This is a genomic window from Flavobacteriales bacterium, assembly GCA_016704485.1.
GTDB lineage: Bacteria > Bacteroidota > Bacteroidia > Flavobacteriales_F > PHOS-HE28 > PHOS-HE28.
In genome coordinates this window covers 344,470-575,155 of sequence record JADJAA010000001.1, presented here as the reverse complement: position 1 = coordinate 575,155, position 230,686 = coordinate 344,470, and the positions used below count along the sequence as shown (strand labels likewise).

General features: G+C 50.6%; 197 protein-coding genes, 1 tRNA gene, 4 pseudogenes and 1 riboswitch (2 of these 203 running past the window's edge). Of the genes and pseudogenes, 104 read left to right on the top strand and 98 right to left on the bottom strand.

The annotated features are described in order from the left end of the window. Positions 1-644, bottom strand: partial view of a GTP 3',8-cyclase MoaA gene (gene moaA, locus IPF95_02545; GenBank protein MBK6473572.1) — the 5' portion only. It extends 361 nt beyond the left edge of the window; only the first 644 of its 1,005 coding nucleotides appear in the window; the start codon lies at positions 642-644; its stop codon lies beyond the left edge, outside the window. 169 nt (positions 645-813) lie between these two features. On the opposite strand from moaA, the gene IPF95_02540 reads away from it, so the two are divergent. From IPF95_02540 to fdhD, 4 genes are all read left to right on the top strand, one after another. Then, positions 814-3,294 carry a T9SS type A sorting domain-containing protein gene (locus IPF95_02540; protein ID MBK6473571.1) on the top strand — a complete coding sequence of 827 codons (2,481 nt, stop codon included), beginning with the start codon at positions 814-816 and terminating at the stop codon, positions 3,292-3,294. Between the two features lie 106 nt (positions 3,295-3,400). Next, on the top strand, positions 3,401-3,964 hold the full coding sequence (locus IPF95_02535; GenBank protein ID MBK6473570.1) for a DNA-3-methyladenine glycosylase I: 564 nt from the start codon (positions 3,401-3,403) through the stop codon (positions 3,962-3,964). A 30-nt stretch (positions 3,965-3,994) separates the two neighbouring features. Beyond that, positions 3,995-4,864, top strand: coding sequence for an FkbM family methyltransferase (locus tag IPF95_02530; GenBank protein MBK6473569.1), 870 nt, complete (start codon positions 3,995-3,997; stop codon positions 4,862-4,864). 4 nt (positions 4,865-4,868) lie between these two features. Continuing rightward, on the top strand, positions 4,869-5,693 hold the full coding sequence (gene fdhD, locus IPF95_02525; GenBank protein MBK6473568.1) for a formate dehydrogenase accessory sulfurtransferase FdhD: 825 nt from the start codon (positions 4,869-4,871) through the stop codon (positions 5,691-5,693). A 3-nt stretch (positions 5,694-5,696) separates the two neighbouring features. Here the strand turns inward: fdhD and IPF95_02520 are convergent, their stop codons facing one another. The 5 genes and pseudogenes from IPF95_02520 to IPF95_02500 all read right to left on the bottom strand — a co-directional run bounded on the left by IPF95_02520 (position 5,697) and on the right by IPF95_02500 (position 8,816). Beyond that, a complete protein-coding gene (locus tag IPF95_02520) occupies positions 5,697-6,128 on the bottom strand; it encodes a hypothetical protein (GenBank protein ID MBK6473567.1) in 432 nt (143 codons plus the stop codon). A gap of 153 nt (positions 6,129-6,281) precedes the next feature. Continuing rightward, complete coding sequence (locus tag IPF95_02515; protein MBK6473566.1) at positions 6,282-6,995, bottom strand: DUF2461 domain-containing protein; 714 nt, start codon at positions 6,993-6,995, stop codon at positions 6,282-6,284. Positions 6,996-7,150: 155 nt separating this feature from the next. Continuing rightward, a complete protein-coding gene (locus IPF95_02510) occupies positions 7,151-7,657 on the bottom strand; it encodes a hypothetical protein (GenBank protein ID MBK6473565.1) in 507 nt (168 codons plus the stop codon). Positions 7,658-7,861: 204 nt separating this feature from the next. After that, positions 7,862-8,746 carry an Mrr restriction system protein gene (locus IPF95_02505; protein MBK6473564.1) on the bottom strand — a complete coding sequence of 295 codons (885 nt, stop codon included), beginning with the start codon at positions 8,744-8,746 and terminating at the stop codon, positions 7,862-7,864. Beyond that, positions 8,703-8,816, bottom strand: a pseudogene (locus IPF95_02500) (DNA cytosine methyltransferase). Before IPF95_02500 ends, IPF95_02505 begins: the two are co-directional and overlap by 44 nt. A 240-nt stretch (positions 8,817-9,056) precedes the next feature. Here IPF95_02500 and IPF95_02495 point away from each other — a divergent pair. Both IPF95_02495 and IPF95_02490 read left to right on the top strand, forming a co-directional pair. After that, positions 9,057-10,127, top strand: a complete 1,071-nt coding sequence (locus IPF95_02495; protein ID MBK6473563.1) for a T9SS type A sorting domain-containing protein — start codon at positions 9,057-9,059, stop codon at positions 10,125-10,127. 198 nt (positions 10,128-10,325) lie between these two features. Beyond that, entirely contained in the window at positions 10,326-10,931 is a 606-nt protein-coding gene (locus tag IPF95_02490; GenBank protein ID MBK6473562.1) for a four helix bundle protein, read from the top strand. A gap of 264 nt (positions 10,932-11,195) precedes the next feature. Here the strand turns inward: IPF95_02490 and IPF95_02485 are convergent, their stop codons facing one another. The 6 genes from IPF95_02485 to IPF95_02460 all read right to left on the bottom strand — a co-directional run bounded on the left by IPF95_02485 (position 11,196) and on the right by IPF95_02460 (position 19,242). Then, positions 11,196-11,846 (bottom strand): hypothetical protein, encoded by a 651-nt coding sequence (locus IPF95_02485; GenBank protein ID MBK6473561.1) that lies wholly within the window; start codon positions 11,844-11,846, stop codon positions 11,196-11,198. 315 nt (positions 11,847-12,161) lie between these two features. Further along, positions 12,162-13,193: a hypothetical protein gene (locus IPF95_02480; GenBank protein ID MBK6473560.1), complete on the bottom strand. Its 1,032-nt coding sequence runs from the start codon at positions 13,191-13,193 to the stop codon at positions 12,162-12,164. A 100-nt stretch (positions 13,194-13,293) separates the two neighbouring features. Continuing rightward, on the bottom strand, positions 13,294-16,152 hold the full coding sequence (gene fdhF, locus IPF95_02475) for a formate dehydrogenase subunit alpha (GenBank protein MBK6473559.1): 2,859 nt from the start codon (positions 16,150-16,152) through the stop codon (positions 13,294-13,296). A 38-nt stretch (positions 16,153-16,190) separates the two neighbouring features. Then, complete coding sequence (locus IPF95_02470; GenBank protein ID MBK6473558.1) at positions 16,191-16,739, bottom strand: 5-formyltetrahydrofolate cyclo-ligase; 549 nt, start codon at positions 16,737-16,739, stop codon at positions 16,191-16,193. A gap of 31 nt (positions 16,740-16,770) precedes the next feature. Continuing rightward, complete coding sequence (locus IPF95_02465; protein ID MBK6473557.1) at positions 16,771-17,316, bottom strand: hypothetical protein; 546 nt, start codon at positions 17,314-17,316, stop codon at positions 16,771-16,773. 219 nt (positions 17,317-17,535) lie between these two features. Beyond that, the gene (locus IPF95_02460; protein MBK6473556.1) at positions 17,536-19,242 is read right to left on the bottom strand and encodes a formate dehydrogenase; all 1,707 of its coding nucleotides are present in this window, start codon (positions 19,240-19,242) and stop codon (positions 17,536-17,538) included. Between the two features lie 188 nt (positions 19,243-19,430). On the opposite strand from IPF95_02460, the gene IPF95_02455 reads away from it, so the two are divergent. Then, positions 19,431-20,417 carry a c-type cytochrome gene (locus tag IPF95_02455; GenBank protein ID MBK6473555.1) on the top strand — a complete coding sequence of 329 codons (987 nt, stop codon included), beginning with the start codon at positions 19,431-19,433 and terminating at the stop codon, positions 20,415-20,417. 182 nt (positions 20,418-20,599) lie between these two features. On the opposite strand, the gene IPF95_02450 is transcribed toward IPF95_02455, so the two are convergent. The 6 genes from IPF95_02450 to IPF95_02425 all read right to left on the bottom strand — a co-directional run bounded on the left by IPF95_02450 (position 20,600) and on the right by IPF95_02425 (position 25,292). Further along, positions 20,600-20,782 (bottom strand): hypothetical protein, encoded by a 183-nt coding sequence (locus tag IPF95_02450; protein MBK6473554.1) that lies wholly within the window; start codon positions 20,780-20,782, stop codon positions 20,600-20,602. 150 nt (positions 20,783-20,932) lie between these two features. Further along, a complete protein-coding gene (locus IPF95_02445; GenBank protein ID MBK6473553.1) occupies positions 20,933-21,457 on the bottom strand; it encodes a GNAT family N-acetyltransferase in 525 nt (174 codons plus the stop codon). Beyond that, positions 21,454-22,239: a queuosine precursor transporter gene (locus IPF95_02440; protein MBK6473552.1), complete on the bottom strand. Its 786-nt coding sequence runs from the start codon at positions 22,237-22,239 to the stop codon at positions 21,454-21,456. Before IPF95_02440 ends, IPF95_02445 begins: the two co-directional genes overlap by 4 nt. After that, a complete protein-coding gene (locus IPF95_02435; GenBank protein MBK6473551.1) occupies positions 22,236-23,054 on the bottom strand; it encodes an MOSC domain-containing protein in 819 nt (272 codons plus the stop codon). Before IPF95_02435 ends, IPF95_02440 begins: the two co-directional genes overlap by 4 nt. Beyond that, positions 23,051-25,012: a T9SS type A sorting domain-containing protein gene (locus IPF95_02430; GenBank protein MBK6473550.1), complete on the bottom strand. Its 1,962-nt coding sequence runs from the start codon at positions 25,010-25,012 to the stop codon at positions 23,051-23,053. The genes IPF95_02435 and IPF95_02430 overlap by 4 nt, the downstream gene beginning before the upstream one ends. Before the next feature lie 88 nt (positions 25,013-25,100). Further along, positions 25,101-25,292 (bottom strand): hypothetical protein, encoded by a 192-nt coding sequence (locus tag IPF95_02425; protein MBK6473549.1) that lies wholly within the window; start codon positions 25,290-25,292, stop codon positions 25,101-25,103. Between the two features lie 27 nt (positions 25,293-25,319). On the opposite strand from IPF95_02425, the gene IPF95_02420 reads away from it, so the two are divergent. From IPF95_02420 to infB, 4 genes are all read left to right on the top strand, one after another. After that, positions 25,320-27,053: a hypothetical protein gene (locus IPF95_02420; GenBank protein ID MBK6473548.1), complete on the top strand. Its 1,734-nt coding sequence runs from the start codon at positions 25,320-25,322 to the stop codon at positions 27,051-27,053. A 186-nt stretch (positions 27,054-27,239) separates the two neighbouring features. Then, on the top strand, positions 27,240-27,704 hold the full coding sequence (locus tag IPF95_02415) for a hypothetical protein (protein ID MBK6473547.1): 465 nt from the start codon (positions 27,240-27,242) through the stop codon (positions 27,702-27,704). A gap of 7 nt (positions 27,705-27,711) precedes the next feature. Beyond that, positions 27,712-28,950: a transcription termination/antitermination protein NusA gene (nusA, locus tag IPF95_02410; GenBank protein ID MBK6473546.1), complete on the top strand. Its 1,239-nt coding sequence runs from the start codon at positions 27,712-27,714 to the stop codon at positions 28,948-28,950. Positions 28,951-29,164: 214 nt separating this feature from the next. Next, positions 29,165-31,876 (top strand): translation initiation factor IF-2, encoded by a 2,712-nt coding sequence (gene infB / locus IPF95_02405; protein MBK6473545.1) that lies wholly within the window; start codon positions 29,165-29,167, stop codon positions 31,874-31,876. 88 nt (positions 31,877-31,964) lie between these two features. Here the strand turns inward: infB and IPF95_02400 are convergent, their stop codons facing one another. Further along, the gene (locus IPF95_02400; GenBank protein MBK6473544.1) at positions 31,965-32,459 is read right to left on the bottom strand and encodes an SPOR domain-containing protein; all 495 of its coding nucleotides are present in this window, start codon (positions 32,457-32,459) and stop codon (positions 31,965-31,967) included. 274 nt (positions 32,460-32,733) lie between these two features. Here IPF95_02400 and IPF95_02395 point away from each other — a divergent pair, with 274 nt between their 5' ends. From IPF95_02395 to queG, 15 genes are all read left to right on the top strand, one after another. Further along, positions 32,734-34,053 (top strand): c-type cytochrome, encoded by a 1,320-nt coding sequence (locus IPF95_02395; protein MBK6473543.1) that lies wholly within the window; start codon positions 32,734-32,736, stop codon positions 34,051-34,053. 7 nt (positions 34,054-34,060) lie between these two features. Next, complete coding sequence (locus tag IPF95_02390) at positions 34,061-37,273, top strand: TAT-variant-translocated molybdopterin oxidoreductase (protein MBK6473542.1); 3,213 nt, start codon at positions 34,061-34,063, stop codon at positions 37,271-37,273. A gap of 18 nt (positions 37,274-37,291) precedes the next feature. Beyond that, the gene (gene nrfD / locus IPF95_02385; GenBank protein ID MBK6473541.1) at positions 37,292-38,680 is read left to right on the top strand and encodes a polysulfide reductase NrfD; all 1,389 of its coding nucleotides are present in this window, start codon (positions 37,292-37,294) and stop codon (positions 38,678-38,680) included. Then, positions 38,680-39,213: a DUF3341 domain-containing protein gene (locus IPF95_02380; GenBank protein ID MBK6473540.1), complete on the top strand. Its 534-nt coding sequence runs from the start codon at positions 38,680-38,682 to the stop codon at positions 39,211-39,213. Before nrfD ends, IPF95_02380 begins: the two co-directional genes overlap by 1 nt. A 108-nt stretch (positions 39,214-39,321) precedes the next feature. Next, on the top strand, positions 39,322-39,903 hold the full coding sequence (locus tag IPF95_02375; GenBank protein ID MBK6473539.1) for a cytochrome c: 582 nt from the start codon (positions 39,322-39,324) through the stop codon (positions 39,901-39,903). 61 nt (positions 39,904-39,964) lie between these two features. Further along, on the top strand, positions 39,965-41,203 hold the full coding sequence (locus IPF95_02370; GenBank protein MBK6473538.1) for a quinol:cytochrome C oxidoreductase: 1,239 nt from the start codon (positions 39,965-39,967) through the stop codon (positions 41,201-41,203). A 10-nt stretch (positions 41,204-41,213) separates the two neighbouring features. Then, positions 41,214-42,479, top strand: coding sequence for a hypothetical protein (locus tag IPF95_02365; protein MBK6473537.1), 1,266 nt, complete (start codon positions 41,214-41,216; stop codon positions 42,477-42,479). Positions 42,480-42,502: 23 nt separating this feature from the next. Next, complete coding sequence (locus IPF95_02360) at positions 42,503-44,293, top strand: cbb3-type cytochrome c oxidase subunit I (protein MBK6473536.1); 1,791 nt, start codon at positions 42,503-42,505, stop codon at positions 44,291-44,293. Between the two features lie 185 nt (positions 44,294-44,478). After that, entirely contained in the window at positions 44,479-45,105 is a 627-nt protein-coding gene (locus IPF95_02355) for a hypothetical protein (GenBank protein MBK6473535.1), read from the top strand. 53 nt (positions 45,106-45,158) lie between these two features. Continuing rightward, positions 45,159-46,184 carry a Holliday junction branch migration DNA helicase RuvB gene (ruvB, locus tag IPF95_02350; GenBank protein ID MBK6473534.1) on the top strand — a complete coding sequence of 342 codons (1,026 nt, stop codon included), beginning with the start codon at positions 45,159-45,161 and terminating at the stop codon, positions 46,182-46,184. A 152-nt stretch (positions 46,185-46,336) separates the two neighbouring features. Then, entirely contained in the window at positions 46,337-47,023 is a 687-nt protein-coding gene (locus tag IPF95_02345; protein ID MBK6473533.1) for a response regulator transcription factor, read from the top strand. Continuing rightward, a complete protein-coding gene (locus IPF95_02340) occupies positions 47,020-47,385 on the top strand; it encodes a hypothetical protein (GenBank protein MBK6473532.1) in 366 nt (121 codons plus the stop codon). Before IPF95_02345 ends, IPF95_02340 begins: the two co-directional genes overlap by 4 nt. Positions 47,386-47,388: 3 nt before the next feature. Further along, positions 47,389-48,795 (top strand): hypothetical protein, encoded by a 1,407-nt coding sequence (locus IPF95_02335; GenBank protein MBK6473531.1) that lies wholly within the window; start codon positions 47,389-47,391, stop codon positions 48,793-48,795. Between the two features lie 3 nt (positions 48,796-48,798). Next, entirely contained in the window at positions 48,799-50,826 is a 2,028-nt protein-coding gene (locus tag IPF95_02330; GenBank protein ID MBK6473530.1) for a sensor histidine kinase, read from the top strand. Positions 50,827-50,994: 168 nt separating this feature from the next. Then, positions 50,995-51,924 carry a tRNA epoxyqueuosine(34) reductase QueG gene (gene queG / locus IPF95_02325; GenBank protein ID MBK6473529.1) on the top strand — a complete coding sequence of 310 codons (930 nt, stop codon included), beginning with the start codon at positions 50,995-50,997 and terminating at the stop codon, positions 51,922-51,924. Between the two features lie 24 nt (positions 51,925-51,948). Here queG and IPF95_02320 read toward each other — a convergent pair whose 3' ends face one another. The 4 genes from IPF95_02320 to IPF95_02305 all read right to left on the bottom strand — a co-directional run bounded on the left by IPF95_02320 (position 51,949) and on the right by IPF95_02305 (position 55,796). Beyond that, positions 51,949-52,143, bottom strand: coding sequence for a hypothetical protein (locus tag IPF95_02320; protein MBK6473528.1), 195 nt, complete (start codon positions 52,141-52,143; stop codon positions 51,949-51,951). A gap of 284 nt (positions 52,144-52,427) precedes the next feature. Continuing rightward, positions 52,428-53,285 (bottom strand): Omp28-related outer membrane protein, encoded by an 858-nt coding sequence (locus IPF95_02315; protein ID MBK6473527.1) that lies wholly within the window; start codon positions 53,283-53,285, stop codon positions 52,428-52,430. A gap of 5 nt (positions 53,286-53,290) precedes the next feature. Next, complete coding sequence (locus tag IPF95_02310) at positions 53,291-55,000, bottom strand: hypothetical protein (GenBank protein MBK6473526.1); 1,710 nt, start codon at positions 54,998-55,000, stop codon at positions 53,291-53,293. A 301-nt stretch (positions 55,001-55,301) separates the two neighbouring features. After that, complete coding sequence (locus tag IPF95_02305) at positions 55,302-55,796, bottom strand: TlpA family protein disulfide reductase (protein ID MBK6473525.1); 495 nt, start codon at positions 55,794-55,796, stop codon at positions 55,302-55,304. A gap of 288 nt (positions 55,797-56,084) precedes the next feature. On the opposite strand from IPF95_02305, the gene IPF95_02300 reads away from it, so the two are divergent. Beyond that, complete coding sequence (locus IPF95_02300; protein ID MBK6473524.1) at positions 56,085-56,849, top strand: T9SS type A sorting domain-containing protein; 765 nt, start codon at positions 56,085-56,087, stop codon at positions 56,847-56,849. Here IPF95_02300 and IPF95_02295 read toward each other — a convergent pair. Then, positions 56,843-57,547, bottom strand: coding sequence for an NAD-dependent deacylase (locus IPF95_02295; protein MBK6473523.1), 705 nt, complete (start codon positions 57,545-57,547; stop codon positions 56,843-56,845). The genes IPF95_02300 and IPF95_02295 overlap by 7 nt on opposite strands. 151 nt (positions 57,548-57,698) lie before the next feature. On the opposite strand from IPF95_02295, the gene ruvA reads away from it, so the two are divergent. From ruvA to IPF95_02260, 7 genes are all read left to right on the top strand, one after another. After that, positions 57,699-58,307, top strand: a complete 609-nt coding sequence (gene ruvA / locus IPF95_02290; protein ID MBK6473522.1) for a Holliday junction branch migration protein RuvA — start codon at positions 57,699-57,701, stop codon at positions 58,305-58,307. 21 nt (positions 58,308-58,328) lie between these two features. Continuing rightward, on the top strand, positions 58,329-65,588 hold the full coding sequence (sprA, locus tag IPF95_02285; GenBank protein MBK6473521.1) for a cell surface protein SprA: 7,260 nt from the start codon (positions 58,329-58,331) through the stop codon (positions 65,586-65,588). Positions 65,589-65,616: 28 nt separating this feature from the next. After that, the gene (gcvH, locus tag IPF95_02280; protein MBK6473520.1) at positions 65,617-65,994 is read left to right on the top strand and encodes a glycine cleavage system protein GcvH; all 378 of its coding nucleotides are present in this window, start codon (positions 65,617-65,619) and stop codon (positions 65,992-65,994) included. A 6-nt stretch (positions 65,995-66,000) separates the two neighbouring features. After that, positions 66,001-66,396, top strand: coding sequence for a VanZ family protein (locus tag IPF95_02275; GenBank protein ID MBK6473519.1), 396 nt, complete (start codon positions 66,001-66,003; stop codon positions 66,394-66,396). Positions 66,397-66,429: 33 nt separating this feature from the next. Further along, positions 66,430-67,353, top strand: a complete 924-nt coding sequence (deoC, locus tag IPF95_02270) for a deoxyribose-phosphate aldolase (protein MBK6473518.1) — start codon at positions 66,430-66,432, stop codon at positions 67,351-67,353. Positions 67,354-67,360: 7 nt separating this feature from the next. Continuing rightward, positions 67,361-68,458: an acyltransferase gene (locus IPF95_02265; GenBank protein ID MBK6473517.1), complete on the top strand. Its 1,098-nt coding sequence runs from the start codon at positions 67,361-67,363 to the stop codon at positions 68,456-68,458. A gap of 92 nt (positions 68,459-68,550) precedes the next feature. After that, positions 68,551-69,363 (top strand): amidohydrolase family protein, encoded by an 813-nt coding sequence (locus IPF95_02260; GenBank protein MBK6473516.1) that lies wholly within the window; start codon positions 68,551-68,553, stop codon positions 69,361-69,363. A gap of 113 nt (positions 69,364-69,476) precedes the next feature. Here the strand turns inward: IPF95_02260 and IPF95_02255 are convergent, their stop codons facing one another. Genes IPF95_02255 through IPF95_02235 form a run of 5 tightly spaced genes read right to left on the bottom strand, consistent with a single transcriptional unit; the run spans position 69,477 to position 75,504 of the window. Beyond that, positions 69,477-70,730, bottom strand: coding sequence for a tetratricopeptide repeat protein (locus IPF95_02255; GenBank protein MBK6473515.1), 1,254 nt, complete (start codon positions 70,728-70,730; stop codon positions 69,477-69,479). A 3-nt stretch (positions 70,731-70,733) separates the two neighbouring features. Further along, a complete protein-coding gene (locus IPF95_02250; GenBank protein ID MBK6473514.1) occupies positions 70,734-71,048 on the bottom strand; it encodes a hypothetical protein in 315 nt (104 codons plus the stop codon). Further along, a complete protein-coding gene (locus IPF95_02245; protein MBK6473513.1) occupies positions 71,045-72,478 on the bottom strand; it encodes a TolC family protein in 1,434 nt (477 codons plus the stop codon). Before IPF95_02245 ends, IPF95_02250 begins: the two co-directional genes overlap by 4 nt. Then, on the bottom strand, positions 72,475-73,833 hold the full coding sequence (locus IPF95_02240; GenBank protein ID MBK6473512.1) for an HlyD family efflux transporter periplasmic adaptor subunit: 1,359 nt from the start codon (positions 73,831-73,833) through the stop codon (positions 72,475-72,477). The genes IPF95_02245 and IPF95_02240 overlap by 4 nt, the downstream gene beginning before the upstream one ends. Positions 73,834-73,836: 3 nt before the next feature. Beyond that, positions 73,837-75,504 (bottom strand): ATP-binding cassette domain-containing protein, encoded by a 1,668-nt coding sequence (locus IPF95_02235; protein ID MBK6473511.1) that lies wholly within the window; start codon positions 75,502-75,504, stop codon positions 73,837-73,839. Between the two features lie 58 nt (positions 75,505-75,562). On the opposite strand from IPF95_02235, the gene IPF95_02230 reads away from it, so the two are divergent. Continuing rightward, positions 75,563-76,258 carry a TetR/AcrR family transcriptional regulator gene (locus tag IPF95_02230; protein MBK6473510.1) on the top strand — a complete coding sequence of 232 codons (696 nt, stop codon included), beginning with the start codon at positions 75,563-75,565 and terminating at the stop codon, positions 76,256-76,258. A gap of 36 nt (positions 76,259-76,294) precedes the next feature. Here the strand turns inward: IPF95_02230 and IPF95_02225 are convergent, their stop codons facing one another. Continuing rightward, positions 76,295-76,444, bottom strand: a complete 150-nt coding sequence (locus IPF95_02225) for a hypothetical protein (GenBank protein MBK6473509.1) — start codon at positions 76,442-76,444, stop codon at positions 76,295-76,297. Between the two features lie 245 nt (positions 76,445-76,689). Here IPF95_02225 and IPF95_02220 point away from each other — a divergent pair, with 245 nt between their 5' ends. From IPF95_02220 to IPF95_02190, 7 genes are all read left to right on the top strand, one after another. Further along, positions 76,690-78,456 carry a hypothetical protein gene (locus tag IPF95_02220; GenBank protein MBK6473508.1) on the top strand — a complete coding sequence of 589 codons (1,767 nt, stop codon included), beginning with the start codon at positions 76,690-76,692 and terminating at the stop codon, positions 78,454-78,456. 98 nt (positions 78,457-78,554) lie between these two features. Beyond that, complete coding sequence (locus IPF95_02215) at positions 78,555-80,012, top strand: aldehyde dehydrogenase family protein (protein MBK6473507.1); 1,458 nt, start codon at positions 78,555-78,557, stop codon at positions 80,010-80,012. 165 nt (positions 80,013-80,177) lie between these two features. After that, positions 80,178-81,107, top strand: a complete 930-nt coding sequence (locus IPF95_02210) for a hypothetical protein (protein ID MBK6473506.1) — start codon at positions 80,178-80,180, stop codon at positions 81,105-81,107. 461 nt (positions 81,108-81,568) lie between these two features. Then, positions 81,569-81,892, top strand: coding sequence for a hypothetical protein (locus tag IPF95_02205; protein MBK6473505.1), 324 nt, complete (start codon positions 81,569-81,571; stop codon positions 81,890-81,892). A gap of 253 nt (positions 81,893-82,145) precedes the next feature. Continuing rightward, entirely contained in the window at positions 82,146-82,502 is a 357-nt protein-coding gene (locus IPF95_02200) for a DUF1428 domain-containing protein (protein ID MBK6473504.1), read from the top strand. A gap of 239 nt (positions 82,503-82,741) precedes the next feature. Further along, positions 82,742-83,068 carry a DUF2200 domain-containing protein gene (locus tag IPF95_02195; GenBank protein ID MBK6473503.1) on the top strand — a complete coding sequence of 109 codons (327 nt, stop codon included), beginning with the start codon at positions 82,742-82,744 and terminating at the stop codon, positions 83,066-83,068. A 166-nt stretch (positions 83,069-83,234) separates the two neighbouring features. After that, entirely contained in the window at positions 83,235-84,275 is a 1,041-nt protein-coding gene (locus IPF95_02190; GenBank protein ID MBK6473502.1) for a T9SS type A sorting domain-containing protein, read from the top strand. On the opposite strand, the gene IPF95_02185 is transcribed toward IPF95_02190, so the two are convergent. Beyond that, positions 84,265-84,450 carry a hypothetical protein gene (locus tag IPF95_02185; protein ID MBK6473501.1) on the bottom strand — a complete coding sequence of 62 codons (186 nt, stop codon included), beginning with the start codon at positions 84,448-84,450 and terminating at the stop codon, positions 84,265-84,267. The two genes, IPF95_02190 and IPF95_02185, sit on opposite strands and share 11 nt — an antisense overlap. A gap of 62 nt (positions 84,451-84,512) precedes the next feature. Between IPF95_02185 and IPF95_02180 the strand changes: the two genes are divergently transcribed. Then, positions 84,513-85,481: a T9SS type A sorting domain-containing protein gene (locus tag IPF95_02180; protein ID MBK6473500.1), complete on the top strand. Its 969-nt coding sequence runs from the start codon at positions 84,513-84,515 to the stop codon at positions 85,479-85,481. A 6-nt stretch (positions 85,482-85,487) separates the two neighbouring features. On the opposite strand, the gene IPF95_02175 is transcribed toward IPF95_02180, so the two are convergent. Continuing rightward, positions 85,488-87,458, bottom strand: coding sequence for a tetratricopeptide repeat protein (locus tag IPF95_02175; GenBank protein ID MBK6473499.1), 1,971 nt, complete (start codon positions 87,456-87,458; stop codon positions 85,488-85,490). A 12-nt stretch (positions 87,459-87,470) separates the two neighbouring features. Between IPF95_02175 and IPF95_02170 the strand changes: the two genes are divergently transcribed. From IPF95_02170 to IPF95_02160, 3 genes are all read left to right on the top strand, one after another. After that, positions 87,471-87,707, top strand: a complete 237-nt coding sequence (locus IPF95_02170; GenBank protein ID MBK6473498.1) for a hypothetical protein — start codon at positions 87,471-87,473, stop codon at positions 87,705-87,707. Between the two features lie 47 nt (positions 87,708-87,754). Continuing rightward, the gene (locus IPF95_02165; GenBank protein ID MBK6473497.1) at positions 87,755-88,732 is read left to right on the top strand and encodes an aldehyde dehydrogenase family protein; all 978 of its coding nucleotides are present in this window, start codon (positions 87,755-87,757) and stop codon (positions 88,730-88,732) included. 95 nt (positions 88,733-88,827) lie between these two features. Beyond that, complete coding sequence (locus tag IPF95_02160) at positions 88,828-89,550, top strand: hypothetical protein (GenBank protein MBK6473496.1); 723 nt, start codon at positions 88,828-88,830, stop codon at positions 89,548-89,550. Positions 89,551-89,566: 16 nt separating this feature from the next. Here the strand turns inward: IPF95_02160 and IPF95_02155 are convergent, their stop codons facing one another. Then, a complete protein-coding gene (locus IPF95_02155) occupies positions 89,567-90,223 on the bottom strand; it encodes a methyltransferase domain-containing protein (protein MBK6473495.1) in 657 nt (218 codons plus the stop codon). Between the two features lie 130 nt (positions 90,224-90,353). Here IPF95_02155 and IPF95_02150 point away from each other — a divergent pair, with 130 nt between their 5' ends. From IPF95_02150 to IPF95_02070, 17 genes are all read left to right on the top strand, one after another. After that, the gene (locus IPF95_02150) at positions 90,354-90,689 is read left to right on the top strand and encodes a winged helix-turn-helix transcriptional regulator (GenBank protein MBK6473494.1); all 336 of its coding nucleotides are present in this window, start codon (positions 90,354-90,356) and stop codon (positions 90,687-90,689) included. Between the two features lie 26 nt (positions 90,690-90,715). Beyond that, positions 90,716-91,246, top strand: a complete 531-nt coding sequence (locus IPF95_02145) for an SRPBCC family protein (protein MBK6473493.1) — start codon at positions 90,716-90,718, stop codon at positions 91,244-91,246. A gap of 20 nt (positions 91,247-91,266) precedes the next feature. After that, the gene (locus IPF95_02140; protein ID MBK6473492.1) at positions 91,267-91,602 is read left to right on the top strand and encodes a tRNA-binding protein; all 336 of its coding nucleotides are present in this window, start codon (positions 91,267-91,269) and stop codon (positions 91,600-91,602) included. 82 nt (positions 91,603-91,684) lie between these two features. After that, positions 91,685-91,840 carry a hypothetical protein gene (locus IPF95_02135; GenBank protein MBK6473491.1) on the top strand — a complete coding sequence of 52 codons (156 nt, stop codon included), beginning with the start codon at positions 91,685-91,687 and terminating at the stop codon, positions 91,838-91,840. Between the two features lie 310 nt (positions 91,841-92,150). Further along, the gene (gene cysQ / locus IPF95_02130) at positions 92,151-92,990 is read left to right on the top strand and encodes a 3'(2'),5'-bisphosphate nucleotidase CysQ (protein MBK6473490.1); all 840 of its coding nucleotides are present in this window, start codon (positions 92,151-92,153) and stop codon (positions 92,988-92,990) included. Positions 92,991-92,996: 6 nt separating this feature from the next. Then, a complete protein-coding gene (gmd, locus tag IPF95_02125) occupies positions 92,997-94,214 on the top strand; it encodes a GDP-mannose 4,6-dehydratase (GenBank protein MBK6473489.1) in 1,218 nt (405 codons plus the stop codon). Positions 94,215-94,365: 151 nt separating this feature from the next. Continuing rightward, positions 94,366-95,304, top strand: coding sequence for a GDP-L-fucose synthase (locus IPF95_02120; protein MBK6473488.1), 939 nt, complete (start codon positions 94,366-94,368; stop codon positions 95,302-95,304). Between the two features lie 148 nt (positions 95,305-95,452). Then, positions 95,453-97,033 carry a hypothetical protein gene (locus tag IPF95_02115; GenBank protein ID MBK6473487.1) on the top strand — a complete coding sequence of 527 codons (1,581 nt, stop codon included), beginning with the start codon at positions 95,453-95,455 and terminating at the stop codon, positions 97,031-97,033. Positions 97,034-97,037: 4 nt separating this feature from the next. Then, positions 97,038-98,153 (top strand): undecaprenyl/decaprenyl-phosphate alpha-N-acetylglucosaminyl 1-phosphate transferase, encoded by a 1,116-nt coding sequence (locus IPF95_02110; protein ID MBK6473486.1) that lies wholly within the window; start codon positions 97,038-97,040, stop codon positions 98,151-98,153. Then, positions 98,150-99,751 carry a hypothetical protein gene (locus IPF95_02105; protein MBK6473485.1) on the top strand — a complete coding sequence of 534 codons (1,602 nt, stop codon included), beginning with the start codon at positions 98,150-98,152 and terminating at the stop codon, positions 99,749-99,751. The genes IPF95_02110 and IPF95_02105 overlap by 4 nt, the downstream gene beginning before the upstream one ends. 157 nt (positions 99,752-99,908) lie before the next feature. Further along, positions 99,909-100,805, top strand: coding sequence for a protoheme IX farnesyltransferase (cyoE, locus tag IPF95_02100; GenBank protein MBK6473484.1), 897 nt, complete (start codon positions 99,909-99,911; stop codon positions 100,803-100,805). After that, on the top strand, positions 100,802-101,533 hold the full coding sequence (locus IPF95_02095) for a heme-copper oxidase subunit III (protein ID MBK6473483.1): 732 nt from the start codon (positions 100,802-100,804) through the stop codon (positions 101,531-101,533). The genes cyoE and IPF95_02095 overlap by 4 nt, the downstream gene beginning before the upstream one ends. Before the next feature lie 24 nt (positions 101,534-101,557). Then, complete coding sequence (locus tag IPF95_02090; protein MBK6473482.1) at positions 101,558-102,424, top strand: cytochrome c oxidase subunit 3; 867 nt, start codon at positions 101,558-101,560, stop codon at positions 102,422-102,424. A gap of 6 nt (positions 102,425-102,430) precedes the next feature. Continuing rightward, positions 102,431-102,799: a cytochrome C oxidase subunit IV family protein gene (locus IPF95_02085; protein MBK6473481.1), complete on the top strand. Its 369-nt coding sequence runs from the start codon at positions 102,431-102,433 to the stop codon at positions 102,797-102,799. 6 nt (positions 102,800-102,805) lie between these two features. Next, entirely contained in the window at positions 102,806-103,549 is a 744-nt protein-coding gene (locus tag IPF95_02080) for an SCO family protein (protein ID MBK6473480.1), read from the top strand. A gap of 6 nt (positions 103,550-103,555) precedes the next feature. Then, positions 103,556-104,110 carry a DUF420 domain-containing protein gene (locus tag IPF95_02075; protein MBK6473479.1) on the top strand — a complete coding sequence of 185 codons (555 nt, stop codon included), beginning with the start codon at positions 103,556-103,558 and terminating at the stop codon, positions 104,108-104,110. Between the two features lie 257 nt (positions 104,111-104,367). Continuing rightward, on the top strand, positions 104,368-104,622 hold the full coding sequence (locus IPF95_02070) for a hypothetical protein (protein ID MBK6473478.1): 255 nt from the start codon (positions 104,368-104,370) through the stop codon (positions 104,620-104,622). Between the two features lie 105 nt (positions 104,623-104,727). Here the strand turns inward: IPF95_02070 and IPF95_02065 are convergent, their stop codons facing one another. Then, positions 104,728-105,642, bottom strand: a complete 915-nt coding sequence (locus IPF95_02065) for a class I SAM-dependent methyltransferase (protein MBK6473477.1) — start codon at positions 105,640-105,642, stop codon at positions 104,728-104,730. Between the two features lie 405 nt (positions 105,643-106,047). Here IPF95_02065 and IPF95_02060 point away from each other — a divergent pair, with 405 nt between their 5' ends. Then, a complete protein-coding gene (locus IPF95_02060) occupies positions 106,048-106,893 on the top strand; it encodes a methyltransferase domain-containing protein (protein MBK6473476.1) in 846 nt (281 codons plus the stop codon). A gap of 142 nt (positions 106,894-107,035) precedes the next feature. Here IPF95_02060 and IPF95_02055 read toward each other — a convergent pair whose 3' ends face one another. From IPF95_02055 to IPF95_02035, 5 genes and pseudogenes are all read right to left on the bottom strand, one after another. Beyond that, complete coding sequence (locus IPF95_02055; GenBank protein MBK6473475.1) at positions 107,036-107,920, bottom strand: hypothetical protein; 885 nt, start codon at positions 107,918-107,920, stop codon at positions 107,036-107,038. Next, entirely contained in the window at positions 107,917-109,728 is a 1,812-nt protein-coding gene (locus tag IPF95_02050) for a T9SS type A sorting domain-containing protein (protein ID MBK6473474.1), read from the bottom strand. The genes IPF95_02055 and IPF95_02050 overlap by 4 nt, the downstream gene beginning before the upstream one ends. A gap of 80 nt (positions 109,729-109,808) precedes the next feature. Continuing rightward, positions 109,809-110,574, bottom strand: a pseudogene (locus IPF95_02045) (IS5 family transposase). An 88-nt stretch (positions 110,575-110,662) separates the two neighbouring features. Continuing rightward, positions 110,663-111,925, bottom strand: coding sequence for a hypothetical protein (locus IPF95_02040; GenBank protein ID MBK6473473.1), 1,263 nt, complete (start codon positions 111,923-111,925; stop codon positions 110,663-110,665). 5 nt (positions 111,926-111,930) lie between these two features. Beyond that, complete coding sequence (locus tag IPF95_02035) at positions 111,931-113,319, bottom strand: SprB repeat-containing protein (protein ID MBK6473472.1); 1,389 nt, start codon at positions 113,317-113,319, stop codon at positions 111,931-111,933. Between the two features lie 33 nt (positions 113,320-113,352). On the opposite strand from IPF95_02035, the gene IPF95_02030 reads away from it, so the two are divergent. The 6 genes from IPF95_02030 to tsaB all read left to right on the top strand — a co-directional run bounded on the left by IPF95_02030 (position 113,353) and on the right by tsaB (position 121,424). Next, positions 113,353-113,493 (top strand): hypothetical protein, encoded by a 141-nt coding sequence (locus IPF95_02030; protein ID MBK6473471.1) that lies wholly within the window; start codon positions 113,353-113,355, stop codon positions 113,491-113,493. Positions 113,494-113,930: 437 nt separating this feature from the next. Continuing rightward, a riboswitch (SAM riboswitch) is annotated at positions 113,931-114,057 on the top strand. 100 nt (positions 114,058-114,157) lie between these two features. Then, the gene (locus IPF95_02025; protein ID MBK6473470.1) at positions 114,158-115,159 is read left to right on the top strand and encodes a homocysteine S-methyltransferase family protein; all 1,002 of its coding nucleotides are present in this window, start codon (positions 114,158-114,160) and stop codon (positions 115,157-115,159) included. A 56-nt stretch (positions 115,160-115,215) separates the two neighbouring features. Then, positions 115,216-117,933: a methionine synthase gene (gene metH, locus IPF95_02020; GenBank protein ID MBK6473469.1), complete on the top strand. Its 2,718-nt coding sequence runs from the start codon at positions 115,216-115,218 to the stop codon at positions 117,931-117,933. Between the two features lie 52 nt (positions 117,934-117,985). Further along, on the top strand, positions 117,986-119,215 hold the full coding sequence (locus IPF95_02015; protein ID MBK6473468.1) for an OmpA family protein: 1,230 nt from the start codon (positions 117,986-117,988) through the stop codon (positions 119,213-119,215). Positions 119,216-119,322: 107 nt separating this feature from the next. Beyond that, the gene (locus IPF95_02010) at positions 119,323-120,741 is read left to right on the top strand and encodes a TolC family protein (GenBank protein ID MBK6473467.1); all 1,419 of its coding nucleotides are present in this window, start codon (positions 119,323-119,325) and stop codon (positions 120,739-120,741) included. A 2-nt stretch (positions 120,742-120,743) separates the two neighbouring features. After that, complete coding sequence (gene tsaB, locus IPF95_02005; protein ID MBK6473466.1) at positions 120,744-121,424, top strand: tRNA (adenosine(37)-N6)-threonylcarbamoyltransferase complex dimerization subunit type 1 TsaB; 681 nt, start codon at positions 120,744-120,746, stop codon at positions 121,422-121,424. Between the two features lie 113 nt (positions 121,425-121,537). Here tsaB and IPF95_02000 read toward each other — a convergent pair whose 3' ends face one another. Continuing rightward, on the bottom strand, positions 121,538-122,440 hold the full coding sequence (locus tag IPF95_02000; protein ID MBK6473465.1) for a hypothetical protein: 903 nt from the start codon (positions 122,438-122,440) through the stop codon (positions 121,538-121,540). Next, positions 122,437-124,449: a thioredoxin domain-containing protein gene (locus IPF95_01995; protein MBK6473464.1), complete on the bottom strand. Its 2,013-nt coding sequence runs from the start codon at positions 124,447-124,449 to the stop codon at positions 122,437-122,439. Before IPF95_01995 ends, IPF95_02000 begins: the two co-directional genes overlap by 4 nt. A gap of 103 nt (positions 124,450-124,552) precedes the next feature. Between IPF95_01995 and IPF95_01990 the strand changes: the two genes are divergently transcribed. After that, complete coding sequence (locus IPF95_01990) at positions 124,553-125,119, top strand: hypothetical protein (protein ID MBK6473463.1); 567 nt, start codon at positions 124,553-124,555, stop codon at positions 125,117-125,119. A gap of 103 nt (positions 125,120-125,222) precedes the next feature. On the opposite strand, the gene IPF95_01985 is transcribed toward IPF95_01990, so the two are convergent. The 4 genes from IPF95_01985 to IPF95_01970 form a co-directional block, all read right to left on the bottom strand. Next, the gene (locus tag IPF95_01985; GenBank protein ID MBK6473462.1) at positions 125,223-125,954 is read right to left on the bottom strand and encodes an IS4 family transposase; all 732 of its coding nucleotides are present in this window, start codon (positions 125,952-125,954) and stop codon (positions 125,223-125,225) included. Continuing rightward, positions 125,935-126,450: a DUF4372 domain-containing protein gene (locus IPF95_01980; protein ID MBK6473461.1), complete on the bottom strand. Its 516-nt coding sequence runs from the start codon at positions 126,448-126,450 to the stop codon at positions 125,935-125,937. The genes IPF95_01985 and IPF95_01980 overlap by 20 nt, the downstream gene beginning before the upstream one ends. A gap of 314 nt (positions 126,451-126,764) precedes the next feature. Continuing rightward, positions 126,765-127,235, bottom strand: a complete 471-nt coding sequence (locus IPF95_01975) for an LEA type 2 family protein (protein MBK6473460.1) — start codon at positions 127,233-127,235, stop codon at positions 126,765-126,767. A 40-nt stretch (positions 127,236-127,275) separates the two neighbouring features. Beyond that, positions 127,276-128,646 (bottom strand): dipeptidase, encoded by a 1,371-nt coding sequence (locus IPF95_01970; protein MBK6473459.1) that lies wholly within the window; start codon positions 128,644-128,646, stop codon positions 127,276-127,278. A gap of 147 nt (positions 128,647-128,793) precedes the next feature. Between IPF95_01970 and IPF95_01965 the strand changes: the two genes are divergently transcribed. After that, positions 128,794-131,439 (top strand): choice-of-anchor L domain-containing protein, encoded by a 2,646-nt coding sequence (locus IPF95_01965; protein ID MBK6473458.1) that lies wholly within the window; start codon positions 128,794-128,796, stop codon positions 131,437-131,439. Between the two features lie 11 nt (positions 131,440-131,450). Then, positions 131,451-133,664 carry a gliding motility-associated C-terminal domain-containing protein gene (locus tag IPF95_01960; protein ID MBK6473457.1) on the top strand — a complete coding sequence of 738 codons (2,214 nt, stop codon included), beginning with the start codon at positions 131,451-131,453 and terminating at the stop codon, positions 133,662-133,664. On the opposite strand, the gene IPF95_01955 is transcribed toward IPF95_01960, so the two are convergent. Both IPF95_01955 and IPF95_01950 read right to left on the bottom strand, forming a co-directional pair. Beyond that, positions 133,661-135,193, bottom strand: a complete 1,533-nt coding sequence (locus IPF95_01955; GenBank protein ID MBK6473456.1) for a 2,3-bisphosphoglycerate-independent phosphoglycerate mutase — start codon at positions 135,191-135,193, stop codon at positions 133,661-133,663. The two genes, IPF95_01960 and IPF95_01955, sit on opposite strands and share 4 nt — an antisense overlap. Continuing rightward, positions 135,193-136,146 carry a HAMP domain-containing histidine kinase gene (locus IPF95_01950; protein MBK6473455.1) on the bottom strand — a complete coding sequence of 318 codons (954 nt, stop codon included), beginning with the start codon at positions 136,144-136,146 and terminating at the stop codon, positions 135,193-135,195. The genes IPF95_01955 and IPF95_01950 overlap by 1 nt, the downstream gene beginning before the upstream one ends. Positions 136,147-136,362: 216 nt before the next feature. On the opposite strand from IPF95_01950, the gene IPF95_01945 reads away from it, so the two are divergent. Continuing rightward, positions 136,363-136,950, top strand: a complete 588-nt coding sequence (locus IPF95_01945) for an HD domain-containing protein (GenBank protein ID MBK6473454.1) — start codon at positions 136,363-136,365, stop codon at positions 136,948-136,950. Between the two features lie 66 nt (positions 136,951-137,016). Here the strand turns inward: IPF95_01945 and IPF95_01940 are convergent. Beyond that, positions 137,017-137,089, bottom strand: a tRNA-Phe gene (locus tag IPF95_01940). A 75-nt stretch (positions 137,090-137,164) separates the two neighbouring features. Between IPF95_01940 and IPF95_01935 the strand changes: the two genes are divergently transcribed. The 6 genes from IPF95_01935 (at position 137,165) to IPF95_01910 (ending at position 143,706) form a co-directional block, all read left to right on the top strand. Beyond that, positions 137,165-137,929: a type III pantothenate kinase gene (locus tag IPF95_01935; protein MBK6473453.1), complete on the top strand. Its 765-nt coding sequence runs from the start codon at positions 137,165-137,167 to the stop codon at positions 137,927-137,929. Continuing rightward, positions 137,871-139,349, top strand: a complete 1,479-nt coding sequence (locus tag IPF95_01930) for a hypothetical protein (protein MBK6473452.1) — start codon at positions 137,871-137,873, stop codon at positions 139,347-139,349. The genes IPF95_01935 and IPF95_01930 overlap by 59 nt, the downstream gene beginning before the upstream one ends. After that, positions 139,313-139,915 (top strand): LPS export ABC transporter periplasmic protein LptC, encoded by a 603-nt coding sequence (gene lptC / locus IPF95_01925; protein ID MBK6473451.1) that lies wholly within the window; start codon positions 139,313-139,315, stop codon positions 139,913-139,915. Before IPF95_01930 ends, lptC begins: the two co-directional genes overlap by 37 nt. Then, positions 139,899-140,102 (top strand): hypothetical protein, encoded by a 204-nt coding sequence (locus IPF95_01920; GenBank protein ID MBK6473450.1) that lies wholly within the window; start codon positions 139,899-139,901, stop codon positions 140,100-140,102. Before lptC ends, IPF95_01920 begins: the two co-directional genes overlap by 17 nt. Positions 140,103-140,261: 159 nt before the next feature. Next, complete coding sequence (locus tag IPF95_01915) at positions 140,262-141,515, top strand: HlyC/CorC family transporter (GenBank protein ID MBK6473449.1); 1,254 nt, start codon at positions 140,262-140,264, stop codon at positions 141,513-141,515. Positions 141,516-141,627: 112 nt separating this feature from the next. After that, positions 141,628-143,706 carry a peptidylprolyl isomerase gene (locus tag IPF95_01910; protein MBK6473448.1) on the top strand — a complete coding sequence of 693 codons (2,079 nt, stop codon included), beginning with the start codon at positions 141,628-141,630 and terminating at the stop codon, positions 143,704-143,706. An 83-nt stretch (positions 143,707-143,789) separates the two neighbouring features. Here the strand turns inward: IPF95_01910 and IPF95_01905 are convergent, their stop codons facing one another. The 9 genes from IPF95_01905 to IPF95_01865 all read right to left on the bottom strand — a co-directional run bounded on the left by IPF95_01905 (position 143,790) and on the right by IPF95_01865 (position 154,441). Beyond that, positions 143,790-144,905 (bottom strand): ATP-binding protein, encoded by a 1,116-nt coding sequence (locus tag IPF95_01905; protein ID MBK6473447.1) that lies wholly within the window; start codon positions 144,903-144,905, stop codon positions 143,790-143,792. A gap of 170 nt (positions 144,906-145,075) precedes the next feature. Beyond that, entirely contained in the window at positions 145,076-146,218 is a 1,143-nt protein-coding gene (locus IPF95_01900; protein ID MBK6473446.1) for a T9SS type A sorting domain-containing protein, read from the bottom strand. A 301-nt stretch (positions 146,219-146,519) separates the two neighbouring features. Continuing rightward, positions 146,520-147,845, bottom strand: a complete 1,326-nt coding sequence (gene rodA, locus IPF95_01895) for a rod shape-determining protein RodA (GenBank protein MBK6473445.1) — start codon at positions 147,843-147,845, stop codon at positions 146,520-146,522. Then, positions 147,842-149,686, bottom strand: coding sequence for a penicillin-binding protein 2 (gene mrdA / locus IPF95_01890; protein ID MBK6473444.1), 1,845 nt, complete (start codon positions 149,684-149,686; stop codon positions 147,842-147,844). Before mrdA ends, rodA begins: the two co-directional genes overlap by 4 nt. Continuing rightward, positions 149,683-150,207, bottom strand: coding sequence for a rod shape-determining protein MreD (locus IPF95_01885; GenBank protein ID MBK6473443.1), 525 nt, complete (start codon positions 150,205-150,207; stop codon positions 149,683-149,685). Before IPF95_01885 ends, mrdA begins: the two co-directional genes overlap by 4 nt. Continuing rightward, on the bottom strand, positions 150,204-151,034 hold the full coding sequence (gene mreC / locus IPF95_01880) for a rod shape-determining protein MreC (GenBank protein MBK6473442.1): 831 nt from the start codon (positions 151,032-151,034) through the stop codon (positions 150,204-150,206). The genes IPF95_01885 and mreC overlap by 4 nt, the downstream gene beginning before the upstream one ends. Positions 151,035-151,073: 39 nt before the next feature. Next, positions 151,074-152,099 carry a rod shape-determining protein gene (locus IPF95_01875; GenBank protein MBK6473441.1) on the bottom strand — a complete coding sequence of 342 codons (1,026 nt, stop codon included), beginning with the start codon at positions 152,097-152,099 and terminating at the stop codon, positions 151,074-151,076. 10 nt (positions 152,100-152,109) lie between these two features. Continuing rightward, a complete protein-coding gene (gene purH / locus IPF95_01870; protein MBK6473440.1) occupies positions 152,110-153,612 on the bottom strand; it encodes a bifunctional phosphoribosylaminoimidazolecarboxamide formyltransferase/IMP cyclohydrolase in 1,503 nt (500 codons plus the stop codon). Between the two features lie 148 nt (positions 153,613-153,760). Next, positions 153,761-154,441 (bottom strand): hypothetical protein, encoded by a 681-nt coding sequence (locus IPF95_01865; GenBank protein ID MBK6473439.1) that lies wholly within the window; start codon positions 154,439-154,441, stop codon positions 153,761-153,763. Between the two features lie 387 nt (positions 154,442-154,828). On the opposite strand from IPF95_01865, the gene IPF95_01860 reads away from it, so the two are divergent. Continuing rightward, positions 154,829-155,182: a DedA family protein gene (locus tag IPF95_01860; GenBank protein MBK6473438.1), complete on the top strand. Its 354-nt coding sequence runs from the start codon at positions 154,829-154,831 to the stop codon at positions 155,180-155,182. An 80-nt stretch (positions 155,183-155,262) separates the two neighbouring features. Here IPF95_01860 and IPF95_01855 read toward each other — a convergent pair whose 3' ends face one another. From IPF95_01855 to mfd, 5 genes are all read right to left on the bottom strand, one after another. Further along, a complete protein-coding gene (locus IPF95_01855) occupies positions 155,263-156,591 on the bottom strand; it encodes a hypothetical protein (protein ID MBK6473437.1) in 1,329 nt (442 codons plus the stop codon). A gap of 207 nt (positions 156,592-156,798) precedes the next feature. Further along, the gene (locus tag IPF95_01850) at positions 156,799-159,609 is read right to left on the bottom strand and encodes a TonB-dependent receptor (GenBank protein MBK6473436.1); all 2,811 of its coding nucleotides are present in this window, start codon (positions 159,607-159,609) and stop codon (positions 156,799-156,801) included. Positions 159,610-159,687: 78 nt separating this feature from the next. Then, positions 159,688-160,473 carry a TIGR00730 family Rossman fold protein gene (locus tag IPF95_01845; GenBank protein MBK6473435.1) on the bottom strand — a complete coding sequence of 262 codons (786 nt, stop codon included), beginning with the start codon at positions 160,471-160,473 and terminating at the stop codon, positions 159,688-159,690. A 317-nt stretch (positions 160,474-160,790) separates the two neighbouring features. Next, positions 160,791-162,197, bottom strand: a complete 1,407-nt coding sequence (locus IPF95_01840) for a delta-60 repeat domain-containing protein (GenBank protein ID MBK6473434.1) — start codon at positions 162,195-162,197, stop codon at positions 160,791-160,793. A gap of 261 nt (positions 162,198-162,458) precedes the next feature. Continuing rightward, positions 162,459-165,878 (bottom strand): transcription-repair coupling factor, encoded by a 3,420-nt coding sequence (mfd, locus tag IPF95_01835; GenBank protein MBK6473433.1) that lies wholly within the window; start codon positions 165,876-165,878, stop codon positions 162,459-162,461. Between the two features lie 134 nt (positions 165,879-166,012). On the opposite strand from mfd, the gene IPF95_01830 reads away from it, so the two are divergent. Continuing rightward, complete coding sequence (locus IPF95_01830) at positions 166,013-166,435, top strand: hypothetical protein (protein MBK6473432.1); 423 nt, start codon at positions 166,013-166,015, stop codon at positions 166,433-166,435. 5 nt (positions 166,436-166,440) lie between these two features. Here the strand turns inward: IPF95_01830 and IPF95_01825 are convergent, their stop codons facing one another. From IPF95_01825 to fbp, 3 genes are all read right to left on the bottom strand, one after another. Continuing rightward, entirely contained in the window at positions 166,441-167,028 is a 588-nt protein-coding gene (locus IPF95_01825) for a mobile mystery protein B (GenBank protein ID MBK6473431.1), read from the bottom strand. After that, positions 167,019-167,480 carry a mobile mystery protein A gene (locus IPF95_01820; protein MBK6473430.1) on the bottom strand — a complete coding sequence of 154 codons (462 nt, stop codon included), beginning with the start codon at positions 167,478-167,480 and terminating at the stop codon, positions 167,019-167,021. The genes IPF95_01825 and IPF95_01820 overlap by 10 nt, the downstream gene beginning before the upstream one ends. 175 nt (positions 167,481-167,655) lie before the next feature. Next, the gene (gene fbp, locus IPF95_01815; protein MBK6473429.1) at positions 167,656-168,615 is read right to left on the bottom strand and encodes a class 1 fructose-bisphosphatase; all 960 of its coding nucleotides are present in this window, start codon (positions 168,613-168,615) and stop codon (positions 167,656-167,658) included. A gap of 87 nt (positions 168,616-168,702) precedes the next feature. On the opposite strand from fbp, the gene IPF95_01810 reads away from it, so the two are divergent. The 3 genes from IPF95_01810 to IPF95_01800 are packed head-to-tail and all read left to right on the top strand — an operon-like array spanning position 168,703 to position 171,513. Next, on the top strand, positions 168,703-169,179 hold the full coding sequence (locus IPF95_01810; GenBank protein MBK6473428.1) for a GNAT family N-acetyltransferase: 477 nt from the start codon (positions 168,703-168,705) through the stop codon (positions 169,177-169,179). Next, on the top strand, positions 169,176-170,438 hold the full coding sequence (locus tag IPF95_01805; protein ID MBK6473427.1) for an aspartate kinase: 1,263 nt from the start codon (positions 169,176-169,178) through the stop codon (positions 170,436-170,438). Before IPF95_01810 ends, IPF95_01805 begins: the two co-directional genes overlap by 4 nt. Before the next feature lie 37 nt (positions 170,439-170,475). Further along, positions 170,476-171,513 (top strand): hypothetical protein, encoded by a 1,038-nt coding sequence (locus IPF95_01800; GenBank protein ID MBK6473426.1) that lies wholly within the window; start codon positions 170,476-170,478, stop codon positions 171,511-171,513. On the opposite strand, the gene IPF95_01795 is transcribed toward IPF95_01800, so the two are convergent. The 3 genes from IPF95_01795 to mgtE are packed head-to-tail and all read right to left on the bottom strand — an operon-like array spanning position 171,507 to position 174,713. Continuing rightward, positions 171,507-172,409 carry a glycerophosphodiester phosphodiesterase gene (locus IPF95_01795; protein ID MBK6473425.1) on the bottom strand — a complete coding sequence of 301 codons (903 nt, stop codon included), beginning with the start codon at positions 172,407-172,409 and terminating at the stop codon, positions 171,507-171,509. The two genes, IPF95_01800 and IPF95_01795, sit on opposite strands and share 7 nt — an antisense overlap. After that, positions 172,396-173,343 (bottom strand): phosphoglycerate dehydrogenase, encoded by a 948-nt coding sequence (locus IPF95_01790; protein ID MBK6473424.1) that lies wholly within the window; start codon positions 173,341-173,343, stop codon positions 172,396-172,398. Before IPF95_01790 ends, IPF95_01795 begins: the two co-directional genes overlap by 14 nt. Positions 173,344-173,345: 2 nt before the next feature. After that, a complete protein-coding gene (gene mgtE, locus IPF95_01785) occupies positions 173,346-174,713 on the bottom strand; it encodes a magnesium transporter (GenBank protein ID MBK6473423.1) in 1,368 nt (455 codons plus the stop codon). Between the two features lie 454 nt (positions 174,714-175,167). Here mgtE and IPF95_01780 point away from each other — a divergent pair, with 454 nt between their 5' ends. Beyond that, positions 175,168-175,701, top strand: a complete 534-nt coding sequence (locus IPF95_01780) for a hypothetical protein (protein MBK6473422.1) — start codon at positions 175,168-175,170, stop codon at positions 175,699-175,701. A 100-nt stretch (positions 175,702-175,801) separates the two neighbouring features. Here the strand turns inward: IPF95_01780 and rsmA are convergent, their stop codons facing one another. The 8 genes from rsmA to IPF95_01740 all read right to left on the bottom strand — a co-directional run bounded on the left by rsmA (position 175,802) and on the right by IPF95_01740 (position 183,279). Continuing rightward, positions 175,802-176,578, bottom strand: a complete 777-nt coding sequence (gene rsmA / locus IPF95_01775) for a ribosomal RNA small subunit methyltransferase A (GenBank protein MBK6473421.1) — start codon at positions 176,576-176,578, stop codon at positions 175,802-175,804. Then, positions 176,575-176,883, bottom strand: coding sequence for a DUF4286 family protein (locus IPF95_01770; protein MBK6473420.1), 309 nt, complete (start codon positions 176,881-176,883; stop codon positions 176,575-176,577). The genes rsmA and IPF95_01770 overlap by 4 nt, the downstream gene beginning before the upstream one ends. Positions 176,884-176,917: 34 nt before the next feature. Continuing rightward, positions 176,918-178,771, bottom strand: a complete 1,854-nt coding sequence (locus tag IPF95_01765; GenBank protein MBK6473419.1) for a tetratricopeptide repeat protein — start codon at positions 178,769-178,771, stop codon at positions 176,918-176,920. Beyond that, a complete protein-coding gene (locus IPF95_01760; GenBank protein ID MBK6473418.1) occupies positions 178,768-179,322 on the bottom strand; it encodes a hypothetical protein in 555 nt (184 codons plus the stop codon). Before IPF95_01760 ends, IPF95_01765 begins: the two co-directional genes overlap by 4 nt. Continuing rightward, positions 179,319-180,593 carry a serine--tRNA ligase gene (gene serS / locus IPF95_01755; protein MBK6473417.1) on the bottom strand — a complete coding sequence of 425 codons (1,275 nt, stop codon included), beginning with the start codon at positions 180,591-180,593 and terminating at the stop codon, positions 179,319-179,321. The genes IPF95_01760 and serS overlap by 4 nt, the downstream gene beginning before the upstream one ends. A gap of 118 nt (positions 180,594-180,711) precedes the next feature. Beyond that, positions 180,712-181,305 carry a 50S ribosomal protein L27 gene (rpmA, locus tag IPF95_01750; GenBank protein ID MBK6473416.1) on the bottom strand — a complete coding sequence of 198 codons (594 nt, stop codon included), beginning with the start codon at positions 181,303-181,305 and terminating at the stop codon, positions 180,712-180,714. A gap of 57 nt (positions 181,306-181,362) precedes the next feature. After that, positions 181,363-181,863: a 50S ribosomal protein L21 gene (gene rplU, locus IPF95_01745; protein ID MBK6473415.1), complete on the bottom strand. Its 501-nt coding sequence runs from the start codon at positions 181,861-181,863 to the stop codon at positions 181,363-181,365. 156 nt (positions 181,864-182,019) lie between these two features. Further along, positions 182,020-183,279: a methionine adenosyltransferase gene (locus IPF95_01740; protein ID MBK6473414.1), complete on the bottom strand. Its 1,260-nt coding sequence runs from the start codon at positions 183,277-183,279 to the stop codon at positions 182,020-182,022. A 153-nt stretch (positions 183,280-183,432) separates the two neighbouring features. Here IPF95_01740 and IPF95_01735 point away from each other — a divergent pair, with 153 nt between their 5' ends. Beyond that, positions 183,433-183,996, top strand: coding sequence for a hypothetical protein (locus tag IPF95_01735; protein ID MBK6473413.1), 564 nt, complete (start codon positions 183,433-183,435; stop codon positions 183,994-183,996). 6 nt (positions 183,997-184,002) lie between these two features. Here IPF95_01735 and gldA read toward each other — a convergent pair. Continuing rightward, positions 184,003-184,917, bottom strand: a pseudogene (gene gldA, locus IPF95_01730) (gliding motility-associated ABC transporter ATP-binding subunit GldA). A gap of 125 nt (positions 184,918-185,042) precedes the next feature. Here gldA and rsgA point away from each other — a divergent pair. The 5 genes and pseudogenes from rsgA (at position 185,043) to IPF95_01705 (ending at position 188,768) form a co-directional block, all read left to right on the top strand. Next, positions 185,043-186,005, top strand: a pseudogene (gene rsgA / locus IPF95_01725) (ribosome small subunit-dependent GTPase A). Between the two features lie 2 nt (positions 186,006-186,007). Continuing rightward, a complete protein-coding gene (locus IPF95_01720) occupies positions 186,008-186,853 on the top strand; it encodes a 5'-nucleotidase, lipoprotein e(P4) family (protein MBK6473412.1) in 846 nt (281 codons plus the stop codon). Next, a complete protein-coding gene (locus IPF95_01715; protein MBK6473411.1) occupies positions 186,853-187,305 on the top strand; it encodes a D-tyrosyl-tRNA(Tyr) deacylase in 453 nt (150 codons plus the stop codon). The genes IPF95_01720 and IPF95_01715 overlap by 1 nt, the downstream gene beginning before the upstream one ends. Positions 187,306-187,643: 338 nt before the next feature. Further along, the gene (locus tag IPF95_01710) at positions 187,644-188,075 is read left to right on the top strand and encodes a hypothetical protein (protein MBK6473410.1); all 432 of its coding nucleotides are present in this window, start codon (positions 187,644-187,646) and stop codon (positions 188,073-188,075) included. Positions 188,076-188,201: 126 nt separating this feature from the next. After that, a complete protein-coding gene (locus IPF95_01705) occupies positions 188,202-188,768 on the top strand; it encodes a group 1 truncated hemoglobin (protein ID MBK6473409.1) in 567 nt (188 codons plus the stop codon). Between the two features lie 281 nt (positions 188,769-189,049). Here the strand turns inward: IPF95_01705 and IPF95_01700 are convergent, their stop codons facing one another. The 4 genes from IPF95_01700 to IPF95_01685 all read right to left on the bottom strand — a co-directional run bounded on the left by IPF95_01700 (position 189,050) and on the right by IPF95_01685 (position 193,885). Continuing rightward, positions 189,050-190,474 carry a T9SS type A sorting domain-containing protein gene (locus IPF95_01700; protein ID MBK6473408.1) on the bottom strand — a complete coding sequence of 475 codons (1,425 nt, stop codon included), beginning with the start codon at positions 190,472-190,474 and terminating at the stop codon, positions 189,050-189,052. Further along, positions 190,428-191,741, bottom strand: coding sequence for a hypothetical protein (locus IPF95_01695; protein ID MBK6473407.1), 1,314 nt, complete (start codon positions 191,739-191,741; stop codon positions 190,428-190,430). Before IPF95_01695 ends, IPF95_01700 begins: the two co-directional genes overlap by 47 nt. A 1-nt stretch (position 191,742) precedes the next feature. After that, positions 191,743-192,168 carry a hypothetical protein gene (locus tag IPF95_01690; GenBank protein MBK6473406.1) on the bottom strand — a complete coding sequence of 142 codons (426 nt, stop codon included), beginning with the start codon at positions 192,166-192,168 and terminating at the stop codon, positions 191,743-191,745. A gap of 397 nt (positions 192,169-192,565) precedes the next feature. Next, a complete protein-coding gene (locus IPF95_01685; GenBank protein MBK6473405.1) occupies positions 192,566-193,885 on the bottom strand; it encodes a T9SS type A sorting domain-containing protein in 1,320 nt (439 codons plus the stop codon). Between the two features lie 30 nt (positions 193,886-193,915). Here IPF95_01685 and IPF95_01680 point away from each other — a divergent pair, with 30 nt between their 5' ends. Further along, positions 193,916-194,101: a hypothetical protein gene (locus tag IPF95_01680; protein ID MBK6473404.1), complete on the top strand. Its 186-nt coding sequence runs from the start codon at positions 193,916-193,918 to the stop codon at positions 194,099-194,101. Positions 194,102-194,136: 35 nt separating this feature from the next. On the opposite strand, the gene IPF95_01675 is transcribed toward IPF95_01680, so the two are convergent. The 13 genes from IPF95_01675 to IPF95_01615 all read right to left on the bottom strand — a co-directional run bounded on the left by IPF95_01675 (position 194,137) and on the right by IPF95_01615 (position 216,080). Beyond that, positions 194,137-194,385 (bottom strand): hypothetical protein, encoded by a 249-nt coding sequence (locus tag IPF95_01675; GenBank protein ID MBK6473403.1) that lies wholly within the window; start codon positions 194,383-194,385, stop codon positions 194,137-194,139. After that, on the bottom strand, positions 194,357-195,241 hold the full coding sequence (locus tag IPF95_01670; GenBank protein MBK6473402.1) for a proprotein convertase P-domain-containing protein: 885 nt from the start codon (positions 195,239-195,241) through the stop codon (positions 194,357-194,359). Before IPF95_01670 ends, IPF95_01675 begins: the two co-directional genes overlap by 29 nt. Beyond that, on the bottom strand, positions 195,162-196,652 hold the full coding sequence (locus tag IPF95_01665; GenBank protein ID MBK6473401.1) for a hypothetical protein: 1,491 nt from the start codon (positions 196,650-196,652) through the stop codon (positions 195,162-195,164). The genes IPF95_01670 and IPF95_01665 overlap by 80 nt, the downstream gene beginning before the upstream one ends. Before the next feature lie 514 nt (positions 196,653-197,166). After that, on the bottom strand, positions 197,167-198,342 hold the full coding sequence (locus tag IPF95_01660) for a T9SS type A sorting domain-containing protein (GenBank protein ID MBK6473400.1): 1,176 nt from the start codon (positions 198,340-198,342) through the stop codon (positions 197,167-197,169). A gap of 19 nt (positions 198,343-198,361) precedes the next feature. Continuing rightward, positions 198,362-199,762, bottom strand: a complete 1,401-nt coding sequence (locus IPF95_01655; protein MBK6473399.1) for a hypothetical protein — start codon at positions 199,760-199,762, stop codon at positions 198,362-198,364. A gap of 167 nt (positions 199,763-199,929) precedes the next feature. Then, positions 199,930-200,814 carry a hypothetical protein gene (locus IPF95_01650; GenBank protein ID MBK6473398.1) on the bottom strand — a complete coding sequence of 295 codons (885 nt, stop codon included), beginning with the start codon at positions 200,812-200,814 and terminating at the stop codon, positions 199,930-199,932. Between the two features lie 727 nt (positions 200,815-201,541). Further along, complete coding sequence (locus IPF95_01645; protein MBK6473397.1) at positions 201,542-201,775, bottom strand: T9SS type A sorting domain-containing protein; 234 nt, start codon at positions 201,773-201,775, stop codon at positions 201,542-201,544. Between the two features lie 2 nt (positions 201,776-201,777). Beyond that, positions 201,778-202,620 carry a hypothetical protein gene (locus IPF95_01640; protein ID MBK6473396.1) on the bottom strand — a complete coding sequence of 281 codons (843 nt, stop codon included), beginning with the start codon at positions 202,618-202,620 and terminating at the stop codon, positions 201,778-201,780. A gap of 54 nt (positions 202,621-202,674) precedes the next feature. Then, positions 202,675-206,157 carry a hypothetical protein gene (locus IPF95_01635; protein MBK6473395.1) on the bottom strand — a complete coding sequence of 1,161 codons (3,483 nt, stop codon included), beginning with the start codon at positions 206,155-206,157 and terminating at the stop codon, positions 202,675-202,677. 518 nt (positions 206,158-206,675) lie between these two features. Next, positions 206,676-207,305, bottom strand: coding sequence for a T9SS type A sorting domain-containing protein (locus tag IPF95_01630; protein MBK6473394.1), 630 nt, complete (start codon positions 207,303-207,305; stop codon positions 206,676-206,678). Beyond that, positions 207,245-207,907 carry a hypothetical protein gene (locus tag IPF95_01625; protein ID MBK6473393.1) on the bottom strand — a complete coding sequence of 221 codons (663 nt, stop codon included), beginning with the start codon at positions 207,905-207,907 and terminating at the stop codon, positions 207,245-207,247. Before IPF95_01625 ends, IPF95_01630 begins: the two co-directional genes overlap by 61 nt. 35 nt (positions 207,908-207,942) lie before the next feature. After that, complete coding sequence (locus IPF95_01620; GenBank protein ID MBK6473392.1) at positions 207,943-211,428, bottom strand: hypothetical protein; 3,486 nt, start codon at positions 211,426-211,428, stop codon at positions 207,943-207,945. A 716-nt stretch (positions 211,429-212,144) separates the two neighbouring features. Then, positions 212,145-216,080, bottom strand: a complete 3,936-nt coding sequence (locus IPF95_01615) for a T9SS type A sorting domain-containing protein (GenBank protein ID MBK6473391.1) — start codon at positions 216,078-216,080, stop codon at positions 212,145-212,147. A gap of 446 nt (positions 216,081-216,526) precedes the next feature. On the opposite strand from IPF95_01615, the gene IPF95_01610 reads away from it, so the two are divergent. Then, the gene (locus IPF95_01610) at positions 216,527-216,871 is read left to right on the top strand and encodes a nucleotide pyrophosphohydrolase (protein ID MBK6473390.1); all 345 of its coding nucleotides are present in this window, start codon (positions 216,527-216,529) and stop codon (positions 216,869-216,871) included. Between the two features lie 72 nt (positions 216,872-216,943). After that, positions 216,944-218,518, top strand: a complete 1,575-nt coding sequence (locus IPF95_01605; GenBank protein ID MBK6473389.1) for a hypothetical protein — start codon at positions 216,944-216,946, stop codon at positions 218,516-218,518. On the opposite strand, the gene IPF95_01600 is transcribed toward IPF95_01605, so the two are convergent. Further along, a complete protein-coding gene (locus tag IPF95_01600) occupies positions 218,505-219,779 on the bottom strand; it encodes a 3-deoxy-D-manno-octulosonic acid transferase (protein ID MBK6473388.1) in 1,275 nt (424 codons plus the stop codon). The genes IPF95_01605 and IPF95_01600 overlap by 14 nt on opposite strands. A gap of 9 nt (positions 219,780-219,788) precedes the next feature. Beyond that, entirely contained in the window at positions 219,789-220,547 is a 759-nt protein-coding gene (locus tag IPF95_01595; protein MBK6473387.1) for a hypothetical protein, read from the bottom strand. A 102-nt stretch (positions 220,548-220,649) separates the two neighbouring features. On the opposite strand from IPF95_01595, the gene IPF95_01590 reads away from it, so the two are divergent. From IPF95_01590 to IPF95_01550, 9 genes are all read left to right on the top strand, one after another. Then, positions 220,650-221,777, top strand: coding sequence for a DegT/DnrJ/EryC1/StrS family aminotransferase (locus IPF95_01590; GenBank protein MBK6473386.1), 1,128 nt, complete (start codon positions 220,650-220,652; stop codon positions 221,775-221,777). A gap of 44 nt (positions 221,778-221,821) precedes the next feature. Further along, complete coding sequence (locus IPF95_01585) at positions 221,822-223,135, top strand: UDP-glucose/GDP-mannose dehydrogenase family protein (protein MBK6473385.1); 1,314 nt, start codon at positions 221,822-221,824, stop codon at positions 223,133-223,135. Between the two features lie 83 nt (positions 223,136-223,218). Next, positions 223,219-224,331, top strand: coding sequence for an SDR family oxidoreductase (locus IPF95_01580; protein ID MBK6473384.1), 1,113 nt, complete (start codon positions 223,219-223,221; stop codon positions 224,329-224,331). 26 nt (positions 224,332-224,357) lie between these two features. Continuing rightward, positions 224,358-225,224, top strand: coding sequence for an ABC transporter substrate-binding protein (locus tag IPF95_01575; protein MBK6473383.1), 867 nt, complete (start codon positions 224,358-224,360; stop codon positions 225,222-225,224). Positions 225,225-225,303: 79 nt separating this feature from the next. Continuing rightward, complete coding sequence (locus IPF95_01570) at positions 225,304-225,879, top strand: N-acetyltransferase (protein ID MBK6473382.1); 576 nt, start codon at positions 225,304-225,306, stop codon at positions 225,877-225,879. 31 nt (positions 225,880-225,910) lie between these two features. Continuing rightward, a complete protein-coding gene (locus IPF95_01565) occupies positions 225,911-226,945 on the top strand; it encodes a Gfo/Idh/MocA family oxidoreductase (protein ID MBK6473381.1) in 1,035 nt (344 codons plus the stop codon). Then, entirely contained in the window at positions 226,926-228,224 is a 1,299-nt protein-coding gene (locus IPF95_01560; GenBank protein MBK6473380.1) for a nucleotide sugar dehydrogenase, read from the top strand. The genes IPF95_01565 and IPF95_01560 overlap by 20 nt, the downstream gene beginning before the upstream one ends. A gap of 14 nt (positions 228,225-228,238) precedes the next feature. After that, the gene (gene rfbB / locus IPF95_01555; protein MBK6473379.1) at positions 228,239-229,300 is read left to right on the top strand and encodes a dTDP-glucose 4,6-dehydratase; all 1,062 of its coding nucleotides are present in this window, start codon (positions 228,239-228,241) and stop codon (positions 229,298-229,300) included. 43 nt (positions 229,301-229,343) lie between these two features. Beyond that, positions 229,344-230,051, top strand: coding sequence for a capsular biosynthesis protein (locus tag IPF95_01550; protein ID MBK6473378.1), 708 nt, complete (start codon positions 229,344-229,346; stop codon positions 230,049-230,051). Between the two features lie 180 nt (positions 230,052-230,231). Here the strand turns inward: IPF95_01550 and IPF95_01545 are convergent, their stop codons facing one another. Continuing rightward, on the bottom strand, positions 230,232-230,591 hold the full coding sequence (locus IPF95_01545) for a DUF86 domain-containing protein (GenBank protein ID MBK6473377.1): 360 nt from the start codon (positions 230,589-230,591) through the stop codon (positions 230,232-230,234). Beyond that, positions 230,578-230,686, bottom strand: partial view of a nucleotidyltransferase domain-containing protein gene (locus tag IPF95_01540; GenBank protein MBK6473376.1) — the 3' end only. It continues 188 nt past the right edge of the window; only the last 109 of its 297 coding nucleotides appear in the window; its start codon lies beyond the right edge, outside the window; its stop codon occupies positions 230,578-230,580. The genes IPF95_01545 and IPF95_01540 overlap by 14 nt, the downstream gene beginning before the upstream one ends.

Sequence of the window (230,686 nt, the reverse complement as noted above, 5' to 3'; positions counted from 1 at the left end):
ATGCGCTCCAACATTTCAGCGTAGGTGAATACACGTTCACGCCCCCAATGATTTCCAGCAAAGGGCATGAACTCAATGAAACGGACATGCACATCATGGTCGCGGGTCAGTTCCACGAAACGTACCAATTCGTCCTCATTGACCCCACGCATGACCACCATGTTCACTTTTACGCGAAGACCTTTCTTTAGGGCCGCTTGGATATTGTTCCATACCCGCTGGAAGCCATCACGCCTTGTGATCTGCTTGAACCGATCCACATGGAACGTATCCAGACTGATATTGATGCTCTTCAACCCACCAGCAATAAGACCATCCAGATGATGGTGCAACGTATGAGCATTCGTGGTAAGCCCCAATTGGACCGGGAGCGTTGAAAGATCTCGGACAATTTCAACAACATCCGGTCTAACAAGTGGTTCTCCACCGGTGATCCGGATCTTGGTAATACCGAACTGTTCTACGAAAATGCGAGCGATTGTGCCGAGCTCTTCCAGGGTCATAAGCTCCTTGCGCTTCAGGAAGACCTGGTCTTCAGGCATGCAATACGTGCAGCGCAGGTCGCACTTATCCACGATACTCAACCGCAAGCTCCTGTGCAAGCGATCATGAGTGTCGATCAGTGGTTTTGTACGGCTTGGCATGCTACAAAGGAACGAAGGATCAGGTTGATAACGTAATCCGCACCGGACAAGCAAAAGGTCAATTCTTCGGCAATGAAACTATTCTGGTAGGCTTGCGTAAAATGCCTACCGTTCAAGCGCATCTATCCAAACCTAACCTAAGAGAGCCAACGGTTGAACCATATTCAAAATGAAACAGATCAAAACCCGTAAAAGGTCTGCGACGTTCTCTCTCTCCCTCCTTGTCGCCGCCATTCCAACGTTATTAACTGCTCAGGCAGGTGACCTTGTCACCTCCTATGCCAACGGCCCCGGTGCCAATAGCCGGATATCATGTTCTGCCGTTCAGGTTGATGGCAAGCTTGTGATCGGTGGCACATTCACCGGGTTCGCTGGCACATCGCGTAAACGCATCGCACGCTTGACCGAAAATGGCCTTTTGGATACCTCGTTCGATCCTGGTACTGGGGCCTCCAGTACGGTCAACGAGATCGCCATGCAGCCCGATGGCAAGATCATTATTGGTGGTCAGTTCTCAAGCTACAATGGCGTTCTACAGCGGAGCATTGCACGATTGAACTCCGATGGATCCTTGGACCTGACGTTCATTTCAGGCTTGGGATTCAACGGGATCGTAACGGCCGTCGATGTATTGCCGTCGGGTAGGATCATGGTTGCAGGATGGTTCACGTCATACAATGGCATACCACGCCCAAGGATAGCACGATTGAATTCGAACGGGACGTTGGATCTGACCTTCGATCCAGGTGTTGGACCCGATGCTGCTGTGCTCTGCATGAAAGTGGCCACGGACGGTAAAGTGTATATCGGAGGCTCATTTGCTACAATCTCCGGTACCTCACGTAATGGAGTTGCGCGTTTATTGGCCGATGGCGCCAACGATCCAACTTTCAGTACCGGCACAGGTCTTAATTCTCCAGGCTACGCACTCGCTATCCAACCTGATGGTAAGTTGATCATTGGTGGTCCGTTCACGGATTACAACGGAGCAAGCCGCCCCAGAGTAGCTCGCATCCTTGAGACGGGTGCCGTGGATCCGACATTCAAGCCTGTAGCTGGGTTCAATAGTTGGGTATATTCCTTGGATACACAACCGGGTGGTAGAATTCTATGTGGTGGAGATTTTACATCATACAATGGCGTTAGCGCGAACCGTATCGCACTATTGAATAGTGACGGTTCAAAGGACATTGATTTTCTGACTGGCACCGGGTTCAATAACTGGGTGTACGACACGCAATTCCTACCCGAAGGGGATATCGTTGTGTTAGGTGGATTCAGCAGTTACAACGGAACTGCCAGGGGCATGGTAGCGAAACTTGAATCCGGTTGTACGGAAGAGTTGAAATTGACGTTCGAGACGGACGCGATCGGATCGCAGACATCCTGGCAATTGATCGCCGATGGTTATACATATCCGGTGTGTCAAGGAACTGGCATGGCCGATAATTCCACCGTCCAGACCGGCTGTTGTGTGCCATCTGGATCTTATAAGCTGAAGGTGTTCGACAGTGCCGGTGATGGCATCGCGAATGGAGGATATGTACTAACCGATCGTAACGGAAAGCGGATCATAGACAACCGCAACAACTTCACGAACGGATCGGTGAGTGCGATCATGGGTGATCAGGCTTTCTCCACCGAAATGGGTACGGATGACTTTCTCTTCTTATTGAAGGACAAGGTGGATTGGACACCATCCGGTGAGTATCTTGTTTGCAATGCGAACCCATTGGTTTCCGCACAATTTGGCATCACCAACACCACAAGTGGATATGAGTATTGGTTCTTTGATCCCAATGGCAGTTATTCGTTCCGTCGATTCCTGAGTCATGCGACCAATGACCTATACGGCAATGCAGAACTACGTGCATGCCATCTGCGCGTGAACAACTGGAGTGCTGCCAACCATATTCCAAGTGGCGTAATGATGAATGTAAGGGTTCGTGGTCATGTAGCTGGCGTTGCTTTACCGTGGGGTCCAGCATGTCGGTTCAAGATCGATCCAAGTGCAGCGGATTGTCCTTCCACTAAATTGGTCTGGGATCCTACAAGCGTCCATTTTTCATGCGGCGTTACACGGTCATTGGCTCAGCGCGTGATCGCACAACCATTGCGTGGTGCGAACAAATACAAGTTCAAGTTCGTGAACGTAGCAGATGGCTATGACCGGGAATCGGTCTCGAACAACTACATCCGCACATTGAATTTGGGAGCTCCAGCTCTTGTCCCAGGTCGCACCTATCAGGTCAGTGTAGCGGTAAGCTATGATAACGGAGTTACGTATTGTCCGTATGGCGAAGCATGTGATGTTACCATTGCCGGTTCCATGATGGCACCGCCTCCGGGGAACCCGGTACATGTTCTGATCGGAGCAGAACAGGCCATGGCGTTGACCGTTTGGCCGAACCCGACTACTGGTTCATCGATCAACTTGAGCATTGACCTTCAGACCGAGTTGGAAGCACCGTTGATGATCCGTGTAATGGATGTAAGTGGTCGCATCGTGCATCAGGAACAGAAAGCAGTGCAGGGAACGATCTACTATTCCACGATGGACTTTCAGGAGCAACTTTCGTACGGAACGTATTTCATCGAAGCGACCTCCGGTGAATATCGGACCACACAACGGTTCATGGTCGCCTATTGAGTACTAACAGATAGATAACGCACCGCCAGTTCCGGTAACCCGGATCTGGCGGTGTTTTCTTTTGGTGTCAGCGGAACGGTTATGCGAAAGGATATAATTTGGCGCTATGGAACGCGAACGATGCCCTTGGTGTTTGAAGGATGACATCTACAAGGATTATCATGATAGGATCTGGGGCCGCCCGGAACACGATGATGCCAAGCTCTTCGAGAAGCTCTGCTTGGATGGTGCCCAAGCCGGCCTTAGTTGGTATACCATCCTGATCCGTACGGAAAGCTATCGCAAAGCATTCGATGGTTGGGATGCAGAGAAGATCGCATGCTACGATGAGAAGAAGATCATGCAATTGATGAAGGACCCGGGTATCATCCGGAACCGGCTCAAGATCCAAGGGGTCGTTAAGAACGCAAATGCTTATCTACGGATCAAAGAACAAGGTTCGTTCAGCGATCACTTGTGGAACTACGTGGATCACACCCCACAGGTCAATCAATGGACATCAATATCTCAGGTGCCGGCCACGTCGTCGATCAGTGACGCACTGAGCAAGGACCTTAAAAAGGCCGGATTCAGTTTCGTTGGCTCTACCATTGTGTATGCGTTCATGCAAGCTGTGGGCATGGTCGATGATCATCTTGTGACATGCTGGCGCAGAAACGAACGGAAATAGGGAGTTGGTCTATCTGAATACGGAATGTCCATGTTGAAGAAAGCGATCCGGCGAACGTTGAGGCGTATTCTTCCTGTACTAGGAATACGCGGGCGACATACCATCGCGGACCGTATCGGGAAATGGGCAGCTCCGGATCCGCCGATCGAAATGATATCGATCAATGGGGTCGCGATAGAGATCGATCATCGGTTATCGACATGCCGGCATATGTACTATGGCATTTACGAAGAACAATTCTTGAACTTTTTACGTCGCACATTGGTGCCCGGTGATGTGTTCTTCGATCTTGGTGCGAACATCGGTTACATTACGGCTGTTGTCAGCGGTCTCGTGAAAGACACGGGACGCGTAATTTCGTTCGAGCCATCGCGTATTTGCTATGACCAGATCATGCGGAACAATCCGGAATTACCAACGAATGTGCAGTTGAGAAATGCTGCGATAATGCATGAAAGTGGAACATTCCCCTTCATGGATACGCCACGGGTGATCTCAAGTGGCTTTAGTGTATTGTTCCATGAACGTACCGCGGGTACGAACGATAACGTCTATGAAGTAGAGACCACCAGCCTTGATGATGCAGCGGAACAAGCGTGCATCGATCGGATCGCGTGCATGAAGATCGATATTGAAGGGGCTGAACACATCGCGATCCAAGGCGCGAAAAAATTGCTTTCAGCGCAACGGGTTGATCACCTTTTGGTTGAAACAACGAACATCGTGGATCAAAGTCGCGCCGAGAATAAGCACATCGTGGATCTACTTGTAGGTCATGGATATGAACCCTTCTTACCTGATCGCAAAGGCCGTTTGCAACCTTTCGTGATCGACCTGAACTGTATATTCAGGCACGATATCGTATGGCGAAGAAAAAGTCTTGCAGCTACCGGAAATTGATCGCATGAGGACTCCCGTACATACTGTTCAACTGTTGCGCACCGAGGGGAGCAGCGCAATGCCGTCCACTGATCTTGTCGTAGTGGAAGAACCGTTGGAGATCCGTTTGGGCCATGGACCGGAACATGACCGTTCGGAATTCCGGTTAAGCGTTACCATGCGCACACCAGGACATGATGAAGAGCTGGCACTCGGTTTTCTGTTGACCGAAGGGCTGATCGAGAGTGCCATTGAAGTGATCCGAGTGGTGGTGTGCCAGAACGTGAAAGAAGAAGAGAAAGGGAATGTGGTGCGGGTGGAACTGCATCCGGATGTGGATCTGGATCCGAAGAAATGGCAACGTAATTTCTATACCACGAGCAGCTGTGGTGTATGCGGAAAGAGTAGTATCGATAGCGTGTTCACGACTTGCAGGATCCCGATGGTCCCTTTCGAGGAACCTGCTGCGGATCTGATCGTTCAATTGCCGGTCACCATGCGGAAGGCACAGTTCGCATTCAAGCATACAGGTGGCCTTCATGCGGCTGCGCTTTTCAATACCGAAGGTGAGTTGCTTTTGCTTCGCGAGGATGTTGGTCGCCACAATGCCGTGGATAAGATCGCGGGTGCCATGGCACAATTGAAGATCACCGGAGAAAAAAAGATCCTGCTCGTAAGTGGCCGTGCAGGATTCGAGCTTGTTCAGAAATGCGTGATGATGGCAATTCCCGTCATGGTCTCGGTTGGGGCACCCAGTTCGCTTTCCGTTTCACTTGCTGATAAAAGTGGCTTGCGATTGATCGGGTTCCTGCGCGGCGATCGGTACAATACCTATGCGCCGATCGGTTGAAGATCAAGACGGTTGGAACAACCAGGCCTTTACCTGGGACGCATCCGCAGCTTGCCAGAAATAACAGAACTGGTCCTTGCGGGAACGCAATAGCGCATGGATGTTGTCGAACTGATCGGTTGGATAGAACAAAAGGATCCGTTCCGGATCTCCCACTAATTGCGGTTCTGGAACTTTGGTGCCTTGCTCGTAGAAGTGGAAATGGACCCAACGCACACGCGAGGTCTTCGATGCAGGTTCAGCTGAACAAATGAGTTCTGACACTGCCGTGCTCCTATTGACCCTTTTCCGCAATCTCAACAATTTAGCGACCTGCAATTTTCCGGGAACGAACGATGACTTTCTCTTTTTGGAACGCGCAATGGTGTCAAAAAAGAGAGTGGAATACTCCTGGTCCTGCGATAACACATTAGGAGAGTTAATGGTCGATCCCATGGCTTAAAAATAGGATAGTAATGAGCGATTCCAGCAAACTTGTTGAAAATTAATGTGTACTTAACATGGATCTAACAACGGACCCGTGCTGTAGTCGAGCGGCCCACGTTGGTCATATTGTCATTTACCCACTAGTGATATTGCGTAATAGGGTCAGCGCTTCCTTGGACTTCGCAACAAACTAACACCATTCACGTCCGTAGTAAGCACTTCGCTCATATGATCGAAGAAGGGACGGATCGCTCTATAGATCTCATCCATGCGCTCTACAAGATCCTGCGCTAATACCTCTTTGTTGGTCAATGCTCGCCGGAACAGGAATTGCTTCATACGCAACAGATCGATACCGGGATGATCCTGTGCGTAACCCTTCGGTGCGGTCTTCACGCCGTCGCCCAGTATGTCTCCGAACGTATCGCTCAGCTTTTTGGCCTTAAGCAATTTTCGCCATGCATTCAGGTCCTGGTCGATATCGATCCGGATGCGTTTCAGATCGGCAGGTTCCGGTGCGAAAAAACCGCAAGCAATAAATGATGCATCTGGCTTAAGGCGGAAGTAATACCCACCGCGCAGTGCAGGTTTAACGCGACCAATACTGCCGCCGAACCAGGTCTTATACGGTGGCTTGTCCTTGTGGAAACGGGTGTCGTTATAAATGCGGTAAAGGCATTTCTTCCCGTCCTCAGTAGCAATGCTATCGTGAGTGCGTAACCGTTCGATCAACGCATCGGCCACCGTGATCACATTCGTCCGCGCGGTGTCGTATTTGTCTTTGTTTCCTGTGAACCAATCGCGGTCGTTGTTTTTCTCGAGATCACGCAAGAAGTTAAAGGATGCTGGTGCGATGCGGGGGAGTTTATCAGGCATTGTAGCAGGGTTCATATCGGTTACAATTTACAGGATCATGTAATAAGACCCGAATTTGTGTTGGATCTGCTGTGATCAAAAGCGTGTTTTACTACCGATACTGACGTTGATCGCATTCAATCGATCAAGCATTAACTTGCTAATGAGAAATGGTATCAGACGATCAGATCCAGCAGAAGATCCGATATATCCCTTAGCCGTCTTCCTTCGATCATTGTGTTGATCGAGTCTTCATGATCACTCATTACGAGCGACCGGACCGTATCCAAAAGCTCGTACAGAGCGAAGTGGTAAACAAGGTCAATATCCCCTGTGCCCAGCGCGATGGATGCGATACGATCGGGTGTTGGCTCGCCTGTTTTTACGGTAACATGTGGCAGCCGCCCTTTCCTATTCCTCACTAGGTTCAGTCCTTCCGACCTTGCATTCTGTGCACAGTCGCTGCGAAGTGTCCACTTGCAACTGATGCTAGCATGTAAGATCGGTTGCTCACTATTCCAGGAACGTAAACCTGAGTGAAGCGCTTCATAGTTGCTTACCAGAATACCGTTCGCAAAAACAGTGTTAGTCCGTGAGTGAAATCTTCTTGCTGGATTGCTAAGCGGCGAATGGTCAATCAACGGCGTTTCTAATTGAACACTCGTGATAGGACTTGTTACTATGGATCATTGTCAATGCCGTTCTGAGATCAGGGAGTTGAAAGGCTTCTGATTGATTACCATAGATCTCTTTGGTCAACATCTCAGGTGCGTAGTTCCGGAACGCAGAAACTGGTTGGTCGTTCTCTAAAACGGTGATGTCGATTGCAGTCCAGTCGGAATCAATGATTTCGTAATATGTGAAGTGAAGGGTAACCATGGAAGATGTCAAATTGTCTTGAACCATTCAGGTTGAAGCGTGATACTTTCAATGTAATCTACTTTCACCCCAAGCCCTAGGGTCTTTAGTTTCTCGGCAAGCTTATCTCCATTTACAAGATCGATCGCACTTGCGCCATCTCGTACAGCTTCACGGATCGCCTCGCGAGTGAAGTAACCAGTCGTGATGAAAAGACCCTTGTCTGCACGACCTTGCATGGCCCCTCGAAAATTGCGGATCTCCGCTGAACCTACTGACCCTGCGTAGCGTTTGCATTGGAACACCACATGGAAGCTTAGGATGCCGTTGATCTTTGCAATTCCCTTACCATCGATACCGCCATCACCGGTGCGACCGGTCACTTCGACTTGAACAAAGCCGGTTTCACGAAGCATACGCTGCACTAAACGTTCAAAGGCCGATGGGTGCATGGTTTCGCACAGGAGCTTCAGTAGATCTTGTTTCCAATCGTTTTGCTTTTGTAGGTCACTAATGGTGCCTTTAAGTTCTTTCTTGAAGCGCAGGTCCATAATCGCATTTGGATCTGCTGCATTCGCTGTCAAGCTCCAAACTCCTCGCGACGAATTTTCCAAATATCCCATCTGTCCCAGATAGGTGCGTGCCCAGGCCAAGTTGTACTCCAACTCTGTTCGGCCATCTACATTCCCGCGTTTTGTCGTATAAGGTAGGTTGGCCACTTCGTCCGGAACGGCCAATAACTCAATCACCCTTTCTCGTATTTCTTCAATCGATCCGGATCCGCCCAATGCAACGAGTGCATGGATGGTAGCAACCATCAAATCGTGTCTGTGAGCAAGGCGGTCATAGCACGCTTTTAGGACCTTAAAGTAACAGATGGCAATGAGATGGCGAGATCTCCACCAACGCTTCATGCCCAAAGCCAGCACGTTCCAACCCTAATGATTGACCTCCGGCACCTGCACAGATCTCTACACTTGTCATCTTCCTTTACTTGACGGTATAGCCGTCAATTGTATTTCGGCAACTTAATCACAAGCGGACAAAGTTCGGTTATGTTCGCATGAGGAAGTTTTGCACAGGAAGATCAAGAAAAGCGTTCGTGTCGCAGGGTTGTCAATAGATGAGCAGGTGAACACTCAACAGAAGTTCAATAATATTCCGGTGCACCGCGCTCCGGACACCTCGGATCGCCGTAGTTTGGCGCCATAAGATCTATTGAACATGGACACTCGCATCGTACGGACCTTAGTATTGGCGGTATGCGCCTTCGCCTTTGCAACACACGCAAAAGCCGATCGTGTGTACATTATGAACGCCATCGGATATAATTCTGCGGATGCACCACTCATTGCCGCGATCCAGAGTTTAGGCCATACGGTGGATGTATCCATGATGGGTGTCTTCACTTTACCTGCTGGCTTCGTGTCTACATGCATCGACTCGGAGAACGGGTACGACTGGCTCTGTTTTTTTGGTAATGTGGACCGGACGGCACTCGCACCGCAAGTGCAGGAATTCATCGGCGATGGCGGAAAAGTGCTGTTACAATATGAGGTGGATTGTTGTACCAACTCCTCCCTGAGCGCCGCTAACATTGTAAGCGCCGTTACCGGTTTGGCGGTAACGCCGAATAGCGAACTGAACATCGCCTTTTCTGGGGTGTCGGAACTACCGGGCTGGGAAGCGGTTTCGCTGCTGGATTGCATAGACGTTATAGGTAGTGCGTACAAGTGCATGGACGGACTACCAACAGCGAATGCGCTGATGGCGACCGCTACACTTTCGGGAGCAACTCCGGACATTAGTGTTTGCAGCAATTTCGGTTTCCGGTTCCTGCCGGGGGATCTGCCCGGGAACAATGGAGGGCTGATCGGTTTCGGAGACATAAACCTGTACTACAATAGCGCGGGGGAACCGCCGAACAACAGTGGCACGCAACCGGTGAACATGGATGTGGTCGAGTTGATCTTCGCTACCCCGGCCAGCCAATGCGCATTTCTGCCAGCGGGTTGTTTGCAGAACAGTGTGCCCGAAAATGAGGTCGACCTTATCGGCGCGATCTATCCTGTACCGGCCGATGATATGCTCGTGGTGGAGTTCCCACGCGGTGCCACAAAAGAATTCTGGATCTTCAACACCCAGGGCCAATGTGTAAGGCACGAGCGGAGCAATGGGACAGACCGCGTGACCATCGCCATTGGCGACCTACCGCATGGTCTATACCATTTCCGCGCTGCGGCAGCCAACAAACAACAGGATCGGAGTTTCATGGTGGTAAGAGGGGGTGAGTGAGATCAGGGTGCGTATTGCTCAGCCACTTTCGCGATGCTCCCGATGCGGAGCCGCGCACCCCAGCTGAAAGTTGTAATGCTGCTTTGTGAAAGCGTGCACAATGCCTGCAAGGACTTCGCCGGGGAATTGGGCTGTAGCCTCAGCATGGGCGCAGCTTCACGCCGTCCACCGTACAAGATTACTGGCTACCTTGGACCTATGGCAGAGCGCCCGCCCAATAGTAAGGTCTTTGGAAAAAGCGGTGGTTACGAAAAGCTGAAGAGCTACCAAGTAGCCGAATTGGTCTTGGATATTACCGTGCGTTTTGTGAAGCGCTACATCGAACCGGGCAGTCGCACCAATGACCAAATGGTGCAGGCCGCACGCAGCGGCAGCCGCAATATCACAGAGGGATCTGTCTTTAGTGCGACCTCCAAGAAGTTGGAGATGAATCTAACGAATGTCGCAAAGGCCAGCCTTGAAGAATTGAAGAAGGACTACACCGCCTTTCTCCGCCACAACAAGTTGAAGCAATGGGGGAGCAACGATCCCATCCGCCAAGAGTTGGTGGATAAGCGCTTCACGGATGTGGATACTGTGGCACGCTGGGGCCGCGACGTGCACACCCGTTTCCCGGAGCGCAGCACACCGGAGATCGCTGGGAACATCGGATTCATTTTGGCCAACGTGGCCTTTGGGCTAAGCGATCGCCAACTGCAAAGCCTGGGACGCAAATTCGAAGAGAACGGTGGGTTTAGCGAGCGCCTGTACAAGGTGCGCACGGATGTACGCAAGCAACAACCCGGTAAGGACCAAAAGAAGTGAAGTAGGATCGACTCAGTCAGGAGGTCTCACCCCAACTACAATTCACCAACAAGCACCTAACGGGTGGACGGGGCTGACGGGGTACGCACAACGGCGTTTGTGCAGCACGTACCCCGTCACTCCGTCCACCATACAACAATACTGGCTACCGCAATAGCATTGCAAAGCGCCCGCCCAACAGCAAGGTATTTGGGAAGAGCGGTGGTTCCGCCTGCCGACTAGTGTAGGAATGTAATTGAGCAGATCCTCCGAAAAGTGCGTTCCCTAAACGATCCTCATCTTCTTAACCCGTTTCCGTGTGTTACTCCAATGGAGAACTTGGCGCTGTGGGTCCAAATAAAAACTTACACGCCGCTCCGCGTAATGTCCTCTTCCGATCGTATGCGTCGGACCCTCGCTATCGAAAACGAATAGATACCAATGGCCGGGCTTCAGAAGCTGAACCAAGGTCATGGATCGCTGGCATGTTTCAAAGCTGTCCTGATAGCCGAGCCAACGCCAAGTGGTATCATTCGTGAAGTGAAGTTCTCCTTCGAATCGGTGGTATTTCCACGGGTACTTGGCATTGAGCGAATCGAAAAGATGTGGCCGCACGGTCGCATACCATGCGTCCAACTCTTTTCGAGATGAGGATCTGTTTGCGGCGATTCTAATGCTGTCAACATGGTAGTTGATCATGGCCGAGATGATCTGATCTTGGAAAGAATAATAGCGTCCCGAGTCCTGGAAATCTTCCAGCGGGGGTGCGAAGTCCTTCGCGCTTGCGGCAGGCAGTTCCCAAAGCTCAAGGTCCCAGACAGGATCGGTTGGTCTGGTCCGGAGAGTGCTCGTTTGATCATTCACCCGCGATTGGAACATTGCGCAACCACTAATAATAAACGAGATCGCGAATGCTATGATAATGACAACGCGCATTGTTCAAATTTAAACTTTCGCTCCCTTATTAAGTGTGCCTTCTTCGACTTCCTAACCGGATAACTAACCACTTAGTCCTTGGAGTAAAGCGTTTCACGGTCCTGTACATCGCTGGTGATGATGTTGAGCATGATCTCCGGAAAGTGGAAGGTGCTGCTAACGATGTCGACTTCGCCTTCGCATGCGGGTTTTCTACGTAGACTTTGACGCCCCGCATCAATCCAAGGGAGCGGACGAGTTAGTTCATACTTCCATCACACCCTAACGTTTCCATAGTGCACTCGGGAAAGGACCTAATACGCAAGTCAATAGTTTCTAGTTGGTCAGTCCAGCCCTAGACTTTCTTTCCGTTACGTCAACTACTATGGTGAAATTCCCTGAGTCTAACACTGTTCTATCTGGCTGACCTTCCATAGAAATGACTGTGTTTGACATTTGGGGAATCGCTTGAAACCAGTGGGTTTCAATATGGCTTAGTTCGTCATGGCCATAAAGCTTTCCCATTCGAATTCCAGCAAGACTAATCATGTCTTGAAGTAGTAATGCCTGTCGGTACACACCTGTTGAATCACGAATTACTGTCTTGAGAGTAATCAGCATGTCTACATCGAAATATCTATGCCAAACGTCCAAGCGACATTTCAAGTAATCAAACTGCACGCTCCAGAGCTTGAATTTTGTCAAGGTTCCCTCCATGTTGCTAACTGGAATTAGTTTGATTGTACAAGCAACTATCTGGGTGTCATTATTGAGAATAACCCGCTTGAGTTCGATTAATCCTACTATGCTCTTGTCAAAAGGAGTGTGATATTGGCGAAATGCAATATTCGATTCTAACTCACCCTTTAGCGTTGGTAAGTCTAATTCCTTTATGGAGTTGAACTGATCCACAGCACCCGGGTCTTGTGCGTCTAACTCAAAAGCGGACTTGTCGGCGGTTGCTTCAAATTTGATTTTTTCTTCAATTTGTCTTTTCAGTTCATTTATCCTTTCGTCAAGCCTTGAAAGCTTTACAATTGGGCCAGTGTTGTAATAGATCTTTTCACGTGAGGCTTTGAATTGATATTGAGCTTGGTAGGACTTGGAGTCAGATTTAATTACTGCCTTTAATGTCTTACTCAGTGAATCAACCGACGTATTTATTATTGCCGATGCTATTGCCTCAGTCCATGGAGAGGAAACCCCATTCGGTGATCGCTCATAAATAGATACGATGGTTTTTTCCGGATGTACTATGTATGTATTGTTTTTTTTGAGTACTCTATTCAAGCACCAGATTGTAAGGATTAAAACCACCATGCCAATACATAATAGTATGGCGACCTTTGTGGTTAGGAGATTCTCCATATAGTGCGATAGTTCTTTGAAAAAAAATTCGATAGGTTAGTCTGAATGGATTGTGTCAGATAGGTCTATGTTGGTTACTTGGACTCTTCATTTCAATTAATCAAGCCACTACCTCCCCCGCCTTCCGCAAATGCCCCTTCTTCGCTTTCCGTATCCTACAACTCACCACCTTGTATTCCGGGCATAGCGCCTCGGTGTCGTGTACATCGCTGGTGATGATGTTGAGCATGATCTCCGGGAAGTGGAAGGTGCTGCTGAGGATGCCGGGCTTCACTTCGTCGGTGATGCGGGCCTTGATGTCCACCTTACCGCGCGGGCTTTCCACGCAGACCATATCGCCTTCAGCGATGTTGTTCTTGGCGGCATCATCCGGGTGGATCATTAGTACATCCTCGGTAAGGATATCGTTGTTGCGCGTACGGCGCGTCATGGTGCCGCAGTTGTAGTGCTCCAGCTCACGGTTGGTGGTGATGATGTAAGGATATTCCTTGCCGTGTTCGCTCACCTCTTTGCTTTCGATCCAATCCGGAGCGAAGAATTTTCCTAGGCCGCGTTTGAAGCTGGTGCCGTGCAGGATCTGCGTGTCGGTGCCGTCTTCGGCTACAGGCCACTGCTTGCCGTTCTCGCCGAGGTTTTCCCAGCGAATTCCTTTGAAGAACGGCACGATGCGGCTGATCTCCTCCAGCACCCAGCTCGGATGGTAGTCGGGCTCTTTGGCACCCATGCGGTTCATGATGTCCACGATGATCTGGCCATCGGGCTTGGTACCGGAAAGTGGTTCCACAACAGCGTTCACACGTTGCACGCGGCGCTCACCGTTGGTGAAGGTTCCGCTCTTTTCCAGGAAGCTTGCGCCGGGCAGGATCACGTCGGCGTACTGAGCGGTCTCGGTCATGAAGAGCTCTTGAACCACCAGCAGCTCCAAGCTTTCCATGGCCTTGATCACCTTATTGGTGTTCGGGTCCGTCTGCACCACGTCCTCACCGATCAACCACAGCGCCTTCAAACTACCATCGATGGCGGCGTTGAACATCTCGGGGATCTTGTAACCGATGTGGCTGGGCACGGGCACGCCGTAGTGCGCTTCGTATAGTTTGTTGATCTCCATGTCGTCCACCTCGTGGTAGCCTGCGCCTTGGTGCGGCTGGGCACCCATGTCGGCCGCGCCCTGCACGTTGTTCTGTCCGCGCAACGGATTCACACCCACACCGCGCCGACCGATGTTGCCGGTCATCATCGCGAGGTCGGCGATCTGCATTACGGTGAAGGTCCCTTGTGAATGCTCGGTAACACCCAAACCGTGGAAGCTCATGGCAGCGGGACTCGTCGCGTAGGCGATCGCTGCAGCACGCACTTGCTCGCGTGGCACACCTGTAACAGCTTCCATCTTGTCGATGTCCAGTGCCAACAAATGATCGCGGAATTCGGCGTAGCCTTCGGTACGGTTGTCAATGAATTTCTGATCCACCAAACCTTCTTTGATGATGTAGTGCATCATCATGTTCAGTAGCGCCACGTTGGTGCCGGGCTTCAGTTGCAAGTGATGTTGCGCGTACTTGGCCAAGTGGATGCGACGTGGATCGATCACGATCAGCGTCTTGCCCTTCATGGCCTGCTGCTTGATCTTGGCGCCGGTCACAGGGTGTGCATCGGTGGGATTCGCACCGATCACCATCATGGTATCGGTATCGTTGAGGTCGTCGATGCTATTGGTGGCCGCACCCGTTCCGTAGGTGTGTTGCATGCCAAGGGCAGTAGGGCTGTGGCATACACGCGCGCAGCAATCGATGTTGTTGGTGCCGATCACCGCCCGCATGAATTTCTGCATGAGGTAGTTCTCCTCATTCGGACAACGCGCACTGCTGATCCCCGCGATGCTGTCCGGACCGTGGTCGGTCTTCAACTGCGTGAGCTTGTTGGTGATGAAGTCGTACGCTTCGTCCCAAGTCGCTGGCACGAACTTGCCATCCTTCTTCAGGAGCGGCGTGCGGATGCGGTCCGGGTGGTCGTAAAAGCTGAAGGCATAACGGCCCTTCAAGCAGGTATGTCCTTGGTTCGATTCGGCATCGTAGGGCGCAGTGATCGCCACGACCTTCTCGTCCTTCACGCGAACATCCAAGTTACAACCCACGCCGCAGTAAGTACACACGGTGCGCACGATGCGGTCGGCCTCGGTCTCCTTGCTACGGAACACATCAGTGATGGCGCTCGTCGGGCAAGCTTGCGCACAAGCACCGCAACTCACACAATCACTGTCGTTGAAACTCTCTCCGGTGCCCTTCGCGATCCAACTACCAAAGCCGCGACCGGCCATGGTCAGCACCATTTCACCTTGCACTTCATCGCAGGCGCGCACACAACGGTAACAGTTGATGCAGCTGTCGAGGTTGCTCACCATGTAGGGGTGCGTAGTGTCACTCACGAACGCACGGTCGGGACCGGCGGCATCCAGAGGTAGTGCTCCTTTCGGGTAACGAACGCTATCGATATCAAAGCCAATGTTCTGTACCACGTTGTACAATTCATTTGCACCGTGGTTTTCTGTCTTCAGTTGCTCGGTCGGGTAGTTCGTGAGCACCAATTCCACGATGTTCTTGCGCAGCCGTTTCATGCGCTCGCTGTGCGTGGTGATGTACTGGCCGTTGGCGACCGGCGTGTGGCAACTGGCCATCACTTTCGTTGGGCCGTCCCCCGCCAATGCCACTTCCACGCTACACACACGGCAACTACCAAAAGGCTCCAAATTAGGTGCATCGCAGAGCGTAGGAACGGGATCCGGACCCATGTTGCGGCGCAATAGATCGAGGATGGTCTCCCCTTCAATGATCGGCGTTTCCTTTCCGTTGATGTAGGCCACCTTGGTATCAGTCTTCGTGGCGTTCGAAGATGCAGGCGCTGTGCTGGTCTTGGCAGTGGGTGCTGTAGGCGAGTTAGCCTTTGAAGTGGGTGTCGAGTTCATGGGTAAGTACGAAGATAATGAACGGTGAAGGCTTCCACCTAGGCCGCCCCAGTGACCACCCGTTGCACAGCCCGATCATGCGCTTCTACAGGCAGGCTATCTACCACTTGAAATGGGAAGCAGACCGCCACTGTCATGGCCTTCGAGTGTTGTGGCAGGAAGGTGTCGTAGTAGCCAGCACCGTAGCCAAGTCGATCACCCTTTGCAGTGAACGCGAGGCCGGGAACAAGGATCATGTCGAAGGTGCCGGTGTATGGTTCATCGCCTGCCGGATGGCGTGTGCCGAAGACGCCTGGTACTAGATGTTGCTGGCCGGTGTAGCTGTAGTTTTCCAATACGCGACCTTTCAAGGTCTTCGGGGCGTAGACTTCGATGCCATTCTTCACAGCACGATCCAACAGCGGGAAGAGTTCCACTTCCGAACCCATCGGCAGAAAGCTATGCAACACTTTCACGTTGCGTTCTTTCATCAACGTTTCGAGCTCGGTGATGATGCGCTCGCTCAGTGCTGCGCGCTCGGCAGGGTTACTGGCATCGCGCTGGGCGATCATGCGTTGGCGGATGGCTTTCTTTTCCGATGCTATCATTATGTATCAAGTACCGCAGATCACAGAGCGTTCAAGGATCGTAATTCAATACATCACTATGGAAATAAACGAAACGATTGTCGACCTCTCCGATACCCTCCACGAACCAACGGTCTGTTGGCTGGATGTGCCATGCTTTGCGCGAGGTACTACCGATGGACCATTGCTCCATGGAATCAATGGTATAGATCGTACTCGAATAATAGTTCCAACTACTTCTGGGCACAGTATCACCCAACTCCAAACTGTAATCGTACACGATCATTTCATATGGAAGAACACCATAAGGAGCAATCGTCTGGTAACCTACACTATAAACCCGTTTGGCCAGCGTGTCTTGGCGGAAGAATCCACTGACTGATGTCGACCATGTTACGCTGCCTCCGCTGGTACTGGGGTTGTTACCGTTGGTCAATTCCCAATATGCTCGCCTACGCCTTACTTCTGAACGTTGATAGACTTTTGGAGTTGAAGGTCCAACTGTTCCAGAAAAGTCGGTGACAGTGTATGTATTGATAGTGGTATCGCCACCAATGGTTCGCCAAGTTGAGTCAAGCGTGTAGGTATCTGGCCACATTGGAGAAGGCGATACGGCATAAGACGCAGTGTAAGTATGCCATTCCGCCGTATGATGGTATAAATGTGCAGGCCAATCAGAATCTGATTGCAAAACAGTTGGCTCTATGTGTTCCAAGTCCTTCTTGCAAGATGAACCTGCAAGTATTGCAAGAATTGCTATGCACCAAAACGATCCTTTGATCAATTTTGAGCCAAGACAATTGAATGCAGCTGACATCTATGGTCGGCTTTGGGGTTCTGAGACCTTGAAATACGCCTTCAACTCATCATCAAAATACTGCAGCGCATTCTTAATACCAAGCGGCAATCCACCACCCAGGGCGCATAGACTTCCGATCTCCATGGTCTCCAATAGGTCGTTGAAGAGTGCGCGGTTGATGGTGTTTCCGTTCGCTTGCGCTTGATGCAATAACTCCTCTCCGCGTTTGCTACCGATACGACAAGGGAAACATTTTCCGCAGCTTTCCACTGCCGTGAATTGGAAGAGGTGCTCGAGGTATTCCACCATCGGGAAATCCTCTGGAATGCTCAACACGCTGGCATGACCGAGTAGGAAACCTTCCTTCTGGAAGCTTTCGAAGTCGATACCGAGTGCATCGATCTTACTCAGGGGAACGATGCCGCCAAGTGGCCCGCCGATGTGCAGTGCTTTCACTTTCTTTTTAAAGCCTTGGCCGAGTTCGTCGATCACTTTCCGCAAAGGTGTGCCACACTCCACTTCGTACAAACCGGGTCTATTGAACGCGCTATCGAGGCTCACTAATTTACTGCCGTTACTTTTCTCGGTACCGATCTTTGTGAAGGCTGCACCTCCGTTCTGGATCACCCAAGGAACACATGCTAGCGTCTCCACATTGTTCACCAATGTTGGTCGGTTGAAGAGCCCTTGTTGTGCAGGGTAGGGTGGACGTGTACGCACTTCGCCACGCTTGCCTTCGATGCTGTTCAGTAGGGCGGTTTCTTCGCCACACACATATGCGCCAGCGGCCATGATCACCTTGAAACGGTAGTTGAAACCACTGCCTTTAATGTCTTTTCCGATCCAGCCTTTCGCTTCGATATCCTTCACGGCTTGCTTTACGATCGCAACGGCTTCGGGGTACTCGGCACGGATGTACAAAACACCCGTATCGGCACCGGCGCAGTAACCTGCGATCATCATTCCGAGCAGCACTAAATGAGGGCGTTGTTCCAATAAATAGCGATCGCTGAAAGCTGCCGGATCACCTTCATCCGCATTACACACAATGTACTTTCGGGGCGTGCCGTTCCCGGTTCTATCCTCTGCATCGCGACATGCTTGTAGCTTGAATCCCATCGGGAAACCTGCACCACCACGACCGCGGATCGTAGCGACGGTGATCTCGTTTAGAATATCCTTCGGATCGGCTTTCAACACACGTTCCCACAATACGTAGAACGCATCAAGCGCGGGCATCGGGGCCGTGAGTATCGGCTGTTCCATGGAAGTGTCCACGTGGTGTTTTCCGCTTTGCGGAGACGAAGTGCCCTTCACTAAAGCATCGATGTGTTCGATCGCATCGCCACTGTAATTCCGTCCGCCGACGTTGAACGCGCTGTTCTCGTGGCAGCGTCCGAGGCAACACATGTGCCCGATCTCCTCAGCTTTGAAATGACGCTTCAGTTCACGACTTACGCGATCCTGTGTTCCGGCCACCAAGCATGTACTGCCGTTGCACACGTATGCTTTGATGTCCTTGTTGTCGCGCTTCAGGAAATCATAGAATGAACTGGTGCCGTAAGTAACGGCTTCACCCACCAGGAAATCCTGTGCGACCTCCGTTAACATTTGACCGGATGGCGAACCATGGCCGGAATTAGCAACTTGTTGCAGCCGTTCCCATAAGGAGTCGTCCAACTCCTTTCCGTCCCGGCCGCTGAGTGATGTAATGTTCTTGGACATGCGGTTCCGAAGATACTAAGCGGGATCGGCTTTCGCGATAAGAGTCATAAGGGTCGACTATTCAACAGGGTGAAGTTCAGTTGTTTTCGGTTTTGCATTCGGATCGAAAACACATTATATTTACGTTTGGATCACAGACCGGTTCTCGTAGTTATTGTGATCATCACGTTCAAAAAAAAACCTCTCCCATGAAAACTGTTATCAAGGTCCTCGTGATCCTGGTTCTCGCGATCGTGTTGATCGCGCTCCTTGGTGTCACCTACATCACCCAAGCACTTCCAGGCATCGACGCACCATCTGACCTGAAGGTGGAAGTAACGCCCGAACGAGTAGAACGTGGCGCTTATCTGGCGAATAGTGTGTGCGTTTGTATGGACTGTCACAGTCAGCGTGATTGGAACGCGTTCGCGGCACCACCCATACTTGGTACCGCAGGCGCAGGTGGCGATAAGTTCGATCGCACGATGCAGTTCCCCGGCGAGTTCTACGCGAAGAACATCACGCCATTCACCATGAAGAATTGGAGCGATGGCGAGATATACCGTGCGATCACCAGCGGTGTGAGCAAGGATGGGCACCCCTTCTTTCCGGTGATGCCGTATATGAATTACAACAAGTTGGCAACCGAGGATGTGTATAGCATCATCGCCTACTTGCGTTCCCTCGATCCGATCGAGACGAAACCCTATCCTGAAAGTGTGATCGATCTCCCCGTGAATTTGATCATGCGCACTGTACCAGAACCTCCCCATCCAATGGCGCGGCCCGCAATGACCGATCCGAATTATGGGGAGTACGTCACGAATGCGGCTGCATGCATTGAGTGCCACACGCACACCGAAAAAGGCAAGAAGATCGGAGAGCCGCTCGCGGGTGGCTTTGAGTTCCAATTCCCGAATGGCAGTATTGTACGTTCGGCGAATATCACCCCAAGTGAAGATGGTGGTATCGGTAAATGGTCGAAAGAGCAATTCATCCAACGCTTCAAACTTTATCAGGATAGTGCATACGTTGTTCCGGCTGTCAACTGGGAGCGCGGAGACATGCAAACACCCATGCCGTGGATGATGTATGCCTCCATGACAACGGAGGACCTTGGCGCGATCTACGATTACTTGCGAACGATCAAGCCGGTCGCCAGTGTGATCGAGAAGTGGACACCGCCGGGATCGTAGTTATACCATTTGGAAATAGAGATTCGTCCGAAGATGCGAACCTGACTGCCGAAGGCACGTGTTAATTTATGACCAGGCGATTCAAAAAATAGTTGCATAGCCATAGCTACGGAACTATTTTTTGAAGAAGCATGGGCGGAAAAGAGCGAGCAGGTTGGATGGGTCTCTATTTCCAAATGGCATTAAAGGTCTTCAGCGTCGATATCCTTATCGCGCTTGCGTTGCGCCTTTCGCTTTTTGTTAGGCACCATCTTTTCACGGAAACGGCCGTCCAGTGCACCTTGTTCCTTCTGCTCTTTACGCACCGCGCCCTTCTCGATCTTGAGCAGCTCTTTCTTGCTGATATGAGTTTTCTTCTTAGCCATTATCGGGATACAGTACAAAGATCGCAGGACGAAGGAAAGAAAGAGTGCTATACCAACGAGTCTCTGGACCGATCCGCGATCACCCGAAGCCTGGTCATTACAGTCCGGGTGAATGCTAGGAATCAGGCATCAGCAATCCGGAATCAGAAATTACCTCAAACAACTGTACATATAAACATCCAGCAGCTCCCCTTTGCTTGTGCGGAAATCGCGGCGCAATAATCCTTCACGTTGGAACCCACAGTTCTCCACTACTTTGATGCTCCCAATATTCTCCGGAGAGATCCTGGCATATACTTTCTCCACGCCGAGGTTGGTGAAAGCATGATCCACGGCCCACATTACACCCAAGCTCGTAGCACCACGTTTCTCGAAGATCGAATTGATGAAATAGGCTATCTCACATTTCGGAATGCTCCAATCGAACTCCTTGAGGAACACTGCACCGATCGGATCGCTTCCTTCATAATCGCGCAGCAGGAAACAGAACAGTTCGCGCTTGTCGCTGAGCGCTAATATCTCCTTGATATACCGACGCGTATGTCGCGGATCGGAACAACGCGAACACGTAACAGGGAAGTAGGTCGATAACCGTGCCCGTTCCTTATCCACTAGTCGGAAAAGGCCTTCGTGATCATCCTTTCGGATCGGTTCTATGATCACTGAATCGTTCACTGTTCGTCACTTCTTCTCAGGGCAGCTGCACGCATTGCTTCAGCCTTAGGTCGGCCAAGATACCGCTCAACACCGGAGTGTGCGAGATAGATCAATGGAGTAGCTAACACTGCTATCACCAGTTTGTAACAGTATGCCGTGAGCACCAATGCTGTACATAATTGGAACGACCATCCTTTGAATGCGAAGAATGCAACGTAGGTCACCACAACGCTATCGATCAATTGGCTTATGATCGTGCTGCCGGTTGCACGCAACCAGATCCGTTTGTCGCCGGTAACGCGTTTGATGCTTCTGAACACCCACGCGTCCAATAGCTGACCAACGACGAATGCGGTCAACGATCCCACGATGATGTTCATACCCTGCCCGAAGATCGCCGTGAAGGCGGCCTGCATGTCCGGGACTCCTTGTTCAACGCTGGTGCCGATCCAGAAATCGGCAGGTGCAATATGTATAGCGAAATAAAGAACAAGAAAAGCGAATGCGATAAGTGCAGTAGTGAGCAATGTCAGAAAACGGACACCACGGACACCATAATAGTCGTTGATCACATCGGTCATGATGAAGACGATCGGCCATGGCAGCACACCAACACTTAGTGCAAAGCTCAAGTGGGGTTGACCAAGTAAAGTGAAGTCCGCTTTCGAAAGACCAAATACAGTTTCGAGCTGGAACAATTTCACACCGATCATCTCGGCCATGATCGCATTTACCACGAAGAAGCCACCGAGGATCAGGTAAAGTCGCGTGGCTTTATCGGAAAGGATTGAGTGGATCATGCGGTCACAAGATCGCCAACTTGTATCACTTTCCCTGACAGGCAAATAGCATTCATGCCGAATTCCAGTTTCACAGCACCTTCCGGGGTTACACGTTTCCGATACGTGGCCAAGGTCCGCAACGGTTCATTCGCACGCCTTCCGGTCCGCTGGTCCGTGGTAGTGATCACGCAACGTGCACAGCGTTTCACCAGTTCGAAACGTGTTTCACCGATCCGGATAGTGCTCCAATCATCTTCTTGAAATGGCTCGCCGCCTTCTAACACCAAATTAGGTCTGAAGCGCTCCATCGGGATCACGGATGCGGAACCATCAATTTGTATCCGTTGGTTAAGATCATCCAACGAGACCTGTGAAATGATCAAGAAGGGAAAACCATCGCTTAGCGATGTTTGGCCAATTGCAAAATTCGGGTCGGTCGGCCGTACAGTGCTATCGGGCATGTATACCAAGCGTATTCCAGGAAGCGACCGTTCGTTGAACCAATCATTGATTTCCTGCGGTGCGAGCAAAGCATCCACCGCATCGTTCCAAATGGTAGCACGTAGTGTTTCACCATGATCCAACCCCCAAGGAATTATCAGCTCATCACTGTTCCGGATATCCACCACACGCATTCCATCGGTGGTCGGGGAAACGTGCAAGCAAGCCAATTCTCCATGTTCCCGTTGGGATAGGAATCGACCATTGGGGTCGATCAACATCCATCGTCTATCGTGTTCGAGTCCGCGCGGTGTCACTTGAGCGCGTTCAACGGAATAGCCACCAAGTGATTTGATCGGATAGATATGGATCGATGCCAACGCTAATGTCATGGCCTTACTACGCGTTCCAGGATCACGGACCCATTGATGCGGAGGGTCAGGAAGTAAACGCCGGGAACATCGGGTAACTGAAGGGCAATGCCATTCGCAATGGGTGTCTTTTGCACAAATACCGATCGGCCATCCGCGGCATATAGGCCGATCAATTCAATGCGATCACCCTTGGTCGCCTCAACGCGAACGATGCCGTTCACAGCCGGGTTCGGGAATAATGAAATGTGATCGGTCATATGTTCATTTATCCCCACCGGACCCACGGAAAGTGAATCCATGGCAACGAATGACGGCGTCCCGTCGCTTGCATCCAACAGGTCACGAAAACTATCGATCTCCGTGCTGTTATGGCTGAACATCTCGTCGTTCCACGCAGGTGGTACGGGTTGGAAATAGATCGTGGCGAAAGCACGCAATGCCGAAGTATTTCCGTTCAGCGCAACATGATAGTCAACGCGATCCGTACCACTTCCATCCATACCGTTGCTATCGTAGTTGAAGTCGTCGTCCAGCAATGCAGCACCGGCGATCAACGTGGTATCGTAACTTGGATGTGCCATAGAAAAGCCAACAGGTACGAGCCTGTTATCCTTGATCGGTGTTTTTGCACGTTCAAGAACGGTGGTCGGGTTACCGAACACATCGCCCATGACCATTTCGTAGATCTGCACTTGATCCGTCCGGTTGATCATATCATAATGTGGTTCGTAACCGGCATCATGTCCTTCAACTTCGTAGCTGCTATCCGTTCTGCCACTTTTGAAAACGGTATCACCTTCAGCGTTGAGTACTATGAACTCGATGAAGGCTCGGCGCGATGGAAAACCACTCGGGAAGCGATGTCCAGCGCGGTTCTCCAAGTGAAGTGAATAGAAGATGCTGTCGGAAGTGCGGCCGATCAAGCTTAGTTGAACGTTCAGGGTCCGGTCCTGCAACATACGTTTTGTGCGCTCGATCGTACTATCGAATTGCACTTCCGTCGCACGCAGGTCAAGTGCTTCCCGATTGGCTTTCAACAACTCCAACATATGCACGTTCGCTCCCGCGAAATGGTGTTTTCCGAAGGGTGTCTGTGGGTTCAGGAAAGCATATTCGGCAGCAAGGATGATAGGGTCATTGATGCGTGGCATGTGGCAGGTATTACACTGCGTTCCGTTCACACTATGAATGCTGTTCTTCCATTCATGGTAGGTCGCTTGCTCAACGAATTGGTCACCCGTGATGTTACCATCAAGATCCAACGTCTCCGTGATCAAGGTATGGCATCCCGCACATACCTCGCTGTTCACGATGTGTTCACCATAGCCCGGTGTGAAATCAACGAAGAACTCCATGATCGCAGGGTTTATCTGGTCATCGAAATACGGTCCGTAAACATGCGCAGGATGGAATTCGAGATCGCCGCTGAAAACATGTCCGGATTCGTCCGGCGATTGCATATGACAACTTAAGCAGCCAACGCCATCATTTCCCAATTTGCTTGTATCCAACATCGCCATGTTGAATGGTGCATGACCAAGCAATCGTTCTTCATGCATGCCCAACGGCGCATGGCAGCTGAGGCATTTATTTTCGATCCCCCCTTGGTGCCCTGGATTCACTAGCACTTCATGGCTCACTTTCGCTTTGAAGAAGGGGTCACGCGCGCTGTTGGCCATCATGGTGCTACGCCAGTCGTCGACAAGGTTCACATCCGTGCCTTGTGCATCGACACTGGCAAGCCCTTGTACGTCATGCCCATGGCAGCCTTTACATCGTCCGCTTGTTGTGAAGTACGTGCCGACCACCCATTCCAACGTATCGTTAGCGCGATCGAACCGAGCCAGATCCATACGACTGTGTGGACCCAGAACGGGCCGCGTGGCTTCGGTCCAAGCTGCGAACAACAGGACAATCGCAACAAGTGAAGCGATCAATGCGATTGACCGAAATCGTGATGGCGGAGACGATACCATGGTTGTAAAGGTAGACGCGCAGTGGAAAATGCACTAACTGTGGAGGTGTTTGCCGGTTGCACGGATCCGAAGAAGGGCATTCAGGAACTCAAGCGGTCCAATATCCCCATACCAATACTATGACACTCAGAATGGCCAATACCAGCATAGTTAATTCTCCACGGTCCCGGATGCGTTCTCCCATTGTAATGATCCTATGACGAAGTGGGAGCGTTATTGTCACAAGGATCGTAACGGATGTTCGTTGTTGATGAGTAACTACGCGGAGGTCGTTCAACACTTGCCACGCGAATTACTTTCGTCCCCGATGTTGGAAATAACCCAGAACATTTCGCGTTCCGAACAAGTCGGTATTGAACCGTTTCGCAATGCGTTCAAAGCACTACCAACAGCTTTCCGGTTATGCTCCGCTGCGGTCTTTTCTTATTTCCTGGTCTCTCTGAACGCCCAGGCCCAGGCCGTACAACCTTTCGTGGACCATTGGGATGCGAAAAAGACCATCAAGAAGAGTGAAGGGCTGTTCGTGAGTGGTCGTGAATGGGGTGAATGGAAGTTCTATGACCCGGACGGCAAGCTCATGGAGATGGCCGAATTCAAAAGCGGCGAACGCGACGGGCATGTTAAGATCTACTACCCGAACGGCGTTGTGGAACACGATGGCTGGTTCAAGCGCGGTGTGTTGGATAGTGTTCGTACAAGTCGATATCGGAGTGGCGACATTATGGAACAAGGTCATTACCGTAATGGAAACAAGATAGGTGCTTGGTCCTACTTCTATCCGGATAGCATGCCCATGCTGCGTGAAGCCTGGCAGGATACATTGATGTTGGTCACCGATGCGTGGGATAGTAGCGGTGTTCAGACAATAAAGGAAGGCAGTGGCATTTTGCGGAATTATTATGGGAGCGGCAGTATCCAAGAGGAAAGTACCTATACCTACGGTGTAAGGAGTGGTCCATTCGCAGAGTACTATCCCGCTGGAAATCCACGTGCGAAAGGCGCGTATCAAAGCGGTGTAAAACACGGTACATGGGAATATTGGTTCAGCAATGGCGATAAAGAAAAGCTGGACACGTATGATAATGGCAAACTTAATGGTCCCTACACATTATGGCACCGGAGTGGAGAGGTCAATGCTGCCGGTTCCTTTAAAGCAGGAGTTAAGGATGGGCTTTGGCAGTGGTATGATCCCACGGGCAAAAAGGAAATGGAAGGCCCGTTCACCAATGGTCTACGCCAAGGTACATGGCGATATTGGTATCCGAATGGCCAATTGAGCAGCACCGGAGGTTTCGAAGCGGATAAGGAACATGGGGATTGGGTCTATTACTACGAAGGCGGCGAACTATGGAAGAAGGGAACGTATAAGAATGGTGTGAAAGACGGAGTATGGTCAACTCGATTCGAGAGTGGTCAGCTTTTGCAAGAAGGACCATACTCAGATGGAGAAGAGAACGGCCAATGGACCAGCTGGTTCGAGACCGGACAAGTACAGACCAAGGGAACATTCAAGTCCGGCAAGCTGGATGGCATGTGGTTCGGTTGGTTCCCTGATGGCGAGCCTGATTACGAAGGCACTTACAAAGATGATCTTAAACATGGCCCATGGAAGCTCTACCATGAAAGCCCGCCGGGCAAAGCTGTAGGTGGGCGCATTAAGGAGCAAGGCAGCTACGCCGATGGCAAGAGATCTGGTGTATGGATTACGTTCAACATCAACGGACTCACCATCAGTGAAGGTCAGTACATGACTGGTACCCCCAACGGAAACTGGGTTTATTTCGATGATGCCGGTGTGAAAATGCGCGAACAAAGCTTCCAGAATGGTGATCCGAACGGCGCCTGCAAGGTCTATGATCAGCGCGGAAGCGTCATACAGGAAATGAACTACAGGAATGGTCGCCTGCATGGCACCATGACGTTCTATGGAAATGATGGTAAGCCCACCAAGACTACGGAGTTCGAGGATGGTGCCGTGAAAAAAGCCCCGCCACCGCCAACGGATAAGCCACGCGGTGGTGGTGTGCCTGGTGGGCGCTGAAATACGCGCATTCCATCACCACCTGCTGCAATCGGCCATATTCCGTGGTTGGTAACTGAACCACTGAACTTTCCCCTGATCGTATAACAATTGCCAACAAAACCTTACATTTGCACCGTCAGCGGCGAAGAAGAGGAAGAGGGGAAAGCCCCTCTTTTTTGTTCCTTAGCCGCACTGGGAGCGTTAATGATCACGGCAGCACACGTGCAGAACATCGTCGAAAAACACCTTGCGGATACAGCGCACTTTTTAGTTGCGGTAGAACTGCGAGCGGGTGATAAGTGCGTTGTGGAGGTCGATAATGACAACGCCATAACACTGGAGGAACTAGTTCGGCTGAATAAAGCGGTTCGCGAGGACCTGGGTGAGGCTGCTGACGATCTTGAACTGCAATTCTCCAGTCCGGGTATGGGTCGCCCCTTCAAGGTGGCGCGTCAATACCAGAAACACATTGGCCGTTTGGTGGATCTGGACCTTATCGATGGCCGCACGTTATGTGGCCTATTAGTGGGATACAACGACACCGAAATGGCCATACGCATAGAACACCCAAGCAAAGTAAAAGGTCGGTTACCCAAAATGGATACTGACACAACCACGTTTCCCTTTTCGGAGATACGTGCAACAAAAGCAACAATAAAGTTCAATTGAACGGACAATGAGTACTGTTAACCTTATCGAGAGCTTCAGCGAGTTCAAGGATATCAAGAACATCGATCGTGTTACCATGATGGGTATTCTGGAAGATGTGTTCCGTGGTGTGGTGAAACGCCGTTTCGGCGAAGAGGCCAACGTGGATATTATCGTGAACCCGGACAAGGGTGATCTTGAGATCTTCCTCAACAGGATCATTGTAGAGGACGGAATGAGCGAAGATGATGATCTGGAGATCGAATTGGCTGAAGCCCGCAAGATCGATGCGGATTTTGAGATCGGCGAAGAAGTGAGCCAAGAGATCAAGATCAACGATTTCGGTCGCCGGAACATCCTTAGCCTCAAACAGAACTTGCAAGGTCGTTTGATGGAGTTGGAGAAAGACCACCTCTACAACAAGTACAAGGAGCGCGTAGGTGAGATCGTTACCGGTGAGGTCTACCAGATCTGGAAACGCGAAACATTGATCCTGGATGATGAAGGCAACGAGTTGATCTTGCCGAAGGACCAGCAGATCAAAACCGATTTCTTCAAGAAAGGAGATAGCGTACGTGCTGTACTGTGGAAAGTGGATATGCGCAACAACAGCCCGGTCGTGATCCTAAGCCGCACTGCGCCGGAATTCTTAGAGAAGTTGTTCGAGCAGGAAGTTCCAGAGGTTGCTGATGGTTTGATCACCATCAAGCGCATTGTGCGTGAACCCGGCGAGCGTGCTAAAGTGGCTGTAGAAAGCTACGATGACCGGATTGATCCAGTTGGTGCATGTGTGGGTATGAAAGGTAGCCGCATTCACGGCATCGTGCGTGAGTTGCGGAATGAGAACATCGATGTGATCAACTTCACGGCAAATGATGAATTATTGATCCAACGTGCATTGAGTCCTGCGAAAGTGGGCAACATCAAGTTGGATCTGGTGAATAAGCGCGCAGAGGTCTACATGAAGCCAGACCAAGTAGCATTGGCGATCGGAAAAGGTGGGCACAATATCAAATTGGCAGGTAAGCTGTCCGGTTTCGATATTGACGTTTACCGTGAAACGGATGAAGTGACGGACGATGTGAGTTTGGACGAGTTCGGCGATGAGATCGAACCATGGATAATTGCGGTATTGAAAGGAATAGGATGTGACACCGCACGATCGGTATTGGACATTCCATCGGACGAATTGGCAAGACGTACCGATCTGGAGGACGAGACCGTGAACGAGGTGATCCGCATTTTGCGCGACGAGTTGGAGCCGTAGTAGGGGCGCATGATCGTACGGCTACTGCGGTGAAGAACCAATAGTATACCGGTTTAAGGACCGGTAGTGAATACCCGGATGTCCAGCACACATTCGGTCGGTGAAAGTGACGTGAGATGTAAACGTCATTTGGAATGAAGTTGATGCCCGCATCAACAATGAATAAGGACGGTGAACCCATCGCCCTAATAGGAAGGCCAATAGCAGGTACTGCATGAGTGAAGCGACGGAAAAGGCGATACGATTAAGCAAGGTGACCAGGGAGTTCAACCTAGGGCTACACACCGTGGTGGAATTCCTGGAAGGGAAAGGTCACACTGTGGAAAGCAATCCCAACACCAAGATCCCAGGAGAACTTTATAGCTTGCTGCAAAGCGAGTTCGGTAAAGACAAGGAGATCAAGCAGAAAAGCCAAGAGGTGGTTCAACAGCGTCAAGAGCGCGAGTCCATTTCGTTGGTGGATGCACCACCAAGCCCTGCGGTAAAAGCGCGGGATGAAGAGGTGGTCATCATCCACAACATGCGGGAAACGGAGGCCAGTGCGGCGCCAGCTCCGGTGCCAGAAACCATAAAGGCCAAAGTGGAAAAGGCCGGTGTTAAGGTGGTAAGTAAGATCGACCTTGACAAAAAGACACCTGCGAAACCAGTAGAACCCAAAGCCGAGAAGCCTAAAGCCAAAGCAGTTTCGAACGAAGAGCCTGCCAAAGCCGAGGAAACTCAAGCAGTTCAGGCTGAACCAGTTACGCCTTCGACAGAAAAGCCCGCCGAAGTGGTCCTACCACCAGTGCCAACAGTGAGCGCACCAATTGAGCCGGAGACAATTCGCGTGAACGTGGCAAAACTTGCGGGTCTTAAAACACTAGGCAAGATAGAGCTACCGAAAGAGCGCGAACGCAAACCCACCGAGAAACAAGAGCGTGGTCGCCGCAAACGCATTGTAAAACCCGGTCCGGTCAATATCGATCGTGCCGTTCAACAGGCACAAAGGCCAGCAGCAGCGGTTAAGCCTGGTGAAATGGATGAGAATGCCGTAAAACGCAAGGTGAGCGAAACGTTGGCTCGCCTGACCGGGTCCGGAAAGAGCCGTGGGTCCAAGATGCGTAAGGGCAAACGCGACCAACGCTTTGTTCGTTTCGAAGAAGAGGCAGCAGCAAAGGAATTGGCCGGGAAGACATTGAAGGTAACGGAGTTCGTTACGGCGAGTGAGTTGGCCAGCATGATGAGCGTACCGGTCACGGACATCATCAAGGCCTGTTTCACGTTGGGCATGATGGTAAGTATCAACCAACGTTTGGATGCTGAGACATTGTCAGTGATAGCGGATGAATACGGGTTCAAGGTAGAATTCGTCGGTGCTGATGTTCAGCATGACATGCAGGTGGAGGAGGACGACCCGGAACGCGTAGTGGAGCGCCCGCCGATCGTTACCGTAATGGGTCATGTTGACCATGGTAAAACATCGTTGCTGGACCATATCCGCAAAGCCAACGTTATCGCAGGTGAAGCAGGTGGTATTACCCAGCACATTGGTGCGTATAGCGTAGAATTGGAAAGTGGAAAGCGCATAACGTTCCTTGATACACCGGGCCACGAAGCATTTACCGCAATGCGTGCACGCGGTGCACAAGTAACCGACATTGCGATCATCGTAATTGCTGCGGATGATAGTGTGATGCCACAAACACGTGAGGCCATTAACCACGCGCAAGCTGCTGGCGTACCGATGGTTTTCGCGTTCAACAAGATCGATAAGGAAGGAGCGAACGCCGAGAAGATCCGCGAAGAACTATCGCAGATGAACATCCTGGTGGAAGAGTGGGGTGGAAAGTTCCAGACCCAAGAGATAAGTGCCAAGAAAGGAATCGGTATAGACCAGCTCTTGGAAAAAGTACTGCTGGAGGCTGAGATCCTTGATCGTAAGGCCGATCCAGGAAAGCGCGCGATCGGCGTGGTGATCGAAAGCACGTTGGAGCAAGGCCGCGGTTACGTCACCACGTTATTGGTGAATGGTGGAACATTGCGTAAGAGCGATGTGATCCTTGCAGGTCAGCACAGCGGTCGAGTACGGAACATGTACAATGAGCGTGGGCAGCAAGTGGATGAAGCTACACCTGGCACACCTGTTAGTATTCTTGGTTTGGATGGAGCGCCGAATGCGGGTGATACATTCCAGGTATTCGAGGATGATCGCGACGCGCGCCAGATCGCTACACGCCGTCAGCAATTGCAGCGCGAGCAGGGCATTCGTACGCATAAGCACATTACGTTGGATGAGATCGGGCGTCGTTTGGCGATCGGTGATTTCAAGGAATTGAACATCATCGTGAAAGGTGACGTGGATGGTTCCGTGGAAGCGCTCACCGATTCGTTGTTGAAGCTCACCACAGAGAGCATCAAGGTCAACGTGATCCACCGTGCCGTAGGTCCTATTGCGGAGAGTGATGTATTGCTTGCAAGTGCATCAAATGCCATCATCATCGGTTTCCAAGTTCGCCCGACACCGGGTGCACGGAAATTGGCCGAGAACGAGGAGATCGACATCCGCCTGTATTCCATCATCTACGCAGCCATCGAAGAGATCAAGCAAGCCATGGAAGGCATGCTCGCTCCGAAGGAGGTAGAGAAGATCGTTGGTACGGCTGAGGTTCGCGATACATTCCGCATCAGCAAAGTGGGTACCGTTGCCGGTTGTTACGTTCTGGATGGAAAGATCGTTCGCAATAACAAAGTGCGCTTGATCCGGGACGGCATCGTGGTATATACCGGCGAGCTTAGCGACCTCAAACGATTCAAGGACGATGCCAAGGAGGTTACGCACGGTTACGAGTGTGGCCTGAGCATCAAGAACTTCAACGACATCAAAGTAGGCGACAACGTAGAGTCCTTCGAAATGACGGAAGTGAAGCGGACATTGGACGATAAATAGAACGCGTGGTCCAGCCCGCGTTGTATAGCGGGAAACACATAGAAAAAGCCCGGCGTTTAGTCGGGCTTTTGCATGTTCAAGATCGTGCTCATAACCGCGGCATCTCCACCTCGTCCGGAACAACGAAGCAACCGGGGTATGCGGTGCGCAGTTCATGCAGCATTTTCTCAGCCTCGAGCCGTGTTCTGTAATCGCCAACGCGAAGCTTGAAATTTGGCGCTAGCCAGCTCAAATAGGCAGGTGTCTCCGGGTGCTTTTGTAGAAAACCACGTTTCATGTTCTCGGCGGCTGCACGTTCGCCTAAGAATATCTGAACGCGGTATCCACGGAGTGGATGTTTCCGATCCGCATAATCGACCATCAACTTCTCAATGGCCGGTGAGGTCAAGTACGAGACCTTTCCCGGTCTCATCGGCAAAACGGCATGTACGGTATCAATAGAGGGAGTATCGTTATCAAGTATGATCTGCCCTGGTGAGTATGGTTCGAATAACCGAGCAGGTTCGTCATCGTCCTGTGCAAGAGCAGGGATCACCGAGCAGAGAAAAAGGACGAAATGCAGAATGGAACGCATGCGGAACATGTGGCCAAAAGTATGCCGAACACGTTCATGTGAACCAATGATCCCGGATAAATCCAAGGGTCCACAATTCGTTGTGCATTGAACGTTAGCGAACAGTGGTGATCATGCTCAACCACATGATCCATAATGGGTTTCGGCAAAGATCACTATTTAGAATCACTCTAAATAGTGACAACCCCGTTACAAGTAGCACAAAGCATAGCGGTCCTTTCAGTTGGGCGTTTACTTTTGCGCCCGGATGAAAAATGTGGTCATCCCCCTCAATTTGCTCTGAATGCCGCGTGTAGCAAGGATCTCGAAATATTCCATCAAACTCCTAGTCGCCACTTTCGCTTTCTTCTTGGCTTTCGGCATGTCTTCGGTACACGCCCAAGGAGCCGATGCGGCCACCTATGCCGCCGGGGAAAAGCTCTTCAAAGGCAACTGCGCAAGTTGCCATAAGCCGGATAAGGATATGACCGGCCCGGCGTTGAAGGGTGCTGTTGAGCGCTGGGATGGCAAAGGTGATATCTACGAGTGGGTAAGGAACAGTTCGGCCTTTTTGAAGACCGGTAACGCTTACGCGACTGAACTATTCGCAAAGTGGAATAAGAGTCCAATGACGGCCAACGCCGTTACCAATGAAGAGATCGATGCAATATTGTACTACGCTGACAACTACGCACCTCCGGCTCCACCTCCTCCTCCTCCTGGAACGGAGACGGCATCAACGGATGAAGGTGCTGGCAGTGCTTGGACCTGGTTGGTCGTCATTGCCTTGTTGCTTGCCATTGTTGCAGCATCATTGGGTGGTGTAAAACGCAGTTTGGACAATGCTGTTCGCGAAGCGGAGGGTCGCCCAGCATTGGCTGATCTTACGCGTTGGCAGCGCTTAAAAGGATGGGCTTGGAAGAATAAAGCCTTTGCTACGGTGATCGTATTATTCTTTGTGGTCTGGGGCTTCTTGGCCTTATGGGATGCGGCTTTCAACATCAGCGTTTATGGTGGTGAGGAAGTAGCACATTACAAGCCGGAGCAACCCATCGCATTCGACCACACCCTTCATGCAGGTAAGGATAATTTGGCGATCAATTGCCAGTATTGCCATAGCAGTGCAAGCAAGAGCAAGCATGCAGGCATACCAAGCACCAACGTGTGTATGAACTGCCACAAATCAGTGGATACGGGGAAAAAGACCGGAACCACGGAGATCGCGAAGATCTATGCGGCCATCGGTTGGGACCCTGCAACGCAGACCTACTCCGGAAAAGAGGAGCCGATCCGTTGGGTAAAGGTGCATAACCTTCCTGATCACGTTTATTTCAATCACCAACAGCATGTGGTCGTTGGCCAATTGGAATGTCAAGAGTGCCATGGTCCTGTGGATACTGAGATGGATGTTGTTGAGCAATGGTCGCCACTTACCATGGGTTGGTGCATCGATTGCCACGGTACGAAGGAAGTTAAAATGGCCGGCAACGGTTATTACGATGAGGTAATGGCACGATTGGAAGAAACCGATATGGGTCACGAACAATTGAAGGAATACCTCAAGGACGATAAGATCACTGTTAAGGAACTTGGTGGCTGGGAATGCGCCAAGTGCCACTACTAAGAGCCGCATGTCGAGCACGAAGCGATATTGGATGGATCAAGGGGACCTCACGCAGGACTCTGAAATGATCAAGGGCCGTGAGAACGAGTTCCCTCAGGATCTGGCCATTGACCAGGTACTGAGCGATCCGAATTTCTCGGGCGCTAGCACGGGCCGCCGTGATTTTCTGAAGTTCTTGGGCTTCGGTATCGGAGCAGCTACACTAGCTGCTTGCGAAACACCGGTGATCAAGAGCATTCCTTATGTGAACAAACCAGAAGAGATCACACCCGGTGTGGCCAACTGGTATGCAAGTACATTCTATGATGGTGAAGATTTCGCCAGCATTCTCGTAAAGACCCGTGAGGGACGCCCGATCTTCGTGAAGGGCAACCCGCGTATGGGCATCAACCGCAATCCGGATCTGGCGGTCGGTAGCGTAAATGCACGGATCAACTCCAGTGTATTGGAGTTGTACGATAGCATGCGCTTGAAACGTCCTGCAGTGCGCGGTGGTGATGGCGGTTGGAGCCTAACTTCCTGGAGCGATGCTGACAAAGCGGTCGGTGCCAAATTGAATGAGGTCTCCGCAGCAGGTAAGCGCATCGTTGTGCTTTCCGATACGGTGATCAGCCCAAGTACGAAGGGTGCAGTAGCGAAATTGAAGGAACGTTTCCCAACAGTTGAGCACATCCAGTACGATACGATCAGCTATTGCGGTGTTACTAACGCGAATCTGAAAAGCTTCGGAAAGCGCGTAATGCCGAGCTACGATCTCACCAAAGCAGACGTTATCGTAAGTGTAGGTGCGGATTTCTTGAGTAGCTGGGGTAGCACCACGGAGAATACGTGGCAATACGGTAGTCGTCGCGATCCGAACGGTGCAATGAACAAGCACTTCCAGTTCGAAGCACGTATGAGTATTACCGGTGCCAATGCCGATGTTCGTCATGCGTTGAAAGTGAGTGAATTGCCGTTGGCTGTGATCAGCTTGCATGATCAGATCGCGAAGAGCACAGGCGGAGTGGCCATTGGAGGTAGCACTGCCGATCTGGATGCCGTTACAGCAAAAGCAGCAAAAGCCTTGGCAGCAGCAGGTGGTCGTAGCGTGGTGCTTTGTGGGATCAACAACGAAGATGTGCAGACAGTGGTCAACAGCATCAACATGATGTTGGGCAACTACGGGAATACCATCGACCTAATCAACCACACCTATTTCAACCAAGGTGATGACGCCGCCGTTGCACAATTGGTAAAGGACATGAACGCGGGTACCGTTGGTGCTGTGTTGATCACTGGAGTTAATCCGGCTTACACCTTCCCGAACACTGCTGACTTCAAGTCCGCTGTTGCAAAGACATTCGCGGTGAGTTTCAGTGGTTACGCCGATGAGACGGCAAGCCTTTGCAATTATATCTGTCCGGATAATCATTACTTGGAATCCTGGAACGATCACCTTCCTAAACCAGGACATTACACCTTGGTACAGCCTACCATCAGTCCATTGTTCGAAACACGGCAGTGGCAAGAAAGTCTCTTGCGTTGGAGCGGTATCAGCGGTAGTTACCACGATCTCATTAAAGAGAACTGGAACGCTGCTTTGGCTGGAGTTTCCGGTCTGTTCGAGGATACGTGGAACATGGCCTTGGGCAATGGTGGCTACGATGCCTCTGGTCCAGCCGATGAGGTGATCACCTATTCCGGAAGTGCTTCCGCAGCGGCTGCGGCAGTAAAACAGGCATCATCGGGTGGAGGTGAATGGGAACTTCAATTGTATACCACTGAAGCATTGGGTAATGGTCAGCATGCCAACAATCCATGGTTGCAGGAAATGCCCGATCCACTCACCAAGATCACATGGGATAACTATGTGTGCATGAGCTTTGTGGATGTGGAGCGCATGGGCTTGAACACCTATTTGGGAGAGCAAGCGCCAGCAAGTCTGGTTACCGTTAAAGCAGGAGAGTACGAGGTTACCTTGCCAGTTGTACCGTCACCGGGTCAGAAGGTCGGCACCATTGCAATTGCATTGGGTTATGGTCGTGGGGCGAATGGCGAACGTGTTGGTCGCGCTGCTTGTGTAACGGATGAGAATGATGTGTTGCGTCCTGTAGGTCGCAATGCATATCCGTTCACGACCATGAACGGAACTGTTGGTTACGAGAACTTGAACGTTAGCGTAACACCTACGGGAGAAACGTATCCAGTTGCTATCACACAGACGCACCTCACCGCAATGGACCGTCACAGCATTGTGAAGGAAACATCATTGGGTGTATTCAAAAGCGGCGACGTCCGAGCTTTCAATCACCCCCACGAATTGGTGGTGCATGAAGATGTGAACGGCGATGGTGTGATCAACAGCAGCGACAAGAAGTCGGTTGCGGAATTCGATCTGTGGCAAGAACACCCTGTAGAAGGCGTTGGCCACCGCTGGGGCCTGAGCATTGACCTGAACAGTTGCATTGGTTGTGGTGCGTGTATCACAGCGTGCAACGTGGAGAACAATATCTCAGTTGTTGGTAAGGACGAAGTTCGTCGCAGCCGCGAGATGCATTGGTTGCGTTTGGATCGCTATTACAGCTCCGACATGACCAAGGAGCGGGCCAAGAAAGAAGACATTGGTAAGATCAGCATGTACCTCGATATGGAGGTGCCGAGCGAGAACCCGAAGGTCGTATTCATGCCGGTGATGTGCCAGCATTGCAACCATGCACCATGCGAAACGGTTTGTCCGGTAGCAGCTACAACGCATAGCAACGAAGGCCTCAACATGATGGCTTACAACCGTTGCATCGGTACGCGTTACTGTGCGAACAACTGCCCATACAAAGTGCGTCGCTTCAACTGGTTCAACTATGTGAGCGATAAGTTCGCTGAAGTGAATCCGGCATACAGCGATCTAGGACGTATGGTATTGAACCCGGACGTAGTAGTACGCGGCCGTGGTGTTATCGAGAAGTGTAGCATGTGTGTACAGAGCATCCAAGCAGGCAAGTTGGAAGCGAAAAAGTCTGGCCGTGCAGTGATCGATGGCGAAATTCAAACAGCATGTTCAGCAAGTTGCGGAACCGGAGCCATCGTATTCGGAGATCTGAACGATAAGAAGAGTACTGTACTGGCCAAAGCGAGCAGTACCCGCAGCTACCACATGTTGGAGGAAATTGGAGTAAAACCCAACGTGAATTACCTCGTGAAGGTGCGTAACGTAGAAGAAGAAGCAACGGCCCACCACGGCTAAGCAATACGAAAAGCAGAAATGCATTCAGAAGCAGCGATCCGCCAACCACTTATCCTAGGTCACAAGACCTACCACGATATTACGCAGGATATCGTAGGCCCTATTGAGGCGAAAGCGCCACGGGGGTGGTACGTGCTTATTTCCATTGCGGCACTTATCGCCTTGTATGGCGTGGGCTGCATTGTGTACTTGCTGAGCAAGGGTATTGGTACTTGGGGCTTGAACAAAACCGTTGATTGGGCATGGGATATCACCAACTTCGTTTGGTGGGTCGGTATTGGTCACGCGGGGACGTTGATCAGTGCAGTGCTTTTGTTGTTCCGTCAGAAATGGCGGATGGCAGTGAACCGATCTGCCGAAGCCATGACGATCTTTGCCGTTATCATGGCGGCTCTGTTCCCGATGTTGCACATGGGGCGCATTTGGTTGGCCTATTGGGTATTTCCACTTCCTAACCAGTTTGGATCACTTTGGGTGAACTTCAACAGCCCGTTGCTTTGGGACGTATTTGCCATCAGTACCTATTTCAGTGTTTCGCTCGTTTTCTGGTACATCGGTCTTATCCCTGACTTTGCGACCATTCGCGATAAGGTCACCAAGCCGGGCATGAAGAAGATGTACAGCATCCTCAGTTTTGGTTGGACGGGTAATGCGAAAGCATGGACCCGTTTCGAGGAGGTCAGCTTGGTGTTAGCAGGTATCGCCACACCGCTTGTATTCTCGGTACACTCCGTGGTGAGCATGGACTTCGCGACCTCGATAATCCCCGGATGGCACACCACCATCTTCCCGCCATATTTCGTTAGTGGGGCGGTATTCAGCGGATTCGCCATGGTACAAACACTCTTGCTTGTAATGCGCAAGGTGATGCACCTGGAAGCATACATCACGCGTAAGCATATCGAGTATATGAACATCGTGATCATCGTTACGGGATCCATTGTGGGTGTGGCTTACATCACTGAGCTTTTCATGAGCTGGTATAGCGGTGTGGAATACGAGAGCTATGCATTCATTAACCGTGCAACCGGAAAATACTGGTGGGCATATTGGGCCATGATGACCTGCAACGTGGTAAGCCCACAGGTATTCTGGTTCAAAGGTCTTCGCACTAATCTGGCATTCACGTTCTTCATGAGCATCATTGTCAATATCGGTATGTGGTTCGAACGTTTCGTGATCATCGTAACCAGTTTGCACCGCGATTATCTGCCAAGTAGCTGGAATATGTTCCACCCCACTTGGGTCGATGCCGGCGTATTTTTGGGAACCATCGGAATTTTCTTCACTTGCTATTTGCTCTTCGCCCGCTACTTCCCTGTACTGGCGCTGAACGAGGTGAAATCCATTTTGAAGATCAGCGGTGAGAGCTATAAGAAAGACGCTACAAACCATCAACACGACTAATGGCGGATTCGGTCATATACGCGGTCTACGAAGATCCAGAACAGCTTAAGGACGGAGCACGCAAGCTCGTATCCAACGGTGTTAAGGTGAAGGACGTATTCTCGCCTTTCCCGGTGCATGGTATCGATCCTATAATCGGGGTTACGAGAACTCGCTTGGCGATCGCTTCGTTCATGTTTGGTCTCACTGGTCTTGCTTTGGCGATCCTGGGTATCACCTATTTCATGATCTGGGATTGGCCGATGAACATTGGTGGTAAACCGAACATGACGCTCTACCAGAACATCCCTGCATTCGTGCCGGTCATGTTCGAATTCACGGTCCTGTGTGCTGCCCACGGTATGGTCATTACCTATTTGATCCGCAATAAGACATTGCCCGGTATGCCCGCCCGCAACCCGGATCCACGCTCTACGGACGATAAGTTCATCATCGAAGTACGCACCGCTGATAACCATGGACATAGTTCCGATGCAATTACCAGCATGCTACGTAGCACCCCGGTGTTCGAGATCAACGAACGCCAGTACTGAACCATGAGCAACGCGAAGCAAACATTGAAGACCGTGGGCACCCTACTAGGTGTTGTGGGATTGATGGCCTCCTGCGGTGGTGATACACAAAGCCCCGGGATAGAGTACATGCCGGATATGTACCGCAGCCCCGCAGTTGAAGCCTATGTTGACTACGGTCAGGACCCGTATTGGTTCAGCAATGAATTAGCGGTGGAGCAACGTATGCGTCCAAGTGCACGGAAACCGGTACCTGGTACCATCGCATTTACGGAGGATGCAAGTAAGGCAGTTTACAACTTGCCCTATGCGTATCCGAATACGATGGAGGGCTATGAGGCAGCCGGTGTGAGTTTGCACAGCCCGATCTCAATGACGGAAGCATCAGTTGAACAAGGAAAAGCGATCTATGAGATCATGTGTTCCCAATGCCATGGAGTGAAAGGCATGGGTGATGGGGCCGTGATCGAAGTAGGCGGACATCCACCACCACTGGCTTATAGTGGACCCTTGAAGGAATTGCCGGAAGGAAAGATGTTCCACACCTTAACGTATGGGAAAGGTGCAATGGGTAGCCACGCATCTCAGCTCAACAAAGAAGAGCGGTGGACTGTCATCCAATATGTTAAATACTTACAGGCCGGAGGTAAAATGCCATCAGCCTTACCAGTTATAGTATCCGATACGGTTATCGCAGTGGTAGCTAATTGATAAAGGAACAGCGATGAACTTCACCTTCAGCAAACGGGCACGCACCCTAAGCATGGCAGCAATAGTGCTGGGCGTGGTGACCATGCTAATCGGCTTCTTCTACGCCAAGGGCGATCACCATGCGGCGGAGAGTTTGGGCCAGCGCGGATGGAGCAGCTTGCTCGTAAACAGCTTCTTCTTCCTGGGGATCAGCCTAGGTGCGTTATTCTTTTACGCATTGGGCTACGCAACGGAAACAGCGTGGACGGTCATGGTCAAGCGTGTATACGAAGGGATCTACGGTTACTTGCCGATCGGTGCCATCACACTGTGTGTTGTTCTGGTTGCTGCATCCTTGCACCTGAACCATGTTTACCATTGGATGGATGACACGCTTTACAGTGAATACATGGTCGGCGAGGGGCATGATGCGACCTACACCGATGATGGAACAGTTGTTGGCGCCGTTGCCAACCCGAATTACGATGTGATCATTGCAGGCAAGAGGCCGTATTTGAACCTACCGTTCTTCTGGATCCGCACGTTGGTGTACTTGGGAACATTCTTGATCTTCGCTCGATGGTTCCGCAAACAGAGTCTGGAAATGGATCAGCTTAGTGGTGAGACGTTGGTTAAGCGCCATTTGTTGAACTACCGCCGCAGTGCCGTATTCCTGGTCTGTTTCGCTGTATTCAGTAGTATGCTGTCGTGGGACTGGATCATGAGCATTGATACGCACTGGTTCAGCACACTCTTCGGGTGGTACACGTTCTCTGGCATGTGGGTAAGCTCCATGATCACCGCCGTTATCATCGTGCTTTATTTGAAGCGTAAAGGCTATCTACCACAAGTGAACAACAGCCACATCCAGGACATGGGTAAATGGGTGTTCGCGTGCAGTTTCTTATGGAGCTACTTGTATTTCAGTCAATTCATGTTGATCTGGTACAGTAATATTCCAGAGGAAGTGACCTACTTCCAAGAGCGGATCATTGCGCACCCGTGGTTGATGTGGGGTACATTCTTCATTAATTTTGCATTGCCAATGGTGTTGTTAATGAGTCGGGATGCCAAACGCAACCCGAAATTCTTGATCGGTGTAGGTGCGATAATTCTGATCGGGCACTGGTTGGATACGGTCATGATGGTCATGCCGGGTGCTTTGGGACATGATTTCCACGGTCTCGGATTGCTGGAGATCGGAATGTTCGTGGCATTCTTGGGTATGTTCATGTTCGTTGTGCTGAGTAACTTGACCAAGGCACCACTCACACCGGTGAACCATCCTTATAAAGATGAAAGTATTCATCACCAGATCTGATAGTTGAACGATGACGAAGTTGTTGATACTTTTCGTGGTTGTAGTGGGCGTGCTGGCCATCGCTCAGTTGGCCCGTGTATATGAGCTTACAGCGCGGTTGAGCGGCAAGCGCGAAGAGGACATTTCACCTGCCGATAATCGCATGAACGCGATGTTGATGTGGGCGTTCTGTATCGCTTACTTCATATTCTTTGCGTGGCTTACTTGGGCGTACTGGGATGAAATGTTGCCCTTGGCCGCAAGTGAACACGGTGTAGAGACCGATTGGTTGATGAATTTCAACTGGTTGATCCTTTTGGTGGCATTCGTTCCTACGAATGTGTTGCTGTTCTACTTTGCAGGAAAGTACAAGTACGATAAGAACCGAAGAGCTTTCTGGCAGCCACACAACAACACGTTGGAGTTGATCTGGACCGTTGTTCCGGCCGCTGTTCTTGCGGTATTAATAATTTATGGATTGAACACTTGGCATAAGATCACGTCGGTAGCTGGTCCCGATGCGTTGCGAGTAGAACTTTACGCCAAACAATTCGATTGGACTGCGCGCTACCCGGGTGAGGACGGCGTACTTGGTGCAAGTGATTTCCGCTTGATCAATGGCGATAATCCGTTGGGTATTGTTACTCCGGAAAGTGTTGCAAAGCGGATGGGTGAATTGGGTGTTGAGATCGCGGAGATCGACAGCACCTTGGCACATGCGATATTACCTGATGAAAAGCGCCACGAACTGGAAAAGGGCTTGGAGTTGAAACAACGCATCATGGCCCGCATTGTGAATCTGAAGGTCGTAATGGAACAGGACCTGAAGACCATGGGTAAAGAGAGTATCTATAATCATGGTGCGGATGACATCGTAACAAAGGACTTCTATTTACCGGTGCACAAGGAAGTTGAGCTTTTGATCCGCTCACGTGACGTGATCCACAGTGTCTATATCCCCCATTTGCGTGCTCAGATGAACGCGGTCCCGGGCATGACGACCTCGATCAAAATGACGCCGACCATTACTAGTGACAGTATGCGCACGCACGTAATGAAGGATGAGGAATTTGAATTCATATTGTTGTGCAATAAGATCTGTGGTGCAAGCCATTACAACATGCAAATGCCGTTGATGGTGACCGAGGCCGGTGAATACGATGCTTGGCTGAAGGAATCCAGGAAGAAACCATTCCAAGGAGTTGTTGAGGATGCACCCGTGCTTCCTGCAGTAACTACCGATACAACGCAAGTGATCGTACCAGTAGCGGCACCGGTGGTAGCCGCAACACATTGAACCGAATTTAGGACCTGAATATCATGGGGGCCACTGCACATACCGACGGAAACGCTCACGCAGCGCATCATCATCACGAGGAAAGCTTCGTGTCGAAGTATTTTTTCTCTCAGGATCATAAAATGATCAGCAAGCAGTTCCTGGTAACTGCGATCATTATGGCGTGGGTAGCGGTGATCATGTCCTTGATCTTCCGGTTACAATTGGCATGGCCTGAAGAAGGGTTCGCGTTCTCGAACTTTTTCTTGGGCGACAAGTGGGCACCTGGCGGCGTGCTCAACCCGAATATGTATCTCGCGCTTGTCACGATCCACGGCACCATCATGGTGTTCTTCGTGCTCACAGGTGGCCTTTCCGGCACGTTCGCGAACCTCTTGATCCCCTTGCAGATCGGTGCACGTGATATGGCCTCCGGCTTTATCAACATGCTGAGCTATTGGTTCTTCTTCACGAGCAGTGTTATCATGTTGTCATCGCTCTTTGTTGAAGGTGGCCCTGCTTCTGGAGGATGGACCATTTACCCACCTTTGAGTGCGTTGCCGCAAGCCATGCCCGGTTCTGGAACTGGTATGACGCTCTGGTTGGTGAGCATGGCATTGTTCATCGCAAGTTCCTTGATGGGAGGTTTGAATTACGTTGTTACGATCTTGAACCTTCGTACCAAGGGTATGCGGATGACGCGAATGCCACTGACCATGTGGGCGATCCTGCTGACTGCGGTGGTGGGTATTCTTAGTTTTCCGGTTCTCTTAAGTGCCGCGTTGTTGCTCTTATTGGATCGTTCCTTGGGTACCAGTTTCTACTTGAGTGATATTCACATTGCAGGTGAAGCGTTGGACAATATGGGCGGTAGTCCGATCCTGTTCCAGCACTTGTTCTGGTTCCTTGGTCACCCTGAGGTGTATATCGTATTGTTACCGGCTTTGGGTATTACCTCGGAGATCATCTCCACCAATGCGCGCAAACCGATCTTCGGTTATCGGGCCATGATCGGTTCCATCTGTGCCATCGGCTTCCTTAGCTTCTTGGTATGGGGTCACCACATGTTCATCACTGGTATGAATCCGTTCTTGGGCAGTGTTTTCGTGTTCACCACGTTGTTGATCGCCATACCCTCCGCCGTGAAAGTGTTCAACTACATCACCACATTGTGGCGAGGCAATATCATTTTCACGCCGGCGATGTTGTTCAGCATTGGTCTTGTTGCCACGTTCATAGCAGGTGGTCTTACGGGCATCATCCTTGCCGATAGCGCGTTGGACATCAATGTGCACGACACCTATTTCGTGGTAGCTCACTTCCATATTGTGATGGGCATGAGCGCGATCTTCGGAATGTTCGCGGGTATCTACCATTGGTTCCCGAAAATGTATGGTAAGATGATGAACACCAAAATGGGCTATGTGCACTTCTGGATTACGTTCATTTGCGCATTCGGTGTGTTCTTCCCGATGCACTTCATTGGATTGGCTGGCGCTCCACGTCGCTACTATAGTTACAGCGAGTTCCGCATGTTCGATGGGGTTGTGGACCTGAACGTACTGATCACTATTTTCGCCATCATAGGTGCACTAGCTCAGGTTGTATTCACCTTCAATTTCTTCTACAGCATTTTCCGCGGCCCTAAGACCGTTCCGAATCCATGGAAGAGCAACACATTGGAGTGGACTACACCTGTGGAGCACATGCATGGCAACTGGCCTGGTCCTTTGCCGGTAGTTCATCGTTGGCCTTATGATTACAGTAAGCCAGGCAAAGCCGAGGATTGGGTAAGCCAGATCACACCATTGGAACCCGGCGAAGAGGAACATTGACCACAGGTCAATATTCCGCGCAGGGGCGAACCATGGTTCGCCCAGAACGATGGTCACATCATTGTTCGCTCGGATCAAATGATCGATCAATTGCGTGATACGCACTCGATGGTTGATCGAAAGTGAGTTCAACATTACAGCGCATCAGAAATGTCCGCACCTTTGGGTGCGGACATTTTGCATTTATGCGCTACATCATCGCTATTCTGGTCCTTGCTAGTGCTCCGAACATCAAGGCGCAGTTGTTGGATAGCATCGGGCTTTTCCTGAAAGAGGAACCGCGGATTGTGGTAAAGGCTGATATACGTGGTTCCTTCATCAGTAACCGGAACGTGCGCATTGTTGGGTTCAAGATTGGCTACGAATATGCTCATAGGTTCCAATATGGCGTTGGTTACAGTTTCCTGTTCACACCTGTTCAGCAGCTAAGAGAAGTGCCAGGACAAGGCTTGATCGACACGCGGCTGCGCATAGGATACATAGCGGGATACGTTGATTATGCATTCTATCAACGTCGCAACTGGGACGTGCGTATTCCGGTGCAGTTAGGTTTTGGATCCGGGTCGGTGATCTACAAGGAAACGGATGGTCGTAAACGGAAATTGCTCAGAACAGGGCTTATCATTTATGAACCCGCAATGACCGTACACTACAAATTCCTGAAGTATTTTGCCATAGGAGGCGGCATCGGATTCCGACTAGCAATCCGGACACATGATAGCTTGGACGAACAGATCACCGCTCCTGTCTATATGTTCGGATTGAAGGTTTACTTCGGAGATATCTGGCGCTCAATTCAAAGCGCTGAATGATCCCATTTCACACAGCACGAACGATCAAATGAACACCGTATTACCTTCGCCCCATGTCCGACGGTTTCGACGTACGCGATGAACAACGCGCCAGTTCTGATAAGGAGCTGGAGCAAACCCTGCGTCCTCGACAATTCGGCGAATTCGCAGGCCAGAAAGCCGTTACGGACAATCTGAAGATCTTTGTACAGGCCGCCAAACAGCGCGACGAAGCATTGGATCACGTGTTATTGCATGGGCCACCTGGATTGGGTAAGACCACGTTGGCCAACATCATAGCGCAAGAAATGGGCGTTGGCTTCCGCGTGACCAGCGGACCCGTTCTGGATAAACCAGCGGACCTCGCAGGGTTGCTCACGAACCTGGAACCGCATGATGTGCTGTTCATCGATGAGATCCACCGTCTCACACCGGTGATCGAGGAGTATCTCTACAGCGCGATGGAGGATTATCGCATTGATCTGGTCATCGATGCTGGCCCCAATGCACGTACTGTTCAGATCGCGTTGAATCCGTTCACGTTAGTAGGAGCAACAACACGTAGCGGCCTGCTCACGGCGCCATTGCGTGCTCGCTTCGGAATAAATAGCCGGTTGGATTATTATGATTCGACCACACTGAAGGGGATCATTAAACGTAGTGCCGGTTTGTTGAACGTGCCAATTGTGGATGCAGCCGCCGATGAGATCGCGCATAGAAGTCGCGGAACACCGCGTATTGCGAATGCATTGTTGCGTCGCGTTCGTGATTTCGCCCAGATCCAAGGCGATGGAACCATTGATCTGAAGATCGCACAATTCGCATTGAAGGCCTTGAACGTGGATGCGCACGGCTTGGATGAAATGGATAACCGCATTCTGCTCGCGATCATCGATAAATTCTCAGGTGGACCGGTAGGCTTGAATACCGTGGCCACGGCTGTTGGGGAGGAAGCAGGAACGATCGAGGAGGTATACGAACCATTCTTGATCATGGAGGGCTATCTAATGCGCACGCCGCGTGGCAGGCTCGCAACGGAGCGAGCATACAAGCATTTGGGTAAAGCGCCAGTTGCGAAGTCGGGTAGTTTGTTCGAGTAGAAATTTCCGAATTCCCTAGTGTTGCCGAGCCTTTCGCCTTGTGATCGGCTGGATCAGCCCGCAATTCATCTACGGGTCGGGATCCAGAACTATACCTACTTCCGGGTATTTTGGGAGCGAGGTCTTCCGTCTACATTTGTTCTACCCGACCAATGGAAACTATCTCCATGCTCCTCGTTGATGATCAATCCATCATTCTGGATGGCTTGGAATCCTTGTTGGAACATCATCCGCATATCAATGTTGTCGGGCGTGCTGCGAATGGGATAGAAGCCGTGGAGAAGAGCAAGGAACTGCATCCGGATGTCGTGTTGATGGACATCAGTATGCCGGAAATGGACGGGATCGAAGCCACACGTGCTTTATTGAAATGTTGTAAGAACAGCAAAGTGCTCATTTTGAGCATGTACAATAACAAGGAGTTCGTGAACGAATTGTTGGCCGCTGGCGCAAGTGGCTACGTATTGAAGAATGTTGGTAAAGATGAATTGATGGTGGCGATCCAGTCCGTTCACGACGGCTACCGGTATCTGGCCAAGGACGTGGAACAAATGCTGGAACAAGTGGACCAGTACAAGGACCGCACTGGCGAAATAAGCTACGTATCGCTTTCCAAACGGGAGAAAGAGGTCCTGTTGCGCGTATGTGCTGGCCGTTCCAGTTCAGAGATCGCGGAAGACCTGTTCATCAGTCAGCAGACCGTGGAAACTCACCGAAAGAACATCATGCACAAACTCGATATCCACAACACCGCAGGCATGGTCAAGTACGCCATGGAACGGGGCTGGGGCAATGGCATGTCAACAAACGGAGATCAACTAAAACCAAAACGAAAATGACCTGGAATATAAAGACCATTACACCGAAGAAAGTCGGCATGGAATACACCGCGATCGTTACGCGTGATAAGAATTATCTATTGGCCGATGACCTTACCGCTACAGGGGATATGAATACACGGAAGCTGAAGTACGTACTTGGAGGTACACAGGAAGAACAGGACACTTGGCGCTTGGGGCTTATTTACACGGGCAAAGGGCCACGAGTGATCACAGTACAGGTAGTGGATGAGGCGGGTCGCGTCCTTGAAGAAGAAAAGCCAACAGTAGCGGACTCGCACGGAGGAGGCCCGGGCTCGGACAAGATCATCAAGATCCAGGTGGTCCAAGTGGTTAAAAAGACACGCAAAGTGAAACTTTGAGCAATGCACAACTTGAAAGCGATCAAGTCGTGTCACCCGTTGCCACATCCTTGGGTTCTCTTGATCGCGGGTCTGCTGGCAAGTTCAGTACACGGACAAACTTTGAGTCCGCAACCGCGCAAATGCTCGAACGAAGCCAACTTGCGACCACGAACGGATAAGCTGTGCGCCAGTTTGATCCCGAAGGAGGGTATTGTCTGGTACACAGAAACGCAAGGAGCGTGTTACTGCCCTTGCTTGGAGTTGAAGGATCAAACACCCGCAGAGATCGAACAATTACGGAAGGCACGTGCAATGCAACAGGATCGGCAGCTCCGTGATTTCGCCAAGGAACGGGATGGGAAGCCGGTATATGCTATGCCTTTCGCACACTCCTTGGACTACGAAAATTCGGAGAACGGTCCAGTACTTGGATCGGAAACCTGTGCAGGTGCGGTCCTGGAGATCCCCGATACTTGTCCTGCGGACTTGGAACTTGCCGCAGCTGTAGAAAAAGTGGTATGCAGCGAACTCTTCAGCCATGATGCATTGAAAGCGCTCAGCATTACTGGCGTTTCGATCAGCGCAGGGTGTACGTCGCGTCTTCCACAGATCGGTGGTATTCCGGATCTCGTTGGCACAGAAGCATCAGGACCCTTAGCTACTATCTATATCCCATCCACTTTTTATCGGGATCCAGCGGTACGCGAAGAATTCATGGTCTTTATGGTCCTGCACGAATTAGGCCATGTCTTCGGCGAAAAGGAAGTAGGAAAGGCCGCAGCTTGTGAGGTACAGGCCGACGCATGGGCAAGCGATGAGGGATTGAGGTTAGTGTATCCGGGTGCTGCTATCGGGCCGGTGATCGATGCAGTTCAATTGCAAATGGATGCGTATTATCACCGGGTCTATCCCTCGGAAGTTGCTGAGCTGGCCTGTGTGAACGGTGATGAGATTTGTTGGGATTATCCGGCATTGGCATGCCGTAGCGGGTTGATCCGCGAAATACTGGAACCTGAAGTGGTAACGGATCTTGGAGAGACCGTATCTCGGTATCTGGGCGAACGCACTGAAGGGTGTTGGTCGCCATCATTCTCAATTGTGGGCGCGGTGGAGTCTCCGATCTGCGATCCTGACTGCGGCGAGGAGGATCCTCCGCCTGCCGAAGAGGAGACGTCCGTATTCGTAATGGATGAACTTATGGAACGGATCGAATCTCATGGAAAGCTCCTATCTCAAGCTAGATTATCGGCGATCGAACTGGGAGAGGAGATCTGTTTGCGACACCCGGAAGCTTGCACCATGTCGCCCGCTATTCCAGTTCATATCAAGCGTCACATTGTTCGGCTGGAGAACAGAATGAAGAAGTTGAACGTGGATCTGATCAAGTTCAATAAGGATGTAGAACCCGATGCTGGTCATCGACCTTGAACCATGCGATCGATCTATGTTTTCGTCCTGTTCACCATTGTTTTTGGTTTACATTATCAGGTTTATGCTGTTGAGCAGAGCGCATCATACGCCGCATTCAGGAAGGCATTCAATAATGAAGGACCGGATGAATTCTTTGTGCTATCCAGGAAGCTGAATGGCTCCAAGGAAGTAGCGGATAGGCGGTTGGGTCTACTGTGTTTAGGTACGGCCCACTATCGAGCGGATAGCATGGTACGTGCACTGATCATACTGGATTCGTTGGAACACACATTGCCGACCGGTGAAAGCCAACTTCGATCCGTGGGCTTCCTGGTTCAGGCCATGGTCTTCAAAAAGTTGAAGAACAATGCGAAAGCGTTTCTGGCCATAGAAAGATCCTTGGCATTGCTTGATACCACTGTTTACCTGCCGGAGTATGTTGATCTGTTGATCGTTCGAGGGGAGATACAACGCATGGCCTTGAATTATGACATGGCCTTGGCAGACCTGCTTCAAGCGGAAAAACTGGCAGATAGCATCGGATATGTGTATGGCCGCTTGATGGCACAGAACGATCAGGCGAATATTTTCTATGATCAGGACCGGATGGATGAAGCTTGGAATGCGTACCTGCAATGTTCCCGCGAGGCAGCAGTTCTGGGTTATTCCCGGTTGGCGAATAGTGCCTATTCGAACTTGGGTGCGGTGGCCTATATGACCGATAGATACCAGGAAGCCATTGCGATCTACGACTCGGCGTATCACACTATGAAAAAGACCAATGCGTACTTAGCAACTGACCTGCTCACCTTTTCCGCATCGGCCCATTCTGCAATAGGCCATGTGAAAGAAGCTGATCGGCTGTATCGGGACGCAATTTTCCAGAAACAGGTCTTAGGTGATTCCGCAGGCATCGCCAAGGTCCACCAGATGTGGAGCAAGTCCTTGTGGAGTTCTGGACGGAAAAAAGAAGCAGTGGTCATGTTGGAAAAGGCAGGGGCCTCCGCTAAGCGCATGGGCTTGGCCGAGTTGGAAAAGCAAGTGCGTTCGCGATTGGGCAAATGGTATTTCGAATTGGAGAACCCCAAAGAGGCTTATTTGAACGTTGCACGATACAGCTTGCTTCAAGATTCCTTGAGGGCCATTCTTTTCAGCCGTAACATGAGCGAGTTGGAAGTGATGCACGGTACGGAGCGCAAGGAACGCACCATCGCCATGCAAAAAGTAGAATTGGAAAAAGAGCGCGAGGTGAAACGAAGGAAGGGTCTACAACGTGATATTCTGCTCGGTGTTTGCGCCGCGCTGGTGGTCATTCTGGCCTTGTTCTACCGCAACATAATGCACCGGAAACGGTTGGCGCAACAAGAGAAAGTGATGCACGACCAACGGATCCACGAATTATTGAAGGAGCAGGAGATCGGTGCCCTGAATGCCATGATGGAGGGGCAGGAAAAGGAAAGGCAGCGGATCGCTAAGGACCTCCATGATCGATTAGGATCCATGCTCAGTGCGATCAAATTGCAGTTCGGTGCGCTGGAGAACCGGTTGTCGTTGATGCAAGGCGAACAACAGCAGCAATACCAAAAAGTCCATGACCTATTGGATCATGCCGTGGGCGAAGTGAGGCAAGTGAGCCACGATATGCTTTCCGGTGCGCTAACGGAATTCGGTTTACGCGGGGCCTTGACCGATCTGCGTAATGCGATCGAGGTAAAAGGTGAATTCGATGTGGAACTGGTCATGTTCGGCCTTGAAAAGGGATTGCCCCGGGCCATGGAGATCGCGGCTTTCCGAGTGTTGCAGGAGCTAGTGGGTAATTGTATGAAACATGCCAAGGCCTCAGAGATCAGCATGACCATTACACGCACCGACACGGCGTTGAATATCGTAGTTACGGACAACGGAAAGGGTTTCGATACCGATAAACCGTCCTCTGGCATGGGCATGCGCAGCATACGCGAACGAGCCGCCAGCATGGGTGGCACCGTATCCGTTGATTCCAGACCAGGCAAAGGCACTACGGTGATCGTTGAACTGCCGCTAGCATAAAGCCTATTCGCAATGGAGCATGCGCATGGAGAGCGTGTAATTCAGGCTATCTCGCAATGCGAGACGGTATTTCTGAATTGAAGTGCTTTAGTACGTCCATATTTTTTTGATCAGATCTTCGGCGCACGGCGTAATGTTCGGGATCACCTGGGAACATACCTTGGCCGAATGCCTGACACCACCGTACATGCCAGATCGATCAAGGCCAAAGCGGAAGAGCTTGGCTTTTTGGCCTGTGGCATTTCGCGAGCCGAGTTCTTGGAGGATGAAGCCCCGCGTTTAGAGCAATGGCTGCGCCAAGGAAAACACGGCAACATGGATTACATGGCCAACCACTTCGACATGCGGTTGGACCCACGTTTGATCGTTCCTGGAGCTAAGAGCGTGATCAGCTTAGCATACAACTACCATACACCATTGAAGCAAGAAGACCCCGAAGTCCCAAAACTGAGCACCTACGCCTTCGGACGCGATTACCACAAAGTCGTGAAACAACGGTTGAAGCCCTTGATGGAATACATCAAGCTACAATTCGGCGATGTGGCCATGCGCTCATTCGTGGATAGTGCGCCAGTGCTGGAGAAAGCGTGGGCAAAGCGCTCCGGATTAGGTTGGGTAGGCAAACACACGAACGTGATCCGGCAAGGGGTAGGGTCGTACTTTTTCTTGTGTGAGATCATCGTCGATCTGGACCTGGCTCCGGATGCACCTGTAACGGACCATTGTGGCACATGCACACGCTGCATTGATGCTTGCCCAACCGATGCGATCACACCCTACGGAGTGGATGGTTCACGTTGTATCAGCTACCTGACGATCGAGCTGAAGGACGCTATCCCGACCGAATTCGCGGGGAAAATGGAGAACAGGGTTTTCGGCTGCGATATTTGCCAACAGGTATGCCCATGGAACCGGTTCAGTACGCCCCACAAAGAGCCTCAGTTCACACCCAAGCCAGAACTAATGGCCATGAGTGCCGATGAATGGCACGGCATGACCGAGGTCGTTTTCGATCGACTCTTTGAAGGTAGTCCGGTAAAACGCACGAAGTTCAACGGGTTGCGGCGCAATTTGGACTTTCTGATCAATAAGAAGTAGGCGTTCGAAAACTTTATGAGCCGATCAGGTGCGCATCGTGGTCTGGAAAACTTCCAGGATCACATCCTTGTACATGTGGCCGAATGTTGCAAGACACCAAGCCTTAAGTACAATATCATCGTGTTTATTGACCCAGCGCCGCGCTTTGATCAATTCCTTTCGGAATAAACGTCTGTCGAAGCTAACCTTTTCTAGGATCTGCTTACTGAGATCCATCATCTTTCTGCCTTGGTCCATCATCACGTTCTTAATTAGCGATCATGAAGGTACAATACGAGGAGTAGAGAGATCTATAATTTTTCACAAAATTTTTCAACATCCGACTTCTGTGCCGGACAGTGCATAACGACGGTTTGCGCCGATCAGTATGCCTGTTGAAATAAATGAGACCATAACAGCCTGAACGGCTCAAAGTATGACCCCGGACCGATGTCGGTCTGACTCGTTCTCGACCATGAAGGGATCAATAGGTGACCCTCCACATCAGGCAATACGGGTCGGAATTACTCCATGAATTTCTTCTCTGCAACCTGCATCACCTCGTAGTTATCCGTGCGGGATACGAATGCAACCAATGCACAATTATTCGGCTCAAGTACATTTGAGGATAGCTGGTATGTATAGGTGCGCGTGATCGTGTCGCCAGCAAGGGCACTACCGCTGATCACTCCTTCACCCCACGTACCATTCAGGTTATCGCGAAGCACATGGCGATGATCGTAGTCAGGTACATCCGGAGGTGAGACATCACTGTCCGTTTGCCAATCGATGACATGGTCCTCGGTCAAGAAGACCGTAAGGAAATGGTCGCCGTTCACCGGGTTCAGCACTATGGTCTTTATTGTGGTCTCCACCGTATTCGTTGCTGCGTTGAAGCTGAAGTCAGCGAATTGAACATCCATGTCTGCCGGTTCCCCAATGATCTCAGCAACATCAGAGGACCAAGCTCCTTCACTTTGTAACAGAAAATTCCCGAACTCCTTGCGACTGATCAAGCCGGCGGGCTGAAATGCCACATCGAATTGCAGCGAATAGGCGTTACCTGCCGGGGTGCGGAAATCGGTGAGATAAGAAGTTTGTGGAGGAAAATGTGGAGCGGCAAAATTATTGACATGAACACCTACAAGGATCAGTTCATCCTGATAGATATCATGCAGCGCCTGAGCAACTGCTGCAGCGCCAGGGCAGTTGTTGCAGGTATGCCCCGTATAGTCTTCCAGAAGCACACGGCGCGTAACGGTGCCAGAGGTATCCGGTCCACCGACACCGGCAGTCCCTGGAGGTATGGGTTCGTCAACGATATCACATGCTGTAAAAGCTAAGGACACGGTAAGCGCTGTAAGTAGTTGGAATGTTCTCATGGCGATCAGAAGGTACTTGTAACAGATAGTGTTAGGCCGTTTGCGGCGGGTACTTGTCGGCAAACACCGCCAACACAGAAGATACCAGCACGTTGCCGTCCGTAGTTCATTTGAAAGCGATTTCCTCCGCGGATATAACCAACTGAGCCGATCGGATAGTGAATACGTTCCGGTTCAACTTCGGTCTTGCCATCTTTCAGGAAAGTTTCGCTGGTCGTAACATAATTGTATTGGTCCATGACCGCAATGAACCAGTGTGGGCTAAAGGTGAGCTCAGCTAAAGCGGTTGCCCAATTACCCTGATCCTGTTTGCTACTTAAGTGTTGCAACTCAAAGCGGAGTGAGGTCCGCTTACTGAAATTATGCAATCCCTCTAACACGAATATGTCCGTGTACACCTTCTGTTTTCCGGGCTTGCCCTGAATAATGTCGATATCATACGTAATGTTCAACCAGGTAAGGGCCAACGTCCATGTGGAACTGAGCTTCTTGCGTAATTCTATGTTGAAGTCCTGGAAATACATTCGCTTGCTGGGCGAGAAGAAATTGGCACTGTACCCGAAATGACGGGTCGTATCATCCGCCAAGCCCAAATGCACGGTATCGATACCATATGCTACCGAGTAATTAACGGCCAGCTTGGTTCCATATTTCCCACCTAATTTACTTCCTTTCTTGATCATATAGAACACTTCACCTTGTGCAGAAACTTCACCATTTGGCTGGGTTGCATAAGGATAAAGCGTGGCCGGCAGGTTATAGGTGTGCTGTTTGGTAAGTGGCGGCAGGAAATTGATGTTCAGATCGAAAGGGGTCGGTGCGCTTCGGTCGCTTTGGTAGAACATATTATCAAAGTAATGCGCACCTGCGCTAATGCCTAGACCTTTGACGCTGTAGGTGGCATTCGCCATAAGCGCCTGTCCGGGTTTGTAGATGAAATCGTTCTTGCCGTTCGGGTCGTTGAACTTATAAGCGTATTCGGTGTAGAAGTTCCATTTCGGGCGAGTATAGTTCAAGCGAACAGCATAGGATGCCACGTTCTCCGGTAGCACCAGAAGCGGATCCCGATCCTCTTGATACTTGCTTACGAAGCTGCCACCAATGATCAGATTGCCCTTCGCATGCCATGCGCTATCAAGCAGTTCCGCAATGCTGAATTCCGCGTCTAAACCACGCACAACACCTGGTCCCTTGGTGAACCCGTTATCGAATGCCGCGCGCTGCCCGCCTACAAAGCCTTTAAGGTATACCCCGCGAAACGGATGGTACTTCAAGCGCACGCCATCCATTGCATTATCCACGCCGAGGTAGCGTTCCTCATAACTTCTGAAGATAAGTCCTTGCCCGAATTGCTCAAAGAAGTTACCAACGGTGACCTCCAGATCGCTCACCGTGAACTTGGCATACCGATAACCAAGTCCGGAACCCTTGTAGGCCTGTCCTGCTGGGTAACCGGCAAGTGAAGGGTTATAGCTCTCGAACCGCGCCCCTACTTCAAAATTGCCATGCGTTGCAATGATGTTGCCCCATGCATTGTTCCCTAATCGTTGCGGTGGAACAATGGCGCCAATAGCGCTATCCACATTGTAGTACTGTACATCCGTACTGAAATTTCCGTGGATCTGGGTCCGGTCCTGTGCATGAACGGTTACCGAACAAATTAGAACAGCGAAGAGGGTCAGTGAACGGAAAAAGCGATAATGGCAAGGCTTCATAGGAATTCTCTAAACGTTCTTGTTGGTTGCGGTAAAGGTATGGCCCGTAGAAATTCGGTTACACGCTGCAAGAACGAGAATTCCTTTCGTTCAACGGAATATTTTTGAACCCTATCGCGCATCAAACTTGGACCGCAACAAGGACCTCAGGACCATTGTTCGATGATATAATGGAACGTTGAACACCGAATACGGAACAGAACATGTCGGTTCTACTGTAAAACAAAAAAAGTCCGGTCCAAAAAATGGAGCCGGACTTTTTCAATAATGGTGAGCGTAATTTGCTCGAAGGCAGGTGGATCTATTTCTTGCCTTTCATTTCGAGCACCTTACTGTACAATTCATTTTCGTCGCCCGGCTCATAGTTATTGTGCTGGTAAACAATGTTTCCGCTACCGTCAACAAGAAAGGTATGTGGAATATTATTCACGTTCAATGCACGTTTGAAATCACCGTTGGGGTCCAGATAAACCTCGTATTCCCATGCCTGGCCGTTGATATAGGGCGCAACGCGTGCCATGCTTCGGGCATCATCAATGGAAATAGCGATCAGTTTAACGCCGGTCTCCGCTTGCCAATCATCGTATACTTCAGCGATCGCCGCCAATTCACGTTTGCAGGGCGCACACCACGTAGCCCAGAAATTGATGATCATTGGCTTGCCATCATTACTGAAGGTCTTCGTATCCACTTTTTTCCCCGCTAGGTCCTGTAGGTTTACGGAAGGAACTTTCCCTTGTGCCAAGGCGGTAAGGGAAAATGTAAAAAGGGCAATTGCGGCAAGAATGTTTTTCATGGGTTGGTCCGGGTGCTGGGTTGATCGATATTTTCGGTAGATGGCAAAGACTGCGCCAAAGATCGATGGTGCGTGATCGTCCTCGATCACATTGAGTTGTAGATCTGAGGGGGTCCGAAAGTATATCCGGAGCATAGTTAAGAACATCATGAAGGAACAAAGGCTTGGAGTCCTATCGGTTCGAGTGAATGTTATCTAAGCGTTAAAACCTCACGATCCGCATTAGTTGAGCCGTACATTTGCATGGAGTTCACCCAAGTGAATTGGATCAGCAACAAAATTGAAAATATGAAACAACTCTTTACGCTTTCCTTACTCGTTTTCTTCACCGCACAAATGAACGCGCAGGTGACTTTGATCGATGGATCCGGAGCAATTGTAAATAATGAAGTTGTGGTCTACTTAGGTTCCGTGGATCCTTCTGTCATAGATTCGGTCTCGGTGTTCGAAGTGGATATTGAAGTACACGTAGCGGGTGAGGACAAGACATTGAATGTTCGGCGTTACGAGTTGAATGTACAGATGGGAACGGAGAATTATTTCTGTTGGGGAGTGTGTTACAATGCACGATACGCTGGTGTTAGTCCGGTGTGGGAGTCACTTCCACAACATGCAGTTACCGTTCTGGCGGATTCTAGTGCCAGCAATTTCCATGCGTATCACAAACCCCGTAACATTGTTGGAGTCAATGTGTATCGTTACGTCTGGTTCGATGTGAACAACCCTACGGATAGTGTTTGGTGCGATATTGAGTTCCGGTCCGGAATTGTTGGAATAAATGAAGAAACAGAGGTGGTTCGAAGCATGCAGGTTTTTCCGAACCCATCTTTGGGCAGCGATGTTGCATTCAAGATCGAGCTTAATGGTTCGGTAACGAACACTTCACTTGTTATCTACAACATGGTTGGTGAGCGTCTGAAGACAATACGGATCAATGGAGCCCAAGGAAGGTATGTTCTACCGACCACGGACCTTTCTTCCGGGATCTACTTTGCTACCTTGGAGCGCAATGGAACCTCGCTTCGCAGTCAGCGGTTCGTGGTAACTCACTGACCGTTCGTCAAAAGAGCCTTTAATTCAGAAGCCAGCTTGGGCATGCCTAAGCTGGCTTTTTCGTTCCTATAGCTAACCCCTTGTCGTTGAACGGATACGGAATTGGGGTCAATAACGTGGACCTTGCAAGCCGGTGATGCATAATGGATCAGCCCAGCCGCCGGGTATACGTTCAGAGAGGTTCCTATAACGACCAATACATCGGCCTGTTCCACAAGTTCAGCAGCGATCGGGATCATCGGCACTTCCTCACCGAACCAGACGATGTGTGGTCTTAGTTGGGATCCCATGGGGCAAAGAGCACCGAACGGAATAGAATCACCTTCGATCGGAACAATGTAATTGGTATCCACACTGCTCCGTGCTAAAAGGATCTCGCCATGCAGATGAAGTACATGAGAACTACCGGCACGCTCATGGAGGTCATCGATGTTCTGCGTGATGATGTCAACGTGGAAATCGTTCTCCAGTTGAGCAATGGACAGGTGTGCCGCATTGGGTTCCGCAGCGATCACCTGTTTGCGTCGTGCATCATAGAATCGAAGCACCAAAGCAGGGTCCTTTGCGAATGCCTGTGGTGTTGCAACATCCTCTATTCGGTATTCCTCCCAGAGTCCATCACTATTACGGAATGTGCGTAGCCCACTCTCGGCACTAATTCCCGCTCCACTGAGCACCGAGATCCGTTTTTTGTGCATGGTGCCAAGTTAATGTAACCCCGGATTTAAATTTTAGCTCCGTCCATTCAATACATTCCGTTATTTTCGTGCCCTTTCCAAGGAATTTACACCGAGCGCATAAGGCGAATTTTACCCCCTGTAATAGGTACTTAATTTTTGTGGGGACAGGATGATCGATAGCCTGAACGGTGAACTATTGGAAAAAGCGCAGGATCACGTCGTGATCGACTGCCATGGCGTTGGCTATCTCGTTCATGTGCCCGCATCCACGTTAGCTGCTTTGGAGAAAGGCGTTAAGCAACGTCTTCATGTCCATTATTCCGTTTCAGTGGATGTTCGGTCCGGATCCAGTGAACATCGGTTGTTCGGTTTTGCACATCGGGATGAACGTCAATTATTCCGTCGATTGATCGATGTCCAGGGTGTTAGTGCGACCATCGGCATGACCATTCTTGGTGGCCTTTCTGCGGCGGATATACATACTGCTATCCTTACCGGTAATGAGGCAGCATTCAAACATATCAAGGGCATTGGACCAAAATTAGCACAGCGTATCATCCAAGAGCTTCAAGGGAAATTGGCCAATGTGGCGTTGCCGACCGGCGGTGTTGTTCGATCCGGAGGCAATACCTTGCACACCGAAGCGTTATCGGCACTGATCTCTTTAGGGTTGGACCGCATGAAAGCTGAACGTGCATTACAGACCGTGCTCAAGAATACAAAGGGTGATACGCCCACAGTTGAGGAATTGATCAAGCTTACCCTGAAGAATCTTTGAGTGTTGGTTAATACGATGAACTTGCGGAGAACCGCCAATAGGACGTTGGTATTAGTAGCAAAATTGCTACTGGTCCTGGTGCTGTATTGCTTCAGTTCAGAGGGGCATGCTCGCGATCTTTTCATGACCGTGATGGTCCTCCAAGTGGACTCCCCGGAAGTTGAGTTGCCGTGGCCGATATCGGACCCACTGGCACCGGGAGAACCTCCAGGTGGTGGTATCAATTTGGAGGATCCGGAGAACATTACGGAAGAAGTGGTCTACGATCCCATTACCGGACAATACGTTGTAAGGAGCATGGTCGGGGGCGGCGATGGTTTCAACTATAGACCACCAATGAGCATGTCATTGGAAGAGTACTTGAACTACGACATGGAACGCAGTATGGACAATTACTGGCTGGACCGCGTGGAACAGGATAGTGAAAGTGCTCAGAAATCCTTGTTGCCGAATATCAATATCAAGGGAAAGGCATTCGACAGGATCTTCGGTGGTAATACGATCTCCATAAAACCACGCGGATCTGCCGAGGTCATCTTCGGTCTCAACATCAGCAAGACAGAGAATCCTCGTATCCCTGTTAATCAGCGAAGGATAACCACGTTCAATTTCGATCAGCGTATCCAGCTCAACCTGGTGGGTAATATTGGAGATAAGCTCAAGATAAATACCAACTATAACACGCAGGCCACATTCGATTTCGAGAATCAGGTGAAGTTGGATTATACCGGTTATGAGGATGAGATCATCCAGAAGATCGAAGCGGGTAACGTTAGCTTGCCTTTGCAAGGCACATTGATCACCGGCAGCCAGAGTTTGTTCGGGTTGAAAGCGCAACTGCGGTTCGGTCGACTTACTGCCACAGGTATCTTCAGTCAGGAAAAAGGGCAACGGCGCAGTGTGCAAACACAAGGTGGAGCACAGACAACGAACTTCGATATCAAGGCCGATGAGTATGAAGGCAACAAGCACTATTTCCTGAGCCATTATTTCCGTGGGCAGTATGAACAGGCCATGCGGACCTTGCCTACTGTTAACAGTGGGGTGCAGATCACGCGGATAGAAGTCTGGGTGACCAATACACGGCAGGATTTTCAACAGAACAGGAATATCGTAGCGTTCACCGATCTGGGTGAAGATGCTACCCAAGCATCGATGGACAATGGTCGGTTCAGTGTTGATCTACCACCGGGTCTGGTCATGGATGGTCCTGGAATTGAAGCGAGCAACGCTCAGAACTCTCTTTACGCGACCGTGAGTGGCAATGCCGGTATCCGAAGTTTCGTGAATGCTTCTGCCGCATTACAGGGCTTAGGTCTTGTTGCTGCACGCCATTTCGAAAAAGTTGAAAGTGCCCGTTTGCTCATGCCATCGGAGTTCAACATGAACGAACGCCTTGGTTTCATTTCGTTGAACCAATCACTCAATAATGACGAAGTATTGGCGGTTGCTTATCAATACACCTTTCAAGGACAGACATTTCAGGTAGGTGAGTTCAGTACCGATGGCATTAGCCCACCGGAAGCCCTCATGTTGAGGTTGCTCAAAGCCACGATCACCAACCCGCGCATTCCGCTATGGGACCTGATGATGAAGAACGTTTATTCATTGGGCGCCTTCCAAGTGAACCGCGACAATTTCCGATTGGATCTCATTTACAACAACCCTACCACTGGTGTCGACATCAATTATATTCCACGTGCACCGTTGGATCAGATCCCGTTGCTACAAGCGGTAGGTATGGACCGGCTCGATCCGAACAACGCACCCAACCCGGACGGGTGGTTTGATTTTGTGGATGGCGCAGCTACAACAGGTGGAACGATCCAATCACAGAACGGTCGGATCTATTTCCCTGTGCTGGAACCATTCGGAAGTTATCTGGATAAGCAATTGATCGGTCCCGACCCCAACGCTCCTATTCAACCTTTAGAGATCAGGCAAACGATCGTATTCCAACCGTTGTATGACAGTACCAAGGTAGCGGCAGGAAACCTGCCGGCATTGAATCGCTTCAAACTGAAAGGCAGCTATCGATCGGCCAGTAGTGATGTGATCAGTTTGAACAGTGTGAACATTCCACAGGGTTCCGTTACGGTTACAGCAGGTGGTGTCCGTTTGGTGGAGAACCAGGACTATACCGTTGATTACAACTTGGGTCGCGTACGTATTCTGAACCAAGGTATTTTGGAAAGTGGCACGCCGGTCGATGTGGCATTGGAAAGCAACTCGTTGTTCAGCATACAGACCAAGACCTTGTTGGGTGCTCGTTTGGACTATAAGGTAAACAAGGACTTAACGATCGGCGGTACCGTTATGAACCTGTATGAGCGTCCATTGACACAGAAAGTGAACGTTGGTGATGAGCCGATCAGCAACACGGTCTTCGGGTTGGATGCGAATTGGAACACGAAGTCGCAGTTCATCACCACTTTAGTGGACAAGCTGCCGTTCTATGCCACGAAGGAAGAGAGCAGCATTTCAGCATCGGTGGAAGGGGCCTATCTATTACCCGGTCATAGCAAGGCGATCGGAGCATCGGGTACCAGTTATATCGATGACTTCGAAGGTAGCGTTAGCACCATTGACCTCAGAACACAAAGCCTATGGTTCCACAGCGCAATTCCACAAGGGCTGCCTGATGTTTTTCTGAACGGGGATCTCGTCGATGATCCATCAAGTGGATTCCGCAGGGCGCAGATCGCATGGTATGTGATCGATCCGTTGTTCTTCCGCAACAACAACCTTACACCGCCGAATATCAACTCCACTATACAAAGCGATAATAGAATGCGGCAGGTATTGGAGCAGGAGGTATTCCCCAACAGGCAATTGCCAGCGGGTACACCGGCGAACATACCGGTGTTGGACCTCAGTTATTATCCGGACGAACGTGGACCGTATAACTACACTACGAACTTGACCGCGGATGGAGAGTTGTTCCAGCCGGAGGAGAACTGGGCTGCCATTACCCGCCGGATAACCACCACCGATTTCGAGACGAGCAACATTGAGACGATCCAGTTCTGGGTAATGGACCCATTCTATAACGCCAGCAACAGTGCAGGAGAACCGGCCACGAACGTGAATTCGCAGAACAGTACCGGTGGTGACCTCTATATCGACCTGGGCAACTTGAGCGAAGATGTACTGAGGGATGGCCGTAAGTCGTTCGAGAATGGTCTTCCGAAGAACCTCACGGACCTTGCTCAGGAGACCGACGAGACCGCATGGGGAGTAGTTCCGACCACGCAAAGTGTAGTCAATGCGTTTGCGATCGTAGAGAGCAACAGCAATAAATACCAGGACGTCGGATTGGATGGGCTTGCAAGCACTCAATTGGATCTGGCAGGACGCAGCGAGAGTACATTCTTCTCGAGTTACATCAACTCAATAGGTACGGTGGTTACCAATACAGGCGCACGGAACCAGATCCAGAACGACCCTTCCAATGACGACTATCGGTTCTTCAGAGGAAACGACTACGACAATAGTGGCGCAGATATTTTGCAACGCTATAAGCGGTTCAATGCACCGGAAGGGAACTCGGTAACGGATGAGGATTCTCCGGAGGATTACCCAACGCAACAGACCACGCTACCTTCTACGGAAGACATCAACCAAGATCAGAACCTAACGGAGAGCGAGAGTTACTTTCACTACAAGGTGAGCATGCGTCCACAGGATATGGTGGTCGGTCAGAATTTCATTACCGACCGGATCCTGGCAACAGCGAACACTCCCGAAGGACCTAAACAAGTGTATTGGTACCAGTTCAAGGTTCCGGTGCGGCAGCCTGTGGAAGTTGTGAATGGCATTCAGGATTTCCGGAGCATTCGCTTCATGCGTTTAGCGGTCAAGGGATGGGCACAGCCTGTGACATTGCGTTTCGCCCGGTTGGAATTCATTCGTGGGGAATGGCGCAAATATCAATTCAGTTTGGAAGCACCCGGTGAGGTCCCACCTGGAGGTGATCCTGATCCAACGACGTTTACAGTTGCTGCTGTTAACGTGGAAGAGAACGGTAACCGCACACCGATCAACTATGTATTGCCTCCGGATATCAATAAGGAAGTGGATGTAAGCAGCGCCAACTTGCGGAACTTGAATGAGCAATCGCTTCAGTTGAAAGTATGTAACCTGCGCGATGGTGATTCGCGTGCTGCTTTCCGCAATGTCTCGTTCGATATCCGCAGTTACAAGAAACTACGGATGTATATCCATGCTGAGTCCAGTGATCCCGCTGATCTTTTGGAGTTCGGTGATGCGAGTGTCTTTGTTCGCTTCGGCAACGATTATGACCAGAATTATTATGAGTACGAGGTCCCGTTGGAGCCGTCTGAATTCTACAACAGGGATCCATACAGTGTATGGCCGGAGAAGAACAACATGATCATCGAATTCGCCAAATTGAACGACCTTAAGATCCAACGCGATCAAGGTGGTGTGGCGCGGAATATCCGCTATGCTGGAAACGATGGTGACCGGAGGGTCTTTGTAAAGGGAAACCCGAATCTGAGCCAGATGAGCACGATCATGATCGGTGTTCGCAATCCACAAAAGAACGGTGATGAGGAGAATCCTTGGCGCGCGGATGATGGATTACCGCAGTGCATGGAAGTGTGGGTGAATGAATTGCGATTGACCGATTTCGATCAAAGCGGAGGCGGAGCAGCAATTGCGCGCGTGAATGCACAGTTGGCGGATCTTGGTTCGATCAGCGTTGCGGGTAACTACAGCACACCGTTCTGGGGCAGCATTGATAAGCGGGTCAGTGAGCGTCAGCGCGAGACGAAGTATGGCGTAGATGTTTCCGCCAATTTGGAGATGGGAAAATTCCTTCCTGAATCCACAGGGATCAAAGTGCCGCTCTATGTTGGGTTCTCTGAACAGGTCAGTCTGCCACAGTTCGATCCGCTTAATCCTGATATTGAGTTCAATGATGCCACGCGCACACTCACGCGTGAAGAACGAAAGGAACGGTTGAAGCAATCACGGACCTATACGCGACGGCGAAGCATCAACCTAACGAACGTACGCAAGGAACGTGGCCAAGGGAAGCCGGAACACTTCTACGATGTGGAGAACCTGAACGCGAGCTATTCCTATTCGGATCAAGAATACTTCGACGTTAATACGGCCTACGAGAATACGCGGACCTATCGCGGCTCCTTGGGTTATGTTCACAATCCGAAGCCACGTCCGATAGAACCGTTCAAGTCGTTCATAGGGAAAAGCAAATGGCTGAAGCCGATCAAAGAGTTCAATGTCAACCTAGGATTCAAGCAGGTCTCTTTACGTACACAGGTCGATCGCATGTATTTGGAACGGTTGGTGAGGCCGAATCCGGACATTGAGACGTTGGCACCAAAACCGACGTACAACAAGAACTTCAATTGGGGAAGTCAGTATGGTTTCAGGTATGAATTGACACGAGCGCTCAAGGTCGATTTCAATGCGAACAACCTTGCCTTCATCGGTGAAACACCAGGGCGCGTGAACAGTAAGATAAAGGACGAATACGCGCTATGGAAGGACAGTGTGTTGAGTAGCGTAGGCAATTTCGGAGAGGTAACGCGCTACGATCATGTCATCAGTGCCAACTACACCTTACCATTGGACAAACTACCGTTGACCGATTGGATGACCGCCAACACTTCATACACCGCAGGGTACCAATGGGACAGAGCGCCATTGACACAGGATACACTTGGCGCAACGATCCAGAACTCACAGAACATCGCCGTGAACGGACAATTCAATTTCGTGAACCTCTACAATAAGTTCAAGTTCCTGAAGAAGATCAACGATAAAAGTCGAGGTAGAAGCGGAAAGACAACACGGTCTTCAGCTGCGAAACCCACGGACAAGGATTCCATACCGGATAAGGAGCCGATCAAGATCGATCCCCTTGAAGGATTGGCGCGGATACTGATGGTCATCCGGAACGGAACAGTTACGTACAGTCAGAATTCGGGTATACTTCTTCCAGGTTATGATCGACGGACCAACGCCTTCGGAATGGATGACTTCAGTGCGCCTGGGTTCGGGTTCATTGCAGGGCAACAGAACCATGATCTGAACGGTAATGTTGCACGGGATTTCGCGACAACGGCAGCTAGTAGAGGGTGGCTTGTACAAACGCCTTCGATCTTCAGTCCATATACGAACACACGTACCGAGACCATCAACGCAAGACTCTCATTGGAACCCTTCCGTGGTTTCCGTATTGAACTCAGTGCGAACCGTACGATCGCCGAGAATAGATCCTCATTCTTCCGCTGGAATGCACAGGAGCAGGCCTATGTGAATGACAGCCCGCGGGAGTACGGAAATTACAGCGTGAGTATGCTTACGTGGCGCACGGCATTTTCTGCGGACAATGAGAATTTCGTCAATCAAGTATTCCAGGACGTATTGAACAATAGGCCGATCATCAGTGCCCGTTTGGGTGTGAATAATGTCAATTCGGTATTGGAGCCGGACAGTGGATTCTATTCGGGTTATGGATCGACCAACCAGGATGTGGTCATTCCCGCTTTCCTTGCAGCATATACGGGACGTAGTGCGGACAATGTGAAGTTGAATCCATTCAAGCAAACACCTGCACCGAATTGGGACATCACTTATGATGGATTGACGAAGATCCCTGCGATCGGAAGAATGTTCCGCACATTGACAATGAAGAACAGTTACCGCAGCAACTTCAGCATAGCGAACTACCAGACCAACCTCTTGTTCGTACCTGGTAGCGCAGAGGTTGATGCTGCCGGAAATTTCATACCGGAGCGGCAGATCTCGGTGGTCACGGTGCAAGAGGTCATGCGTCCGTTGATCGGATTCGACGCCACATTGCAGAACAGCTTGCTATTGAAATTCGAATACAATCGCGATCGCAACCTCAGTTTGAGCTTGACCAATTATCAGATCACCGAGGTTCGCGGTAAGGAATATGTGGTCGGAACCGGATATCGGTTCAAGAACGTGAAGCTTCCGATCAAGATCGGTGGTAATGACCCCAAGAGTGATGTGAACTTACGTGTGGATCTGAGCTTACGCGATAACTTTACGGTGATCCGGAAAATGGAGGAACGGCAGAATACCGTCACCGCCGGGCAGAACATCCTAAGCATTAAATGCTCCATAGATTACACCTTGAGCCAGCGGTTGAATATTAGAGCATTCTACGAGCGTGTAGTGAACAAACCCGTGATCTCAACCTCTTTCCCATCAGCCAATACGAACGTGGGTATCAGTCTACGCTTTACTTTGGCGGAGTAATGGACGAACGATCAACAGAACTTGAAAGATGAATATTCCACAAGACCTACAGTACACGAAGGATCATGAATGGGTCCGCGTAGAAGGAGACGAAGTCGTAATTGGTATAACGGATTTTGCCCAAAGTGAATTGGGCGACATCGTTTTCGTGGATATTGGCTCAGAGGGCCAAGAGCTGGCACATGAAGCCGTATTCGGTACGGTGGAGGCGGTTAAGACCGTGAGCGACCTGTTCATGCCAGTTAGCGGAACAGTGAGTTCAGTGAATCTCGATCTTGCTGATGACCCCGCTTCCGTGAACAAGGACCCGTATGGTAAAGGCTGGATGATCCGTGTAAAGCTTAAGGATAAAGGTGAGCTTGCCGGATTGATGACCGCTGAAGCATACGGTGCACTGGTGGGTTGATCCACAATGGCGCCACGCGCGGTCTGGCCTCCTTTGCTCTGGTCGCTGGTGATCCTGTTCCTATGTCTATTACCGGGCAGTAAATTGCCGGAGTGGGAATGGTTCGCATTGTTCGATCTGGACAAATTGGTCCATGCCGGAATGTTCTTTGTTCAAGCCTTGTTGCTCGCTAGAGTGTTCAATGCGCGACAAACTCCGGAACGATGGGTGCTCTGGTCCGTTCTACTGAGCGTGACCTTCGGTTTGGCAACTGAGTTTTTGCAAGGGATGGAAGCGCTTGGTCGCAGAACCGACCTCAACGATATGATAGCAAATACGATCGGAGCGTTGGTTGCAGGGTGGTACGCTGCACGCCGAGTGAACAGCGGTAAAAGCGTTGTTCCGTTCTTGCCCGCTCACTGATCTCGTTTGCATCGGCTACCTTTGAACATCGTCATGGCAACCACAACACCAACTCGCCGCGCAATGCCCGATCCACGCACAACACCAACGGTGGATCAAGTCGGCATTGAAGAACGCGTAGCGCGGATCAAAACGCGTAGCATCAAGAAAGAGACCAAAGTGCAAGGCATGAAGCTCGCACTTAGCATGATCGATCTTACCACATTGGAAGGAGCGGACACGCCAAGGAAAGTGCAACAACTTGCTTACAAGGCGATGCACTTGCATGATTCGTTGCCCGGACTTCCGACATGTGCTGCAGTATGTGTGTATCCCACCTTGGTGAAGGTTGCGAAGAAAGCGTTGGGCGATAGCGGGGTATTGGTAGCCTCCGTTTCTACCGCATTCCCAAGTGGTCAAGCACCCAAGTCAGTAAAGATCGCGGATACCAAGTTCGCCGTGAGCGAAGGTGCGGATGAGATCGATATGGTCATTAGCCGCGGTCATTTCCACAGTGGTGACTACAATTTTGTGTTCGATGAAATAGCAGCCATCAAAGAAGCATGTGGCAAAGCGCGATTGAAAGTTATTCTTGAGACAGGCGAATTGGGTACGTATGATAAAGTGCGTTTGGCCAGTGATATCGCCATTGCAGCGGGAGCTGATTTCATCAAGACCAGTACGGGTAAGATCAGCCCAGCGGCCACAATGCCGGTTACGTTGGTGATGCTACATGCTATCCGCGATCACTACCTTAAGACAGGTGTAATGATCGCCATGAAGCCTGCAGGTGGCATCCGTAAGAGCAAAGAAGCACTGCACTATCTAATGATGGTGAAAGAAGAACTAGGGCCGGAATGGTTAAGCAAACACTGGTTCCGGTTCGGTGCAAGCAGTTTGGCCAATGACATCCTCATGCAATTGCAGAAAGAGGAGACCGGCCGCTACCAAAGTGCTGATTACTTCAGTAACGATTGAGCATTGAATGGCCGTTGTTCCGCAGGCCCATCTTGCCGGTCGAAGATGGCAGTATGTGGATGTACTTCGTGGCATTGCTGTGATACTGGTGATATTGCACCACCACGCAGCGGGCGGCATCATTGGCGAGTATGGATGGCTGGGCGTTGACCTGTTCTTCGTCCTTAGCGGTTTCCTGGTATCCGGATTGATCTTTGACGAATACCGGAGAACGAATGGCTTTGCGGGAGTAAGATTCCTGATACGCCGAGGCTTTAAGATCTATCCTTCATTTTACGCGTTGATCATAGTTTCCGCGCTTTTGATGGAGGTCATTGGCAGTCGTGATCCACTAATGAATTACATCGCCGAGCTGTTCTTCTTCCAGAACTATCACGCTGGCTTGTGGAGCCACACATGGTCATTGGCGGTTGAGGAACACTTCTATTTGCTACTTGTGTTCGCCGCAGTGGTATTGATGGCGCTACCATCCCGCATAAAATGGCGGGGCATGATCGTGTTGAGTGCGTTGCTTTTCCTATTCTTTCTTGCACTTCGCATCTATACGTACCAAACCATTCCATATCATGTTACCACACATTTCATTCCTTCACACCTAAGGATGGATTCATTGTTGGGGGGTGTTCTTTTGTCTGCTTGGCACCGGTTCAGGCCCGTAAGTTTCAAAGCTCTCTTCGGCCGCAATTCTATTGTGTTGATCGCATGTATGGCCTTATTCCTTGCACCGGTCCTCTTCTTTCGTTTTGGTTCCACCGTGATGGGTACCATTGGTTTGTCCGGCGCATTTCTAGCTGGAGCCATCGCGGTAGGCATGGCTGTTTCCAGAACCCCGCTGCCGGAGACAAGTGGTATTCAACGATACATCATCAGTCCGCTGGCATGGGTTGGTGGTATTTCCTACAATACCTACCTATGGCATTTGCTTGTGCTATTGGTCGTGGAAAAAGTGATGGTCAAGTTCAGCCTCGGAGGTAGTATCCTTGAACTCATGTTCTTCGCAGCGGGTTCATTTCTGGTCGGCTCCATCGTTACGCGTTTCATCGAGATCCCTTTTTTGCGCATGCGCGAGAAGTGGTACCCAAAACAAAGCCGATCGGTCAAGTGAGATCGGGGTCAGTTTGCGCTGCGTTGGAAAATGCTTGATCGCTATCGGTCGGAACGGACCAATTTCCTTGAGCAACGAATATCTTGCGCCGTATGATCATCGATATCCATACGCATCTGAATAACTATCACGAAGATCATGTGGTCTCTATAGACGAATGCCTCGATAAGCTTACGGCTGCAATGACTCAGAACAACGTGGACTATTCGCTGGTGCTCACTTCGTATAAAGTCAACGAACATCGACCGAGTACGAAAGCTGTGGTGGATGCTGTTCAGGGTAGAAAGAACATCGGTGTAATTGCTGGGATCAGTTACTTGCATTACGACCACCATGACCTCAGTGAGATCGCGAACTACTTGGAAAAGGGACTGGTAAAAGGGTTGAAACTTTATCCCGGTTACGAACCATTCTATCCGAACGATACACGTTTGAAAGTGGTCTACGACATGGCTGTGGAATACGATGTGCCCGTCATGTTCCATAGCGGTGATACGTATTCGCCAACAGGCCGGGTGAAATATTCGCACCCGTTACAGATCGATGACCTAGCTGTCGACTTCCCCACAATGAAGATCGTGATCTGTCACGTCGGCAATCCGTGGATAAAGGACTGCATGGAAGTGGTGTACAAGAACGACAATGTGTATGCCGACTTCTCCGGTCTGGTGTTGGGCGATTTCTCGGATAAGTTCGAGAAGTTCATGAAGAGCGAATTGGAGAACATGATCACCTACGCCGGCAATCCGCGTTACTTGTTATACGGAACCGATTGGCCCATCTCCAATATGGGATCCTACTTGAAGTTCATTGCGCAATTGGACCTACCGGATGATCGAAAGGAAATGATCTTGTGGAAGAACGCTGCTGAATTATTCAAGATCGATGTGAGTGTGTTGAGATGATCTCTTATTGCCGACCAAGGCAGTCGCGACCTTGTGATCGGGCCAAGTTGGTCACCGTAGCACTCGGATCGCTTTGCGCACCTTTTGCACCGACCATGTGTTGCTCAATTAGATCAGAATGCACAGAAATAGGTCATTGCGTCCTTGGCCTGGGCCGAGCCCAGTTCAGCACTTCTGCGCATATCCTCGCAACCGCGAATAGCATCGTAACGCATATGGAATGCGAGGCCTCTGTTGAATAGCGCATTCTGATGATCATGGTCGAGTGAAAGGGCCCTATCAAAACACTCGATGGCATCTACGAATTCACTGAACAACATGTGGAGGTTGCCTTTCATGTTCCACGTATCCGGGTCGTCTGGGGCCATTACCACGCTCCTATCAGCATCTTCGAACGCCCCAGCATGATCACCTAAATGTTTACGCACGAATGCCCGATTGTATTGCGCTTCCAAGTAGTCAGGTGCAAGTTCCAAGGCCTTGTCGTAGTCTGCTTGGGCACCTGTAAGGTCGCCATCACGTTTTCGGGAAAGTGCTCGTTGGAAGAATATGTGTGGCTTATCAGTGCCGATCATCAGGGCTTTATCCATATCGGACTTCGCGGCAATCGTATTGCCTAAATGCCCATGTACTAGGCCGCGGTTGTACCAGGCAATGTCGAACGTACTATCCAATTTTATTGCTAGGTCAAATGAGGCCAATGCATCATTCCAACGTGCAGCTCTCATGAGGGCCACACCTCGCAGGTCATGCACCAATGCGAGTTTTGGGCTAAGGGACACGGTCAGGTCCAGAAGTTCCAATGCGCGGATCTGGTCGTTCATTTGAAGGTAAGCAGTGCTCTTTTTCAATAAGAGCATTACGTCATCCGGGCTGTGTTCGAGCAACGTGTCGATCTCGCTTATGGCTTTGTCAACGGCGCCGATCGCCAACCAGGTATCTATACGACTTTCCCGTAAAATATCATCGTAAGGTTGCATGGAAACGGCCATATTGATGTCATCCTCAGCGCCTTTTATATCATTCGCAAGTATCTTCACTTTGGCTCGGCGATCATAGATATAAGCGCTATATGGATTGAGTGCTAAGGCCTGGTCCATGTCCCCTAGAGCCTGTAAATTCTGGCCCAAACGGCTCAACAGGGTTGCGCGTTTCATATACGTGTCAGCGAAGGTTATATCCATCTTAATGGCATTGGTGTAGGCAAGAAGCGCTTGTTCGCTGTTCCCCAAGCGCAGCAGATTGTCACCAAGTTGAATGGCATGGATAGCGTCAAGACGGTTATTGACCTGGGCATTCACGTGGATCACTGGTATCAGTAACGCCGCGAAGAAGAAGGAGCGCTGGAGAAGTTCGGTGTACTTCATCCTTCACACTTTTGCAGTTTGTTCCAAGAGCACTTGTTGTGCATGTGGATCCATGCTGACCACGGGTACTGCATGCATACGCACAAGGTCTTCACCTAATAAAGCATAGGCCTCGCTTTCCAGTTCCCGATAGAGCAGCGCTTTACTCATGCCTTGGAGCAGAAGTTGGCGGTTGCGTTCAATTGCACCTCCTGCCCAAGTAAGCTCTTCATGATCCGTGTCTATTGTAGGAAAGAGCAACAAGTGTTTCTCCATTAAGTGGCCTGCGAGTTTCTCAGCAGCCTCTTCGGTGCGTGTTTGAAATGTTATATGGATCATGGCTGTGTTGTGTTATTCGTCCAAGCGTTCCAAAGCGTTCCTGCGTCGTGGTCCAACGCGAAATAGGCTTTGCGCAATTTGGCTTCGAAGGCCACTTGCTTCAAGCGCGATTCGATCAATGGGACTTCGCGTCCGTTCACAATGAAAAGCGAACTTTCACCTACTTCGAATCGTTGGGTTTCAGCATTTAAAAGACGCGCATAATTCGTCACCATGTCTGCTCCGAGGTCGGTCTGTTGGCGGTAAGTAGCAATGTCGTTCCGGCGTTCAAGTATCTTGTTCCGGATCACTGCCTGATCGCGTTCCAAGCTAAGCTCAGCATCCGTGAGCCGCAATTTGGCAAGCGTGAGTTCTCCGCGTTCTCTGCGCAAGAGCAATGGCATTTGGAACCCGACTCCTAATTGATGTCCATCGCCAAGTAAGGTAGTACCTGGCTCATTGCTTAACGCACCGCCGTTGCCCAACCAATTGTATTTCAGGTCCAGTTGCGGTTTTAGGAATTCAGCGCGGAGGCGTCGATCCACTTCTATCTGATCGATGCGTGCTTGTGATCGTTGTAACATTGGATGTATTTCGATAGCGCGCGCAATACTGCTGTCCGCAAGGGTGAATACGATCGGTGATGCGAGGTCGCTGATCACTGGTGTTATACCTGGTTGTAACTCTAAGGGGCGTTGCGCATCATCCCACAAATGGTTGCTCAATCGGAGGCCGGCGTTCAGATGGTCAAGTTGCGCTTGTTGTTTTCGCATTAAGCGGTCTTGAACTTGTAAATAGGCCTCAAGTGTATCAATGGCAGGCCGATCCCCTCCTCTAAAGCTACCACGTACCTGATCGAAGCGCCTGCTTGCCAGGACCACGGCAGTATCACTGATGCGTAGTTGCTCATAAGTAGCAACCCAATCCGTGTGATCGCCTAAAGCCGTTAGCAACAACTGGTTCAGCATTTCTTGCCGTTCGCCTTCTGTTCCACGTTGGTATGCTTGTGCCTTGCGCAAGGTTGCGCGGCGTTGGTCCATGAACAATCCCTGACCGATCGGTACTTCAACTCCAGCTTTGATAAGCCCATTGTCCGGGGTAGTGCCTTGCGGGTTCAAGTAGAAACCATCCGTATTCTGGAAACCACCAACAAGGTCCACTCCGAACCAAGTAGGCACTTTGAGTCCAGCGTCCATTATCTCGAAGTACTCGAATCCATCGAATCGTTTCTCAGCGTAACTGGCAGTTGCCATTGGGTCAAAACCACCACGGGCACTGCGTACGGTAGCTTCCCCTAGACCAGTGCGCAAGGTTGCTTGGCGTGCAATAGGATGGTTCTTCAACACCAGCTTCACGAATGTTTCCCTGGTGAGCGTTCCGCCGTCCGCTGGCGTTTGAGCATGCGAAGCACAGCCAAGAAGCAAAATTCCGATGAGTAGCGTTGTTTTCATTTTTCTTTCGTCGGCATCGTGCTCACGGCTTCGATCCCTGTATAAAGATCCGGAGGAAAACCATTGACCTGTCGCCACAGTTCATACCATATCGGCACATCGCTCATCAATGCGAATCCAACTGCGGCTCCACCAACGCGCAAGGCACTGGGCCATTCCTCGTCGTCTTTATCCGGGCCGACCAGAATGCGGTATTTACCATTCGGGCTGATGAAATTGTCGATGGCAACGACTTCCCCGCCGAAGGTCCCATAGCTTGTGTTCGGCCAACCACTGAAAACGATGCTCGGCCATCCATCGAAGAAGAACCGCACCTTCTGCCCTTTGTTGATCAACGGCATATCCATGGGTCTTACATAGAGTTCCACGGCAAGCTCGAATCGTGCAGGCATTACGCTCACGAGCGGATCTCCTTCCTTGACCGTTTCACCCAAACCGGTAACGATTGCTCTTGTGATGTATCCCTGCTGAGGAGCTGTCACATAATAATTACCGGCTCGCACGGTGTAGTTGGCGAGGTCCACTTGCATTTTGCTCACTTCGCCTTCGGTGGTGTAGAATTGGCTCATGCTGGCGAACTTTTCGCTTTCGGCTTTACTCAGTTTGTCGCGGTAGTCATTGCGGATGCTGTTCACCTCAAGCTGAGCGTTCAGGAATTCGTTGCGCGCATTGAGCAATTGGTTCTGGGCGTCGATCAGTGTTGCATTGGCTCGTTGCTGGGTAACTTGGCGACGTTCCAATTCCACTTTGCTCACGAGACCTTCCTTGAATTGTTGTTCGCCTCTTGCATATTGATCATCCGCCACTCTGATCTCCGTTCTCGCAGCCACCACGCGGATACTATCGCTTTGGATCTTCAGCTTCGCTTGTATGATCTTGTTCTCTGCCTGTTCCAGTTTGATCCGCAGCCCACCTGTAAGTGCATCGATCTGTGAGTCCAAGGAACGAACCTTCTCGTCATAGCTCTTCGCGGTCAATTCCTTCGCGGTGATCTGCTGTTGTGTACGGTCCAAGAGCATGGGATCGAAGTATTCGGCCTTTACCTCGCTCAGTCGAAGTATCGTATCGCCTTTATTCACGAGTTGTCCTTCGCGCACGAACCACTCCTCGAGCCTTCCGGGAATAATGGCATGCACGGTCTGTGGCCGCTGATCCGGTGAAAGGCTAGTGAGCGTTCCGAGTGCACGGATATTCTGTGTCCAAGGAAGGAACATGCCAATGATCGTAATGACGCAAATGGCGATAACCCATTTCGCGAACAATTCATTCGCCTTGGCAACACCGATGGTCCGGAACGAACCGAATGTGTTGCTGTCAAGTTTTGGTAAGGGGTTTTGTGGGCTAAGGTCCAGCATAGCTCAAGAGGTTTTGATCTGACCATTGTGCATGTGGATCACTTGATCACATCTTCCATGTACCCACGGATCATTACTCACGATCACCAGCGTCCAAGGCCGAGCGGAATCGGTGATCCACCCGAGCAACTGCTCGCGCTCGGTTTTTTCCCAATCAAGCATGCTATCATCAAGCAATAACATGCGTGGCTTGCCAACGATCCCGCGGGTAAGAGCAATACGTGTTACCAAACTTCTTGGCAGACGCCCGCCTTCTGCTTGGATCTGGGTGAGAAGTCCACTAGGCAGAGTGGCCAAATGGTTGAACAATCCAGTGGTCTTAGCAGCCTCCATTACATCCGTTTCGGTGATCCATTTGCGGCCAACGACAATGTTCTCCATCACGGTCCCTATGAATACATTCTCATCGCTGAGGTAGGTGCCGATCATCGATCGCACATGCGGCAGGTCCAGACTGGTCAAGGGTTGTCCGTCGAACGAAACCGTGCCTTGTGTAGGCAGCACACCTGCGCTTAGGATCCGCAAAAGGGAGGTCTTGCCGGATCCGTTCGAGCCACTGAGACAGATCTTCTCACCTGCCGCGAAGTGCAAGTTTATGTTCTCGAGTACGGCATGATGGTTCCATTCGGATCGCAGACCGAGGTCAGTTGTCCGCACCTCAAGACCTTGATCGGTATCATGCTCCAGTACGGTCAATCCACCGGAACGTTCCAGTTCAATGTCCGTGACCTGGCCGATCTTTTCGATCGCGGTAAGCACATCATACACCCGGTCCACACTTAGGATGATCTTCTCCACAGCATTGATGAGCAGGAGTATCACGATCTCTGCCGCAACGAATTGTCCCAGATTCATTTGTTCATTGATCACAAGAGCACCACCTAGCGCAAGCAAGCTCAACGTGATAACGACCTTGAATCCGACCATTGCCCCGTATTGGCCGAGTAGTATCTTGAAGTGTGCCTTTCGTGCCTTCACATAGTCGTCGACCAACGCATCTGTACGCTCGATCGGCATATTCGTTTTACCAAGCATCTTGAAAGTGGATTGCTTCCTGCCGATCTCTTCCAACCAATAGGCCACTTTGTATTTTGCGGTGCTTTCATCCATGCTGGTGGCAAGACCACGATGCCCCGTAATGCGGAAGATCAACCACATCAATAGGACCAATAGAAAGCCGAAGGCGATGAAAAAGGGATGATAGATCGCTAGCAGGATGAGTGACAATGCGATCTGCAACAGCCCCATGGGTACATCCATTAGGAGTTTGGCAAGTCCTTTCTGGATCGTCATTGTGTCAAAGAATCGGTTCACAAGTTCCGGAAGATATCGCCCACCTGCTGCTTCGTGCGAAATGCGGGGCAGTCTATAAGCGAACTCCAGTGCGCTTCGAGCGAAGAGGCGTTGCTGAAAATTCTCGACAAGTGCAAGCTGCATTACTTGCAATCCTCCAGTGAATCCCACACCGATCGTAACGAAAGCGATCAGCACTCCCCAACTCGTTGCAACTTGGCCACCACTGATCAAATTGATGATGGCCTGCACGCCGAGCGGAAGGCTCAGACCGATGGCTCCGCCCACAGCTGCGTAAAGGTAGATGTGGCCGATCTCGCGCTTGTCTACGCGCAACAACCGTGTCAAACGCTTCCAGGGGGTTATGGGGTCGATCATCGTGGGTGCAAATATAGTAAAACAATGATATGATAAAGTAATACTATATTTGTCCGCTATGGTACACTATCAACTTGCTCCTGACACGTCGCTCCACTTACGAGACCCTGCAGCATCGGCAGTAGGGGGGCGGATCCTCTCAGAAGGACTCGCACTGATGAATGAGCTCGGTCTCGAGGCCTTCACCTTTCGTAAGCTCGCAGACCGCGCAGAATGCACCGAAGCTACCATTTACAATTACTTCACGAACAAACAACGATTACTTCAGTATTATTTCCAGTTGTATTGGATGTGGCTGGATACGCATTGTCAGCAAGAGGGTCACACGCTGACCGACCCTTGGGCGCGAGTGCAAGGTGATATTCATGCACTATGTGGCATATGGTCGAAGGATGCCTTGGCGGCTCAGCTCGATCCTGTCGCATTGCGCGATCTGGTATTGGTGGAAGGATCTAAATCATTCATGCACAGGAACGTGGATGAGGATAATAAGCTCAAGCTGTTCCAGCCATACAAGGATCTCTGTTCACATCTCGCCAAGGAGCTCAAAGCATGTGATCGATCGTGCAAGCACCCCCGTACTTTCGCTACTACGCTTATTGAAATGGCGCATTCCTTGGAGTTCGCGATGGACCATCTTCCGGCATTGACGGAATTGAGCGGTGCTGGCGACCGAAGGAAACTGGCCGGATTCCTGATCGGGTTGACTTCGGTTTATTTGGCGATACCCGCCGCTACTGGGAAGAAGAAGTGAGCATAGACCGCTGCGACCCCCTCGATCACATGGCGATCAAGAAGGAGTCTTCATCACAAGTGAGCTTAAGTAAAAACGGCGCGGCACCGCGTTACCGCCATCGCGGGTCTGAGCCATGTCCGTGGTGTAGGATCTCGAGTGATCATGGATCGCGATGAATGCGTTGAACCAGAATAGCTGATCCATCCTTTAATTAGTAAAGCCGCGCAGCACATGCGGTCTTCCGACCGGCACATCTAGCAAGGCACTTCACTCAGTGGACTTAAGCGGAAGGTCCTGCGCCGTTATACCTAGAGGTATACCATACATGTTTGCTCTCCAAGAACACTAGCTCCTTGACATTGTTCCGGATCGTCAACCAAAGTTCTATTGCGCGCCGTCAGCCTTTGCCGGTGCTTTGCAACAACGAACCCAACCTGATCACCCACACTATGAAAACAAATTACCTCCATCCTGTTCTGGTCTCCGCAGTTCTGATCGTAGGAGTAACCCGAATAAAAGCGCAGCTGCCCACTCTGGATCCCGTGTTCGCCGGGAGCGGCGTGCTGGACGTGCCGATAATAGGCTCACTTCACGATTGCTGGGCGGCGAATCTATTGGCTCTTCAGGATGGCAGTTATTTGGGTATCAGCGAGGTCACATTGAGCGTCCCCGAAGGCTACAGCGGGCAAGGCGTGCTCGTGAAGTTTGACCAATGTGGGACTTTTGATCCAGACTTTGGAACGGCCGGCGTCTCGCAGCTTGCAGGTGCCGCTGATTGGAGGGTGCTGCCTGAGAAGGGAGTGGAACTGGCCAATGGATCGTTCCTGCTTGCAGGGACAACGAACCAGGGTTTCGGGGCTGTGAGCACGAACCGCCACACCGCTATACGCGTATTGCCCAATGGTACGCTCGATGCAGCCTATGGAATGGACGGGTTCATCCGCCATAGCTCTTCTGATGGAGTGGCGTCCAGCTACGGCATGGACCTGATCGCTCTTCCCACCGGAGGGTATGTGGCTGCTGCTGTCCAAAGCGGGAACAGCAACGGCGGTTCGAGGGCTTTGTCCTTGTTCGGCTACCAAGCAACTGGCGACCCGGACGCTGCGTTCGGCACTGATGGAGTTGTGCACGTGCCGAAATCCGAGTTCGCCTATCGTGCAACAACACACTTGACCAGCAGTTCGACGATCCTTGTGGCCTACGGTCGCCGCTTCGTCAATACGATCCGCATCGAACTTAGTGCCTTCACGCTCGCGGGCGAACCGTCCACAACGTTTGGTAGCAACGGCGTGGTGGACGATACCACCGCATTTTCCGGGGTCAACGGTTACTTTGAGGACTTCGCTGCCGTATTGGACGATCAGGACCGGTTGACCGTGATGGGTACGCTCGACCAGGACAACATCATGTTGATCCGCTTCCTGCCCAGTGGCGCGCGGGATCTCACGTTCGGTGTGAATGGCCGCTTACTGGTGCCGCACTTAGGAACGAATCTTCCGCCATTGCCCTCGCGCTTGAAGATCCTCGCAGACGGAAACATACTGGGCATTGTGCATGCTGGCACTTCCGGCAATGTCCCTGGCACGCAATGGTTCCTGCTCAACGAGAGTAACATCCTCGCTAACGACGATCAACCCTGGGTATCCCTTGGATTCAAGAAAGCGAGTGACGCAATCGAGATCGAGGAGGGCCGCTGGCTGGTCCTTTCGGGTGCACAATTCCCGGCGGGCATGGCGGTCAGGCGCTTCTCCATGGATCCGGTGGCCTTGCCTAGCATCAGCGCGTCGGGCTCATCGTTGATCACAGCGGGCAGTGGTCCTGGATTCCAGTGGTATCTCGATGGCAGCGAGATCACAGGTGCCACGACCAACTCATTCGAGCCACTGTCGAACGGCAGCTACACCGTTGAAATGACCGATGCATTGGGCTGTTCAGCGATATCCGCGCCGTTCGAATTGCTCAATGTTGGCGTGCCGACTACTGACCCCACGCAGTCCATTTCATTAACAGGACCGGATGCCTACGGCATGCTTACAATTCGCAGCGACGACTCTGTGCCTTACGAACTGTTCGACGCGCGTGGCCTCCTGCTGAAGACCGGTACCATTACCGCTGGCTATGACCAGATCAGTACTATTGGACTTGCCTCAGGGTCCTATACGTTCGTGTTGAGATCTCCGAATGGCCGCAAGGTGTTCCGGTTCTTCGCGAAGTGAGCCTTTCCAAGATCCTGCCTTGAGGGCGCCCGGAAGTGTGGCATCGCACATTTCCGGGCGCCTTCGTTCTGTGGAATACAGGACTACCTTTACGACCCATGGCAACCAAAATGAAACCCCTCGATTGGCAACTCGCTCCGGCACCGGAAAGCAAAGATCACTTCAAACTGAAGGAGCAGTACGAACTGTTCATTGGTGGCAAATGGGTGAAGCCCAAGAGTGGTAAATACTTCGACACCATCAACCCGGCCAACGAGCAAAAGCTCGCGCGTATTGCCGAAGCCAACGAAGCCGATGTGGATGCTGCAGTAAAAGCAGCACGCAAGGCGTACGAAGGACCATGGGGTAAAATGCCGGCCAGCGAACGTGCCAAATACATTTACAGGATCGCGCGGCTACTGCAGGAAAAGGCAAGACACTTCGCCGTTGTTGAGACGATGGATGGAGGCAAGGCCATCCGCGAAAGTCGCGACATTGACGTGCCATTAGCAGCAGCACACTTCTTCTACAACGCCGGTTGGGCCGATAAGATCAAGTATGCATTTCCGGGCAAGAACCCTACGCCACTGGGTGTCGCTGGGCAAGTGATCCCGTGGAATTTCCCCTTGCTCATGGCCAGCTGGAAACTCGCCCCCGCATTGGCTTGCGGCAACACGGTCGTTTTGAAACCAGCCGAAACAACACCGCTCACCGCATTGCTTCTTGCTGAATTGATCCAAGAAGTCGAACTACCCGAAGGTGTGGTGAACATCGTTACCGGAGCGGGTGCAACAGGTGCCGCCGTAGTGAACCATCCCGATGTGAACAAAGTGGCATTCACGGGAAGCACGGGAGTTGGCAAACTGATCCAACGTTCAACAGCCGGAACAGGGAAGAAACTCACACTCGAACTCGGCGGAAAAGCAGCCAACATCATCTTCGCCGATGCCGCCATTGATCAAGCAGTGGAAGGAATCATCAACGGGATCTACTTCAACCAAGGTCACGTGTGTTGCGCTGGGTCCCGCTTGTACGTTGAGGAAAGCGTACATGATGAAGTGGTGCGCAAACTGAAGCACCGCATGAAGAGCCTGGTCGTTGGTGATCCGCTCGACAAGAACACGGACATCGGTGCCATCAACAGTAAAGAGCAGCTCAACACCATCAACAAGTACCTGAAGATCGGTGTGGAAGATGGTGGTGAAATGTATCAAGCACCCTGCGACCTACCGAGCAAAGGCTACTGGTGCCGCCCGACATTGTTCCTCAATGTTTCGCAAAGCGCACGCATCGCACAAGAGGAGATCTTCGGCCCGGTACTCGCCATCCAAACATTCCGCACGGTGGATGAGGTCATCCAAAAAGCCAACAACACCCCCTACGGCCTAAGCGCCGGCGTGTGGACGGACAAAGGCTCCAAGATCTTCAACCTCACCACCAAGCTCCGCGCGGGCGTCATCTGGGCCAACACCTTCAACAAGTTCGATCCTACTTCACCATTCGGTGGGTACAAGGAAAGCGGGTATGGAAGGGAAGGCGGAGTGCATGGGCTGGGGGCGTACTTGAATTTGAATTGAGGCATGTTTGGCGCGAGTGACATATTGAAGATTTGGGCGTGCCCCGGGTCAAATGCAGCCGGGTCGCGCTTTCCACTGCAAGCACGCACACGTCGTTCCTCCTTTCTGCTTCAATCGCTCACGCGGAATACGCTCTGCACCAGCTCGCCACCTTGCACCTAGGCAATGGGACAGACCATTGACGTAGAGAATCGCAATGAAGACTTTCGTGCCATTCATGACCTCATAGAACGCTTGGAGTTTGGTATTCGCGCAGTCTGCGTGATGTATGACGAACACTCCAACGACAAGCAATCCCATGACAACATATTTCGGCACAAGGAGAATATCTACTATAGGCTGTCATCAGCCCGTATCTCATATCGGGCACTCTTGAGGGAGATTGGAGAAGGTGAACGATGGCTTCTAGAATCGAGCAAGGGCAATGCAAGGGAATTTGACAAATTCGTGATGGGCAATCCGTTCTTCGATAGAATTGAACGGGATGTCTCTGGGCACTTTGACAATTTGGTGTTCCAGTTGGCATCTGCCTTCGACTATATGGCTCATGTGATTTGCTACATCTGTCAACGCAACAAGAGCAAGACACTATACTGGATGAAACTCGCACGATCAGCGAGAGGAGAGGGAAATGAGATTGCTCAGCTTGCAATCAAGGACGTCGTTGATCAAGTTGACAAGAGCTTTGTTGGGAGGCTCTATGATTATCGCTCGCGATTATCTCACCATGAACGGGACAAACATCGTTTTGAGGCTCTAGTAGCTCTCTCCCCCCTGCACTTTAGGGTTACGATAAAGCCATCGCAGGTTTCGTTCAACCACTTCAAGAGCATTTATGAAGGCGATGAGAACTGCAAGCAATGCACGCTGGCCTACATGTCCTCTTGGTTGATCAGAACGTCCATCGCAAAGCTTGATCTCTTGCTCGATGCACTCGTTCCTGAAATCGTCAAAAATTCAGTTGTTCGACAAAACATAGATGTTCCAAAGGGTGGGAAATCCTTTGTAGTGATGATGTATGACAAGAATACCAATTCGGCCCAGCTAACCTCTCGGCATATGTGGCATAGATATAAGCAAGGCCATACTAACTAACTAGCACACACGCTGGTGCGAATCTGCGATTCGTGCCTTCTGATTTTAGGTTTGGTCACGATAAAATTCCAAATTAGATTGCTTGCATGGACCCGGTAATGCTTTCGGTGATTGGGCTAGTCCTCACGGTCCTTACAATAGTACTTGGAGTAGGGCAATACCGAGAGGCGCGAAGGTCCCGGCGCCTGACGGAGCAAACGCGGACAGACGTCCAGTCATACCCGCCTTCAGCATTGGTTGATAATTCACAGCGAATTACCACCAATCAGCTAACGGGTCTTCAGGGTCCAGACCTTTCTCAAGTGTGGGTCTATGCACCACATCCGCTCGAAACACTACCTGGTCCTATGCATGTCGCGCTTCGCAGCCGCGTTTTTGGGAATCTGAAAGCTGGGATTGAGTACGTCTACTTCGTGGAGTCGCCCGAAGGAATTGAACGAATACTTACTCTACTTAAACGAATGAACACTGAAGGAGGTGGAAGCGCTAACACGATGGAAGAGTTGAAGGCCAGAACGATGGTCGTAGTGCTTTCGGCTGACGATTTTCTTACGCACTACACAGTGCACTTCAAGCAGAATGGAGAATTCAGGGTCTTCCAGAGCGTAGTTGACCCAAGTCGTAATGACAACATGGAAGCATTGTCAAGCATTGCAGCTGAACAGTTCCGTCGCGTCATGGAGCGGAAAATTGAGGCGCGCAAGGAGGAGATGGTGGAAGGAATGCGTGTGCGAAGAGTCAGAAGGCGCTCCGCAGCAGTGAGCAAGAAAGACATTAATGGATAGCACAAGGATCTTCCGCACACTTCTGGCATTCACTAGCAATACGGTCCTCGAACTATCCCGCCTTCAAAGCCCAACGACCTTGTAGGTATTGAAGCTGATCGGATGGGAAGTCCGCCGGGCGTTGGGTAGTTGCACCATTGCGTTATGCGTTCGTTGCGCACAATGCGTCCTGACGCATCACCAAGTTCTTTGCATCGATGGCGAACGTTTTAAGGAGTCTTCGCTATACTTGTGTGAACAAAAGAGCTACAACATGTCATACGTAGATGGATTCGTGATCCCTGTTGCAAAGAGCAAGGTGGCCGCGTACAAGAAGATGGCCCTCATGGGCAGGAAGGCCTGGATGAAGCATGGCGCACTACAGTACTTTGAGTGCGTAGGCGATGATCTGAAAGCGATGCCGGGATGCGGCGATTTCAAGAAGCTCGCGAAGCTGAAGAGCACAGAGACGATGCTCTTCTCGTTCATCATTTTCAAGTCAAAAGCCCATCGCAATGCGGTGAACAAGAAAGTGTTGGCCGAAATGATGAAGGTGAAAATGCCCAAGGACATGCCCTTTGATCTGAAGAACATGGCTTATGGCGGTTTCAAGACCATCGTTGAAGGCTGAGGTGAGTTTTGATGCTCCCATGGAAGCGCGAACACTAGATCACGGATCTTGACCGGAGCTGTTCAGCCGATCGCATCCCCGAACTTGCCTGCCTTCAAAAACCCAACGCCCTATTAGCTATATAATTCGATGCCGGATGGGAATTCTCTCGTACTATTAAGTTTCAATACGCATGGGTTTATCTTGGTCAACTTTGATCATCAATGAAGAAAGCAACAGATAACACCTGAGTCTTCCGAATGACCTTCGCCAGCGTCTACCCGCACTACGTCACCAAGGTGGAGAAGAAAGGGCACACGAAAGAGGAATTGCATACCGTCATCCACTGGCTTACCGGCTACACGGAGAAGGGTCTGCAACACGTACTCGACAATAAGGTCGACTTCGAGACTTTCTTTTCGGAAGCACCACGAATGAATTCGAATGTGTCCAAGATCACTGGTGTGATCTGCGGCTACCGTGTTGAAGAAATCGAGGATTCGCTGATGCAGCAAATACGTTACCTCGACAAGCTGGTGGATGAGCTGGCCAGGGGTAAGAAAATGGAATCGATCTTGAGGAAGTAGAATGGAGTTATGAGGTTCGTCCATATGCTACAGTTCAAGCTGAAGGTTCTTGTACTGGAGTACCTTCATTCCACCGAGAATTCAGATATTCGTGGGAATTTTAGTTGATATGCGTTTACCTTCCTTGTTGCTGATCTTCGGTCTGTCCTCCGCAAGTGCTCAAACTTTGATACCCACATTGTTGACACCGCTCAACATAGCGCTTAACGAAACGAGCGGTATGTTGGTGATCAACGGACATGTTTGGACCCAGCTGGATAGCGGAAATCCGTCCGAGCTGTACGAGGTGGACATTACCACGGGGGATGTGCTACGAACAGTAACGGTCTCCAACGCGAACAACATCGATTGGGAAGAGATCACGACCGATGAGAACTGGGTGTACGTTGGCGACTTCGGGAACAATTCTGGATCTCGGACGAACTTGCGCATATACCGCTTCCCGATCGCCGAACTTTCCGATCCAGCTACCACCGAGGTGGTAGTGGATACCATTGCGTTCTCGTATGCGGACCAGATCGATTTCACGCCAGCGAGCAATGCGACCAACTGGGATTGCGAGGCGTTGCTCGCCATGGACGACAGCCTTTTTCTCTTCACCAAGAATTGGGAGAACAACGAGTGTTACTTGTACAGCATGTCGGCCGAGCCGGGCGTGCATTCCGCACAACGTCGTGACGAGCTGGACACGCAAGGCATGGTGACCGGTGCAAGCATCGATGCGAGCGGGGGCGTTTTACTCTGCGGTTACACCTCAATTCTGTCCCCATTCATTTGGCAGCTCTATGGATATCCCGGTCATGAGTTCTTCAATGGCGGTGCCGATCGTCGCCAAGTGCAGCTCTTGTTCGGGCAGGTGGAAGGAATTACCTGGAGCGGCCCCGGTACAGCGTATTTTACCAACGAACAAAATTCATTCAGTGACGCTCGGTTTTGGATGCTCGGTCTTGATGTGATCACCGACGTGGCATCCACAAATCCTGGTGAGAGCATGGTCGTAGCCTTTGATCCGTGGAACGATCTCATCACGCTAAGGGTAGAACAGTCCGGTATCATGCGGATCTTCGATGCGCGTGGGCAAGTAGTAATTGAGGAACACGTGCAAGTAGGAGCCAATACCGTGAGTACGGCGTCGCTTGTCGCTGGCATTTACATCGTGAACACGAACACCAGTGCCGGACCGGTCAGGGTTGCGGTCATGCGTTAACGCACGTATCGTAACGAATGAACTCATTTTCTGGAATTAAAACTTCATACCGGATCAGTTCACTGCTCTCCGTGCTGTGTGGATCACTGTTCTGTAAAACGCGGCCTGAGATCCAGACCTGCGCTGCGATCAAGGACCTATCAGGCTCGCAGGAAGTAGGTCTGTGCGCTGTCAACCAATGTTCTATTGCTACAGGACCCCTTGGCACAATATGTTTGTGATCCAGCAGACCATGCCATGAAGCACTTACTACTCCTTTTCCTGTTCCTACTAGCGGTTCCTGACATGAGTGCACAGCAGGATCATGATGCCACTATCATAGCTTATCGAGGTTTGCGCTTTGCTTGTGGTGATTCCGTGACGCCCGTTCTGCGCATCAAGAACGTAGGTTCGCAAAGCATGGGAACCTGCGTGGTAGAGACGTGGAAGAACGGCCTTGTCGTGAACTCTTTTAACTGGCTACTGGATGTGCCTGCTTTGACCAACGAGGAGCGCCAACCCGCCATGCCCATCTTGGCCGCCACTGATGGGGATATGCTCGAGTTCCATATTATCTCGGTGAACGGTGTGCCGGACGAGGACAGCACCGGCAATGTTTCCAGCTTCACTGTTGGAATGACTCCCACCTCATGTGAACTACAGACGGTGGAGGTGGAGGTGCTGACCGATGCACAGCCCGGCGAAACCGCGTGGGCGATCCGCGATGAACTCGGACAGGTGTTAGCGCAAGGTGGGCCGTATGCAAACGCATCGAGTACAGAAACACAATGGCTGAGCTTACCTGCCAATGTGTGCTTCGGCTTGGAATTGACGGATGCCGGTGGCGATGGCATCACCGGTGGCCATTTGATCGTACGCTGCAATGGGAGCGAAGTGATCCAGATAGAAGGTTCCACATTCACGCACGAGGCCTACGAAGGCTTGCATTCGGGTACGGTGCTCGGTGTGTCGGAAGTGCAGTCGCAACTCTCATTGCAATTGTTTCCGGTTCCCGCACATGATCAGGTTGAAGTGCGCTGGTCTGCGCCGCTTTCTCCCGATCAGTTGCACGTGGTTGATGCTGCCGGGCGCACAGTACTGGAGATGGGATTGGCCGGTTCTGCACATCAGACCTCCTTGGACCTACATGAATTGGTACCGGGGTTCTACACCGTCCTACTCCGCTCGCAAAATGGTGTGGTCGTAGAACAACTGCTCGTGAATTAGGCTGCTTCAGCCTTCGGATACGAAGAACATTTCCAAGGTGCCTTTACCCTTCGCTTCCACCCGGCCGCGAGCGGTGTAATGGAACGGGTCGGTGGATCGTTCTCGTAAGAGGGTCAACGTTGCCCCACTGATGTTCACTTTTCCTACTTCGCCGCTACTTTCCATGCGGCTGGCCGTGTTCACGGTGTCGCCCCAGATGTCGTATTGGAACTTTCGGCTACCAACGATGCCAGCCACCACCGGGCCGCTGTGGCATCCCACGCGCATCCGGAAGGCGGGCAGGCCCAAGGCGGTGCGTTCACGATAACGCTCTTCCATGAAGCGTTGCATTGCTAGCGCTGCATGCACAGTATCCGCCGCCGAGTCCTTCCGGGCTTCGGGCACACCGCCCGCGGCCATGTACGCATCGCCGATGGTTTTGATCTTCTCCACCTGATGTTCCGCGACGATGGTATCGAAGGCTCTGAAGCATGTATCCAGCTCTGCAACAAGATCAGCTGGAGAGAGCTGCTCGCTGATCTCGGTAAAACCTTTGAGATCGGTGAACAGCACGGTGACCTCATCCAGATGACGTGCTTCGGCGCGACCCGTTGCCTTCAATTCTGCAGCCACCTCCTGGGGTAGAATATTGTGCAGAAGTTCATCGCTGCGCTCTTTTTCACGCGTGATGGCACTACGCGAACGGCGCGTGTAACGCAGTCGATTCCATAGCGCGCCTGCTAGTAGTATTAAGATGGCCGCGCCCAAGAGAAGCAAGTTGCGTCGTCGTTCCTCACGGCCCAATTCCTTGTTGTGTGAAAGTTCCACAGCGAAACGCGCCCGTTCTGCCACCAAGCTGTCCGCCATCTGCTGCTGTTGGAATTGCCTGAGAAGGTCCAAGCGTAGCACTTCCTTGGCGTTATTGCGTTGATCAAGTGAATCGCTCACGGCCATGAACTGCTTCTGTGCGCGGAAAGCGCTCGCCAGATCTCCGAGTTGCTCGTAGGCATGCATCAGGCATTCGCTGCACTCCTTGCGCTGCAGGTCAAGATCCAGCTCCCGTGCGATGCGTAAGCCCTGTTCGCAAGCGATTCGAGCTGCTTTGGCATTGCCTTGTCGGAGAAGTAAGGTACCTCGGTAATAGAGGTTGCGTGCAAGCTGCCGACTGCTGTTGATATCGGTGAACAAAGTAAATGCGGAATCGAGAGCGGCATAGGCCTCTGGAGCCCGTCCAAGCTCGCCATATGCGCGGCCCATGTTGTTGAAGGCCATGCCGGTTTCCAGCGTGCGTCCCATGCCGCGGTAAAGAGCAAGGCTTTGGCTGAATTCCTCCAGCGCCAAAGTGCGGTCACCCCGATCCAAATGCGTGGCGCCCAAGTTCATCAGTGCTTGTGCGCGGCCCTTCGCATTGTTCTCTTTGGCATACAAGGCGGCGCTGCGTTCGTAGTTCTCCAAGGCCTCGTCCAGATCGTGGAGCTCGGTGTGAACGTTGCCGATATTGTTATAGGTACCTGCCAGCCCTTCGTCATTGCCGAGTTGCGTATCGATACTTAAGCTCTTCTGTAATTGTGTAAGGGCTTTAGGCAGATCTCCTAGGTTTCGATACACGTTACTGAGGTTGCTGTATGCGTTCGCTTCGCGCTTCAGGTCGCCCAATTCATGGGCAATGGCAAGGCATTGCTGCAGGTGCTTCAAGGCAACTGGGTAGTCGCTCTTCATGCTGCTGCCAACAGCCAAGGTGGTGTGCGCCTCGTAACGTGCTCGGTCATCTCCGATACCATCCGCTAGGTCCAATTGTTTTTGCGCAAGCACCATACCGCTGTCCGGTTGCAGGAAGACGGCCCGCCAAGCAAGGACCTGCAGTGCTTTGAGCCGGGCGCTATCCGGAAGTTCGAGGGTATTCCATACTCGCCAAAGCGAATCTTCCTGGGCAGAAGCAGCGCTGGTAACGAAATTCAATATCACTAAGATCAGGAGGATCCGTCCACGTTGCCTCATGCACGATCAAGGTTGATCGGTGAAGTCCTGCTTGTTGTTATCCGTGCCCAACTGCGGGTCAGTGAGCATGGCAAGGAGATACTGTTCGGTCTATTAAGCATTGGTCGGCTGCTGAAGAAAGCCGCTCACCATGCGAACATACAGCCAATACTGAAGTCCACGGTCATTACGAAGTTCTGGCATTCAGCAAATGATCGCGATGAACGGCCTGCCATTCTATACTCAACTATGGCGAATGTGCCACAGTAATACACTTCAACACACTGTCGTAACTTCGCCTACGAAATTGAATTTCCATGGCCAAGACCGCAACAAAGTCTACTATCACTTCAGCCAAGACCGATAAGCCTTCCGGGAACGGCCATGCTACCAATGGCATTTCCACGACACCGGATCGACTACCAGTGATGAAGACCTACAAGATCTACATCGGTGGAAAATTTCCTCGGACGGAAAGCGGGCGTTATTATCAACCACAAGGCGAAGATGGAGAACCGTTGGCCAACGTGTGTCGAAGTAGTCGTAAGGATGTGCGCGAAAGTGTGATCGCTGCGCGCGGAGCAGTTGGTGGTTGGGCCGGACGCAGTGCATTCAATCGCGGGCAGATCCTCTATCGCATCGGTGAAATGTTGGAGGGGCGCAGTGTACAATTCGTGCATGAGATCATGCTCCACGGAGCCACCAAAAAGCAAGCGGAAGCCGAGGTTACTACAGCGATAGACCGATGGATCTACTATGCAGGTTGGTGCGATAAGTACCAAGCGATATTCAGCAGCGTGAACCCGACGAACAGCGCCCACTTCAACTTCAGTGTATACGAACCAACAGGTGTAGTTGGCGTAATGGCGCCAAGTACCAGTGGCCTTATCGGCTTGGTAAGCACGGTTGCTCCGATCATCACAGGCGGTAACACTTGCATTGTAGTTGCGAGCGAAGAACACCCATTGCCCGCAGTGACCTTCGCTGAAGTTCTTGCTACTAGCGACCTGCCCGGTGGTGTTGTGAATCTGCTTACTGGTCTTCGGAGCGAGTTGTTGAAGCCGCTCGTTTCGCACATGGATGTTAACGCTGTTGTATGCGATCAACCTACTAAGGAAGAGCGCATGTTATTGGATACCGAAAGTACGAGCAACATGAAACGCGTCGTAGTTCCAAAGGTGAAGGATTGGATGAAAGCAGATGCCGAGAACCCATATATGATCCTCGATACTCAGGAAGTTAAGACAACTTGGCACCCGATCGAAGTTGGGCAGGGTGGTGGTGGTGGATATTGAGGACGGTTAATGTCATGTGCGTGGATATCCTACGACCAATTGCAGATCCCACAAAATTTCAGTGGGTTACATACCTTCGCTTTAACAACAGCATCATGCCACACAACCAGCGCATACTTGTTCTCAGCATCGTTCTTGGTACATTCCAACTCGGAGCAGCCGCTCAGAAAGAATGCCCACTCACGCATGGCAATTGTCCGTTATCCAGTGAATCACCTGAATTCGGAAGGCAGGAGATCGGGTTCAATGCTGTAAGTTGGATCAATGCAGAACTAGGCACTAAAGGGCCGAAAGGGGGCGACTGGAGCTACGGCAATGGATTCATGTATAAGGCACATTGCAACAAAGGCGCACTGCGAATGGGACTCGATGTATTCCGTTCCAAGGATCAAGAAGGGACCCGGTTGGCAGGAGTGGACGTTCCTGTAGCAAGTGATTTTTACAAGTCAGTGAACATGACAGCGGTAGAAGCGCGTTTAGGACTGGAGCGAAGCTTGTGTAGTTCGCGATTACAGCCTTTCGTAGGTATGGACTTTTCTTACCGCCGGATCCAGCAAAAAGGGATTTACGTGAATTACGCAGGTCCGATGATCGAACCTGTCTCAGCTGATATCAACACCGTTACAAAACAGGTTCTGGCATCACCGTTGTTCGGCATCCGTTTCCATGCCACCACGCATTTCTCCATATCCGGAGAGGGTAGTTATGCGATCGGAATTGGCAGAACACGCGACAATGTGAAAGCAGAACAAGGGAAGTGTGAATTCGTGAATTTCGCCAACCCGCTACGGACGTTATCCGTCAACTATCATTTCTGATAGCGACCCCATTGGGCTATTTTTCGATCTGCGCGATAAAGTGTGCGCCACCGCGCATGTATTCCACTTGAACGGGTGAACCGAGTTTCTTCAATTCTGCCAATGGCTCCATGTCCGGGTCGCCAACCACGGTTCGTTCCATGAAAGATCGGATCAACGGCATTGCTGGTCCGGCCCATGGACGGACCATCGCGGGTATTTGTGCATCAAGAACCACCAGTCGTCCCCCAGGTTCCAACAAATCCCAAATGTGCCGCAACACACGATGAGGTTCTCCGAAACTTGTCAATGAGTAAGGGAAGTAGATCGCGTTGAACGACTGTTCGTTGGTGTAATTGAATATGTTGGCATGGATCAGCTCTGTATTGTTGAGCTGAAGTTCTGTCTTTTTTGCATAGGCTCTTCTAAGCATTTTCTCGGAGAGATCGATACCGACCACCGCCCCTTTCGGCCCGACCAAGGTTGAAAGTTCGCACAGTTCGGGGAAACTCCCACATCCAACTGTAAGAACCCGGTCGTCCGGCCCTAGGCCCAGCTTTCCAATAGCTCGGGTCCGCGCTGAACGTGGCACAATGAACAATCGCTCGAACAACCAGTACGATCTGGCGATCCGATCGAACCGAGCTTCGACCCATTTTGGATCCGATCGGGGTTGCGGAGTTGTTATCGGCATCCGAGTGGAACAAAAGTATAGTGTTCACATTAGGGTTTGGTCCAGGCCATTATCACATTCTCCCTAGGATCTTCATTGTGAAAGGCATGTTTTTAATATTCAACCAAAAGGTTGAATATATTTGTACCCAATGACGGATCACGGAACCATTGATAGGACGCTCTTAGCACTTGCGGATCCAACGCGCCGTGCGATCCTGGAACGCTTATCAATGGGCGAGGCACGTGTGACAGAGCTAGCACAACCCTTTCGATTGTCGCTGAATGCCGTGAGCAAGCACATCCTCGTACTTGAGCGCGCCAAACTGGTCAAGCGTCGCAGGAAAGGACGCGACCATTTTCTAAGTTATCGGTCCGCACCCTTGGATTCTGCGGCGCAATGGATGGAGGAGACGCGGATGTTCTGGGGCGGTCGCTTGGATGCTTTGGAACAACTCCTTCGAACCGAGGATGCCACTAAAGAATGAAATTCAACTAACGAACAACAACGAAGATGAACAAGTACGGAACCATCATAGCGCCGAATACCATCCGCTTCGAGCGCTTATTACCTGGGCCTATCGAGCGCGTATGGGCCTACCTTACCGAGTCGGAAAAACGTACCAAATGGCTGGCCAGTGGAAACATGGATCTGCGTGTTGGCGGTGAAGTTGACCTGTTCTGGTTGCACAGCACCTTGGATGCTGCACCCAGTGAGACGCCTGAGAAATATGCACAGGGACACAGAATGGCAGCTAAGATCACACGTTGCGAACCACCCAATGTGCTCGGGTTTACATGGGGTGCTCGTGCGGAGGCACTCTCCGAAGTGGTATTCGAATTAACTGAAAAAGGCAATGAAGTGCTCTTGGTACTCACGCACCACCGACTACCGGATCACAAGGACCTGCTCAGTATTTCAGGTGGCTGGCATACACATTTGGATATTCTGGTCGAACATATGCACAACCGGATCGCTCCAGCGTTCTGGCCAAAGCATGAAATTTTGAATGCCCGATACCATGAGCGGTTGGGCAAAGTGTGAGTCTATCGCAATAGAACCTCATGGAAATGGTCCATTTGTCCGATCTTGAGAAAGTGCTGATCTGTATTGGCACTGTTCTTACCGCGACCGATCTGCCCAACGCACGCAACCCTGCTTACGTCCTGACCATCGACTTTGGCCCTTACGGTATTAAGCGGAGCAGTGCGCAGATTACGAGGAACTACAACAAAGAGGACCTCATTGAGTTGCAGGTGATGGCAGTAATGAACTTCCCGGAAAAGCAGGTAGGGAGCGTGATGTCGCAGTGTTTGGTGACCGGTTTTCCGGATGAGAATGGTCACATTGTCGTTGCCACAGTAGAACGAAAGGTGCCCAATGGTACGGTTATCCGCTAACACGTGTTGAAAACCAATAGGACAATAAACCTGCGATCCAGTTACCTTGCATGACATAACTAACCTCAAAACTCCAAAGAATATGGCAGCTGAAGTAGAAGGCTATTGCGTAAAGTGCAAAGCAAAACGGATGATGAAAGATCCGAAAGAGAACATTATGGCCAACGGGCGTCGTGCCATGAAGGGCACGTGCACCAAGTGCGGCACAGGCATGTTCAAGATCATGGGCAAGGCCTGATCGAACAGCATTCTTGGATCTGCTGTAGGTCCATAAGAGCTTCCCGGTAGTCTTGGTTCTGCGTAAGTGGACCATAGGCTGCCGGGTTTTTCGTTGATACAGAACATTAAAGTGATCGACCGGTTCCACGGACCCCGTGCAGTTCAGGCTTTATGTTGGAACCCGATAACGCATCCGGTGCCACATAGCGCAGTGATGGAAAGCCCGTTGAACAATTTTTGTTTGCCATGTTCTACACACAATTCGGTTTTGACATCTGCCCGTTACCGGAGTTTCGCTACGGACATGCCCGGTTAACTTTGGCCATTGCATGCAAGCCGGATCCGAACTACTACCACATCTGAACGCCGCTATAAGCGCCGCGTTCAAAGCTGGAGAAGAAATTTTGGAAGTTTATTCCAGACCTGTTGAAGTAACGTTGAAGGATGATCGCTCACCGCTCACCGAAGCGGACCTGCGTGCACATGCGGCCATAGTGAAGGTGCTAACGGAAACAGGCTACCCGGTTCTGAGCGAAGAAGGCAGAACATTGACGGTGAATGAACGCCAGAAATGGGATCGTTACTGGTTGGTGGATCCCCTGGATGGCACAAAGGAGTTCATAAAACGAAACGGTGAGTTCACCATCAATATCGCATTGATGGAACGCGACGATCAGCCGGCCGGTCCGCTCGGAACAAGTTCCCCGATCCTAGGTGTGTTGTATGTACCTGTTACGGATGTGCTCTATTTTTCATGGGCAGGTGGCGGTGCATACAAGCACGAGCAAGCAGCAACCTTTTCCGTTACCAACGCGTATGAACGTGCCGCTATGTCGCATAGATTGCCATTGATTCAGAAGACGACGAACTACACAATTGTCGCCAGCCGCTCCCATCAAAGTCCGGAGACGGCCGCATTCATTGCCAAAAAGGAAGAAGAGCATGGCACCGTGGAGTTAACGGCCATGGGCAGTGCGTTGAAGATCTGTTTGGTAGCAGAAGGCAAGGCCGATGTGTATCCGCGGTATGCACCCACCATGGAGTGGGATACTGCTGCCGGACATGCCATTGCGAACGAAGCAGGAAAAGAATTGATCGATGTGACCACGGACGGTCCAATGAGATACAACAAGAACGAATTGGTGAACAATTGGTTCATCGTACAATAAGCACACATGAGCACCAAACGGAAGACAACAAAGACTCGCACGACCGTAACTAAAGTTGCCGCTGCGAAGAAGCCCACTGCGAAAGTGGTGACGAAGAAAGCGACAGAGGCTAAGAAACCGGTGGCTGCACCCAAGAAGCGCAAAGTAGCGTTGATCACTGGTGTTACCGGGCAGGACGGAGCGTACTTAAGCGAACTATTGCTGAACAAAGGATACGAAGTTCACGGTGTTAAGCGCCGTAGCTCCTTGTTCAATACCGATCGTATCGACCACTTATATCATGACATGCATGAGAAAGGCCGTCCGTTCCATTTGCATTATGGTGACCTCACCGACAGTGTCAATTGCCTCAGGTTGGTCAAGGAGATCCAGCCGGATGAGATCTATAATCTGGCGGCAATGAGCCATGTTGCGGTGAGCTTTGAAATGCCGGAGTACACGGCCAATGCGGACGGTATTGGAACATTGCGTTTTCTGGAAGCCATCCGCATCCTCGGTATGGAAAAGAAGACCCGTTTCTATCAGGCAAGCACCAGTGAACTGTACGGTGGTGTACTGCCGAGAGCGCAGAACGAGGAAACACCCTTCTATCCGAAAAGTCCTTACGGCGTGGCCAAACTTTATGGGTTCTGGATCACCAAGAATTACCGCGAGAGCTATAATATGTTCGCATGTAATGGGATCCTCTTCAACCATGAAAGTCCATTACGCGGAGAGACCTTCGTAACACGTAAGATCACCCGCGCGGTAGCGAAGATCAGTTTAGGATTACAGGATGCATTGTATCTTGGAAATATCGATTCGAAGCGGGATTGGGGCCACGCAAAGGACTACGTAGAAGGAATGTGGTTGATGTTACAGGCCAAGAAGGCCGACGACTTTGTTCTCGCTACCGGAAAGACCTACACCGTACGTCATTTCATCGAACTCGCTTTTGCCCAGACCGGGGTGAAGTTGGAATGGAAAGGTAAAGGTGCGAAGGAGAAGGGCTGCGATAAGAAAACAGGCAAGGTACTTGTTGCCATTGACCCGCGCTACTACCGTCCAGCAGAGGTGGATCATTTGGAGGGGGATCCTTCCAAAGCAAGGCGCGTTCTTGGATGGAAACACAAATACGACCTCAAGGCATTGGTTTCCGAAATGGTTCAAAGTGATATCGAATTGTTCAAGCGGGATGTCTATCTGAAGAAAGGCGGGCATACCATTTTGCACGAACAGGAATGACGGCAACCGGCAATCGTTCTGGAGGGGCGCATCATGATGCGCCCGGAAGCGCGTCATGATGCGCCCAGAAGTGGAATTTGTTCCGACCGAATGGTGACCAAGTTATGCCCACAATGGGGCATGATGCCTGTATCGCTCTAAATAATAAACAATGAATAAGACAGACAAGATCTACATAGCCGGCCATCGTGGAATGGTGGGAAGTGCATTGGTGCGTAAGCTTACTGCTGAAGGGCATACGAACTTAGTGTATCGGACAAGCAAGGAATTGGACCTCACCAACCAGCAGGCCGTTCGCGATTTCTTCGCAAAGGAGAAACCAGCTTACGTAATTCTCGCGGCGGCAAAAGTTGGTGGTATCCATGCGAATAACGTGTATCGCGCGCAGTTCCTGTATGAGAATTTGATGATCGAGAGTAACATCATCCATTCCAGTCATGAGAACGATGTGAAGAAACTGTTGTTCCTGGGAAGCTCCTGTATCTATCCCAAAATGGCTCCACAGCCGTTGAAGGAAGAGAGCTTGATGACTGGCTTATTGGAGCAGACCAATGAGCCGTATGCCATTGCCAAGATCGCAGGGATCAAATTGGCGGAAAGCTACCGGAGGCAGTATGACCGCAACTACATCAGCGCCATGCCGACGAACCTCTATGGCCCGAATGATAATTACGACCTGAACAACAGTCACGTATTACCCGCTCTGATCCGCAAGTTCCACACCGCCAAGATCACCAATGCCGTGAGTGTTGAAGTTTGGGGCACGGGTTCGCCGATGCGTGAATTCCTTCATGTGGATGACCTTGCGGATGCGTGTTATTTCTTGCTCCTTAACTACAACGATGAGTTGTTCGTGAACATTGGAACTGGCGAGGATCTAACGATCAAAGCACTAGCGGAGATGATCAAGGATATCGTTGGGTATGAAGGTGAGCTCAAGTGGAATACGGATAAACCCGACGGCACCCCACGTAAATTGATGGATGTCGGTAAGCTGCACAAGCTTGGCTGGAAACACAAGATCGACCTACGCGATGGCATAACTTCTGTTTACGCTGAATTTACGAAAAGTGAGCTGGCCAAAGCATAGAACACATTTCCACAGAATTGAACGCCCGGCATATGTCGGGCGTTCTTCTTTTTACAGCTATGCTGCAGAGTGCTCCTTACGCTCAACTGGCGTGTGTATCGCATGAAGAACTTCCGCCCTACATTGCAGGCCCATACGCGAATTTCCAGTGAACCCCATCCGCATAGTTGTCGTTCTAGTGTTCTGCTGGGGATGTTCTACCGCGTCCGCACAACAGAACGTGGTGATCCTACAGAACGACTATAGCGAAACCATTGAACGCGTTGCGACAAAAATTGAGAGCCGGGCCATCTCAGGACTGAAACCAATGCTCGAGTCGCGCTTGGACCTTAGTGGAACACTTGGATACATTAAGGACACCACGAAGTACTACTATGGTCTGACCGAGAAGCTGTACCGTGATCACTTCCTTGATGTGCATGAAGGCGATGCAAGGCTTACGATCGACCCGCTTTTTGCATTCGAGGTCGGATTTGATCCGGGCGACGCGACGCTATACTCCGACACGAATAAATACTACCAGAATACACGTGGTTTCAGGATCACGGCGGATCTTGGTCCGAAGGTTTCGTTCCAAACAATGTTCCATGAAACGCAAACCATCCTTCCACAATACCTCTTTTTGGATACACGTATTGATGGCACATTAAGTGGCCAAGCGCGCGTAAAATTCGTTGGAGGTGCCAAGATGGACTACGGTTTTTCTCAAGCCAACGTTTCTTACTCACCAGCGAAATGGTTCAATGTCCAGCTCGGGCATGGTAAACACTTCGTAGGTCACGGTTATCGGTCAGTGTTACTTAGTGATAACGCATTGCCTGCTCCGTATTATGAGTTCAGTTTTATTAGTCCGAATAAGCGCTGGCAATACACCACTTGGCATACCAAGTTGCAACATGGCGTAGGACTTGCGGATCGCTTACTGACCGGCGCATCCAGTGAGTCGTTGTTTTCATGGATGCGTGCACGATTCCATCACCTTGGGGTCAACTTGGGCAGAGTGGAAATTGGCCTTTTCGAAAGCACGATCTTTCGCAATATCGACAACAATGGGGTTAGACCATTTGATCCGTTGGAATTGAACCCGGTGATCGGCGTGAACGTTTTATCCAACGGGTTCCATGGTCCTTATAAAAGTCTCGTAGGTGCTGACCTGAAGGTAAAACTGTTTGACAAAGGATATGTCTATGGTCAATTTGCGACGGATGATCCGGAGCGCCAGCGTTATGCTTGGCAGGCTGGCGTCCGCATGTTCGACCTTGGCATAAAGCACTTGAACGTTCAATTGGAATATAATTCCGTACAACCCTTTATGTACATGGCGGATCCTGTGCAATTGAACTATGTCCACAGTGGTTTGGCCATGGCACACCCAATGGGAGCCTATTTCAGTGAGGCTGTCGCGATCATTGATAAGACCTTCGCGGATCGGTTACGTTTGCAGGCTAAATTCAATCTTGCATTGTACCATCCGGATACTACATCAATGGAGAATCGTGGTAGCAATTTGAATCGACCGGATAGCGGTGCCTCAACGACGGCTGGTCCGGAACAACAGCTTCTTTTCATGGATGTTAATGCTTCTTATTTATTCAATCCAAAGACGAATTTGCGTTTTGCGGTAGGTGTTCGCAGAAGAGATCTTCAGGATACTTCGGATAACGTTCAAAGCACCTATGTTTACGTGGTCCTTGGTACATCGATCTTTAACCGGTATTACGACTTTTGATCACGTGAAGGAGCACGGTTACATAATCCTATTGGGCTTTCTTACATCATTCTTCGTGGTGTTGTTCACTATGCCATCCTTGATCAAGGTGGCACGTATGAAGCATTTGGTCGATGAGCCATCCGAAGCGCGGAAATTGCACCAGCGCAGTGTGCCTACCATTGGTGGTATCATCATCTTCGCGGCGATCATCTTCTCATATTCCTTATGGTTTCCAAAAGGCGCCATGTTGGGTATGCCGGACGCGGACTATAAAATGCTCTACAAGGCCATGGGTTTGGCCTATACGGATTTCAAATTTCTTTTGGCATCCATGGTGTTGCTGTTCTTCATTGGCGTAAAGGATGATATCATAGGGTTCTCACCGGTCAAGAAATTGGTGGGCCACATGGTAGTAGGGTATATCCTCGTGGTCATGGCAGACATTCGGATCAAGGATATGCATGGGCTGTTCGGCGTGTACGAATTACCTATTACGCTGAGCATTGCGTTCTCGTTCTTCGTATATATCGTTCTAGTGAATGCCTTCAACCTGATCGATGGTGTAGATGGTCTTGCGGGTGGAATAGGTCTGATAGCGGCGATAAGCTTCGGTTGGTGGCTCTATATGGCTGGTGATGTTGCCATGGCGTTGCTAGCATTCGTCCTTGCCGGTTCACTGGTCGGTTTCCTGGTGTTCAATAGTCATCCGGCCCGGATATTCATGGGTGATAGTGGGTCGTTGATGATCGGCGCGATCCTCGCCGTTCTCGCCATTCGGGTCATCGATCATGATACATCGCGTTTGCCGGTCTATTTGCAGCAGATACCAACGCCGATCTTTGCAATGGCCGTGCTTGCTTATCCGTTGGTGGATACGTTGCGTGTATTCGTTGTGCGCGCGGCAAGTGGAGTCTCACCATTTACTGCGGATCGCAATCATATACACCATCGATTGCTTGATCTGGGTTTTGGACACAGAGGAACTACTTTCGGTCTGTATGGCTATGCGTGCGTCATTATTGCGTTGAGCTTTGTAACACGTAAGTGGCACCCCAATATCGGGTTAATGGTTTTGGGGATCTCGGCGGTCGTATTGGCCATGCTCCCTTTCGTATGGCCCAAGCGCGAACGAAAATGAGAAGCGTTCTTCTTTTTTTCTGTCTTGTTCTTTTCGGGAGCGGAGCACTTGCTCAAGCGGGCTGGTTGCCGTTGAGCCGTGATGTTGAGATGCCCTATGCGACAGCACAACAAGCGTACCGGTCAAATGAACATACCGCTATTCGTCCTTACCGCAGAAAGGATATTTCGTTGCTCAAGGGGGCTGATACACTTCGTCCTGAAGCTGCATTGAACGTGTTGGATAAATGGGCTGGTGCGACCGATGGTCGAAAATTTCGCTGGGGTCCGTTGGTGGATGCCAACGGAGGCTACGACACCGGTGCGGAGGGAGCGGCGATTTATCGCGGCGGTGGTGGATTTTGGACGGACTATAATGTGAATGACAAGCTCACATTCCATCTGGATGGCCAGGCATGGAGTGAACGCTATGCGAATTATGTGGATACACTGATACGGGCAACACAAGTTACCCCGGGCGAAGGATATGCATATGGGTCGAAGCCGAACTATGCGCATTATGACTGGAATGGGTATGTGAGCTGGGACGCGAGTAAGTACTTCAATTTCACATTTGGGAAGGGTAAGAATTCCTTTGGTGAAGGATATCGATCGTTGTTCCTTTCAGATGAAGCATACAGCTACCCGTACCTGAAGATCACTACAAGCGTTTGGCACGTGAAGTATGTGAACCTCTTCACCATGATGAGTGATATTCGGGGTGCGAATGGTGTTGCGAGCGATTACCGCAAGAAGTACGCGAGCATGCATTATCTGTCATACAACGTTACCCCCCGTATCAATTTCGCAGTATTCGAAGGGATCGTGTTCAGTGCTGGGGACAGTCTGTATCCACGCGGATTTGATATGAATTATGTCAACCCCGTCCTGTTCTATCGCCCAACGGAATACAATATTGGATCACCGGACAACGCCCTATTGGGTGTCGCTATCAATGTGAAGGCGGGCAAGCACGTGCTGGTCTATTCACAGATGATGCTGGATGAAATGTTATTCTTCCGAGTGCGGGAAGGAAGAGGTTGGTATGCGAACAAACAGGCTTTACAGCTTGGTATTGTTGCAAGAGATGTCTTCAAGGTGAAGGGCCTTACGCTTCGTGTGGAATGGAATTACATACGCCCCTTCATCTATACACATTCGGATACGCGGCAGAACTATGCGCAATTCGGCCAACCCCTTGCGCACCCGTATGGTAGTAATTCAAACGAGTTCATTTTGCAGGCCGATCTTCTGAAAGGGCGGATGCGTTACAGCGTTCATACGAGCTACGCGATCCTTGGAATGGATACAGGAGCGTATAGCTACGGCAACAACATATTCCGACCAGAGAACGAGCGGCCCTTGAATGATGAGGGCAAGCCGGATGACTTTGGTTACTACATGGGGGCTGTTGCGGACATGGGCCTGTTCCATGGAGAGATCCGGGCCGGGTACCTCTTGGACCCCGCTACAGCTACCCGATTGGAGGCGTCTGCTTTGATCCGGTCGGCATCTTCCACACTTGGTACGAACACAATGGATCTTGTTTTTCGTTTGGGTGTGGTCTGTTACTTCCGTGATAGACATGTGGAGCAACAGGTCCGCTATAAGTTGCCATAGTTCGTTTTTGGCCTCATCGCTCCGCAGGTCGTTGAGCATCAGGGGGATTCGAGGTGGAAGAAAAAACAATGTAGCGAAGTGCTCCAATTCCAACTCAATGGATACTTTTGCGGCTTCTAAACCCCCTGTGCAGGATATGCCATAATGGGGTTCGATCTTGGAAAGGTCCACTGCATACACCGCTACAGCGACACCGATCGCGAAATTCCGTGAGGTAGCGGTTCTATTCAAGCTACGGCTTGCATCGTTGGTCGTAGTAAGTGCGGTTCTTGGTTATTTGATCGGTATTCCGGTTGGCTCGTTCTCCTGGATGGGCATTCTGGGCTTGGCCATATCCGGCACATTATTGACGGGAGCCAGCAATGCACTGAACCAAGTGCTGGAGATCAAAGAGGACGGGTTAATGGACCGAACGCAAAAACGACCGTTGGTGCAAGGTACATTGAGCACTGCCGAAGCTATAGCTGCAGCATTGATAGCGGGTGGCTTGGCCACCTTCATGTTATGGTTCCAATTCGGGCCGCTCACTGGGATACTTGCCTTCCTTTCAATGTTCATGTACGTGGCATTGTATACCCCGTTGAAGAAGCACTCTTCATGGGCTGTCTTCGTGGGAGCCTTTCCCGGTGCATTCCCGCCGATGCTGGGCTATGTTGCGGCTACCGGACATTTCGATCTTATTGCCGGTCTGTTGTTCGCTATGCAATTCATTTGGCAGTTCCCTCATTTTTGGGCTATTGCGTGGGTATTGAATGATGATTATGCCAAAGCGGGTTATCGTCTACTGCCTAGTGCTGCTGGAAGAGATCGGCGCAGTGCCTTCTTGATCCTACTGTACACGCTTTTTGTTATCCCCGTAGGGATGTTGCCTTGGGTCTATGATGTAGTAGGACCATTTGCACTATGGACCAGTATTCTTCTGGGTCTCGTTATGATAGTACCGGCGTTCAAATTGTTCCGTACGCATGACAAGGCGGACGCGCGTAAATTGATGTTCGCGAGCTTTCTCTACCTCCCGATCGTACAGATCGCTTATGTTCTTGATAGGTTATGACAACGATCGCATTCAGCCCGGAACAGGAGTCCCAACGTGCCACCCAGAGCAGGCGAATGATCACTTTTTTGATCGTTTTCGCGATCGTGATGTTCTTTGCTGGCCTTACCAGTGCCTACGTAGTAAGCCGAGGTAGTGCGGAATTTTGGGTCAACTTCAACCTCCCAACTGCATTTTGGTTCAGCACAGTATTCATTGTCGGCGGTAGTCTCACAGTGCATGCGGCGCTTATGTCGGCAAAAGCCGGCAAACAAAACCTTGTTTCGCAGTTGCTCATGGTAACATTAGCGCTAGGGATCGGATTCAGTTACTATCAGTTCAAAGGGTGGAGCCAATTGGCTGCTATGGGAAACGTATTGAGCTTCAGCAATGTGCTGCAACCCAAAGGCGAATACGGCACGGATTACACGGTAATGGCGAACAATTCGCCGTTAGTAAAACAGGGCGAAGAATATTTCAGCCAGGATGATGTCACCTTCAGTACCCCATTGAATTCGGATATGGCCGAGCAGGTAAACGGGGCCAGTCAATATTTCTACATCCTTACAGGCACGCACTTTGCGCATGCTGCGTTCGGATTGATCAGTTTGGTGGTAATGTTAATAATGGCATTACAGAAGCGGTATACCCCGCAGAACCACGTGGGCCTTTGGGCTGGCGCGGTTTATTGGCACTTTCTTGGTGGCCTTTGGGTTTATCTTCTTTTGTTCTTGCAGTTTGTTCACTAACATTGCCACCGGAAATACCTACCAATGGCCGGAGACGCAAGTAAAGTCCTGAGTAACGACGTCCTCTGGGGAGGAGGACGCTCCCCGTTCAGCATCAGCTACGGGAAGATGATGATGTGGTTCTTCCTTGTTTCGGACGCGCTTACCTTCTCAGGTCTGCTCGTTGCCTACGGGTTTACGCGACACAGTACCACCGAGGCCTGGCCGATCGGTGAAGAGGTGTTCCGCGCCTTACCATTCTTGAACGGTAATTTTCCGCTCATCTATGTGGCGTTGATGACGGCCATACTGATCTTCAGTTCCGTTACCATGGTGCTTGCCGTTGAGGCAGGTCACCGCATGGATAAGAAGGGCGTGATCAAATGGTTATTCCTTACGGTCATCGGTGGTGCGTTCTTCGTTGGCAGCCAAGCATGGGAATGGAGCCACTTCATCCACGGCGGTGGCGGTTATATCACAACGACCACTGGCGCGAAGTATTGGGTACACAACGATGCGCACGATACACATGACCCTACGGCCCATGACAGCTTCCATTTAGTGCCAGCCGCCGCAGGTCATTACTTGATCGCAGAGGAAGGCGCACACCACTTGGACAAAGCAGCGAGCATGAAGATCTGGGATGATCGCGTTGCGTATATTGACGGTGCGAACATGGATCGCAACGAATATGGTCCAACCCAATACGCCAACTTCTTTTTCTTCATTACCGGATTCCACGGGTTCCACGTATTCAGCGGTGTTATCATCAATTTGATCGTACTGATCATGGTGATCAAGGGTGTTTTCCATCGCCGTGGCCATTATGAAATGGTCGAGAAGGCTGGTCTTTACTGGCACTTCGTGGACCTTGTTTGGGTATTCGTGTTCACCTTCTTCTATCTACTCTGATCAACCATGGAGCGCGACGATATTATTGAATACAGCCTTGACTCCCATCATAGCGAAGAGGTCGGCCGCAAAATGCGCCGGACCATCTGGATGGTTACGGCGCTTCTGGCAGTGATCACAACCGTTGAGGTTGCATTGGGTGCCTACTGGAAAGAGTGGATGCCCCACAGTTGGAATATGGTGAAATGGACATTCGTGGTACTCACATTGGTAAAGGCCACATATATTGTAATGACGTTCATGCACTTGGGTGATGAGCGCCGTAACATCCGCGCGATCATCTTGTTGCCATACGGTCTTTTCATCCTGTATCTGCTGTTCGTTGCGATATGGGAAGCGAACTACTTACGTTGGCTTTGGGAAATGTTCCTCTGACCTGCCTTGAGCGATCGAACACCATCTTCCCGTAGGACCAAGGTCCTTGTGCTCGGTGGCTTTGCAGCGTTCATACTAAGTCTTTTCCTGTTCTTTTCACCCATGTTGGGTCTGGTGAAGCATAACTTCATCCACCTGCCCTATTTCGGCCCCAAAGAGACCGTGCTTGTGGAGAAAGAAGGAAAGATGGTGGTTGATACCATCTACGCGACGATACCACCATTCACGTTCACGGATCAATTCGGAAAGCCCTTCTCCCAGCAGCAGACCGATGGGAAGATCGTGGTGGTCGATTTTTTCTTCACGCGGTGTACGACCATCTGCCCCAAGATGAGCACCCACATGCAGCAATTACAGTTCAAACTGGATGACGACGCCTTTGACGACGTGCTATTTTTGAGCCATTCCGTGGATCCCGAATATGACACACCAGAGGTATTGCGTGCATATTCCAAAAAGCTCGAAGCGGATACCGCACGTTGGAAATTCCTGACCGGAGCAAAAGCAGATCTTTATCTACAAGGTTCAGAAGGGTATTATCTCGCTGCCAAAGAAGATGTGATGGCGCCGGATGGTTTCCTGCATTCCGAGCAATTCGTGCTTGTGGACAAGGACAAGCACATCCGCGGATATTACGACGGTACCGACCAGGAGGCCATGAATAATTTGGCTGGCGACATCAAGATGTTGTTGAAGGAGGAAAAGATCAAGAACGCCGCTGCAACCAAGGCGGAGCGCGCCAAGCGCTAGTCAACAATGGCGAACAAACCATATCCTTCACGAACGATCTCAGTTGCAGAGGGCATTGCTAAACGCTGGATCTGGATCGTTTCGACCATCGTATTTCTTGCAGTTGTGATCTTGAACAGGGTGCAGATACCATCGTCCGGCAACTGGGACGTGCATGTATTCGCAAAAGTGAACGCCGTGATCAATAGCATGGTAAGCGTCTTGCTTTTGGTCGGGCTGTTCAGCGCGCGGTCCGGCAAGTGGAACGTGCATCGCAAGGTGATGATGACCGCCTTGGTCCTATCGATCGTTTTCCTGACCTCCTACATCCTGCATCACCTGTTCGCAGGCGAAACAAAATTCGGCGGTGAAGGGGCAATACGCATTGTGTATTACGTGATATTGGCTACACACATCATATTGGCATCCGCTTCGTTGCCATTCATTCTGCTTACGGCATATCGCTCACTCTCCGCGCAATGGCCGGCGCATCGAAAGCTAGCACGCAAGGTTTGGCCGGTCTGGTTCTATGTAAGCGTTACAGGCGTTGTCGTGTATTTCCTGATCAGCCCGTACTATTGATCGGCCGCTACAGTTGCAATTGGCTTTACACCATGGATCAGTTCGATCGATCCAGCGCGTTTTGAGATGGGGATACCACGACTGGTACATGACTCCGGCCGCTGCGGGGGGCAATCCTGTAGATCCTGCAATCCTGTCAAAAGATCTCGTCCCGTGCGGCTCTGCTCCCGATCCTGCTCTCACATCAAGTTAGCTAAGACGTGATAGCGCTTGCCATCGCAATGTTAGAAATTTAAAGAATGTATATTTGATCTCCCATGATCACCAGGTCAATTCTCTTTGTTGTCGTCGCGATATTCATCCTCATGCCGGATTTTGCTTTAGCACAGGGCTGTTCCATGTGCAAGGCAGTGGTTGAGAATGGTGTCAGTGGTTCCGGACCAGGCACCATTGGCCACGGCCTCAATATGGGAATTCTGTATCTGATGGCTGTTCCCTATTTGTTGCTCTTCTTGTTGTTCCGCAAACGCATTGTAGCGTTCTTCAAGGAATTCGCAGGAGCACAAGGTTGAAAATAGGATCAGCGCACTAGCTTCCCAGCGGATCTCTGGCCATCCAATGGTTGATTTTGCAGTTCGAGGGAAGTCGCGGTTTCAAAGTTCTCAATTCTGAATTCTTCATTCCCGAAGGGTTAGCGCCACTTCAATAATATTCACGGCAAGATCCTCCGCGGATCCCACTTTTCCTTTGAAACAAGAAGGATAACGGCGTACGGTCGGCAGGTCCTCCAACCACGTGAACTCTTCATTGGTGCAGACCACGGCAAGGTCACTAACGCTCTTCCATAATTCGCGGAACTGCTGCACGGACCATTGGTTGCAATGAGCTGGGTCGATCTCTTCAAGCGAGTTTTTCCTTAAGTACCCGTTCATCACCTCCAACGGAAAAAGGAACTGGCAGTACGGAACCGGAATGCGATCATAAGCATGCAACCCTTTTGCTGAAGCATACAACGGCCCGAATCGTAGGATCACATGTCCTCCGGGTTTTGTAACGCGAAGAGCTTCACGAAGTACGATTTCCGGGTGTTCAAAATGTTCAAAGGCATTGAATGAGTAGACCACGTCAAAGAATCCATCCGCGAAGGACATAGCGCTTGCATCCATCGCAGCGAATTGCACACCAGCATGCCGAGCACGTGCATCAAAACCACTGTCGGTAAGGTCTACACCCCAACACGATCTGCCTTGTCGTTGCAGCGCTGCTGCGGTCATGCCATCGAAGCACGCGAGGTCCAGGAACGTTTGCGCAGGTTTGCCGTTCAATTTGTTCAGCACGAATTCCGCACGCTGTTGCCCCCGCTCTTCAACAGCATTTTCGTCGTATCCATAAGGTGTAGGAAATGTGAACTCAATACACAACTGCTCTAATTCATCGGCAGAAAGCCATTCCGGTGAAGTAGGAGCCGTGTCAAGAACGAGCTGGAGATCGGTAATTGCCCGACCCTCCTTGCGTCCGCGCCAATTGCGGATGATCCCAAGAACCGGGTCAGGGACAAGGTTCCGTAAGAACGTCTTAGCGTCGGTGGCCATTCACGAGGGGAAGGTAGTAGATCGACAGGATCCCTATTACGGGACGCAGGGCTATCGGTTCTCCAACGCTCCTCCTTACCTAGGGAATACTAATTGTGAATTTGTTCAGCCGCAAAGGAGTCATCTTAGAGTTCCTGCTTCAGCGCGGGTCATTTAGGCATTTGATTACTCAGTATCTGTGTCCATCAGTGTCATTCCGGGCTACGACCCGGAACATCTGTGGTTCCTTTTTCTTGCTACATGCGCGGGTCGGTGACCCAATAACCCTTTGCAAGATAGCAGTGGTTGATTTTAATTCGAGATCGGCCTACTTTGCCGCCCGGATCGGACAGGTGTACTCTCACAAGGGCCTGCTTATCATGCATAAGCGATGATGCATGTGGTCCTGGAAAAACAACAGATCAGATGGCGAAATTGAATTATTTGAATGTTGGTTGCGGAAACAAAACGCACACCGATTGGGTCAATATCGATATGGCCTCGAACTCACCTGATGTGATCGTTGCGAACATTTTGAAAGGGATGCCATTCCCGGACAATACGTTCGATGTGGTGTACCACTCTCAGGTCCTGGAGCATTTTCCAAAAGAGCGAGCACATGCATTCATTAAGGAATGTTGTCGGGTATTGAAACCGAACGGGATCATTCGTGTAGTGGTTCCGGATCTGGAGAACATTGTGGACGAGTACAAGAACTACCTCAATAAATGTTTGGAATCACCGAGCGAGATGAACGAAGCCAATTACGATTGGATGATGCTCGAGATCTACGATCAGACGGTCAGGAATCAAACAGGTGGCAATATGGTGGAGTTCCTCCGGCAACCGAAAATGATCAACGAGGATTTCGTAATTGGTAGAACGGGATTCGTTGGCAATGATATCCGGTCCAGCTATTTAAGCGGAGGTGGCGGAAGGTCGGTCTCGGACACGTTGAAAAAAGCATTTTCTTCCATGTTCATGTTCAAGAAGGCCGTGAATTTCGGAGTAAGCAAGCTGCGTCAAAAACTGAACCCCTTCCGATCCACGAATTCAAAGGTCGGTGCATTCCGGATGGGCGGTGAGGTTCACCTGTGGATGTATGACCGGTTCTCGCTGGCACGGCTGCTCAAGGAATGTGGCTTCGAGAACGTTTCCATAGTGAGCCCCACCGAGAGCAGAATACCAAAATGGAGCGATTATGAATTGGATGTAAAAGGCGGGTTTGTCCACGATCCGACATCCTTATTCGCAGAAGCGGTAAAGAAGTAGTTCCGTACAACTCTGCACGCTGTATACCGTTTCGCCATGTTGATCTCCAAACTGTCATCCCACACTTCGACGCTTGGACCGAAGTGCATTCCATCCATTCACCATGTCATTCCGGGCAACGACCCGGAAAACTCATCACAATTCACCTTGCCACAACCAACCGAACCACTTGTGCGTAGTTCCCTAAGCCACCCATAAAGACCCGCGCCACATAAACCCCTTCTGGCTCGCCGCCAAGGTCTACGCTGGTACCGAAGGTTTTCAACACTTCGCTGCCAAAAGCATCGTACACTATAATGCGTTTGGGTTGTTTTAGGTTGAAGGTGAATAGGGCTGCTGAGGGGTTGGAGGAAGGACGAATTGCATGCAAATTATCTTCCTCAACAATGTCCGTTACGGTGAAGCAACTTCCCTGTTGTCCGGCCAACTGGCCGTACATGATGGTATTATTAAGGCTCATGCAGCTAAGTGAGTTGTAGCCCGATACTGATCCGCATCCGCACGTAGATACTAAACCTCCGCTACCGCCTATACCTTGAACCCAGAAGTCCACAGCTGGTGGCCCCATTATTAACGTAGATATGCCAATTTGCCTATGAGCGCTGCCTGCTATGAACAGTGTATCCACAGAGCTAACGATCATATCAAACAAGCCAGAAACAGCAAACCCATTTACATAAACATCGAAAATAGTGTCACCAACAATAACGTCAAAATCATAAAGCAAGTGTGTTTCATTATCTGTTGTGTGGTAAAACACTTGTCCATTACCATTGTCCCGTATAGCACCGTAGTACGTATTAGATGGGTGGAACCTGAGTTTTCCGAATTCTTGACCATCAATTAACGTATCGTTATCATATTGCAAATACAAATCGTATGAAGCTACTTGGTTTGGACCTTCGAAAGAGCCAATAGTCCATTTTGCAGATGAATCAGGAAAGGCATCAAACTGTGAGAGTAAAGAGCAAGGAATCGAACTTAACACAAGCGATATTGATAAATTAATAGGTATTTGATTCCTCATTGCACTTGGACGTTGCAATTGAATACATGACCAGAGCTATTAATGACGCGAACAAAATAGCTGCCTGGTATGTCTGGCATCTGAACCATCCAGTTATTGGAAGAGTGGCTCACAGTTCTGATTGCCAATTGTTCACCCAGAATATTGAAAATGTGCACGGTCACAATCGTATTATTGTCATCTAAAAGTTCAATATTGACTTGACCATTGCTTGTTGGGTTAGGATAAATCCATATGGTCTTATCGGTTGGTAGGTTAGACCTCGAATTTGTGCGCTCCGGATTATTAGTTAGTATTAAGTTGTTCTTAAAACTGTTGCCAGATTCGCTACAAGGATGAATAAACGCATGGAAGTGCGAACCGCCCACTGCACTAAAACCCGGTTGAAGATGTATCTCATTTCCTGCGCGGTATGAGATATTATGATTGTCTGGCACAATGGCAATAGAAGTTACGACGTTCTGCACCTCCAAAAACAAATCACCTGTATAAGTTCCCGATTCAGCAGCGTCTATCAATCCAGGACAATATAGGTCGTGCTCCCATACCCCTCTACCAGGGAGGGAAGCACGAATTTTATTGGCAACATAGTTAATGTCTAGGTCACGTATCGAGATATGTGGCAAATCCGGACCGAACAACACCCACCCAGTCCCATCATTTTGGTAGTCAACATTCGTGTAAAAAACACCCACGTCGGTGCCAAAGTAGATGCCGCCATTACTTCCACGCTCCAAACAAATTTGTCCTCCTCCAGCGCTTGGAAGGCTCGTTGATCCGGTTCCTGTAAGATCAGTCTGATATCCGGGAGTGCCAGGTGCTAGGTTATAATCCATTCGATAGAGCATCTCGGTACCACTGGCTGATGGTGTATATCCGAGCGAAGAACTAAATCCATAATACACTACATTGGGGTCATGGTTGTCAACTACAACATCCCCGATCCAAAGATTATAGTTTTTTTCAATCAACTGACCTGCGTTATCAGGGTCAGGGTCTGGGATTAAAGGTAGAGGCATAACTTCCCAGCTATTCAAAACTGAAGATGCACCAGCACGTGCTATAGTAGTTCGCAAGATACGCTGTCCGGAGTGCGAAGGTGCCGGAAAATAGAGTTGAGCGTTCACATAAAGATATTCTGGATTAGTGGGTGCAATATGAAGTCGAAAAAGACCAACAGGAATGCCAAAAAATGAAGGTAAATCAAACACGGTTTCAAACGAGTTGCCGTTATCAATTGTTCTTTTGATTTTACTATGAGAAAGTACATAGAAGATATTTGGTTGTTTTGGGTCCATTACATTGTGTGTATCCCATGCGGTTGGAATTCCACTGACTCCAATTTCAGATACACCATAATCAATACTGCGTTTGAACCAATAATTTGCTTGGCTGTGCCAATAAATATTGCTACCCTGAACAGGGTCAATCATAGGGTGCTGCCCGTCAAATCCGCCTAATTGCCACCAATTCGGCTGCCAATTTGGCCCAAAGTTACCGTCCGAAAGAATGCTGCCATCATGGTATAATCCTATTGCGATACGTCCTGGCTCAGAATAGGAATTTGATGTGCCGAAACAATCTGCGACACCAAGGCCTTTTCCTTGAAAATCCCAATTCACGCCTCCATCCGTTGATCTATTGATACTGCCATGGTTGGCCATCCAAATCTCGTCGGCATGTCCGGGTCTTTCTACAAAATCCTCAACATCGACATGGTATTGCTCGTGGTTTGGGCTACTAGAGTAGTAACTCGTAATGCTTCCATTGTCGTACGTGAAATAATGGTCTTCATTGGTTAAATACACCTTATTTTCATCTACACGGCTTACTCCGAATCCATGGCCGTCACCGTACCACGTTCTGAAACCGGAATGTAGAAGCCATCTCAAAAATAACTTTTGAGAATTATCATTACGCAAGCCAACTGCACCATGCCTAAGAAGAGGTCTGCATGGTATTCATACCGAACGAATGTACGGCGCGAGTTAAACAACCACGCGAACAACCTTTCGACCTTCCAGCGGCGTTTGTAGCGCCGTAATTCCCGTCCATCTTGATGCACTTGTCGTTTTCTGTTACTCCTGTGCGGACATACCAGTTGGATTCCGCGTTTCTTCAATGTGCGTCTTAGTTTGTCACTGTCGTACGCCCTGTCGGCGATCACACGTTTGGGCTTTATGGCACACGAACGGATCGTCCTATCGGCTAGCTTTACTTCATGGGTGCTGGCGCTAAAGGCCCGTACGGTGAGAGGAATACCAACAGCGTCTGTGACTGCCATGATCTTGGTGCCTTTCCCTTTCTTAGTAGGTCCAACACAAGCCCCCCTTTTTTGGCACTTGCGAAGGTGCCATCGATAAAGCATTCGGTAATGTCGATCTTCCCTCGATCGCGTAGATCTGATGCAAGAGCATGCAGCAGTTTATCCCAAGAACCGCTCTTGCACCAGTGTTTGTGGTACCGATGGCAAGTCTGGTATGGCGGGTATCTGCCAGGTAGATCGCCCATGGTGCACCGGTCCGGCATATCCACAAGATCCCGTTAAGCACCGCACGTGGATCTTGTCTGGGCCTGCCACGTGTTTCGCTCTTATGAAAAATACTTGTAAGCGGTTTTTCCAACACTTCCCATTGCTTGTCGCTGATGTCCATCGCTTTTCTTAGCGAAGTACATTGCGCCAAAGAAGAAGATCAACTGGAACATTAAAAAGTTGATCAAAGCCCAGTGTTCATAGATAACTTAGGCAATGCTTATTTTTGAGATTCCTTCTAGTAAAGAGCCCAATCCAGTAATGGTATTAGTGTATTTAAATAAATTATCATTATAAAGGCTGCCTGTTCCTGGAGCGTCAAAATTGTCTAGTTGAACCCATAGAGCGTTATTGTTTGCTGGGCTAACCTCCAATGTAATCAACTCGTACATATTATCTGTCTCCTCATATGTTTCCCAATCGTCTGTTGGTATATTAGGCACCGGTGTCCAATTTTGGCCACCATTAACCGATTGCAAAACGGTCCAAAAATTAACAAAATGTTCAGGGTCGTTGGGGTCTGGACCATGAAATTTTACAGATATATATATATGTTGGCTATTGCCAGGTTCCATTTCCAAATCTTCAATATGTTGCGAATTATCGAAATCGTATATACCGTAAATTGGGTCTGTTGGATTCGGGAGGACAATTTTAGTCCATAGCGGGTCATCTCCATTCGCATCTAGTGTACGGTACAAACCTTTTGTCGTGGCGGCATAAAGCACATTTGGGTCGCTGCCATCGGTATGTAGCTTTTTAATCATTGCCCAGAAGTCAAAGTCACTTTCGTCAGCTATTTGCTCCCATTCCTGATCCGTGGGGTCGTAACGATGTATACCGCCTAATCGACCTAGCCAATTAGAGTTGGCGGCGAAAATCACATCACACGTTCCTACTTTGAAAACGGCATGTCTACAGCCACTGTAGGGCCATGAATCACTTCCCGCATTGCTCCATTGTGACATTGTGCTTATATCTCTATAAAACAAGCCACCTGAAGCAGAACCACACAGGGCTATATTTCCTCCTGCATCTGCATCACAAAAACTAATAAAATGGATTGGTCCAATACCAGCCTCGGAGTTTTGATTACCTGGGCTAATAATCGGATGGCCACTATTGGGCTTATCGATTGGACCAATTTCATGCCAAGAATCCAGATTGCTTTTTGGAAGGAGTTGTTTCGCTTCTAGAGCCTGATAGGATGCTTTTTTGGCGATTTCGAAATCCTCGATAGTCTTACCGGGCGGTATTCTTGTTGACCAATACTCCTCCCAACGTTTGAAGTTGGAGTATTTCCCACCCTCCCCAAAAACTTCAGAATTCGTAGGATCACTTATTAAAAGATTTTCATAAAAACATTTTAGTTCACTTCTAACTTCGAAAAAATCTCTTTCTGCACAATCCACATCAAATTGCCCAACACAAAATCGTGGGGCAAAAAGCAATAAAGCTCCTAGCGTTCTCATGATGCTTAGGGCTTTACAAGTTGTTCAACATCCCCCAACCGCTTCTCCATCAAGCCCAACCGTTCCTCCAACTGCAATATATAGATGGCTTGTTCCTCAACCACCCGCAACAGATCCGTCTGCATTTTACCCACTTCCAGACCACCTTTTGCAGCAACCTCTGCAGCGCTCGGTATTCCGGGCAGGTGTTTTTCTTTGAATAGGAATTCACGTAGTTCGGCAAGTGGCATCAGGTCGTATTCTGATTCGAATACATAATCCGGCCATGCACCTAGTTTCACGAGCACATCGCGGCAAACAATGCCATTTTCTACAAAGAGCGTATAGTCTACTATAGGGCCGTTTGGTGGGCCGGTTCCAATTCCCACTTTACCATCAGCAGTAATTACCATGCGGTTCACATTGTTGGTCATAAAGTGGAGTGGGGCATCATTGGTTGAGCCGAGTACATGTCCCGGTCTAACATGGTTTCCACACATCAACCATGGCCAACTGGCACCAATTGGGCAGCCTGGCTTAGGTTCCTGAATGTATGTTAGATAGTCGTTACTGCCTATCTTCATAATTGCACCGGTCGAGTCCGCCATGAGCAAGCTATACCCGGAATCAAAACTTAGCGATTTCGACCGCAGTGTACCGTCAGCCCCTATACGCAAGCGTTCACGCTCGTTGGTCCTGAAAGAGAGATCCGTGCTATCTAGTGTTCCAATATATTGGCTATTAGGATCGGTATCAATATTGCCTCCCATTTTCCAGTCGTCACTATCAGGCTGTTTCAGAAATATAGGTTCCGACTTCTGTATGCATCCATTTGCATCGGTAACTTTTACATTGTAATTTTGTGCCCCTAGTCCCGAGCGGTTCTGCGTGGTTACACCGTCACCCCAAGCATACGTGTAGGATGGCACCCCTTCTGTAACTGTTACCTCAATGCTGCCGTTGTAACACTGGTTGCAACTGATATTGGTGCCCTCTGGATACCGGTATGGTACCGCTAGTACTTTCAGCGCCTCAGGTTCGGTCAATGTGATCGAAGCATCTGCGGTAAGCAAGTTGGCATCGAGCACTGTTACCTGATAGTATCCTGCGGGAATTGACAGCAGATCCTCTATCGTATCCCTGGAAGTCCAATGAAATGTATATGGTGCGGTACCTCCAGTTACAGTTAGATCAATGGAACCGCTCTTTCCCCCGAAACATCGAATGTTGTATCCATTGTAGTCGCTTGGCGTAAGCGTAAGGGTCAATTGTGCTTGGGCGTGCAGGTTGCCGGAAGAATACAGGCAGGCAAGTACCATGATCGGGAGCAGCAGCGCATGCACGGTTCGGTCAAGCCGAAATGCGAATGCTAAGCTGCGAGGTGCGAGGTGCGAGGTGCGAGGTGCGAGGTGCAAGGTGCGAGGTGCGAGGTGCGAGGTGCGATCGACATGGAAAAGGATGTATTAGACGGTGAAGGTGCAAGATCAATTCGCTATTTGCAAATTTTGGCAAGAATTTTTGGTTGGGGTTTCAAGAATTTTTGTATGCAACCAGATCAACCAGTTTCTGTTCTTTGCTTTGCAGAATAATTTTCGGCCAATTACTTGGATGACGAATATTTTTTTGGCTTGTCAAGGGTGGTATGTGGAATGTTTCTGGCACATACCATACCATCAAGTCCGAGAGGCCTGATCTTCTAATTTACTGATCTGCGTTGATCATGCCTTTCAGCGTCATCCCGCAGAAGTAAAACGCGGGAGCGTTCCAAACTCTTCGACCAAGCAGGCGTTCCACTTTCTGATCGTCCGATGTTCTGATCCGTGCTGATCATAACCATCATAAAGATCAGCGCCTGCCTGCGGTAGGCAGGTTCCCTCTTCGACCAAGCAGGCGTTCAATTTTCTAATTTTCTGATCATCTGATCCTACCATCCTCCCATTCTCTGCCACTAGGACTTCGAGCTTCGCAATTAGGACTTCGAGCGGAGCCGAGAAGCCCTACCTTTGCCCCCTCGTTCTTTTCGTTTCGCTTATCAAGAAAGGCAGAGGGTTTTGGCCCGATGAAGCCTTGGCAACCATTCGTAGCAATGCGTTTAAGGTGCCAATTCCAATCCCGCAATACCGCAGAATATGCGCGTAGGGAACAGATGAGCCGTGATCAAGAAGAACCAGCGCTAAGCGTTGTGAACCTTGTCCGGACATCCGGATGGGGTTTTTTTATGCGATGACGGGGCAGAATAGAACGAGATATGACATGAAGAACATCGAAGAACTTGCTCAAGAACGCATCCTTATTCTGGATGGCGCCATGGGCACCATGATACAGCGACTGGGACTTACCGAACAGGATTTCCATCCGCCGGGTATGGAAAAGCACGAGATCCTCTTGCAAGGCAACAACGAACTGCTCTCGCTTTCAAAACCGGATGCCATCCGCAAGATCCACGAAGAATACTTGGAGGCCGGTGCCGACATCGTGGAGACCAATACGTTCAGCGCTACCACCATTGCACAAGCAGAGCACAAGTGCGAACATCTGGTTCGCGAGTTGAACATCCGATCGGCGCAACTGGCCAGAGAAGCGTGTGCGAAATATTCTGCGTTGGATCCAAATAGACCGCGTTTCGTAGCAGGTGCCATCGGTCCAATGAACAAGACCGCATCCTTGAGCCCGGATGTGAATGATCCTGGTTTCAGAGCTGTAACGTTCGATCAATTGGTAACAGCGTACAGCGAGCAAGTGGATGCGTTGTTGGAAGGCGGCGTTGATCTATTGTTGGTGGAGACCATCTTCGACACACTCAATGCAAAAGCTGCATTCTATGCGATAGAGGAGGTCTTCGAAAAGCGCAACCATCGCATTCCCATCATGTGCAGCGTAACCATCACCGATGCGAGCGGCAGAACATTGAGCGGCCAAACGATCGATGCGTTCATGATCAGCATGGCACATGTGAAGCTTTTCAGCATGGGATTGAATTGCGCGTTGGGTGCGGCCCAGATGCGACCCTATTTGGAAGCGATCGCTGAGCAGGCCAACTGCCGCGTAAGTGTTTATCCGAATGCCGGCCTGCCCGATCAAATGGGTGAGTACCGCGAAAGCCCGGAAGTTACAGCGAAGCTTGTTGGGGAGTTCATGTCAGAAGGCTGGTTGAACATAATTGGTGGCTGCTGCGGCACCACGCCACCGCACATTGCGGCACTAGCGGAAGAAGCCAAAAAGCACAAACCAAGGCAGACTCCAGCATTCGCATAAAGCGCATCGGTTCATTTCATTTTCTGATCGTCTAATTTTCTGATCGTCTGATCAAAATGTCCATCCCAACCTACTCCGGCTTAGAGCCGCTCCGCATTTTCAAGGAAAGCAACTTCGTCAACATCGGCGAGCGCACGAACGTTACCGGTAGTGCCGCTTTCCGCAAACTGATCAAAGCTGGCGACTACGACAAAGCCGTCGAAGTGGCACGTCAGCAAGTTGAGAACGGAGCGCAAGTGATCGACGTGAACATGGATGAGGGCCTGATCGATGGCGTGCAGGCCATGACAAAATTGCTCAACTTGATCGCTGCCGAACCGGACATTGCACGTGTTCCGGTGATGGTGGACAGCAGCAAGTTCAGCGTGATCGAAGCCGGATTGAAATGCCTGCAGGGCAAGGGCATCGCGAACAGTATCAGTCTGAAGGAAGGGGAGGAGGAGTTCCTACGTCAAGCCAAGATCGTTCGTCGGCTGGGTGCGGCCGTTGTTGTAATGTGTTTTGATGAACAAGGTCAGGCGGATAATTTCGAACGCAGGATCCAGATCGCGCAACGCGTGTATGATCTGCTCACGAAAACCGCTGGCTTCCCACCGCACGACATCATCATCGATCCGAACATTCTAACAGTAGCGACGGGTATGAGCGAACACGATCGCTATGCCATCGAATACATCGAAGCGGTGAAATGGATCAAGAAGAATCTGCCCGGTGTATTGGTGAGCGGTGGTGTGAGTAACGTGAGTTTCAGTTTCCGAGGGAATGAACCTGTTCGCGAAGCGATACACACGGCATTTCTGTACCACGCCATTCAGGCAGGAATGGACATGGGCATTGTGAACGCGGGCCAGATCGGTGTATATGATGACATTCCGAAAGACCTGTTGGAACATGTGGAGGATGTATTGCTAGCGCGCAGGCCCGATGCCACGGAGCGCATGGTGACCTTTGCGGAGCGTTTCACCGCAGCGCCCACTGCAGAAGTGATCGCACAGCAGGCCGCTTGGCGAGAGGGTGATGTAACGGAACGCTTGAAACATGCATTGGTACATGGTATTACGGAGTACATTGAGATCGATACGGAAGAAGCGCGACTTGCATTGGAAGATCCAGTAAAAGTGATCGAAGGTCCGTTGATGGCCGGAATGAACGTGGTAGGTGATCTCTTCGGAGCCGGAAAAATGTTCCTTCCACAAGTGGTGAAAAGTGCGCGTGTAATGAAGCGTGCCGTCGCTTATTTGGAACCCTTCCTTCAGGCCAAGAAAGATAAGGATGCACTTGCTCCAAAACCAGAAGGCATTATACTGGGAACACGCAAGGAAGGTGCAAGAAAGGTTCTGCTTGCGACAGTGAAGGGCGACGTACATGACATTGGCAAGAACATCGTGGGGGTGATCCTCGCATGCAACGGTTGGCAGGTCATCGACCTCGGTGTGATGGTGCAGAGTGCCACGATCCTGAAAGCCGCGAAGGAGATGCAAGTGGACATCATCGGGTTGAGTGGATTGATCACACCATCATTGGATGAAATGGTGCATGTGGCCAAAGAGATGGAGCGTGAAAAATTCACCATCCCACTCTTGATCGGCGGTGCAACAACAAGCCGCGTGCATACTGCTGTGCGTATTGAACCGCACTACAGCCAACCCGTAGTGCATGTCATCGATGCGAGCAGATCCGTCCCTGCCGTGAGTAAACTGTTCAGCGAGAATGAGCGGGATATTTACCTGAAGGATATTAAAGCAGAGTACGCCCAGGTGCGCACCCATTACGAGAACAGCCAACGCGCTAAGGAATATATACCGATCGCAGAAGCGCGTGAAAAGAAATTCGCGATCGACTGGACCGCTGAACCACCGGTGTTGGCCAAGAGCACCGGGGTATTCCAATTCAAGAATTTCCCGATCGAACAGTTGGTACCCTATATCGATTGGACACCATTCTTCATGGCTTGGGAGCTTGCGGGTAAGTTCCCGAAGATCCTGGAAGATGAAGTTGTTGGGGAGCACGCCACGAAACTGTATGCTGATGCGCGTGCCATGTTGGATCGCATTATTAAGGAGAAGTGGTTGCAAGCCAATGGAGTTGCCGCGATCTGGTACGCTAATTCCGTAAATGACGACGATGTGGAGCTCTACGCTGATGCATCACGCCAAAAGGTCGTCGGTCGTTTCCAGACCATGCGTCAACAAAGCAAAAAAGCACCGGGTGTGCCGTACATCGCTTTGGCTGACTTCGTTGCTCCGAAAGATGTGGCTCCGGATATGATGGGTGGCTTTGCGGTTACCACGGGCCATGGCGTTGATGAACACGTAAAACGATTTGAGGAGAACCATGATGATTACAATGCGATCCTTCTGAAAGCATTGGCCGATCGTTTAGCGGAAGCGTTCGCTGAGAAGCTCCATGAAACCGTGCGCAAAGAGATCTGGGGATACGCACAGAAAGAGCAGCTCAGTAATGATGAGCTGATCAAGGAAAAGTATGCTGGGATCCGGCCGGCACCGGGCTATCCAGCTTGTCCGGACCATACTGAAAAGCCCGAACTGTTCCGGTTGTTGGATGCAGAGAGACATACGGGCATAAAGCTCACCGAGGGCTTGGCCATGTGGCCTACGGCAGCAGTAAGTGGATTCTATTTCGCACATCCACAGAGCAAGTATTTCGGCGTGGGCAAAGTGTCTGCGGATCAAATAGCGGATATGGCCGCCAGAAAAGGAAAGGATAAGGAATGGATGGAGCGGTGGCTGGGTAGCAATCTGGCATACGGATAGCACTTGGCCCGGAAGGTGAAACCCAGGGCATTGTTTTACGTATCAACGCCTTGTGAGAACATTACGCCTAACCCTCTTCTTGGCACTAACGCTTCTGATAACAACGGTAAATGCTCAAGTGCGACCGTTCACACAGGAGAATGGTGATTGCACGGGTGCGATCTACATTCCGGACTCATTCTACGTGAATGATCAGGCGGTCCGTGGTTTTGGCAATGTACTGGAGATCAAGGAGAATCCATTCGAGGATAAGCAATGGTTCGAGCGGGAACACCATACGACTTGGTACAAATTCAGAGTGCCGGTGGCATGTAACCTCACCTTCGATATCATACCTAAGGACATCCGCGATGATATCGATTTTCTGGTATTCGAAGGAGCCATTCCCGGTATCTGCGATAAGGTCATCAATAAACAAGTGGTACCCCTGCGATCCAACATTTCCCGTAACGATACCACTATCAGGTCCATGTGCGGGTTGAGTAAGAGCGCAACAGAAAATTACGTACGTAGCGGCCTTGGCTCCAGCTACAGCAATTCCATGAAGACCGAGGCCGGTCAGCTATTCTATTTAGTGGTGGACCAAAGTGAGCGTCCCAGAGCTGGCTATACGATCCGGTTCCACTATGACCCACCACCACCACCTCCGGAACCAGAAGTAGATGAAAAGAAAAAGCAGGCATTGGAGATCCATGTCATAAGCGCGGTCAATCGCGAGCCGCTCATGGCGAAGATCACGATCGATGGTCTTAAGTTCGATGAAGTGGTAGAGGCCAAAGGGCGATCCAGCTACAGCTTTGAACTGGATTTCTACCGCAGTCTGAAGATCGGTTGCGCGCGTAAAGGGTATATGTTCAGTACCGTTAGGGTGAAAGGCAACAATGAGCCGATCAATCGGGTAGAGATCAAGCTGGTTCCCATCGCTCCTGGTGAGCAAGTGATCCTGGACGATATCAATTTCGTTGGTAATGAATCCAAGGTGGTACGAAGTGCAGAAGCCTCGCTTGTCCTTTTAGCGCGTTTCATGCAAGAGAATCCCACTGTGAAGATAGAGATCCAAGGCCATGTTAACGGGCCAACATTCAAGAATAAGAAGGAATTCATTGAGCTCAGTACCTCGCGTGCTCAAGCCATATTCAACTATCTCTTAGTGAATGATATAGAACCCGATCGCATGACATACTTGGGTTATGGGAACTCCGCAATGATCTATCCGGAGCCGACCAACAAGGAACAAAGCGAGGCCAATCGGCGTGTTGAAGTGAAGATCACGGGGATGTGATCTCCGCCCGCACCGTTCTGCCACCGTTCATCATATGGGCTTGGTATGCCGGGAACTCCCCGGTATTTTTGTTCGCTCCGGTAGCTAACTGAATGAACACCTTGCCGATGCGATCACTATCAACCTTTCTACTTTTCTTGGTTTGTACCAGCATGCACGCCCAGCAGGCATGGACGCTTCAAGAATGCGTGCAACGCGCAGAGGAGCGCAACTTGGCGATCCTTAACGCCCGGCTGGACATGGATATCGCCGGCAAGAATCAAACACGTGCAAAATGGAACCTGCTACCGGACCTCAATGGAGGTGCTACGCATGGATACAATTACGGCCGGGTTATCGATCGCTTCACCAACACGTTCGCTACCGACGAAGTCCGTACGAACAATTTCTACCTCAGCAGCAATGTGGACCTTTTCCAAGGGTTCAGTAAACAGAACTCCATCAAGCAGGCGGGCATCGATGTAGAGGCTGCCACCAAGGGCATGGAAGCGTCCATGAATGATGTGCGCTTGACCGTTGTGCAAGCGTTCTTGGATGTACTTGGGTTGCGCGAACGGATCAGTGCCGCTGAAACACAAGTGGAAAACACCAAATTGCAGATCAGTCGAACGGATGCTTTGGTTGAAGGGGGGCGTGTAGCACGCGCGGAACTATTGACCTTACAGTCTCAACTGGCTCAGGAGGAATACACCGCGACTGATCTGCACAGCCAACATGATCAACGTCTATTTGCATTGGGTCGCGGTATGCAATTGGAGCCTGCGGAATTACGCACTTTTGATATTGTTGCACCAACACTGAACGATGCGGACATTGTAGCACCCGCGCTCAGTACGGATCAGATCCTGGACAATGTGATCAGGACGAACCCCGCTTACGCACAAGCAGAACTACAGGTGAAAAGTGCTGAGAAGTCGGTGGCCATTGCAAAGGCCGGGATTATTCCATCACTCTCTTTCAATGGTTCGCTCGGTTCAGGATTCAGTGGAAGGAATGTTCAGCAAGTGGGTGATGTTGTGGTGAACGACCCTGTTCCGATCGGCGCAACGGCAAGTGGCGAAACGGTCTTTGCGCCGGATTATTCGATCAATACGGCGCTCGTTCCGTTCGGAAAGCAGCTCGATCAGAATTTCAACCAGTCGATCGGTTTCCAGTTGAACATTCCGATCTTCAATAATATGCGGAACAAGTATCAGATCGATCAGGCCAAGGTGCAACATGAGAAAGCGCGTAACTACACCCTGCAAGTTCGGAACGACCTGCAAGGCAATGTGTTGGATGCCTTGGTGATGCAGCGCTCGGCGTACAAGCAATACCTAGCGGCCAACAAAGCCGTGGAAGCAGGCACGTTGGCGTTGCAATACGCGCAGGACCGTTTCGACCAAGGCGTGATCACCTCCATTGAACTAAGTACTTCCAAGACCACGTTGAACCGTTCTACCGCCGATCTGATCCGCGCGAAATACCAATACCTGATGGCCACGAAATACCTGGACATCCTGCAAGGCGTACCCGTTACTTTGTGATCGTGGCATTGATCCTTGCAATAGAAACGGCAACCAAATTGTGCAGCGTAGCTGTTGCGCGTGCTGGCAAGTTGCTGGCCATCCGCGAGAGCGACCCAACGACCAATGCACATGCCGAAAAGTTGAACGTCTTCATCGAAGAGGTCATACGTGAGGCTGGTTGCGCGTTGCAGGAATTGGATGCGGTTGCCGTTGGTATTGGTCCGGGTTCGTACACTGGTCTGCGCATTGGTCTGTCTGCTGCAAAAGGCATGTGTTACGCCTTGGATATTCCTGTGATCGGTCTCAGTACGTTGAGCACCTTGGCCCAGGGTGCATTGGAGCATGCATCGGAGCGCAATGCAGAATTATGGCCCATGGTGGATGCACGAAGAATGGAAGTTTTCTCACAACCGTATTCAGCGGAACTGGAGCCACAGCAACCCGCCGCCCCGCTGATCCTTGATCAGGATTGGGCACAACAACCAGCAGCGCGCATGGTCTTCGGCGATGGTGCGGACAAAGCTGCCGAGCTTTGGAACGGCAACGAGAATATCACCTTTTTACGGGGAATGACGCCAAGTGCCAAGTACATGTTCACAGCAGCGGAAAAGCGATACACTGCAGAAGCATTCGATGACCTCGCTTACCTGGTGCCGGATTATGGTAAGGCTGCCAATGTGGGTATGGCAAAGAAGGCGTAAGAAGCTACCTTCTTGTTGGAATGAAAAACATCTGCGACAAGGAAAGCGACAGCGAATTGACCAAAGGGCAATTCGCCCATCCAGGCAGCCCAAAACCAACAACCAACAACGCGTTACCTCCTCTCCGTCACATACTTCACAATATGGATCTGACCTGTCTCCATGTCCTTGGCTATGCGTGCACTTAGCGTCATGCTCCCTTCTTCATAGAGGTATTCGGCAAGTTCTTTTTGCACGTCGTCTTTCCAAAGGATCGCTTGCAATAGGTTGCCAACGTTGTCATACGTGAACGTATGTTTTGTGGAATGCAACCAACCGATATCAGGCTGCTCAAGTCGTTCGGCGAGCCGTCCTTTGTCGTCGTATTTGAATGTGATGCGTGCTCGTTTGTTGCTCATCAGATACACGTCTTCAATGGTGCGCAGATAGCCGTGTGAGTCCTTAACTATTAGCTGTTCGCGGTAGGGGAGGTCCAAGTTGTTCAGGAATAGCTTCTTCGTTAGTGAATCGCTCTGCACTTCGTACCGGAAGCGCTCGTCACTGATCACGGTCACTTCACCGGGGATCACGTTGTACCGATCTGTGCCAAGGTTCTCAATGCGTGAATAGGTTTCGCGCTCCGGCTTACCGTTATCATCGTAGTCGATCGTGTAGGTATAATGTCCTCCAAGGTCGTTGCGTAAGCGCTGCGTTATGCGATCAGCCTCATCGTAGATGTACTTTACGGAAGCTGTGTCACGGCCACTTCCAGGATGTCCGAATGCATTATTGCTATACACGGTGCGCCCTTTCCCATCGAACCGATAATAGTATGAACTGCCGTTGGGGCGCATGGGTTCATTTGAACGCTTCACCATTTTATTGCCCACGATGGAAGTAATGCTATTGCTTTTGATGAAGGCCGGGTTGAACTCAATGGTATGTGTATCGTCATCGACCGGTAGAACGATCAAGGCCTGTGCGGAAATGGAAGAAAGTCCAAGTGCGCAAATGATAAAAAGGATCGATTGTTTCACTGTATTTGTTTCAAAGCGTTTTCAACTGTCTCCACCGGTAATTTGCACGACTTGTCGAAGCACACATAGATCATGGTGGCATCCACCGTCTTCCCTTCCAATAACGGAAGAGAGCTTGCCGTAGTGCTACCCATGAACTGTCTATTGGGCAAATAGTGTTCCATGAATTGCACGCGCATTGCAACGGCATTCGGTCCGGTAACGGCGATCTCCGGATAAGCGAACACATGTGCCAATAATAGCTGTGCCCAATTGCTATGTCCGCTTGGGTGAGCGGCCATGCGTTGTGTCATGGTATGCAGTAAGCTGCTACTGATCGTGGAATACTGTTCATTATCGAAGAGTTGGCCCAGTTGGAACAGGCCTTTCGCCATGCTGCTGTTGGAAGCGGGTATCACATTGTCGTGCAGCTCACTCGGGCGTGCGATCAGCGCGGGATCGAGGTCACTGGTGAAGTGGAAGGTGCCTGTCTTGGCATCATGGAAGTGTGCGATCGAATAGTCGGCAAGTGATCGCGCCTCATTCAACCACCGTTCATCGAACGTGATACTGTACAATGCGGTCAACGCTTCGATCATGAACGAATAGTCCTCCAAGTAGCCATTGATGCTCGCTTTGCCGTCTTTGTATAAATGCCAGAGTCCACCATCGGGCCGCTTGCATTTTTTCAGGAACAGGTCCATGGTTCCAGTAGCACGCTCCAAGTATGCTTTTGTACCAAGTACTTCATAGGCATCGCAATAGCCTTTGATCATCATCGCGTTCCATGAGGTCAGCGATTTGTCATCCAACCCCGGGCGGATCCGTTTACTACGTGCTTCAAGAAGTGTCGTGTTGATCTTGTCGATGCGCTGGCGCAGTTCATTGACCGGGATCCCGAATTTCTCTGCGAATTCAACGTCACCTTGCTGCCTTAGGAGAATGTATCGGCCGTGCTCCCAACGTCCTGCGGCATCCACGTTGTAGTACGCAGCGGCAAGATCGTATTCAGCACCAAGGACCGTTTGCAGTTCGTCTTTTTCCCAGACATAGAAAAGACCTTCTTCACCTTCGCTATCGGCATCCAAGGCACTGTAGAAAGCACCCTCGGCAGAGGTCATTTCGCGTGCAATGAATTCCAATGTGTGTTCAATCGTTTCTTTGTAAAGCGGCTCCTTGAATGCTTGATAGGCCTGACTGTACAACGAGACAAGCTGTGCATTGTCGTAGAGCATTTTTTCAAAGTGCGGTGCTTTCCAGATCGCATCTGTACTGTAGCGCGCAAAGCCTCCACCTACTTGGTCGTTGATCCCACCAAATGCCATTTTATCCAAAGTCATTTGCACGTAGTCCAAGAGTTCCTTATCGTTGATCAACGTGCCATAACGGAGTAGGAATTCATAGTTGTTCGGGATCGGGAATTTCGGCGCTTTGTCAGGTCCGCCGTTCTCCAGGTCGAAGGTTGGTGACCAGGCATCCACCATTTCTTGAAGTACTTGCTTATCGAATTCGCCCTTCATCTCAACCGGTTCCACAACGCTTTGAGCAGCAATACCATTTTTGAGGCGTTCGGCATATTCAATAACGTGGTCCGGTTCCTTGGTCCATTTGTCATTCAGCTCCACTAGGATCTTGGACCATTGATCGGCCGGGAAGTACGTACCACCAAAGACAGGTCTTCCATCGGCCAGTGCAAAACAATTCAGGGGCCATCCGCCACGGCCTGTCATGAGCTGTACTGCACTCATGTAGACTTGATCCACATCGGGCCGTTCCTCGCGATCCACTTTTATACAAACGAACCGTTCGTTCATTATTGTGGCAACGCTATCGTTCTCGAAGCTCTCGCGTTCCATGACGTGGCACCAATGGCAACTGCTGTATCCAATGCTGATAAGCATCAATTTATTCTCTGCACGAGCTTTGGCAAAGGCCTCCTCACCCCATGGATACCAATCCACTGGATTATGGGCGTGCTGCAACAGGTACGGGCTGCTTTCGTTGATCAGGCGGTTGGTATGTGTGTGCATGGTATCTTGGTTCGCCGTTTCCGTAGGAGTTCCATGCTGAGCACAAGCTGCTAGAGAGAATAAGCTGGCAAAAGCACTCGCTTTCACGACTATGGAACGTAACATGGGTAAGCAAAGGAACAACATGCTAAGCAGGGCGTCCCGGTCAGTGCCGTCGACGCATCAACACACCAACGTGCATGGCGTGCGGGAACAGACCTGGCCAGGAACAGCAATGGGCATCGGTCTTTTCATTGGCATGTTCAGTTTATTCACCGTTGCTCCTTGGACGTTGATCGATGTGCCGTTACTATTCAGGGTGTTTCTGGTGATGTGTTTTGCTGGTAACCTACTGCCTTACTTACGCTCTGGATTATGGCTTGGCATGGAACGGCTGGAATGGTTCCTCTTCAATTTATTGGCGGTTGGGCCGATCGGGACAAGCGTGTTGTTGTGGGCCAACTTCTTTGTTCATGGAACACCGATCGTTACAACACATGATGTGGGAATTGTGGATACAAATGGAACGCTGATCACCTACAATTTCAAGGACAATTACCTGGAAGGTTTTCCCTTTGCACGCAGCACTTACAAGGATCTGGTCGGTCCGGTGGGGAGAACGATCGAAATAACTGAAGCTCAAGGCCTATTTGGATATCCGGTTGTTCTTAAAAAGGAAGTTATCTTATGAAATTCCTGATTCCTGTATCACTGCCGTCCGGAACAATCCTAGCTCGGCAGATTGACGTTCTGGAAGACCTGGTTTTGTTGAACTGGTCTGCTGGACACTAAAGTTAGGGTGGTCCGAAGTTAAAAAACGTAAGTTGTTGAGTTGGTGGCGATCCGAAAAGTGTAGGATCATCAGGGCTCAGCAACAATTCCTTTAGATCCACATAACGCATTAAATGCAATCGCACTAGGCCCACCATCGTTGAATATGCTGGCTGGATCTTGAAGGAGAATAATTTGCGCTTGATCGTTACCAATAGATCCGCGATCAAGGCGCACCAGATCTGGATCCGGATCGCGTTCTCATTGTCACCTAGGAAGTCGGTAAACTTCAGGTTCTGCTTGAGACGCTTGAATAGTATCTCAATTTGCCACCGCTGTTTATAGGCTTGGGCTACGTTCACCGGTCCCATTTTACCCATGTTGGTAATGAATTGCAAGGTGCGTTTGAAGGTCTGGTCGTAGTAGGTTATCAAGCGCAACAGTATAGGGTTGAGTTCGCCTTCGTGGCCCAGCAGAACCCATTGGTCTTTGAGTACTCCAGCCTTCTTGGCGCTTGCGCTTACCGTGCGATCGCGAAGTATTTGCACCGTGCTTCGCAGGTTTAGGCGCGTAACAAAATGCACCCCGGTCTTACCCCAGTGCCTATACAAAGGGTAGTTCATGTACGCCTTGTCGAACACCAATATGGTTCCCTTGGCCATGTTCTTGAACTCAGGCATGAACTGCTTGTCGTTGGTGGCCGCTTTGGTAATCCGAATCAGAGATGGCACTTCTTCAGTAAGGTGCATACCCATGTGGACCTTCACCCCCCCCCTTGCGTTTTCCGTCGGCAGGAGTGCGCCCACAAGCCTTCATGATCTCTTTGAAAAGTGTAATTGTGGTTGAGTCTACCAAGAACAAATTACGTAGCCAACGTTCGTTCTTTGGCAAACTGCTGTCCGATAAATAGTGTCTATATCGGCGGTATATGTCCGCAAAAACCCTAGCGAACAACTCTGGTGGCCGCTTCTTATTCGCATCGCTTACGGTGCTGCGTTTGGGCAGGTGAGTAAACCCCAAGTGTTTCAGACCTTCGCTATAACCCGCTAAACCACTGGTGAGTTCGCGAAGCCCTGAAGTTCTTTGCAACACGGCAAAAATCATAGACCCCATCAAGGTCCATGTATTGAGCTTCTTTACAGCGAAGTCTGCACCGGTTTCAACTACCGCATTATGGAAGTCTTTTCGGTTGATAAGCGATAACAGCTGTCCGTAAACCGGAGTTCCAGCCTTTGCCTTAATTTTGCCCATGGTACCATTAATTATGGAAAGGGATCCGCGACGCAATCAGGGGTCCCTTTCCTATTTTAGCAGTGCAAAATTATCCGGTCCGTTCTATTGTTCCGGACGGCAGTGATTCCTGATTCCTGATTCCCGGCACTTATGTATTTCTGCTGAGCTTGTCTTTGGGTTGTTCAGATTTTCTCTACGGTTCGATCAGGTCGTATTCCTTCTGCCGTCCAACGAAGAATACGGCAAGATCCAACCTCCCGAAGATCGAATATTTGGTCAGCAAGTATCTCTGGGAATCAGGAATTAGGAATCCGCAATACGACCGTCGAGCGTTATTTCCCTTTCAGATCGATCATCTCGGTCTCCTCGAATGGGAACTTTTTACGAAAGAAAGGGCCTAGACCACCGGTCACCGTGCCTTTCAGTTTCAACTCTCCTTTGCCGGAAATTGCCGTAGAAATAAGCGCAGCTAGAACGTTTCCGCCGCCACCATCGAAACTAGCGTGAAGTGGAATGATATAGACCTCCGAGCTGCGCGCAGCGAGAACAACTTGGCGATCCAGGTGCGCTTTGCCGAGATACAGGTTGTTCAGGAAAACGTCCACATCAGGGTCCTTCACGTTGATTGAATAGGAGTTTGGATTTTCCAGTGCTACCGTTGCGGTCACCTCCATTCCCGCTTTATCGAACTTACCCACTTGAATGTCCTGTACACCTTTGAATACCACCTCTTTGTAGCTGCAATTGCTAAGTAACAACACGAGGAGTAGAAGGCAAGAACTCTTAGCAAACAAGCGCGACATGCATTCTCCACATGGTACGTACATCGTAAAACGCTTCGATCTAGGAAGCACTGGTAGCGAAATGATGGAAGAACCGAGGAATGGACCGGATGCCTTGGAAGTAATTGAACACGCCGTACTTCTCGTTGGGACTGTGGATGTTATCGCTATCCAGTCCAAAACCGAAGAGAACGGTCTTCAATCCTAATTCCTCCTCGAAGAGTGCAACGATCGGGATACTTCCACCACCGCGAGTAGGGATCGGTTTTTTACCGAATGTCTCTTCCATGGCCTTGCTTGCCGCGAGGTATGCAGGGCTATCGATGGGCGTAACGGCCGCTTCACCACCGTGGTGCGGTGTTACGACCACTTTCACACCGGGAGGTGCGATCTTGGTGAAATGGTCCTGGAACAATTTGGTGATGGCTTCACTTTTCTGGTTTGGCACCAAGCGCATGCTGATCTTGGCAAATGCCTTGCTCGGCAAAACCGTTTTGGCACCCTCGCCGATGTACCCGCCCCAAATACCGTTCACATCCAATGTAGGTCGTATGCTACTGCGTTCTTCTGAAGAGTAGCCCTTTTCACCCCGGACAGCATCGATCTCAAGGTCCTTCATGTATGCCTTTTCATCGAAAGGCGCTTCTGCCAATGCCGCGCGTTCTGCCGCGCTCAATTCCTTCACAGCGTCATAGAATCCAGGAATGGCGATCTTCCGATCCTTGTCATGAAGGCTGGATATCATATCACACAGCGCATTGATCGGATTGCTGACCGCACCGCCGTAAACTCCGCTGTGCAGATCTCGGTTGGGACCTGTGACCGCTACTTCCACATAACTCAAACCACGTAGACCCGTATTGATGCTGGGTACATCATTCGCGATCATGGCCGTGTCGCTGATAAGGACCACATCGGCCTTAAGGCGCTCTTTGTTCTCCTTCACGAAAATGCTCAGGTTTGTACTTCCCACCTCCTCTTCACCTTCTATCATTACCTTCACGTTACACGGTAGACCGCCATTTTTCATCATGGTCTCGATCGCTTTCACGTGCATGTAGAACTGGCCTTTGTCATCGGCGCTACCACGTGCGTAGATCATTTTGTCCTTTATCACCGGTTCGAACGGGCCACTGGTCCAGAGTTCAAGCGGGTCAGCGGGCTGCACGTCATAATGACCATAGACCAGGACCGTTGGTTTAGAAGGGTCAACCGTTATCTCGCCATAGACGATCGGGTGGCCTTTGGTAGGACAGACCTCAACCTTGTCCAACCCAGCCTCCACCATGCGTTTCTTTACTTCCTCAGCGCATTGGGCAACATCCGCTTTGTACTTAGGGTCTGCGCTCACGCTAGGTATGCGCAGGAGGTCCAGTAATTCGTTGAGGAAACGTTCTTCGTTTGCTTTAATGTAGGAGTCGATGGCTTGCACGGCACTGGGGTTTTTGATGGAGCACAAAGATAGGAGCGCATGATTTTGTAGCCGCAGCCGATCTCTGGGCAACCTTTTTTAATGGATCCGGGTCTCTTAGTTCAACCGGAAATCGTAATTTTCCTCACTCTAGAAGACCCTCGCATAATGTATAAGTCGCTCACATCCGTCGCAATTACCTTTTTATTTGCTTTTCAGGTCAATGGCCAATTAGTAGTTGATGGTACGCCCTCACCGACACAGTTGATCCAAGATGTCCTTTTAGGTGGTGGAGTTACTGCCAGCAATATCACCTACGCTGGTGATGCTGCTGCTCGAGCATCGTTCACGGCATCCGGAAGTAACTTGGGCTTGGATGCGGGTGTGATCTTGAGTACCGGAACGGCAACTGACGCAGCAGGATCAGGAATTGATTTTGCCTCAGGTGGTAGTGGTACAGCTGGTGACCAGGACCTGGAGGACCTTTCTGGTCAGATCATCAGTGATGCTGCGATCCTGGAATTTGATTTTATCCCAACAGGTGACACATTGCGCTTCAGGTATGTATTCGGGTCCGAAGAATATCCGGAATATGTGTGTGACATATTCAATGATGCGTTCGGATTCTTTTTGAGCGGTCCGGGTATCAATGGTCCGTTCTCGAATAATGCGAAGAATATCGCCCTGATCCCGAGTACGACCGTTCCGATCACGATCAATACCGTGAACTCAGGCTCCCCCGGTGGTTTCAATGATGCAACAACATGCGCTTCGGCAGATCCGAACTGGGTGAACAACAGCATTTACTACGTCGATAATGGAACCGGTACAACAGTGGTCTACGATGGTTTTACTACGGTTCTGACTGCCTTTTCGCTTGTGGAATGTGGCCAGTTATATCACATCAAGTTGGCTATTGGTGACGGTGGGGATAGCAGTTTTGATTCGGCCGTATTCTTGGAAGCAGGCAGTTTCACCAGTGCGGGTGAAGTAACTGCAACACTTACCGGTGGTACAGGGTTGAATGGTACTGATCTGGTAGAAGGTTGCGGACCTTGGGATTTCGTGTTCACCCGTGTCGGTGAACTGGATCAGGATGTGACCATAGACCTTGCTGTATCAGGTACATCTACTGCGGGTGTGGATTACATGCCGTTGTTCCCAACACAGATCAATTTCCCCGCGAACGTGGATCAAGTAACGATCTCCATAGATGCATCATTGGACATGGATGGTGATGAAACGTTGATCATGGATGTGGAACAGCTGCTTCAATGTGCTAATGTGGTCGTACAAAGCCAATTCATTTTCAACATTGTTAGCCATCCGGAACTGGATGTACAATTGACCGATGTGAACAGCGTTTGCAACCAACAGAATACACTAACACCAACGGTTACTGGTGGCACGGGGGTGTATAGCTATCTTTGGAATACGGGTGAAACAACGGCATCCATCAACGTTACACCCGGTGTTACTACTTCGTATGATGTTACCGTATCCGAAGCCTGTGGTGTGGACCCAGTTACCGAGACCGTTACGGTTACGCTACCTATTTACGACCCATTGGATATTGATGTAAGCCCGGCCACGGAGATCGTTTGCCTTGAGGACGGCGACATCAGTGTGCTTAGCGCGACAGGAGGTGATGGTGATTTCACCTACGAATGGACTGCTAATGGTGCCGTTGTTGGTGCAACAGCGACCATTCAGGTGCCAGGCGGACCGCCTCAATGGTACTTCGTAACGGTATCAGAGGGTTGCGGAACTTCCACAATGGATAGTGTGCTTGTGAGTGCTGTTGTAAATGAGCCGATCGTGATCACTACCTCTCCGGACCTTACCGTGCTCTGCGCGGGTGATACCGCGTTGCTCCAGGTGATCGATATCACTGGAGGTGGAGGGATCTATACGCTTATTTGGGAAGACCCGAATGGTGTTCAGTTGAGCACCGCTTATGACTTGACGGTTGGCGTACCTGCTGATCAAACATATACAATCACGGCAACGGACCAATGCGAAACGGAGGGTACTGCAACAGTTTCCACAAGCATTCCTCAGTATGCACCATTGCAGCTTACCATGCCTGCGGACATGCGACTCTGTGCAGGAGATAGCGTTGCATTGGTACCGTCGATCAGTGGCGCATCTGGCTATTACTACATCACTTGGGCAGACCTGGATATTACCGATCCGGTTTTCACGGTAATGCCGAATGAACAAACGGTGTATACCATGACCGTAAGGGATGAATGTGGAGAAGAGCTGACGGACAACGTGACAATAGAAGTAGAGCACGTACAGATCGATATCGTTACAACGAATCATGGCCAAGATGATTGGCATGTTGAAGCGGCAACAGTGCCATACGCGCAAACATGGGTCTGGGATATGGGAGATGGTACGCGATCCAGAGGGTTTGAAGCCTTCCATAGTTACATGGATCTGGACGAGCACATGGTTACGTTGGAGATCACGACCCCGAATGGATGTGCCGCCACTGATTCAGTCCTTCTCCGTCCACCAGGGCACATTTATTTCGCTAATGCATTCACCCCCGATGGTGATGGGATCAATGATATCTGGGGTCCAAAAGGGCATTACATTGAACAATTCGAATTGACGATCTTTGATCGCTGGGGTTCACAGGTCTTCAGTACAAAGGAGATGGATATTACTTGGGATGGCACCATAAATGGAGGTGGAAAAGCACCTACAGGTGTCTACGTATATAAATACCGCGCTGAAGGCCACCTGTTCCCTAGCACGGAAGGCTATGGGCATGTAACTTTGTTGGCCGGTAGTCAGAACTAAATCAACTTATAGTGAACAACACACGGATCGGGATCTTCGCAATATTGGCACTCAGTGGCAGTATAGCATTCGGGCAACTATCGGTAACTACGAATGTTACACCGGCATCACTTGTTCAGGATATTTTGGTTGGTAGTTGTGTGTCGGTGAGCAACATCACCTACAACGGATCGGCAACACCAGCGGCGTCCAGCATTGAACGCGGTTCGTTCACCGCGATCGGGACCAACCTTGGTATTACGAATGGGGTCATTCTCGCAACCGGGAACGCTGGTAATGCAGGAGGAGCATCCACCAACTTTGAGTCATCCAGCACAGGGACCGGTAGTGATGCTGATCTCGCAACATTGTCCGGTGTAACGATCGCGGATGTCTCAATTCTGGAATTCGATTTCGTGCCGAACGGAGATTCGATCTCGTTCCGATTTGTTTTTGCATCTGAGGAGTATCCGGAATACGTGTGCGGTACGGTGAATGATGCGTTCGGGTTCTTCTTGAGCGGTCCTGGAATTGCGGGACCTTTTGCCAATAATGCCATCAACATCGCTGTAGTTCCAGGTACCAGCGTTCCGATTACCATCAACACCGTAAATGCTGGAGTTTCAGGAACGAATGGGACTGCCTCGAACTGCACCCTGGCCGACCCCAATTGGCAGAGCAACAATATCTATTACGTGGATAATACCACAGGGGCCGATGTGGTCTACGATGCGTTTACAACCGTGCTAACAGCGCGTGCTTCCGTGCAATGCGCGCAGACCTACCATATCAAATTAGCGATAGGTGATGGAGGAGATTCCGTGTTTGATTCTGCTGTATTCCTTGAGGGTGGTAGCTTCAGCAGTGTGCCATTCATCCCATCCCTTTCCGCAGGTCCATCCATTGTCGGGAACACCATCTACGAAAGTTGTCTGCCGTTGTCGATCGATTTTTTACGGACATCCTGCGATCTGACCGTTACCGAGACGGTGAATATAAGCTATGCTGGTTCTGCCATGAATGGTACTGACATTGCACCAGCATTGCCGACGCAGATCGTATTCGCACCCGGTGATTCCATTATCTCATTTCCGTTCAACGCCCCCGTGGATCCAGATGGAATTGAAGACCTCATTCTCACATTGCAGACCATTGATTGCAATGGTGATTCCGCATCGAATGTGTTTACCTTTCAATTGGATGAACTGCCACCACTTCAATTGAATGGGGCGAATGCGAACATTGCATGTGGGGATAGTACGTTGTTCACACCACAGGTAAGTGGTGGTTTCGGACAGTACACTTACGCATGGAGCACGGGTGAAACAACGCCAACGCTCATGGTGTCACCAACATCCAATACAACGATCCAACTAACGGTAACGGACCTCTGTGCAGCGACGATCAGCAATACCTATCAAGTCAACCTGACACCGGCCCCTCCGTTGAACATGAGCATTTTAGGTGAGAGTGACCTAGTGGAAGGCTGTGAGATCGGTACGGTGAACATTATTCGACCACCGGGATCCCAAGGAGCTTTGACCGTGCAGATCGCCGGTACCGGGACCGCTACGAACAATAACGATTACACGTTGCCAAGCATTTGGGTAATTCCGGATGGTGTGTTGAACAATCAAATGACCGTTCCGGTGAACGATGATGCGTTGGTAGAAGGTAACGAGACCATCGTGATAACAGGTTCGTATACCAACGCCTGCGCTCAGACGGTTTCTGCTTCGGTTACTTTCATGATCCTGGACGTTGACCCATTGGTGGTGATTACAAATGATATCCAAGCTGAGTGCAGTGGCGATTCTGCTATTATCGCTGCGAGTGCGAGCGGAGGTTCCGGACCATACACTTATGCGTGGTCCAATAATGATGTAGGTCCTTCCATTTACGTTCCATTGTTGATCGATGGGACATATACGGTCATTGTTACGGACGTATGTGGACGTATAGGATCTGAGGCTGCTCTTGTAACGATCGATTGCCTAGTGATCATTCCGAATGTGTTCTCACCGAACAACGATGGCTACAACGATCGTTGGGAGATAGAAGGTCTGGGTTCGCGTAACACGGTCAAGGTATTCAACCGCTGGGGAAATGTCGTTCTTGATGCCAAGAACTATCGGAACAATTGGGCTGCTTCCGATGTGCCTGACGGAACGTATTTCTATGAAGTGTTAATGGACAATAAGCCAGATCCATACACCGGATACTTAACCATACTTCGGAAATACTAGAATTGCATTAAGATCAATGAAGAACCCGTCATTTCGGCGGGTTTTTCTATGCCCATTAGTTCCAGGATCGTTGGTGCCACATCCGCGAGTACACCGCTCTTCAATTCCTTGATCCGCTTGTCCAGAACGAAGACGGGAACCGGGTTGGTACTGTGCGCGGTATTGGGCGTTCCATCGGCGTTGAGCGCTTTGTCAGCATTGCCGTGATCTGCAATGATCACATAGGAATAACCATGTTCCTGTCCAGCATTCACCACCCGCTCGGCACATCGGTCCGTGGTTTCAACGGCCTTCACAATGGCATTGAAAACTCCGGTGTGACCGACCATGTCCGGATTAGCGAAATTCAGTGCAACGAAGTCCACTTCCCCTTTTTTCAGTTGCTCGCATATGGCCGTTGTGATCCCTTCCGCTGACATTTCAGGTTGTAGGTCATAAGTCGCAACTTTCGGGCTTGGTATCATGATCCGGTCCTCCCCCTCGAATGGCTTTTCCCTACCACCGCTGAAGAAGAAAGTAACGTGTGGATATTTTTCCGTTTCAGCGATGCGGATCTGTTTTTTTCCCGCTTTCTCGATCACTTCTCCCAAGGTCATCTGCAGATCATCCTTCCGGAACAATACCTGAACGTTCTTGAATGTTCGATCATACTCCGTCATGGTAACGAAGTGCAGGGACAGTGGCGTCATGCCATACTCTGGATAGGCTTGTTGCGTGAGCGCTTGTGTGATCTCACGGCACCGATCCGTTCTGAAATTGAAACAGATGACCACATCATTCGGCCGAATGGTCGCGAGTGGCTCTCCATCATCACTTACTATGACATGAGGCAGAATGAATTCATCTGTTTTCCCATCTGCATAGCTATCTGAGAATGCGGTCAATGGGTCTTTCATGACAAGCCCTTTCCCATGCACCAATAGTTCGTATGCCTCTGCTACTCGTTCCCACCTTTTGTCGCGATCCATGGCATAATACCGTCCGACCACACTGGCCACCTTAGCTCCGGTTCCATCTATCGCATTCAGGAATTGCTCCATGTAGCGCTTTCCACTTCGTGGATCCGCATCACGTCCATCCGTGAACGCATGCACAAAGATCTCCTTCACGCCAGATTCATGTGCCATGTGGCAAAGTGCTTCTGCGTGTGTGCGCATTGAATGTACACCTCCATCACTCAAAAGCCCGATCAGGTGAAGGCGTTTTCCAGGCTCGGCTGCATGTGCAAAAGCCTCGACCAACACAGGCGATCTCTTCAATGTATCTTCGGCGATGGCTTTGTTAACGCGCATAAGGTCCTGATAAACGATGCGGCCTGCACCAATGTTCAAATGTCCTACTTCACTATTGCCCATTTGGCCTTCGGGCAGCCCAACATTAACGCCATCGGTCAAGAGGGTCGAATGGGCTGTAGATCCATACAAGCTATCAATGAAGGGAGTATGGGCTTGCGCGATCGCATCCGTATGATCTCCGGCTCCAAGACCCCATCCATCCAATACGATCAATACTACTTTCTGGTCTGTCATCAACGATTCGGAAATGAGGCCGTAAAGATAGCCCCCTGAGGTTCGCGTTTTCTTACGTGAACGGAACCCCCAAGTTGACCGGTGAGCCGTTGAACGATGTAAAGTCCCAGGCCGGTTCCCTTACTGCTTCGGGTCTCTTCATTGCCGCTTCGGTAGAATTTGGTGAAGACAAGTTCTCGTTCAGCCTCCGATATTCCGGGACCCTCGTCGGCAACGGTGAGCCGCCAACCCTCCTGCCCACGGATCACTTCCAACGTTATTGTAGTTCCATCAGGAGCGTATTTTGCTGCATTCTCGATCAAATTATCCGCAATGCTGCGGATGGCTTGTGCATCCGACTTGACGATATGTTCTGGTGGGCCAAGCAGGATCATCTCGTGCTTGGGCGCGAACTGCACGCGTGCACGTTCGATGACGGAACGCAACAACTTCATGACATCCACAGGGACATGCTCCAAGGTCAGAATGCCTTCGTCCGCGCGAGTGGCCAGGAGAACCTTATCCGTAAGCAGCGATAAGCGATCCGCTTCCACTATCGCTTGGGTACGCAACAGATCACGTTGATCAGCATTCAGCTCACTACGTGCAAGGGTCTGTAGTTGTAATTTGATGGCTGCGATCGGAGTGCGTAGTTCATGCGTCACGGCCATTAGGAAATTCCGTTGCGTACGTGCCAACGCGAGGTCGCGTTTTATTGCGTTGAACGTTAGCGCGAGCACAGCGAAAAGGATCAATAGGAAAACGAGGCCTTCTCCCACTACCATGCGCAGTCCACGGTATGTATCCATGTGATCACCGGGGCTACCTCCCAGTGCTTTCACAACGGCTGCCAGATGTGCCACTTCACTGTCCTTTCTCAGCAAAAGAACTCCCCACCAAGTGAATTGCAACACGATATAGACGGCCAATGCTCCGAAAAGCAACATGGTCCGGCGGTGCGAGCGGTCCGTCATGATGTGCAAAAGTAGATCCTCTGACAGCGGCACGCTGTGAAATGCTTACGGAAACTTGTGGGTGATCTTTTGGTCGAACATGGCTTGATCCCTCCGTTCGGTCAAGGCAAAGCGAGGGTCCATATACGAAGCCCGATCTCTAAAAGTTAATGAATACCCAGTAGTGGGTATTTGAGCGAACCTGTGGCAATGTCCATCGTATATTGGCATCTTGGAATGGATCCGGACGCAGCGAAAGCTTATATTCTTTCTAGGCTCAAGAACGAGTTGGACCCCAAGTGGACCTACCATAGTTTGGAGCACACCTTGGATGTTTATGCCAGCGTTATTGGCATTGCCGAACAAGAGGGCGTCGAAGGTCAGGACCTGGTCCTGTTGAAGATCGCAGCACTCTATCATGATGCCGGATTCATTGTGGCGGATCATGACCATGAGGAGCGCAGTTGCGGGATCGTCCGAAAAGAACTGCCTCGGTTCGGGTTCAATTCAGAGCAGATCGAACGGATCTGTGGCATGATACTCTCCACAAAAATTCCGCAGGTACCCAAATGTGAATTGTGCGGAATACTCTGCGATGCCGATATGGATTATTTGGGGCGGTCGGATTTCAAGATCATTGGTGATATGTTGTTCCAAGAGCTATGCGATCAGGGCACGGTAGGCACCAGGAGGGAGTGGAATGAACTTCAAGTGCGTTTCTTGGAGCACCATCATTATTTCACGCCCACCAATAAGGCGTTGCGAGAACCGAAGAAGCAAGAGCATTTGAGTGCTTTGCGTTCGTGGTTGGCCAACGAGCAGTAGTGGGGACCAATGATGCCATGGAGCGAAAAAGCCCCCACAACTTATGTGGAGGGCTTTTACTTTCAGTGGTGCCTCCCGGATTTGAACCGGGGACACATGGATTTTCAATCCATTGCTCTACCAACTGAGCTAAGGCACCATTACCTTGTGCGCGGTGCAAAAACACCTTTTCTGTGAACAAGGGCCGCAAATATATGGAAGTAGTCGATCCGTGATGATGAGAAGTTTGGATCTTGTAATGGATGTGGGTAATTCCCGCACGAAATTGGCGCTATTTGCTGAGAACAGGCTTCTGCGGATGATCCATGCAGAGAATGGCGATACGGATGCGGTTAAGGCCTTACTAGGAGGTGATCGACCTACTGGAATTGTTGTTGGAACTACCGCTGCGGACAATGAGCACTACGCGGAACAATTAGCCAATATCGCACCGTTACTGATCGTTAAAGGAGATACACCTACGCCCTTGAAGAGCAATTACGGTACACCATTGACTTTGGGCGCGGATAGGCTCGCAAACGCTGTTGGCTGTTTATCGCGATTTCCCGGAAGACCGGTCTTAGCCGTAGATCTTGGAACTTGCATCACCTATGATGTAGTGGAAAAAGATGGAAGCTACTCAGGTGGCGCGATCAGTCCAGGATTGCAAATGCGAGCGATGGCGATGAATGCCTACAGTGCAAGGCTACCTCGTGTAGATCCGGGTCCGCAGCCATCACCTCTCGGAATATCAACGGATTCATCCTTGGAAGCCGGAATACATTATGGTATTTTAGGTGAATTGAAAGAATTCATTGCGGCATATGGGCAAGAACGACCCGGAATTGCCGTTACCCTGACCGGCGGTGATGCACCAAGGTTCGTCAGCGCCTTGAAAAGTGGCATCTTTGCGCTCCCTTTTCTTACCCTTGAAGGACTATATGCGATCCTTATACATAACCGCACTCTGCACGATAGCTCTGTTAACGCTGTGCGCTAGCAAAGTGAATGCCCAAGGGCAGCAGGGCAGCGGTTCACCCTATTCGGCCTACGGGTTCGGTGATCTATTCAACAACACGCAGATCACCCAAAGTCTTATGGGTGTTTCCGGCATCGGTGCATCGGACCTGTTCAGTGTGGCTTCCGTTAATCCAGCTTCATACGTTGGCATTGCTCGACCTGTATTCGAAGCCGGCGGGGTTGGTCGGTTCATCACGTATGAGCTTGACGGTGTTACCGGTAAAGGGCAACGTACGGACCTGTTGGGTCTTTCCATAGGTGTTCCATTTGCCAAGAACAAATGGGGTTTCGCACTCGGTGTAGCGCCATTCAGCAATGTGGGCTACCAGATCAATAATTACGATACGTTGATCGCTACTGGAGGTAGGGTCAGATATGAATACAGTGGAAGTGGTGGGTTGAACAAGGCGTTCTTGGGCCTTTCTCGTGTGCTATGGCAAACGAATGACAGCATGGAACGTGGTAAGAAACTTTCCTTCGGCGCGAATATCAATTACCTCTTCGGTACTGTTGAAGAAGCGCGTAAGGCCTATTATCCGACGAACGGAAACTTTTATAATAGTCAGGTCACCTCGTCCTTGGTCGTTCGCGCTCCAACGGTGAACCTTGGGTTCCAGTTCACGGGTGATCTGGTTCAAAAGGAGCGGGTGGCTGTTTCCTTTGCGGAGCGCCGTTTGGAACTTTTGGCCAAGGATGAACGGCTCCAGCAGAAGTGGATCAATGAGGGAAAGGACCCCGATAAATATAAGCACATCACCATCGATAATCGCCAGGCGGAAGCCCTTCGCTATCGTATTGGAATTGCATCGGAACTGCCTGCAAACCTAACCGCAAAGCATTCTGGTCTGGGCAGTTCGTTCGTAACCGGCACCGGTGGGGACTTTACTGTTGACACCACTTTTTTTACGCAAGGCACACGCGGAACGATCGGCATTCCTGCTTCGTACAGCGCTGGGTTCAGCATCTATAACAATCGTTGGAAGGGTGTGGTAGAGTATCGTTTGCGCGATTGGAGCACCATGGATGTTGATGTTGATGGATATACATCGCAAGGAGCATTGGGTACACAGTCAATTTATGCAGTAGGTGGAAGTTTACATCCTACGTTGAACCCCAATGCCTCTTTTTGGTTGCGCAACACCTACCGGCTTGGGCTACGCTATACCGATGATTACCTAATTGTGGATGGAACACAACTACGCGAAATGGCAGCGACCGGAGGCGTCTCGATCCCATTGGGTAAATTCAGTTGGAGCCGGGTCAATATTGGAGTGGAATACGGCCAACGGAACGATGCGGCCAATGCGCTTCTTCAAGAACGGTTCACCACTATCCAAGTAGGTATTTCAATTATTCCGGAAGCATGGGACCAATGGTTCAAAAAGCGCCGGATCGATTGACGTTCATTGGTGCCATTGGCCTGTTCGGGTTACTGGCCATGGTGAGCTGTAAGAACGATCTGGATAATGTTGCAGCGGTGGAGTTACCACTTGCTTCTCCGGACCGGGTAACATTCGAAGCGGAGTATTTCTTCACTGATAGTGGGCGAGTACGGAATCGATTGCGCGCTGGAAAGATCGAAGAATTCGCGGTAGAGCCAAAGCATACTGAGCTCAGCGATGGTCTTGAATTGGTTTTTTTCGATAGTGTAGGTAACCCGGGTAGTACACTTACTGCGCGGCGCGGCACCATACTTCCCAAGCAGCAACGTATGGAGGTTTTTGAGCAAGTGGTATTCGTCAATGCCAAAGGGGAGCGCTTAGAGACCGAACAGCTCAGTTGGCATCAGGACAGCGCCATGGTACGCACCGATAAGGCGGTAAGGGTACAACGAGGGTTGAATGTTGTTCATGGTCAAGGGCTGGAGGCTGTTGAAGACTTTAGTCGGTACACGATCAAAAAAGTGACCGGCACACTACATTTGGGCGAGGGTGATACCTTGTCGACCGATGCGGAAGATCAATAGGTTCATGGAACATTTCTGGTTGGCTGTTGCGATAGGCACGGCCTTAGCGGCGATCTGGGTGCTCATTGCCGATGGATTCGATGCAGGAAAGCAATGGTTGGTATTTCCAGGGATCGCACTGGCCATGTTCGTTTTTCGCAGAATGACCCGCAAAAAGCTGGAGGCGTTGGATGACAAAGCCCGTTGATGGTCATCTGTGGACGGCTGCTCACCGATCGATCAGCTCATCCATACCCCAAAGGTCTTCTTGATAGAACTCCGCCTTTTGCAAATTACCCCGATCTTCAACATATCTTATACCTAATACCACGGACCGATCCTCTCCACTGACCTCATCTTGATCATTGTGTCCATCGCAATATCCGCCCTTTGTTCGGGGTTGGAAGTTGCTTTGGTCGGCAGTAGTAAGCTGTATCTGGAGCTGGAGCGCAAGCGCGGCGCGATCTGGGCCCGGGTGCTGGGCGACATGCTGCAGCGCCCGTCGCGGGTCGTAGGTACGTTGCTCGTTGGCAATGCCGTGGCATTCGTTCTCTATGGCGTGGTGTTTACGAGTGTTATGGGCCAAATGCTGCCAATATTGAACCAAGGAGCGGCGTTTGAATTGGTGGTCCGGGTAGTGATCGGCACGGTCGTAGTACTCATTCTTGGAGAGTTCTTGCCCAAACTGCTATTCCGGATGGACCCGGATAGGGCACTCAGCCTCTTTGCGATCCCCTTGCGCGTGATCTACACCGTCTTTTGGCTGCCAATGATGGTAGTGACCTCAATGGGGGAAGGGATCTTAAGAGTCTTCGGGGTGCGCGGTACTTCAGGTCAGGAGGCATTTGGACGTGTGGACCTGGATGAATTCCTGAATGACATCAGCAATGTCCCCAAGGGCGATGAATCATTGGATGCGGAGGTTGAGTATTTTCGTAATACATTGGAATTGAGCAAGATAAAGGTGCGTGACCTAATGGTTCCGCGTGCAGAGATCGAGGCCATACAGGTGGATGAGAGCGTTCAGACCCTCCAAAGCCGGTTCGCTGAGAACGGGATGAGCAAAATGCTTGTGTACAAGGAGAGTATCGACAAGATCCTCGGTTATGTGCATGGATATGAATTGTTCCGACGTCCGAAGAGCATTCAGGCAATTGTACGTCCTGTGAATTTCATCCCTGGGACCATGCCGGCGGATGAGGCGCTGCAATTGTTCATTAAGCAACGCTCCCACGTAGCTGTTGTGGTAGACGAATATGGCGGTACGGCGGGTATAATCACCATGGAGGATGTGGTGGAGACGATCGTTGGCGATATTGATGATGAGCACGATACGGGTAATGAAGAGGTCGAAGAACGCCTCGGACCCAACGAATTCCTGCTGAGCGCTCGCGCAGAGGTGGAACACTTGGTGGAAAAGTATCGGTTGGCCATTCCCCAGCGCGATGATTATGAAACACTTGCAGGGTTTATCCTTCACAGTACGGGAGATCTGCCTGAACAAGGCCAGGTGATCGATCTACCACCTTTTCGCATGACCATTGCCCAAGTCGTGCATAGTCGAATAGACCTTGTTCGGTTGGAGGTGCTGGACCCCGAGACCGGGTTCATAAGCGATTGACCACGGACACGTTATATTGAGCATAGGTAGGGCTCATCGGAAGGTTGGAGTCAGCAAACTCCTGCAAGTGGGTCTACTCTCCTATATTTGCACCCCTATTCAAAAAAGGCAAATGGCTATAATTGGTAAGATCCGCGAGCGTAGCGGCCTATTGTTGGTGCTTGTTGGTGGTGCGTTGGTGTTGTTCGTTGTTGGAGAATTCATCTCGGGTAGTGGGCGTGGTGGCCAAGATCAAGCACTTGGTGTGGTAGGCGGCGAAGAGATCCCGCGTATTGCATTCGAGAATCGCGTATCGGATGAAGTGGAAAGCTATCGCAACGATTTTGGACAAACGGTCAATGCGCAGATGACCGATCAAGTGCGTAACAGCGTATGGCAGGAAATGGTGAAGGAAAAAGTGATGCTTCCACAGGTTGAAGCAGCTGGTTTTTCTCTTACCAAGAGCGAGTATGATGATATCCGTTTCGGGAATAACATCCTTTCGGATTTTAGGAACCAGCCGAATTTCCAAGGAGAAGATGGTCAATTGGATCCAGAGAAGCTGAAGACCTACTTCAATAATGTGCAGCTTAATGCACCTGTTTACCATGAGATCCAAGCTCGCCGTATCCGTGAGAACCGCCTGTATTCAAAGTACACAACTCTGGTAAAGAAGAGCATCTTCGTGAACCGTGCACAAGCAAAGGATGAATACGAAGCCAAGCTTACGAAAGCGACCTTCAACTTTGTGGCAAAGCGGTACGATAGTGAGCCTGATAGCATTTATGCTGTTTCCGAACAGGAATTGAGCCGTTACTATGGACAGCACAAGAACGATGTGAAGTATGTGCAGAAACCATCACGGAAATTCGAATACGTAACATTCCCAGTGGTTGCTACGGAAGCAGATCGCCAAGAGATCCGTTCAGAAATGATGGAACTGCGTGTGGAGTTCAAGAATGCAGAGAATGATTCGAACTTCGTTGTTGGAAACAGCGATAGTCGTGCGTACAACGTTGTTGCCTATACGGAAGGAACAGCCGATGCGCTCAATGATTCGCTGATCGTGAATGCAGCGGTAGGGGAAGTGGTTGGCCCGTATGTGGATGGTGAAGTGATGAAGCTGGTGAAAGTGAAAGAACTAGCGGATATCCCGGAAGCACGTGTACGACACATTCTGTTGAGTACACAGCAAGGAAAGACCGAAGATGAGCAAAAGCAACGTGCAGATAGCATGCTTGCAGTTGTCCGCAAGGATCGTAGCAAATTCGAGGCTTTGGTCACCAAGTTCAGCGATGATCCGGGAAGTACCAGCACCGGTGGTGTTTACGAATGGTTCGGTAAAGAGAAAATGGTACCCGAGTTCACTGCTGCAAGTTTCGACGAGAAAGTAGGGGCGATCACCATCGCAAAGACCACCTATGGATTTCACATTGTGGAGGTCCTGGACAAACGCGATCGCAAAGAGCGCAGGGTCGTTGCATTGGAACGTCAGCTAAAGGCATCTCCTGCCACGTTCAAGGAAGTCTATAAGAAAGCCAACGAATTCAGTTTGCGCAATAAGACAGCGGAAGCGTTCAAAGCAGCTGCGGATACTACAGGGTTGGTGATCACACCGGTTGAGGAGCTACGTTCGGATATGCGTACTGTACCTGGACTTCAACAGTCGAACAGCGTTATCACATGGGCCAATCGTGCGAAACTTGGCGAAGTGAGCGAACCGATGGATGCAGGTGATAATTATGTTGTTGGCATCATGACCGGTATTCGTGAAGAAGGCGTTCCTCAATTGGAAGATGTGCGTGAAGTATTCACTGCCGCAGTCATTAAAGAAAAGAAAGCCGCAGCGTTGAAAGCGAAAATGGCCGGTACGACCGACATCAATGCATTGGCATCCACGATGGGAGTTACCGTGCAGAACGCAACGGACGTATTGCTGAACAGCAACAACCTTCCAGGAGGATTCACGGAGACTAAGGTTATAGGACAGATCTTTGCGTTGCAGCCTGGCCAGACCAGCGTGCCGTTGGAGGGAGACAATGCGGTGTACGTTGTGAGCATGACCAAAGTTGATCCTGCTGGCGAAACCGGTGATCTTGCCGCGGACCGCGAAGGACTCCTACAAAAAATTAGTGGACGCGCGGAGAACGGAGTGTTCAACGCCTTACGCGAAGCAGTTGGTGTAACCGACGATCGCAGCAAGTTCTATTGATACCGATCTTCTTAATGATCTTTGAACGCCGGGCTTTTTGCCCGGCGTTCTGCTTTCCGGATGCATTTCACACCGGCACAATATCATGCGGAGGCTAACCAATGCCCCAGGAAAACATCAGTGACCCTGTATTGTCCTGCTTCTTGATGGACCAACTCCTTATCGAGCAACACGCTAAGACTCTGCCGCACGGTGCTGATCGCGCTTAGCTGATGCTTGATGATGAATTCCATTGATCCCGGCGTTTCTACGGAACCTTCCTTTGCCACTGCGCTCAGCAGTGCAGCTTGGTTAGGACTGAGCAAGCGTGCTAAGGTCATGTATTCAGGGGCGCGTTCCTTGAGAATGCTCTCCTGAATACCTGCCAGATCCATAGCGGTGTAGGTGCTTAAACCCATTGCGTAAAGCCGGTTGAACAGGTATTGCACGTAATAGGTGTGGTTACGGCACCACGCAAGCCCATCGTGGACCAATTGGATAGCGATCTTGCGTTTTCCTTGCTTGAAATGGGTGAGGATGAATGCCACGTATGCTTCGTTCGGGATCGGACCCAAGTGCAAGGGTTCGGTCGCTTGGAAGAATGGGCGTTTCCCTTCGGTAAAAATGGCTTGCATCATGCGCCTGTCACTACCGGAGAAGATGAACTGGACATTGCGCAGTTTTTGAACGTGTTCGCGCAACAAAGCCTCGGTGTTCTGTTCCGGGTATTGCGTTACTTGCTGGAATTCGTCCAAGGCGATCACAACAGGTTTACGCCGTTGTTCCAAGTAGTTGAACAGTTCGTTCAAGGCCATGGTCTGTTTAAGGCTGGGCCGCGCGGATACTCCCAATTCCGGAAGACCGGTGAGCGGGTCGAAGTTGAGGCTGAACTCCAAGGACCGCATGGCGTGGGATACTTCCTTCAACAATGCGCTTGTCGGTTTGCCGACTTGCCGCAAAGCTTCCTGTACGATAAGGAGTACCATGCCGGCCTGGTCGGTGGTGCGGTACAGGTCCACGAACACGGGAGTGAACTTCCGTTGGGCTGCGAAGAAATGCCGGATCAGCGCCGTCTTACCCATCCGCCGTAGCGAAATGATGGTCACGTTACGCTGATTGGCCATGGCCTCCCGAAGGAAGGCAAGTTCAGTTACCCGGTCGCAGAAGGTCTCTGGACCGGCATAGCCTTGTAACAGGAACGGGTTGATGGTGGATGCCATTCAACAAATGTACATAATTTATAACACATAATTTATAACACACAATTTATGTGCCCGCTGCGGAGGCACTGCTCGCCGGTATTTACGGGTCTGCCACGTAGTGTGGACTACAAAGTCCACTAAGGCTTTAGTAAGAAATGAAATGAATTGAAGATCGCGCAAGTAGTAGCCTACTGCTTCACCCAGCGCTCGGTTAAGCTTGTGCCGTCCTTGCCAGCATACCGCACCGCATATAAGCCCGGTGCCCAAACGCTAACATCCAGCTGCAGAACTGGCGAACGCACAGGTGCAGTGTGTACCAACCGACCATCCATATCCAGTACTTCTAAAGTGCCGTTGGGTGCAAGGTTCGCAAATTGAAGCACTAGCAGATCACTGCCCGGGTTGGGTTGCAACACCAATCGGCCAGAAGTAAGACGTTGCTCCTCCACCCCCACATTCACCTGCTTCAACCGTATGATCATGGTCTGGTCCGGGTGGTTCTGGTAGCCATCATCAAAGCCATGAAAAAAACCGTAGGCATACAACATTCCATCCGGTCCCATTTCAAAATCACGCATGCCTAACGCTATTATGCCAGGATTTGGACCAATGATCGTATCGCAATTTGTTCCAGGAAAATATTCGGGTAGGACATTCCCGGAGGTGTCAATTGCACAAACACCACCCACCCATTCTTCGTTGAGCGTTGCGAAGGAGCCGCCAAGCAGGATCGTAGCTGAGTCCAACGTATACATCCCCTGCACAACACCTAACGATAGGCTGTTGGAGAATAACCTAAAACGGAGGTCGTAATTAAAAGTAGGGTCTATGCTGCCATCGGGCATAAGGCGCACCAAGCCTAGTGTATCATTCGGGATATCAGGCGTGTGGAACCAACCGCTTGCCAGAATGCGGCCATCGTTGTAGAAATAGTAATCCGTTGCTGACCCGAAATCGATGTTCGTGTGAAAGGTAGTATCCAATGCACCATCGGGAAGAACACGGAAAATACGACCTACAGGTTGGCCATCGAACATGCCTTGCACACCGGATAACAGAAATTTACCGTCTGGTGATGCTACGATCCGTAGAGCAACTCCATTTTGGCACTGCCGATGCTGGAACGTAGTATCCAAATTACCTAATGTGTCATAGCGCGTAAGACAAAAGTTTCCACCGATCAAGGAAGTGTCTACTGTGCTGTATAGATCGCGCCCGCCGGTCACCAACACCTTATCGTCCGGCAAGACCACGAATTGCCCCCCATCAACCGGGTAATAAAACGGAGAGCTGATCGCGAATGAGTTGTCAGGAAGTCCGGTTTGGAACATTCGAAATACGGATTGTCCAATTCCAATATAATACCGATCCGACCAAGGAACGACCCCCCCCCCCCTGAGAAGCATTCTATCAAGTTTCCAGAATAGTCAATTTTAGCGGAACCGCAAGGGGTAAAAACTGTTGAGAATTTCAGTAGGCCCGAGATCAGTATGTAGTCGTCGTAGAATTCGATGTCCGTTATTGACCGGTATTGGAGGTTCGTGCGGAACGTTGTATCTACAACCCACGCTTGTTGCGCATGGCACAAAAAGCTGCAAAAGGACAATACTGCAAATAGGATGTTGCGTTTCATTACCTCAAATTGGTCAGCCGTTCGGCATCCAGCCGCACGAGAATTCCAAGTAAGATAGTGAATGCGATCATACTACTACCGCCGTAGCTGAAGAAGGGTAGGGGAATGCCTATCACCGGTGCAAGGCCAATGGTCATGCCCACGTTGATCATGATGTGCAGGAAGAAGATGCTGGCCACGCAATAGGCATAGATCCGTGTGAACCGAGATCGTTGCCGGTCGCTGATCTGGATGATGCGCAGGATCAGAACGGTGAAAAGTATCACCACGAATGAAGTGCCGAGAAAGCCCCATTCTTCACCTACCGTGCAAAAAATAAAGTCCGTGCTTTGCATGGGTACGTACTTGAACTTGGTCAACGTTCCTTCCAGGTATCCTTTGCCAGCGAAGCCTCCACTACCGATCGCTGTCTGGCTTTGCTTTACGTTGTACCCCAATCCCTGCGGGTCTTCCATTTGCCCGATCATCACCAGGATACGATCTTTTTGGTGGCTTGCAAGAACATGTTCGAACGCATAATCCACACCACCGATGAATACGAACGAAGCCAAGGCACCGATAACGATGTAGCTATACATCCGTTTGGCCTCACGTTTCAAGATGAACCTGCGCACGAACAACCAAGCAACGATCGCGAACACGGCGATCACGATCATCAGAAAATACTGTCCGGTCAAAACCCGGTCGGTGAAGGGCAGGTCGAAGGTCGATTCCTTGAGGATCAACGCAAGCACCGACATGAACGCTGCAAGAATACCGAGGAGGAGAACGTTACCGGATAGCCCTTCGCGATACAGAACAAGAATGAACGCGCCGGAAACCAATGCGGTTCCGGTATCGGGTTGCAACATGATCAGTGCGACAGGTGATAGGATGATGATCGCACTGATCAGTCGCGAGCGTGTATCCACCAGGGCCTTCAGTCCGCTGAGGTAGCGAGAGAGTGCAAGTGCCGTTGCGAATTTCGCGAACTCCGCAGGTTGTATTCCGAAGGAACCTACACCGAACCAAGCGCGCGCTCCGTTCACTTCTTTCCCGAATATAAGTACTGCTACTAGCAGCACCAATACGCCACCGTAGATCCCGTAAGCCATGGTGCGGATAAGGTCGCCGCGCACCATGAGTATGATGGCTCCCAGCGTAAGGCTCACGCCCATCCACACGGCCTGCTTGCCATATTCTTTTGATTGATCGAAGATGCTGGCGTGTTCTGGATCGTAAGCTGCGGCGTAGATATTGGCCCATCCCATGAACATCAAGAGGATGTACATGATCAGGATCGGTCGATCGAAATTTGCGGCTACGTTCTCCGGGCCTCGTATCATTTACGTTTGGGCTTTTTCACGTAGGTAGCTTCTTTGGATATCAGGTCGGCCTCTTCCATCTTCTTTACCACTTCCGGCCGGGTAATGGTATCGGTAAGGTATTGTTCCATCAACAAGCTTGCGATGGGAGCGGCCCATGTGCCACCGAAACCGGAGTTCTCCACGTAGACGGCGATCGCGATCTTTGGATCTTCCATGGGTGCGAATGCGATGAATACAGCATGATCCTGACCGTGTGGATTCTCTGCCGTTCCAGTCTTTCCACAAACGGTAATGCCATCGATGCGGGCCCTGCGTGCCGTACCACCGGCTTCGTTCACCACCCGTCGCATGCCTTCCTGGATATGATCGAACCATTGTGCATGCACATCCACATAGTGCTTATCACGGTACTGGGTCTGTACACTATCCGGGTCTCCAATTGCACGCACCACGTGCGGGTCGTAATACCATCCTTTATTTGCGAAGATGGCTGCGAGGTTGGCCATTTGTAAGGGTGCAACAAGCACTTCTCCTTGACCAATGCTAACGGAATAGATCGTACTGAACGCCCATCGTGCCTCACCATATTTTCGGTCATAATACGCAGGACCGGGAATGTTGCCACCCTTTACGGACGGTAGATCGATCGCCGGTCGTGAACCTAGGCCGAAGGAGCGCATCCGTTTTTCCCATTCCGCGAGGCCCAGTGCTGCGTCCTTGAACCGGTTGTTCGGGTTTTCGCCACGCTCCACTATCCGTTTGAATACCTGATGGAAATACGGGTTACAGGACATTTGGATCGCTTGTCGGATGTCACCGGCACTGGGGTGATTGTGGCAACCAACCAATGATTTATTGCACGGGAATCCGGTTTCCGTGGTGATCACGCCCTCATCCAAAGCGATCAATGCTTGTGCGATCTTGAATATGGAACCCGGCGGATATTGCGCCTGTAATGCGCGATCGAAAAGTGGTTTGATCGGGTCGCGTTGCAACACACCGTAGTTGGTGTTCCGCACACGGCCCACGAGTAATTCTGGATCATAGGAAGGGCTACTGACCAAACAAAGCACTTCTCCGGTCTTCGGGTCCAGCGCTACTATGCTACCTTTCTTGTTCACCATGAGCTTTTCGCCCAGAAGCTGCATATCCAGATCGATCCCGGTGTAGAGGTCGGAACCTTCAACGGCAAGCGTGTCGTATGCCCCGCCCTTGAATGAACCCTTCATGTTATTGTGTACATCCATCAGCACATAGCTCACACCACGTTTTCCGCGTAAAGACGGTTCGTAGAAGGATTCGAGACCACCTACACCGATCACGTCACCGCTTTTATAGTACGGATCCTCCTCAACTTTTCGGGCGTTCACTTCGCTCAAATAGCCGAGCAAATGTGCTGCGGCATGTGGTGGGTAGGTGCGCAGCGTTCTACTTTGCCCGTAGAAGCCAGGGTATTTGTGCAGGTGAACACTGATCGCGGCGAATTGATCGGCAGGGATCTGCTTCTCCATAACACTGGGCTTGTATTTGGAGTATTTCGTGGCTTCTGCCAACCGGAGACGGAGATCATCAACGGGAACTCCGATCATTGCACAGAAAGCAAGCGTATCGAATGGTTTGACCTCTTTCGGTACCACCATCAGGTCGTAGACCGGCGTGTTCGCGACAAGTAGTTTTTCGTTCCGATCAAAGATCAATCCGCGCGACGGGAACACGGTCATCTTGCGTTCTGCCATGTTCGCTGCGGCAGCCTGCCATTTCCCATCGACCACTTGTATCCAGAACAAGCGAAGAATGAAAACGCAGCTGATGAACAGCACGCCTGCGATCAGAACATATTTGCGTGATTCGGTGTTCATCCTCGTTCACGGTCCTTGACCGACGTAAGGAACTGTGCTAACAAGACCAGTACAAGGGTGGTCAAAGCACTCAACAATGCCCTAAGAAATGTCCCGAAGAATAGGTCGAAACTATGGAGCTCGATAAGGAACAGCCAAAGATGATGCGCTAGCACGAGTAGGCTGCTATAGGTAAGGAACCACGTCAAGCCCATTCGGGAAGCGGTGGCGCGCATACCGTGTTCGTAGCCTTCACGTGGTGCGATCAGTTTCAATAAGGAGATCCGCAGATACATCATTACGATGCACGCACTGGTATGCATGCCGGGTGTACTATTGAAAAAGTCCATCGCAAGCCCCGTAACGGCACCGATCAGCAAACTCGCCCATCCGGGAAGTTCCAACGGGAGCATCAACAGGAATAGTACATAGAGATACGGTACGACATAACTATTGGCCAGGTCCAGCTGGTCCAGTACCAACACCTGCAAAAGGAGTAGCAGTACGAATCGGATGATATTTGCCAGGATGGTCGTGATCATGGCATGCTGTTGATCAATTGCAAAGAGTCACGCTCCAAACGCTGAAGGTCATCAACCACGTAAACGTATCCGCTTCGTGTCATATCCTCCGTTAGCTGTATGGTGATCTTGTGGTAATTAATGCCCGGTACATCAACTACGGTAAGCACGGTACCCACTGGGATGCCGGCAGGATAAATGCGATCACCGCCACGCGTCTCAACGGTGTCACCGGCTTGCACGCGTGCGTGTTTGGGGATGTCGATCACGGAGCTTGTTCGTGGATCATTCGTATCCCAATAGAGCAAGCCGTAATGACCGGTATTGCGCAATTGCACACTGGTCTTGATCTCCGGGCTTAGCACGCTGATCACCGATGCGAAGTGCGGACTTACATCATTCAATACACCAACGATCCCATTCGGTCCTATTACGCCCATGTCGTCGTGCAATCCGTCCTTGCTCCCTTTGTCCAACGTCAGGGTGTTGCTGGGTTTGTGCCATGTACTGTTCACCACTTTAGCTGGTACATAGCGATATTGTTGGCGATGGATCGTGTCATTGATCCGGACGAAGCGATTCTCAACGGAAGCATAGGAAGAACTCATCCGATTCCGGAAGTCAGCATTTTCTTCTGCTAGACGTCGATTCACTTCTTTGAGCCCTGTGTAATCCGTGATCTGTTTTCTCAGCGAATAGATACCCCCTACAACTGCATTGGAAGAGTTGATGGCGCGTGCTCTGTGGTGCGCGTTACCGCTATAGAGCAGCGTCAAGGAGAATCCGATCAGGACCAAGAACAATAGCGTGTCCCGAATGCGAAAGAGGAAACGGAATAGATCACGCATCTAGAACTGGTATGCGTAGGTGCGATGGGTTCATCGATCCTACTCACGCATCAGGAATTGGAATCGATCAATGTTCTTCAGTGCAATACCGGTTCCACGTGCCACAGCGCGCAGAGGGTCCTCACTAACATGTACCGGCAATTTGGTCTTAATGCTTATCCGTTTATCGAGGCCACGCAGCAAAGCGCCGCCACCTGCCAAGTAGATCCCGGTCTTATAAATGTCCGCGCTCAGTTCCGGTGGTGTTGCTTCTAACGCTGAAAGAATGGCCTCCTCGATCTTGCTGATACTTTTGTCGAGCGCCTGCGCGATCTCCGCGTACGTAACAGTGATCTCTTTCGGAATACCGGTCATCAGGTCGCGGCCACGCACCGCATAGTCAGGTGGAGGATTTTCCAGCTCGGTGGTAGCAGCACCAACTTCGATCTTGATCTGTTCAGCAGTGCGCTCACCCACAAGGATGTTGTGTTGGCGACGCATATACTCTTCAATATCCTGCGTGAATTCATCTCCGGCCACGCGGATATTCTTGTCACAAACAATACCCCCCAATGCAATCACGGCGATCTCACTCGTACCACCACCGATATCGATGATCATGTTACCCATCGGTTCCTCCACATCAATTCCGATACCGATCGCCGCAGCCATGGGTTCGTGGATCAGGTACACTTCTTTCGCGCCGGCATGCTCACTGCTATCCTTAACAGCGCGCTTTTCCACTTCGGTTATGCCACTGGGGATACAGATCACCATGCGCAGGTTCGGTGTGAACAATTGACGGCCTGGAGAGATCATCTTGATCATCCCTTTGATCATGTCCTCGGCGGCCTTGAAGTCGGCGATCACACCATCACGCAAGGGCCGGATGGTCTTGATGTTCTCGTGCGTTTTGCCATGCATCTGTTGGGCCTGCCTACCCACGGCGATCACTTTGCCCGTAGTGCGATCAATGGCAACAATGCTTGGTTCGTCCACGACCACTTTGTCATTGTGAATGATCAATGTGTTCGCGGTTCCAAGGTCTATCGCGATCTCCTGAGTAAAAAAATTGAACCAACCCATGTGCGGATGTTCAGTGTTTGAAATGACGGTTACCGGTAATGGCCATTGCCATTCCGTTGGAATTACAGAAATCGATACTGTCCTGATCACGGATGCTGCCACCCGGATGCACAACAGCGGTAATGCCGGCCTTATGTGATATCTCCACACAGTCCGGAAAAGGGAAAAAGGCGTCGCTTGCCATAACGGCACCCTGCAGATCAAATTTGAATTTTGAAGCTTTGGCTATGGCTTGCTCAAGTGCGTCCACGCGGCTGGTTTGTCCGGTGCCACTGGCGATCAGTTGGTCATTCTTGGCCAACACGATCGCATTGCTCTTGGTATGTTTCACCAACATATTAGCGAAGACCAGATCGTTCAACTCACTGGCTGATGGTGCTTTCGCCGTGGCAGTTTTCATGGATCCCGCACTGCTGATAACAGTGTCCGCATCTTCGGAAAGGATACCGTTCAAGGCGGTCCTTATTTTGGTCGTTGGGCGTTGGCTCGGCTTACGTTCAAGAATGATGCGGTTCTTCTTGCTTCGCAGGATTGCTAAGGCCTCCGTGGAAAAGCTCGGTGCAGCAATGATCTCGAAGAAGATGGTATCGATCGCTTTTGCGGTCTCCGCATCGATCTCTGTTGAAGAGATCAGCACGCCGCCGAATGCACTGACAGGGTCTCCGGCAAGCGCGGCATCCCATGCTTCCTTCACCGTTTTTCTTACGGCCGCGCCGCAGGCATTGTTGTGCTTCAGGATCGCGAATGGAACGCCCGGCAATGTGGCCAGGTCATCGATAAGCTCTACTGCGGCATCAAGATCAAGCAGGTTATTGTAGCTGAGCTCCTTGCCGTTCAATTGGTTGAACATTCCGTCCAGGTCACCGGTAAAGGTGCCTTTCTGATGTGGGTTCTCGCCGTAACGTAGCACGGTCGTTCGTGCACCAGAGAACCAGCCGTGGATCGCGGTATCGTATTTGGCAGTAATGCCAAAGGCTGCAGCAGCGAAGGTTTTGCGTTGCTGAAGGGTAGAGCTGCCTTTTTGATCGGTAAGGATCTTCAACAGCTCTGCGTAATGCGCTTGCGCTGGAACGATCAACACATCGGTGTGGTTCTTTGCTGCTGCGCGAATTAGACTGACCCCTCCGATATCGATCTTTTCAATGATCGCTTCATCGGTGCCACCTGAAGCTACGGTTTCCTCGAAGGGATAGAGGTCCACGATCACAAGATCCAAGGTCGGGATCTCGAACTCTTCCAGTTGGGCCACATCGCTTTGCATATCCCGTCGACCCAAGATCCCTCCGAAAACTTTCGGGTGCAGTGTCTTCACACGACCACCCAGAATGCTCGGGTAGGTGGTGAGGTCTTCTACGGGAGTGACCTTTACGCCTTGCTTTTCAATGAATTCCTGAGTGCCGCCAGTTGAATAGAGGTGCACGCCAAGCGCATCCAATGCACGCACGATAGGTTCAAGCCCATCTTTGTGGAACACCGAAATTAGAGCGCTTTGGATCCGTTTTTGCCCGTTCAACACTAGCTGCAGCAGGTCTGGTCCCGCTTACATAGCGCAAGTTTACTGCAATAAGTGGGCGTTCCCAGTGCCTTTTCGTGCGTGTTATCCGCAGGTTACCAACAATGGAAGTTGGGAAAGCAATGGCATCTGAAGTATGGAACCATAATTAGAATCGAAAGCCGATGCCCAAATGTATGTTCACCACATTGGTGCCGGACCGCTGTGTTCCGTAGCTGACCTCTCCACTGGGTGAAATTGAAATTGTGCTGGGGTCAACGTAGGTCACCTTGCCACCCGAAAGGCTTTCCACACGACCCTCAATGTAGAAGATCCGGGTAGGCATTACTTGAAGACCGACCGCCCAACCACGGCTGAATACGAAATTGCTGGCATCCCGTTGGTGCAGAAGGTCGTGGTCCATGCCATTCACTTCAATGCTGGTGGTTGTGGAAAAATGACGGAGGCCGATCAAGCCTTCAACATAAGGACTCACCTTCCCATTGAATGGTTTAAGGCGTGCCAAAGCGTGGTATCCGTGCACGTTACTAACTACTTCCATGGTGCCGGTAGTGGCATCCAGGAAGTCCTCACTCACAGGCACGGTGTTCGTTTCTCTTCCCATTCGGGCCCACGAAAAATCGCCACCGATATCAATGGGCAAGCGTCGCATGGGCACAGTAAGATTGGCGCTAAGGCCAAACATTTGTTGGCCCCAGGAATCATTGAATTCGCCTCGGGGAATGGCCACTTCCAAGCCACCACCAATGGTGACCGGTCGCTTGCTTAATTGGGCCGTTACAGACCCGGAGAGTAAAAGGCCAAGGATGAAAGTGGTGAAGATCTTCATGTTCAGAAATGATAACGTTGCTTACATTTCAAATGGTGTGCCAAGCGGTGGGAAATGCTATTGGTGCTTGTTATTGGTGGGTTCTGCCGTTCTTTACGGGCATAGAGAAAGGAATAAGGGTGTCGTGAAAGTTGTCTGTTCTTAGTTGTTGGTTCTGCTGTCCGTATAGCCAACACAACGCCCAAAAGTCAACTTGTCCATCAGAGATATGGGCAATCAACGATTCCCGCAAGTCATCCCCCGCTCAGACAGCTAAAACCAACAACCAACAACTAAACCCCCATCGACCCCTCAACCTGGATATCCTTTGGCCTGCTCGGCTTGTTCTTGGCCTCGTTCCTTGCAGCCACGGTATTGCCGTTCAGCTCGGAGGCGGTTCTCTTAGGAATGGCCGGACTAGGGTCATGGCCGATGTTTTCGTTGTGGTTGGTGGCCAGCTTGGGCAATTGGTTAGGTGGCCTTAGTAGCTATGGTCTAGGCCGTTTAGGAGATCTGGAACGCATCGCAAAATGGTTACGCGCGGATCCCGTTAAAGCAGAAGCATGGAGAACTCGCATAGAGCAATACGGTAGTTGGGCAGCCTTGCTGTGTTGGGCTCCTGTGATCGGTGATCCTATTGCCATTGCATTGGGTTTAGGTCGTGCGCGGTTCTGGCCTGTTGCGCTGTTGATGTTGATCGGTAAAGCAGCGCGGTATGCGGTGCTGCTGGGCCTGTTGAAGGTTTTATTCGCCGCGGGTTGAATGTAGAAAGGCCCCGTTTCCGGAGCCTTTCTTGTCAACATAAGTTGCAGACCTAACACTTGGCAACTGCTTGATATTGGTCAAAGCCCTACTGTCCAACCTGCCGTCCAATCGTTGCTGGCTTCCACGGCACCGCGGAAATTTACGCTATTGAACCAAGCATTTACAGTGGACGGATCAACCGCGTTGCTTGCATCAGTTCCAATGTAACCGTTCAACGTAGGACCGGATAATGATATGGATGGATCGGTCCCGATCGCACCAGCATTGTTGAAGTTGGTAACGTTGCTGAACAGATCGGTGTTCTTTACAGCGAGTGACCCATCAATTACGTATGCATCGCACTCGCTACCTACACGGATCGCTTGAGCAAAACCGGTGATGAGTCCGTTCCACAGTTTGCCTTTGGTTCCATGACGCAAACGCAATCCGTGGTTCGGTGAACCATCATCAGCACCTACTAAGGTGAAGTTACTGATCACAGGATCGCTGGTCGGTGTAACGTAGAAATCGGTTTCCCAATTATCACTTTCAATACCGTTGTCTCCTGTTGTAGCATCCTGATGAGCAACCCAGAACTGGCCCTTTCCGCGCCATCCGTGTGTCCAATCGAAACTATCATCGCTATTGCCTGTTGAAACAGCCCATTTCAAATTCACGGCACCACCGAAGAATTCGAAACCATCATCACTGCCTTTGTAGGCCTGAAGGTGTTCCAGCACCGTGCCGCTACCAACCGCGTTGAATGAAAAGCCGTTCAATTCATTATCCGTTCCAAGGATCTTACCCGCATATTCAACGCGCACATACTTCAATGTTCCGGAATTGTCCGAGTCATCCGTACCACCGTATGTGCCGGTTCCACCTTCACCTTCGGCAGTGCAATCCGCAGCGCTACAAATGTTGATCTGTCCGTAGCCATTGATGATCACACCTCCCCATGCACCACGGTCAGCTCCGCCGGTAATGGTTTTGATCGTGGTCATCACGATCGGTGCAGAAGCGGTTCCGATTGCATTGATGTTTCCACCGCGCAGGATGCTCAAGAATGGGGTAGTGGCATCATCCGCAGCAAAGATCCGCGTACCCTCCTGTATGGTAAGAGTCGTTCCATTCGCGACGAAAACGCCACCGGAGAGCAACCATTTCTTGTCATTCGTAAGTGTGCGGTCACTGCTGATCGATCCAGTAAGAACATAATAGGTCTCCCCGTTGATGGTTTGCGTTGGTTCGCCATTTAAAGGTGCGAATTCGCAGCAGCAATCCTTATCAGCATCCGGGTCATAGTTCAATGCGGCAGGGTCCATGCAACCTTCTTTCTTTTTACAAGAAGTAAGTGGTGCAATAGCGATGGATGCGATCAGCGCAAACACTGCCAGTTTCGAGTGTCTTCCGTTCAGGGAGGTCATGTTCAATAGGTTGTTTTTCATTTACGCCACAAAGGACCGACCGCATTCTTACCGCTTCATTCGCCCCGCATTACCATTCCGTTAAGTTGTGCATTCTCGATGTTATGTCAGCGTAATGCGTTCATCTTTTGCGCCGAAAAACGAATGGACCCGATCGCGAACAATTCGCAACAAGGGTCCATTCCTGAACAGCGTATCGAGCGGGTCCTACAAAATGCGGAATGCGATACCCGCTGAGATGTTCATCCCGGTGCGATACTCGTTCAAAAGCGAAGAGCCGTTCGGTGTTTCTTGCTCGATGCGTACCAATGGGTTCAGCACATTCCGGAAGTTGATATTCGCCTGCCAGCGTTTTCCAATGTCAACACGAGCGATCACGTTCAACATACCAACAGGGAGTTCATATTGATCACCGAGCCCATTCGCACCGGCCGAGAAAACCCTGCGCCCAAAGATGTTGTATGCAGCAGTAAGGGTACCTTTTACTTGTTTGCTTAGAGATACCTGATAGCTCAGGTCCGCGTTAAGAAGATAGGGCGATGCACCTTGCAACGGACGTGTAGTATTGGTGAGAACGACGGTTGCGCTCTCGCTGTTCGTTGGTGCATCGCCTATGGTCAAGCGGGACTGTAAGAATGTCGCATTGATGCCCACACTGAAGTTATTCCAGCAGGTGCTGTCCTTACCGAGAAGCGCACCGATGTTCTTGATCAGTTCCAACTCTACGCCAACAACTGTCGCAGACCCTGTGTTGCGGAATGATTGCAACTGTCCGCTAGCAGTTGCAAGCGCCACTTTTTCGATAGGGTCGATCAGTTGTTTGCCGAACACACCGATAGCGATCACTTCGCCACTGTTGGGGAAGATCTCGTAGCGCAGATCGGCGTTGTAATTCGTGCCATTCTTCAGATCCGGGTTACCAACGAATTTCGCACCTGCAAAAAATTCGGTGTATTCGAACGGTGCCATTTCGCGGAAGCCGGGACGCGAAATGGTCTTACTCGCATTCGCTCTGATCACGTGGGTGGTAATCAGGTCGAATTTTATCGCGGCGAAAGGCAATAGGTCCGTGGAGTTTATCCGAGCAATTCGGCGAGCTTGGTAGAACGAATCGCTCTGTTTGCGATAAACGATGAATTGTTCGCCGTCCTCCAAACGCGCACCGCCCATAAACTTTAATTTCTCCGGCACGATATCGAGTTCGGCAGATAGGTATGCAGCGTTGATATCCTGTTTTATCGTGTGTTCTGCTTCCGGTCCGGTAACATTGGCGATAGAGAAATTTCCCGCAGTATAATTGGCGTTGTCGAGGTATCTATCCGGCGAGTTCACATCGATACCATTCGGGTTGCTTGCGTTGATGCCGTTCAGGTCATAGGAAAATATAGCATATCCGAAGTTGCGCGATTTCCTTTTCAGTTGCGCTCCGGTGCGCAATGTTAGGATCGGAAGAACGCCCTTTTCTGTTTCTTTCTGGAGTAGTCGGTAGCTCAAGCCTGCACGCGCGCTGGTCTCTTTTTCCTCAAGTGCACTATACCTGCGGTGGTTCTCTAAACGGTCGATCGCGTTGAAGCGATAAGTCTCACCACCATTCTCGGGCGAATACAAGTAAACAAGTTGTTTTCGATCGGGTTCATTCGCATCGGCCTTTGACATGGATCCTGCCCAATCAACTTTCAAACGATCCGCATTTCCGAACACATGCTCCCCAGCTACTTGGTTGATCAACATGTAGTTCTGTCGAAAGGTCTCGCGTCTTGAAAGAACATGATCCTGGTAATCGAAATGTGTACCTCGGTTCTCTTGTACTTCATCCGAGGAAAGCTTCACCCATGTGCTGGTATATGAAATGGAATGGTGACGACCTAACTCCAATGAAAGCGATGCCAACGCGGAAGACTGCGTATTGAACTGCCAGCGCTTCTGGTCATAATCCAGCATGGGTTGGTTCAGTGTGTTGATCACTCGCACTTTTCCTTCTTGATAACGGTTCTCATTGCGGTAGTTGGCAGTGGCCAGGAAATTGAGTTTGATATCCTTTGCAAGTGAGAACGTAGTACCTCCATAGATCCCATAGTTCACATCGGGTCCTGCCTTGCGTGCTATTGGGTTGAAGTTCGGTTGGAATTTCAAACGTTCTCCGTTGATCACGGAGTTGGTACCGACAACCCCGGCAGGTATAGCACGGCTACCATCGTCCATGCCCCAATAGTCCTGTTTACCTCCGTTATAGGTCGTGAAATCCTTGAACGTGGTCTGCGTGTTCATGCCAGCACCCAGGCTTACTTGCAGGATGTTCTCGCCCGTTGCACGTTTGGTACGTATATCCACTGCGCCTCCGGAGAAGTCCCCGTAGAATTCTGGCGTGAATCCTTTGGTCACATTAATGCTTCCTACTACCTGTGTCGGAAAAATATCCAGCGGAGACACTTTCGTATCAGGATCAGGCGAAGGCAATGGCAACCCGTTCAAGTAGGCAGCGTTGTACCGATCACCTAATCCACGCACGACAAGATATTTTCCACCAACTGTACTTAGGCCAACAACCTTCTGTACTCCTTCGGCCACATCGGATGCACCCTTTTTCTTGAGCTCCTGTGCACCGATATTCTGGACCAGGTCCGTTGTCTCTTTACGTTCCATCAACAGCACGGATTCCTTTTCTCGGTCCACTTTTGCGACCACCTCGAACTCCTCCATTTGCAATCCGGCAGCAACCATTTCGACATTCACGGTTACTGAACCACCGGACACGAGCGTAACGTTCCGCTGAACGGACTCGAATCCGACGAAACTCACGGCTACCAAATGTTCACCTGGTTCTGCCTTGAAGAAATAGTTGCCATCGAGATCCGTACTTGCACCCGTAGTAGTGCCTTTGATCACAACACTTACGAATGGTAATGGCTCAATACGTCCACCTTCATTGGCGGTGATAATGCCACTGATCGTTCCTTGTTGTGCGTAAGTGAGAAAACAACTAAGAAGAATGTGGACCAACAGTAGAATTCGTTGCATGCAATGGCGATCGATCTAAGTGATCTTTATCGCATTGCAAAGGTCGAAATCGGGTGTTTCTTCACCCTTGATGCAGCGTTACGGTTGTGTTATGTGATCAACCTTCTTCTTTACCGGAGTGTTAACTTCTTCTTCCAGGAACCACCATTTCGGAGTGTCCTTTTTTGCGTTCCGTTCCTTCCACATATCCACGAGTTGCTCCTGCAATTTATCGGTGGCCTCATCCACTGAATCCACTACGTGTATGAAACTCAACTCTTCCTTTCCAATGGTTCCAGCTTCATACATGTATTCCAACTGCTTCAACGTATGGGCCCAATATTCCTTACCATAGAGGATCACAGGGAAGTTCTTCACCTTACCGGTCTGGATCAAGGTCACCACCTCAAAGAGTTCATCTATCGTACCTGCGCCACCGGGCATCACCACAAAACAGATACTGTATTTCAACAGCAGCACTTTGCGAACGAAGAAATGATCGAAAGAGAGTTCCACATCCAAATACGGATTCGCGTATTGCTCGTGAGGCAGAACAATGTTACACCCTACACTTGTTGCGCCAATGTCTCGTGCACCACGGTTCGCGGCTTCCATTATTCCGGGTCCACCACCGGTCATGACCGTGAAGCCAACTCGACCAACGCGTCGAGCAATTGACCGTGCCGCCTCGTAGTATTCATGATCCTCTTTGAATCGCGCACTGCCGAAGAACGTAACACAAGGCCCAACGAAATGAAGTTTTCGGAACCCATAAACGAACTGCTGCAGAATATGGAATACGGTCTTGGTCTCTTTCCAACGCGAGCGTGGTCCGCTTAAAAAGCTAAGATCAATACGGGTGCGGTCGATGTTATTCTGCGCCATTGCCGCGAAGGTAGATGGTGCGCGTTTATTCTACGTATTCTTGATCTTCGCATATACCGATGCAGCGCACTGATCCTTCATTCACGATTGGACTAACTGATCTACAATGAAGACCAAATGCTTTTCCGCCCACTCAAACAAATGGCACGGCTCAATCCAAAAGGAGTTCTTATCAGTTCGTGTCGATTACGACGCAAGAGGTCAAACAACGCGGTTGGAACACTTCCTCGTGCCTTACAAGAAGGAGGATGAAGTGCTAGGTATCATCGACCGATCACGAATAGCGCGGTGATGCCATATGTAATTGAAGCCGCTTGTCAGGGGCGCACGAAGCGGTGGACCGTACCTGATTCCGTTCGTAAAAGGAATGCACCAGCGCATAGGTGATCTACCGCGATGGCATTCGTGCGATTGAAAGTGACTACAACACGACCCTCCATATCGAACACCTGTCCGGATACTGGTTCCGATACACGCAGGAGCTGGTTCTCGTCATCTGACCAAACATGCAAACGCGATGCACCCTGTATTTCGGAAACCGGTGTACCTGTGCCACCGTTGAGCCTTGCCACTTTGTTCCGCGTAGAGCCATTATAGGCACTGAATTGGCCACCAACGATGAGTGAGCCATCAGCTTGAAGGGCCATGTCATACACCCCGGCGTCGATACCGAAAGATCCTGTCCCAGTGCTCCAATTCAGGTCCAATGATCCATCGGTGTTCACGCGTGCCACATCACGCGCCAGAAGTTCGTTATAGTCATAGAAGAATCCACCGAGCAGTATACGGCCATCCGGTTGCAGGGCCATGGCGAGTATACTTCCTGATGTACTCGCACCCACATTGAATGTAGGGTCGAGCGCTCCGGAATTTGTGACCCGAGCAAGGAAAGGCTGATCGGTTCCATTGTAGTCCGTGAATGATCCGCCGATCACCAACTTACCATCCACTTGGCGCACCATACAGTTGATACTTCCGAATTCCGCACCTGATCCCGGGTCGAAACTAGTGTCCAGTTCGCCATTGGAATTAAGCCTTGCGATGCTGTTGCGGTCCGTTCCATTATAGCTATTGAATGAACCGGCAATGGTGATACGACCATCGGACTCCAACGCGAAAGCGTAGATGTCGGTCACGATGCCAATACTTCCAAGACCGGTTCCCGGGTCGAAACTCGGGTCTTGAGCACCGTTCGAGTTCAAGCGCGTTATCCCGGTACGCGCTGTTCCGTCGAAGGATGTGAAGTTGCCACCAACAAGGATCTTTCCATCGGGTTGCACGGCGATCGTACTTACGATCCAGTCGGCACCTGCGCCCGGGTCGAAGGAATTATCCACCGTGCCGTTCGCGTTCAGGCGCGTGATCATACTATGTTCGGTGCCATTGAACGCTTCGAATTGGCCACCCAATAGGATCTTGCCGTCAGGTTGTACTGTGATGCAGAAAACAGCGAACACATCCGGGCCTGCGTTTGCATTGAAGCTAGCATCCAAACTGCCATCGGCATTGAGCCGTGCGATCCGGCGGTGTGCCTGACCACTCACTTCGGTGAAATCACCAGCGATCAGCACTTTGCCATCAGGTTGCACAGTGGTCACGAAGACGCGCGCGTTCGGTCCTTCACCTGGGTCGAATGTCGGATCTACAGAACCAGGTTGTGCCAGTAGGACGGAGGTTGGTAGCAACAGGCTTATGGCCAAGTAGAGGAAGGGTCGGATCATCATGTGACGTGGGAGTTTGAAACGGTGGTTCATTGTATCAGTGATCGAACTACTTCGTTGATCTATACTGGACAGAACGGCGAAGCATTGCACAAAGAAAAGTTGCACATGCAGCACGGTGCAATAGAACTTTAGTTATATACCGTTATGAAGTTTAGCCCTGTAGGATGTTGTATGCCCGTTGGGTAGTGCATCACGTGGCTCTATTCAGGAGCGATCAACCGAACGATTTCTATAGCCTTAACGTAGTTGCCCCAATGCGAGCTAAACGCTCTCCTTCACCCCAACAACTGATTCTAACGCCGCCTTCGCAACCTGCACATTCTTCACATCCTGTACACTGATCCGCAAAGTCCCGGCCTTCTCGTACACTTTGAAACGTCGTGGCTGCGACTGCACCGCGCGCAATACCGAGTGGAAGGTATCGCCAGCGAAGAATGGATGTTTCTGATCCGCGATGAAGGTGCCGATGAGCGTGCCTTTCTTCAGGACCATTTTCTCCAAGCCGATCTGTTGACCAAGCCAACGTAAGCGAATGGCTTCCATCAGTTCTTCCGCCTGCTGTGGTATCGGGCCGAAACGGTCGGTGACTTCCTTGGTGAATTTCGCCAGTTCCGTGGCGTCCTTGATGTCATCCAGCTTACGGTAGAGCGCAAGGCGTTCAGCGGTCTCGCTCACATAGCTTGCGGGGATCAGCATCGTAAGATCGGTCTCAATGATGCAGTCGTCGCTTTGATCACGCGTGGCACCGCGTGCAAGTTGCCTGTCTTCAAAGAGTTCCTTGAAGTGTTCATTCTTCAATTCCTTCACCGCTTCTTCCAGGATCTTGTGGTACGTTTCAAATCCGATATCATTTATGAATCCACTTTGCTCCGCACCCAACAGATCGCCTGCACCACGGATATCGAGATCTTTCATGGCGATGTGGATACCGCTACCGAGATCACTGAATTGTTCGATGGCTTGAAGTCGTTTGCGAGAAAGGTCAGGCAGTAAATGCATGCTAGGTGCGAGCAAGTAGCAGAATGCTTTTCGATTGCTTCGGCCAACGCGTCCGCGCAATTGGTGCAGATCGCTCAACCCGAAATTCTGGGCCTCATTCACGATGATCGTATTGGCGTTCGGGATATCCAATCCATTCTCGACAATGGTGGTACACACCAGAACATCGGTATTGCCTTCGATGAAATCCATCATCACTTGTTCGAGCTTATGCCCTTCCAATTGGCCATGCCCAACACCAACGCGCGCCCCCGGTACCAGCTTGCGGATCATCTCGGCAACGAACTCGATGTTCTTCACTTTGTCGTTGATGAAATACACTTGTCCACCGCGAGAAAGTTCGTAGTCCATCGCGCCTTTGATCACCACCTCATCATACGGATGCAGGTTCGTTTGCACTGGGTAGCGATCCGGAGGTGGTGTGCTGATGATGCTGAGATCACGCGCTCCCATTAAGCTGAATTGCAATGTTCGTGGGATCGGTGTTGCGGTCAGTGTCAGCGTATCAACTGTTGCGCGTAGGGTCTTCAATTTGTCCTTCACGTTCACGCCGAACTTCTGCTCTTCATCAATGATCAACAGGCCGAGGTCCTTGTAGATCACATCCTTGCTCACCAAGCGATGCGTACCGATCAGGATATCGATCTTTCCATCCTTCAGGTCGGCTAGGATCTGCTTTTGATCAGCAGCACTGCGGAAACGGTTTATGTAATCCACCCGCACCGGTAACCCTTTCATTCGCTCCTTGAACGATTTGGAGTGTTGAAGCGCAAGGATCGTTGTAGGCACAAGCACTGCAACTTGCTTACTGTCACACACCGATTTGAATGCAGCACGAATAGCGATCTCGGTCTTTCCGAAACCAACATCGCCACATACCAAACGATCCATTGGTGTGGCTTTTTCCATATCGCGTTTCACATCGATCGTCGCGGATTCTTGATCGGGTGTATCCTCGTAAATGAACGATGCTTCTAGTTCATGCTGGAGGTAATTATCCGGCTGGAACGCGAATCCAGGAACGCTCTTTCGTTTCGCATAGAGCTTGATCAAGTCGAATGCCAACGCCTTCACTTTCGCTTTGGTGCGTTCTTTCAGATTCTTCCATGCAGGACTGCCCAGCTTGCTCACATTTGGTGCCGCACCACCTTCATCACCGCTGAATTTGCTAACGCGATGTAAACTGTGTATGCCTACATACAGAATGTCATTATCGCGATACTTCAGGCGAATTGCTTCTTGCATGGATCCGCCGGCATCGATCGTTTCCAGTCCACTGAAGATACCCACGCCATGGTCGATATGCACCACGAGATCGCCGGGTTTCAACTGCGTCAATTCCTTCAATGTAAGCGCTTGTGAATTCTTGCGGAATCCTTCTTTCAAACGGAAGCGATGGTAGCGTTCAAAGATCTGATGGTCGGTGTACAACGCGATCTTCAGGGAATCATCAATGAACCCTTCATGCAGGTCAAGCACAAGTGGCGTGAAGGCCACTTCATGTTCCATGTCCTGAAATATGGAGAACAGCCTTTCGCTTTGTTTGGCATTGCTGCACGCGATGAGATTGGTGAAACCTGCGTTCTGTTTCAAATGAAGATCACCGCTCAATACCTTGAAATCCTTTGCAAAAGGCGGTTGTGGTTTTTGGGCGAATGAGATCCTGACAGCATCTTGTTTTGTCTCGCCCCACGTGACTTTTCTAAAACCCAACAGGCCTTTGACGAGCGCACTATCCGAAGCAACGAGTTGGGAAGGAGCTGCGTGTTTTTCCTTTTCAGTGAGTTTCGCATACGCCTCCTCCAAGCGTTTCATCCGGTGCGTTGCAGCATCACTGATCACCTTGGAGTTGTTATACCAGATCACAGCATCTTTCGGCAGTTGTGAAAAGAAAAGTTGTTGGTCGGCCGCATCCTCGTCCTGCAGATCAGGTACGATCACCGCTTGAGCCAGCCGCTCTACGCTCAATTGGTCCTGTGGGTCGAAGCGCCGAATACTTTCAACCGTATCACCGAATAACTCGATCCTATACGGGTTATCGTTCCCATAACTGAAGATGTCCACGATACCGCCGCGCACGCTGAATTGACCGGGCTCGTAAACGAAGTCCACCCGAACGAATCCAGTTGTATGCAGCCATTCTTCCAACGTCTCGATCGGCAACTCCTCTTTCCGCTGGATGGTCAGCGTGTTCTTCTGCATGGATTCCTGACCCACCACAAGCGGTACCATAGCATCTGCGTAGGTAACGATCAAAAGGTTCGATCCAGCGCTCACCGATGTGGGGTTCATCAACACTTCCAACACCTCTGTTCGGCTCACCCTTTCTCCGTCGTGGTGTCCTTCCGGATCATAGGGGGAACGCGATGGTGCTGGAAAGAATAAGAGCCTCACCCCCTGCCCCGTTCTCGACTCCGCTCGAACAGCGCCGGTGGAGAGGGGAGCGCGCAGCGCTTCCAGGTCGTTCATGAAATAGGCCGCATCTTCTTTGTCGTTCAGGACGAAAACATGCGTGCCAGCTACAAGCTCACTGATCGCATGTGCGGTAAGTGTTCGTCCACTTCCGAGCAGACCAACAAGGTCCACTCGGGCATGTGGCGATGAAAGTGCTTGTGCCGCATCCTTGCATCGCGCGTCGTTCGCGAATAGGTTGCGGAGTTCAGTAATAGTCGTCAGTTTCATGAAATCCAGAACGCCCAAAACCCAATGCCATGGATAAGGGGCATTGGGTTCGGATAGGGTGCAAAGCTACGGGTATACGCGTTCGCTCGTTGTTCGGGCATAGCTTTGCGATCCGAGAAGATCAAGGAATGAGCATGCGTATATTCATATCGATCGCTATGTTGATCGTGGCCCAGTTGATGCATGCGCAACAGTTGGACAGTGTGCATGTATTCCGGACTGTTCCAGGAGTAGTGTACACTTCTGCCACAGCGAATACACTGGCATGGCGCTTACACAATGAACATGCTGAACACCGGACCGTAAAGGGTTCTCAACTGACAAGCGCTACGGAAGCATTGACCAATTACAAGCCAGTACGCCACTTGCCCGGAAAACTGGAAGAGCTATCCCATTTGGCCATTGCATTCTCCAACGGGCGCCCGGTTGCTTTCGGAGTGACCGAGGATCTGGGGTTGATCATCAATTTCACAGCGCGTATGGAGTATCGGATATCCAGTATGTCCGAGCACATCCGCGTGCGTGCGTTGCTGGCGAAGATGCTATTGGAGATGTAAGCTTTTCAGCTTCGCGCAAAAGCGACCAAGGCTTGCATATTGCCGCGATCGGCTTCGCGCAAGGACGAGATATAGAGATCTCTTACATCTGGCATTTCAGTGAACCCACCCCATGAGAACGGTTCGCCATTCAGTCCTTTGATCATTAGGTCTGCGAACAGACGTGCGTGACGACCGTTGCCGTTACTAAAACAGTGAATGCATACCAATCTGTGTTTCAACCTGATCACAAGTTCATCAGGTGGATATGTATGATTCTCCACCCAATAGTGGGCATCGAGCAACAGTTGACGCAGGTCGGTGGGGATGCGGATCGGGTCTACGCCAATATTTTTTTCGGTCTTGCGGAACCGACCTGCCCAGATCCAAACTTCGTTGTACATCTGCAAATGCAGTTGTTTAACAAAGGCGTCGGTCAATAGGTCTATCAAATTAGGTTTTCGTTTGCCCAACCAGACTCTCGCACGCTGGATGTTCACTTGCTCGTGTTCGTCCAATTCAGCGCGCGTACTAATGATCGGAATACGTAGACCTGCGTATTCATCTGGATCCAATGGCGTTTCTCCACCTTCGAATTCCCAGATCAATCCCATAGTTGCTTGGGTAGATCTCGTTTTAGTTCTGCCGCTTGCTCCTCTATAGCGACCTTCAGTCGTTCATCGCTTACTGCTTGTCCTTCCAGTTTCATGGATTGGTTGGTGCGCAGAACAATTTCCTGAGCAAGTAATTGCGCTCGTCGTTCTATCAACGCGGTCAACGAACCATCTTTTGGGATCAGCGCATAGAATAGCTCCATGTCCATAGCGCTGGCTGTTTCGCGCAAACTGTTCAATGTTAGGGTACCCTCGATTTCGCGTTTTTCCACTTGGCTGATGTGCTGTTTGGTCACACCAAGATGATCGGCTAGTTGAACCAAGCTAATTCCAAGCCCGGAACGCAAACTTCGTAACCAGCCGTTCTGTGGTATCCCATGGGCTGTTGACAGGCGAAGCGCTTCATAGCGTCGGTCCATCTGGGAGATGAATAAGTTGCGTAAATTCTTCATGTCAATCTTAACATTGACAAATATACGTATAAGTAAACATATAAGTTTACAATAATGATGTAGATGTCAATTTATGAATTGACACTTAAGCAGGGAGTTGCTAAGAAACAAGACGAGATGACACGTCATTTGGACCGTCCCTTCACCATTCACCACAGACCATTCACAATACGGATCACTTAACCGCCTCTTTCACCATGTTCGAACTGCCAATGAAAAGCGGGCAGCGTTGGTGCAGTTCGGTCGGCTTCATGTCCATGATGCGGGTGGTGCCATCCGTAGCCATTCCACCTGCCTGTTCGGCGATGAAAGCGAGTGGATTCGCCTCGTACAACAAACGCAGTTTCCCTTTCGGCGATTTCGCAGTAGCGGGGTACATGTAAAGGCCACCTTTCAGAAGATTCCTGTGGAAATCGGCCACTAGGCTACCGATATAGCGAGCACTGAATTTCTTTTTCTTGCAGTCGTCGATATAGTTGCGCACACCATCGCTGAAGTCGAAGTAATTTCCTTCGTTCACGGAATAGATCGTGCCTTCCACAGGTGTGGTCATGTTCGGGTGGCTCAGGCAAAAGGTACCAATGCTTGGATCGAGCGTGAAGCCATTGACACCATGGCCGGTGGTATAGACCAACATAGTGCTACTGCCATAGATGATATAGCCTGCGGCTACCTGGGCGGTTCCGGGTTGCAGAAAGTCTTCCAAGGTTGCTTTTTGGCCCGTACTCACACGACGGTAAATGCTAAAAATGGTCCCAATGCTAACGTTCACATCGATGTTGCTGCTGCCATCCAGCGGATCCATGGTAACAACATACTTGCCGCCATTGTCGAAATGAACGACCTCATCATTTTCCTCGCTGGCGACACCGCAAACTTCTCCTTGGCTGCGGAGTAACCGGATAAAAAGATCGTTCGCATATACATCCAATTTTTGCTGTGCTTCTCCCTGAATGTTCTCGCTTCCTTGGGCACCAAGAATGTCCTCCGCGAGACCAGCTTTGTTCACTTCGCGATTCACCATTTTGCCAGCAAGTCGGAAGCTGGTGAGCAATTGGGTAAGTTCACCGGTAGCGTAGGTGAATTCATGCTGACGTTCAACAATGAATTCTGCAAGGGTCTTGATCTCTGACATGATAGGGTGCGAAGTTGCGCTACAAATATCGGATACATACGATCTTTGGGCACCTTTGGTTATCAAAGTATTGAACGAACAGCACGAATGCAAACGACGATCCGCCCCGCAGAATCTACTGATGTGCCCGCAATGCTCGCACTTGTTAAGGAGTTGGCGATCTTCGAAAAAGAGCCGGATGCGGTCACGATATCACTGGAAGAAATGATCGATGCGGGATTTGGTCCTGATCCGGTCTGGATCGGATGGGTGGCGGTGATGGAGAATGAAGTGGTGGGAATTGCCATCTGTTATGAACGGTATTCCACCTGGAAGGGCAGGCGATTGTATCTGGAGGATATCGTTGTAACGGAACACGCACGAGGCAAACGAATAGGAGAAAAGCTATTTCGGCAATGTGCCAAACATGCCGTGGAAAAGAATTATGCAGGAATGCTTTGGCAGGTATTGGACTGGAACACCGATGCGATCCGTTTCTATGAGCGGTTCGGTAGTACAATGGATCCGCAATGGTTCAATGGATCATTGGAATTGGATCAACTTAAAGAAATAGCGCAAGGATGAAGGTGTTCAAATTCGGCGGAGCCAGTGTGAAGGATGCACAAGGCGTGCGTAACGTAGCCAACGTATTACGTCAATTTCCGAGTGATGAGGTGGTCGTGGTGGTAAGCGCCATGGGCAAGACGACGAATGCATTGGAAAGGATCGTATGGGCGTGGAGAGATGGTCAGAACGTAAATGCAGCATTGGTTGCACTGCGCAGCACGCATTTAGCGATCCTGAATGAAGTTGTTCCGGAGTTCGAGGAAGCAGAAGTTTGGCTGAACGAGAGTTTCAGCGAACTGGAGGAATTGTTGAGCGGCTCACCAACGGGAAATGCTGACCAGGATTATGATCAGATCGTAAGCTATGGCGAGCTCTGGAGTACCATGATCATAAGTGCCTACCTGAGCGTAGCGCTGGAGCAGTGTTCCTGGATGGATGCACGTGAGCTTGTACGGACCGATGCAAAATATCGCGCAGCCCGTGTGGATTGGGAGATCAGTTCACTACTTATGCAAGAGAGTTTTGCATCCGGCGAAGGGCAAGAATCGATACGCTACCCGTTGGTGTTACAAGGCTTTATTGGATCAACTGAAGAAGGGTTCACTACAACGCTAGGGCGCGAAGGATCCGATTTCAGCGCGGCGATATTCGCGTATTTGCTGGATGCGGAAAGTGTCACGATCTGGAAGGATGTTCCCGGAATGTTCAATGCTGATCCGAACCGGTTTCCGGATACGAAGTTGTTATCACACATCAGCTATCACGAAGCGATCGAGTTGAGTTATTTCGGAGCAAGCGTTATTCATCCGCGCACGCTGCAACCCTTGCAGAAGAAGAACATCCCGTTGTACGTCCGGTCATTCGTGGACCTGAACGCTCCAGGCAGTATGATCGATCAACGCAGCGAAAAGGATTCGTTGATACCATCGTTCATTGTAAAGGGCGATCAGCTCCTGATCAGCATAACACCGCGGGATCTCAGCTTCATTGTTGAGGATAACCTGAGTGATATCTTCAGTCGGTTCGCTAAGGAGAATGTTCGGATCGATCTGATGCAGAATAGTGCAGTGGCGTTCAGTGTTGTGGTGGATGATACTGCGCGGAGCCGAACGCTGGTCGATAAGTTGAGTGTCGATTACCAAGTGCTTTATAACAGCGGTCTGGAGCTTATCACTGTTCGCCATTACGATGAGAGCACGTTGGATCAGCTGCTCAAAGAGAAGACCATATTGATCGAGCAACGCTCCCGCACAACGGCGCGATTCGTTGTGAAATAGTTCAATTCCGGTATTGGATCCGAATTAGATTTGGACCATGATCCGGAGTCCACGAAAGAGAGGTATTGGTAGTATCCTGGCCTTGGTCTTTGTATTTGGTTGCATTCCTGCTTTTGCACAGAATACAAAGGCAACGGCGGATAGTTTGAAAAGGGTCATCAGCGGATCTCGTGCGGCCATCCTACAAGCGGATAGTGCGCAGAACACTGAGCAGGCCATGGCGCTGCGCATTGAGCTGGCCAGGATCGTTCCTTCTGCTGATGCGATCAAATTACTCGAGAAAGCGGCTTCCACAGCGAGCAATTTGACGCTGGATGAACAAGAATTGGAGATACGTACCACGCTTGTAGAACAGTATCGGAGATCAGGTAGGACGTTGGATGCATTGAATGAAATGATCCGCATCCGCAGCTTAATGGAAGCGCTGAGCAAGGGGGGAGCGGAAGATGTTGAACGCGAACAACTTGTGGTACGTACCGAACATCGATCCACGGTTGATAGTTTGAATGCGATCGCTATCGCGGAGAGAACTGTTGCAGAACGAATAATTGCGCAGGTCGAAGAACGGGCGATCCGCTGGCAGTGGGTCGCGATCAGTCTTGGGGTCATGTGGGTGCTCACCTCGTTGTTCCTTTTCTACCGATCAGGTAAAGCACAGGAACGCTCCAAAGCAGGCATTGCGGAGTTAAGGACCGAGATCGCCACATTGAAAAGTATTTCTACAGTTGTTAGCCGCGAGGAACCAAAGCGTGAACGTGCCGCTCCCGTGGAGCAGAAGATCGAGACTGTGCCTGCCGAACAATTGGATGCCGTACTGGTCGCTATGTTCCGCAAGATGGCACCAGAACGTATAGCAGCATTGGATGAAGCAATGGTGCGCCAGGATCACGAAAAGGTGATGCGCGTCGTTCAGTCAATGCGGCCGCAAATGATGGGAATGGACCCGGAGCGATCAGCGCCCCTTTATGCAAAGCTCAAATCAACGGATGCAAAAGTTGATCCAGAAAATTGGACCGCTCTATTGAATGAATTCCGTTTCACTGTGGAAACACTATTTGCACGGATCGATCACTGACCTTCGTCAAGCAATTTGATCACACGATTGGGATAATCGGATATGATCCCATCCACACCCAGTGCGATCATGCGTTTGATGTCCTCTTTCTCGTTCACGGTCCACACGAGCAGGTCGATGCCACGTTCCCTTAGATCGTTCAATAATGTTTCTGTAACGAGGGCATATTGCGGGCTGTAATAATCAGGGACGAAGGAAAGGCGCGCCAGATTATTCTCGAGTCCATCAGCATTCTCCACAAGCAATGCTAGATCGAGGTCGGGCCGATCCGCATGCAGCGCTTCGAGGATCGCTACGTCGAAGCATTGTAGGATACATCGATCGGCAATATCCAAGGAGTCAACAGTTGCGATCACGTATTGGACATAGTCCACTGGATCTGGTTGGAAAATGCCATACCAAGTTGGGTCACTTTTGATCTCCAAGTTGTAACTGGGACTGGAGTTGCCGCTTAATAGAGCATGTTCATCACAGGTTTCAACAACCTCGCGCAATGTTGGTTTCGCACAGATGCGTTGGTCCTGATCGGGAAAACGTTCTTGCGGAATGGAACCGCAATCGTATTGCTGGATCTCCGTTACCGTCATGCGGTAGATGTTCAAGCTTTTCTCGTTCTCCACGGTTATGGAACCACCTTCTGGCATTAGGCAGATACCATGATCCATCCACGGTTCATGCGATACGATCAATTGACCATCTCCGCTGATGACGATATCCAATTCCAAATAGTCACAACCTGAATCCACGGCTTTAATGAATGCGGGAATGCTATTCTCAGGTAATAGACCACGAGCTCCGCGGTGGCCATGAACGTCGGGATGTAAGTTCTTATTCGGCATGCATGCGGAGCTTGTGGCCACGATACAGATCGCAGCGATCAGATCAATTCTGGCCATGAGGAAAGTGTTGGAGGATCTTCGAAGCCAGCACATCGGCGAGTTTGAATTTGCCTTCATGCGTTACCCCTGCGATATGAGGCGTGAGTAGAACGTTCGGATGAGCGATCAGTCGTTTTTGGGTTGCGGGATCCAAGGAAGGATCCAGACCATCGAGCTCGGCACCTTCGAACTCGAGCACATCCAAGCCAGCCGCTAGCACGCGGTGGTGGTCGATCGCATCCAACAATGCTTCCGTGTGAACAACAGGTCCGCGTGACGTATTGATCAGCCAGATCGGCTTTCCAAGGCGTAAGAAAAAGTCCTTATTCGCATAGTGATGCGTCTCATCTGTAAGAGGCAGGTGTAGGCTGATCACATCGCTCTGGCGAAGAACTTGCTCCAGACCACATTCTTCGATCCCGGCCTTACTGAACCCACTCTTGTATTTGTCGTAACCAAGTATGCGCACACCGAACCCGCGCAGTTTTTCGGCGAAGCTGGAACCCATTTGTCCGAAGCCGATGATACCGATCGTTTTATCACGAAGGTCCGTACCGCGCAATGCCTCACGCGGCCAATGTCCCTCTCGCACGGCATGATTTGCTGGCACAAGGGACTTCATCAATGCAAGGAGAAGCATAACGCAACTCTCACCAACTCCATCACGGTTCCCTTCCGGAGAATTCAGCACTAGGATATTCTTTTTAAGACAATGTGCCGTATCGATATTTTCTAGACCGGCACCTACGCGTCCAATGAATTTCAAATGAGGACTGTGGTCGATCCGATCGGCGTTCACCTTCTTACTACGAACAACAATGCCCTCTGTATTGTCAAGTATCCGTTCAATTTCACCTTGGGCCGCATTATCCGAATGCGTACACGTGTGACCTGCGGCTGTAAGCCGATCTGCCAGTATAGGATGCACGGTATCCAGGAATGCAATGCGCATGATCAGGTCAATACGTTGTACATGATGTGACCGAGCGTGAAGTAGGTGAATAAGCCGAAAATATCGTTCAAGGTGGTAACGAATGGACCCGTTGCCAACGCCGGATCAATATCCAATCGGTTCAATAAAAGTGGGATCAACGTTCCGAATAGAGAGGCCGTTATGATCACAGAGAATAATGCAATGCTCACTGTATAGCTCAATGCTTGGCTTTCTTGCAACGCAAAATTAACAGCGAAGATCAGTAGGCTACAGACCACAGCAGAGACGAATGCTACACGCAGTTCTCGCCATAGGCGAGAGAACAGATCTACGCCATCCATGGTGCCGCCGGCCAATCCTTGGACCACTATCGCTGAAGATTGCACACCGACATTTCCTGCCGTAGCAGCGATCAACGGCATGAAGAACGCCATGGTGGGATCGATCTTTAGTACGTCCTCATACTCGGCAATTATCTGTGATGATAAAAGACCGCCCGCAAGACCGATCAATAGCCATGGTAGGCGTGCACGGACCTGTACCATTGGACTGTCACTTGCGTCCACATCTTCACTGATACCACTGGCCAATTGATAATCCTCGGAGGCCTTTTCTTCCATCACGTCCATCACGTCATCGAACGTAATGCGGCCGATCAATTTTTGGTTCTCATCCACGACCGGCAGGACCACCGCATCGTATTTCTTCATCAGTTTCACCACGTCCTCAACATCGGTGTCGGCAGTAACGGCTTCAATATCCGGATCAATGATGTGTTTGATCAACGTGCGTGTACTCTCTGCGGAGAACAGGACATCCTTCAAAGGCAGAACACCAAGAAGACGATCATCTTTGTCCACTACATAAACCGTGTAAACATGCTCCACCTCCTGTGCTTGGCGGCGCATTTCCACGACGGCGCGTGCAACCGTCCAGTCTGCGCGTACCTGGATCATTTCCTTGCCCATCAATGCACCAGCGGTGCCTTCAGGGTAGGTCATGAGTTCCTGTAGGTCCTCACGCTGTTCGTCGTCATTGAGCAACGCAATTACCTCGCGTTGCTTTTCCTCGGATAGTTCGGACATAACGTCCGCCGCATCATCCGAATTGATGTGCTCAAGAACATCCTCCGCGATCTCACGACTGGTCAATGAGCTAAGCAGGCTCTCGCGGGTGTCTTCATCCAGTTCCAGCAGCACTTCCGCCGCCTTTTCACTTTCGAGCAAGCGGTACATGTACACAGCTTCGTCCAGATCCAAGCGATCGATCACTTGTGCAATGTCCGCTGAATGCAATTCGTTCAAAGCCTCCAGTACCACTGCATCCCGTCCGTCGGCCACATCATCTCTGATCTGGTCCAGGTATGCTTTGGTTAGTTCGAAGGACATTGTTCGGACGTACGGATCTTATTGAAGGAGCACGGGCACATTTGCGACCGGCGCGAAGCTACGAAGTAGGGGTATGCCGCAGAAAGGACGGAACGTGACCGTAAGTTGCTATTGGTCAAGCGCTCTTGCAGGCCAGCGTCAGTTCAATGAAATCATCAACGGAAAGCCGCTCTGCTCGTAGCATTTGGAATTTTTCGGGGATGGAATCGGTTAGTTCCGGAATTATGGTGGCGACCAGCTCGTGGTCACCACTCTGAATGGCTATCGTTGGTCAATTGCATGTGCCTGCGCTTGTGGTTTGGTAGTACAAGTTCGGCTAATATGCGTGGAAACGCTAGAGGGTTAGCTGATCAGCAAATTCATCGGCATCCAAAAGTATCATCGACGGTCATAGTCTTGACGCAAATTTCCATCGCAAAGAATTGTAAGTTTGAACATCTTTTAAGTTCGGTTCATGAAGCAATTTTTCTTTTACTTGGGATTGAGCTGCGTTATTATCTCTTGCCAGAATATAAATGACAAAGGCACAACAACGCAAGTTCCCGATTGCAAACCGCCGATTGAAGTATTGGATCGATTTCATCACAATGCCTACTTTCCAGATGACCCATCAATTGATTGCATTATTTTAGAGAATGTCAAAACGCATTTGAGCGGGGTTTTGAAAGATTATTCGAGCTACGAACCAGTGAGTTTTGCTGAATTTATAGGAAGCAGACCAGCCAAAGCAGATAGCTTATGGGTTGTATTACAAGAAAGCGGGTTCCCTTCTGACAGTGTAAAAATGGCGAAGTCGATTTTGAATTTGGACAGTTTGTACGAGGTTTTCCGAGGATACGAATATGTAGGTTACAGTGTTAAACACAAGCTACGAGCTAAAAATAGTTATGGTGCTCTCGAAATTGAAACGTACAAATTCAATTTAGATAAGAAATTAGAAGTAATTTCAATGGAAGATTCTCAGTATATCGAAGACTACTTTAACTAACAATCAGCGTATGGGCTAATATTGTTGAAAGAGGCTAATTTTGAAACTCAATTAGCTCCTTGCAAATAATGGGCGCTCCCCAAACGCATACTGGAATGGTTCAAACGCTCTTGCAGGCCAACGTCAGTTCAATGAAATCATCAACGGAAAGCCGCTCTGCTCGTAGCATTTGGAATTTTTCGGGGATGGAGTCCTTTAGTTCCGGAATCGGTTTGAGCGCATTGCTCAACGTTTTTCGCCGCTGATTGAAAGCCGTTTTTACCACACGGGTGAATAGTTTTTCGTCGCAAGGCAATTGGTCCACGGTATTCCGTTGCATGCGGATCACGGCACTTTGCACCTTGGGGGGTGGAATGAACTGCTCCGGCCCAACGGTCATGATCTCGTCAATATCATAGAACGCTTGCGCTAGCACGCTTGTGATCCCGTAGATCTTGCTACCCGGTTCCGCGCGCACACGATCGGCCACTTCCTTTTGGAACATGCCCACAACCTCCATGCAACGATCACGGTGTTCAAGTGCTTTGAAGATGATCTCCGTACTGATGTTGTATGGGAAATTGCCAATGATCGCGAATTTGTTCGGGAAGCATGCATTCAGGTCGAGGTGAAGGAAATCACCAATGATCAACCGGTTTCCGAGCTTGGGAAGAATGGTAGGCAGATGCGCGGCGGCTTCGTGATCCAATTCAATGCACCAAAGGTCAATGTCGTTCCGTGTGATCAAGTGCTTCGTGAGCGCACCCGTGCCGGGACCGATCTCGATCACATCGCGATAGCCATTGTGATGGGTCAGCGCCTCCGTTATGCGCAATGCAATGGAGTCGTCCTTCAGAAAGTGTTGTCCAAGCTGTTTTTTAGCACGTACCCCTTTCATAACGGATGCACTACTTCCAGCAGCGTACGGAATGCTGCGAACTTTCCATCATAGAATTTTTTGGTCTCCGCTTGCAGGCGTGGTGCATGATCGCGCTGATAGCTTTCGAAATGCGCCATATCCGCAACGGAATATTGAATGGCGTAGCTCGTTCCACCTTCATCATTCGCAAGCACGCGCATCATTCTGCTTTCAAGGAAAAGTCCGGTGGCCATTACTTCCGGTATGTGAACTTCCTTCATCCATTTCACCCATTGGGTCTCAACATCAAGATCAATGTTCACGGTCACGTTGTAGATGATCATTGCATCACTAGGTGTTTCTTTGTTTGAACCATGTTCAAGGGGTCAGTGAAGGTTTTTCCGGTGGCCCTTCCAGGTCATCTCCGCGCAATTTGCGGTACCGATCGCGTGCTTCCGGAACGAAAATGCTACCGGTCTGTTCAAAGAGCAAGCGCTCATAGAACCCCTTTGCTTTTTCAGGATCATTCAATTTATCCTCGAAAAGTTTACCCAGGTCCAAGAACGCATTGTCCACCAGAATATCCAGGGGATAGAATTCCAGCAGTTTTTCCAGGAACGTTCCGGCCTCCGCGTAGCGATGGCGCGCATAGGCTATCCTGTATCGTTCATAAAGCACATCGTCTCCCAAACTGTGCATAGGGTATTCGGCATCAAGCGAATCGAAAACGACCAATGCTTCGTCATACCGATGTTGGAAACGAAGCAATTCCGCACGCGCAAAAAAGCTGAGCGGAACACTGTTGCTATCCACACCAAGGTTATCCGTTATCCGGAGGCTGAGCTCCATGGCATCGTTCGCGATCAACTTGCTGGTACTTGCTTTGAGTACGTTCAATTGTCCTTGCGCCCAAAGGAAATCACCGGAATAGAAAGACACTTTAGCATTGCGTAATCGGGCTTCATGGCCGATCATATCGTACTTGTAGTCCAGGTCTACTTGCGAATAGAGGAGGGAAGCATCCCAGATCTCCCCCGCCAATAAATGAACGTCTCCCAGATCCAGTTTCAGCTGTGCTTGGGTCTTGGGATCCACGCCGGGAATGTTCAATCCTTCCGTCAACAGCGCAATTGCACCGGCGTGGTCATTCAGGTAGTAGGCTTTCAAATGTGCTTGATCACGCAACAGTTCAATGGTATTCCTGTTCAACCCGAGTTCAGTAAGCGTGTTGCCCATGCGCACATCCAGATCCTGCAGATCGGTCGGGACAGGCTCAGGTTGTTTCGTCAGCTGGTCATAGCGCACTTTGACGCCGCCGATCTTTGCTTGGAGGTAAAGGGCATCATTGCGGCCTAGGCTAAGCACGTATTCGTATGACTTCAGCGCTGTGGAGTAGTCCTTGTTCGCAAGCGCGATACGGGCAAGGTCCATCAGACGCATTCCGCCTTCATCGAAGCGTTTGTCCATGGCCTTGCTCTGTACGAAAGCTGCGGTAAGATCGTTCTGTTGTATGTACATCCAGATCAACAATTCCTGATATACAGTGCGCTGTGGATCACGTTGTATCCGACGCAACAATTCGGTGCGCAGTATGTTGGTCCGATCATCGGATACTTCGAAGTCCATATACCGCGAAAGTGAATTCTGTATTTGTTGGAGGTATGCCTCATTCACGGCGAGCATCTCCATGTAAGCGCTCACCATTTTTTGGACGTCGCCCATTGCCGCGTACAAATTGGCCATCTCATAGTAGAAGTTCTGACCATCACCCAATGACCGTTGTCCGCGTTCATAGGCTTGTAGCGCGAGATCATATTCGTTCGCACTGGTGAAGTAATTCGCCACTTGACGTACGCTCCCTTGTTGGTCCCCCATCATTCTTAGGGCCTTGTCGAATTCTTTCTCTGCCTTGGGGTCATCGCCCATTTTGCGAAAGATCAGGCCCATATCCACCGGATAACGTGGGTCATCCTTGTTGTGCTTCATCTGGTCCTTGACCAATTTCTGTGCACTCTCAAGATCATTCAGGCCAACATAGCTCTTGTACAATTGCTCGTAGTAGAATGTTGTGGGTTGCTTGCGGAACAGCTTTTCATAATACAGGATCGCCCGTTCATAGTCACCATTTTGGAAGTATTGAGCTGCCAATTGTTCATCTGCTCCGGGTTGCGCGTATGACCGTATCGGAGCAAGGACGATCAGGACCAGAGCTATGAAAAGGGCGCGGATCATTTTTGGTCTTTCAACGTTCTAAGGCGAAGCGGGTCGGTCGTGCTAAGTTCTTCCAACGTCCGTTTGATCGTGAAATGGTTGCTTGCGATCAAGGCTGTTGCGCGCTCGACAGAACTGGCCCGTTGGAGTTCCGCAGCGATCGCAGCATGGGCCGCTTCATTATCCATAGCACCGGAGTTAAGGTCATTTCGAAGATCCTCTAAACGTTGCTGCGTAGAAGAGATCTCACGTTGTAGATCCAGATGGTCGCGTTCCACATGTTCTGCTTCGCGAAGCACAAGATACTGGTTGGCCAATGCATCGGCCGTGGCGCGGTCCAGTGTATCCGTGAACAGTTCGCTGTAATTCTCAGCATGAACCTTCAATACCGAATCCGAGACCGCGTAAAGGTGTTGATCAAGCTGCATTAACGTGCTCAGCATTTTGTCCATTGTATAGCTTAAGCTGTCCACAGTGGTTAGTTGACCGGTATCTGCGGCCCTGCGGCAGCCACTTGTCAAGCCGCTCCATGCCAACGCAATAACTACAGCGAACAGTATGCCACGGTTCATCTAAGGATCATATCGAACCCGGTGTAGGGTTGCAACGCTTTAGGAATTCGAATGCCTTCGGGCGTTTGGTTGTTCTCCAGGATCGCGGCGACAATGCGGGCCAGCGCTAATGCACTTCCATTCAGTGTATGCGCCAGACGGTTCTTTTTGTCGGCACCCTTAATGCGTAGCTTCATACGATTGCTCTGGAAGGTCTCGAAATTGCTGATGGAACTCACCTCCAGCCACCGTTCTTGTGCCGCACTGTAGACCTCCATATCGTACGTAATGGCACTCGCAAATCCCATGTCGCCACCACAGAGTAGAAGCTGGCGGTAGGGGAGTTCCAATGCGCGAAGGAGGCCCTTCACATGTTCCACCATTCCTTCCAATGCAGCATAACTATTCTCGGGTTTTTCGATCCTTACGATCTCTACTTTGTCGAATTGGTGTACCCGGTTCAAGCCGCGCACATGGGCGCCATAGCTTCCTGCTTCGCGACGAAAGCAAGGCGTGTAACCCACCATGGTGATCGGCAATTGCGCTTCGTCCACGATCATATCGCGGTACAGGTTGGTAATAGGCACTTCCGCGGTGGGGATCAAATACAGGTCATCCACGGTTGCGTGGTACATCTGGCCTTCCTTGTCCGGCAACTGCCCTGTGGCGAATGCGCTTTCGGCATTCACCATGTGCGGTGGAATGATCTCGCGGTACCCCGCTTCGATGGCTTTATCCAAGAAAAACGCGATCAACGAACGCTGCAATTTTGCCCCTTGTCCGCTGTACACCGGAAATCCGGCGCCGGTCACTTTTACGCCGAGGTCCATGTGCAAGAACCCATATTCTTCGCCCAACTCCCAATGTGGTTTGGCACCGGAATGCAGTTTGTGAATATCTCCTTCCTGTACAACGGTGATATTCTCCTCGGGTGTTTTGCCAACAGGCACCTTCTCAGAAGGTGCATTCGGGATGGTGCAGAGGTGGTCGCGCAGATCGTTCTCGGTGGTGGTGAGTTTTCCACCAAGCGTGGCGATCGCCGCCTTTAATTCAGTGGTGCGGGATTTAGCGGTCTCGGCTTCATCCTTCTTCCCGCTTTTCATTAGATCACCGATCGCACGGCTCAGGGTGTTCAGCTCTGCCGATAACCCATCCAGTTCGGTCTGCGTTGTGCGGCGGGTATCATCCAGCTCCTGCACGCGGTCCAAAGCGGTCTTTACATCGATGTTCCGCTTAGCAAGGCGGCTTTCCGCTTCGGGGCGGTAGTTGCGTAGGTATTGAAGTTCGAGCATTTAAGTGCGTTGCAATAGGCGAATGGTCAAAAGTAGCCCAACAGGGTCTATGCGTTGGGCGATTACGAAAAAACCCTCCAACTAGGAGGGCTTTTCAAAGTGAGATAGGTGTCGTTTATTATTTACCACCGTCCAATTCGTCCTGCCAAGCCTTTAGCTCGTCCCATTTGCCAGCGGCAGCCAATTCGGCTTGCTTTGGCCATGTGCCAGGGTTGTGTGAAGCATAATTGGGTCCAGCTTCGTTGAGGATCTCTTGCAAGCGCTCAACAGAAGTAGCGGCTAATTCAGCAAAGGTATTGATACCCGCAGCATTGAAATGCTCAGCGATCTTCGGGCCAATGCCTTCAACCTTACCCAGGTCATCTCCTTTAGCTGCCTTTGGTGCTGCTTTAGCTGTGGTTGCAGGGGCAGCCTTAGTAGCTGCTTTTTTGGTTGCGGCAGGAGCAATGATCGGTGTGCCTTCAGGCAACACGCTAACATAGCTGCGTGCACCGCGCTGTTTGCGGAAAACCACAACGCCATCGGCCAATGCATAGAGGGTATGATCAACACCAACGCCAACGTTCTTGCCTGGATGGTGCTTTGTACCGCGCTGGCGAACGATGATGTTACCTGCAATTGCAGCTTGGCCGCCGAATAATTTAATGCCCAATCGTTTGCTGTGCGATTCGCGGCCGTTGTTGGTACTACCTGCTCCTTTCTTGTGTGCCATTGATCTTGGGTATTGTTGTTACCGGAATAGGTCCGGTGTTGGTCTACGATTGAAGGATCACTTCTTGTCTTTTTTAGGAGCTGCTTTCTTGGCAGCGGCCTTTTTAGGGGCTGCTTTCTTAGCCGCGGCCTTCTTAGGGGCTGCTGCAACTTTAGCTGGAGCAGCTACTTTTTTGGCTTTTGGCTCAGAGATACGCGCAGCATGCGGAGCAGGAGCACTGCTCTTGCTCGCATCGAATTTCTCGCCTTTACCTAGGATCGCTTCGATCCAGAGTTCGGTGATCTGCTGGCGGTGGCCGTTCAGCTTTTGGTACCCTTTACGGCGCTTTTTCTTGAAAACAAGCACTTTATCGCCTTTCGTCTGGCGAAGCACTTTTGCCGCAATACGATAACCTTCCACAGTAGGGGTGCCTACAGTGATCGTTTTACCGTCGCTAACAAGCAGTACAGTAGGAAGTTCCAAATGTTTGCCTTCCTCTACTTCGAGGCGGTGAACACTGAGTTTCTGGGACTTGGTCACTTTGAACTGTTGGCCAGCGATATTGACAATAGCGTACATGTTTCCTTGGAAATGGGGTGCAAATGTAATGCTTAGCACTGAATTCACAAGTACCCGTGTAAAAGTGTTTTTTGACTTTTAGGTTGGTACAGGGTATAGGGTAACTGGTTCAGGGTAGGATCTTCTCGATACCCTGTACCAGGTACCCTGTACTAGTTACTTTAACTTGAACGCCTTCTTCACCACATCCACTGCATTCAGGTCCTCCCAAGGGAATAGGCGCACCTTGATCGTAGCTTTTTGGCCTGCATTCACGAATTTCTTGGTCACCACAACGCTCTTGCGGCCCATGTGGCCATAGGCTGCGGTTTCGCTATAGATCGGGGTGCGCAGCGCAAATCGCTTCTCAATGAAGTAAGGTCGCATGTCGAATTCCTTCATGCCGCTGATCTTCTTCGCGATCAATCCATCTTGCATGTTCACCTTGCTGGTTCCGTAAGTGTTCACATAGAAGCCGACCGGCTTTGCTACACCGATAGCATAGGCAACCTGAACCAGAACTTCATCACAAACTCCTGCAGCGACCAAATGCTTCGCAACGTGGCGAGCTGCATAAGCAGCACTACGGTCCACCTTGCTCGGGTCCTTACCGCTGAAAGCACCACCTCCGTGGGCTCCTTTTCCCCCGTAGGTGTCCACAATGATCTTACGACCAGTAAGTCCAGTATCACCGTGCGGGCCACCGATCACGAACTTTCCTGTTGGATTGATGTGGTAGGCGATATCCTTACCGAAGAGTGCCTGTGTACGTTTCGGTAATTGTTTTAGAACACGTGGGATCAAGATCTCCACCATGTCCTTTTTGATCTTCGCCAACATCTTTGGCTCCGAATCGAAATCATCATGTTGGGTGCTGATCACGATCGCATCGATACGCAATGGAGTGTTATCGTCTCCGTATTCGATCGTTACTTGGCTTTTTGCATCAGGACGTAGGTACTTGATCGCATTATTCTCGCGACGGATCACAGCAAGTTCCTTCAGCAAGAGATGGCTCAGGTCCAAGGCCAAAGGCATATAATTGTCGGTCTCGCGCGTTGCGTAACCGAACATCATTCCTTGGTCACCAGCACCTTGCTCTTCAGGCTTTTTACGTTCTACACCTTGATTGATGTCAGGGCTTTGTTCGTGAATAGCACTTAGCACGCCGCAGCTATGTGCTTCGAACATGTACTCGCTTTTTGTGTATCCGATGCGCGCGACCACATCGCGTGCGATCTGCTGTACATCCAAATAGGCTTTGCTTTTCACCTCACCAGCAAGGACCACCAGGCCCGTGGTAACGAGTGTTTCGCAAGCGACCTTGCTTTGTGGGTCAAAGGCAAGAAAGTGATCGATCAAGGCGTCGCTGATCTGGTCTGCGACCTTATCGGGATGGCCTTCGCTAACGGATTCTGAGGTGAAGAGGTATGGCATGTGATCTTTTGAAGGGTGCAAAGGAAACAGATCCGCCGTAATCGACAAGATGAATTTCACAGGGCGATGTACTTGTTGATGATCGTGTACGAATTTGGTTGGGCCGTGCGTTGAATGTTCAGGTCAAATTTTGGGAGAATGGTCACCATGTTCATGAGACATCCAGAGCGGTTCTTGTTTTTTGCGATCCATTTATTTGGCGCGGAACAGGACGGCTGCACACAAAGTTTTACGAAGGGAGATGATATCATCGGGCCCATCATTGGTATTGGTGGGCAGTACACAACGCACACCATCCAAACTCCGGTGGTCGGTGTCGCCTATGAACATGGTGTTGCTCAACTTGGCACGGGTATTCTGGGGATGGGAGCGTACTTCGGATACAAGAGTTTACTGTACCGAAGTCTCGTACATGTGGGTGAGGCGGAATGGAATTACAACTATTTTATTGTGGGTGGTCGTGGTGCTGGCATTGGAATCAATGGCACGGTAAAGAACGGCTGGATACCTACGCTGGCCTCATGCTCCACTACAACCGAGTGCGTGCCACCTACACGGGTCCGGAACTTGGCTTCACCGGGCTTTACTGCAAAAAGCGGAGTGGATGCTACACTTTACGCAGGTGGGCGCTATCGCTTAGGAACGCATTGGGGCGTGCAAGCCGAATTGGGTTTCGGAAGCGCGATCCTCAATCTTGGCGCAGCGTACAAATTCTGATCTTACTTACTTCCTAGTAGCCGTCAATTCCTTGAACACCTCTTCCAGCCCACGTTCGCTTTTGTGCATTCCTAGCACCTTCACACCACGGTCCACGGCAAGTTGGAACACAGCGGGACGAATATCCGTAGAGGCTGCATAGGCCACAAGCCAACTTTTATCATCCTTTTTCTTCGCAGCTTGTACACCGCTAATGCCTAAGAGATCGTTCGCCTCGATCCTTCTATCGAATTCCACTTCGAGCACCGCTTTTTCCACATCTCCACTGCGCAATGTGCTGGCTTTATCATCCGCAACAAGAAGGCCTCGGTCGATGATGATCACGCGGTCGCAAATGGCCTCTACTTCTTGCATGATGTGCGTGCTCAACATCACGGTCCGTTCTTTTCCGATGCGCGCGATAAGGCCACGGACTTCCACGAGTTGGTTCGGATCGAGTCCACTTGTTGGTTCATCCAGTATCAACACCTGTGGGTCATGGATCATGGCTTGGGCCAACCCAACGCGCTGTCTGTATCCCTTGCTCAGCGCACCGATCCGTTTATGTTGCTCGCGCTCCAAGCCTACCATGCCGATCATTTCGCGAACACGCGCATCGCGGTTCTTCAGTCCATGAATACCGGCAACAAAGTCCAAATACTCACGGATGTACAGGTCCAGTTAGAGCGGGTTGTTCTCTGGGAGATAGCCGACATTGCGTCGCACCTCCATGCTCTCTGTGCGTGTATCGAAACCGCACACCGTTGCATTGCCGGTCGTGGGCTGAAGAAAGCATGTCAGGATCTTCATCATGGTGCTTTTACCAGCGCCATTGGGACCTAAGAAACCAACAACTTCGCCCGTGCCGATCTCGAATGAAACATCATCCAAAGCACGCTGCGTACCGAAGACCTTGGTGATATTGCTTACAGAAATGGACATGTTTGAACGATCTGAACGCGAAGGTAGCGTTATCGGTCGCAAGCAATGGCCATGCATCCGAGGAATGGTGTTGGGTTACATGTCTTTACTTTCCCTTCTTTTCGCGCACCTTTGCCCTTTGTAACATGCTCACTGGTCTTATCATGCGTTCCCACGGATCCCGTTACGTTGTGCGTGACGACAGTGGAGCGCCCACCAATGCGTGGCCAAAGGCAATTTGCGCATCAAAGGGTGGAAGAGCACCAATCCTGTGGCTGTTGGTGACCGTGTCGACTTGATCCCGCAGAAAAGCGAGGAAGAGATCGGTGCCATTATGGAGCTGCATGAACGACGCAATTACATGGTGCGGCGCAGTGTGAACCTGTCGCACCATAAACACGTTATCGCTGCCAATCTGGATCTCGCGATGCTTATGGTGACCATTGCTAGGCCGCGCACATCATACGGCTTCATTGATCGTTTTCTGGTCACTGCGGAAGCATACCAAGTTCCGGCTATGATCGTTGTGAATAAGATCGATGACCTGGATGAGAACGAACAGGAACGCATGTTCGATCTGGTCGATACCTACCAGGAAGCCGGATACAAAGGTGTTGATGACAGCGGCGTTGAAAGGCAAAGGAGTGAAAGAGTTGAAGGCGCAATTAGCCGGAAAAGTGACATTGCTTGCTGGGCATAGTGGAGTGGGGAACAGCACGCTCATCAATGCCATTGATCCAGAATTGGACCTGTGGACATTGGAGATCAGCGAGAGCTCAGAGAAAGGCCAGCATACTACCACCAATGCAGAAATGTACGAGCTCGACATACCAACTAACGAAGGTGGAAATGGAACCTTCATCATCGACACACCCGGTATAAAAGGTTTTGGATTGGTTGATATTGAACCGGGACATATCGGAGATCAATATCCGGAGATGTTCGCACGGAAAGGAGGATGCCGTTTCAATGATTGCATGCACAAGGAAGAACCGGACTGCGCCATTCGCAAAGCAGTGGAGGATGGAGAGATCGCACAAAGCAGATATACCAGTTATTTGGATATGTTAGCGGGATTGATCGAGGATAGTCCATATAGAACTGATTGAACATGAGGAAAGAACTAGCGTTGATCCTGTTAGTGAATATTGTACTTGGTTCGGCGTGCAGTTCGTCCACCCAAGTTGCAGTTGCACCCGTTGATCCAATTGTGGTTCCTGTGGTGCTGGAGACAAGGAATGCTGAGACGATACTCTCTTCCCAAGGCGCGGATGCGGTAATGTGGCAAAGCACATCCGCAGAAGCCTATCGCATTTCGCAACAGGCGTTCGAGCTCGCACGCATCCGATTGATGGAGAACATCCAAATGCCTTCACCCAAGCCAAATGCGGTGATCGTGGATATCGATGAGACCATCTTGGACAATAGCCCCTATCAGATCCACATCGGACATCAGAAGGCCACTTACGATCAGGATTCCTGGAAGGACTGGACCGATAAGTCGGCTGCGAAGGCAATGCCGGGTGCCATTGAATTCCTGAAATTCGCGGAACAACAGAAATGCGAGGTATTCTACATCACCAATCGCGATGTACGTGAACTGGCCAGCACGTTGCGAAATCTGGATAGTCTAGGCTTTCCGGATGCGGATGCCGACCACCTGCTTTTATTGGACGGGGCCAGTGATAAGACCGAGCGCCGCGCAAAAGTCTCGGCATCACACCGCGTGGTGCTTTTGATCGGAGATCAGTTGCGCGATTACGATGAACGGTTCAAGGATAGATCCACGAATTATGGGAAGGACCTCGTTGAAGCGATGAATGACAGTCTTCGCCGTTTTTTCATTCTGCTGCCGAATCCCATGTACGGTACGTTCCGGGATGCAGTACAAGGCAAGGGAACGGATGAAGAAAAACTGGAGCGTACGGAAGAGTGGTTCCGCGCAAACGACTATTGATGCGTGCAGTAGTACAACGAGTTGCCGAGGCTAGTGTAACGATCGATGGACAGCGCGTTGCACACATTCATTCGGGACTGTTGGTCCTGCTCGGGATCAGCGAGGATGATACGGAAATTGACCTCGAGTGGCTCTGCGGAAAGATCCTGAAGTTGCGCATTTTTCCGGATGATCAAGGCGTGATGAATCTGGACGTACACCAAGTGAATGGTGATCTCATTCTGGTGAGCCAATTCACGCTTTTGGCCAGCACGAGCAAAGGAAATAGACCCAGTTACATCCGTTCGGCAAGGCCGGATGTTGCAATGCCTTTATACCTACGTGCGAAACAACGGTTCTGCGAATTATTGGGCAAACCCATCGGTACAGGAGAGTTCGGTGCCGATATGAAAGTGGCGTTGGTCAATGACGGTCCTGTGACCATTGTAATTGACAGCCAGCTTCGCGAGTGAGCATGATGTTCCCTTGATCAAAAAGCCATTCCCGTTCGGAGTGGCTTTTTGACATCCGGAGTTTTCCGAATTCTTAGGTCTGCATCGCCATGGATCGAGCAGTCATTGGTGGAGTCATCTGCCGTCCATCTTCCAAACCATGTTGGCAGTTGCAAAAGGGGGCCACTGAACACCTCAACTAGCTCGTGAAGCATGAACCTAGACGAATGTCGAACGATTTTTCGTGGGCAAGTAGCTCACCTTCAACAATTTGCATAATTCTTGAAAAGAAATCCAACATGGAATGATCCAAGGTTCAGGCCTCATCGTACATATCTGTGACAAACCTGCGAACCACCATGAGCAAAGTAAAAAAAACGATATTGATAAGCCTAAGTAGCTTATTCATTCTTTCTGGAATAGTTGTATGGCACATACACGCTGTTACCAAACCAAAACCGAATGCACATTTGGCCAATCTACAATTGGCACGCATTGATTTCTCGAATGAATTATCTCCGGCAGAGGCAGCCATGATCCGAAGCAGCGTTGATGCCATGCCGGGCGTGGCCAATGCACGTGTGAACCTGGAAGACCGGAATTTGGTATACGCCTATGACCGTTCCGTGCAGGACCAAGCAGCCGTACTCGCCGTTGTAAATGACATGAGCACTGTTCCGGGTAAACCCCTTGTTGTTACTGCCGAAGCTGCTGCGATGGGATGTCCAGCGATGGTGAAGGAAGGCATGACCGGGCAACTGGTAAGTTGGATCACCTCCGTCGTGAGATGAATCCCGAACAAGGTTTCGCACTCCACGCCCTTACACGAACAACTCAAAATTGAATTTCCCCTTGGTTCACCAGTGTGATCCATTGATCGAATTGACCCAAAATCCACAAACCAAAAAAGAAGAACAATGAGAAAGATGATCAAAACAGCACTTTACTTATCCGTAGTAGCCTTAATGGTTACTGGTTGTAAAAAGGATGATGAACCTGCGCCAACTCCTGCGCCAACTCCAACTCCAACTCTCTACCAGCGTCTTGGTGGCACCACAATGGTCGCTGATCCATCCAATTCAGGACAGATGATCGAAAAGGGTTACCTCGGTCTGCGTTCAGTGGTGGATAGCACCATCTTCGTTATCGCTGGAGATGCACAACTACAGCCGTTCTTCGCAGTTCTACTTGCCGAAGTTGGAAGCGGTGACCTTACCGGTTTCGCTGCTCTAAGTGAGAACCTCACTGAGTTCTTCGCAGTAGCGACAGGATCCCAGAATTACACCTATGATGGGTTGAATATGGTGGAGACGCACAACAATGCTGGAAACCCACGTATGACCGGCCTAGTTGGAAATTCTGATTTCGATCGTTTCATTGTTGATCTTGTTGCTGGTGCAGCACAGAACAACGTACCGACAGATATCGTTACGGACATTGGAGCTTTGGTTGAAACATTGCGCGACCCGATCGTTCAGCAATAAGGTCCGCTCGTTAAAGAACAAGGGGCTGTCTCGAAAGGGATAGCCCCTTTTTTAATGAGTTCCGATGTAGCGAATGTTGAAGCATTACCTGTTCGGAAAAATGCCAAGATGACCGCGCGCAATGAATGCGATGGAATCAACATCAAGGCTTCAGTCATTTCATTCTATTTGAACGCGGTAGTTTTTTCATTTTCGGATCAGGATCAAGCGGCTTCGGTTTCAACGAAAAATGAAAAGGGCTGCTCTTTCGAGACAGCCCTTTTCACATTAGAAGAAAGAGGTCACTTCTGGATCACAACACGCTGTGTGAATAGTTCCTCGCCAGCAATGATCTTCACCATGTACATACCAACAGCGACATCGCCGTTGAGATCAATTGTTGTGTTGAGAACGCCATCCTGGATACCAATAGTACGCGCGATCATGCGCTTACCACTTAGGTCGAAGATGTCCATGTTCACTGTGCTGATGAAAGGATCAGCAACGCGCAGACTCATGTTCAACACATCACCGTTGTTCGGGTTCGGCCACATGTTCAATTCGGAACGTTGTCCATCCAATACAATGCTCTGCTGCCCAACGACCGCATTGCTAATGATGCTCACTGAACACGCATCGCCTACTACACAATAGGAAGCACCATTATTGAACGACGCTTGCACAGTTACATCATACGTCTCACCTACATTCATGGTCGGTCCTGAGGTCCAACCCAAGGTGAGGTAGTAGGTGTTTACGACCTTCACGATCGGCGTGGCCAACTCTGCACTGGTGATGGTGAATTTGTATTTGTTCGCACCACTTACCGGACGAGCATAGAGCCTGTTCGATGCATTTGAAATGAACGCACGGGTTACATTACAGCTGTAGAACTGGGGGAATCCCTGTAGGTCGAACAACTTTGTGGGAGGGCAAGCAGCCAAGGCCTCATCGCGTACAAAGCGACAAGCAGGTCCCCAATTAGCGGGTATATTGTTCACTACGGCACGCACACGAACATTGAGTTTCACACCGTCCGGGATATGGTTAGCTGTAGCCCAGTTGTTCACTTTCATGTGGCATGTACGGGAAGAGCCAACGTTAGCGAAGTTGTCGGAAACGTTGTGCCTGCGCTGGCGGATGTAACTGTATCCACCGTTCGGGTCATAGAACCAGAAGTCATAGCCTGTTGTTGCAGATTGTACAGTATTGGCACCGTTCAGCACCCATGCTGCAGCGACTTGAGCATCTTCGTTGCACACAACATATTCACCGCTTTTCCAGAAGGGTTTGTCGCAGTTCGTGAAGAGAAGATCAGTTTGGCCTACAGGTACCTGCACCGCACCATTGGAACTTAATGCCGCAGGTGTAGTAGAGAACGCCGTTACGGAAGTTGTTCCAGCAGTTGTAGTGATGTTATCGATGATACGCGTTCCAGGGTTACCACTTGTTCGTAACACATAGGACCCACCAGTTGGGACACCATTCATGATCAACCTGAAGTTACCTTCCGGCAAACAGGTATTCTGTTGATTGACCCCTGGATTGGCGAAACCGCCGCCACCGTTCTGTACCAGAATGTCCGTAGCATCTTCACGTAATTCCCAAGTAGGTAACGTACCGAAGGCAGGCATAGTAATATCCAAGGTAAGATCCGTGGTGCACTGCAGCCCGACGCAATTACAGTTTGCATTCAATTGACCCAGAACGAAATCCAGGACCAGCATCGCAAGCACTTCCAATGATCCCGAATGTAGTCGGGCAATCATCCGTATTATCGGCCACACCGCACGCTACCGGAGCACCTGCTCCATAGCCATCACCATCGGTATCGGCATAGAGATTCTGGGTGTCATTGCAATCCGTGTTATCCGAAACACCGCAAGCAATCGGTGCACCCGCTCCGAAACCGTCGCCATCGTTATCAGCATATTGAAGCTGCGCATCGTTGCAATCCGAATTATCGGCAACGCCGCATGCTACCGGAGCACCTGCTCCAAAGCCATCACCGTCGTTATCTGCATAAAGATCCTGGGTGTCGTCACAATCGGTATTATTGGCAACATAGTTACCTGGCTGGGTACAAGTAGACTGAGAAATACTAGGATTACCGAAACCATCACCGTCTTGGTCGGCATACCAGATCGGAGCTGCTGTCCGTACGAAGTCCCAAGTCGTGCAACCCGTAGCATCTCCGCTAGCGGTGGCTGGTACGATCCTCCAACTATACGTGCCTGCTGTCGGGGTAGAGGCGTTGTAGGAAAGTCCCACTTGGTTATTACTCACCAAGGTCGTGGCCGAACCGCCGGCGTTGAAATACACATCATAACCCGTGGCAGTGGCCACAGAAGACCAGCTTAAAGTTGTTGTGGCGGACGAGATGCAAGCGCTGCTGGAACTGGCCGGTGATGGATCAGTAGCGCAACCGGGAAGAACAACCGCTGTTCCGCACTGGATCCGCTTGGATCCCGTTGAACCTCCTGATCCGCAAGATGAATTGGAGTGGATATAATAGCGGTATGTAGCACTTGCTGTGGCGGCCCAAACCAACGGAGAGGTACCGGCCGCGAGTTCCGTGGTGGCGGTGTTATTGCTGATCGTAACATACCCCCCGTTAGCACAGCTGAAGGTGTACGCCGTGCCACTTACCAGTGCAACATTACAGAACTCACCATAGTTAGTGCCGCTGACGATGGTTTGAGCCACACCATCGCATGCGGTTAGGGTATATGTATTGGTGGGGTATTGCGTACCGGAGAGGCAGTTGCCACCACCACCTTGGCCAGGGCAAGTGATAGAGCGGGTGCGCGTGCCCGTTGTACCACAGGCCGAAGTGCTATGCGTGTAGAACCGGTAAGTGGCAGTTGTAGCCGGCACATAGGTGAATGGAGTGGTTCCATAGCGTTGGATCGTGCCAGAGGAATTTGCGATCGTTACTTTATCGCCACTCACTGAACTAGTGAAGGTGTATGGCACCCCGTTAGTTAGGGCCACGTTAGAGTATCCGCCAGCTAGGCCGGAGCCTATCGATTGGGCAGTGCCTGAGCAACTTGGCGTGAAGGTCCCGGCAGGACTCAAGAGGCCGGTAGTACAACCCGATCCATCGGTTCTGCTCAAGGTGATGGTCCGTGAACTGCCACTGGTGCTGCAGGTAGAAGTGCTGTTTATGCTGATGTAGTGGATACCGGAAGTGTTGGCGGTCCACTTGAGCGGGGTGCGACGTGTACTCTGGTCCAACCACGATACTGAACCATGTGCTGTATGTACCTGGGAATACGAAATAGCCTGCGGATGTGGCGCCTGCCGCAGGTGTGCTTGTGCCCGACGTGGGCGAATTGGAAAAGCCGATACATTGTGCGGATGCCAAAGCGCTGGATATGGCAAAGGCAACGGTAAGACTTAGTTTAAAAATACGGTTCATGTGTTCTAATTCAATGGTTTTGAAATGACCCTATCGTGTCATTCCTTGAATTGCGCGCAATTGTAAGACAGTTCAATAGATAAAAGGGTGACGAATGGTAGTTCCCTTGATCGTGGACCGATCCTTTTGTAACAATGATCGAACTTTTTTCTGATCTCTGTACATCTTCCGGATATATTCGATGTGGTCTTCTTACCCTACACAACATTCGGGATTTCGCGATGGATAAGGCTGTGCATTTCCGCGCAATGTCCATAACGTTGGTAATCTGTTGGTTGAAATATAAAAATGTAACGGCACTGTTCATTACATGTTAGTGCCACAAAACAAGAACCCCCGCACCTTTCGGCACGGGGGTCTTTGTATTTGTTACGATCCGAGGATCGCAGGTTGATCCTTACTTCTGGATCACCACACGCTGTGTGAAGACTTCCTCACCTGCAGTAACCTTCACCATGTACATACCAACAGCTAGGTCGCCGTTGAGATCGATGGTTGTGTTGAGAACACCATCCTGGATAGCAACAGTGCGCGCGATCATGCGCTTACCACTGAGGTCGAAGATGTCCATGGTAACAGTGCTGATGAACGGATCCGAAATATGTAGGCTCACATTCAATACATCACCGTTGTTCGGGTTCGGCCACATGTTCAGTGATGCTGTGCCATTGTTGTCCAACGCTGCATTTTGGCTTCCGCCGATCGCAGGAGGAGCAATTGTTACCAGACACACATCACCAACTACACAATAGGTTGCGCCGTTGTTCAATGATGCTTGCACGGTAACCTCGTATGTTCCGCTCACGGCCAGCGTTGGTAGACCAGACCAACCCAAGTTCACATAATAGAAGTTGCTAATGCGAGAGAACGTACCCTCACCACTTGAGAAGGTGAACTTGTACTTGTTCGCACCACTAACAGGACGTGCATAGATGCGGTTCGCTGTATTGTTGACGAACTGACGTGTGACACCACAGCTATAGAACTGTGGATATCCAGGTATATCGAACAACTTAGTAGGAGCGCAAGCTGCCAAAGCCTCATCCCTTACAAAGCGGCACGCAGGACCCCAGTTCGCAGGAACATTGTTCACAACAGCACGCACCCGAACGTTGAGTTTCACACCGTTCGGAATATGGTTCGCAGCTGCCCAGTTGTTCACTTTCATGTGGCACGTACGTGAAGAACCAACGTTCGCGAAGTTGTCCGATACGTTGTTACGACGCTGACGGATGTAGCTGTATCCACCGTTCGGGTTGTAGAACCAGAAGTCATAACCACTATCTGCTCCAGCAGCACCGCCACCATTGTAGTCGGCAGCAACAGCGGCATCTTCGTTGCACACGAGGTATTCGCCCGCTTTCCAGAAGGTTTTATCGCAACTCGTATAGAGCAGGTCGTTCGTACCAACGGGTATCTGCACTGCACCATTGGAGCTAAGTGTAGCAGGTGTAGTGTTATAAGGTGAAACAGAAGTTGTTCCAGCGGTCGTGGCGCTGTTATCAATGATGCGCGTACCAGGGTTTCCACTGGTGCGTAGCATGTAAGAACCACCAGCAGGAACACCACCCATGACCAGCCTGAATTTACCATCCGGCAAACAGGTATTCTGTTGATTGATCCCTGGATTTGCGAATCCGCCGCCACCACTTTGTACCAGAATGTTGGTTGCATCTTCACGTAATTCCCATGTCGGTAACGTACCGAACGCAGGCATTGTGATATCCAAGGTCAGGTTCGTAGTGCATTGTACACCAACACACGCGCAGGTAGCATCCAGTTGGCCCAGAACGAATCCTGGACCAGCATCGCAAGCACTTCCAACGATCCCGAATGTAGTAGGGCAATTATCCGTGTTATCGGCAACACCGCACGCTACTGGAGCACCGGCTCCATAGCCATCACCATCGGTATCCGCATAGAGGTTCTGTGAATCGTCACAATCCGTGTTATCAGCAACACCGCATGCTACAGGCGAACCCGCTCCGAAACCGTCACCATCGCATCCGTGTATTGGAGTTGCGCATCGTTACAATCCGTGTTGTTGGCTACACCGCAAGCTACTGGAGCACCTGCTCCGAAACCGTCACCATCACCGTCGGCATAAAGATTCTGAGAATCGTCACAATCAGTGTTGTCGGCTACACCGCAGGCAACTGGAGCACCTGCTCCGAAACCGTCACCATCATCATCCATGTAAAGCAAATTGGGTATCATCGCAATCACTATTGTCCGCGATACCACAAGGAGCATTGGCGGCTGCGCCGAATCCATCGCCATCCACATCAGCGTGCAGGACCGCAGCATCATTACAATCCAAGTTGTTCGCAACACCACATGCAACCGGAGCTCCAGCACCGAAGCCGTCACCGTCCGCATCCGTATAGAGTTCCTGTGTGTCATCGCAATCCGTGCTGTTGGCCACATATCCGCCAGGGGCCGCACAGGCCAATACCATATCACCGGCGTCGCCGAAGCCATCACTGTCGTTATCTGCATACCAAGGTGTAGCGGTGTTTTCCGTTACGGTCACAGTTGCCGAATCGGGCGAACAGGGTGCAGCAGTTACTAAGTAAGTATAAACACCAGGGTTCATGGTCGCGGGGTTGTACATCCCACCACTCACCGCGCTGGGTCCGCTCCATGTGCCGCCGCCGTTCGGTGTTCCACCTAATTGGGCGAATAGGCTGGAAGGTGCTGCATTGCTACAGGTGATCAGCGTTCCATTCGTACCTGCGCTCGGAGGTGTCACCGTTGTAACGGTAACGTTACCTGTGCGGGTACAACTGTTCGCCGTATGTGAGACAGTGACCATATAGGCTTGTGTACTGGTTGGCGAAGCTGTAACACTTGCTCCGGTCGTCGCGCTAAGCGCGATGTTCGGTGACCAAGCATAGCTAACTGTAGCCGGATAGCTGAACGTAATGCTCCAATTTGCGATAGATCCTCCATCACCAGACGCATCATCACGTATAAGCAGCTTCCATACCCCGTTAAAGTTTCCTGAAAAGAGGTGAGTGTCGGTGAAGCTTGGCTGAAATTGCTCCTGGTCCAGGAGCTGTTGGCCAATCATCGGGAGTTCCGATGTTCGTTGGAGCGTAGCTTCCCGCTGCGTTGGCACCGGCATCGGACATTGCCGGAGATCCCGTTTCGAAGGTGTAGTTCACAGCGGCTAGATCGTTAGTACCACCCACGTCGGACATCAGGATCACGTTCGTACCTGTAGGGGATTGAAGTAAGATGTCCAGATCATCAGGGAAAGTATGGGTAATGCCGTTTATAGTGACCGATTCTACCGTTACACCAGATATCGGAAGTCCACTCACTGTGTTGTTGAATGGGTAGGTGGTGGCGTTCTGCGCTGCACCGGTGGTTATGTTAGCCGGCCCTCCTGTGCTATTGAATGGCGAGGATATTACGGTTGCTGATGTGGTCGATGACGCACTCAGTACTGTAGGTGAGCCAGAGCATGTCGTGACGCTTGTCGGTGACATCACCGGAACAGTGGGTGCCGGAGTTACCGTTACGGTTACCGTAGTTGTGCCGGGTATGGAACAACCCGTATTCAAACCGGTCACGGTGTAGGTCGTGGTCGATGTTGGGTTTGCTGTAACCACAGCACCGGAAGTCGAACTCAACCCTGTGCCAGGCGACCATGAATAACTTGCGGAAGCACCGGAGGCCGTTAGCACAACGCTTGCTCCAGCACATATGGTAGGCGAACCCGGTGCCACGGAAACAGTTGGTCCAGAGCATGGTGTATAGGTAAGTACTACGCGACCGGTTGCGCCGTTCCCGCCATTCTGGTTACCGGAAAAGGTGTTTTTTTCGGCACCACCTCCACCACCACCAGGAGCAGATCCTGCAACGCCCGCACCTGCAAGGAATCCAGCATTTCCACCATCCCCGCCATCACCACCACCAACAGGAGCATTCCCGCCGTTCTGCCCAGAGCCGTTGGCCCCAGCAGCAGCAGTACCGGCAGATGAGCCAGCACCTCCACCTGTTGATCCGCCTGCAGCACCATTACCACCACTGTATTTAACAGTACCAAAGCCCGTACCCGCTGCTCCACCGGTTGCACCAGCAGGAGTGTTGTTGGCCACTGAATTTCCACCTTCGGCCATGACCGTTGTGGCGTTAAGGAACCACGAATCGCCCCCTGGTGATGCCGAATTACTTCCAGCACCCACAGTATACGTGTATGAATTGCCTTCGATCACGGAAATGGTCGATCGGGAATAGGCACCACCACCTCCACCGCCACCAGCTCCATTCGATGTACGCGTGCTTCCATGGCCACCGCCACCCCAACATTCAACTGTTACCTGCGATACGCCAGCTGGTACTACGAAAGTGCCAGAGCTGTTATACGTGTTGGTTATCTGTGCACTGACCAACTGGGTTAAAAGTAGGAGGGCCACTACTAGCCATGGTCCAAAGGACCATTTTCGTGTTGTTCGTGTTTTAGAGCTCTTCATCATTGGGAGATCTTAGGGTTTAATGGGTGCAAGATTCATCATTTTAGAAAGCGCTGTCAAGTTTATTATTAGACGGATGATGTATTTACGTCGACGAATCATAGATAACCATCGACGAACCGATTCATCAGTTTTAAGAGACTCCGAAAAAGAGGGAAGTTGGCGTTGCAAGCAACTGAAGTTCAGTTACTTATTTGGATCAAATAGGTGGAGAGTGGGTTGAATGATAACCATGATCGGTAGATGTTGTACGGACCCTTAGGGATAATAGTTGCGAGAACCTATCATTAATAAGTTTCGAAGCTCGGGGTTACCACTTGGAGGCGAGAAAAGTGTTTTGAGTGAATAAATTCAGGAATGCAGTGCTGGTGCTGATCAAATAGGAAAGAAACCTCAAAATGGATCAAATTGGCGCAATGGACAATGATTGATCATTATTGCACAAAACAAGAACCCCCGCACCTTTCGGCACGGGGGTCTTTGTATTTGTTACGATCCGAGGATCGCAGGTCGATCCTTACTTCTGGATCACCACACGCTGTGTGAATACTTCTTCACCAGCAGTAACTTTTACCATGTACATACCAACAGCTAAGTCGCCGTTGAGATCAATGGTGGTGTTGAGCACGCCATCCTGAATGCCAACAGTACGCGCGATCATGCGCTTGCCGCTGAGGTCGAAGATGTCCATGCTCACCGTGTTGATGAACGGATCCGTAATGTGCAAGCTTACATTCAACAACTCACCGTTGTTCGGATTCGGCCACATGTTCAATGACGCTGCGCCATTGTTGTCCAACGTTGCATTCTGGTTTCCGCCGATCGCAGTAGGAACAATTGTTACCAGACATACATCACCAACAACACAATAGGTTGCGCCGTTGTTCAATGACGCTTCTACGGTAATTTCGTATGTTCCGCTTGCTGCAAGTGTTGGCAGACCGGACCATCCCAAGTTCATGTAGTAGTAGTTGCTCAAACGGGAGAACGTACCCTCACCACTGGAGAAGGTGAACCTGTACTTGTTCGCACCACTAACAGGACGTGCATAGATGCGGTTCGCTGTATTGTTGACGAACTGACGTGTTACACCACAGCTATAGAACTGTGGGTTTCCAGGTACATCGAACAATTTAGTTGGAGGGCAAGCGGCCAAGGCCTCATCCCTTACAAAGCGACAAGCAGGACCCCAGTTCGCAGGAACATTGTTCACTACAGCACGCACACGAACGTTGAGTTTAACGCCGTCCGGGATATGGTTAGCTACTGCCCAGTTGTTCACTTTCATGTGGCACGTACGAGCAGAACCGATGTTCGCAAAGTTGTCTGAAACGTTGTGCCTGCGCTGGCGGATGTAGCTGTATCCACCGTTCGGGTTGTAGAACCAGAAGTCATAGCCACTATCTGCTCCAGCAGCACCGCCACCATTGTAGTCAGCAGCAACAGCGGCATCTTCATTGCACACGAGGTATTCGCCCGCTTTCCAGAAGGTTTTATCACAACTTGTGAAAAGCAGGTCGTTAGGACCAATTGGTACCTGGACTGCGCCATTGGAACTAAGAGCAGCAGGTGTAGTAGTGAACGCTGTTACTGAAGTTGTTCCAGCAGTCGCAGTGATGTTGTCAATGATACGCGTACCAGGGTTTCCACTGGTGCGTAGCATGTAGGAACCTCCAGCTGGAACACCGCTCACGCTCAACCTGAATTTACCATCAGGCAAACAGGTGAACTGCTGATTGATACCTAGGGTTCGCGAATCCGCCGCCACCGTTCTGTACCAGAATGTTGGTTGCATCTTCACGTAATTCCCATGTCGGTAATGTGCCGAACGCAGGCATTGTGATATCCAAGGTAAGGTCCGTGGTGCACTGCACACCGACACAATTACAGCTTGCATTCAATTGACCCAGAACAAATCCAGGACCAGCATCGCAAGCACTTCCGACGATCCCGAATGTAGTAGGACAATCATCATCATTATTGTCTACTCCACACGCTACTGGCGCACCTGCTCCGTAACCATCCCCGTCCGTATCAGCGTAAAGGTTCTGAGTGTCATCACAATCGCTATTGTCGGCAATGTATCCTGCGGGTGGGGTGCACGCATCCACCGCGTCGTTCGGATCACCAAAGCCATCACCATCTAAATCAGCATAGTACGTCTGTGTGGGGGTGATGGTGATGCCCGCCGTGGTCTGGTATTGGGCGCAACCATCTGCCGGGGCAACCGTGTAGGTGACCGTATGCGCAACCGCCGTGCTGGCAGCGAGGTCCACATCACCCGTGGAGCCATTGATCACCAAGCCCGCAGTGCCCGTGTATGTGCCACCAGTGGTTCCCGAGAAGGTAACCGTAGCGGTACCTGCATCGCTGCAATAGGGTGAACCAGCATAACTGATACTCGCCGAAGGAGCATCCGTGATGGTGATGCCCGCCGTGGTCTGGTATTGTGCGCAACCACCTGCCGGAGCAACCGTGTAGGTTACCGTATGGGCAACCGCCGTGCTGGCATCGAGATCCACATCACCCGTGGAACCGTTGATCACTAAGCCCGCCGTGCCCGTGTATGTGCCACCAGTGGTTCCCGAGAAGGTCACTGTAGCGGTACCTGCATCGCTGCAATAGGGTGAACCATTATAGCTGATGCTCGCTGAAGGAGTAGCAGTGACGGTGAAGACCGCCGGAGCACGTAATGTGCCGATGCAGTTATCCAGATCGCACTGCGCATAGAACGTGGTGTTACCCGGTGTGTTCGCGTCCACTGCGCCGGCAGTTACCGGGTCGAAGACCACACCGCCACCCACGGGAGCGCCACCCGTTGAGGCAGCGAACCAGACCGGGGTGGGCATGGTGTAATCTAGTTCAAGGCTCATGCTCGCGATGGTCGCATCAGGCACAACAGCATCGTTAAAGCTCTCATACATTGAAACGGCAATGCTGCCACCGTTTTCCCAGCCGGGGAAGGGACCAGCAATAGTAAAGGTGTGTGATGGTATATTCCCGGAAGCCGCAGCAGCACCTGGAATAGCGACACCGGTACCGGTGATCAAGCCGCTAACGTCCAATCGGATCTCGCTCAGGTAGGACCCACCCGTTGCCGTGATGTTGGTCAAGATGAACCGCACGCCTGTCACTACAGCCGCCTGTGGGCAACGCGGGCACGGTCAAGGTGCTTTGCAGAATGGGTGTGGTGCCATCGCTCTCGAAGGGCGCACTGGGGAAGGCGAGAACTGAGCCGAACGCAAGTGTGGACTCCGCGCAAACGGTTCCCGTAAGTCCTTCACCATTTGGTACGGATCCTCCTTGGCAAATAGTGTAAGGTGCGGTGGTCGGTGCGGCGCATGGGGCAGGTGGAGCGCTGCACTGCACGTATCGGATCCGGCAAACGCTCTCCGCACCACAACCAGAACTGGTGTGCGTATAGAAACGGTAAGTGGTCGAAGTAGTAGGGGTGTAATTCACCGGCCCGTACCGAAAGCGTAACCGACGGTACCAGCACTGTTGTCGACGCGATCCAATCCGAGGCCACACTGCTGGTGAAGGTGTAGAGTACGCCCGAGGTGAGGTTCATGGTGGTGTATTCGCCGGCATAACCGCAGGCCAAGGACACATCGTGCGGGACGCCATCACAAACGACCGATTGGGCACCTGTTGGATATTCGCCATTCGGTGCGGTGAAACACGGAGCTGGCGGAGCTGGCGCGGTGTAGTAGTAGCTCACACGTGTGGCAGCATTCAGAACCGTGCACGTAGGATTTCCGGATGTGTACCTTGTCACCAGTATGGAGCGGGTGGAATTAACGGTCTCAGTATAGCTGAACGTCGATTGCGTACCACACCCATCGTCGTTGAATGCGAGTTGCGTACCGCCGTTGCCTGTTGAGTACAAACGCAGGTACGTATCGCTTGAGGTGAGCCCACAGGTGGCGAAGGTGTAAGTGCGCCCGGCCACCGTGGTAAAGTTGAACGCCCTTCGACCGCTGCTATATGAGGCCGTATTCTGGCTGACCGTGGTCACTGTGATCGCATCGTTCGAGGTCGCGGTATTGCAGTACTGGGCATCCGCATTCGTCGTGAACAACGCACCGATCGCGCTCAGCGTGAGAATGCCCGCCAGCTTTCGCACCGCGCGGAGCGGTCTATTCCAAGTGTAGTTATGCTTCATTGATTTTGGGTTTTGGTTTGTGTTAAAGACTAGGAGAGTAGATCTGAGCTTTTCCTCCATCTGGACGTTCACCGTCCGAATGGATGTTGAGTTCTTGTTATGTGTCATTCGTTTGCTTTTTTACTACGGGAAAGTGACGTAAAGGGAATTAGCCCATAACGAGGACTTATTGGAAAAACACGCCCTGGATGCATCCAGGATCGTGGTCAGTAAAGAAGGGATGGAAGAGTCAAGAATGAAGTCCAAGGGAGCGTGTTTTTTATGATCAATTAAAACTGCGTTCGTCATCCTTTTTCACCTTATTGGTCGACTGAAAATGCACGTACAGCGATGCTAAAGTATATGGTCTCGCCGCCCAAGTCAAGTATTGTGAATAAAATAATTGAAGCCACCAATATTCATAAATTCAGTACGACAGGATTGGACGAACCGACATGCTGTTGGTTGCCAATGCGTCTTTTGGCCACGCAACAATGAACTTTGATATACGCTATGTTAAGCGAGCCAGCATCATTCGGTGATCCGTCCGTTTCGGTGTGATGCGCAATACGTGGATAGCGAGAGTCGGATCCATACGTTGGGAACCATGAGCATGTACTACTGGATCAGAGATCGGTTCCGGGAACAGAGTTGATCCGATCAGCACCTGGCCCATAACAAGAACCCCCGCACCTTTCGGCACGGGGGTCTTTGAATTTGCTACGAACCGAAGATCGAAAGTTTATCCTTACTTCTGGATCACCATACGTTGTGTGAAGACTTCATCGCCAGCAGTAACTTTTACCACGTACATACCATCAGCAAGGTCGCCTCCCGCAGAACTGCGGGAGAGATCAATGGTGGTGTTGATAAGGCCATCCTGGATGCCAACAGTGCGCGCGATCATGCGCTTACCGCTAAGGTCGAAGATGTCCATGCTCACCGTGCTAATGAACGAATCTGGTCTGCAATGCAGGCTCATGTTCAACGATCACCGTTGTTCGGGTTCGGCCATAGGTTCAATGCGGAACCTTTTTCATTCAACGCAATGTTCTGTTGGCCAGCGATCGCATTGTTGTTGATGGTCACCAAGCAAATTTCACCTACAATACAATATGAAGCACCATTATTGAAGGAGGCTTGTACGGTTACATCATAGGTCTCACCATCATTCATGAGCGGCCCAGATGTCCATCCCAAGTTCAGGTAGTAGGTGCTTACGATCTTTACGATAGGCGTTGCCAACTCGGCACTGGTGATGGTGAATTTGTATTTGTTAGCACCAGTTACTGGACGTGAATAGAGCCTGTCCGTTGCGTTCGAAGTGAAAGCACGGGTTACACCACAGCTATAGAACTGAGGGAATCCTGGTACATCGAAGAGTTTTGTTGGAGGGCAGATGGCCAAGGCCTCGTCACGTACGAAACGGCATGCTGGTCCCCAGTTCTTCGGTACATTGTTCACTACAGCACGAACACGAATGTTCATTTTCACATTGTTCGGGATATGGCTCGCACTAGCCCAGTTGTTCACTTTCATGTGGCACGTGCGTGCAGAACCAACAGCACCGAAGTTGTCCGATACGTTATTGCGACGCTGACGAATGTAACTGTATCCACCGTTCGGGTTGTAGATCCAGAAGTCGTAACCGGAAGTTGCGGATTGCGCGCTATTGGGAGCGTTAGGCACCCAGGTCGCGGCAACATCAGCATCTTCATTCACAACAACGTATTCACCTGCTTTCCAAAATGGTTTGTCGCAGCTTGTGAAAAGAAGCTCCGCTGGTCCTACTGGGATGTGCACAGCTCCTGTTGAACTCAGGATCATAGGTGTGGTGTTGAACTCGATAACCTGTGTACTTCCGTTGGTCGCGGTTTGCTATCAATGATGCGTGTGCTCGTAGTTACCGCTGGTGCGCAATACATAAGCACCACCTGAAGGCATACCATTCACGATCAGTTTGAAGGTTCCATCAGGCAAGCATGTGGTCGTTGGGTTGATACCAGCGAAACCGAATCCGCCACCACCGCTCTGTACGAGCAGGTTGGTGCCAGCATCACGTAATTGCCAAGTAGGTAGTGTACCAAAGGCCGGCATGGTCACATCCAGATTCAAGTTGGTCGTGCAAGCAACACCCACACAGGCGCAGCTAGCATTCAACTCACCAAGCACGAAGGCTGGTCCAGCATCGCAAGCACCACCGACTGCGCCGAATACCGTAGGGCAATCATCAGCGTTGTTCGCAACACCACAAGCTATAGGCACGCCCGCACCGTATCCGTCACCGTCGCCATCAGCATACAGGTTCTGGGTGTCGTCGCAATCGCTGTTGTCTGCTACATAACCAACGGGTTGTACACATGCTAGCTGCGAATCACCCGGGTTGCCAAAGCTGTCACCATCGGAATCCGCATACCAAGTGGATGCCGGGGTCTCGGTTACCATAATGGTCGCTGTTGTATTTGCACAAGGTGCAGTGCCGGTCACAGTGTATACATAAGCACCTTGATCCATGGTCACAGGATCATACAGGTCACCGATAACGGCACTGGGGCCACTCCAAGAACCTGCATCATGTGCGCCCAAAAGGACTCCAATATTCGCAGGAGCATCCACGCTACATAGCGTTACGGTATTATTGCCGCCTGCGATCGGAGCTGCTATTACATCGAATGTTGTTTGTAACCTGACGTTCTCGCAGGCATTGTATGCGCATGTTGCATATAAAGACGTGGTGCCGGGTGTTGAAGCATTCACAGCACCAACACCAACAGGGTCCAACAGTTCGCCAGTATGTACCAACGTTCCGTTCGTTGACGCAGTATACCACCTCACATCGGTAGGCAACGCATACTCAACTTCGATCAACGCGCCGCCAATAACGGCATCCGGACTGGTGAAGAAATTGTCCGTCGTCTGCCGCGTACGAATGTTGATCGTACCACCACCGATCGGGAAGCTTGCAAGTGTAATTACGGGATCAGGACTCACTGTTCCAGGTCCGGTTGTGGTTGTAAGTTGCGTCTCAACCAGCGTGTATGCGCCAGAAAGTGCTACTCTGATATTTTGTCTCTGCGCACTGATGAAATTCGAAGCAGCTACCACGTTGAACAATTTTAGTCGGGCTCCTGTAACAACTGCTCCAGGAGGTAAGGCTGGTATTGTTACAGTAGCACGCGTTGTGATCGTAGTCCCTTCGCTGATGAAATTGGATCCAGGAAATGCGTTGCTACTTTGCTCCGCTATTGGTGCACACGATGCACTTAGTCCTTGTCCTCCGGGTACTGTAGTATTCTGGCATATCGCATAGGTAGCCATATTTATGGTCGGGGCTCCTGGTGCAGGGTTGACAATGATGGTTGTATTCTCGGCGGTTGTACACGGGCCGTTCGTATGTGTGTATGTGATGGTTTGGGTGCCAGCACTCGGGTCGAAATTATTCCCGGTAACACCGGTTCCGCTCCATGTACCACCGATAGGTGTGCCGTTCAAAGCAATTGGACCATCATTTGCACACAATGGGCCATAACTTCCGGTAATAACAACAGATGGGGAAGTTACGACGACCAACACATCATCCGTCGAAGGCGAGCAAGGGCTATTCGTAGCGGTCCAACGTAAGGTATAAGTACCCGCCGTTGTCATCCCGGTAATGGAGGTCGTCGGTGAAGAAGCGGTTGTGATGGCAACGCCACTAGGACCACTTACCAAACTCCAAGAACCCGCACCGCTTGTGATCGTATTGCCGGCCATTGTTGCGGATCCAGGGTTAGTACAGATGCTTTGGGTCGGTCCAGCATTTGCTGTGGTAGGGCTGGCCCTAACCGTCAGTACCATATCATTAGTTGAACTGGTGCATGGCGAATTAGCGATCGTCCAGCGCAACGTATAAACACCAGCAGTGATCGGAGTGAAGGTGGCATTGTTCGCACTAGTGCTACTGAATTGTGAGATGTTGTTCGTTGCACCACCATTTACCGTTTGGATCGTCCAAGTACCCGTGCCTGAGCTTGGTGCATTTGCGGCCAATGTGGCTCCGAATAGAATGCATACGGTCTGGTCAGCGCCAGCATTCGAGGTAGTCGGATTCGAGTTCACCACCACGGCGAATTGAGATGTAGTTGCTGAAGCACCTCCGTTCGAACAGGTGGTGGTGGCGACATAGTAGCGTGTGGCCGTCAAGGTTCCCGTTGAGAGGCTATTTCCAGAGCCGGCCGATGTTGGGTATGGCCCACCATTCACTGTGCCATAGGACCATGCAGTGCTCAATCCATAACCACCAGTAGAATTACCTGTCAAGGTCAACGTGGTACCGGTGCCTGTGCAGAGTGGAGAAGTTCCTCCAATGCTGCCCGCGGTAGGTGTGCCTGTGCAGTAATCAGGGGTCCATGTATAGGTCAAACCTGTTGTGGGAGCTCGTGAACTGCTGAAACGGATCGTGTTCGAATTGGATGTTGATGCGGTGGTTCCTTGCCAGTTCGCACTGGTTGTTGAGGTTCTACTATTGTAGTCCGATATCGTGGTACGGATCCCAACTTGAGGGTTTTCGCTTGTGCTACTGCTCGAAGTCGTTACAGTACCAAAGACCACTTGTACCGTTTGGTTCGCCGCGTTTCCACCACCTTCATTAAGCAAGATCTGGAAGCTAATGTCATCCGAGCCTGTGAAATTCTCACGTGCCACCCTGGTATACTGCACCACAACGGTACGGTTCGGGCTTGTGCCCGTGGTTGTCACGATCGCGTTTCCCCGAGGGGTCAGTGTCGTTGATCCACTTGCTGTGGCATTTGCACTAAGTGTTACTGTGGTACCTGAGATGTTCGTGATCACCGCATTGTTCGGGATACCGGAACCACTCAAGCGCATTCCTACGCGAATGTTCGTCGTGGTTGCTCCGGTAATGGTCGGGGTGCCGTTTGTGCGGGTCCCTGAAAATGTGCTGTAGGTACGTTCGATCAGATCGGCGTTGAATCCTGCAACACCGAATTGTGTCACGTTTCCACCAAGGAATTCACCCGAGTTGTCGGAGTTACTGACATATGCCCCGCCACTGTTGTTATCGCTGATCGATGTGCCGAACACGAAGAACCCGTTACTGGAGATCCGGATCTTTGTGTACGCGGTCTCGTCGTAGTTGAATGTGAACGGTAATGTGTAGGTGACATCGCTATCGTCCCACGCGTCACTGAACAATGCGTTGACACCGGCCGCGCCCATAGCCGAGTAAGTGCCTGTGGATTGTGACCACGAATACTGTGTGGCGACTTGGCCCCAGAGGAGCGAAGATGTTGTGAGAACGAGCAATGCGATGACCGCTCGTAAGGGGTTAACAAGCCCTGTTAATGTGGGAGAGCTGAACTTCATGGATGATGTGTTGGTTTAGGAGTCTAAATTTTGCTTGATTGTGGTTTTTCGTTCAATTTATTTTACGACAGACGTCGTTTTTATAACGGCGTTCAGTAGTAGATCATCGAGGAATTAATTTCTGTGGTTCTGAAGGTTTGTCAAATGGAATCCGATTTTTTGCATCACATAACTGATCATTGATGATTTTATACTCACTGGTCTGACGGAATGTTACATCAATGGGCAACTTGATCTATCCATGCTACACGAATACATTGAAATATTGATCATAAAGTCCGAGCATGAATAAATTCAGGCGTGTTCGATCCGGATACTTTGAAGCCAGATCACCGATCAGAATGAAATAATGTCAAGAAAGGAAGAGCGGATAGATAGAGATGTAAGAAATATTCAGATCATGGATAGATGTAATGCGATTGAAGCAATGCAGGCCAACGGCACCAAACAAGAACCCCCGCACCTTTCGGTACGGGGGTCATGTTCGTTAACGATCCTGGGATCGTACTTTATTCAGCTTACTTCTGGATCACCACACGTTGTGTGAAGACTTCATCACCAGCAGTAACTTTTACCACGTACATACCATCAGCAAGGTCGCCGTTGAGGTCAATGGTGGTGTTGATAAGGCCATCCTGGATAGCAACAGTACGTGCGATCATGCGCTTACCACTTAGGTCGAAGATGTCCATGCTCACCGTGCTAATGAACGGATCCGTAATGTGCAGGCTCATATTCAACACATCCCCGTTATTCGGGTTCGGCCATAGGTTCAATGCCGCAGTACCATTGTTGTCCAACGCTGCATTCTGGCTTCCGCCGATCGCAGTAGGAACAATTGTTACCAGACAGACATCCCCAACAACACAATAGCTTGCGCCATTGTTCATTGATGCTTGCACGGTAACCTCGTATGTCGCGCTCACGGTCAGTGTTGGTAGACCGGACCAACCTAAATTCACGTAGTAGTAGTTGGTCACGCGAGAGAACGTGCCCTCACCACTGGAGAAGGTGAACTTGTACTTATTCGCACCGGAAACGGGTCGTGCATAGATGCGGTTCGCTGTATTGTTCACGAACTGGCGTGTTACACCACAGCTATAGAACTGTGGGAACCCCGGCACATCGAACAATTTCGTAGGCGGCACGCGGCCAAGGCCTCATCCCTTACAAAGCGACAAGCAGGACCCCAGTTCGCAGGAACATTGTTCACTACAGCACGCACACGAACGTTGAGCTTCACGCCGTCCGGGATATGGTTAGCTGTGGCCCAGTTGTTCACTTTCATGTGGCACGTACGTGCAGAGCCTATGTTCGCGAAGTTGTCCGACACATTGTGCCTGCGCTGGCGGATGTAACTGTATCCACCGTTCGGGTTGTAGAACCAGAAGTCATAGCCTGTGGTCGTTGGTTGCACGTTACTGGGGCCGTTCGGCACCCATTCAGCCGCTACGTCTGGATCTTCGTTGCACACAACATATTCACCGGATACCCAGAATGGCTTATCACAACTTGTGAAAAGCAGGTCGTTAGGACCAACCGGTACCTGCACGGCTCCATTGGAACTAAGTGCAGCAGGCGTAGTGTTATACGGTGTCACTGAGGTTGTTCCAGCGACCGTAGTAATGTTATCAATGATCCGCGTTCCAGGGTTTCCACTGGTGCGTAGCATGTAGGAACCTCCAGCTGGAACACCACCCATGACCAACCTGAATTTACCATCCGGCAAGCAGGTGAATTGTTGATTCACCCCAGGGTTAGCGAAACCTCCGCCCCCGCTTTGTACTAGAATGTCGGTTGCATCTTCAAGCAGTTCCAGGTCGGTAATGTACCGAAAGCAGGCATGGTAATGTCCAGCGTGAGGTCCTCACTGCATAGTACACCGACACAATCGCAATTTGAGTCCAATGCACCGAGCACATATCCAGGACCAGCGTCACAAGCACTTCCAATGATCCCGAAATCACCAGGGCAACTATCGTCATCATTGTCCACGCCACATGCTACCGGAGCACCTGCTCCGTAGCCATCACCGTCGGTATCGGCATACAGGTTCTGGGTGTCGTCGCAGTCGCTATTGTCCGCTACTCCGCAGGCAACCGGTGTACCTGCTCCGAAACCGTCACCATCGTTATCAGCATATTGAAGTTGCGCATCGTTGCAATCACTGTTGTCCGCCACACCGCAAGCAACCGGAGCACCTGCTCCGAATCCATCCCCATCACCGTCGGCATAGAGGTTCTGGGTGTCGTCGCAATCGGTGTTATCAGCTACACCGCAAGCCACCGGAGTACCCGCTCCGAAGCCATCTCCATCATTATCGGCATACAGCAACTGGGTATCATCACAATCACTGTTATCCGCGATCCCGCATGCTGCATTGGCAGCTGCTCCGAATCCATCACCATCAACATCCGCATGCAAAAGGGCTGCATCATCACAATCCGTATTGTCGGCAACACCACAGGCTACAGGCGAACCTGTTCCGAAGCCATCACCATCATTATCCGTATACAGCAATTGGGTATCATCGCAGTCACTGTTATCGGCTACGTATCCTGAAGGAACTATGCATGTGTAACCGGCCAGTGGTGAACCAGCGTCGCCGAATCCATCGCTATCGTCATCCGCATAGTACGTAGTAGGCACATCGGCCACGCCGCAACCACAGACCCCCGGAGCGAGCTTGTTGGGGTCGTTGTCGCACAGTTCGCAGGCATCGCCAGCGGAATCACCGTCAGCATTGGCTTGGGAGGCATTCGAGGTGCTCACGCAGTTGTCGCAGGCATCGCCTACGCCATCACCATCGCCATCCTCCACGGTCACGTTCAATTGTAGGTTCCCCGTCGGCCCTGATCCATAATAGGAACCCACGGAGATGTAATAGAAGGTGCCTTGCGTGGCCGTCCAGGAAACACTGGATTGGGGACTAGAACAAGCCGGCCCCCCGTCATCATTGCAGGTTACCTCGGTGAAAGCGCCACAGCTACCACTGAATACGGCCATCTCCGTATCGAAATTCGTGAGGCCGGTGCAGGTCTTTGCGGACATCGTGCCGCACACGCCGCTCACCTTCCACCATACGTTCTTGTTGGGGCCGGAGCAAGTAGAGGTGGGGACATCGTCCGTTGCATTGGCGTTGCTGATGACCGCGCTCGTGTACGGATAGGCATTCACGTTGATCGCGTTCGCGCAAGCATCGTTGGCGGGTGCAGGGGATGAGCAGGTAACGTTCAGGGAGAAGGTACTGTTGCTGCTATACCCATATACCTTGATGTAATAGGTCACCCCATTGGTGGAAGTCCAGCCATAACTGGCCGAGGTTCCTGAACAGGCCGGTCCGTTATCGTCTGTACCGCCGACGCAGACGAGGGAGGTACAGGTGCCGGAATAGATGGAGATCCTACTGTCCCACGAGGTTGCACAGAGGCTGGCGACCATGTCCTGGCCGTTGCCCACAATGGAGTACCACGCCCCGGGGTAGGATTGCGCCACCCCGCAGGTGGTGGTGCCTTCGTAGGTGCCTGTCGTGGTAAAGCCCACTGTAGTGCCGGCCGTGGTACTGCCGCAGGTGACTGCTGTGGCGTCGCACACCAGATCATTGTTTGCCGCGGCCGTCGTGTTCGTAATGGTGGAGGTCATGCCGGTCGATGCAGTGCCGCACGACGAGTTCGTGTTGTAGTGGATATAGTAGCTGCCGCCCGCCGCTGCCGTCCAATTCAACGGTGTGGTGCCCGCAGCGACTATTGTTCCGTTGTACGTTCCTGCATGTACGGTGATGTAGGTCCCTGCAATGCTCCCTGTGGAGGTGAACGTGTGGCCGGCTACGGCACCGGTCATCGTGTTGTATTCCGATTGGTATTGGGCCGATGAGATGGTGTACGCCCCAGCTCCCGGTGCGGGTGCGGTAAAGGAACCGTACGCCGTGGTGTTGGTGCAGCCGCTTCCGACCGTGGTGTTCGTGATCGTGGAGGTCATGCCGGTCGATGCAGTGCCGCACGACGAGTTCGTGTTGTAGTGGATATAGTAGCTGCCGCCCGCCGCTGCCGTCCAATTCAACGGCGTGGTGCCCGCAGCGACTATTGTTCCGTTGTACGTTCCTGCATGTACGGTGATGTAGGTCCCTGCAATGCTCCCCGTGGAGGTGAACGTGTGGCCGGCTACGGCACCGGTCATCGTGTTGTACTCAGACTGGTATTGATTGGTGGCGATCTGGTACGGCCCTGCACCCGGCGCTGGTGCCGCAAAGGAACCGAAAGCAGACGTGTTGGTGCAGCCGCTTGCGACCGTGGTGTTCGTGATCTTAGTGATGGTGTAGGCCGAAGAAGTGCCGCACGACGAGTTGGTGTGGTAGGTGATGTAGTAGGTGCCACCTGCCGTGGCGGTCCAATTCAGCGGTGTCGTACCAGAACTCACCAATGCGCCGTTGAATGTACTTGCGCGCACGGTGATATAGGTGCCTGCCGCGGTCGCCTCGGACATGAACGTATGGCCGGCAACAGCACCGGTCATTTGGTTGTATTCACCATCCAATTGTTGGGCCGACGAGATCGTGTACGCCCCTGCCCCCGGTGCGGGAGCGGAAATGGCCGAGAACGGATACTGCGAGGTGCCGGTGCAGCCCGCTGGCGCCGCGACATACGTGAGCGTAATGTCATCCACTGCTGGATTCGCGTACGGGGAAGACCCGTCGGTTTTGTATGTGAAGACCAAGCGGACCGTGGTGCCCGCCAAGGCGGTCAGATCGATCTGTGGTCGCGCAGTGAAACCGGTGAGCAACGGGGTGGTGTATGTCGCACGCACGGTTCCTGCGGGTAGGGTGCCCGAAACAGGAGTCTGCGCCGTGGTGTTCGTGTAGATATAGAAGTAGTCATAATTATTATCAATGATAGGCATCTTCAACTTGTAGTTGAGATACACCTGCGTCGCTCCTGACGGAATAGCGATATCCCGGTAGAAGTGCTTGATCACTGCAGTGGTGGACCCAATATAAGTCGTCGAACTCGATCCTACGAATGCAGCTTTGGTGCCTGTAGCAGCCCCTGCTGCGGTTCCCGTGAACCATGTAACCGAAGTGGCATTCACCCCTGTCCAGCCGTTCGCTGCCAGTGTTGATGTTCCGCTCTCGAATCCGCCATCGCTGGCCGTTATCAAAGCGATCTGTGCTTGTGCTGTGGTTGTCCACAATACACCTATCGCGCAGAGCGCGAGGATGCCTGACAGCTTGCGCACCATGTGGAGCGGGCTGTACCAAGAGTATTTAGAATTCATGATCGTGTGTTTTGGGTTGGGTAAAAGGCAAGGTTTTTGGTTCGTGATCTTTCCATCGATGGCCAACATCGCAATGGGTTATTCGAGTTCCTATTCTGCATCATTCGTTTGGGTCTGGATCTTAAATGAAAGTGACGAAAAGAGAATTAGCCCGGAAATGAGGACTTAGTAGAACACACACACCAACCCCTATTGGGATGCGATGCGGAAAAGTGAAGTAAGAATCGAAAAAGTAGTCCAAGGGAGAGGGGTATTGCATCAATATAGAACAGCATTCGTCATGCTATTTCGACCCCGTTCCTAGACTGAAAAGGCAGTTATAGCAAGCTAATGTAGGTTGTTTTTACTACGCGGATCAAGTATTGTGGATAAATAAAGTGATACCACCAATATTCACAATTTCAGGTATGATATGAGGAACAAACATGCTGATGGTTGCTTCTGCGTCTCTTGGATACGGAACAATGCACTTGCAATACGCTAGTAGAAGTGAGCCGGGACCACTCATCCTTCGCTCCTTTTCAACGCTATGCTCAATGCGTGGATAGCGAGGATCGAAACCCATTCGCCAGGGAACTTAAACGCTTAGCAGAGAATTAGAGATCGATTCCGGGAACGGAAGGATGTGGATCAGAACACTATAAAACAAGAACCCCCGCACCTTTCGGTACGGGGGTCATGTTCGTTAACGATCCTGGGATCGTAGGTTATTCAGCTTACTTCTGGATCACCACACGTTGTGTGAATACTTCATCACCAGCAGTAACTTTTACCATGTACATACCATCAGCGAGGTCGCCGTTCAGGTCAATGGTCGTGTTGATAAGACCATCCTGGATACCAACAGTACGTGCGATCATACGCTTGCCGCTGAGGTCGAAGATGTCCATGCTCACAGAAGTGATGAATGGATCAGCAACCAGCAGGCTCATGTTCAGCACATCACCGTTATTCGGGTTAGGCCACATGTTCAATGCGGATCCACCGTCCAAAGCAACGTTCTGTTGACCACCAGCTACTGGGTTATTGATGGTAACAAGACACACATTACCTGGAATGCACCAGTTACCTCCTTTGAATGCTTCAACAGTTACGTCATACGTCTGTCCTGCAACCAATGGTGGAGCAACACCAATGGACCAACCCAAGCTCAAGTAGTAGTTATTCGCTACGCGAACGATCGGCGATGCCAACTCAGCATTGTCGAAGGTGAAGCGGTACTGCGTAGCACCAGCTATAGGGCGAGCGTACAAGCGGTTCGCTGTACTGCTCACGAAGTTACGGTTCACACCGCAGCTATAGAACTGTGGGAATCCTGGTACGTCGAACAGCAAGGTTGGAGGGCAAGCGGCCGTAGCTTCATCACGTGTAAAGCGGCAAGCTGGACCATAAGCACCTGCAACACCGTTCACAACAGAACGAATACGTACGTTCATCAACACTCCATCAGGAATGTGGTTCGCAGCCGCCCAGTTATTGACCTTCATATGGCATGTACGGCTAGAACCTACGTTCGCAAAGTTGTCGGACACATTGTGTCGACGTGAACGCACATAGCTGTAACCACCATTCGGGTTGTAGAACCAGAAATCGTATCCGGAGTCCGCACCGGCAGGTCCACCACCGTTCCAGTCAGCAGCAACAGCAGCATCTTCGTTGCAAACAATGTATTCACCGGTTGCCCAGAAGTACTTATCGCAGCTGGAATATAACAGATCCGTAGTACCCATAGGTAAGCAGAATGACCCGCTGGCTTGGCTTGTGGAACCACTGCTGAAGTTGTTCGCGTCGTCGATGATGCGAATATAGTTTCCTTGGGTACGTACAACATATCCACCGGAACTCATACCATTACCACCGCTATCTTTCACGCGGAACTGGTAGCAACCATCAGGTACGCAAGCGAATTCCTCTAGCAATGCTCCAGGAGCAGCCAAAGGACCGCCGCTAGCTATAACATATTGACCAGTAGCGTCCAAGAGATCCCAGGTGGTCTCGAATGGAGAAGCATCGGTCTGGAACTGAATTGAAAGACCGTTATCCGGGCAGGAATTGTTGTTGCTTCCGCAACCTACGAACAGATCGAAATCACCGGTCGCACTGCTATATCCTTGAACAAGGATGTAGTATGTATTAGCGGAAGACCCGGTCCACTCAAGGCGGCTTGAGGCGGTGTTACTAGTACAACTGAAGTTGTCATCATTTCCACCAACACAAACCCATGCTCCGCATGAACCTGAGTAAACGTTGATCCTGGAATCATAGGCTGTAGCACCACAAAGTGTCGCGAACATAGGACCGTCAAAACCAGCAACAGTATACCAAACTCCAGGAGCCGTAAGACCGGTTCCGCAGAATGCGGGTGCAGGTGTTTCTAAAGTAGCACTGGTCGTGGTGCCGGTCACTAGGGTGTTGCAATCAAGTGGTATGGCATTCGCACACGCGTCATTGGCAGGTGGCGGTGGTGGGCACGTGTAAGTGACAGAGGCCAAGCCCGCGTAGTCGCAAGTAGCATTGCTTTCATGTTGTACAACGATATTGTCGATCAGGTCACCATCGACAAAGCCGGTAAGGGTTTCAATGCCGGTAGTGAAAACGGTTACCGGGGTCTGTGGAACGCTGTTCAAGTCATACGCGATCGTTGCGCTTGTTGCAGGTGCCGCTAAAGTCATACCCAAACTGGTCACATTCACGTCGATAGCGAATCCTGTAGGGCAGTTCGGCACAATTGTGCGTGTTGCAGCAGGTGCTACACAAACAGGCGGAGGTACAAAAGTCACATTGAAGTTGAATGCGGCGCTACTGTATCCATTTCCCCACATGATGTAGTAATCCGTTCCTGAAGTGACAGCGAATTCAACTTCTGATTCATACGGGAAACCAGCAAAGTCGTCATTACAAGCCACTTGGGTCAACGAACCACACGTTCCGGTTCCAACAGCGACTTGGCTATCCGTTCCACCGATCCCGTAAGAAGAGACATTAAGACTTCCGTTAGTGGTAGCCGAATAAACGAACCAACGTGCCTTATCCGGTGCACTTGCCATACAATTCTCGAACCCCTCGTAGACGCCATTAATAGCAGCGCTATTGAATGTTCCGCCGGCGCTTACATCAATGGCAGAAGAACAATCCTCACCAGGAGCAGCTGGGCAATCACCCGGGCAGTTAGCGAAATTCTCGCCTCCTTCACAGACCGAATTACCGCAAACTGCACCAGCTGGGATAAAGGTTACGTTGAAATTGAATGGGGTGCTACTGTAATAGTTGCCCCACATAATATAGTAGTCCGTTCCATTCGTAACAGCAAGTTGGACTTCTGATTCATACGGAGATCCAGCAAAGTCTTCACTGCAGGCAACTTGGGTCAGTGAGCCACAAGTACCGGTACCAACCGCGAGTTCACTATCCGTTCCACCGATACCATAGGAAGATACATTAAGATCTCCATCAGCTGTAGCCGAATAAACGAACCAACGCGCAGCAGCTGGCGTACCAGAAAAACAGGTCTCAAAGGCTTCATAGACGCCATTGAATGCACCGCTATTGAATGTTCCACCGGCGCTTACATCAATTGCCGTAGTACAATCCTGACCGGGCGCTGCAGGGCAATCACCAGGGCAGTTAGCGAAATTCTCAGGACCTTCACAGATCGCGTTACCGCAAACCGCAGGAGCACCTGCGTTAAGTACGAGGTCATAACTGGCTACGCAGTCTGGCGCAGGCCATGTCGTTACATAAATGTGTACCGTGGTCGCAGCTGGTACACCAACGGCCGTGAACGACCGGTCTGTGGTTCCACCATTACCTACGAATCCGAGGCAAGTGGCTCCAGCTGAGTTACAAGTGCCGGATATCATGGACAGACCAGAGTAAGTACTGGTAATGTTGGACATCAGCACGGTAATGTCCTCTGCAGTTGCACCTGTAGTATAGGAATACACCATGGCCTCATTAGGAGCAGCGTCCGCATCGTAGGATGCGCTACATGCGTTGTCCGGCAACAATACACCGGACCCACAAGTGGTTTCGCCAATGAGGGGTACACCGTTGGTCAGAACTACCGGAGCATCACATGATCCCGGAATAGGTGGGCAATCACCTGGACAAGTAGCCGTTGTTTCAGCTCCGTTGCAGATCAGATCGCCGCAGAAAGGAGCCGGGCCACAAGTCACACAACGCCACCTCAGCGTGGTATTGGTGCTGTTCGTGAGACAGTTGTAAACGTTTATCTGCACACGGGCAAAACCAGTATAGGTCGCTGTCCAACTGATGTATCCATCGTCGCCGCCTACATCATCACTGTAGCAATACGTGGTAGCACCATCATCGCTGAAGAGGGTCAATTGCGAATCATAAGGGGCATTACCACCTTCATTCGTACGGACTGACCATTCATAGGTCTCGCCACTCGTAACGGCATACCGCCCGTTCTCACCGGCATAGTTATCAGTCGCGACAGTTGAGAATGTAGCGCTTGTAGACATTTGATCAGCACCCGGGTATTGGTTGGCACCATATGTGCACCCACCGACCAAACATTGTTGTGCGGAACCGATCTGTGCTATAAGGAGGCCGCCAATAAGGCCACCTGTTCTTGCCCACCGCGACGTTCGCCGCCACAGTGGATTACTAGAGTTTGTATTCTTCATTCTTTGGGTTTTGGTTGTTTTTTTTAAATGAAACGGACGACAAGGGATATCAACCCTACAAGGAGGACTTAGTAAAATGAACTTCCATGATGCCAATCGAATATCCGATGGCGCGTAAGGTGTGCTAATAGAAGCTGAACGATGATCCAAGGGAGCTTGGTTTTGAGTTGGCACTAATTTTATTCGTCATGCTATTTTGCCCTGTTCGGAATTGAAACTAGCAGTAATAGCGGCGCAATGTATAGGATCCAAGCTATCAATCCAAGGAATGTGCATAAAAAGTGTTGGTAATGCTTTCCTACAGCGCCAAGCTCATTTTCGGTAGACGAGCGATTTGTTCGAGGGTTGCCTCTTTTTTGAAAATTTTCTTGGATCAAATTGCGAAATCGTATCGTACTTCGCATGGGTGAAGAATAAAATTGACTAATTGAATACCTGGATCGAACATGGGAAGAACCGGAGAATTACCGTTGATCAATCTTCAAGAACAAGTAGATGAATGGATCACCAACCATGGTGTACGGTACTTCAACGAACTCACCAACATGGCCATGCTTACGGAAGAGGTAGGGGAGGTTGCTCGCATCATGGCACGTCGTTATGGCGAGCAAAGCGAAAAGGACAGTGACAGGGATAAGGATCTGGGTTCGGAGTTGGCCGATGTACTCTTTGTCGTTTTGTGTTTGGCCAATCAGACCAACACTGACCTACAACAGGCGTGGACCCAACGCATGGAGGAAAAGACCAAGCGGGATAAGGATCGGCATAGGAACAACCCGAAATTGCGGTGATCAACGCATGGCACGGTATTGGTCCATACAAGCCGCTCAACTTATCTTTCCCGCCAACTTCGGATCTTGATCATGACGATAACATACCAGCGCTCTTCATTCATACTTTGTTCATTGCTCATAGGTGCGTCGTGTTTCGCACAAGCGGGGAAACTGAAGGTCAAAGCAACCTTGGCCCCCGATGCTGGGAACATTGATAAGCGGCCGATCGGGACCATTATCGATCTGAATGACAGGTCACTTTTTGTAACGCGTGTCGATGAGCAAGGGACCGGTATCCTGCGCTATGCCGACGGTATTCCCCAATTCGAACTATATGACCGTGCGAAATTGGGCATAATTCGAACGCAGACGCCGCAACCGCGTTTCGGGTCGGATCCATTATTTTTTGAGACCGTTGTGTTGTTGGGAGCGGATCCGGTCATGATCGCTTCGCGCCGCGATACGGTCCTTGGGATTACGCAGTTGTATTGGCAGAAGACCGATCCGAATATGACCGCCGGACATCGACCACTTGAGCTGTTGTGTGCTTTTGATACAAAGACATATGGCGATGGCACGAAGCTGAAGAGCGATGAAGGGTATCATGACCCTTTCCATGCCATCTACTCACCTGATCGCAACAAGGTATTGATCTACAGCACTGCTGTGAAAAGTGTAAAGGGCGAAACATACTGTCCCATGGTCATGGTGGATAAGAACATGAAAGTGGTCTGGAAGCAGACCTTGGAACTGCCTGAGGGAGCCCGCTTTCAGGACCTGCATGTGGATGTGCTGGGCAATGCGCTTTTCACGGAGCGCAACGTAAAGCCAGTAACGGATATGAAGAAAGACACTACGAGTTACACCTTGGTCATGCACCGGGTGAATGGTGATGGCGTTGTGGATGTGGACCTCGGTCTTGGAAAAGCGCGGTTCGCCAAGAACATTGTTTACCGTTCAATGCCGGATTCCACTGTTTTAATAGCGGGTATTTATTCAGGTACTACGCCCAAGGAAGAACCCACTTTAGGAGAGTTCATTGGTAAATGGTCTCCGGTAACATCCAAGTTTGAAAAGGTCCATACGGAGACACTTGCATTGGACCCGGTCGACCGCGCTCCTACGAACAACGCAATTCGGATCATTGACATTCTGCCACGTTCGGATGGTGGATATTTTCTCGTGCGTGAATATTTCCAGGAGACCGATGCGATCGATTCCAAAACAGCCATGGCCGGTCTTCGATGGATCCATGGTCCGTTGGTTGTTTCCTGTTTGGATGCTGAGGGTGGAGAGACGTGGAAACAGACATTCCGAAGATTGCTCTACACAACGGATAAAGCCATTGGCAACGTTTTCAGTGCAGTGTATAAGGACCAGCTTGTCCTGATGTTGATCGATAACGACGAACAAGCGGAGAAACGAAAAGCCGGAGATAATAAGCTCAACTACTTGAATGTTAAGTCGCCATTCTCGACCACGGTCGTATTCGATGAAACCGGGGAATTCAAAGCCAAGGCAATAATGCGCAGCTCGGGTGCGAATGATTTCATTGTTGGTCGACACATGTACCAGTTCGGTCCACAGGAATACTATTTGTCCGGCTCGCACAGGATGAACGGAGACCGGACTTTACCGATCCGCGTGGACCTCACGATGGATTGATCTGTTCATGAACAAGCAATGGAAGAATGAATGCGATGATCTTCGCCGTAGCTCCTACGTTGTTCTGCACATAGGTGCTGGCAATAGCTGACGCTGCCTGCAATTCTTTCGGGTCACCGTTCAACCGCTCCAGGACCTTCTGAAGCTCTGCCGAAGTGCGCACCTCGAATCCGGCACCGGCTTCGACCAAGGCTTCGGCCTCTACGAATTTTCTGTGGTTCGGGCCGAAGATCACAGGCTTTCCCCAAGCGACGGCCTCCAACACACTGTGAATACCATCGCCAAAACCACCGCCGATGTATACGATGTCAGCATAAGCGTATAGGCGAGCAAGCAATCCCATTCGATCAACCAATAAGGTGCCGGATCTTTCCTTACCGAGAATTTCAGTAACGCTCTGTATCGGCGAGTCTTCCAGTTCGCTCCAGCGCACCAAGGGCTTTGGGGATCTGGTTTCGATCTGTTTCAAATGGGTCTCTGAAAGTTCATGCGGGACCACCACAAGTTTGTTCTTCCCAATTGCGGCAACGATCAATTCTTCATCCGCAGGCCACGTACTTCCGCAGACCAAGAGCGGTTGGTCACCCTTCCATGCCTTCGCAACAGCGAGGCCAGGATCATTCGCTGCAATTTCTGCAACGCGATCGAAGCGCGTATCTCCGGCGACCGTCACATTGGTCTTCCCAAGTGATGCGAGCAGTGATCTGCTTTTTTCGTCCTGCACGAAGAGATGAGAAAAGGTGCTGAGCATCGCACGGTGCGTGTTCCCATACCAGTTGAAGAATGGTTGGTCATTGCGGAACGTGCCGGAGATCAGGAACAATGGCACGTTGTGATGATGAAGCGTCTTTAAATGATGGTACCAGAATTCGTACTTAACGAATAACGCGATCCGTGGTTTGATCATCGCATACAGCCGCTCTGCATTGGTGCGGCCATCGGGTGGGAGGAATTCCACGTGGTCGGCTATCGGATGGTTTTTGCGGGCTTCGTATCCACTCGGACTGAAGAAGGTTACCACTATTGGAACATCGGGATGAACCTTTTTGATCGCTTCCAATACTGGAAGGCCCTGTTCGAATTCTCCGACACTTGCAGCGTGCATCCATATGCAACCGTTCACTTTTTTCGAAACTGAGGCAAGTTGATCCCAAGTTCCTTTCCGGCCGTGTACCCATTGCTTTGCTTTGGGAACGAATGGTGCAGCAAGCTTGATGCCCAAATGATAGCACCGCGTACCTAGATCATAGAGCAATGGCATGATCCATGATCAATAATAATGATAGCGGTCATCTGTACGTTTATAGATCGGAAGGCTCCAGCCTACGCGAAGACCGGTCAGGCCGTCGTTCCGCGTTCCTGTTTCTGCTCGTTCCGTATCGAAATTAAAAGCTCTGAGTGGCTCCGTAAATGCGGCAATGACCTCGAAGCCGATCATGAAATTGATGAACCGCCGATTGCCGAAATGCTGATAACCGACCATCAGTGATCCCATCGGGCCAGCGGCGAGGCGGTCATAGCCTTCCAAGTATTCACCTTCCAATTGTGGTACAACGTTCTTTTGGGTCTGTACACGGATCTTGTGCCGGAGGTAGCCAACACCGAATTTCAGGATCATTCCGGAATTCGGGTTCGGTCCCACGACCGGTATGATCTTGCCGATGATCCCCATCGCCGTCCATCCGCGTTCGTAAATGAGTACATCGGCCTGCACACCATCGGCATCGACGATCTGTCCTTCGCTGTTTATCACATTGCGCAGTAATCCGGACTCAACCACCTTATTTCCGAATAGGAACGAACCTTCGGCACCGAAGAAATAATTCCGCTTGTTCTTATAGAACGCATTGATACCGATGTTGCTGTTATTCCCGAAACGGAGCGCCATGTCTCCGCTTGGGATCTGGTAAGCATAACTGGCGGTAACTGAAGTCAGGGCAATGGTCGTATCCCGAATATCGCGCTGGGCAAATGAAGCTGAGGCGAAAAACAGGAATAGCGTGAAAAGAATTGGTCGTGTGATACGCATAGGACCGCGAAGTTAAACGCAGTTCGTGCAACCGTCCGATCAGGCGTATTGGATAACTATCTTCGCCGCGCCGAAATGGTTCGGTCATCGCGAAGCACATTGATGAAGCCAATACAAATGGTCGATCTGGTCGGCCAATACGAGAAGATCAAGCCCGAAGTGGATGCCGCCGTTCAGCGGATCATGGGCAGTGCCGCGTTCATTGGAGGGCCCGAAGTAAAAGCGTTCGAGAACGAGTTATCGGAATTCATCGGGGTTAAGAACACCATTGCATGCGCGAATGGGACCGATGCATTGCAGATCGCAATGATGGCGTTGGGGCTGGAGCGTGGCGATGAAGTAATAACCGCCTCGTTCACGTTCGTGGCAACTGTCGAAGTGGTTGCCTTGCTTGGGATAACTCCTGTTTTCGCGGACGTGCTTCCTGGGACATTCAATCTGGATCCTGCGGATGTGGAACGTAAGATCACTCCGCGTACCAAGGCCATTATCCCCGTTCACTTATTTGGCCAAACAGCGGATATGGATGCGATCATGGCCATTGCGGAAATGCACGGATTATTCGTGATCGAGGACAACGCTCAGGCGATCGGTGCTGTGTATACACGCAAGGATGGAACGCAACGGAAGAGCGGTTCAATAGGTCATATTGCGAGCACTAGTTTCTTTCCGAGCAAGAATCTGGGGTGTTATGGGGACGGCGGTGCGTTGTTCACCAACGATGATGAACTCGCAAAGAAAGTCCGACGCATCTGCAATCATGGAAGTGATACTCGGTACTACCATGAAGTGGTTGGAGTGAATAGCCGGTTGGATGCCATACAAGCGGCGATATTGCGGATCAAGTTGAAGCATTTATCCGAGTACGATGCTGCGCGGAATGCGGCGGCAACATTCTATGACAATGCGTTCAAGGACCTGAAAGATATTTCGATCCCGGAACGCAGCCCGAACAGCACGCATGTATTCCATCAATACACGCTGAAAGTGACCGGAGGGCATCGGGATGGTCTAAAGAAACACTTGGAAGACAGGGGGATACCGGCAATGATCTACTATCCTGTACCCTGTCACCTACAATCTGCGTATAAGACCGCTCAGTTTCCGGAAGGTAGTCTTCCAATAACCGAGAAATTAACACTGGAAGTGCTCTCGCTCCCCATGAGTACAGAGCTGGAGAATGATCAACTTACACATATCACCAACGCGGTGAAAAGCTTTTTTCAATAACTCGCACTAAGGGTCGGACAGCGTTCGGTCAGGATCAGTACACCATGAACATCGCAGTAGTAGGAACAGGATATGTCGGCCTTGTAACAGGCACATGCTTCGCAGAAACAGGTAACCACGTTATCTGCGTGGATATTGATAAGGAAAAGGTCCAGAAGATGAAGGATGGGAAAGTGCCCATCTATGAACCGCATCTGGATGTTCTTTTTGAACGGAATATCCGTCAAGGTCGCTTGTTGTTCACAACGGATCTGAAGAGCGCGATCGATAAAGCGCAGATCATCTTCTTGGCATTGCCAACGCCTCCTGGAGAGGATGGTAGTGCAGACCTGAAGTATGTATTGGGAGTAGCCCATGAGCTTGGCAAGATCATGACCGACTATAAGGTGATCGTGGATAAGAGCACGGTACCAGTTGGCACTGCGGAGAAAGTACATGCAGCTGTGGCGAAACACGCCAAAGTAGAATTTGATATCGTGAGTAATCCGGAGTTCTTACGGGAAGGCTTTGCGGTTGATGATTTCTTGAAACCGGATCGTGTGGTGGTGGGGACCAGCAGTGCCCGTGCACAAAAGGTGATGGAGGATCTGTACAAGCCTTTCGTGCGCCAAGGCAATCCGATCATCTTCATGGATGAACGCAGTGCTGAGTTGACGAAATATGCGGCGAATGCATTCCTTGCCACCAAGATCACATTCATGAACGAGATCGCGAATTTCTGCGAGGCCGTTGGTGCGGATGTGGATAAGGTTCGTATCGGCATGGGTACGGATACACGCATCGGAAAGCGCTTCTTATTCCCAGGGATAGGGTATGGTGGTTCATGCTTCCCGAAAGATGTTCAGGCGTTGGCCAAAAGTGGCAGTGACGCAGGCTATGATTTCCGCATCATCAATAGCGTAATGGAAGTGAATGAGCGCCAGAAGACCACCCTGACGGATAAGATCAAGAAGCATTACGGAGCGTCCATCAAAGGCAAGCATTTTGCAATGTGGGGCTTAGCATTCAAGCCGGATACCGATGATATTCGTGAGGCACCGGCATTGTATATGATCGATGCACTGGTCGAAGCTGGAGCTACGGTCACTGCGTTCGATCCAGAGGCAATGCCGAATGTGGAAAAGGTGAAAGGTGATACCATGAAATTCGCAGACGATGAATACAAGGCACTTGAAGGTGCTGATGCACTCATCATTGCCACCGAATGGGCACTCTTCCGCACCCCGGATTTTGAGCGGGTCGCCAAGCTCTTGAAAGAGAAAGTCGTATTCGACGGACGTAACTTATACGACCTTGAAGAGATGGAAAAGGTCGGTTTCAAATACGTTAGTGTAGGTCGTACAACGGTTAACGCGTAAGCCAAAGATCTCCCATGGCAAAAAAGAAAATTGCGGTGAAGACCGTATCGAGGACCACTGGCTCGGCAAAGCCGAAGTCAAAAATGGCTATCTCGAAAAAGTCTACGGTGTTAAAGCCTGTGGCTAAAAAAGCGGTAGCAAAGAAAGCCGCTGTGAAGAAGGCAGCACCGGCAAAGGGTAAATTGAGGATCGTGAAACCGGTCACAAAGGATCGTGTGCTTATTACAGGTGCCGCCGGTTTCCTGGGTTCGCATTTATGCGATCGCTTTTTGAAGGAAGGGTACCACGTAATTGCTATGGACAACCTGATCACAGGTTCCTTGAAAAATATTGAACACCTGTTCCATCGTGAGGACTTCGAATTCTATCATCATGATGTGAGCAAGTTCGTCCATGTTCCTGGTGATCTGAAATACATCCTCCATTTCGCATCGCCGGCTTCTCCGATCGATTATGAGAAGATCCCCATTCAGACCTTGAAAGTTGGATCATTGGGAACGCATAACCTATTGGGACTTGCTTTGGCGAAAGGCGCGCGTATCCTCGTTGCCAGCACCAGTGAGGTGTATGGCGATCCACAAGTTCATCCGCAAAGCGAAAGTTATTGGGGTCATGTGAACCCAGTTGGAAAACGGAGCATGTATGATGAAGCCAAGCGCTTTCAGGAGGCGCTTACAATGAGCTATCATCATTATCATGGGCTGGAGACGCGGATGGTCCGCATATTCAATACATACGGCCCACGCATGCGGTTGAACGACGGGCGCGTTGTGCCTGCATTCATGGGCCAAGCATTGCGCGGTGAAGACCTTACTATCTTCGGAAAAGGGAATCAGACCCGCAGTTTTTGTTACGTGGATGACCTGATCGAAGGGATCTACAGATTGCTTTTAAGCGATCATGCGGGTCCGGTAAATATTGGAAATCCGAAAGAGATCACCATCAAACAATTCGCGCAGGAGATCCTGAAGCTTACCGGTACCAAGCAGAAGTTGATCTACAAGCCGTTACCAAGTGATGATCCAATGCAACGCCAGCCGGATATCACGTTGGCCAAGAAATTACTTGGCTGGTCCGCGAAGGTCGACCGTGCAGAAGGTATGAAGCGAACGTTCGCGTATTTCAAGTCCCTTTCACAAGCTGAGCTTAACGAAAAGGAGCATTTCAATTTCGAGAAGTATTCCCGGAAGAAGTGAACGGGCAACCTCCTATACCAGAAGGGTTGACCACCATTCGGCTTGCAGGCGTGCCTGAGCCGTTCAACTTGCCGTGGATCCTGGCGTTGGAAAGACGTGCGTTCGTTCGGGCCAAGATCGATGTGAAGTGGCAGACGGTTCCTCAGGGCACTGGGGAAATGTGCAAAATGCTACATGAAGACCAGGTGGATATGGCCGTGCTGGTAACAGAAGGAGCGGTAAGGGACATTCTATTGGGAAGTCCTACACGGATAGTAACCACCTTGGTGGATTCTCCACTGACCTGGGGGGTTCATGTTGGCAGTGGTACCACGGTCTCGGATCTGAAGCAAATGCCGTTCGCCATTAGCCGCTTTAACAGTGGCAGCCATTTGATGGCAACCGTGTATGCGAAGAAGAACGGTCGGACGCTTACCGAAAAGGACTTCATCATTGTGAATGATCTTGCTGGTGCTGTTGAGCGATTGAAGTCAAAAGAACCAGCCCTATTTTTATGGGAGAAGGCCATGACCGCGAGTTATGTGCACAAGGGGTTATTCAACCGGGTTGATGAAATAACTCCCGATTGGCCGGCATTCGTGGTTGTGGCCCGAGAAGGATTCCTAAAGGATAATTCAGATGCGGTCGCTCGGTTAATGCGCGTTTTCCGCGATCAAGCCAAGGGTTTTCAAGAAAAAAAGAATGCTGCTGACATCATTGCTTCACGTTATGGGATGACACCCGATAATGCCGCGGAATGGAACCGTACGTTGAAATGGAACTTGGATGGGGCAGTGGATGTGAATGCGCTCCACGGGATCGCAGATTCCCTGCATCAAGCAGGAATACTCGACGAAAAGCCAACTGAGGAGGCTGTCGTAAGATGCGTGGCACCTTTGGCTATGTTGAAGTAGAGCAGTAATAGTTCGTTTGAGGCCAGCCTTCAGTACATTCGCGATCCTTCCGTCCTCCATGGTCGGGTCAATTGCTCGAATGTCCTTTTCCGCACATCCCACCGCTGTTATCGATGAGGGCTGCACCATTGGTGAGGGCACGCGTATTTGGCATTTCACCCACATCATGCCCTTATGTGTTATTGGTGAGAACTGCAATATCGGGCAGAACGTTGTTATTAGCCCTGATGTGGTTCTGGGTAACAACGTAAAGGTGCAGAACAACGTGAGCATTTATACCGGCGTGATCTGTGAGGACGACGTGTTCTTGGGACCGTCGATGGTCTTTACCAATGTGATCAATCCACGGAGCGCCGTTGCGCGTAAGGATCAGTATCTTCGCACGTTCGTGAGAAAGGGAGCGACCATAGGAGCCAATGCTACGATCGTTTGTGGCAATGAGATCGGTGCGTATGCGTTCATTGGTGCCGGGGCTGTGGTAACCAAGCCAGTACAAGCCTATGCGCTTGTTATGGGCAATCCAGCCAAACGGACTGGTTGGATGAGCGAATTCGGTCATAAGCTCGAATTCGACTCGGAAGGCTTAGCCAAATGTCCAGAAAGTGGTGATCAATACAGCTTGCGAAATGGCGCCGTGAAAAAGATCGGATCATGATCCTGCTTCGGACCAACATATCGAGCAACACATGACCGCGGATCACAAAGTGAAGTTCGCGATCGTTGGCTATGGCCATATCGGAAAGCGCCATGCAGAAATGGTTACCGCACATACGGAAACAGAACTTGTGGCTGTGACCGATATACTTACGAAGGCTGAGTTAGGTGCCATTGCGCATGATGTCCCATTCCATACGGATATGGTTGAAATGCTGGCGGCGCATCCCGGGATCGATGTTGTGATCATCTGCACGCCGAACGGGCTACACGCTGAGCAATGCATTTTGGCGCTGGAGCATCGAATGCATGTGGTCTGCGAGAAGCCGCTTGCATTGAGCAAAGCAGCTTGCGAAGCGGTGATCTATAAAGCATTGCAAGTGCATCGCACCGTGTTCGGTGTAATGCAGAACCGGTATAGCCCACCGAGCCAATGGATCAAAGGGGTACTGGATAAAGACCTCTTGGGTGCGATCCACATGGTGCAAGTGAATTGCTATTGGAACAGGGACGCACGGTACTATCAAAAGCCATCCTGGAAAGGCACCGCAGTGCTTGACGGCGGTACGCTCTTTACTCAGTTCAGCCACTTCATTGACACGCTGTATTGGTTGTTCGGTGACATCACGGAGATCCAAGGACTTTTCGCGGATTTCATGCACCAGGATCTTACAGCATTTGAGGACAGCGGGCTCGTTCATTTTCGATTTTTGAACGGCGGTATCGGGTGTCTCAATTACAGCACCGCTGTGTGGGATCGGAATATGGAAAGCAGCTTGACCGTAATTGGTTCCAAAGGAAGTGTGAAGATCGGTGGCCAGTACATGGATAAGGTGGAGTATTGCCATATCCAGGATTATGAACTTCCTGAATTGTCGCCGACCAATCCTGCAAATGATTATGGTGTTTACAAAGGCAGCGCTAACAACCACGCTTACATCATAGATAATGTGGTGGATACGCTAAAAGGGCGTAACACCCTTACCACGAATGCGCTGGAGGGGTTGAAAGTAGTTGAGATCATTGAGCGTATTTACAAGAAACGTGATGAGCAACGTATACGATAGATTGGTCCGGAAGGAGGCCAAAATGGCCGTTATTGGACTTGGTTATGTTGGGTTGCCGATCGCATTGGCATTTGCACGTAAAGTGAAGGTCGTCGGTTTCGATATCAACGTGAAGCGTGTTGAACAAATGCAACGCAATGAGGACCCGAGCAACGAATTGGAAGCATCCGATTTCAAAGGTTGTGATATTCATTTCACTGCGGATATCGAGGATCTTCGCGATGTGGAATTCTTCATCGTCGCTGTGCCTACGCCGATCGATCAACAGAATATCCCTGACCTAGGACCATTGTTAGGGGCAACACGAACGGTAGGCCAAGTGTTGAAAAAAGGCGACCATGTCGTTTATGAGAGTACCGTTTACCCAGGTTGTACGGAAGAGGATTGTGTGCCGCTATTGGAACGTCTCAGCAATTTGAAATACATCGAAGATTTCAAAGTGGGCTACTCTCCTGAGCGTATTAATCCAGGCGACAAACAACACACATTGGAGACCATCGTGAAAGTGAGCAGCGGTTGTGATGCGGAAAGTGCGGAGGTCATAGCCAAAGTGTATGAACTTGTTGTTAAGGCCGGTGTTCACAGGGCCAGCAGCATCAAGGTTGCGGAGGCTTCCAAGATCATTGAGAACACGCAGCGGGATGTCAATATTGCACTGACGAATGAGCTCTCTATCATCTTCAATCGTATGGGCATCAATACCTACGATGTGTTGGAAGCGGCAGCTACGAAATGGAATTTTCTACGTTTCCAACCCGGGTTGGTCGGTGGCCATTGCATAGGTGTGGACCCTTATTATTTGGTGTACAAAGCCAAAGAGTTGGGATACCATGCACAGATCATCGATGCAGGTCGGTTCGTGAATGACAGCATGGGAGCGTACGTGGCAAAACAGACCGTGAAGAAAGTGATCGCTGCTGGTGTGAATCCAGCCGATGCCCGGATCCTCGTGATGGGAGCAACGTTCAAAGAGAACGTTACGGATATTCGGAATAGCAAGGTAGCTGATGTGGTCAAAGAGTTGTTGAGTTTCAGCATGCAAGTGGATGTGACCGATCCTTACGCGAACAGTGATCAGGTGAAGCACGAATATGGATACGAACTTTCCAATGGAATGAAAGGGCCATACGATGCTGTGATCGTTGCTGTGAATCATAAGGAATATGCGAACAATGATGAGGCCTGGTTCAAAGCAATTCTGAAACCGAAGGGAATTCTCGTAGATCTGAAAGGGACGTATCGGGATAAGATAAAAGGGCTCACGTATTGGAGTCTCTAAAAAGTCAGTTAGGAATGAGCAACGAAAAGAGAAGTTTATTGATCACTGGTGGTGCAGGGTTCATCGGTTCCCATGTGGTGCGGTTGTTCGTGAACAAGTATCCCGAATATCACATCGTGAATTTGGATGCGCTCACGTACGCTGGTAATTTGGAGAATCTACGCGACGTTGAGAAAGCCGTGAACTACACGTTTGTAAAAGCAGATATCCGCGATGCAGAAGCTGTGATGAAGGTGTTCAAGGAACATTCCATCGATGGTGTTCTGCACCTTGCGGCTGAGAGTCACGTTGATCGAAGTATCAGCGATCCCATGGCGTTCGTTGATACGAATGTGATCGGTACCGTTACGCTGTTGAATGTTGCACGCGAAGCATGGAAGAACGCGTTCGATGGAAAGCGTTTTTATCATGTGAGCACGGATGAAGTTTACGGTTCCTTGCACGACGATAGCTTCTTTACGGAGTCCACGCCTTACGATCCGCAAAGTCCATACAGTGCGAGCAAAGCAGCAAGTGATCACTTTGTGCGTGCCTATGGCAACACGTACAAATTCCCATACGTCATCAGCAACTGCAGCAACAACTACGGCAGTCATCATTTTCCGGAAAAATTGATCCCGCTCATGATCAACAACATCCGTCATGGTAAACCTTTACCGGTTTACGGAAAAGGAGAGAATGTGCGCGATTGGTTATGGGTAGAGGATCATGCAAAGGCAATTGATACCGTTTTCCATAAAGGAGTCAATGCCGAGACGTACAATATTGGTGGTCACAACGAATGGACGAACATTGCACTTGTACATCAATTGTGTGAGGTGATGGATGAAAAACTCGGAAAAGTAAAAGGCGAAAGCGCCAAGTTGATCACCTACGTTACGGACCGGGCCGGACATGATCTGCGCTATGCCATCGACGCAAGCAAGATCCAAAAGGACCTGGGTTGGACACCGAGCATCACCTTCGAGGAAGGATTGAGGAAGACCGTTGATTGGTACCTGGCCAACACGGAATGGCTGGACCATGTGACCAGTGGCGCCTACCGCGAATATTATAGCGCCCAATACGCACGGTAACATGGGGTTATTCGGTGGTCTATTCGGGAAGAGAGAAGAAACGTTGGCGCCTGCTGACCTCTCCAAACTGCAAGTGGATATCCATTCGCATTTCATTCCGGGAATTGATGATGGATCTCAAACATTGGAACAGACCATCGAGCTGTTAACAGCGATGAAGGAGTTCGGTTATCGGAAGGTGATCACCACGCCACACAGCATGGCCGATGGGTATAAGAACACACCGGAGATCATACTCGGCGGATTGGAAAAAGTCAGGGCAGAATTAAAACGCGTCGGACTTGAGATGGAGATCGACGCTGCTGCCGAGTATTATCTGGATCACGAACTGGAGAACAACGTCGCTGAGAAACGTGTACTCACTTTCGGAAAGGACCTATTGTTATTCGAGCTGCCGTTCATTGGTGAACCGGCCGTACTTCTTCGCGTGGTATTCCAAATGCAGACAATGGGTTACCGGCCAGTTCTAGCGCACCCGGAACGTTACAGTTTTTGGTATGATGACTTCAAGAAGTTGGAGGCATTGAAAGAACGTGGCGTGCTGTTCCAACTGAATATGATCGCTTTATCAGGCGCGTATGGTCCGCAAGCAAAGCAGATGGCAGAGCGCTTGGTAGATGCAGGCTATTATGAACTCGTTGGTAGTGATTGCCACCAAATGGGGCATATAGAGGCAATTCAACACACGTTGACGCGGCCCTACCTACACAAGCTATTGGATAGTGGGAAATTGCTGAACAGCACTTTATAGCCAGCCACAAGGCTCAACTCCAGGTCAAAGTCGGTGCCAATTGAAGCATGCCCTGGTCAGTACGGATCTATGGGATTTTCATAAAAGGCCGATATTCACTGATCAGTATCGACCGAAGCGATCTGCCACAAGTGTGAAGATCCATGATCCAGATCCGGAACCGGATACGTTGATACGAGCCTAAGCATTCATGTGCTCGAGTCCATCAAGGATCCGAACCAACTGTATCTTCAGCGTTGGTAATTGAACATGTACAACGTCAGAAACCACGGCAGTGTTCACATTGAAATAATCATGTACCAATCGATGTCGCATGTTAATGATCCGTGACCATGGAACTTCTGGATGCCTTGAGCGCAATTCAACCGTTAGCATGTTCGCAGCCTCTCCGACAATTTCGATAAGCTTAACGATAGAAAAACGGAGCATCGGATCATTGTCCAATTCATTCTCCGAAACAGCAGATGCATGATCCTCAATGTGGCCAATGGCCTCAAGAATATGAATGATCCGGACTCGATCTGCTTTAGGGTCGCGCATAGATCAAACGCTTATCCTTATCCACGTATTGCTTAATGTGTTTGCTCAGGCTCTTCTCGGTAACAAGATCCACCTTCCTTTTCAATAAGATCTCA

Excerpts from the sequence above, each read along its gene's own strand:
- IPF95_02200 (MBK6473504.1), top strand. The coding sequence starts at position 82,146 with ATGTCATACGTAGATGGATTCGTGATCCCTGTTGCAAAGAGCAAGGTG.
- IPF95_01615 (MBK6473391.1), bottom strand. The coding sequence starts at position 216,080 with ATGAAGAATACAAACTCTAGTAATCCACTGTGGCGGCGAACGTCGCGG.
- gcvH (MBK6473520.1), top strand. The coding sequence starts at position 65,617 with ATGAATATTCCACAAGACCTACAGTACACGAAGGATCATGAATGGGTC.
- IPF95_02335 (MBK6473531.1), top strand. The coding sequence starts at position 47,389 with ATGCACAACTTGAAAGCGATCAAGTCGTGTCACCCGTTGCCACATCCT.
- IPF95_02090 (MBK6473482.1), top strand. The coding sequence starts at position 101,558 with ATGGCCGGAGACGCAAGTAAAGTCCTGAGTAACGACGTCCTCTGGGGA.
- serS (MBK6473417.1), bottom strand. The coding sequence starts at position 180,593 with ATGCTCGAACTTCAATACCTACGCAACTACCGCCCCGAAGCGGAAAGC.
- IPF95_02060 (MBK6473476.1), top strand. The coding sequence starts at position 106,048 with ATGGCGAAATTGAATTATTTGAATGTTGGTTGCGGAAACAAAACGCAC.
- IPF95_02305 (MBK6473525.1), bottom strand. The coding sequence starts at position 55,796 with ATGAAAAACATTCTTGCCGCAATTGCCCTTTTTACATTTTCCCTTACC.
- IPF95_02490 (MBK6473562.1), top strand. The coding sequence starts at position 10,326 with ATGGCAGAGCGCCCGCCCAATAGTAAGGTCTTTGGAAAAAGCGGTGGT.
- IPF95_01690 (MBK6473406.1), bottom strand. The coding sequence starts at position 192,168 with ATGAACCGTATTTTTAAACTAAGTCTTACCGTTGCCTTTGCCATATCC.
- IPF95_01825 (MBK6473431.1), bottom strand. The coding sequence starts at position 167,028 with ATGGGATTGATCTGGGAATTCGAAGGTGGAGAAACGCCATTGGATCCA.
- IPF95_02300 (MBK6473524.1), top strand. The coding sequence starts at position 56,085 with ATGAAACAACTCTTTACGCTTTCCTTACTCGTTTTCTTCACCGCACAA.
- IPF95_01665 (MBK6473401.1), bottom strand. The coding sequence starts at position 196,652 with ATGATGAAGAGCTCTAAAACACGAACAACACGAAAATGGTCCTTTGGA.
- IPF95_02265 (MBK6473517.1), top strand. The coding sequence starts at position 67,361 with ATGGCCGTTGTTCCGCAGGCCCATCTTGCCGGTCGAAGATGGCAGTAT.
- IPF95_01820 (MBK6473430.1), bottom strand. The coding sequence starts at position 167,480 with ATGAAGAATTTACGCAACTTATTCATCTCCCAGATGGACCGACGCTAT.
- IPF95_02395 (MBK6473543.1), top strand. The coding sequence starts at position 32,734 with ATGCCGCGTGTAGCAAGGATCTCGAAATATTCCATCAAACTCCTAGTC.
- IPF95_02260 (MBK6473516.1), top strand. The coding sequence starts at position 68,551 with ATGATCATCGATATCCATACGCATCTGAATAACTATCACGAAGATCAT.
- IPF95_02235 (MBK6473511.1), bottom strand. The coding sequence starts at position 75,504 with ATGATCGACCCCATAACCCCCTGGAAGCGTTTGACACGGTTGTTGCGC.
- IPF95_01875 (MBK6473441.1), bottom strand. The coding sequence starts at position 152,099 with ATGGGTTGGTTCAATTTTTTTACTCAGGAGATCGCGATAGACCTTGGA.
- IPF95_01855 (MBK6473437.1), bottom strand. The coding sequence starts at position 156,591 with ATGACCTCCCTGAACGGAAGACACTCGAAACTGGCAGTGTTTGCGCTG.
- IPF95_01830 (MBK6473432.1), top strand. The coding sequence starts at position 166,013 with ATGCGTATATTCATATCGATCGCTATGTTGATCGTGGCCCAGTTGATG.
- IPF95_02145 (MBK6473493.1), top strand. The coding sequence starts at position 90,716 with ATGAACAAGTACGGAACCATCATAGCGCCGAATACCATCCGCTTCGAG.
- IPF95_01920 (MBK6473450.1), top strand. The coding sequence starts at position 139,899 with ATGCGGAAGATCAATAGGTTCATGGAACATTTCTGGTTGGCTGTTGCG.
- IPF95_01760 (MBK6473418.1), bottom strand. The coding sequence starts at position 179,322 with ATGAACCGTGGCATACTGTTCGCTGTAGTTATTGCGTTGGCATGGAGC.
- IPF95_02520 (MBK6473567.1), bottom strand. The coding sequence starts at position 6,128 with ATGGGATCGACCATTAACTCTCCTAATGTGTTATCGCAGGACCAGGAG.
- IPF95_02355 (MBK6473535.1), top strand. The coding sequence starts at position 44,479 with ATGCGCTACATCATCGCTATTCTGGTCCTTGCTAGTGCTCCGAACATC.
- mfd (MBK6473433.1), bottom strand. The coding sequence starts at position 165,878 with ATGAAACTGACGACTATTACTGAACTCCGCAACCTATTCGCGAACGAC.
- deoC (MBK6473518.1), top strand. The coding sequence starts at position 66,430 with ATGGCAACCACAACACCAACTCGCCGCGCAATGCCCGATCCACGCACA.
- IPF95_02140 (MBK6473492.1), top strand. The coding sequence starts at position 91,267 with ATGGAAATGGTCCATTTGTCCGATCTTGAGAAAGTGCTGATCTGTATT.
- mrdA (MBK6473444.1), bottom strand. The coding sequence starts at position 149,686 with ATGAACACCGAATCACGCAAATATGTTCTGATCGCAGGCGTGCTGTTC.
- IPF95_01935 (MBK6473453.1), top strand. The coding sequence starts at position 137,165 with ATGATGAGAAGTTTGGATCTTGTAATGGATGTGGGTAATTCCCGCACG.
- IPF95_01980 (MBK6473461.1), bottom strand. The coding sequence starts at position 126,450 with ATGGGCAAAATTAAGGCAAAGGCTGGAACTCCGGTTTACGGACAGCTG.
- IPF95_01740 (MBK6473414.1), bottom strand. The coding sequence starts at position 183,279 with ATGCCATACCTCTTCACCTCAGAATCCGTTAGCGAAGGCCATCCCGAT.
- IPF95_02025 (MBK6473470.1), top strand. The coding sequence starts at position 114,158 with ATGAAGAACATCGAAGAACTTGCTCAAGAACGCATCCTTATTCTGGAT.
- IPF95_01900 (MBK6473446.1), bottom strand. The coding sequence starts at position 146,218 with ATGTTCCAAACCGGACTTCCTGACAACTCATTCGCGATCAGCTCTCCG.
- fdhD (MBK6473568.1), top strand. The coding sequence starts at position 4,869 with ATGAGGACTCCCGTACATACTGTTCAACTGTTGCGCACCGAGGGGAGC.
- IPF95_02225 (MBK6473509.1), bottom strand. The coding sequence starts at position 76,444 with ATGGATCAGCTATTCTGGTTCAACGCATTCATCGCGATCCATGATCAC.
- IPF95_01670 (MBK6473402.1), bottom strand. The coding sequence starts at position 195,241 with ATGATTGGCCAACAGCTCCTGGACCAGGAGCAATTTCAGCCAAGCTTC.
- infB (MBK6473545.1), top strand. The coding sequence starts at position 29,165 with ATGAGTGAAGCGACGGAAAAGGCGATACGATTAAGCAAGGTGACCAGG.
- IPF95_01735 (MBK6473413.1), top strand. The coding sequence starts at position 183,433 with ATGAGACATCCAGAGCGGTTCTTGTTTTTTGCGATCCATTTATTTGGC.
- IPF95_01780 (MBK6473422.1), top strand. The coding sequence starts at position 175,168 with ATGAAGCAATTTTTCTTTTACTTGGGATTGAGCTGCGTTATTATCTCT.
- IPF95_01565 (MBK6473381.1), top strand. The coding sequence starts at position 225,911 with ATGACCGCGGATCACAAAGTGAAGTTCGCGATCGTTGGCTATGGCCAT.
- IPF95_02360 (MBK6473536.1), top strand. The coding sequence starts at position 42,503 with ATGGGGGCCACTGCACATACCGACGGAAACGCTCACGCAGCGCATCAT.
- IPF95_02485 (MBK6473561.1), bottom strand. The coding sequence starts at position 11,846 with ATGCGCGTTGTCATTATCATAGCATTCGCGATCTCGTTTATTATTAGT.
- IPF95_01650 (MBK6473398.1), bottom strand. The coding sequence starts at position 200,814 with ATGAAGCATAACTACACTTGGAATAGACCGCTCCGCGCGGTGCGAAAG.
- IPF95_02380 (MBK6473540.1), top strand. The coding sequence starts at position 38,680 with ATGGCGGATTCGGTCATATACGCGGTCTACGAAGATCCAGAACAGCTT.
- IPF95_01790 (MBK6473424.1), bottom strand. The coding sequence starts at position 173,343 with ATGCGCATTGCATTCCTGGATACCGTGCATCCTATACTGGCAGATCGG.
- ruvB (MBK6473534.1), top strand. The coding sequence starts at position 45,159 with ATGTCCGACGGTTTCGACGTACGCGATGAACAACGCGCCAGTTCTGAT.
- IPF95_01710 (MBK6473410.1), top strand. The coding sequence starts at position 187,644 with ATGAGCAAAGTAAAAAAAACGATATTGATAAGCCTAAGTAGCTTATTC.
- IPF95_02180 (MBK6473500.1), top strand. The coding sequence starts at position 84,513 with ATGAAGCACTTACTACTCCTTTTCCTGTTCCTACTAGCGGTTCCTGAC.
- IPF95_01545 (MBK6473377.1), bottom strand. The coding sequence starts at position 230,591 with ATGCGCGACCCTAAAGCAGATCGAGTCCGGATCATTCATATTCTTGAG.
- IPF95_02480 (MBK6473560.1), bottom strand. The coding sequence starts at position 13,193 with ATGGAGAATCTCCTAACCACAAAGGTCGCCATACTATTATGTATTGGC.
- IPF95_02275 (MBK6473519.1), top strand. The coding sequence starts at position 66,001 with ATGGCGCCACGCGCGGTCTGGCCTCCTTTGCTCTGGTCGCTGGTGATC.
- IPF95_02340 (MBK6473532.1), top strand. The coding sequence starts at position 47,020 with ATGACCTGGAATATAAAGACCATTACACCGAAGAAAGTCGGCATGGAA.
- IPF95_02160 (MBK6473496.1), top strand. The coding sequence starts at position 88,828 with ATGCCACACAACCAGCGCATACTTGTTCTCAGCATCGTTCTTGGTACA.
- IPF95_01570 (MBK6473382.1), top strand. The coding sequence starts at position 225,304 with ATGTCCTTTTCCGCACATCCCACCGCTGTTATCGATGAGGGCTGCACC.
- IPF95_02400 (MBK6473544.1), bottom strand. The coding sequence starts at position 32,459 with ATGTTCCGCATGCGTTCCATTCTGCATTTCGTCCTTTTTCTCTGCTCG.
- IPF95_02155 (MBK6473495.1), bottom strand. The coding sequence starts at position 90,223 with ATGCCGATAACAACTCCGCAACCCCGATCGGATCCAAAATGGGTCGAA.
- IPF95_02375 (MBK6473539.1), top strand. The coding sequence starts at position 39,322 with ATGCCGGATATGTACCGCAGCCCCGCAGTTGAAGCCTATGTTGACTAC.
- rodA (MBK6473445.1), bottom strand. The coding sequence starts at position 147,845 with ATGATACGAGGCCCGGAGAACGTAGCCGCAAATTTCGATCGACCGATC.
- fdhF (MBK6473559.1), bottom strand. The coding sequence starts at position 16,152 with ATGAACTCGACACCCACTTCAAAGGCTAACTCGCCTACAGCACCCACT.
- IPF95_02535 (MBK6473570.1), top strand. The coding sequence starts at position 3,401 with ATGGAACGCGAACGATGCCCTTGGTGTTTGAAGGATGACATCTACAAG.
- IPF95_01795 (MBK6473425.1), bottom strand. The coding sequence starts at position 172,409 with ATGGCCAGAATTGATCTGATCGCTGCGATCTGTATCGTGGCCACAAGC.
- IPF95_01595 (MBK6473387.1), bottom strand. The coding sequence starts at position 220,547 with ATGCGTATCACACGACCAATTCTTTTCACGCTATTCCTGTTTTTCGCC.
- IPF95_01975 (MBK6473460.1), bottom strand. The coding sequence starts at position 127,235 with ATGTCGCGCTTGTTTGCTAAGAGTTCTTGCCTTCTACTCCTCGTGTTG.
- queG (MBK6473529.1), top strand. The coding sequence starts at position 50,995 with ATGCCTGACACCACCGTACATGCCAGATCGATCAAGGCCAAAGCGGAA.
- IPF95_01675 (MBK6473403.1), bottom strand. The coding sequence starts at position 194,385 with ATGATACCCAATTTGCTTTACATGGATGATGATGGTGACGGTTTCGGA.
- gmd (MBK6473489.1), top strand. The coding sequence starts at position 92,997 with ATGAGCACCAAACGGAAGACAACAAAGACTCGCACGACCGTAACTAAA.
- IPF95_02065 (MBK6473477.1), bottom strand. The coding sequence starts at position 105,642 with ATGGCCACCGACGCTAAGACGTTCTTACGGAACCTTGTCCCTGACCCG.
- IPF95_02240 (MBK6473512.1), bottom strand. The coding sequence starts at position 73,833 with ATGCTGGACCTTAGCCCACAAAACCCCTTACCAAAACTTGACAGCAAC.
- IPF95_02245 (MBK6473513.1), bottom strand. The coding sequence starts at position 72,478 with ATGAAAACAACGCTACTCATCGGAATTTTGCTTCTTGGCTGTGCTTCG.
- IPF95_02495 (MBK6473563.1), top strand. The coding sequence starts at position 9,057 with ATGGACACTCGCATCGTACGGACCTTAGTATTGGCGGTATGCGCCTTC.
- IPF95_01560 (MBK6473380.1), top strand. The coding sequence starts at position 226,926 with ATGAGCAACGTATACGATAGATTGGTCCGGAAGGAGGCCAAAATGGCC.
- IPF95_01605 (MBK6473389.1), top strand. The coding sequence starts at position 216,944 with ATGACGATAACATACCAGCGCTCTTCATTCATACTTTGTTCATTGCTC.
- IPF95_01840 (MBK6473434.1), bottom strand. The coding sequence starts at position 162,197 with ATGATGATCCGACCCTTCCTCTACTTGGCCATAAGCCTGTTGCTACCA.
- IPF95_01950 (MBK6473455.1), bottom strand. The coding sequence starts at position 136,146 with ATGACGGACCGCTCGCACCGCCGGACCATGTTGCTTTTCGGAGCATTG.
- IPF95_01990 (MBK6473463.1), top strand. The coding sequence starts at position 124,553 with ATGGGTAAGCAAAGGAACAACATGCTAAGCAGGGCGTCCCGGTCAGTG.
- IPF95_02310 (MBK6473526.1), bottom strand. The coding sequence starts at position 55,000 with ATGAAGCCTTGCCATTATCGCTTTTTCCGTTCACTGACCCTCTTCGCT.
- lptC (MBK6473451.1), top strand. The coding sequence starts at position 139,313 with ATGGGACCAATGGTTCAAAAAGCGCCGGATCGATTGACGTTCATTGGT.
- metH (MBK6473469.1), top strand. The coding sequence starts at position 115,216 with ATGTCCATCCCAACCTACTCCGGCTTAGAGCCGCTCCGCATTTTCAAG.
- IPF95_01580 (MBK6473384.1), top strand. The coding sequence starts at position 223,219 with ATGGCTATCTCGAAAAAGTCTACGGTGTTAAAGCCTGTGGCTAAAAAA.
- IPF95_02390 (MBK6473542.1), top strand. The coding sequence starts at position 34,061 with ATGTCGAGCACGAAGCGATATTGGATGGATCAAGGGGACCTCACGCAG.
- IPF95_02515 (MBK6473566.1), bottom strand. The coding sequence starts at position 6,995 with ATGCCTGATAAACTCCCCCGCATCGCACCAGCATCCTTTAACTTCTTG.
- IPF95_02330 (MBK6473530.1), top strand. The coding sequence starts at position 48,799 with ATGCGATCGATCTATGTTTTCGTCCTGTTCACCATTGTTTTTGGTTTA.
- rsmA (MBK6473421.1), bottom strand. The coding sequence starts at position 176,578 with ATGAAAGGGGTACGTGCTAAAAAACAGCTTGGACAACACTTTCTGAAG.
- IPF95_02345 (MBK6473533.1), top strand. The coding sequence starts at position 46,337 with ATGGAAACTATCTCCATGCTCCTCGTTGATGATCAATCCATCATTCTG.
- IPF95_01640 (MBK6473396.1), bottom strand. The coding sequence starts at position 202,620 with ATGATCCTGAGTTCAACAGGAGCTGTGCACATCCCAGTAGGACCAGCG.
- rplU (MBK6473415.1), bottom strand. The coding sequence starts at position 181,863 with ATGTACGCTATTGTCAATATCGCTGGCCAACAGTTCAAAGTGACCAAG.
- IPF95_02250 (MBK6473514.1), bottom strand. The coding sequence starts at position 71,048 with ATGATCCATATAACATTTCAAACACGCACCGAAGAGGCTGCTGAGAAA.
- IPF95_02215 (MBK6473507.1), top strand. The coding sequence starts at position 78,555 with ATGGCAACCAAAATGAAACCCCTCGATTGGCAACTCGCTCCGGCACCG.
- IPF95_01590 (MBK6473386.1), top strand. The coding sequence starts at position 220,650 with ATGAAGCCAATACAAATGGTCGATCTGGTCGGCCAATACGAGAAGATC.
- IPF95_02075 (MBK6473479.1), top strand. The coding sequence starts at position 103,556 with ATGGCGAACAAACCATATCCTTCACGAACGATCTCAGTTGCAGAGGGC.
- IPF95_01965 (MBK6473458.1), top strand. The coding sequence starts at position 128,794 with ATGTATAAGTCGCTCACATCCGTCGCAATTACCTTTTTATTTGCTTTT.
- IPF95_02420 (MBK6473548.1), top strand. The coding sequence starts at position 25,320 with ATGTTGGAAATAACCCAGAACATTTCGCGTTCCGAACAAGTCGGTATT.
- IPF95_02030 (MBK6473471.1), top strand. The coding sequence starts at position 113,353 with ATGGAAAAGGATGTATTAGACGGTGAAGGTGCAAGATCAATTCGCTAT.
- IPF95_02085 (MBK6473481.1), top strand. The coding sequence starts at position 102,431 with ATGGAGCGCGACGATATTATTGAATACAGCCTTGACTCCCATCATAGC.
- IPF95_01905 (MBK6473447.1), bottom strand. The coding sequence starts at position 144,905 with ATGGCATCCACCATCAACCCGTTCCTGTTACAAGGCTATGCCGGTCCA.
- nrfD (MBK6473541.1), top strand. The coding sequence starts at position 37,292 with ATGCATTCAGAAGCAGCGATCCGCCAACCACTTATCCTAGGTCACAAG.
- IPF95_01645 (MBK6473397.1), bottom strand. The coding sequence starts at position 201,775 with ATGAGCCTGCATTGCAGACCAGATTCGTTCATTAGCACGGTGAGCATG.
- rpmA (MBK6473416.1), bottom strand. The coding sequence starts at position 181,305 with ATGGCACACAAGAAAGGAGCAGGTAGTACCAACAACGGCCGCGAATCG.
- IPF95_01930 (MBK6473452.1), top strand. The coding sequence starts at position 137,871 with ATGCGATCCTTATACATAACCGCACTCTGCACGATAGCTCTGTTAACG.
- IPF95_02460 (MBK6473556.1), bottom strand. The coding sequence starts at position 19,242 with ATGTCCAAGAACATTACATCACTCAGCGGCCGGGACGGAAAGGAGTTG.
- IPF95_02530 (MBK6473569.1), top strand. The coding sequence starts at position 3,995 with ATGTTGAAGAAAGCGATCCGGCGAACGTTGAGGCGTATTCTTCCTGTA.
- IPF95_02255 (MBK6473515.1), bottom strand. The coding sequence starts at position 70,730 with ATGAAGTACACCGAACTTCTCCAGCGCTCCTTCTTCTTCGCGGCGTTA.
- IPF95_01910 (MBK6473448.1), top strand. The coding sequence starts at position 141,628 with ATGGCTATAATTGGTAAGATCCGCGAGCGTAGCGGCCTATTGTTGGTG.
- IPF95_01850 (MBK6473436.1), bottom strand. The coding sequence starts at position 159,609 with ATGCAACGAATTCTACTGTTGGTCCACATTCTTCTTAGTTGTTTTCTC.
- IPF95_02150 (MBK6473494.1), top strand. The coding sequence starts at position 90,354 with ATGACGGATCACGGAACCATTGATAGGACGCTCTTAGCACTTGCGGAT.
- IPF95_02365 (MBK6473537.1), top strand. The coding sequence starts at position 41,214 with ATGACGAAGTTGTTGATACTTTTCGTGGTTGTAGTGGGCGTGCTGGCC.
- IPF95_01865 (MBK6473439.1), bottom strand. The coding sequence starts at position 154,441 with ATGAAGATCTTCACCACTTTCATCCTTGGCCTTTTACTCTCCGGGTCT.
- IPF95_02055 (MBK6473475.1), bottom strand. The coding sequence starts at position 107,920 with ATGAGGAATCAAATACCTATTAATTTATCAATATCGCTTGTGTTAAGT.
- IPF95_01585 (MBK6473385.1), top strand. The coding sequence starts at position 221,822 with ATGAACATCGCAGTAGTAGGAACAGGATATGTCGGCCTTGTAACAGGC.
- IPF95_02195 (MBK6473503.1), top strand. The coding sequence starts at position 82,742 with ATGACCTTCGCCAGCGTCTACCCGCACTACGTCACCAAGGTGGAGAAG.
- IPF95_02295 (MBK6473523.1), bottom strand. The coding sequence starts at position 57,547 with ATGCACAAAAAACGGATCTCGGTGCTCAGTGGAGCGGGAATTAGTGCC.
- IPF95_01810 (MBK6473428.1), top strand. The coding sequence starts at position 168,703 with ATGCAAACGACGATCCGCCCCGCAGAATCTACTGATGTGCCCGCAATG.
- IPF95_02230 (MBK6473510.1), top strand. The coding sequence starts at position 75,563 with ATGGTACACTATCAACTTGCTCCTGACACGTCGCTCCACTTACGAGAC.
- IPF95_02010 (MBK6473467.1), top strand. The coding sequence starts at position 119,323 with ATGCGATCACTATCAACCTTTCTACTTTTCTTGGTTTGTACCAGCATG.
- IPF95_01770 (MBK6473420.1), bottom strand. The coding sequence starts at position 176,883 with ATGATCATCTACAACGTGACCGTGAACATTGATCTTGATGTTGAGACC.
- rfbB (MBK6473379.1), top strand. The coding sequence starts at position 228,239 with ATGAGCAACGAAAAGAGAAGTTTATTGATCACTGGTGGTGCAGGGTTC.
- IPF95_01635 (MBK6473395.1), bottom strand. The coding sequence starts at position 206,157 with ATGAAGTTCAGCTCTCCCACATTAACAGGGCTTGTTAACCCCTTACGA.
- IPF95_02320 (MBK6473528.1), bottom strand. The coding sequence starts at position 52,143 with ATGATGGATCTCAGTAAGCAGATCCTAGAAAAGGTTAGCTTCGACAGA.
- IPF95_01885 (MBK6473443.1), bottom strand. The coding sequence starts at position 150,207 with ATGATCACGACCATCCTGGCAAATATCATCCGATTCGTACTGCTACTC.
- IPF95_02415 (MBK6473547.1), top strand. The coding sequence starts at position 27,240 with ATGATCACGGCAGCACACGTGCAGAACATCGTCGAAAAACACCTTGCG.
- IPF95_02105 (MBK6473485.1), top strand. The coding sequence starts at position 98,150 with ATGAGAAGCGTTCTTCTTTTTTTCTGTCTTGTTCTTTTCGGGAGCGGA.
- IPF95_01945 (MBK6473454.1), top strand. The coding sequence starts at position 136,363 with ATGGATCCGGACGCAGCGAAAGCTTATATTCTTTCTAGGCTCAAGAAC.
- IPF95_01800 (MBK6473426.1), top strand. The coding sequence starts at position 170,476 with ATGATCCGGAGTCCACGAAAGAGAGGTATTGGTAGTATCCTGGCCTTG.
- IPF95_02210 (MBK6473506.1), top strand. The coding sequence starts at position 80,178 with ATGGGACAGACCATTGACGTAGAGAATCGCAATGAAGACTTTCGTGCC.
- nusA (MBK6473546.1), top strand. The coding sequence starts at position 27,712 with ATGAGTACTGTTAACCTTATCGAGAGCTTCAGCGAGTTCAAGGATATC.
- IPF95_01985 (MBK6473462.1), bottom strand. The coding sequence starts at position 125,954 with ATGGGTATGCACCTTACTGAAGAAGTGCCATCTCTGATTCGGATTACC.
- IPF95_02450 (MBK6473554.1), bottom strand. The coding sequence starts at position 20,782 with ATGGCTAAGAAGAAAACTCATATCAGCAAGAAAGAGCTGCTCAAGATC.
- IPF95_01610 (MBK6473390.1), top strand. The coding sequence starts at position 216,527 with ATGGGAAGAACCGGAGAATTACCGTTGATCAATCTTCAAGAACAAGTA.
- IPF95_02540 (MBK6473571.1), top strand. The coding sequence starts at position 814 with ATGAAACAGATCAAAACCCGTAAAAGGTCTGCGACGTTCTCTCTCTCC.
- IPF95_02430 (MBK6473550.1), bottom strand. The coding sequence starts at position 25,012 with ATGGTATCGTCTCCGCCATCACGATTTCGGTCAATCGCATTGATCGCT.
- IPF95_02455 (MBK6473555.1), top strand. The coding sequence starts at position 19,431 with ATGAAAACTGTTATCAAGGTCCTCGTGATCCTGGTTCTCGCGATCGTG.
- IPF95_02070 (MBK6473478.1), top strand. The coding sequence starts at position 104,368 with ATGATCACCAGGTCAATTCTCTTTGTTGTCGTCGCGATATTCATCCTC.
- IPF95_02040 (MBK6473473.1), bottom strand. The coding sequence starts at position 111,925 with ATGAGAACGCTAGGAGCTTTATTGCTTTTTGCCCCACGATTTTGTGTT.
- IPF95_02095 (MBK6473483.1), top strand. The coding sequence starts at position 100,802 with ATGACAACGATCGCATTCAGCCCGGAACAGGAGTCCCAACGTGCCACC.
- IPF95_01860 (MBK6473438.1), top strand. The coding sequence starts at position 154,829 with ATGGCCGGACTAGGGTCATGGCCGATGTTTTCGTTGTGGTTGGTGGCC.
- IPF95_02315 (MBK6473527.1), bottom strand. The coding sequence starts at position 53,285 with ATGAGAACATTCCAACTACTTACAGCGCTTACCGTGTCCTTAGCTTTT.
- IPF95_01805 (MBK6473427.1), top strand. The coding sequence starts at position 169,176 with ATGAAGGTGTTCAAATTCGGCGGAGCCAGTGTGAAGGATGCACAAGGC.
- IPF95_02205 (MBK6473505.1), top strand. The coding sequence starts at position 81,569 with ATGAACACTGAAGGAGGTGGAAGCGCTAACACGATGGAAGAGTTGAAG.
- IPF95_01845 (MBK6473435.1), bottom strand. The coding sequence starts at position 160,473 with ATGGCGCAGAATAACATCGACCGCACCCGTATTGATCTTAGCTTTTTA.
- fbp (MBK6473429.1), bottom strand. The coding sequence starts at position 168,615 with ATGTCAGAGATCAAGACCCTTGCAGAATTCATTGTTGAACGTCAGCAT.
- IPF95_01700 (MBK6473408.1), bottom strand. The coding sequence starts at position 190,474 with ATGCTGGTCCTGGATTTCGTTCTGGGTCAATTGAATGCAAACTGTAAT.
- IPF95_02165 (MBK6473497.1), top strand. The coding sequence starts at position 87,755 with ATGGCCAAGACCGCAACAAAGTCTACTATCACTTCAGCCAAGACCGAT.
- IPF95_01715 (MBK6473411.1), top strand. The coding sequence starts at position 186,853 with ATGCGTGCAGTAGTACAACGAGTTGCCGAGGCTAGTGTAACGATCGAT.
- mreC (MBK6473442.1), bottom strand. The coding sequence starts at position 151,034 with ATGCGTGATCTATTCCGTTTCCTCTTTCGCATTCGGGACACGCTATTG.
- cysQ (MBK6473490.1), top strand. The coding sequence starts at position 92,151 with ATGCAAGCCGGATCCGAACTACTACCACATCTGAACGCCGCTATAAGC.
- IPF95_02120 (MBK6473488.1), top strand. The coding sequence starts at position 94,366 with ATGAATAAGACAGACAAGATCTACATAGCCGGCCATCGTGGAATGGTG.
- IPF95_01705 (MBK6473409.1), top strand. The coding sequence starts at position 188,202 with ATGAGAAAGATGATCAAAACAGCACTTTACTTATCCGTAGTAGCCTTA.
- IPF95_01995 (MBK6473464.1), bottom strand. The coding sequence starts at position 124,449 with ATGCACACACATACCAACCGCCTGATCAACGAAAGCAGCCCGTACCTG.
- IPF95_02465 (MBK6473557.1), bottom strand. The coding sequence starts at position 17,316 with ATGTGGCCAGATACCTACACGCTTGACTCAACTTGGCGAACCATTGGT.
- IPF95_02220 (MBK6473508.1), top strand. The coding sequence starts at position 76,690 with ATGAAAACAAATTACCTCCATCCTGTTCTGGTCTCCGCAGTTCTGATC.
- IPF95_02505 (MBK6473564.1), bottom strand. The coding sequence starts at position 8,746 with ATGAAGCGTTGGTGGAGATCTCGCCATCTCATTGCCATCTGTTACTTT.
- IPF95_01685 (MBK6473405.1), bottom strand. The coding sequence starts at position 193,885 with ATGCCTGCGTTCGGTACGTTACCGACATGGGAATTACGTGAAGATGCA.
- IPF95_02435 (MBK6473551.1), bottom strand. The coding sequence starts at position 23,054 with ATGACATTAGCGTTGGCATCGATCCATATCTATCCGATCAAATCACTT.
- IPF95_01620 (MBK6473392.1), bottom strand. The coding sequence starts at position 211,428 with ATGAATTCTAAATACTCTTGGTACAGCCCGCTCCACATGGTGCGCAAG.
- IPF95_01765 (MBK6473419.1), bottom strand. The coding sequence starts at position 178,771 with ATGATCCGCGCCCTTTTCATAGCTCTGGTCCTGATCGTCCTTGCTCCG.
- IPF95_02440 (MBK6473552.1), bottom strand. The coding sequence starts at position 22,239 with ATGATCCACTCAATCCTTTCCGATAAAGCCACGCGACTTTACCTGATC.
- IPF95_01600 (MBK6473388.1), bottom strand. The coding sequence starts at position 219,779 with ATGCCATTGCTCTATGATCTAGGTACGCGGTGCTATCATTTGGGCATC.
- IPF95_02470 (MBK6473558.1), bottom strand. The coding sequence starts at position 16,739 with ATGATAGCATCGGAAAAGAAAGCCATCCGCCAACGCATGATCGCCCAG.
- mgtE (MBK6473423.1), bottom strand. The coding sequence starts at position 174,713 with ATGTCCTTCGAACTAACCAAAGCATACCTGGACCAGATCAGAGATGAT.
- IPF95_01955 (MBK6473456.1), bottom strand. The coding sequence starts at position 135,193 with ATGACAGACCAGAAAGTAGTATTGATCGTATTGGATGGATGGGGTCTT.
- IPF95_02135 (MBK6473491.1), top strand. The coding sequence starts at position 91,685 with ATGGCAGCTGAAGTAGAAGGCTATTGCGTAAAGTGCAAAGCAAAACGG.
- IPF95_01720 (MBK6473412.1), top strand. The coding sequence starts at position 186,008 with ATGAGGAAAGAACTAGCGTTGATCCTGTTAGTGAATATTGTACTTGGT.
- ruvA (MBK6473522.1), top strand. The coding sequence starts at position 57,699 with ATGATCGATAGCCTGAACGGTGAACTATTGGAAAAAGCGCAGGATCAC.
- IPF95_02175 (MBK6473499.1), bottom strand. The coding sequence starts at position 87,458 with ATGAGGCAACGTGGACGGATCCTCCTGATCTTAGTGATATTGAATTTC.